Source organism: Streptomyces caniscabiei (genome assembly GCF_014930365.1).
Lineage (GTDB): Bacteria > Actinomycetota > Actinomycetes > Streptomycetales > Streptomycetaceae > Streptomyces > Streptomyces caniscabiei.
The window spans coordinates 1-230686 of sequence record NZ_JABXWI010000013.1; the positions used below are offsets into that span (position 1 = coordinate 1).

The window sequence follows — 230686 nt, forward strand, 5'->3', positions numbered from 1 at the left end:
ACGGCAGACTCACGGACGAGCTGGCCTCGGTGGTCGCCGCCGCGCGCAGACGGGCCCTCCGGGACGGGGACCGCCACATCGACACCGCGCATCTGCTGCACACGCTCCTGGAGTCCGACCCCGACGTCCGAGCCGTCTTCGACGGGCCGCAGGTCGCCCGGCTGCTCGGCTATCTGGTGCAGCGCAGCATCGGCTACGGACTGCGCTGGCAGATAGGCGTCGAGGACGCCGGAGTCGTCCCGGGGGTGCCGGGCACGCCCGGCTGGTCGCCGGTGGCGGCCCGCGCGATGAGCCAGGCGTACGACCGTGCCCTGCAGCGGGGTGAACGGTCGGCCCACGGCGTCGATCTGCTCGAAGCGCTGGTCGGGGCCACCGGATCGCGGGCCGTCGAGGTGCTCGGCACGGTGGGTGTCGACGTCGGAGCCGTGGCGCGGCGGGTCGCGCGGACGGGCGAGGGCGCCTGATTTCTTGGTGCCGCGAACCGGGGCCCGGCCTTGAGCCGGGCCCTTTGTCGTGCCCCGTCGCCGTGCCCTGGAGCCGGGCCGGGCCCCTCGGTCCGGCCCGGTCGCCATGTGCCCTGCCGCGCCGCCCTGCGATTCCCACCTGCGGTCCAGCCGGTGAGACAGGTGTCAACGGGGGTGACGCTCCTGTCATCTGCTGTCATCATGTGCCGGTGCATACGTCTCAGGGCAGTCACGGACAACGCGGTCGGGGTGTCGGGCTGGTGCTCGCGCTCGGGTCGGCGCTCGCGTTCGGCGGATCGGGTACGGCGGCCAAGCCGCTCATCGAGGCGGGGCTCGACCCGCTCCATGTGGTGTGGCTGCGTGTCGTGGGCGCCGCCCTGGTGATGCTGCCGCTGGCCGTGCGGCACCGGGATCTGGTGCGGCGGCGGCCCCTGCTGCTCGTGGCTTTCGGGCTCTTCGCGGTGGCCGGTGTGCAGGCTTTCTACTTCGCGTCGATCTCCCGTATCCCCGTCGGAGTCGCCCTCCTCGTCGAGTACCTCGGCCCCGCCATCGTCCTCGGGTGGGTGCGGTTCGTGCAGCGGCGGCCGGTGACGCGCGCCGCCGCGGCCGGGGTCGTTCTCGCGGTCGGCGGTCTCGCCTGTGTCGTCGAGATCTGGTCCGGGCTGAGCTTCGATCCGCTGGGACTGCTGCTCGCGCTCGGCGCCGCCTGCTGTCAGGCCGGGTACTTCGTGCTCTCCGACCAGGGGAGCGAGGCGGGGGCGGAGGCGCCGAACCCGCTCGGTGTCATCGCCTACGGACTGCTGGTGGGCGCCGTGGCGCTCACGGTGGTGACCCGGCCGTGGGGGATGGAGTGGGAGGTGCTCGGCGGTGTCGCGTGGATGAACGGGACGGCCGTACCGGCGTGGCTGCTGCTCGGGTGGGTGGTGCTGATCGCCACGGTCCTCGCCTACGGGACCGGGGTGATGGCCGTGCGGTGGCTGTCTCCGCAGGTGGCGGGGGTGTTGGGCTGCCTGGAGGCGGTGGTGGCGACGGCGCTCGCGTGGGTGCTGCTGGGTGAGCATCTGGGGGTGGCGCAGATCGTCGGCGGGCTGGTGGTGCTGGCCGGGGCGTTCGTCGCGCAACGGTCCGCGCGGGGTGGGAAGCCGCGGGGTGAGGGGGCGTCGCGGAAGGTGGCGTCCGGCGTGGAAGGGGTGGAGGCCGAGTTGTCGGTGGGGCGGGGGTGACCGGGGCGTCGGGGCTTGCGGTGTGCGGGATCGGCGCGCGGGTGGGGGTGTTGTGGTCGCTTCGGAGCCCGGGGAGTGCGGTGGTCGAGCGGCCGCGGGTCGAGTTTGGTTGATCGCGCAGTTCCCCGCGCCCCTTTGGGGCGCGGGGCCGTCGTCGGCTACAGGGTCCTGAGGTAGTCGGGGAGTTCCGTGCCGGGGGCCAGGTCGGGGTCCGGGATCGGGGGCTCGTAGCCCTTGCGGAGGGGGACGACGCCGGCCCAGTGGGGGAGCGTGAGGTCCTCGGGCTCGTCGTTGACGCCGCCGGTGCGGGTCTTGGCCGAGACCTCCTCCAGGGCGAGGCGGATCACGGCCGTGGCCGCGAACTCCTTGCCGTTGGCGGGCCGGCAGTCCCGCGAGCGGCCCGGTACGGCATGGTCGACCAGGGCGTCCAGGGCGATCCGCCGCTCCTCCGGGTCGTTCACCTGGTGCGCGGTGCCGTGCACCACCACCGAGCGGTAGTTGATCGAGTGGTGGAAGCCGGAGCGGGCCAGGATGAGCGCGTCCACATGGGTGACCGTCAGGCACACCGGGAGGCCCGGGTCGGCCTGGCCCGTCATCCGCAGCGGGCGCGAGCCCGTCGAACCGTGCACATAGAGCGTCTCGCCGACCCGGGCGTAGAGCGTCGGCAGCACCACCGGGGCGCCGTCACGGACGAAGCCGAGATGGCAGACGTACCCCTCGTCGAGTATCGAGTGCACCAGTTCCCTGTCGTACGAGGCCTTGTGGGCGGCCCGGGTGGGGACGGTGCGCTCGGTGGGGGTGTAGGCGGCGGGCGGCGGTGTCGTCGGTGCGGGTGTCGTCGGCCGGGTCCCCGTCATTGCGCTCTCCATTGCACTAGTGCATAATCTGCTTTGTGCTAGGAGAATACATGATCACTGGTCGGCGCGCAGTCGAGATCGCGGCCAGCGTCGAGCAGGCGGTGGGGGCGGGTGCGCTGGAGCCCGGTCAACTGCTGCCGCCCATGCGGGAGTTGGCCGAGCGGCTCGGGGTGAATCCGAACACCGTCGCGGCCGCCTACCGCACGCTGCGCGAGCGCGGGGTCATCGAGACCGCCGGACGCCGGGGGAGCCGCGTACGGGCCCGGCCCGCGACGACGGGGCGGGAGTACATCCGGGTGGAGGTGCCCGAGGGGGTGAGGGACCTCGCCGACGGCAACCCCGACCCCGCGCTGCTGCCGCGTCTGGCGGAGGTGTTCGCGGCCGCCGCCGAGCAGGGCGACCGTGAACCGGTCCTCTACGGCGTGGGTGCCGTGGAGCCCGAGTTGGCGCGGATCGCGCGGGCCGACCTGGACGCCGACGGCGTGCCGGACGGGCCGGTCGCCGTCACCTCGGGGTCGCTCGACGCCATCGAGCGGGTCCTGGCCGTCCATCTCAAGCCGGGGGATGCCGTCGCCGTCGAGGACCCGGGGTGGGGGAGCGTGCTCGACCTGGTCCCGGCGCTCGGGCTGCGGGTCGTCCCGGTCGGCGTCGACGACGAGGGGCCGCTCCCCGACGACGTACGCACGGCGCTGGAGGGCGGCGCGCGGGCCCTGATCGTCACCGACCGGGCGCAGAACCCGACCGGCGCGGCCCTGAGCGCCGCACGCGCGCGAGCCCTGCGGTCCGTGCTGCGGGAACACCCGGAGACCCTGCTCATCGAGGACGACCACGGCTACCGGATCGTCGACCAGCCCCTGCACCCGCTCGCCGGGGGCACCCGCAGCTGGGCCTTCGTGCGGTCGGTCGCCAAGGCGTACGGCCCCGACCTGCGGCTCGCGGTGCTGACCGGCGACGCGGCCACCGTCGACCGGGTGGTGGGCCGGCAGCGGCTGGGGCCGGGGTGGGTGAGCCTGCTGGTGCAGCGGGCCGTCGCCCGGCTGTGGTCCGGCGGCGCGGTGGACGCCGTGGGCGTGGCGGCGGCGTACGGGCGGCGACGCGACGCGCTGATCGGCGCTCTCGCGCGGCGCGGGGTCGAGGCGCGCGGGGTCAGCGGGATGAACGTGTGGATCCGGGTGCCGGACGAGACCGGCGCGGTGGCCCGGCTGCTGCACGCCGGCTGGGCCGTCGCGCCCGGCGCGCGTTTCCGGATGAGCGCCCCGCAGGGGATCCGGGTCACCGTCTCCACCCTCTCCGAGGAGGACATCGGGAGGGTGGCGGACGCGGTGGCCTCGGCGATCGGGCCGGGGGTGAAGGCGGGAGCGGGGGCGGGGTACATGTGACTCGGCGCCCCGTTCTGTCAGGTGCGCGGCCTCACCTGCGTCAGGGCCGCGCCGGCCAGGACGATCGCCGCGCCGACCGGGGTCGACCAGGTCAGGGACTCGCCGAGGAGGGCGACGCCGGCGGCCGTGGCGATGACCGGGATGAAGTAGGTGACCATCTGGGCCGTCGTCGGGCCGACCTCGGAGACGAGGCCGTACTGGACGAGCATCGCGACCCCGGTGCCCAGCGTGCCCAGCGCGACGACCGCCAGCAGGGGCAGCATCGGGAAGCTGGTCGGCAGGCTCGTGAACAGCGGTGTCACGACGGCCAGTTGGGCGGTGGCGAGTAGCAGTTGGGCCCCGGTGAGGGAGAGGTGCGACGCGGTGGTGCCGGCCAGGGTGCGGCGGACGTAGATCCAGCCGACGGGATAGCTGAGGGAGGCCAGCAGGGCCATCGTCGTGCCGGTGGCGTCAAGGCCGTGGAAGCCCTGCCAGGCGCCGAGCACGGTGAGGACGCCGAGGAAGCCGAGACCGAGGCCGGCGACCCGCACCCGGGTGGGGCGGTCCTCGGAGAGCGCGACCAGGGAGAGGGCCATGCCCCACAGGGGTGAGGTCGCGTTGCAGATGCCGGCCAGTGTGGACGGGACGGTCAGCTCCGCGTAGGCGAACAGGGAGAACGGCAGGGCGTTCAGGAAAAAGGCGGCCACGGTCAGGTGTGCCCAGGTGCGGGTGGCTCGGGGGAGCCGCTCCCGCCTGACCGCCATCGCCGCCGCCAGGACCAGCGTGCCGAACAGCAGCCGCCCGAAGGTGACCTGGAAGGGCGCGTACGCCTGTGTGCCCACCTTGATCAGCAGGAAGCTGAAGCCCCAGACGAGGGAGAGGAAGGCGAAGCGCAGCCGCCAGTCGACGGCTGCGCGCGAGCGGTCGGGGGCGCGACCGGGGGCTCGGGTGGGCGTGGCGGTGGTCATGCGCACCACGATGGCGTTCGGTGATCTCGTAGCACAAGCGAGAATTGGTGAGCTGATTCTCGTAGCATTGCTTACATGTTGAACCTGGAGCGCCTGCGCACCCTGGACGCCCTCGCCCGGCACGGCTCGGTCAGCGGAGCGGCCGAGGGGCTGCATGTCACCACCTCGGCCGTCTCGCAGCAGATGGCCAAGCTGGAACGGGAGGTGGGGCAGCGGCTCCTCGCCAGGAACGGGAGGGGTGTGCGGCTCACCGACGCGGGGCGGCTGCTCGCCGAGCACGCGGCGCGCATCCTGTCGCAGGTCGAGCTGGCGCAGTCGGCGCTGGAGGCGCAGCGGGGGCAGGTGGTCGGCGAACTCCGGCTGGCCGCGTTCCCGACGGCCGTCCGGGGGCTGTTTCCCGCCGTCTTCCGGGCGCTGCGCGAGGAGCATCCCGCGCTGCGCGTGCGGTCGCGGGAACTGGAACCCGAACTCGCCGTCAACGCGGTGATCCGGGGCGATGTCGACCTGGCCGTCGTCCTCGACTGGTACAACAAGCCGCTGCCCGTGCCCGAGGGGCTGGCCAGGGCCGCGATCCTCGACGACCCGGTGGAGGTGGCGCTGCACGAGGACCATCCGCTCGTCGGCCGGGACGAGATCGATCTGCGGGAGCTGGCCCAGGAGGCGTGGGTCGCCTGGCCCGAGGGCGAGTTCTGCCACGAATGGCTGCTCTACACGCTGCGGGCCAACGGCATCGAGCCCCACATCGCCCACCGCGCCGGTGAACACCACACCCAACTCGCGCTGGTCGCCGCAGGGTTGGGCGTCTGCATCGCGCCCCGGCTCGGTCGTGACCCGATGCCCGCCGGGGTGCGGACCGTGCCGGTGCGTCATCGGGTGCACCGCAGCGTCTACGCGGTGTGGCGCTCGGACGCCGACCGGCGGCCGTCCATCAGGGCGGCGGTGGAGGCCCTGCGGGTGGCGGGGGGCGCGTGCGGGGGCGACTGACGGGTCGAGGGGAGGAGTGAGTGCGGGGCCGGACCCGCCGGGCGGATCGCCTCACGGTGAGCCCAGTTTGCGGAAGTCCCAGGACGCGACGGCGTCCGGTGTCAGGCGCAGCCAGGCGTGCCTGCCGTCGTGGGGCATCTCGTCGATGCCGAAGTTCTTGCGGGCGAACAGCCGCTCCACCTCGACGAGTTCGGGAACCGGCTCGCCCGTACGCGGTGCCTCGCCGACGAACTCGACGGTGCCGGACAGTTCGACGCCGCGCAGGTCGCCGTACTCCTCGCCCGCGTCGACCACGACGGCCACGCGCGGATCTCGGCGCAGCGCGGACCAGCGTCTGCTGCGGGTGATCGAGTAGAGCCAGAGCGAGGTGCCGTCCCAGACGAACCACAGCGGGCTGACGTGCGGGGCGCCGTCGGGCGCGACCGTCGCCACCCGGCAGGTCCGCTGTGTGCTCAGGAACTCGTCCCGCTCGGCGGGTTCCATCATGATCTTCCGGCCCCGGCGCTGGGTGGCGGTCATGGAGTCCTCTCTTCTGACGTGGCGTCAGAAGAGCATCGGTCGTCTTCCGTCCATGTGCAAGGGGCGTTACGCTCCACCGCCCGAGCGCCGGCGACAGGGGGAACACCGTGCCCGCGTACGCGAGTGAGCCGAAGCGGCGGCGGGAGCTGGACGGGCTTCTCGATCCCGCCACGACCGTCCTGCTCACCGTCGAATGCCAGCAGGGCGTCGTCGGGCCGGACGGGGCCCTGCCCGAACTCGCCCGGGAGGCCAGGTCGTCGGGGGCGCTCGACCGTGTCGCCCGGCTGGTCGCGGCGGCCCACGGGTGCGGAGCGCAGGTCCTGCACGCCGTCGCCGAGCGGCGGCCCGACGGGCGGGGCGCCAACCGCAACGCCCGGCTGTTCCGCGCGGCCGAACGGCTGCCCGTACGGCAGTTGACGGGGACGGCGGCCGTACGGGTCGCGCCGCCCATCGAGGTGGCCGAGGAGGATCTGATCGTCCGGCGGTTGCACGGGCTGTCGCCGTTGGCCGGCACGGACGTGGACGCGCTGCTGCGGAACCTGGGCTGCCGCACCCTGGTCGTCGCCGGTGTCTCGGCCAACGTGGCCGTGCCGAACGCGGTGTTCGACGCGGTCAATCTCGGCTACACGGTGGTCGTGCCCGGTGACGCCATCGCGGGGGTGCCTGCCGACTACACCCCCGCGATGATCCGCCACACCCTCGCGCTGGTCGCCACGGTCGCGACCACGGACGAGGTGGTGGCCTGCTTCGAGCGGTCCGTGGGCCGGCCCGCCGAGGTCTAGCGCAGGCTAGGCGAGCGTGATCGAGTCACCGGACACGGTGACCTCCTTGGCGGGCAGCGCCTTCGTCGCAGGTCCGCTCTTCACGCTGCCGTCCGCGATCGAGAAGTTGCTGTTGTGGCAGGGGCAGTTGATCACGCCGTCGGCGATCGACTTCACCGCGCAGCCCTGGTGGGTGCAGACGGAGGAGAACGCCTTGAAGGTGCCCGCCTCGGGCTGGGTGACGACGACGCCCTCGCTCTCGAAGATCTTGCCGCCGCCCTCGGGGATGTCCGAGGTCTTGGCGATCGCCTTGCCGCCCGCGCCGCCCGTGCTGCCGCCGGTCGTGTCACCGCCGGTGCTGCCACCGGTGCTGCCGCCGGTCGTGTCGCCGGCCCCGGCGCCGGACGACGTGGAGGTCGACGCGTCGTCGTCCGATCCGCACGCGGTCAGCGCGACGGCGAGGCCCGCCACGCCGGCGGCCGCCATGACGGTGCGACGGCCCGGGATCGAAGCGGGTTTGGTCGTTTCGCTGGTCATGCTGACGGTTCCTTCCGAGATGGCTTTGCACTTTCGCCCATGGATACGGCGAACCTGTCCTTGAACGTTCAGACAGGTGCACATCTTTGCCTGTCCGGGATCACGACAGTGTCAAAACCAGCTGTCCGAAAGCTGTCGGTCGGCGATCGGCGATCGGCGACCGACAGCGGAAGGACCGCGCCGTGCGGCTCAGGCCGTGGCCTCTGCCGTCGCGTCCGCTGAGGTCGCCCTGGCCGTCAGGGTCGGCTGTGCCGGCTGGGTCGTGCGGCGGCGGCGGACCGGCATGCCCACGGTCGGGTGGGCCACCGCCCAGGCCGCGCCCTTGCAGATGATCTCCTTGTAGACGGCGGCGATGCGGCCCGTGAGGGCCTTGGGCAGGGCCTGGTCGTCCGCGGTCACGAACTGGATCAGGCCCTCCTTGCGGCCGAGCGAGATGCACTGCTGGTAGTAGCGGGCCTCGATCTTCGGGAGCTTGCCGCCGGTCAGGCGGGCCGCGATGGCGTCGGCGGCCTGCCACGCGGTGGGCACCCCGGATGCGCACGACATCCGCAGCGGCTTGTCGCCGGGACCCGCCACGAGGGCCGCGTCACCGACGGCGTACACCTCGGGGTGCGAGACCGAGCGCATGGTCCCGTCGACCACGATCTGGCCGGTGCCGGAGACCTCCAGGGTGCTCGCCTCGGCGATCGGGTGGACGGCGAAACCGGTGGCCCACACGGTGACCGCGGCCGGGACGGGCGTGCCGTCGGTCAGGACGCGGTCGGCCTCGACGGCCGTGACGGCGGTGTGCTCGTGCACGGTGATGCCGAGCCCCGCGCAGACCTTCCGCAGATGGGCCCGGCCCTTGTCGGAGAGCCAGTCGCCGAATCCGCCGCGGGCTACGAGGGCGACGTCCAGGTCCGGGCGGGTCTCGGCGATCTCGGTCGCGGCCTCCAGGCCGGTGAGTCCGCCGCCGACGATCACCACGGGCTGCCCCGCGTCCAGCCGGGCCAGCCGCTCGCGCAGCCGGAGCGCTCCGGCGCGGCCGGCGATCTCGTGGGCGTGCTCGGCGGTGCCGGGGACGCCCTGGGGGTTCCAGCCGCTGCCGAGGGCGTAGACGAGGGTGTCGTACGCCAGTTCCTGCTGTCCGGCGCCGTGGGCGGTCACGGTGACGGTCCTGCGGTCGGCGTCGACACCGGCGACCTCGGCGAGCTTCACCTCGACGCCGGTGCCCGCGAACATCTCGTCGAAGGGGCGGGACCTGAGCTCCTGGCCGACCGCCAGCTGGTGCATCCGGACGCGCTCGATGAAGTCGGATTCGGCGTTGACGAGGGTGATGGCGACGTCTGCGCGGTGCAGCCGCTTGGCGAGACGGCCGGCGACGCCGGCTCCGGTGTAGCCGGCTCCGAGGACGACGATGCGGTGCTGCATTTTCTGCTCCTGTCTGCGCGGGTCCGAGGCTTGCCTTGCTCGGTCTCGCCCCTTGAACCGGGCAGCCCGCGGTTTCCTGACAGGAATGGAATGTGAAGCAGGTCACACCTTCGGTGGAAGGTGTGACCCGGGGCGTCGAAGGGTGGCACAAGGCCTTCGGAAAGCCTGTGCAGGCGTTCGTCAGAAGGCGTGGAACAGGGGTTCCCCGTGCTCGGTCGCCGCCCACACCTCGGTCGCGCGCTCCAGCTTGTCGGGGTTGACCTGGCTGCGGAACGCGACGATGCCGTCCGCGCCGATCTCCAGGCAGATGACCCCGACGACCCGGCCTTCGACGACCGCCAGGACCGCGGGGCCGCCGTTGGCCGTCGAGATGTAGATCGCGGGTGATCCGCCCACCAGGGACCGCTTGACCGGGGCCGGCTTGAACAGGCCCCGCATGAACTTCGCGACCGCGAGAGCGCCCTCGAACGCCTTGGCGCGGGCCGGGACCTTGCCGCCGCCGTCGCCGACCGCGATGGCGTCCGAGGTGAGCAGCCTGACCAGCGGCTCGGTCTTCCCGCTGGTGGCCGCCGCGAGGAACTCCTCGACGATCCGCCGGGCCGCCGCCTCGTCGATCTCCGTACGGGCCTTCCCCGCCGCCACGTGCTTCTTCGCGCGGTGGAAGATCTGCTGGCTGGCGGCCTCGCTGATGTCGAGGATCTCGGCGATCTCCCGGTGCGGGTAGTCGAAGGCCTCCTTCAGCACGTACACCGCCCGCTCGTTGGGGCTGAGGCGCTCCAGCAGGGTGAGGACCGCGTACGAGACGGATTCGCGCTGTTCGGCGGTGTCGGCCGGGCCGAGCATCCGGTCGCCCTCGAGCAGCGGCTCGGGCAGCCACTGGCCCACGTAGGTCTCCCGGCGGGCGCGGGCGGAGGTGAGCTGGTTGAGGCACAGGTTGGTGAGCACCTTCGTCAGCCAGGCCTCGGGCACCTCGATCCGGTCGACATCGGCCGCCTGCCAGCGCAGGAAGGTCTCCTGCACGGCGTCCTCCGCCTCGCCCGCCGAGCCGAGGAGGCGATACGCGATCGCCTCCAGACGGGGCCTCGTCGCCTCGAACCGGTCCACGTCGTGCATCGTCAGCGCCATGTCCCGGATCCTAGTGCCGCGTCAGGCAACGTTTGCCCGTCAAGGAGCGGCGTCCGGTGCGTGCTCTCGGTGTGTCGGCCGAAAGCCCTCGTACTGGATGTACTTGGGTTTTCGGCCGGTGCGGCGAGAGGGCGTGCCGGGCGTCGCGACGGGGCGAACGTTGCCTGCCGCGGCACTAGTGCGCGGAGGAGATCCCTGATCACCCTTGGTTACTATGCTCCCTTCATGCCGGAGGCGGGCAGCTCGGTTCGAGCGTGGATCGCGAGGTCGAAGAGATGGGTGGCCGGGGAACGTGCTGAAAGAGGTCGCCGCGACCCGCTACATCACCCCGCTGCGGGAGGGCGGATCGCTGCCCGGTCTCGTCGAGGGCCACGACGGCGGGACGTACGTCCTGAAGTTCACCGGCGCGGGGCAGGGGCGCAAGACCCTGGTCGCGGAGGTGGTCTGCGGTGAGTTGGCGCGACGGCTCGGGCTGCGCGTGCCCGGTCTCGTGACCCTCGGCCTCGACCCCGTCCTCGGCCTCGGCGAACCCGACGAGCAGGTGCAGGAGCTGATCAAGTCCAGCGGCGGCACCAACCTGGGCATGGACTTCCTGACCCGGGCGATCGGCTTCGACCCGCTGGCCTTCGGGGTCGGCCCCGAGGAGGCCGGGCGGATCGTCTGGTTCGACGCGCTGATCAACAACGTCGACCGCTCCTGGCGCAACCCCAACCTGCTGATGTGGCACGGCGAGCTGTGGCTCATCGACCACGGCGCCACCATGATCTGGCACCACCACTGGCCCGGCGCCCGCGCCTCCGCCGCCAAGCCGTACGACGCCGCCGACCACGCCCTCGCCCGCTTCGGCCCCGATGTCGCGGCGGCCGCCGCCGAACTCGCGCCTCTGGTCACCGAGGACCTGCTCGCCGAGGTGACCGCCGAGATCCCGGACGTCTGGCTGACGGGCGAGCCCGGCTTCGAGACGCCGGACGCGCTGCGGCGGGCGTACGCGGAACCCTTGCTCGCCCGTGCCGCCGGCATCCACGAACGTATCGAGGGGATCAAGTGAGCGACCGCTTCCTGGGGACCGGCGCGACGGGGCAGGACGTCTACGAGTACGCGCTGCTGCGGATCGTGCCCCGCGTCGAGCGCGGTGAGTGCTTCAACGCGGGCGTCCTCGTCTACAGCCGCTCCCGGGCCCTGGTGGCGGCCCGCACCCACCTCGACGAGACCAAGCTGCTCGCCCTCGACCCGGGGGCGGACGTGGCGGGCGTACGCGCCGCGCTGCGCGCCGTGGAGGGGGTGTGCGCCGGGGGAGAGGCCGCCGGGCAGGCCGCGCGCGACGACGCCGGACGGCGGTTCCGGTGGCTCGTCGCGCCCCGGTCCACGGTCGTCCAGGCGGGACCCGTGCACACTGGGCTCACCGCGGATCCGGCGGCGGAGGCCGAGCGGCTGCTCGCCCTGCTGGTGAAGTGACCCGCCGACACGAGGCGACCCACCGACGTAAGGCATCACACCTGGTGGAACGTTGACACCGGGTGCCAGGACTTCTAGCGTCACCTGTGCTGAAGGTACTAAGCGGTCGCTCACCATCAGGGGAGCACCGCAGGAGCCGCATCCCAAGGGCGAGGAGAACCAGCAATGTCCACCACTGAGCAGCGTGTCGCCGTGGTCACGGGTGGCGCGCGCGGCATCGGCGCCGCGACCGCCGTACGACTGGCCGCCGAGGGGCGGGCCGTCGCGGTGATCGACCTCGACGAGGCCGCCTGCAAGGACACCGTGGAGAAGATCACCGCCGCTGGCGGCAGGGCGCTCGCGGTCGGCTGTGACGTCTCCGACGAGGCCCAGGTCGAGGCCGCCGTCACCCGGATCGCCGAGGAGCTGGGCGCCCCGACGATCCTGGTGAACAACGCGGGCGTGCTCCGCGACAACCTGCTGTTCAAGATGGGCGCGTCCGACTGGGACACGGTCATGAACGTGCACCTGCGTGGCGCCTTCCTGATGGCCAAGGCGGTGCAGAAGTACATGGTCGAGGCCAAGTTCGGCCGGATCGTGAACCTCTCCTCGTCGTCCGCCCTCGGCAACCGGGGCCAGGCCAACTACTCCGCCGCCAAGGCCGGTCTGCAGGGCTTCACCAAGACCCTGGCCATCGAGCTGGGCAAGTTCGGCGTCACCGCCAACGCGGTCGCCCCCGGCTTCATCGTCACCGACATGACCGCCGCCACCGCCGCCCGCGTCGGCATGGGCTTCGAGGACTTCCAGGCCGCAGCGGCCACCCAGATCCCCGTGCAGCGCGTGGGCCGCCCGGAGGACATCGCCGGAGCCATCGCCTACTTCACGGGCGAGGACGCCGGATTCGTCTCCGGCCAGGTGCTGTACGTCGCCGGCGGACCGCTCAACTAAGGGATCCAGAACATGACTTCGGTGGAACTCCCCGAGCTTTCGGGCAAGGTCGCGCTCATCACCGGCGCCAGCCGCGGCATCGGCTACGGCATCGCCGAGGCCCTCGTCGCACGCGGCGACCGGGTCTGCATCACCGGCCGCAACGAGGACGCGCTCAAGGAGGCCGTCGAGCAGCTCGGCGCCGACCGCGTCATCGGCGTCGCCGGCAAGGCCCACGACGAGGCCCACCAGGCCCTCGCCGTCGAGCGCACGATGGAGGCCTTCGGCCGCGTCGACTACCTGGTCAACAACGCCGGTACGAACCCGGTGTTCGGCCCGATCGCCGACCTCGACCTGAACGTGGCCCGCAAGGTGTTCGAGACCAATGTCGTCTCCGCGCTCGGCTTCGCGCAGAGGACCTGGCACGCCTGGCAGAAGGACAACGGCGGCGCCATCGTCAACATCGCCTCCGTCGCCGGTGTCTCCGCGTCGCCGTTCATCGGCGCGTACGGCATCAGCAAGGCCGCCATGATCAACCTGACCGTCCAGCTGGCGCACGAGTACGCGCCCAAGGTGCGGGCCAACGCGATCGCGCCCGCCGTGGTGAAGACCAAGTTCGCCCAGGCCCTCTACGAGGGCCGGGAGGCCGAGGCGGCCGCGGCCTACCCGCTCGGTCGGCTCGGTGTGCCCTCCGACATCGGGGGCGCCGCCGCCTTCCTCACCTCCGAGCAGTCCGACTGGATCACCGGCCAGACCCTCGTGGTCGACGGCGGCATCTTCCTCAACGCCGGGGTGGGCTGACAGAGTACGGACGGGCGCCGGTCCCGATTCACCGAACATCTCCGGCGCCCGTCCGCACCCCTCACGGGGCCTCGACAAAGCCGTCACACGCGGACCGACCAAGGGCTCCACCGGCCGGGCGGGACCGGCTCGGGGGCCTGCGGTATCGTTCGGCCACTCTTGGTACGGCATTTCGAGGAGCATGCACGTGTTCAACCGGAACCGATACTTGCCGCCACTCGCGGTGATCGCGTCCATATCCGTGGTGACCGGGTGCGGTGTGTTCTCCTCGGACGCCTCCGACGAGGCGGACCCCATCATCGTGGGGACCACCAGTACGCCGAGCACCCTGGACCCGGCCGCCGCCTGGGACAGCTCCTGGGAGCTGATGCGCAACGTCTTCCAGCCCCTGCTCGGCTACTCGCCCGGCGGGTCCGAGCCCGAGCCGGACGCCGCCGAGAACTGCGAGTTCACGGACAGCTCCAGCACGGTCTACAGCTGCACGCTGCGCGAGGGACTGAAGTTCTCCAACGGGCACGCGCTGGACGCCAGGGCCGTCAAGTACTCGTTCGACCGCATCAAGAAGATCAACGTCAACGGCGGCCCCGCCGGTCTGCTGACCACCCTCTCCCGGGTGCAGACGAAGGGCGACCGCGAGGTCGTCTTCCACCTCAGCCAGCCCGACGCGACCTTCCCCCTGGTGCTCACCACGCCCGCGATGTCGATCGTGGACCCCGCGGAGTACCCCGCGGACAAGCTCCGCGAGGGCACGGACATCGTCGGCTCCGGGCCCTACAACCTCGCCTCCTACGAGGACGGCAAGACGGCCGAGCTGGTCCGCAACGACAACTACAAGGGCATCGCGGACCTCAAGAACTCCGGCGTCACCATCCAGTACTTCCAGCAGTCGGACGAGATGGTCAAGGCGCTCAAGGACAAGGACATCTCGGTCATCTACCGGGGTCTCGGCGCCTCGGACATCGTGGACATCCAGACCAACCACGACCAGGAGGGGCTCCAGATCGTGGAGAACCCCACCACCGAGATCAGCTACCTGGTGTTCAACCCCAAGGACCCCTGGACGAAGAACCCCGCGGTCCGCAAGGCGGTCGCCCAGGTCCTCGACCGGCCGGCGCTCGCGCACAACATCTACAAGGACACCGTCGAGCCGCTGTACTCCATGATCCCCAGGGGTCTGGTGGGCCACACGACGGGCTTCTTCGACGACTACGGCAACCCCAGCGCGACCAAGGCGAAGTCCATCCTGGCCGAGGCGGGCATCACCGAAACGGTTCCTCTTGAGCTCTGGTACACCACCGACCGCTACGGCTCCCAGACCAAGCCGGCCTTCGAGGAGCTCAAGCGGCAGCTGGAGGCGTCCGGACTCTTCGAGGTCACGCTGAAGAGCCGCCCCTGGAAGACCTACTCCGAGGGCTACCAGAACGGCGAGTACCCGGTCTTCGGACGTGGCTGGAACCCCGACTTCAACGACGCCGACAACTTCATCGCCCCCTTCGTGGGCGAGCAGAACGCGCTCGGCACCCCGTACAAGTCCCCCGAGATCACGGACAAGCTGCTCCCGGAGTCCCGCGCCGAGAGCGACCGCGGGGCCGTCTCCGAGGAGTTCGAGGAGGCCCAGCAGATCCTCGTGGACGACGCCCGCCTGATCCCGCTGTGGCAGGGCAAGGCGTACACGGCCGCCAACGAGGAGATCGCCGGCCTGGAGAACGTCATCGACCCCGCGACGATGATGACCATGTGGCAGCTGTCCTGGAAGACCAGCTGGTAGTTCCGGTGGGATCCAGGGTGCCGGGTCACGATGTCAGTGGGCGCCTGTAGGTTCTGTGCTCTGACGGCGGCCGTGCCTCGCGCGGCTGCCCATGGCCGCGTCTTCCGCGGCCGTGAAGTGAGCGCACACCGGAGGAAGTTGACGTGACCGACATCGCCATGCTGCCCGAGTCCTGGCGCGGGGTCCTGGGGGACGAGCTGCAGCAGCCCTACTTCAAGGAACTCACCGAGTTCGTCGAGGAGGAGCGCGCCAAGGGTCCCGTCTACCCTCCCCGTGAGCAGGTCTTCGCCGCGCTCGACGCCACCCCGTACGAGAGCGTGAAGGTGCTGGTCCTCGGCCAGGACCCGTACCACGGCGAGGGCCAGGGCCACGGGCTGTGCTTCTCCGTGCGGCCCGGCGTGAAGACCCCGCCCTCGCTGCGGAACATCTACAAGGAGATGCAGGCCGAGCTGGGCACCCCGATCCCGGACAACGGCTATCTGATGCCGTGGGCCCAGCAGGGCGTGCTGCTGCTCAACGCGGTCCTCACCGTCCGCGCCGGCGAGGCCAACTCGCACAAGGGCAAGGGCTGGGAGAAGTTCACCGACGCGGTGATCCGCGCGGTGGCCGACCGGCCCGATCCGGCGGTCTTCGTGCTGTGGGGCAACTACGCGCAGAAGAAGCTCCCGCTGATCGACGAGGAGCGCCACGCGGTGGTGAAGGGCGCGCACCCCTCGCCGCTGTCGGCCAAGAAGTTCTTCGGCTCCCAGCCGTTCACGCAGATCAACGAGGCTGTCGCCCGGCAGGGCCACGAGCCGATCGACTGGACGATCCCCGACCTGGGCTGACGGCCCGCTGGCTCCGGCCGTACGGAGCCGCCTGACCCGGATTGCCGGTGCCTGCCGTTAGCGTCGGGGGTTACAGACGGGTCAGGGGGCCGACGAGTGCGGAGGACGCGGTGGTGGAGCGACAGGAGCGGACGGCGCCGGACGCCGTGCTGACCCGGATCGGGCAGGCGGTCATGCTGCACCACGGGGGTGACCGCGAGGAGGCCCGGGACCGTCTGCTGCGGCTGTGGGCGGAGATCGGGGAGGACGGCGCCCCGCTCCACCGCTGCACCCTGGCGCACTACATGGCCGACACCCAGGACGACCCGGACACCGAACTGGCCTGGGACCTCAGGGCGCTGTCGGCGGCCGACGAACTCAGCGACGGCCGTCCGGCGGCGGACCGGGACGAGCTGGCGGTGCGGGCCTTCTACCCCTCCCTCCACCTCAACCTCGCCGCCGACTACGCCAGGCTGGGCCGCCACGACGCGGCCCGCAGTCATCTGCGGCTGGCCCGGGGAGCGCTGGCCACGCTCACGGACGACGGCCACGGCGACGGCGTCCGCACCGCCCTGGCCCGCCTGGAGGCCCGGCTCGACGAGACGGGCCCCGGCGGGGACGGGAGACCGGGACCGCCGCGGCAGCGGCCCTAGGGCCCATCTGATGGATCTCCGCGGCGTCGCGACGCCCGGCACGCACGCTCGCCGCACGCCGCGAAGGGCCAGGTGGCTCCGCCACAAGACCCTCCACGCCGCACGCCGAGCGCACGCACCGAACGCCGCTCCTTCTCCCACGGAGATCCATCAGAAGGGCCCTAGGCCGGGAGACACAGGGAGTGGGGCGGCTCGCGCGGTGTGGCCGCCGGGGGTCAACGGCCGTAGACGTCCTTGCAGATGGCCGCCTGGGGGGTGTCCTTGCCCCAGCCGCCGTAGCGGTGGCCGAGTGCGCAGACGTCGGAGTTCTTCGGCGGGGGCGTCGGGACGGTCCTGGGGAGGGGCGGGATCTCGACGTGCGGGCGGCGGGACCCGGGAGGGGGGCCCGGCCGCTCGCGCGGTGCCGTGCGCGCGTCGCGGGGTGGCGGGGGCGCGGCGGGCGTGGGGGCGGCGCCGGCGGGGGGCGGTGGAGCGGACGTGGCGCGCTTCGGCTCCGGCGGCGCGCTCGGGGTGGGTTCCCGGGGCGGGCCGACCAGTTCCAGGGCCTCGCGGGCCGGGGCCTCCACGATCTGGGTCTCGGTGATGCCCTCCGGGCGGGGCTCGGTCGGCCGGGACGGGACGGGTGACGTCGGCGGCGGGGGCGGGTCATGCGCGGTCACGCAGCCGGTGAGAGCCGAGACGGCCACGGTGACCAGGAGCGTTGCGGTGGTGGTCGGTCGATGCACGCGCGCAACTCTGCTGTGTCCGTGCGGCTTTGGGGAGAGGACGGACGCATGATGCCCCCACACGGGTGACGCCCGCGGCCCCCCGACGACGCCCCCCGCCCCGCTCAGTACCCGGTGGTCCCGTCGATGCGCTCCCGCAGCAGGTCCGCGTGACCGTTGTGGCGCGCGTACTCCTCGATCATGTGGGTGTAGAGCCACCGCAGGTTCGGCGGCTCGCCCGACCGCCGGTGCATGGCCTTGGCGACGTCGTCCAGGGCGAAGCCCCCGGCGTTGCGGCGGGCGATCGCGATCTCCGCCTGCCAGGTGCCGTACGCCTCCTCCCAGGTGTCGGCCTCGGTCGGATGGAACTCCCCGTCCGGGTCCGCCTCGCTGAAGTAGATCGGCCTCTGGTCGTCGTCCACGAGCACCTTGCGGAACCAGATGCGCTCGACCTCCGCCATGTGCCGTACGAGACCGAGGAGGGAGAGCTGCGAGGGCGGCACCGAGGCGGTCCGCAACTGCGCGTCGTCCAGGCCCTCGCACTTGAGCGCGAGCGTCTCCCGGTGGTAGTCGAGCCAGCCTTCCAGCATGGTGCGTTCGTCGGCGGTCACGGAGGGTTCGGTGCGTAGGTCGGTCATGTCGGCCATCCTCGCAGCCCCCGTATGCTGCCGACGAGGCATTTCGACGGCACACCGTGGACGGGAGACCCCTGTGAAGGTCGGCTGCATCGGACTCGGCGACATCGCGCGGAAGGCGTATCTGCCGGTGCTCGGCACCCGACCGGGTCTCGAACTCCATCTGCAGACGCGGACGCCCGCCACCCTCACCGGTGTCGCCGACAGCCTCCACCTCCCGCCGGACCGGCGGCACACCGACCTCGACGCGCTGCTGGCCCAGGACCTCGACGCGGCCTTCGTGCACGCGCCCACCACGGCCCACCCCGAGATCGTGGCCCGTCTGCTGGAGGCGGGTGTGCCGACGTACGTCGACAAGCCCCTCGCGTACGAACTCGCCGACTCGGAACGGCTCGTACGGCTCGCGGAGGAGCGCGGCGTCGGGCTCGCCGTGGGATTCAACCGGCGTTACGCGCCCGGGTACGCGCAGTGCGCCGACCATCCGCGCGAGCTGATCCTCATGCAGAAGAACCGCATCGGCCTGCCCGAGGTCCCGCGCACGCTGGTCCTGGACGACTTCATCCATGTCGTGGACACCCTGCGGTTCCTCGTGCCGGGCGAGATCGAGGACGTGACCGTACGGGCCCGGACCGAGGACGGACTGCTGCACCACGTCGTGCTCCAGCTCTCCGGCGCCGGATTCACCGCACTCGGTGTCATGAACCGGCTCAGCGGCTCGGCGGAGGAGATCCTGGAGGTCTCCGGCCAGGACACCAAGCGACAGGTCGTGAACCTCTCCGAGGTCGTCGACCACAAGGGACAGCCGTCGATCAGACGGCGGGGCGACTGGGTGCCGGTGGCCCGGCAGCGCGGCATCGAGCAGGCCGTCCTCGCCTTCCTCGACGCGGTGCGCGCGGGCAAGGTGCTCAGCGCGCGGGACGCGCTGGCGACCCATGAGCTGTGCGAGCGGGTGGTCCGGGCGGTGGAGGACCGGTCCGCCGCCTGAGCCGTACGGCCCGTACGCCCTCGAAGGCGCCCCAGGCGAGCAGGGTCAGCAGCGCCGCGTCCACCGGCCAGTCCCCGAAGCGGACGTACGGGGTCGTGCCGCTCGCCAGCGGCACGTCGTACACGGCCGTCGTGCTCTCGTCGGTGCCGAGCCGGGGGCCGACGCGCTCGCCGTCCGGGCCGTGGACCGCCGAGACGCCGGTGAGCGTCGCGTGGGCCATCGGGCGGCCGGTCTCGGCGGCCCGCAGCGCCGCCAGCGAGGCGTGCTGCTCGGGGGCCCAGCTCTGCTGGAACGTCGAGGTCGCCGACTGCGCGAGCAGCAGCTCGGCGCCGTCCCGGGCGAGACGGCGGCTCATGTCGGGGAACGCGGACTCGAAGCAGACCATGGGGCCGATCCGCAGCCCCTTCCCGGCGTCGAACACCACCTGCTCGGTGCCGCGCCTGCGGTCCTCGCCGGCCGCCTCGCCGACGGAGGTGGCCCAGCCGAGCAGCGAGCGCATCGGGATGTACTCGCCGAAGGGGACCAGGCGCATCTTGTCGTAGCGGTCGCCGGTCGGGCCGTCGGGTCCCACGAGCACGGAACTCTTGTAGATGCCGGGCCGATCGGAGCGGCGGGCGTCCACGTTCACCAGGATGTTCGTGTCCGTCTCGCGGGCCAGCGCGGCGATCCGGTCGGAGAGGTCGGGGCGGTCGGCGAGGTCGTGACCGACACTGCTCTCGCCCCACACGATCAGGTCGAGGTCCTGTCCGGCGAGCCGCCGGGTGAGCGCCTCCTCGCGGTCGAAGCGGTTGTCGGGGCCGTCGGTCACCCCGGGCTGCACGACGGCGATCCGCGCCTCGCCCCGGACGTCGGCGCGCGGCGACCACAGCCACACCGCCGAGGTCGCGGTGGCCGTCGCGACGAGACCGGCCAGCGCCGGGGCCCGCGACCGGCGTACGGCGACCAGCACGGTGACCGCGACGTCGACGGCCACCACCAGGAAGCTGATCAGCCAGACCCCGCCGACCGAGGCCAGCCGCAGCGCGGGCTCCACCTGCCACTGGCTGGACCCCAGCAGACCCCACGGCCCGCCCAGGCCCTGCCAGGACCGGACGAGTTCGATCGCCACCCAGCCCGACGGCACGACCAGCAGCGCGGCGGCGACGCGGCCCCGCGACGGCGTCCCGGCCAGGAAACGGCGCACCAGCCAGGCCCAGGGCGCCCACAGCGCACCCAGCAGGCCGGCGATGACGAAGGTGAACACATGGAGGTTCGGCAGCAGCCAGTGGTGCATGGCCAGCATGAACGCGCCTCCGCCGAGCCAGCCGTCGTACATCGCCCGGCGGCCGGTCGGGGCCGTGCGGATGATGAGCATCCACGGCACCAGCGCGCCGTACGCCAGCCACCACAGGCCCGGTGCCGGGAACGCGAGCACGGGCAGGGCGCCGGCCCCGACGAGGGCGGCTCGTCGCCGCCATGGGGAGGCCGACCGGTCCGATGTCCGCCGCCATGGGGAGGTCACCCAGTCCGCCGTCCGCATCCAGCGCCTCCCTCCCCACCGGTCAGTCCTTCCAGTGTGCGCGCCGGGGACGATCTCCGACAGAGGGCCTGGGCGGGGTGGGGCGTGGTGGTGAGGTGGGCGGGCGCCGGGGGTGGGTGGCGGGTGGGCGCGGTCAGGCGGGGGAGGGGTGCTGGGCGGGGGTGAGGCCCTCGGGGGCGCGGCGCCACTTCTCCTGGACCACGACCTCGCGCAGGCGCCAGCCGTCCGGTGTGCGGACGAGGGCGAAGGCGTAGCGGCCGCCGCAGACGAAGTCGGGGGCGGTGGAGCCCCCGTCGTGGCCGGCGAAACGCATGGGGTTGATGTAGTCCGCCTGCACCCGGGCGGAGTCGCCGGTGTCCTGCTCCAGGAGTTCGAAGCGCACCCGCCGGTTGACGATGAGGTGCTGGCGCATGGGGAACAGCTCCATGCTCCGCGCCAGCCAAGCGGCGACCTGCGCGGCGTCGCCCTCGATCCCGCCGGCCGAGCGGTAGTCCGCGCGGCCGCGCGGCGCGAACAGGTCCCGGTACGCCGCCCAGTCCCCGTCGTCCACGGCCACCGCGTACTCGGTGATCAGGCCGTCGACGGCGAGCCGGTCCATCACGGTCGCTAGCTCCACACGCTGCGTCATCGGCTCAGTCTTGGGGCAGCACACGCGCCACGCCAAGAGGCGTGCGGTCGGATGGGGGATATGTCCGGGACGCGCGGGGTGCCCGGCGTCAGACCGGCACTCGCTGTCGGTCCGACGCCGGGCGGCGTGGCGGCCGTGGCCATTACCCCTGTGAGCCGGCGTGCCTGTCGTTCGAGGGGAGGTGGGGGACGGCGGAGCCGGGGTCGAAGCCTGCGAAGGCCAAGCCGATCACGAAGCCTGCCACCTCCTCCAACTGGTGGACCCGGTCCAGCTTCCCCAGAGTCGCCGGAACCCCGCCGACGTCACGGACCAGGTCACCGACGACGTGCAGGGCGGTCGCATCGTCGCCGCACATCGCCACCGTCACGCGGGACTGGCCACGACCGGGCAGGCTCGTCCACCGGGCGGCGGGAAAGAGATGGAACGCCTTCACGACCCAGGCTCCCGGAGCAAGTCCGGCGATCCGCCCCGCCATCGTCTCGCCGTGCTCGGTGAGCAGGGTGCCGACGCCATGCGTAACGGCGTTCGTGGGATCGATCAACGGCATCCCCCGGAGCACGCCATCGGACGCGCCCACCATCCCCAGCATCTCTTCGACACCGTCCCAGGACACAGCGAGGAGCACCGCATCGCGCCCGGTGACCGCCTCACGCGGTGCGACAGCGAGCACTTTGTGCTCCAGCCGCTCAGCGAGCTTCTCCGCCTTGACCAGCGATCGTCCGCCGATCACCACCTCATGTCCCGCACGTGCCCAGCCCTCTCCCAGCGCCGCCGCCAGTGTCCCTGTTCCCAGGATCCCGATGCGCATCTGTCCGTGCCTCTCCCCTGGTTGTCGGTCAGTTGGTCACGGTAGGAGAGGCGTTGTGCACCGATCGGTGCGTGACGGCGCGCGATGATGGACGGCGAGATGACTGATCACGACGCCCACTGCTATGAGGTGGTCGCCGATTGCCGTTTGCGCGCGGCCACCGATCTCTTCGGCCATACCTGGGATCCCGCCGTACTGGCGGCGCTTCGCTCGGGTCCGCTCCGGCGCCGCGAGTTGCACGCCGCGATCGGCGGCATCAGCGACAAGGTGCTGACCGACTCCTTGCATCGCCTGCTCGCGAGCGGACTGATCGAGCGCCACGCCTATGCCGAGGCCCCACCACGCGTCGACTACGCCCTGACCGGCTTGGGACAGAGCCTGGTCGAGGGCCCGATGATGGCGCTCGGACGCTGGGCGATCGAGCACGGTGACGAACTCCTCGAAGCACAGGAGAGCAGTACCGCGAGAGGGTTGTGAGCGAGACGCGACCTGGTTCGCCGATCTCTTCGGTAGATGTCGCGCCCCGTGCGTTAGCCTCTCGAACCGTGTCCGACCTCCCCGACTTTCATGACGCGGCCATCGACGCGATGGTCAGTCACGCCGGCCGCTCGACGCTTCCCTTCCAGCGAGCGAACCGGGATGAACAACACGCCACGGCCTTCTGGTTCAACGAGCTCGTGGAGACGACCGGCGAGGAGGAGGTCGTCCGCCAGTACCTGGTGACCGCCAGTGGGCCGGCGAGCGTGGAGTTGGCCGAGTTCACCCTGCGCCCGGACCTGTGCACGCCCGTGATGAGCGCGGAGAAGCTGATGATGATCGACTTCGCGGAGGGGTGGACTCATCTCGGCGACTTGGGGGTGGCGGTCATGCCCACCACCGGATTGCACGCGTACAGCGCCCGCAAGGGGTGGAGTTGGACGACCGACGAGATCACCGACGGCATCGCCGCCACCGAAGAGGACATCGCCGACCTCGGTGAGGCTCCGATCGCGGCCTACGTGCTGGGCCACATCACCGAGGGCGGTGACCGGGAACAGGCTGTCGTGGTCGGCCGGGTTGCGCGCACCGGCGACGGCACCATTCAGTGGGTCGGAGACCTGCCTCAAGGGTGCGTGGGTGCACCGGTGTTCATCGGCGCCGGCCTCGGCGGCAACCGTTTCAAGCTGGTCTGCGTCGGCGTGGCGGTGCTCTACGACGGTCAACACGGGGTTGTCCCCTTCGATCGCATCCGCGCCGCTCTGAAGGCCCTCCCCTCGGCGGTCCCGCCAGCCTTTGACGGGACCGCAGCTCGTCCTCGGACGATCGAGCCGAAGCGGCGCTGGTGGCAGCGACGCGGCTGATGCGGCTCAGCCTCCGCAGAGCCACCGTCCTCGTCCAGGCTGGGCCTGTCGCGGCGCGGGCGGGCTGCGTGATCAGTGGGGGCGGGGGGCGAGCAGTGTGCAGACCGCGTTCTCCTCGATGGTGCGGAGTCTCTCCAGGAGAGCGGGGGCCAGGGTTCTGTTCACCTGGGTGGTGAGCGAGAAGGTGAGGGATCTGCGGCCGTCGGGGGTCGCGGCGATCAGCTGGGTGTACCCGGGGAAGTTCCCGGTGTGGCCGAGGACCACCCCGCAGCGCGTGTCGTAGCGGAAGATGGCCAGTCCCGCCCTGTTGCGGCCGGGGCCCGCCGGTTCGGACGACCCCTCGATCCAGCGGCGCTGCTCGCGCAGGACCGCTCTCGACGTCAGCTCCCCGGCGGCGTAGCCCCGGATGAACCGCGTCATGTCACGCGGGGTGGAGACGATTCCGCCCGAGGCCCACACCCCGGACGCGCTGAGCGCCTCGCTGACGTCCTCCGGCGGCGCGGGCGGCTCGACGGCGTACCCGTGCATGTACGGCTCCGGCATCTCGTACCCCAGGGGAAGGCTGGTGTCGGTCAGCCCGAGGGGGCGGTGGACGATCCGGCGGAGGAGGTCCTCGTACGGCTTGTGGGTCGCGGCCTCCGCCATCAGGGCCACGGCGATGTTGTCGGAGTTGGAGTACTGGTACCGGGAGCCCGGGGCGAAGCGCAGCGGTTCGTCCGCGACGAAGTCCAGCAGCCGGCGGGGGTCGAAGGTGCGGCGCGGGTCGGCCAGGAGCAGGTCCAGGAACTGCCGGTCCTCGCTGTAGTCGGGCAGTCCGCTGGTGTGGTTCAGCAACTGCCTGAGGGTGACCGCGCCCCAGGCGTCCGGCAGCCGGGGGAGGGTGTCGCCGAGGGTGCTGTCGAGGGAGAGTTCGCCCTGCTGCACGAGGCGGAGCGCGACGGCGCCGCTGAACGCCTTCGCCGTGCTGGCGATGCGCATGTGGTCGGTGGGCTCGATCGGGCGGCCCGACTCCAGGTCGGCGACACCGGCCCGCAGGACGTGTGGTCTGCCGTCCCGTTGCAGTACGACGATCACCCCCGGCGGTCCTCCGGGGGTGTCCACCAACTCTTCGAGCTGCCGTTGCAGGGCGCGCTCGCCCCGGCCGTCGCCACCCCCGCCGACACGCCCGTCGGCGACGGCGCCCGCTGTCGGCGCGAGGAGCAGACCGCTGAGGCAGGAGGCGCCGAGCAGGGCGACGAGGGAGGGGCGCAGACGGGGACGCGGACGGAGGCGGGGGCGGCGACGAGGACGGGGGTGGCGGGGGCGCGCGCCTCCATCGGGCTGAGTGTCGGTGTGCGGGCGGGAGGCGGGCGTGCGTGGTGGCATGAGGGTTCCGTGAGGCTCGGCGGGCAGGGGCCCCCTCAGCATCGGCCGGGATCACGACCCGCCGCGCGCGGGCTTGCGCTGTCCGGCGCAGCGGCCGCGCCGGCCGTTCTCCGTGGCGGGGCGGCAGACGCGCCCGGTCGGTCAGCGGGCCGCGAACTGCGCGCCGGTCCGCTGGACGACGTCCGGCCGCACCGGGAGGCCCTCCACGGTCAGCTGCTCCCCGTAGATGTCGGTGATCCGGAGCGCGCCACCGCACCCGCCGCCCTGCTCGGAGAGGAAGTAGTTGTACTCGGTGCGCGGCAGTGGGGTCCAGGCACCGCCGGAGCGGACCTCGAGCCGGGCCACCGGGTTCCGGTGTCCGAGCACCTGGATGCCGCACCAGTACTGGCTGGACCCGGTCTTGTACCGGATCGAGAGGGTGTCGGAGGTGGCGGGGCTCAGCAGGCTCCAGGTGATCGGTATCTCGCCCCGCGAGGGCGCGGCGAGCTTGGCGAACGCCTCGGCGCTGAGGTCGAGCTGGCCGGGCCGGCAGGGGGACGGGCACTCGTTGGTGACGCGGACCGTGACGGCGGCGCCGCCCGCGCGGACGCGCACATACGCTCCGCAGGCCTTGGACACCTCGTAGTCGGTGGTGTTCATCGCCGCCGTCATGACGTCGTCGCTCGCGCCGAACGAGCAGGCGCCGCCCTCGCCGGTGCCGGCGTCGTAGAAGGTGGCGACCCCCTGGTAGTCGACCCCGGGGCGGATCCGTCCCGCCAGCTGTCCCGAGGCGGATCCGGAGCGTCCGGTGGCGGCGGTCGCCGGCCGGGTGGGCTCGGGGCTCGGGGTCGCCGACGGGGTGCTCTTCGACGCCGACGGGGACGGGGACTTCGAGGGGGTGGGGGAGGGCTTCTTCTTCCGCTCCGGTGCGTCGGAGGGCGGCGCGGACGTCCGGGTGGTGGCGGCGACGGGGGTCGCCCCGGCCTTTCCGGCTGCCTCGGTGTCGGTGTCGCGGTCGGGGCCGAAGGCGATGACGAGCGATGCGGCGAGCCCGACGGCCGCCACGGCGGCGGCGGAGACGAGGGCGGTGCGGCGCCTGGGGCGGCGGGCGGAGCGGTGGGAACGGGCTGCCACGTTCAAGTCCTTCTGTTCCGTGCCTGGTTCGGGAGAAAGCGTGATGCGTGTGGGGCTCGCGTGAAAGGAGCTTGCCACTCATGGGTTGCCGCCGGGGCCGGAATGGTTGCCTTCGAGGTGCGGCGGGCGCGAAGCTGCGATCGTAGGATGATCGATCGTTTGAGTTCGGCTGGGTTCGTCGGGGAGGTCGGGATGTCACGTCCGGTCACGGTGGTCACGGGTGGAAGCCGGGGGATCGGTGCCGCGACCTGCCTGCGGCTCGCGGCGGACGGTCACGACGTGGTCGTGGGATACGTGAACGACGGGGCCGCCGCCGAGTGGATCGCCACGGGGGTACGGGCGAACGGGGCGCGCTGTGTCACCGTCCGGGCCGATACGTCGGTGGAGGCCGATGTGGACCGGCTGTTCGATACGGCGGCGGAGCGGATCGGCTCCGTGACGGGGCTGGTCAACAACGCCGGGGTGACGGGCCCGTTCGGGCGGCTGGCGGACACCGACACGGAGGTGCTGCGCCGTGTGGTGGAGGTCAACCTCCTCGGTGTGCTGCTGTGTTCGCGCCGGGCGGCCCGGGCGATGGCGGCCTCGGGGAGCGGGGTCATCGTGAACGTGTCCTCGGCGGCGGCCACGTTGGGCAGTCCCGGCGAGTACGTGCACTACGCGGCGACCAAGGCCGCGGTGGACACGCTGACGACCGGGCTGGCCAAGGAGCTCGGTCCGGACGGCATCCGGGTCAACGCGGTCGCGCCCGGGGTGATCGACACGGAGATCCACGCGCGGATGGGGGATCCGGAGCGGGCCGATCGAATCGCCGCGTCCGTGCCGCTGCGGCGGCCGGGGCGTGCGGATGAGATCGCCTCAGCGATCGCGTGGTTGATGTCGGCCGAGGCGTCGTACACGACGGGGGCGGTGCTGAGGGTGTCGGGGGGTCGGTGAAGCGCCGTTGGGGCCTGGTCACTGGCCGACTGCGGGGTGTACGTGGTTGCTCGCGCAGTTCCCCGCGCCCCTTTCAGGGCGCGGTTCGGTCCGCCGGTGGTGCAAGTCCCGCTGTCTGTCGCGGAGTTGCTCGAACGCCGTCGGTCTCGGGCGGTGGCGCAGGAACTGCTTGATGCGGGAGGCGCATCGGAGCGGATCCGCGCGGCCCGTGTCGCACTCGATGTCGTAGAGGCCGTGGGCGTGCACCTGGTCCAGCTGTCGGGCCGCGAGCCCCAACGGCCGGTCACCGCGCTCCCGTTCACGCCGCGCGAGCTCCGCACGTCCGCAGTGCACGCCGACGAAGACGACGTCCTGGGGCACGAACAGGTCGAGACAGTCCCGCAGGCGCCATTCCTCGCTCAGGACGTGGTCCATGACGACGTTGTTGCCGGCGGCGGCCATGCCGGCGACCGCCCGGTGGTAGCCCCGCCAGGTGCGGTGCAGGACGGTGGCGAGCTGTTCCGGGGGCAGCTGCTGACGCGTCCGCATGGCGTGGAACGCGTCGACCGGGATGTGGAAGTACGGCTCGTCGAGGATGCGCAGCAGCTCCGTCGCGATGCTCGACTTCCCCGAACTGGACGTGCCGTTCAGGAAGATGATCACGCGGCCTCGATCACGTCTCCCCGTGTCGCCGCCGCCCATTGCACGACCAGCAGCTCGTACTCCGCCCGCTCCTGCGCCGACAGTGACGCGCCCGCGTGGCGCCACAGCGCTCTGATCCTGTCGTTCAGGTCGTCGGCGGACCGCACGGAACCACGGGCGGGGGAATCGGGGGACATGCCGAACAGAGTAGGCGCCGGGACTGACAGTGCGCTACCGGGCGGCTACGGATGCAGTATGTGGTTGGTCACGGAAGGGAGTTGGGGGAGGTACGGGCCGTCCGGGGCGGAGCCGGGTCAGCTCCCCGACTCGCCCGCGTGCGGGCTCAACACGCCCATGGAGACCAGGACGACGATGACGATGCCGAGGGCGATGCGGTACCAGACGAACGGCATGAAGCTCTTGGTGGAGATGAACTTCATGAACCAGGCGATGACCGCGTAGCCGACGAAGAAGGCGATGACCGTGGCGAAGATCGTCGGGCCCCAGGAGACGTGCCCGCCCTCCATCGCGTCCTTCAGCTCGTAGCCGCCCGAGGCGATCACGGCCGGGATGGCGAGGAGGAAGGAGTAGCGGGCGGCGGCCTCGCGCTTGTAGCCCATGAGCAGGCCACCGCTGATCGTGGCGCCCGAGCGGGAGACACCGGGGATGAGGGCCATGGCCTGGCAGAGGCCGAAGATCAGACCGTCCTTGACGCTGAGCTGTTCGAGGCTCTTGCGCTCCTTGGCGGCGCGGTGCTTGCCACCGGTCTCGTCCCGCGCGGCGAGGCGGTCCGCCACGCCCAGCACGATGCCCATGACGATCAGCATGGTCGCCGTGAGCCGCAGATCACGGAAGGGGCCCTCGATCTGGTCCTTGAGCGTCACACCGAGGAGACCGATGGGGATGGAGCCGACGATGACCAGCCAGCCCATCTGGGCGTCGTGGTCGGCGCGCATCTCCTTGTTGAACAAGGAGCGGGACCAGGCCGAGATGATGTTGGCGATGTCCTTGCGGAAGTAGATCAGCACGGCGGCCTCGGTGCCGATCTGGGTGATCGCCGTGAAGGCCGCTCCCGGGTCCTCCCAGCCGGAGAAGGCCGCGGTCAGGCGCAGGTGCGCGCTGGAGGAGACGGGGAGGAACTCGGTCAGCCCCTGGACGAGTCCGAGGATGAGGGATTCAAACCAAGACATGAAGTTACGTGGTCCAAGCGCTGATCGTGGAGGGCCGACGGAAGACGTGCCGCGCCGCGGGGCGGGTGATCACAGGTGCTGGGGGCAGCCTAGCGCCCCTTGATGACAGGGCTGGCACAGGGGTTTGGCGGGGCGGGCCGGGGCCCCGGCGGAGGCGGTGCGGGGGACGGGTGGACCACGCGCCGTCCGAGGCGTGGAACGGCTGGATCGGCGGTGTTGACCAGTCACTATGTCCGCACATACGTTGCTGGCGAGGGAAAGCGCTTGCAGTGCCGAGGGTCACCGTTCCGCCGGAGCCCCCGCCACCAGGCGTCCGCCACCGTCCGATGTCACGTTCGATGGAGTGCTGATCACGTCCATGCCCACACCCAGCAGCGACCCGAGCCCGACTCCGGACCACGGCCCAGGCCGTTCCCCGGCCCCGCTGACCGGCCGGCGTGTCCGGGCCGCGATCGTCGGCATCGGCGCCATCGGCGGCGGCTCCCATCTGCCCGCGCTCGCGCGCCTCGCCGAGGAGGGCGAGACCGAGGTCGTCGCGGCCGTCGACATCGATGCCGACGCGGTGGCCAAGTTCTGCGCGGAGCACGGCATCCCGCACGGCTACACCGACCTGGACCGCATGCTGGCGGAGCAGCGGCCCGACCTGGTCAGTATCTGCACCCCGCCGACCCTGCACCGCGATCAGACGATCGCCGCGCTGCGGGCCGGCGCCTGGGTGTGGTGCGAGAAGCCGCCGGTGCCGACGCTCGCCGACTTCGACGCGGTCGAGGCGGAGGAGGGCGCGGAGACCGGGGGTCCGTACGCCTCGATCGTCTTCCAGCACCGCTTCGGCTCCGGCGCGCGGCACGTGCGGCGGCTGATCGACGAGCGGAGCCTCGGGCGGCCGCTCGTCGCGCACTGCCAGACCACCTGGTACCGGGACACCGCCTACTACGCCGTCCCCTGGCGCGGCCGCTGGGCCACCGAGGGCGGCGGGCCCGCCATGGGGCACGGCATCCATCAGATGGACCTGCTGCTCGATCTGCTCGGCCCGTGGAGCGAGGTCCGCGCCATGGCCGGGCGGCTGGTCCACGACGTGGAGACCGAGGACGTCTCCACGGCCCTGGTGCGCTTCGAGAGCGGCGCGCTGGCCACCGTCGTCAACAGCGTCCTCAGCCCCGACGAGGTCAGCCGCATCCGTATCGACTGCGAGCGCGCCACCGTCGAGCTGACGCATCTGTACGGCCACTCCAACGCCGACTGGACCGTCACCCCCGCCCCCGGCACCCCGGAGGCGGACGCGGCGGCCTGGCGGGACTTCGGCGAGGACGTGCCCAGTTCGCACCTGGCCCAGCTGCGCGAGCTCGTGGCGAGCATGCGCGCGGGCGAGCGTCCGCGCAGCAGCGGCGCCGACGGGCGGACGAGCCTGGAGCTGATCGCCGCCCTGTACAAGTCGGCGTTCACGGACGCGACCGTACGGCGTGGCGAGATCGGACCCGGGGACCCGTACTACACGGCCATGCACGGCGGCGCCCCCGGCTGGGCGCCCGGAACCGTCCAGGTGTCCGTCGACGCGAGCCCCGTCGGCACGGGCTCCGTCGGCACGAGTGAGGAGATCACCGCATGACCTTCCACGACGGGCTGCGCGTGGTCCACGCCCACGGCGACCGGATCACGGTCACCGAACCCAGCACGGGCGTCGAGCTGTTGAGCTACGTCTACCGGCCGGAGACGGCCTGGGAGGCCCCGAAGCCGTATCTGCACCCGATCCGGACGCTGGCCGGCGACGTCGTCACCGACTTCCGCCCCAACGACCACCGCTGGCACAAGGGCCTCCAGCTGACGGCCTCGCACCTGTCGGGCCAGAACCTGTGGGGCGGCAACTCCTATGTCCACGGCGAGGGTTATCTGCCGATCCCCCAGCGGGTCGGCTCGATGGCGCACGTCGGCTTCGACGTCGTCGAGTCGGACGGCGAACGGGTCGTGATCGCCGAGCGGCTGACCTGGCACCCGTACTCCGGCGAGCTGTGGGCCGACGAGGAGCGCCGGATCGAGATCCACGACGTGGACACCGAGTCCGGATCGTGGGCGCTGACCTGGACGAGCGCGATCACCAACCGCCGCGACGAACCGCTGCTGTTCGGCAGCCCGACCACCGCGGGCCGGGAGATGGCCGGCTACACCGGTCTGTTCTGGCGCGGTCCGCGCGCCTTCCGGGACGGGCGGATCATCGGGCCCGACGGTGAGGGGCCCCGGCTGATGGGCGAACAGGCGCCCTGGCTGGCGTACTCGGGCGAGCACGACGGCACCGACGGCCACGCCACGCTCGTCTTCGCGCACGCCCCCGAGAACGACCACACCGGGGCCGAGGGCGCCCACCCGGCGCACTGGTTCGTCCGCAACGAGCCGTTCGCCGCCGTCGCCCCCTCCTGGGCGTTCTTCGAGGAGCTGGAGCTGGCCCCGGGCGAGACGCTCACCCGCCGCTACCGGGTCGTCGTGGCGGACGGTTCCTGGGAGCGGGAGGAGATCGCCAAGTACCTGGAGGCGCACCCGTGGTGAGCGGCTACGAGGGACTGCCGGGCGGAGTCGCCCTGTCGCACCTGTCCGTGTACGACTGGCCGGCGGCGGACGGGGTCTGCGGCGGCACCCCCCATATGCACCTGACCTGCTCGGAGGCGTACGTCGTCACCGGCGGGCGCGGGGCCGTGCAGACCCTGACGGCCACCGGGTACGAGGTCACGCCGCTGGCGCCCGGGACGGTCGCCTGGTTCACGCCCGGCACCATCCACCGGCTGGTCAACGAGGACGACCTGCGCATCACCGTCCTCATGCAGAACAACGGGCTCCCGGAGGCGGGCGACGCGGTCCTCACGCTGCCCCCGGAGTACCTGACCGATCCGGAGACGTACGCGGCGGCCACCCGTATCCCGCTGGACGCGCCGGAGGAGGAGCGGGAGCGCGTCGCCCGCGCCCGGCGCGACCTCGCCCTGGAGGGCTACCGGGCGCTGCGGGACGCGTCCGGGCCCGAGCCGCTCGCCGCGTTCCACCGGGCCGCCGCGGCGCTCGTACGGCCCCGGCTCGCGCAGTGGCGGGCGCGGTGGGAGCGGGGTGCGCGGGCGGCTGCCGCCGCGACCGGGGAGCAGCTCGACCGGTTGGAGCGGGGGGACGTGTCCCATCTGACCGATGCCGGGGTGTGGGCCGAGAAGCCTTCCGAGTCCGGGAAGTTCGGGATGTGTGGGCGGTTGGACGTCTACAGGGGGGACTGAGCAGGGGGTTCCGGGCGCCTAGGAGCCCGGGGAGTGCTGTGGTCGGGCGGCTGCGGGTGGTGTGTGGTTGCCCGCGCTGTTCCCCGCGCCCCTACGGGGCGCTCGTGGTCGGGCCCTTCACCGACCAGCCCGGGGTCTGCGGGTGGGCCTTGAGGTCCTCGTGGTGGACCTCTGTGCCGCAAGCCGCGCAGGTGACCGTGGGGGCCAGTGTCTTGCCGCAGGCGTGTTCGATCACCATGGGGCGGTCGCCGTCGGTGCGGAGATGGCGGTCGCCCCACGCCATGAGGGTCATCAGGACCGGCTCCAGTTCGAGCCCCGCCCGGGTGGGCCGGTACTCGTAGCGCCGCGGGCGCTCGTGGTAGGCGTGCTTGTCCAGGACGCCCGCGTCCACCAGGCGCCTCAGGCGGGTCGCCAGCACGTCGCGCGGCGCCCCGATGTTGCGGACCAGCTGGTCGAAACGGCCGTTGCCGAGGCAGACCTCGCGCAGGACCAGCAGGGAGTACTTCTCACCGACGATCGCCAGGGTGTCGGCGATGGAACAGGGGCGCGGATCTCCGGAGGCGGGCATGCGCCCAGTCTAGAGGAGGGTTTGTTTTTCCAACTCACGGGATTATGGTGAGTTCGGAAATCCTACTCACTGGTAGTCGTGGAGGTCCGAGCCATGCGTGACGCCGTGATCGTCGAAGCCGTACGTACGCCCCTGGGCAAGGGGAAGCCGAACGGCGCCCTCGCCCATGTCCACCCCGTCGACCTCCTCGCCCACACCCTGCGCGCCCTCGTCGACCGCTCCGGCGTCGACCCGGCGCTCGTCGACGACGTCATCGGCGGCACCGTCGACCAGGTGGGCGAGCAGGCCATGAACACCACCCGCTACGCCGTCCTCGCGGCCGGCTTCCCGGAGACGGTCCCCGCGACCACGGTCGACCGGCAGTGCGGCTCCTCCCAGCAGGCCGTGCACTTCGCGGCCCAGGGCGTCATGTCGGGCGCGTACGACCTGGTCGTCGCCTGCGGGGTGGAGTCGATGAGCCGGGTGCCGATGTGGTCCAACGTGCCGCCCGGCAAGGATCCCTTCGGCCCCGGCGTCGCCGCGCGCTACCCCGAGGGGCTCGTGCCGCAGGGCATCAGCGCCGAGCTGATCGCCGCGAAGTGGTCCCTCGGGCGCGGGCGGATGGACGAGTTCGCGGTGTCGTCCCATCACCGGGCGGCGGCCGCCTGGGAGAGCGGCCTGTTCGACGCCGAGGTGGCGCCGCTGGAGGGGGTGACCCGCGACGAGTGCGTACGGCCCGGCAGCACGCCCGAGATCCTGGCCGGGCTCCGGCCCGCCTACCACGACCCCGGCTTCGCCGAGCGGTTCCCGCAGATCGAGTGGAACATCACCGCGGGCAACGCCAGCCCCGTCAACGACGGAGCGTCCGCCGTCCTCGTCGCGTCCGCCGAGACGGCCGCCCGGCTGGGGCTGCGCCGCCTCGCCCGGCTGCACTCCTTCGCCGTCACCGGCTCGGATCCGCTGCTGATGCTCACGGGGGTCGTCCCCGCCACCGAGAAGGTGCTGCGCCGGGCCGGGCTGGGCATCGACGACATCGATCTCTTCGAGGTGAACGAGGCGTTCGCCAGCGTGGTGCTCGCCTGGCAGCAGGAGACGGGCGCCGACCTGGACAAGGTCAACGTCCACGGGGGCGCCATCGCCCTGGGGCACCCGCTGGGGGCCAGCGGGACCCGGCTGACGACGACGCTGGTGCACGCGATGCGGGAGCGTGGCGCTCGCTACGCGTTGCAGACCATGTGCGAGGCGGGTGGGCTCGCCAACGCGATGGTGCTGGAGGCGGTTTGAGGGGGAGGCGGTTTGAGTTGGCGGCGGTTCGAGGGCGGAGCCGTTCGGGTCGGGGGTCGGGCGCGGGTGGGTGGGGGCTGGTCGCGCAGTTCCCCGCGGCCCTTCGGGGCGCTGGTGTCAGCGGGCCCGCAGGTGGTGGCGCTTGCGCCAGGCCACCGTCGCGCCGATGAGGGCCGGGAGCGCGATGCAGGCCATGGCGATCAGGAAGGCCGGGGAGGTCGGCGACGAGGCACGGGCGCCGGCCACGGCGTAGGCGGCGGTGTTCGGGATGGAGCCGAGGGCGGTCGCCAGCAGGAAGGGCAGGTAGCCCATGCGGGAGACGGAAGCGCAGTAGTTGGCCGCCCAGAAGGGCACCCCGGGGAACAGGCGGGCCGCCAGCATCGAGCGGAAGCCGTGCCGGCTGAGCTGGCCGTCCGCCGACTTCAGCCAGCGGTGGCGCAACAGCGGACGCAGGGCGTCCTGACCGAGGATCCGCCCCAGGCCGAAGGCGAGGCCCGCGCCGAGGACCGTGCCCGCGAGCGCCGACGCCAGACCGAGCTGGGAGCCGAAGAGGGCGCCCGCCGCGATGTTGAGGATCGGGCGGGGGACGAAGGCGACCGTGCAGAGCCCGTACGCCACCGCGAACACCACGGCCGCGGCGGCACCGCCGAGCTGGGGTGGCCAGCCGTCGGCCAGCAGCCGCTGCGGCTCGAACAGCAGCACCGTGGACACGGCGGCCAGGAGCAGCGCGACGAGCAGCGAGAACCGCGCCCACGGCGAGAGCAGCACTCTGCCCCAGCGGGCGGCGCGCCCCGGCGGCAGGGCCGGGACCGTGACAGGAGTGGCGACGGCGAGCTCCGTGGCGGCGGTCCGGGGAAGGACCGTGGCGGTGCCCCCAGAGCGGGTGGTGGCATCGAGCATTCGACGACGGTAACCGACCCATGTACGGGTATGCCCTACGGAACGTCTCACGGGCGTCACAGCGAGCGGGACGACAGGCTCGTCGGGACCGGTGCGCCCGGACCTCCGCCGGGCACCGCGCACCGTGCTGCCTGCGCCTTCCGGACCACGGGCCCGACCCGCGCACCGTTCACCCCGTACACCGTCCTGTGAAGCATCTCTCTTCCGCTTTCTCCCGGAACTCCCGCGCACCTAAAACCATTCGACGCGGGCCGACCTGTCGACGATGATCGACGTCATGTTCCGGCACGCCTTCGCTCTCGCCGCATCCGCCACAGGCGCGGATGCCCCGAAGGCTGCCCTTCTGATCGTCGTGGCCGCCGCGGACGGCGCCCGAAGCTGACCCTTCCCGGACATTCCGGCGGACCCCGCAGGGGGAGGGTCGGCAAGACCTCGGGGTCCCCGTCCCGGCCGCCGTTCCGTGCCGCCGGGGCCATCACCCAGTACCGCTGAAGAGGCTTCGAGGTACCGCCATGTCCAAGACTGCTTACGTCCGTACGAAACCGCATCTCAACATCGGCACGATGGGTCACGTCGACCACGGCAAGACCACCCTGACCGCCGCCATCACCAAGGTCCTCGCCGAGCGCGGGGCCGGCACCTTCGTCCCGTTCGACCGCATCGACCGCGCCCCGGAGGAGGCGGCGCGCGGCATCACCATCAACATCGCGCACGTCGAGTACGAGACCGACACCCGGCACTACGCGCACGTCGACATGCCCGGCCACGCCGACTACGTCAAGAACATGGTCACCGGCGCCGCGCAGCTCGACGGGGCGATCCTCGTCGTCTCCGCGCTCGACGGGATCATGCCGCAGACCGCCGAGCACGTGCTGCTCGCCCGGCAGGTGGGCGTCGACCACATCGTCGTCGCCCTCAACAAGGCCGACGCGGGCGACGAGGAGCTCAGCGACCTCGTCGAGCTGGAGGTCCGCGAGCTGCTCACCGCGCACGGGTACGGCGGTGACTCCGTACCCGTCGTACGGGTCTCCGGGCTCAAGGCGCTCGAAGGGGACCCGCGGTGGACGGCGTCGATCGACGCGCTGCTGGACGCCGTGGACACCTACGTCCCGATGCCCGAGCGCTATCTCGACGCGCCGTTCCTGCTGTCCGTCGAGAACGTCCTGACGATCACCGGCCGGGGGACCGTCGTCACCGGGGCCGTCGAGCGCGGCACCATCCGCGTGGGCGACCGTGTCGAGGTGCTCGGCGCCGGGATCGAGACCGTCGTCACCGGCGTCGAGACCTTCGGCAAGCCGATGGAGGAGGCGCAGGCGGGGGACAACGTGGCGCTGCTGCTGCGCGGGGTGGGACGCGACGCCGTCCGACGCGGACACGTCGTGGCCGCGCCCGGCAGCGTCGTGCCCAGGCGGCGCTTCACCGCGCAGGTGTACGTGCTGTCGGCGCGGGAGGGGGGCCGCACCACCCCGGTGTCCAGCGGCTACCGGCCGCAGTTCTACATCCGCACCGCCGACGTGGTGGGGGACATCGACCTCGGCGAGGGCGCCGTCGCCCGGCCCGGGGACCGCGTCACGATGAGCGTGGAGCTGGGCCGGGAGGTCCCCTTGGAGCCGGGGCTCGGGTTCGCCATCCGTGAGGGCGGCCGGACCGTCGGGGCGGGGACCGTGACGGCCGTCCAGTAGACGGCTCACCAAGGCAAGGGCGGGGGACCGCGGGCCGGCTCTCGGCCGGCGGTCCCCCGCGCCCCTCGCGGGGCGCTCCCTGCACCAGAATGGGAGCGTGAACGAAGCCATACCCGTCTCCCGTGCCATCGATCGGGGCACCGCCAAGCTCATGCCCGACGTCGACCGGGAGCGGGCCTGGCTGTTGACCGTCGACGGGGCGCCGCAGTCGTACGTCGATCTGGACGAGCCCACCCACCTGGAGTTCGAGTACGCGCGGCGGCTCGGGCACGTGCTGGACACCGTGGCGGAACCGGGGCGGCCCCTCGACGTGGTGCATCTCGGCGGCGGCGCGCTCACCCTGCCCCGGTACGTGGCCGCCACCCGGCCCGGGTCCCGGCAGCACGTCGTCGAGTACGACCGGGGCCTGCTGGACCTCGTCGTCGAGCAGCTGCCGCCGCCCGGCGACGCCGGGATCGCGCTGCACGGGGCGGACGCGAGGCAATGGCTCGAAGCGGCCCCCGCCGGCTCCGCCGACGTCCTCGTGGGCGATGTGTTCGGCGGCTCACGGGTCCCGGCGCATCTGTCGACCGTGGGGTACGCGCGGGCCGTCGCACGGGTACTGCGCGCGGACGGCGCGTATCTCGCGAACCTGGCCGACGCCGCGCCCTTCGCCTATCTGCGGTCCCAACTGGCCACCCTGGCAACGGTGTTCGAGGAACTGACGCTGATCGCCGAACCGGCGGTGCTGCGCGGCCGGCGGTTCGGCAACGCCGTGCTGGTCGCCTCCCACCAGCCGCTCGACATCGCCGTCCTCGCCCGGCGGACCGCCGCCGACGCCTTCCCCGCGCGGGTCGAGCACGGTCCGGCGCTGCGCGCGTTCATCGGCGGTGCCGCGCCGGTGGGCGAGGAGGACGCCGTACCGTCACCCGAGCCGCCCGACGGGGCCTTCGGCATCGGCTGAACCGGCCTCACCGCCGGTCTCGGGGCCGGGCTCGACCTTGGCCACCGGCGTGCCGCGCCGGGTCAGGTTGCGCACGTCCCGCACGCACAGCACCGCCGCCGTCGCGGTCACGCACAGCCCGGCGCAGCCCCACAGGGCCGCCGTACGCCCGAAGGCGCTCTCCGCCGGGCCCGCCAGCGCGGCGGCGAGCGGCACCATGGCCACCGAACCGAACCAGTCGTACGCCGAGACCCTGGACAGCTTGTCCTCGGGGATCTCCTGGTGCAGCGCGGTCATCCAGGAGACCCCGAAGACCTCGATCGACAGACCGCTGACGAACATGGCCAGACACAGCGCGGCGATCGGCACCGGCACGGCCAGCGCGGCGGACGGCAGGGCGAAGGGGAAGACACAGAGGACGCCCACGAGGAGGAGCCGGCGCGGTTTCCAGCGGGCCATGAGCAGTGCTCCCGCGGCGTTGCCGGCCCCGAAGAAGGCGAGGGCCAGGCCCCAGGGGCCCGGCCCGCCCAGGCTGTCCCGGGCGACCTGCGGGCCGTAGACCGCGTCGGCGGCCACGATGACCGCGTTCACCAGGGAGAACTGGACCACGATCGCCCACAGCCAGGTCCGGCCGGTGAACTCCCGCCAGCCGTCCCGGAGATCCGCGAGCAGCCCGCCGCCCGCCCCGCGCTCCGGTATGTGGCTCACGTCGAGGAAGGCGCGCAGGGCGCCGGCCAGAGCGAACGCCGCCGCGTCCACCGCGAGCACCCAGCCGGGGCCGATCACCGCGATCAGGGCGCCGCCGAGTGCCGCGCCGCTCATGGTCGCGCCCTGCGACGCGAAGCGGAACAGCGCGAAGGCGCGACCCGCCTGCTCGGCGGTGACGGACGACAGGAGCATGCCCTCGGCGGCCGGACCGAAGAAGGCCTGGCCGACGCCGCCGAGCGCGGAGAGCAGCATCATCTGCCACAGGCGTGCCTCGCCGGCGAGGACCAGGACGGCGAAGGCGGCCTGGGAGAGGCAGTTGAGGGCGTTCGCCGCGACCATCACCCGGTGCCGGGGGAGCCGGTCGGCGATCGCGCCGCCGACGAGCAGGAAGAGCACGAGCGGCAGGGTGCGCGCGGCCGCGACCAGGCCGACGTCCCCGCCGTCGCCGCCGGCCTCCAGGACCGCGAACGCGGCCGCGATCAGGGCGCCGTTGCTGCCCAGGTTGGTGACGACCGCGGCCGTCGTCAGCAGGGTGTAGTTGCGGCCGGCCCAGGCGGGGCGGCGACGGGGCGCGGCGGGAGTGGTCACCCGCCGACTATCGCCGCCCCGCCCCCGTCTGCCAAACCGTTTCCGCACGCGGTGGGGCGGGATCGGGCCAGGTGGGGGCGGGGTGGTCGAGCAGGGCCGTGGGCCCGTTCGCTCAGCCGCCTGTGGGGTCGCCGTACAGGCGTACCGTGCTCAGGATCTTCTGCACCGTGGCGTCCGGGACCTCCTCCTTGACGTCCTTGGCGCCGTGGAAGGTCCAGGAGACGTAGTCACCGGCCGAGTTCTTGAAGGCGAACGTGGTCGCCTTGCCGTCGGTGTCGCACTTGTCCTTCTTGGCGACGCCCGTCGAGTACGTGGTCGCGACACTGCCCTCGACGCCCGACGCCGTCGTGTACGCCTTGGGCTTGCCGATGGTCATCTTCTTCTTGGACGCGGCCTTCTGGTCGGTGTACCCGCCGAAGACCCACCACGCCGAGTCGTTGCGGGCGATGTCCTCGGTGCCCTTGGCGCCCTGCTGGCCCTTGGTGCCCACGGCGGCGAGGGAACTCGACTCCTCGTTGCCGTCCTTGTCGTCGTCGGACGTGCAGTACTTCTCCTTGAGGACGGCGGGGGCCGACATCCCGATGAGGACCGAGCCGTCGCCCTTCTCGGAGTCCTCGAAGCCGATGAAGGTGTCCGGCGACTGGACCTCCCAGTCGGCGGGCACGTCGAAGGCCGTACCCCACTTGGGGTTGACGACGACCTTCCAGCCCTCGACGGTCGGCTTCGCGCCGGCGTCCTCGCCGCGCGGGTTGTCCTCGGTGCTCTCGGACGCGGTCGGCGACGGGGAGACCGACGGGGCCGACTGCGTGTCCGCCTTGTCCTTGTCGCCGTCACCGCCGAGCACCAGGAAGCCCGTCACGCCGGCCGCGACGACGACGGCCGTGGCCGCGATGATCGCGATCAGCTTCGTCCGGTTGCCGCCGCCTCCGCCCGGCGGCACCGGCGGGCCCGCGGGCGCCTGCGCGCCCCACTGCGGTTGCTGCCCGTACTGGGCCTGCTGGCCCGTCGACTGGTATCCGGGCTGCTGGTAGGGGTTCGGTGTCTGGTACCCCTGCTGCTGTTGGTATCCCGGCTGTACCGGCTGACCCGACTGGTCGTACCCCGGCTGCTGGTACGGATTCGGCTGCTGCGGTTGGTGCTCGCCCCCGGGCGGCTGCTGCTGTCCTGGCCACATGGCTCGTAACCATAGATGTGCCGGGGGGCGGGGTGCCACGGGAGTCCGCCAAGCCGCTTCACGGTCGGGACGAACGGCTCCAAAACGCCCCGGGCGGAGGACTTTTGAACCGCCGGCTCCCGGCTCGTCAGGGGGCGGGCCGCTCCTCGCGGGGGTGCCGGGTTCTCGGACGCGAACGTCCGCGGCCCGCGGGCGCCCCTGGTCATCGTTGTCTACTCGTGGGTAACATCGCGCCATGAGCGCAGACCAGATGTCGATCGGCGAGATGCTCGCCGCCACGGTGCCGATGGCCAGGACCCTGAAGCTGGAGTTCCTGGAGACCACTCCCGAGAAGGCCGTCGTGGCGCTGCCGGACGAGGGTGACTTCCACAACCACGTCGGCGGACCGCACGCCGGTGCGATGTTCACACTGGGGGAGACGGCGAGCGGGGCGATCGTGCTCGCCGCGTTCGGCGACCAGCTCTCCCGCGCCGTGCCGCTCGCGGTGCGGGCGGAGATCGCGTACAAGAAGCTCGCGATGGGGTCCGTGACCGCCACCGCCACGCTCGGCCGCCCCGCCGCCGAGGTCGTCGCCGAGCTCGACGCCGGACAGCGCCCGGAGTTCCCCGTCACCATCGCCATCCAGCGCGCCGACGGTGCGGTGACGGGAGAGATGACGGTCGTCTGGACCCTGCGCCCCAACACGTGACCCTCCGAACCCGGACGCCGTCGCGGTCGGTGGCCCGGCGGGGCTGCGCGGCTGTGCGCGGTGAGCGCCGGTGCGGCCGTTGCGTCCTGTGGGGCAACCCGTCGGGCTCCGGCGCCGTCCGAGTAAGCGGGTAGGCTGCCCCGGCGCGCGCTCCGTGCGGAGCGCGCGCCAAGGGCCCTGAGATCCGGCCGATCCACATGATCCGCCTGCACGGGAGGAACCGGCTTTGCACGTCCAGGAGTGGCTCGAAACAGTGCCCCCGCTCGCCATCTACCTGCTGGTGGGGCTGGTCATCGGCCTGGAGAGCCTGGGCATCCCGCTGCCGGGCGAGATCATCCTGGTCTCCTCCGCGCTGCTCGCGTCCCAGCACGGAGAGATCGACCCGTTCGTCCTCGGGGCCTGCGCCACCGCCGGCGCGATCATCGGCGACTCCATCGGCTACGCCATCGGCCGCAAGGGCGGACGCCCCCTGCTGGCCAAGCTGAACCGGCGGTTCCCGAAACACTTCAGCGAGAGCAACATCGCCGTCGCCGAGCGCTCCTTCGACCGGTGGGGCATGTGGGCCGTCTTCTTCGGCCGCTTCATCGCCCTCCTGCGCATCTTCGCCGGCCCGCTCGCCGGCGTCCTCCAGATGCCCTACTGGCGCTTCCTCGTCGCCAACGTCCTCGGCGGCATCCTCTGGGCCGGCGGCACCACCGCCGTCATCTACTACGTCGGTGTCGTCGCCGAGGCCTGGCTCAAGCGCTTCTCCTGGCTGGGCCTGGTCCTGGCGGTCCTGATCGGCGTCACCTCGATGCTGGTGATCAAGCGCAAGGCGAAGAAGGCGGCGGAGAAGGCGGAGACGGCCGGGACGGCCGAGGGGGAGCTGGTCACGGCCGCGGAGTGAGGCGCGCCCCGGAGAGGCGCGCGGGACGCGGCCGCGCGCCGACCCGCTGCCGGTCTACGCCCCGTACTCCTCCTGCGCCTTCCGGTGCGCCTTGGCCAGCTCCGTGTAGTGGGTCCCGTTCAGCGTCACCATGTCCCGCTCCTCGTCGGTGAGCGGCCGCTTCACCTTCGCGGGCACCCCCGCGACCAGCGAACCCGGTGGCACCCGCATGCCCTGCGGGACCAGCGCCTGCGCGGCCACCAGCGACCCCGCACCGATCACCGCGCCGTTCAGCACCGTCGCGCCCATCCCGATCAGACAGTCGTCCTCGACGGTCGCCCCGTGCACCACCGCGTTGTGCCCGATGGACACCCGCTCACCGATCGAGACGGGGAAACCGGGATCGACGTGCAAGACGCAGTTGTCCTGGACATTGGCGTCGGCGCCGATGACGATCGGCTCGAACTCGGCCCGCAGCACCGCCCCGTACCAGACGCTCGCTCCCGGCCGCAGGGTCACGTCGCCGATCACCGTCGACGTGGGGGACACGAACGCGGCCTCCTCCACCTCCGGCTTCTTGCCGCCGAACGTCGTGATCAGGGCCCGCTGCCGGTTCATCGCCGCCTCCAGATGCTGGGTGAAGATCAGTGCTCACCCGCACCGTAAGCCATGGGGTGCGCGTCGCGTGGGGTGAAGATCACAGCCGTACGACGTCATGCGGATGCCGCCCGGTGAGTACGGTGAGCGGGTGCCGAAGAAGAACACGTTCTCGTCCTGGTGGGGCCGCCTCGCGCAGCGCGCCGTCCACGCGGGCTGGGCGTGGTTGCAGCGCACGGGGTCGGTGACGGCCGAGCGGCCCGGCCGCCTCCGCTTCGGCGCGATGGGAACGGGTACCAGGCTGGCCTTCCCGCTCGGCACCGTCTTCGGTGAGCCGTGGATCCACCTGGGCTCCCACTGCATCATCGGCGAGCAGGTCACCCTGACCGCCGGCCTGATGCCCGACCTGGACCTCGGCGCGGAACCGATCCTGCGCATCGGCGACGGGGTCGTGCTCGGCCGGGGCAGCCACGTCATCGCCGACACCACCGTCACCATCGGCAGCGACTGCTACTTCGGGCCGTACGTGTACGTGACCTCCACCAACCACTCCTACGACGACCCGCACGAGCCGATCGGCAAGCAGTGGCCCCGGATGGATCCCGTGTCGATCGGACCCGGCTGCTGGATCGGCACCGGCGCGGTGATCCTTCCGGGGGCGCGGATCGGGCGGAACGTGGTCGTCGCGGCGGGGGCGGTGGTGCGCGGGGCGGTGCCCGACCACTCGGTGGTGGCCGGGGCGCCCGCGCGGGTCGTGCGCCGGTGGGACCCGGCCGAGGGGTGGCAGCCCCCGATCCGGACACCCGCGCCGGTACCGATCCCCGACGGGGTCACGCCCGAGCAGTTGCTGGCGTTGACGGAGTGGGACGCGCGGGGGGCCGAGGAGTCGGCCCAGGGGGCCTGAGGGGGCGCGGCCCTCGCAGTACAGTTCGGTGAACGTCGGGTGCGGCCGCCTCCGTTCGTCGTGTTGGACTCTGTCACTGAGATATTGGACGGAACGTGTCGGACCTCGACCTGCTGACCCAGTCCCTGGCGCGGAACGTCAAGCGCTGGCGCACCGAGCGCGGGTTCACCCTGGACACGCTGGCGGCTCGCGCCGGAGTCAGCCGCGGGATGCTCATCCAGATCGAACAGGCCCGCACCAACCCCAGTCTCGGTACCGTCGTCAAGATCGGCGACGCCCTCGGGGTCAGCATCACCACCCTGCTCGACTACGAACAGGGGCCCAAGGTCCGGGTCGTTCCGGCCGAGCAGGTGGTCCGCCTGTGGCACACCGAGACGGGCAGCTACAGCCGGCTGCTGGCCGGTACGGAGGCGCCCGGTCCGCTGGAGATGTGGGACTGGCGGCTGATGCCGGGCGAGGGCAGCCGCTCGGACCCGCACCCCGTGGGCACGGTCGAGATCGCCCATGTCACGGCGGGCGAGCTGACCCTCACCGTGGACGGCGCCGAGTACCGGGTCCCGGCCGGCGCGAGCGTCACCTTCGAGGCGGGCGCGGCCCACGAGTACGCCAACCGGGGCGACGTGCCGACCGAGATGGTGCTCACGGTCTCGGTGCCGGCCGTGCCCTGAGGCACCGCGGCAGGGCGGCCCAGGGGCTTTAGTAACGTGCGGCTCATGCGCGCACCCATCGGAGACTTCGACCACGCCACCCCCGCCCCCGACTGCCTGGACGACCTCGTCCGCCCGGTCGCGGACGCCGTACGCGACTGGCCCGGCAGCGTGCCCGCCGACCAGATCCTGTACGTCGAGACGGAGCCCGAGTGGGCCGACACCGCGGTGTTCGTCCAGCACTACGGGCAGGACCTGCTCGAACGGTCCGCGAACTGCGTGGTCGTCGCGGGCAAGCGGGGCGGCGGGACGAGCCTGGCCGCCTGTGTCGTGCTCTCCACCACCCGCGTCGACGTCAACGGTGTGGTCCGCCGCCGACTGGGCGCCCGCAAGGCCTCGTTCGCGTCGATGGACACCGCCACCGGGGAGACCGGGATGGAGTACGGCGGCATCACGCCCGTCGGGCTGCCCGCCGCGTGGCCGGTACTGGTCGACTCGGCCGTGGTCGACCTGCCGTACGTCCTGGTCGGCAGCGGACGGCGGCGCGGCAAGCTGCTGGTGCCGGGGAAGGCGTTCGCGGAGCTGCCGAACGCGGTGGTGCTGGAGGGGCTGGGCGTCACCGTCTGAAGGGTGGCCCACTGAAGGGGGCGCCCCTGTCGCCGCCGGAAACGCCGACGTCGGGCCCGGGCGGTGGCCCGGACCCGACGAGGGGTGACTGAGGACGGGCCTCAGGCGGCGGCGGTGCCCGCCTTGCTGGTGAGCTGGTTCAGGACCTCGGTGAGGCCGGTGACGACCTCGGCGTCGTCGGCCGGGTGGGTCTCGGCGAAGCGGACGACCGAGCCGGGGATGGAGAGCTTGGCCTCCTCCAGGACCGTGGCACCGGCGATGCCGACGGCCTTGCGGGTCTCGTCCTGCGCCCACACGCCGCCGAACTGGCCGAACGCGGTGCCGACCACGGCGACCGGCTTGCCGGTGAAGGCGCCGGCGCCGTACGGGCGGGACAGCCAGTCGATGGCGTTCTTCAGGACGGCGGGGATGGTGCCGTTGTACTCGGGGGAGAAGAGCAGGAAGCCGTCGGCCTGGCCGGCGGCCTCACGCAGGCGCGCGGCGGTGGCCGGGAGGGCGGCCTCGTTGTCGATGTCCTCGTTGTAGAACGGGACGTCGGCCAGACCCTCGTACAGCTCGATCTCGACGCCCTCGGGGGCGTGCTTCACAGCGGCCTCGGCGAGCTGACGGTTGTGCGAACCGGCGCGAAGGCTGCCGACGAGCGCGAGGATGCGTACGGACATGAGCTGACTCCTAGCAAAGGGTGTGCGCGTAGGGAACACGTGAGGCAAGCCACGGACCGGGGTCTGCGGTACCTGCGAAACGGACCGTGGTCCGTTGAAATTTGTAGCAGCTATCCGGACCGGGGTCCACTTGTGTGTGGTGAGCGTTACGCTCATTTCATGAAAGAGTCGCTGCCGCCCTTCCCGGCGCCTCAGGATCCGGACCCCCTCGACGGACTGCTGAACCTCACCCCCACCGTCACCGAACAGCCCCGACTGCGCGCGGACGCGGCCCGCAACCGCATGCGGCTGCTGGAGGTCGCCGCCCGCCTCGCGGCGGAGTGCGGGGCCGCGAACCTGACCATGGAGGCCGTGGCGACCGCCGCAGAGGTGGGCAAGGGCACCGTCTTCCGGCGGTTCGGCGACCGCTTCGGGCTCCTGGCCGCACTCCTCGACCACCAGGAGCGGGAGCTCCAGGCCGCGTTCCTGTCCGGGCCGCCCCCGCTCGGCCCCGACGCGCCCCCCGTCGAGCGGCTGCACGCCTTCGGCGCCGCCGTCATCCGGCACGAGTACGCCCATCGCGACCTCTACCTCGCCGCCCGCGCGGACGCCACCCGCCGGCACGCCAACCCGGCCACCCAGCTCCGCCTCGGCCACCTGTGCATGCTGCTGCGCCGCGCCGGGGCGAAGGGCGACATCGAGCTGCTGGCGCAGACCCTGCTGGGCTATCTGGACATCAACCTCGTCGACCACCTGGTGGAGCGGCGCGGGATGTCCCTCGACCGGCTGGAGCGGGGCTGGGGGGAGCTGATCACGCGGCTGGTCGTGGCGGCGTAGGGCAGTCAAAGCGACCGCTTGGTAACTTGGGGGCCGGGTGTCGGGGAGGGGCCTCGTACGCCGGGCGCAGCGGGAGGGGCCACATGACCGACACGAACGCGGTGAGCGACGGGAACGGCGAGAGCGCCGCGGGTGGTGGGGGCGGCCGGACGGACTTCGTCGGGACCGGCTTCTTCTCCTCCGTGGACGACGTCTCGGCGCAGCTCGCCGCAGCGGGCTACCTGGCCTCCACCGCCGTCGCCACCACCGTCTTCCTGGCCGACCGGCTCGGCAAGCCGCTGCTGGTGGAGGGCCCGGCGGGCGTGGGCAAGACCGAACTGGCCAAGGCCGTCGCGCAGGTCGGCGCCGCCCGCCTGGTCCGGCTCCAGTGCTACGAGGGCATCGACGAGTCCCGCGCCCTGTACGAGTGGAACCACGCCAAGCAGCTGCTGCGCATCACCGCCGGGCGCGACGAGGCCTGGGACGAGACCCGCTCCGACATCTTCAGCGACGAGTTCCTGCTCACCCGCCCCCTGCTGACGGCGATCCGGGGCGACGAGCCGACCGTGCTCCTCATCGACGAGACCGACAAGGCGGACGTCGAGGTGGAGGGGCTGCTGCTGGAGGTGCTGAGCGACTTCCAGGTCACCGTGCCCGAGCTGGGTACGATCACCGCGACCCGGCGCCCCTTCACCGTCCTCACCTCGAACGCCACGCGCGAGCTCTCCGAGGCGCTCCGCCGCCGCTGTCTCTTCCTCCATCTCGGCTTCCCCGACGCCGAGTTGGAGCGGCGGATCGTCACGCTCAGGGTCCCCGGCCTGGACGACACCCTCGCCGACTCCCTGGTCCGGGTGGTCGGCGCGCTGCGGGAGATGGAGCTGCGCAAGGCCCCCTCCGTCGCCGAGACCATCGACTGGGCGCGCACCCTGCTGGCCCTCGGTGCCGACACCCTCGACGAGGCCGTCGTCCGGGACAGCCTCGGCGTGATCCTCAAGCACCAGGACGACATCGAGAAGGCCGCGCGGAAGCTGACGCTGGTATGAGCGCCGGGGCCCGCGGCGCGAGCGGTACGACCCCGGCATCCACACTGCCCGACCGGCTGACCGCGTTCGTACGGGCGTTGCGCGGCCACGGCATACGGATCGGGCCCGGCGAGACCGTCGACGCCGCGGCCGTGCTGGAGGTGCTGGGCCTCACCGACCGGGAGCGGATCCGGGAGGGGCTCGCGGCGGCACTGCTCCGCGCCGACCGGCAACGGGCCGTCTTCGACGCGGCCTTCGAGCTGTACTTCCCGCTCGGCGTGGGGGAGTTGACGGGGGCACGGGGCGCGTCGGCCGGTGACCGGGACGAGTTCCGCGAGCGGCTCGCCGAGGCGCTGGCCGCGAACGACACGGCGGCGCTCACCCGGCTCGCCGCCGAGGCGGTGGAACTGTTCGGCCGTTACGGCTCCCCGGGCTCGGACGGCTGGTCGGCCCACCAGACGCTGGACCGCCTCCGACCGCAGACGCTGCTGGCCCGGATCCTCGCGGGTGCGCGGGGGGACGGCGAAGGGGCCGGGCTCGGTGGCGCCGGCTCCGGTGCGGGCGGGGGAGCCGGTGCGGGTGGCGGGGCCGGTGGTGGGTTCCGTATGGGATTCGGTGGAGGGCTCGCCCTCGGCCCGGGGACGGGCTCCGGGGCGGGCGTGGGCGCCGGGGCCGCGCTCGGTTCGGGCGGGTTCACCGAGCGGTTGGACGCCGACGAGATCCGGCGCCGGATCGAGGACTTCCGCGACCGCGTGCGGACCGAGGCGCGGCGACGGGTCGCCGAGCGCCGGGGTGCGGAGAAGATCGCCGAGCGCGGGATCGCGCCGAGCGCCGACCAGGTCGACTTCCTCGTCGCCAACCGCGAACAGCTCGTCGAACTGCGCCGTACCGTCCAGCCGTTGGCGCGTAAGCTCGCGACCCGGCTGGCCGCCAGGCGGCGCAGGGCCGCGCGCGGCCAGATCGACATCCGGCGCACGCTCCGGCGTTCGCTGTCCACCGGGGGCGTGCCGCTGCGCCCGGCCTATCGACGGCACCGGCCGGCCCGCCCGGAGATCGTGCTGCTCTGCGACGTGTCCGGTTCGGTCGCCGGGTTCGCGAACTTCACGATGCTCCTGGTGCAGGCGATGCGGGACCAGTTCAGCAAGGTCAGGGTCTACGCCTTCGTCAACCGCGTCGACGAGGTCACCCGTCTCGTCACCACCGGGCAGGCCGACCCGGCCGAACTCGGCCGCCGGATCGCCACCGGGGCCACGCTCACCGGGTGGCACGGCAGCAGCGACTACGGTGCCGCGCTCGGTGAGTTCGCCGAGCGCCATCTCGACGCCGTGGGCCCGCGTACCTCGGTGATCGTGCTCGGGGACGCCCGCACCAACGGGTTCGACCCCAACGCGGAGGCCCTGCGGCGCATCGTGGCCCGGGCCCGCCGCGTCCACTGGCTGAACCCCGAGACACCGAGCACCTGGGGGACGGGCGACTCCGCCGCCCCGGTCTACGCCGAGATCGTCGACATGCACACCTGCCGGAACGCGCGCCGGCTCGGGGAACTGGTGACGCGGCTGCTGCCGGTGTGAGCCGTCACCCCCGGCCGGTGTCGATCACACAGAAGCGGTTGCCCTCCGGGTCGGCGAGGACGACGAAGTCGGCGTCCAGCGGATAGTCGTCCCAGTCGACGCGCCGCGCGCCGAGGCCCACCAGCCGCTCGACCTCGGCCGCCTGGTCCTCCGCGTTCCCCGCGTAGAGGTCCAGGTGCACGCGCGGCCGGTCCTGCACCGGGGTCTCGCTGAGGCCCAGGGAGATCTGCGCTCCGAGGCCCCGCGGATGCACCAGGACGACCCAGTCGTCCTCCGGCTCTTCGCGGGGGACGTACCCGAGGGCCCCCATCCAGAACGCGGCCGCCCGCCGCACGTCGGACGCGCCCATCACCACGGATCCGATTCTCAGCACGGTCCGATTCTCGCCCCTGCGGAACCGCCGCCCTGCGGCGATGCTGGAGACAGGCCTCGACCTCAGGAGGTGCGCCCATGTCCCGCACCGTCACCGTGGGCATCGACGGTTCGCCCGAGAGCCTCGCCGCCGCCGCGTGGGCGGCCCGGGAGGCACGGCTCCGCGCACTGCCGCTGCGCCTGCTCAACGTCTGGGAGATGGTCCCCGAGCCGATGGGGCGGGCCCCGGCGCTGGGGGCGGAGACGGACACGAACGCGGGGACGGAGGCGGCGTCGGGGACGGAGGCGGCGTCGGGGACGGGCGTCGGGAAGGTGCTGCGGGAGGCGGCCGACGGGATCCGGCTGCGCCATCCCGGTGTCGACGTGGGCGTGGAGCAGTTGACGGGGCGTGCATCGGAGGAGTTGGTGAAGGCGGCTCAGGAGGCCGGGCTGCTGGTCCTCGGCTCCCGCGGGCTGAGCGGGATCGCCGGTTTCCTGCTCGGTTCCGTGGGGCTGCACGTGGTCGCGCACACCGAGCGGCCCGTCGTCCTCGTACGGGCGGGGGAGCGGGCGGCGGACGAGCACATGCCGGGTCCGGCCGGGGCGTCGGCCGCCGGGGCGCCTGCCGCCGAGGCGCCGTTCAGGCCCGTCGTGCTCGGGGTGGACCTCGCCCACCCCGACCCCACGCTGATCCGGTTCGCCTGCGAGGCGGCCGCCGTGCGCCGGACCGCGCTGCGCGTCCTCCACGTCTGGCGCCCGCCGGCCCACTCCGGCCTGCGCGAGAGGCCCGGCCTGGACGCCGATCTCGCCACCGACCTCGGCGGGACGGCCGCCGCCGCCCTGAGCGACGTACTGCGTCCCTGGCGGCTGGAGTACCCGTCCGTCGAGGTGGTGGAGGAGCCGCGGCGCGGGAAGGCCGCCGACCATCTGCTGGAGGCGTCCCGGGACGCCTGTCTGGTCGTCGTCGGGCGGCACGTCCGCCGTTCGCCGCTGGGGGCGCACATCGGGCCGGTCGCCCACGCGGTGCTGCATCACGCCGGTGTGCCCGTGGCAGTCGTCCCGCACGGCTGAGACCTCGGAGACGACCTTCGAGGACATCGCCGTACGGGCTTCCAGAAAACTCTCGGGCGGCGTGTCCGATGACAGACCCTCAAGATCAGCCGAAATCCGATCACAAGGCGCCCAAAGCCGGTCCTATAATGCCCACTTGCAGTCGCACGCTGCCGACGCCCTGGCGCGTTCCGGTCCGTGTGATTCGAAACGGGGGATGTGGTGGGGGACCGAACCGTGCCCGCGGGCATCGTGCGCTTCATCGTGCTGCGCGCGTGGGTGTACCGCGCGCTCCTCGGTGCCGTGCTGCTGACCGTGCTGCTGACCACAGCCGTGCTGGCCGCGCTCACCGCCTACTCGGGCGCGATAGGCGACGCGGCGCTGCGGCGGTCGCTCGCGGAGCAGCGCACCGCCGCCGAGGCCGCCCTGGTGCTCAAGGCCGATGTGCCGGCCGACGAGCGGCAGGCGGCCGACGACGCCGTGCGGGAGGGCGCGCGCGGCATCTTCGACGGGCTTCCCCTGCGGGTCCGCACCCTGCTGCGGTCGGGTCCGTACGCCCTGCCGGAGAACCTGCGGCCGCCCTCCGAGCAGGGCGGGAACCCGAACCTCACCTACTTCGCGGCCCTGGACCGCAGCCAGGTGCGAACCCTCGCCGGGAGGCTCCCCCGTGACGCGGTGAACTCCGGGTCCGCCGGGCCTCTGGAGGTCGCACTGCCGCAGAGCGCCGCCCGGCGGCTCGGCCTGAAGCCAGGCGCCCGGCTCAACGTCACCGACCAGCTGGACGGCCCGGCGGTACCCGTGCTGATCACCGGCGTCTACCTCCCGGTGGACGTCCGCGCCCCCTACTGGCAACTGGACGACTTGAGCGGCCGCGGTGTGAAGGCGTCGAGCTTCACGACGTACGGCCCCCTGCTCACCGCCCCGGGCGTGCCGATGTCCGGCCGGGTGAGCGTCGGCGCGTCGGGCTGGCTGGTCTCGGCCGACTACTCCTCGCTCACCACGGAGCGGATCGGACCGCTGCGCGAGGCCGCCCGCTCGGGCAACGCGGAACTGCGCGAGCACCCCGCGCTCAGCAGCGCGACCGTGGCGGACACCGCGCTGCCCGAGGTGCTGGACCGCATCGAACGCTCCCTGCTCGTCACGCGCTCCAGCATGCTGATCGTCGCCGGGCAGCTCGGACTGCTCGCGGCCTGCGCCCTGTTGCTCGTCGCACGGCTCCTCGACTCGGACCGGACGGCCGAGACCCGGCTGCTGCGGGCCCGCGGTGCCACCCGGGCACAGCTGGCGGGCCTGGCCGCGCTGGAGGCGCTGCTGATCTCCGCGCCGGCGGTGGTCCTGGCGCCCCTGTTGTCGGGACCGTTGACGCGGCTCCTGGTCGCCCGGGGCACGCTGAGCCGGACCGGGGTGAGCGTCGACGTGCCGGCCGGGGGCCGACCCGAGGTGTGGGCGGTCGCCGCGGGGGTCGCCACGCTGTGCGCGCTGGCGGTGGCGGTCCCGGCATGGCGGGCCACCTTCGCGGGCACCGTCGCGATCCGGGCGGGGGCGCTGCCCGCGTCGCTGCGCGCCGGGGCGGACGTCGGGCTGCTCGCGGTGGCCGGTGTCGCCTTCTGGATGCTCGACAGCCAGGACTCCGGGGCCGTCACCGCCGACCGCGAGGGCGTCCTCGGCGTCGACCCGCTGCTGGTCGTGGCGCCCGCCCTCGTGCTGCTCGCCGGAACGGTCCTGGTCCTGCGGCTGCTGCCCCTGCTGGCACGGGTCGGCGAGCGGCTGCTGACCCGCGGGCAGGGGCTGACCGCGGCCATGGTCGGCTGGCAGTTCAGCCGCCGCCCGATGCGCGGGGCCGGTCCCGTGCTGCTGCTGGTCATCTCCGTGGCGCTGGGGGTGGTGGCGATCGGGCAGGACGCGTCCTGGCGGCGGTCCCAGGCCGACCAGGCCGACTTCCGCGCGGGCGCCGACGTACGCGTCCAGGCCTCCGGAGGCGGCGTGGTGGGCCGCACCGACGTCTACGGCGACCTCCCGCACGTGGACGCGGTCGCCCCCGCGGTCCGCGGCACGATGTCGCTCTCCGGCAGCCGCAGGGCGACCGTCCTGGCCCTGAACACCAAGGAGGCCGCCGGGGCGGTGCTGGTGCGGCCCGACCTGACCGACGGCCCCCTGCTCGCCGGGCTCGCGCCCCCCGGAACCCCCGCGGGCATCGAGGTACCCGAAGGCACCACCCGGCTCACCCTGACCGCCGCCCTGTACGGCACCACACCGGGGACGGAGGCCGACGTCACGCTCACGGTGCGCGACCGGCACGGGACCTCCTACGAACTGCCGTCCGGCCACCTCCCCGCCGACGGCCGCCCGCACCGGCTGACCCCGGACCTGAAGGGCGCCCGGGGCCCCCTGGCGCTGACCGGGATCCGGCTGAGCACGCCCCAGCCGACCGAGCGTCCGCACCGGCACCGCCTGGTCCTCGGCGCGCTCACGGCGACCGCGGGCGACGGCACCACCCGGCGACTGGTCCTGCCGACGAGCTGGACCACCGCGACCGAGGCCGACCCGGGTGCCGCCCCGCCCGAGGACGACGCCCGGCCCACGCTCCCCCGGGTCACGTCGACGGCACCCCTCACCCTCACGTACAGCACCGGGTACCAGCTGCCCGACCTGCTGCCGCCCGCCCTGCCGCTGGAGGTCCGGCTCACGGTCGACCAGCCCCCGGCGCCCGAGATCGTCGCCGTCGCCACCGACCGGTTCCTCGACGCGTCCGGCGCACGCGAGGGACAGCGCGTCGAGGTGACGTTCGACGGCCGTTCCGTGCCCGTCCGTATCGCCCGCACCGCGAGGGCGCTGCCCACGACGGAGGTCACCACCCAGGACGGCGGGGCCCTGCTGGTCGACCTCAGCGCCGTCAACCAGGTCCTCCAGGCCCGCTACGGCACCGGCCTCGCGCCCACCGAGTGGTGGCTCGGCACGACCGCCCCCGGCGCCACCGCGGCGGCCGCGCGCGCCCTGCCCGACGTCGACCCCGAACAGGTGACGGTGCGCGACGAGACGGCGGCGAAGCTGCGCGACGACCCCTTCGGGGCGGCCCCGGAAGCGGCGCTGATCGCGGCGGCGGCGGTGACGGTGCTCTTCGCCTCGCTCGGCTTCGCGGTGAGCGCGGCAGGAGCCATGCGCACCCGGGACGGAGAGTTCGCCGTGCTGCGCGCCCTGGGGACACCACGACGCCGCCTGGCCCGGCTGGTCGCCGTGGAGCACGGCGTCCTGGTGACCCTGGCGCTGCTGGTCGGCACGGCCCTGGGCACGGTGCTGACACACGCCCTGGTACCCCTGGTCGTCCTGACCGGGCAGGCCACCCGGCCGCTCCCGCCGGTCCTGGTCGAACTGCCGCTCCCGCGGCTGGCAGCCCTGCTGGTGGCGCTCGCGGCGGGCCCCGCCCTCGTGACCGCGGCCCTCGCCCTCCGGCGGGCCAGACCCGTGTCGGCTCTGAGGGACGAGGTGACGCAGTGACCCCGCAGCCGGTACCCCCACGCGACGGAGGGACGACGAAGGTGCCACCGCACGTACGGGCCGGGTTGCGGACCCGGCTGAGGGCCTTCGCCGGCACGTCCGTGGCCCTCGCGCTCCTGGTGGCCGTCACCGCGACGCTGGCCGCCGCCCACCCGCGCGCCGTCGACCGCTACGGCGACGCGGGCCTGCGCCGGGCCGTCGAGCAGGCCCTGCCCGACCGGACGACCGTGCAGATGCAGGTCCCACTGCCCTGGATGGACAGTGTCGCGGAGATGGAGGCCGCCCTGCGGGCCGGTCCGCTCGACAAGGCACGGGCCGAGATCCTCGCCACCGCCGAGGCCCCCCTGGTTCCCGACCCCGCGCAGTCGTCGTACGGCGTGCGCACGACCGTCCCCATGGAGGCGTCCGACGACTGGCTCCCCCAGCCCGGCGGCCGCCCCGCCCAACTGGTGCTCGCCGCCCAGCAGGAGCTGGCCTCCCACAGCAGACTCAGCGCGGGCCGGCTGCCCCGCACCACGGGCGCACCCGTCACCGCGGCGACCGCGCGGGTCGAGGCCGCCGTGACGGTGGAGACCGCCCGCACGCTCGACATCCGGGTGGGCTCGGTGATCCACCTGCCGGGCTCGGCCCGCGCCCCGCTCGCCGTCCGGATCACCGGGATCGTCGCCCCCCGCACACCCGAGGGCGCCTACTGGTCGGCACTGCCGGTGCTGCGCACCCCCGCGCTGAGCCGCCGGCCCGACCTCCCGCCGACGGAGGTCCACTGGCTCGGCGGCCTGCTGCTCGCCGCCGACGCCGGCCCGGTCCTCCTGGGCACCCCCGGCCGACCGCAGCGGTACTGGAACCTCGCCCCTGACGTCGACGCCCTGCGCGGCCACGACCTCGGCCGTCTGGCGTCCGCCGTGGCCGCCCTGGAGTCGGGGCCGGGAGTGCAGCGACTGCGGACGGTGGTGGACGACGGCCTGGAGGCCGAGACGAACCTCGACGCGGTCCTCGCCGACCACGCCCGGCTGCGGTCCGGGCTCGACCCGCTGCTGCTCCTCGCCGCCGTCGGCACCGGCAGCCTCGCCGTGATCGTCCTCGCCATGGCCGGCGGCGTGGCGGCCGATCGGCGGCGCGCGGAACTGGCCCTGCTGCGCGCCCGCGGCGCCTCCCTGCCCGGCCTGGCCCTCAGACTGCTCGCGGAGACGGCGGTGGTGGCGGTGCCCGCCGGGGCCCTCGGACTGACCGCCGCGCTGCTCGCCCTGCCCGGCGCCCGCACCGGGCCCGCCGTGGCCGCCGCCCTCGCCGTCACCCTGTTCGCCTGCGTCGCGCTGCCCCTGCGCGCCGTGGCGGCCCACCGCACGGTCCGCCTCCAGGACGGGCGGGAGGATCTCGCCGCCACCCGGCCGTCACGCCGCCGCACGGTGGCGGAACTGACCGTCGTGGTGATCGCGGCGGGAGCGGTCGCCGCACTGCGCCGACAGGGATCCGGCGGAACCGCGCTGGTCGCCGCCGCCCCGCTGCTGACGGGCGTGGTCGCGGCCCTGCTGCTGGCCCGTCTGCACCCCCTGCCGCTCCGCGTGCTGAGCAGGGCGGCCACGCGCATGCGCGGCCTGGTGGTTCCCCTGTCGCTGGCCCAGGTGGCCCGCGCCCCCGGCTTCGCCGTACTGCCCCTGCTCGCCCTGCTCAGCGCCCTGACCACGGCCGCGTTCGGCGGCTCGGTCCTGGCCGGCGTCACGGCCGCCCGCGACCGGGCCGCCCTCCTCGACGTGGGCGCCGACGGCCGCGTCGAGACCACCACCGGCGAACTCCCCCGAGCCCTGCCCGACCGGATACGCCGACTGCCCGGCGTCCGGGACGCGACGGAGGCGAGCGTCGCCTACGACGCCAAGCCGCAACAGGGCAGCCAGGCGGTGCCGCTGGCCGCCGTGGACCCCGACGCCTACGCGCGCCTCGCCCGCCGCACGGACCTCGGACCGTTCGACGCGGCCCGCCTCCGACGGACGGACGCCGGTACGACGGACGCCGGTACGACGGGCGGCGGTACGACGGACGCCGGTACGACGGGCGGCGGTACGACGGGCAGCGCCGACCGGCCTCTGCCCGCGCTGGCCTCACCACGCGTCGCCGACGAGTACGGCACCGGCCCCTACACCGTCCTGCTCCCGGACGGCACCTCCGTCACCGTCCGCGTCGTCCAGGTCCTGGACCGCACCCCGGCCGTGTCCGGCGACGACTTCCTGATCGTGGACCGCGCCGGCCTCCCGCGCGGCGCCCGGCGCACGACCACCCTGCTGCTGACCGGTGACGCCCTGAACGGCCGGGAACTGCGCTCGGCGACGCACGGCACGGCGGCGACCGTCCGGCTGCGCGCCGAGGAACGCGCACGCGACGCCGACTCGCCGTTGCAGTCCGGCGCCGAACGCCTGTACGGGGTCGCGGTCGCCGCCGGCGCCGGATACGCGGTCCTCGCGCTCGTCCTGACCGTGCTGCGCACCGCGCCCGATCGCGGCGCCCTGCTCGCCCGGCTGCGCACCATGGGCATGACCCGGTCACAGGGCCGGCGGCTGCTGATCCTCACGGCCCTCCCCCAGGCGTTCCTGGCCGCCGCCGGCGGCGTGCTGACCGGCTGGGTCGCCATTCGCCTGCTGGCGCCCGGCGTCGACCTCACGGCCATCGCGCTGGCCTCCCCGTCCGGGGAGGACGCCGTCCTGCGCACCGATCCGCTCTCCCTGGCCCTTCCGGCGCTCGCCGTGCTGCTCCTGGCCGTCGGGGTGCCCGCCGGCCAGGCCTGGTGGTCGGGCCGCCGGGGCTCGGTGCGCGAACTGCGGCTGGGGGACACCTAGGACCTTCCCATGAGCGGAACCCCGAGACCACGCCCTCTCCGACACCGGCCCGTACCCTCCGACCGCCCAGGAGCAGCCGATGACCAGCAGCCCGACCTTCCACGAGCTCGCCGACCGTGCCCTCGCCGCGCGCGACGCCGCCGCCTACGGTCAGGACGCCCTGATCAGCTGCGACCGGCTGGTACGGATCTTCACCGCCGACGGCGTGGAGGTCCAGGCCCTGCAAGGCCTCGACCTCCTCGTCCGCGAGGGAGAACTCCTGGCCCTGGTCGGCGCCTCCGGCAGTGGCAAGTCCACCCTCATGAACATCCTGGCCGGACTGGACCGGCCCACCGCCGGCGCGACCCGAGTCGCCGACCACGACCTGGTCACCATGTCCGCCAAGGAGCGCCTGGTCTACCGTCGCAAGACCGTCGGCTTCGTCCGGCAGCAGACCTCCCAGAACCTGCTGCCCTATCTCACCGCCGCGCAGAACGTCGCGCTGCCACTACAGCTGGCGCGCGCCCGGGGCGGGCGCCGGGCCCGCGCCGTCCGCGCCGGGGAACTCCTCGACCTGCTGGGCGTCGCCGAATGCCGCGACCGCCGGCCGCGGGAGATGTCCGGCGGCCAGCAGCAGCGGGTCGCCCTCGCCGTCGCCCTCGCCAACGATCCCGCGGTCCTGCTCGCCGACGAGCCCACCGGCGAACTCGACTCCCACACCGCCGAACAGGTCTTCGCCGCGTTCCGCACCGCCAACGAGGAGCTCGGCACCACCATCGTGATCGTCACCCACGACCAGTCCGTCGCCGGCGAGGTCCGCCGTACGGTCGCCATCCGGGACGGCCGCACGGCGACGGAGGTCCTGCGCCACAGCGAGGTCGACTCCGCCACCGGCCAGGAGAACCTGGTCGCCCGCGAGTACGCCATGCTCGACCGGGCCGGCCGCCTCCAGCTCCCCGCCGAGTACACCCGGGCCCTCGGGATGCGCGACCGCGTCGCCCTGGAACTGGAACCCGACCACATCGCCGTCCGCCCCGACGACACCCGCGGCGACCGCCCCGGCGGGACTTCGGCGGCGGAGCGGCCCTAGTACTCCAGCAGCGGTTCGCTATCTGGCCTGGTCAGACGAATCGTCGGGAGTGTAGTGGGCTGATGGAGTGTCAGCGGCGGTCTTGCCGGACCGCCCCTTCCACGAGTGGCATCGAGAACTGTCCGAGCGGTGATCAGGGCAGCCTCCCCGCGTGATCGACGACCTTGCCGACGCGACCTGGGACCGTGAACTCGACGACCTCTTCCTGCGTATCGGCCACCGCTTCGGCCGCGCAGACCTACGGCGCCGCATGCGCGACCACGTCCGCGCCCTGCTCGGCCCGGTCGGCCGCAAAAACGGCTGGCAACTGGCCGAACACGCAGGCCACCGCACCCCCGACGGCCTGCAACGGCTCCTGAACGGAGCCACCTGGAACGCCGACGACGTCCGCGACGACCTGCAGACATACGTCGCCGACAACCTCGGCGAAGCCGACGGGTCCTCATCCTCGACGACACCGGCTTCGTCAAGAAAGGCACCACCTCCGCGGGCGTGCAGCGCCAGGTCTACGCCACCACCCGCGGACGCGCCCTGGTGGACCGGGAGCTGTATCTGCCCAAGTCCTGGACGGACGACCGCGAACGCTGCCGCGCCGCCAAGATCCCCGATGAGAGGACCTTCGCCACCAAACCAGAACTGGCCAGGGCCACGGTGCTGCGCGCACTCGCCTCGCCGCTGCCGATCGGCTGGGTGACCGCCGATGCCGCCTACGGCCAGGAATGGCGCTTTCGCCGGATGCTGGAAGAAACCGCCGTCGGCTACGTGCTCGCCGTCCCGAAGTCCCAGCAGACACCGCGCTTTGGCCGCATCGACCACCTCTTCACGCAGGCGCCGGACGAGGCATGGGAGAAGCATTCATGCGGCGACGGCGCCAAAGGCCCGCGTGTCTGTCACTGGGCTGCCGTCCAGCTCCCTGTGATCGAGGACTTCGACGGCGAGCGGCCCACCCATCACCGCTGGGCACTGGCCCGGCGCAGTATCAGCAGACCCGATGAGATCGCCTGGGCCTCGGCGGGCTGGCGGGTGCCGAGGACAGGGGCGTCGTAGAAGACGAGGCCATGCTCGTCGGCGAAGTCGGCCAGGCCGGCCATGGCGTCGATCCCGGCGGTCGTCGACTGCATCCAGACGGCACCGGACCGCAGTGCGGGCGCCGCCTCACGCATGACGGCCAGCGTCGCGGGGCCGTCGTACAGCATGGGCAGGACGACGTCGGCACCCTGGACCGCCTCGGCGGGGGGTGCCGGCGACGAAGGCGCCGTCGGCGGCCGGGGGTTCGGCCTTGGCCCGGGTGCGGTTCCAGGCGCGGACGGTGTGCCCGGCCCTCACGAGATCGCGGGCCATCGCGGCGCCCCTGATGCCGGTGCCCAGGACGCTCACGGTGAGCTTGTCGGTCATGACGTCGGATTCCTGTTCTCATACGGACGTTGCTACCAGTGAGGTGACCAAGATCATGGCCACCCGCGTGAGGCGGTTTCCGTATGCCCTGATTCTCCTCTCGATCATCACGCTTTCCTCGGAGTACAGTCCGTCAGCTTGTTCTCATCAAAGCTTCATTGGGGGGGTGAGGTGTGTGAGCCTCGAAGGGAAGTGGCGAAGACGCGTCGTGGGCGGCGCGCTGTCCGTGGCACTCGGTCTGGGCCTGGTGGTGGCACTGCCACCTGCGGCGTCCACGACCGCATCGGCCGCGGCCCCGCGGCAGACGTCCGCACCGGGCACGGGCAACGAGACCTTGTCCGAAGGCGAGGCGCTGGCCAAGGCCAAGCGGACCGGCACGGATGTGGAGATCGTGTCGCTGCGCGGCGAGAGCAGCGAGGTGTACGCGACACCGGACGGCAAGCTCGAGGCGCGGGAGCACTGACGGGGTGTCCGACGACACCACCTGCGCGGACCGGCTGTCGTGGTCCGAGAACGTCCTGTCCTACAAGGCCACGGGCGGACTCCAGATCGGCCGCGCCCGCACGGCGGGAGCGTGGGGCGAGTACTGGCCCGGCGCCGTCGACGACGTCTGGGCCTTCCAGGGCGCGCTGAGCGACTCCCAGATCGCCCATCTGTCGCTGGGCATGCCGGGCGTCGCCACCGAGGTACCCGGCACCGACTGACCTGAAGCGGTGCCGGCCCGTCGCCCTGTACGGACGGGCCGGCACCGGTTTCACACCAGCTTTCACTCATCAAGGGGAACGATGAAAAATACGGGACGACCGGGCCGCGCGGCCCGATGGAGACGGAAGACCGCACTGGCTTCCGGGATAGTCATGATCGCCACGGTGCTCCAGGGCATCACCGCGCCCGCGAACGCGGGAGCCGCGGCGGACGACGGGAGGGGCAGGCCGGCCCTGCCTAAGGCGGAGCGGCCCGTGGCCGGTTCCGCGGTCAAGAAGGTGAAGCCCCGCGCGGTGGAGCGCGGCCCGCGCACCCCGCGGACCGCGCCCAAGGCCGAGTGGCCCGGGGCGGGTTCGGGCCGGGTGACGCTCACCGGGACGCAGGCGGCCGCGAAGGGCTCGGCGAGCGCGAAGGGCGCGAAGGACGCCAAGAGATCGGCTCAGGCTCCGGTCAAGGCCGGCAAGCTGCCGGTCTCCGTCGGCGCCGCCAAGGCACGCGGCGCCGCCGGTGCCGTGCGGGTCGAGCTGGCCGGGCGCAAGCAGACCCGGAAGGCCGCGATCGACGGGCTGCTCGTGACGCTCGCCCCCGAGCGCACCAACTTCACCGACGGCGCCGCCCAGGTGCGCGTCGACTACCGCGACCTCGCGCAGGCCTACGGCGGTGGCTACGGCGCCCGGCTCACCCTGGTCCAGCTGCCCGCCTGTGTTTTGAAGACGCCGGAGCGGGCCAAGTGCCGTACCCAGAAGCCGGTCGAGACCGTGAACGACACGGAGGGCGGCGCGCTCACCGCCCCGTCCGTGCGGATCGGCTCCGCCCAGCCGACCGTGCTCGCCGCCGTGGCGGACGACAGCGCCGCCACCGGCGACTACAAGGCGACCACCCTCGCCCCGTCCGCGACCTGGCAGACCAACCTCAACACCGGTGACTTCGCCTGGTCCTACGACATGGGCGTCCCCGAGGTGCCCGGCGGGCTGAAGCCGAGCATCGGACTCGGCTACTCCTCCGGCTCGGTCGACGGCCGCACCACCGAGACCAACAACCAGTCATCCTGGATCGGCAGCGGCTTCGACATGTGGCCGGGCTACATAGAGCGCCGCTACAAGGTATGCGCCGAGGACGGCGTCGAGAACAGCGACGGCATGAAGCCCGGCGACCTGTGCTGGGGCTACGACAACGCCTTCATCAGCTTCAACGGCAAGGGCGGCGAGCTCGTCCCCACCGGCACCGACGGCGAGTTCAAGCTCCGCCAGGACGACGGCACCCGTATCGTCCGGCTGACGTCCACCGACCGCGGCAACGGTGACGACAACGGCGAGTACTGGCGGCTCACCGACCCCGACGGGGTGCGCTACTACTTCGGCTACCACCGGCTGCCCGGCTGGGCCGAGGGCAAGAAGACCACCAACTCCACCTGGACCACCCCCGTCTTCGGCGACGACACGGGCGAGAAGTGCCATGCCAGCACCTTCGCCGACTCCTGGTGCCAGCAGGCCTGGCGCTGGAACCTCGACTACGTCGTAGACCCGCGCGGCAACGCCATCGCGTACAACTACACCCAGGAGAAGAACTCCTACGGCCGCAACCTGAAGGCCGCCGACGACACCCGCTACACCCGCGGCGGCTACCTCGACGAGATCCAGTACGGCCTCAAGTCGTCCTCGATGTACGGCACTCCGGCGCTCGCGAAGGTCACCTTCACCAACGCCGAACGCTGCCTGCCCGACGCGCAGACCACCTGCTCATCGATCACCAGCGACTCCGCCTATTGGTACGACACGCCCTGGGACCTCAACTGCGACGAGGGCAAGGACTGCGACGACGGCCGTCTGTCGCCCACGTTCTGGACGCGCAAGCGCCTCAGCGAGGTGACCACGCAGGTCATCGACGCCGCCGGCGCCTACCAGAAGGTCGACTCCTGGAAGCTGGCCCACCGCTGGGGCATGGCCGACATCGACTACCAGCTGCTGCTCGACTCGATCCAGCACACCGGCCACACCGCCACCCCCACGATCACCCTGCCGAAGACCACCTTCAGCTACACCCAGCTGGAGAACCGGCTCGACAAGACCGGTGACGGCTTCGCCCCGTTCATCAAGTCGCGCCTGTCGACGATCGCCGACGAGTACGGCGGCCAGATCGACGTCAACTACTCGGCGCCCGCCTGCGACTTCGCCGCGCTGCCCACCCCGCAGACCAACACCACGCGCTGCTTCCCGCAGTACATCGGCGGCAGCTCCACGGAGGATCCCGAGCGGCACTGGTTCAACAAGTACGTCGTCACCTCGGTCACCGGGACCGACCGCACCGGCGGGGCACCCGACCAGGTCACCCGGTACGAGTACATGGGGCCGGCCGCCTGGCACTACGACGATGACGACGGTCTGACCAAGGAGAAGTCCAAGACCTGGTCCCAGTGGCGCGGCTACGGCCACGTGCGCGTCAAGACCGGCGGCCAGGGCGGCGACGCGGCGATGAAGTCGCAGTCCGACTCCTACTTCCTGCGCGGCATGGACGGCGACCGCGAGTCCCCGACCGGCGGCACCAAGAACGTCAGCGTCACCCTCGGCGAAGGCGAGGGCGACCCCATCACCGACCACGAGGCGCTCGCCGGCACCACCTACAAGACGGTCGGCTACTCCGGCAACGGCGGCAAGGTCCTCACCAAGACCGTGAACCGCCCCTGGTACCACCAGACCGCGAAGAAGACCCGCACCTGGGGCACCGTCACCGCCAACTTCATCGGCGTCGCCCATACCAAGACCTGGACGTCCCTGGACGACGGGGCGGGCACGTCCTGGCGGACCGCCTCCACCGCCACCTCGTACGACACCGTGGCCGGACGGGTCACCCAGGTCGACGACTTCGGCGACAACACCGCCGCGGCGGACAACCGCTGCACCCGCACCACCTATGCCACCAACAGCACCGACAACATCCTGAACCTGCCCGCGCGGGTCGAGACCGTCGCGAAGTCCTGCGCCGACCCCGTCGACCGCTCCAAGGACGTCATCTCCGACGTCCGTTCCGCCTACGACGGCGGTGCCTACGGCGCGGCCCCGACCAAGGGCGACGCCACGGCCACGGCCCTGCTGAAGAAGAACGACGGCACCACGGCCACCTACCTGGAGTCCGGGGCGACCTTCGACTCCTACGGCCGGGTCCTCACCAGCACCGACCTGACCGCGAACGTCACGGTCACGGGCACGGCCGCACCGGTCCGCACCGCCCGCACGGACGGCCGTACCACCACCACCGCCCGCACGCCGACCACCGGCTTCGTCACGAAGACGACCACGACCACACCGCCGGCGAAAGCCGGGGACGAGACCACGGCACTGGTCAGCTCCGCCACCCACGACCTGAAGCGCGGGCTGCCACTGACCCAGACCGACGCCAACGGCAAGGTCACGACCTTCACCTACGACGCGCTCGGCCGGTCCTCGAAGGTGTGGCTGGCCGACCGGCAGACGACGCTGACGCCGACGTACGAGTTCGACTACCTGGTCACCGACGGCCAGCCGGTCGCCGTCGTCACCAAGGCGCTGGGCACCAACGGCAGCCAGGTCGCCGCGTACAGCCTGTACGACGGTTTCCTGCGCCAGCGCCAGACGCAGAAGCCGGGCCCGGACGGCGGGCGACTGCTTTCCGACGTCTTCTACAACGAACGCGGGCTGACCGCCAAGACCTTCGAGACCTACTACTCCACCGGCGCCCCCTCACGGACCCTGTTCAAGCCCGCGGACGCGCTCTCGGTCGAGACCCAGACCCGCACCACGTTCGACGGCATGGGCCGCCCGACCGTGAGCGAGCAGATCGCGGGCAACGGCGACGGCGGCACGGCGCTCGGCACGACCCGCACGATCTACGGCGGGGACCGCACGACGGTCGTGCCGCCGGAGGGCGGAAGCGCCACCACGACCGTCACCGACGCCCGGGGGCGGACCACGGAGCTGCGCCAGCACCACACCCGCTCCGAGCAGGCGGCGTTCGACACCACCCGCTACGGGTACACCCCGCGCGGCGAGCTGGAGACGCTGACCGACCCGGCCGGCAACGTCTGGCGATACACCTACGACCTGCTCGGCAACCTCAAGACGACCGTCGACCCGGACCGGGGCCCCAGCTCCACCGAGTACGACGACCGCGGTCAGGTCCTGTCCATCTCCGACGACCGGTCCACCGACCTGTACTACGTCCGCGACGGGCTCGGTCGGCAGACCGAACTGCGTGAGAACAGCGCCACGGGCACGCTGCGCGCCAAGTGGGTCTACGACACCATCAGTGGCGCGAAGGGACACCTGGCCGAGTCCACCCGCTACGTCGGCTCCGAGGCGTACACCAACAAGGTCGTGGCCTACGACCGCCTGTACCGCGTGCTGCGTTCGACCGTGACGATCCCCGCGAGCGAAGGGGCGCTCGCCGGCACCTATCTGTCGGCCACTGCCTACAACTTGGACGGTTCGGTGCGCACGACCGGCTCCCCGGCCGCGGGCGCCCTGCCCGCCACCACGGTGGCGTTCACCTACGAGGACCAGACCCAGCGGCCGATCGCGCTCAGCGGCAGCCAGGGAATCGACGTCGCCACCAGCTACAGCCTCACCGGCAATCCGCTGCAGTTCGAGCTGTCCGACAACGACGGCAAGAAGACCTGGGTCACCAACACCTACGAGTGGGGCACCGAGCGTCTGGCCACCTCCCGGGTGGACCGTCAGGACGTGGCGGGCGTCGACCGTCACAACACCTACGGCTACGACCAGATGGGCAACATCCTGTCCGTCTCGAACGTCTCCCGTTCCGGCACGGACACGCAGTGCTTCGACTACGACTACCTGCGCCGCATGACCACGGCCTGGACCCAGTCCACGACCACCTGTGCCACGGCACCGAGCGGACAGACGGTCGGCGGTCCCGCGCCGTACTGGCACTCCTACACCTACGACAAGGTGGGCAACCGGGAGACCGAGACCCTGCACGACGTCACCGGTGACACGGCGAAGAACACCGTACGCACCTACGACTACCCGGACCCGGGCAAGCCGCGTCCGCACGCCGTGAACACGGTGACCCAGACCGGGCCCGGCGGCACCGCGCAGGACTCCTACGGCTACGACGTCGTCGGCAACACCGACACCCGCACCCTCGCGGGCACCACCCAGGACCTGGACTGGGACGCGGAAGGCCACTTGGTCAAGGTGACCAAGCCGGTCGAGGGCAAACCCGACGACGTCACCGAGTACGTCTACGACGCGTCCGGCAACCGGCTCATCGCACGCACATCGAAGGAGAACACGCTCTACCTCGGCGCCACCCGGATCACCGTGGCCAAGGGCGGCACCACCGCCGAGGCCACCCGAACCCTGGACCTCGGCAGCGGGCACCAGGCCGTGATCGACAACGACGGCTCGGTCTCGTTCACCATCGCCGACCACCTCGGCACGGGACAGCTGGCGGTCGACGCGGGAAGCCAGCAGCTGACGCAGCGTCGCATGCTGCCCTTCGGCGGAGTACGCGGCACCGAGCCGAGCACCTGGCCCGGTGTGCAGGGCTTCGTCGGCGGTGTCGACGACAGTGAGTCCACCGGGCTGACGCACCTGGGCGCACGGGAGTACGACCCAGCGACCGGCCGGTTCCTCTCGGTCGACCCGCTGCTCACCCCGGGCGATCCGCAGGCGCTGAACGCCTACGCCTACAGCAACAACAGCCCGCTCACGTTCAGCGACCCCGACGGCCTCGGCTGCATCCACGGTGCGCCCGGCGGCGGAGCGGACGGCATCTGCGCGGGCGTCGAAGGCGACACCGACGGCGTCATCAACGGCAGCTCCAACAACTGTCAGCGGACGCAGTCCTGCTACGACACCGCAGTCAAGATGTCGCAGGAGGCCAGGAGGAACGGCACCTACGGCAAGAAGCCGATCGTCATCGCGCCCAAGGGTGACTCGATCACCATCCAGGGCGTCTACATCCCGACCCAGGCGGAACTCGCCGAGCACTTCCCGTACTACCACGAGCGCCTGGACTACCAGCACAACCTCCAGAACTGGGCGCGAGCCCGGTGCTCGAGTCTGAGCGTCGCGGGCTCGGAGTTCTGCTCCGCCGTCGGCAAGCTCGGCTGGTTCGGCGACCAGAACGGGCCGGGGATCCTGGAGGTCCTGGGCGTCGACGACTACGTCGGCTGCGCCCAGGGCTCCGGCAGCGCCTGCAAGGCCGCGGCGGTCGACTTCGGCATCGCGGTGGGCACCGGCCTGCTCGGCAAGGGCGCCAAGGTCGTCTTCAAGGGCTTCAAGGCGGCCCTGAAGAAGACGGACAACGTTCCCATCCAGTGCCTCGTCGGAGGCGGTCGGCACAGCTTCACGCCCGGCACACACGTGCTGATGTCCGACGGTTCGAGCAAGCCCATCGAGGACGTCCGGCTCGGTGACAAGATCGTGGTCACCGACCCGGAGAGCGGTCTGACCACGACACGGACCGTCGTCGCCACCATCATCACCAAGGACGACAAGCACTTCGTCGACCTCACGGTTTCCCGCGAGGGCGCCCGGGACACGCAGTCACTGACGTCCACGACGACGCACCCGTTCTGGTCGCCCTCCGAGGGCACCTGGATCGACGCCGGCCACCTCACGCCGGGTATGACGCTGCGCACCGTCGACGGCGGCACGGTCCGGGTCGAGAAGACCCGCGAGTTCCACAAGCTCCAGCGCACGCACGACCTCACCATCGACGACATCCACACGTACTACGTCGTCGCCGGTACGACCCCGCTCCTCGTGCACAACGACGATGGCGGGTTCGACTGGGAAAAGGGTCTGGAGGACATGCAGTGGGACTCGGGCGACCTGGACGACGACGGCTATCACGCGCCGCGCGGCAACCAGGCCGAGAACAAGGAGTTCAATGACGCTCTGAAGAAGATCGAAGGCGAAATGGGCCGCAAGGTCACCCCGGCGGAGCGCCGCATGCTGCACGACAGAGTCAGCGGCCAGGGGTACGGCTACCATCGCATCGTCGAGGAAGGCAGGGGATTGTTCGGTGGCTGCTGAGATACAGCTGGACGAGATCACCCGGATCCTGACGGGTACCGTCGTCCGCTCCGTCGGCAGAGCAGCGGACATGGGCGTCGTCGAGTTCGACGGCCTCCAGGGCGAGACGGTCATGATCCACATGCAGTGCCCGTTCCGGATCGTACGGAACGGGAGGATCCTCGTGGGGTCCAGGGACATGCGGTACGCGCAGAAGGGCGCGGGACCACAGGCCTTCGACGAGTTCCGCATGATCTACGACGCCCAGACCACCACGCTCAACGGAGCGCTCGGACAGCTCCGCCCCTCCGTCGACGGTGTGACCGTCGGCGAGGCGGGTGAACTCACCGTGAGCTGGGAGCAGGGCTTCCGGCTCGAGGTGTTCCCGGACTGCTCCGGGAAGATCGAGGCCTGGCGGGCATTCGTCCGCGGTGGTGCCCACCACGGATTCCCGCCCGAGACCATCTGACGCGGTCCGGTATCGCCACTCGGCCCCCTGCTCCCCAGTACTCAGGAGCAGGGGGCCGCAGTGCATGCCTCACGCCCGAGCGGAAGCAGCGCCTGGCAATGAACTCGAATGAGCGGGAAGACCGGTGGATCCTGGGGCTGCGAGGCCTCCTGGTCACTGAGGTCCGGCAGACAGCGCATCCTCCGCGGCGCGTTCTGGCGTGGCCGATGGCGCGGAGCTGAAATTCGACGCAATGGCGGATCTGACGGACGGGCCGACATCCGCTCCGGGTGCGTCGTATTCGATACCGGGCAGCATCTGAACGTCCGCGGAGATGATCCCGAAGGGACCCGGGGCCGGAGGGCCGTGCGCCCGGAAGCCGGGGCGGCACCCGACCGTAGGCCCGCCCCGACGGCCGAGTACACCTAGGACTCGGTGATCTCTCCGTCCTTCAGCTCCAGCACACGGTCGGCGAGGTCCAGGAGCGTCGTGTCGTGGGTCGCCACGAGAGCCGTGATCTGTTCGCTGCGGACGACCGCGCGCAGCAGCTCCATCACCGAGTGCCCGGTCTCCGCGTCCAGCTGGCCGGTCGGCTCGTCGGCGATGAGGATCGAGGGGCTGTTGGCCAGGGCGCGCGCGATGGCGACCCGCTGGCGCTGCCCGCCCGACAACTCGCCCGGCCGCTGCGCGGCATGGTCCGCGAGCCCCACCAGGGACAGCAGCAGATCGACGCGCTCCTGCCGCTCGCGCGGGTCCGCCCTGCGCAGACGCAGCGGCACGCCCACGTTCTCGGCGGCCGTGAGGATCGGGATGAGCCCGAACGACTGGAAGACGAAGCCGATGCGCTCGCGGCGCAGCGCGAGCAGGGCGTCCTCACCCTGGTCACCGAGGTCCAGCCCGTCGACGGTGACGTGTCCGCTGTCCGGTTCGTCCAGACCGCCGACGATGTTGAGCAGAGTCGTCTTGCCCGAGCCCGAGCGGCCTTTGAGAGCGACGAGTTCCCCGCGGGGGACCTCGAAGGAGACGCCCCGCAGGGCGTGCACGGCGCCGGCCCCCCGACCGTACGACTTGTGCACGTCCGCCACCCGCAGCATGGCCGCGGTCACCGCCTGGCCCATCTCGCCCCCGTATGCTCCGCCGATTCAGCAGCGCACCAGTGTGTCACCCGGCACACACCCGACCAAGCCTGTTGAACCGGGGCGCACGCGCGGTCAGCCGAGGCGGGGGATCTCGATCGCCGGGCAGCGGTCCATGACCATGTCGAGGCCGGCCGCGCGGGTGCGGTCGTAGGCGTCCTCGTCGATCACACCCAGCTGGAACCAGACCGCCTTGGCACCGATACGGGCCGCCTCGTCGGCGACGGGCCCCGCGAGGTCGCTGTTGACGAAGACGTCGACGACGTCCACCGCGAAGGGGATGTCGGAGAGCGAGGCGTAGCCCTGCTCCCCGTGGACCGGCTCGGCCTTGGGATGCACCGGGACGACGCGTTTGCCGTAGCGCTGGAGGACCTGGGCGACGCCGTACGCCGCCCGGTCGCGGTTGGTGGACAGGCCGACGACCGCCCAGGTGTCGCCGAGTTCCGTCAGGATCTTGCGGATCGTGGCCGGGTCGCCGTGCATGTGTGTCTCCTCTGTCCGTCTGTCCGTCTGTCCGTCTGTCTGTCGTGGGCCGCCGGTCGTCCGTCCGTCGGTCTGTCGGTCCGTCGGTTCTCCGCCGGTCGTTCGGCTGCCGTGGCCGGAGCGCCCGGTGGCGGGGCCCGCCTGCGCCAACAGCGTGCGGTGTCCGGCGATTCCCGGGCGCCGGGCACCCTCACGGGCACGTTCAGGGCGGCCCGCTCACCGGAAGGCCGTCCTCCGCGCTGCGTTCGGCCGGTTCCGCGCCTACGCTCACCCCGTGCTGCGTATCACCGACGCCCGGACCGGCGAAGCCGCCGAGATCCGCAGGGCGCTCACCCGGGTCCACGCCCAGGTGCCGGGGGACGACACCTCGGCCCTGCGCGTCCTGCTGGTCGCCGATGTCCTCGCCCGTGCCCTGGAGCTGGGCGGAAGCCCCGTCCTCCTCGTCGCCGACCCGCCCGCCGCGCTGCGGCGGCGCGCCGACGCCCTCGGCGTCCGGCCGAGCGAGACCACCGCGACGAGGGGCGGCGGGCGTGTGCTGCGCGTGACCGGCTCGGGGGAGCCGGAGCACGCCGGGCACGGTGTCGGGGCCGTGGGGGCCGACACCGTGGGGGCCGATGCCGACATCACGGTCGATGTCGCCCCGGTGCGCGGGACCGAGGCCGCGGCCGCGTCCGGCGGCACCACCCTCCGGCTCGCCCTGCTCACCCAGCCCCGCCGGACGCCCGTGACCCTCGACGCCACCGTGCTCGGCGAGGCCGCGGACACGCTCGACCACTGGCGCACGGCGGTGGCGGCGTGGGCGACACGACCGTCACGGCCCGTTCCCGAGCCCGTACGGCAGGCCCTGCGCGCCGCCTGGGAGGACGATCTGGACGTACGCGCCGTGCTCGACGTACTCCGGGACGTGGAACACGCGCGGGACGTACCGGACGGGGCGCGGTTCGAGACGTACGCCTACGCCGACCGGCTCCTCGGACTGGAACTCACGCGGCGGATCGGAGCATCGGCATGACAGCACGCGCAGGCGCGGGCCCGCTGCGCAGACTGATCGTCGTACGGCACGCCAAGTCCGCCTGGCCGGTGGGCGTCCCCGACCACGAGCGGCCCCTGGCGCCACGGGGCCGACGGGACGCCCCCGCCGTGGGGCGCGCCCTCGCCGAGGCGGACTGCCTGCCCGACCTGGCCGTGTGCTCCACGGCCGTCCGGGCACGTCAGACGTGGGAACTGACCGCGGCGGAGTGGGGCACGCCACCTCCCGTGCGGCACGACGCGCGGGTGTACGCGGCCGAGGTGCCCGAGTTGCTGGACGTGGTGCGCGAGACCCCCGGCCGGGTGCGGACGCTGCTGCTCGTCGGCCACAACCCGGGGCTCGAGGAACTCGTCCTCGACCTCGCCGGAGACGCCCTGGACGACGCGCTGGACGACGTGCGCGCCAAGTTCCCCACCTCGGCGATCGCGTTCCTCTCCTGGCACGGCGAGACCTGGTCCGCACTCGCCCCGGGCACGGCCCTGCTGACGGACATGATCGTGGCCAGGGGGAGGAAGAGCCCGAAAGCGAAGAAGGAAGCGAAGGAAGAGAAGGGGAGAAAGGGCAGGAAGGGCGCCCAGCAGGCGAAGGATGTCTGAAGCGGTCCCCGGGGGCGCCCGTGCCCCGGCCGCCGCCCCATGCCGACCCGCTTCGGCCTGCGCATAGGCTGGCCGGATGCAGGACGAGTACCGCACCGTCGCCCGCACCGGAGTGCATGAGACCGAGGTCAACCGGTCCCGTTTTCTGTGTGCGCTCGCCCCGGCGGCCACCGAGCAGGAGGCGCAGGACTTCGTCGCGGCCGTCCGCAAGGAGCACGCCGACGCGACGCACAATTGCTTCGCGTACGTCGTCGGCGCCGACGCGTCCGTCCAGCGGGCGAGCGACGACGGGGAGCCCGGCGGCACCGCCGGCGTCCCGATGCTGCAGATGCTGCTGCGGCGGGACATGCGGTACGTCGTCGCCGTCGTCACGCGGTACTACGGCGGGGTCAAGCTGGGCGCGGGCGGCCTCATCAGGGCGTACGGCGGGGCCGTGGGCGAGGCGCTGGACGTGCTCGGCACCATCACGCGCCGGCGCTTCCGGCTGGCCACGGTGACCGTCGACCACCAGCGCGCCGGCAAGGTGCAGAACGACCTGCGGTCCACCGGGCGCGAGGTCCGGGACGTGCGCTACGGCGAGGCCGTCACCATCGAGATCGGGCTGCCCGACGCCGACGTGGACGCCTTCCGCGCCTGGCTCGCCGACGCCACCGCGGGCACCGCCGAGTTCGAACTCGGCGGGGAGGCGTACGGCGACGGGTGAGTGAAAACGCCCTCCGCGTCCCCTGAGTGACGCGGTGTCCGATTCTCGCCGGTCCGCGGTAAATATGTGGACTGACTGCCTCCATCAACGGGACACTTCCGACTTCCTAACTCCGGGAGTGTGATGGGGACGACAGACACGCAAGGGTCGACGCCGGGCAGGAGCGCGGTCGTTCTGGCCCTGCGCCGCTACGGCCGGGAACTGCTGGACCTACGACGACTGGCCCTGCCCGCGCTGCTGCTGCCGGCCGTGGGCAACATCGGCATCCGCTATGTGGCCCCCCTGCTGGTCGCCAAACTGGCGGGACAGGCCGCCGACGACGGGGGCCTCACCCTCGCTTCGGCGCTGCCGTACGTGCTGGGATTCGGCGGGACACTGCTGCTCGCCGAGGCCGTGTGGCGGGTCGGGCAGCACTGCCTGAACCGTGTGGGCGCCCTCGGTATGGAGCACCTGTACGTGAACGGCATGGACGAACTCCTCGCCAAGGACGCGGCGTTCTTCCACGACAACTTCGCCGGCTCCCTGACCAAACGGGTGCTGAGCTTCGGCAAGCGTTTCGAGGACTTCGTCGACACGCTGACCTACCGGATCGTGGGCAGCGTCCTCCCCCTGCTGTTCGGGGCCGTGGTCCTGTGGAGCTACGAACCGATGCTCGTCGTCGGGCTCCTGGCGATGATCGCGGTGACCGTGGTGGCCGCGACTCCGCTGATCCGTCGTCGGCAGCGGCTCGTCAGCGCCCGTGAGGCGGCCGTCGCCCGGGTCTCCGGCCATGTCGCCGACAGCCTGGCGAACATGGAGACCATCCGGGCGTTCGCGGCCGAGGTGCGGGAGGCCGAGGAGCACCGCAGCCGGGTCGCGGATTCCCGGCGCCTGACGCTGCTGTCGTGGGACTACGGCAATCTGCGCGTCGACACGCTGATCGCCCCCATGTCCGTCCTGACCAACGTGCTGGGGCTGTTGGTCGCCATCGCCCTCGGGGGCTCGGGCCGGGGGGTGGAGGAGGTCGTCGTCGCCTTCACCTACTACTCCAACGCGACCCAGATCATGTTCGAGTTCAACCAGATCTACCGGCGGCTGGAGAACTCGATGACCGAGGCGGCGCAGTTCACCGAACTGCTGCTGGATCCGCCCACGGTGCTCGACCCGGCGGAACCCGAACCCCTCGCGCCGCGTGACACCGGCGTCCGCTTCGAGACGGTGACCTTCGCCCACGCGGGCGTGAAGCCGATCTTCCGGGGACTCGACCTGGACGTGCCCGCGGGCGCGCGCATCGGGCTGGTCGGCAGGTCCGGCGGCGGCAAGACCACGCTCACCCGGCTCCTGCTGCGGATGTCGGACGTCGACGAGGGCCGCATCCTCATCGGCGGGCAGGACATCAGCCGGCTGCGCCAGACCGATCTGCGCTCACTGATCGCCTATGTCCCGCAGGAACCGGCCATGTTCCACCGCAGCCTGCGGGACAACATCGCCTTCGCCCGGCCCGGCGCCACCGACAAGGAGATCCACGCGGCGGCCGAGGCCGCGCACGTCACGGAGTTCGTCGGCCAGCTCCCCGACGGCTTCGCCACGCTGGTGGGGGAGCGGGGAGTGAAACTCTCGGGCGGTCAGCGTCAGCGCGTCGCGCTCGCGCGGGCCATCCTGCGTGACGCCCCGGTCCTGCTCCTGGACGAGGCGACCAGCGCGCTGGACTCCGAGAGCGAGATCCTCGTCCAGGACGCCCTGTGGCGGCTGATGGACGGCCGGACCGCCCTCGTGGTCGCCCACCGGCTGAGCACCGTCGCCGGCATGGACCGCCTCGTCGTCCTGGACCGCGGGACCGTCGTCGAGCAGGGCACCCACGAGGAACTGCTCACGGCGAACGGCGCCTACGCCAAGCTGTGGCAGCACCAGTCGGGCGGCTTCCTCTGTGAGAACGCCGAGTCCGACCTCGCGGGAACGGTCGGCGGAGCCGGTCTCGGCGGCCTGCCCGCGCCGGCCGGCCCGGCACCGACGGGGAGTGGAGCGCGCGCCGAGAGCTGACCGAGAACGTCCCGTGCGCACCGAGCGGAGCCCCGCCCGTCCCGGGCGGGGCTCCGCGGCACCCGCCGGCCCTGGGGGCGGCGGACCGAGGCCCGTGCCGGACCAGGTGCCGACAGGCGTTAGCGTGGTCGGTGCTGAGAGCGGGGCCGCGGCGGTCCGGTGCCGGGTCCACGGGCGACAAAGGGGGATACATGCAGGTCGGGGCAGTTTCTTGAGAATTCTGCACACCTCCGACTGGCATCTCGGTCGGACCTTCCACCGGGTGAACATGCTGGGCGCGCAGGCCGAGTTCATCGGTCGGCTGGTCGCGACGGTGCGGGAACGCGACGTCGACGCGGTGGTCGTGGCGGGGGACGTGTACGACCGGGCGGTGCCGCCGCTGGCCGCGGTCGAGCTCTTCGACGACGCGCTGCACCGCCTGGCCGAGCTGGACGTGCCCACGGTGATGATCTCCGGGAACCACGACTCGGCGCGCCGGCTCGGTGTCGCGGCGGGCCTCATCGGCCGGGCCGGCATCCATCTGCGGACGTCGGCCGCGGCGGCCGGCACCCCGGTGACGCTGTCGGACACCCACGGCGACGTCGCCTTCTACGGGCTGCCCTACCTCGAACCCGCCCTCGTGAAGGACGAGTTCGGCGTCGAGAAGGCCGGCCACGAAGCGGTGCTCGCCGCCGCCATGGACCGTGTCCGGGCCGACTTGGCCGGCCGGCCGACGGGCACCCGTTCCGTCGTCCTGGCCCATGCCTTCGTCACCGGCGGCGCACCCAGCGACAGCGAGCGGGACATCTCCGTCGGCGGCGTCTCCGCCGTGCCCGCCGGTGTCTTCGACGGCGTCGACTACGTGGCACTGGGCCATCTCCACGGCAGCCAGACCCTCACCGACCGGGTGCGCTACTCCGGTTCCCCGCTGCCGTACTCCTTCTCCGAGGCCGACCACCGCAAGAGCATGTGGCTGGTGGACCTCGGCGCCGACGGTTCGATCGACGCCGAGCGGATCGACTGCCCCGTCCCGCGCCCCCTCGCCCGGATCCGCGGGCGGCTGGACGACCTGCTCGCCGACCCCGACCTGGACCGGCACGAGGAGGCATGGGTCGAGGCCACCCTCACCGACCCCGTCCGGCCCGCCGAGCCCATGGCCCGGCTGTGCGCGCGCTTCCCGCACACGCTCAGCCTCGTCTTCGACCCCGAACGGGCCCCCGGCGACCCCGACGTCTCCTACGCCCGGCGCCTCGCCGGCCGGGACGACCAGGAGATCGCCGAGGACTTCGTGGCCCATGTCCGCGGCACCGGCCCCGACGAGCACGAACGGACCGTGCTCAGGGACGCGTTCGACGCCGTACGGGCCGACGAGACCGTCCGGGAGGCCGCCCGATGAGACTCCACCGGCTCGACATCGCCGCCTTCGGCCCCTTCGGCGGCACCGAGTCCGTCGACTTCGACGACCTCTCGGCCGCCGGCCTCTTCCTGCTGCACGGCCCGACCGGCGCCGGCAAGACCTCGGTCCTGGACGCCGTCTGCTACGCGCTGTACGGCTCGGTGCCGGGGGCCCGGCAGAGCGGCCAGGGCATGAACCTGCGCAGCGACCACGCGGCACCCACGACCCGCACCGAGGTCCGCCTCGAACTCACCGTCGCCGGACGCCGGTTGGAGATCACCCGGCAGCCCCCCTGGGAGCGGCCCAAGAAACGCGGCTCGGGCACCACGGTCGAGAAGGCGCAGAGCTGGCTGCGCGAGTACGACGCGGCCGCCGGCGCCTGGAAGGACCTCAGCCGCTCCCACCAGGAGATCGGCGAGGAGGTCACCCAGCTCCTGGGGATGAGCCGCGAACAGTTCTGCCAGGTCGTGCTGTTGCCGCAGGGCGACTTCGCGCGGTTCCTGCGCGCCGACGCAGAGGCACGCGGCAGGCTCCTCGGCCGCCTCTTCGACACCCACCACTTCGCCGCCGTCGAGAAGCGGCTCGCCGACCGCCGCCGGGAGACCGAGGCCAGGGTGCGCGAGGGCGACGCGGCCCTGCTCGCCGACGCCCACCGGATGCACCAGGCGGCGGGCGACGCCCCGGACCTGCCCGAGCCTGCCCCGGGGGACCCCGGTCTCGCCGACGCGGTCCTCGCCTGGGCCGCCGTCGCCCGCAGCACCGCCCGGGAACGGCTCACCATCGCCCACTGCGCGCGGGCGGCGGCGCAGTCGGCCCGGGTCGCGGCCGACCGCGTCCTGGACGACGTACGCGAAGTGGCGCGGCTGCAACGGCGGTTCGCGGAGGCCCGGGAGCGTGCCGCACGGCTGGAGGAGCGGGCGGACACCCACCGGGAGGACCGGGCGCGGATGGAACGCGGCCGCAAGGCGGAGGCCGTGGCCCCGGCTCTGGAGCTGCGGGACGTGGCCGAGGCCGAGCACCGGTGGGCGAGGGCGGAGGAGGAGGACGCCCGAGCGCGCCTGTCGGGGGAGTACGCCGACGCCGGTGCCGCCGGACTGGCCGCCGCCGCCCGCAGGGCCGCGGAGGAGCTGGGGGCGCTGGAGTCGGCCCGGCGCGCCGAGCGCCGGCTCGCCGTACTCCTCGCCGAGCAGGCCGAGTTGGACGGTGAGGAGCGGGCGGACGAGGGGGTTCTGCAGGACGCCGAGGGCTGGCTCGCCGAGTGGGAGACCACCCGGGCCGGGCTGCAGAGCCGTATCGAGTCCGCGCAGGAGGCCGCCGCCCGCGCCGAACAGCTCGCGGTGCGGCGGGAACCCGCCGAGCAGCGGCTCGCCGCCGCCCGGCAGCGCGACCAGCTCGGCCGTGACACCGACGCGGCCCAGGCGCGAGTGCTCCGGCTGGCCGAGCGGGCGTCCGAGGCCCGCACCCACTGGCTGGACCTCAAGGAGCAGCGGCTGTCCGGGATCGCGGCGGAGCTCGCCGCCGGACTCGTCGAGGGGCGGCCGTGCGCCGTCTGCGGAGGCACCGAACACCCCGCCCCCGCCCGGAAGGTCGCGGGGCACGTGGACCGGGAGGCGGAGGAGGATGCACTCGCCGCGTTCCAGCGGGCCGACGAGGAGCGGGCCGACGCGGAGCGGCAACTGGGGGTCGCGCAGCGGGCGTTGGCCGCCGCGAGCGCCGAGGCCGGCGACACCCCGACCGAGCGGCTCGCGGCGACGGTGGCGGAACTGGAGCGGGAGCAGACGGAGGCCCGGCGGCGTGCCGTCGACCTCCACCCCGCGCAGGAGGCGCTGCTGCACGCCGAACAGGAGCGCGACCGGCGAGCCGCCGCACGACAGGAGGCTGCGGTCAGGGCAGCCTCCCGCGACACCCGGCGCGACACCCTGGAGCGGGAACGGGCCACGCTGGAGGCCGAGTTGACGCAGGCGCGGGGCGACGCCGAGAGCGTGGCCGAGCTGGCCGGGCGGCTGGAGGCGCGGGCCGCGCGGCTCGGCGCGGCCGCCGAGGCCGCCCGGGTGGCCGACGACACCGCGCAACGTCTGAAGGACGCCGACGCGCGTCTCGCCGACGCGGCGTTCCGCGCCGGGTTCGACACCCCCCGGGACGCGGCCGCCGCCGTGCTCGACGACGCCGCCCACCGGGACCTGCAACGCCGCCTCGACGCCTGGCAGTCGGAGGAGGCGGCCGTGCGGGCCGTCCTCGCCGAGGCCGAGACGACGGCCGCGGGCGCGCAGCCGCCCGCAGACCTCCAGGCCGCCGAGCGGGAGGCCGAAGCCGCCGCCCGGCGGCTCCAGGGCACGGTCTCCGCGTGGGACGCCGCCGAGCGGCGCCGCACCGAACTCGACCGGCTGTCCGCGCGAGCCACCGCCGCCGTGCGCGGGCTGGCACCGCTGCGCGAGGAGCACGACCGTATCGCCCGGTTGGCGGGCCTCGCGGCCGGAACCTCCGCCGACAACGAGCGCAGGATGCGCCTGGAGGCGTACGTCCTCGCCGCCCGGCTGGAGCAGGTCGCCGCCGCCGCGACCGTACGGCTCCAGCGGATGTCCTCCGGCCGCTACACCCTCGTCCACTCCGACGACCGGGCGGGACGCGGCCGCAGCGGTCTCGGGCTGCATGTCGTCGACGCCTGGACGGGACGGGAGCGGGACACGGCCACGCTCTCCGGCGGGGAGACGTTCTTCGCCTCGCTCGCGCTGGCCCTCGGTCTGGCCGACGTCGTCACCGACGAGGCGGGCGGTGTACGGCTCGACACCCTCTTCATCGACGAGGGGTTCGGCAGCCTGGACGAGCAGACCCTCGACGAGGTCCTCGACGTCCTCGACGCACTGCGCGAGCGCGACCGCAGCGTCGGCATCGTCAGCCACGTCGCCGACCTGCGCAGGCGCGTCCACGCACAGTTGGAGGTCGTGAAGGAGCGGACGGGATCGGTCGTGCGGCAGCGGGGTCAGTGACCCAGGGGACGGCGGGGCAGTGGTGAGGAGTAGACGACGCTCGTCGTCACCGACCCGAGGGCGCCGATCTTGCCCGACACCTCCTCCAGATGCCGCATCGAACGGGCCGCGACCTTGATCACGAAGCAGTCGTCGCCCGTGACGTGGTGCGCCTCCAGGATCTCGGGCGTGACGGCCACCAGATCGTGGAACGGCTTGTAGTTCCCGGTGGGGTAGCGCAGGCGGACGAACGCCAGGATCGGCAGCCCCAGCCGCTCCGGGTCCACGACGGCCGCGTAGCCCTGGATCACACCCGCCTCCTCCAGCCGCCGCACCCGCTCGGTCACCGCGCTCGCCGACATCGACACGGCGCGGGCCAGCTCGGCGAAGCTGGCCCGGCCCTCGCGCTGGAGGACCTCCAGGATGCGCCAGTCGGTGGCATCGGGCAGGTACGGGGAATTCACGGTCATGCCTGATGGATAGCAGGGGAATCCCCGGCCGATCAAGGTCCCGGCCGTGGATCGCCCCTTCAGGCGGATGATCATCCGGCGTAGATTTCCGGTGAGGGAAACAAGGGCTTCCCCGAGGGAAAGGCCAGCTCATGACCGTCGCCACCGCATCCGCCGTCAACCCCGTCCTGCGGGTCGCCCCCGCCGCCCCGGCCGAGGCCGCCGCGTACTTCCGGGCGAGTCTCGTCTTCCACGCCGACGTCTCCGACGTGGCCGCCGCCCTCGCCGCCGACGGCGACCCCGGCTTCGTGGTCCTCGACTCCCGCTCCACGGCGTCCTGGGACCAGGGGCACATCCCGGGCGCGGTCCACCTCCCCACCGCTCTCATCCCCGAGCAGGCCGAGCAGCTGCTCGACAAGTCCGTGCCCGTCGTCACCTACTGCTGGGGCCCCGGCTGCAACGGCGCGACCCGCGCCGCCCTCGCCCTCGCCGAACTCGGCTTCCAGGTCAAGGAGATGCTCGGCGGGTTCGAGTACTGGGCGCGCGAGGGCTTCGCCTACGAGACCTGGGAGGGCGGGGCGCGCCGCGCCGCCGACCCGCTGACCGCGCCCGTGGACGCCGAGGACTGCGGCTGCTGAACCGGTCGCCGCCCTGCTTGCTGACAGCCTGTCAAGAAGCCTGCGGGGGCGACGAGTTCGGCCCGACAGCCGCCGTGTAGCTTCTGGGCATGGCTGGATACGCGGACGCGGCGGCGGTGCCCGATGTGGTGCGGTGGGTGAAGTCGAGCGGTGGACCGCTCGTGGCGATACCGGAGGCGGTGCTCGCGTTCTGGGCGGGCGCCGACGGCGACGAGACGTCCTCGGACTACGACCGCGCCTGCGACGTCGACGGACCCGTCGGCCTGCTGCCGGTCGGCGACACCCGCGCCCTGGTCCTCGGCGACGAACCCGCGCCCACCGCATACCTCCCCGAGCACGGCACCTTCGTCCGCCGGTACGCGGCCGACTCCGCCGGCGCACTCCTCGCGGACGTTCCGGCGGCGCTCGCCACCGCGGCCTGGGAACCGGAGCTGCGGTGGCGGGTGCCGGGCCCGGTCGTCCTCCTCGACGCCGTCCGGCCCGGCGGATCGCCGCGGGAGACGGACCACGTACGGGTGGAGCTGACCGCCGGCGCGTACACGGTCAGCGCCGCCCGGGTCACGACGGGCCCGGAGACCTCGCTCGGGTTCGTCCGGGTGAGACCACTGGCCGACAGGTGAGGTGAGGCCTGCGGCCGGAGCGAGATTTCTCGGCGCCGGAACCGGCGACGCGGCGGCCGGGCCCCGCCGGGGGCGGCGGTGGGCCCGGCCGGTCCGGGTCACAGTCGGGACAGCTCGTCCACCAGGTCGTCCAGGCCCAGGGACCCCTGGGACAGCGCGGCCATGTGCCAGGCCTTGGCGTCGAAGGCCTCGCCGTGACGCCGCTTGGCGTTCTCCCGGCCCAGCAGCCAGGCCCGCTCGCCGAGCTTGTAGCCGATGGCCTGCCCCGGCATCGTCAGATAGCGCGTCAGCTCGCTCTCCACGAAGTCCGCCGGACGACTGCTGTGGGCGCCGAAGAACTCCTGGGCCAGATCCACGGTCCAGCGCTCGCCCGGGTGGAACGGCGAGTCCGCCGGGATCTCCAGCTCCAGGTGCATGCCGATGTCGACGATGACCCGGGCCGCGCGCATCATCTGCGCGTCCAGGTAGCCCAGCCGCTCCTCCGCGTCCTTGAGGAAGCCCAGCTCGTCCATGAGCCGCTCCGCGTACAGCGCCCAGCCCTCGGCGTTGGCGCTGACCCCGCCGATCGTGGCCTGGTAGCGCGACAGGTCGTCCTTGACGTACACCCACTGCGCGAGCTGGAGGTGATGGCCGGGAACGCCCTCGTGGTACCAGGTGGAGACCAGGTCGTACACCGGGAAGCGGGTCGCCCCCATCGTCGGCAGCCAGGTGCGGCCGGGGCGGGAGAAGTCCTCGGTCGGGGCCGAGTAGTACGGGGCCGCCGCGCCACCGGGCGGGGCGATGCACGACTCGACCCTGCGCACCGGCTCGGCCAGGTCGAAGTGGGTGCCGTCCAGCGCCTCGATCGCCTCGTCCATCAGCGACTGGAGCCACGCGCGGACCTCGTCGACACCCTCGATGTGCCGACCGTGCTCGTCCAGGTGCGCGAGCGCCACCCAGGGCGTCCCGGCACCGGGCAGGATCTTCGCGGCCTCCTGCCGCATCTCGCCGAGCAGCCGGTGGAACTCCGCCCAGCCGTACGCGTACGCCTCGTCGAGGTCCAGGTCCGACCCCGTGAAGTAGCGGACCAGCCTGCCGTAGCGCTCCCGGCCGACCGTGTCCGGCGCCCCCTCGACCGCCGGGGCGTACACATCGCGCATCCAGTCGCGCAGCTCCACCACGGCCCGGGTCGCGCCGCGCGCCGCCTCGTCCAGCTCGGCGCGCAGCGACTCCGGGCCCGCCGCCGCGAAGTCCTCGAACCAGCCGCGCCCCGAACCGTCCGTGTCCGCCCACTCGGTGAGCTGGCCGATGAACGTCGCGGTCGGGCGCGGGCCCGCGTACAGCTTGCGCTCCAGCCCGAGAGCCAGGGACTCCCGGTAGCCGGCGTAGGCCGTCGGCACCGCGCGCAGCCGCTCCGCGATCGCCGCCCAGTCCTCCTCGGTCTCCGCCGGGGTGATCGTGAACACCTCACGCACCTCGTGCGGCGGCGTGACCATGTTGCCGACTGCGCGCAGCCCCTCCTCGGCGTCGTGCACGGCCAGCTCCGCCGTCAGCCGCTCGCGCAGCAGGCGCGCGCACCGGCGCTCGACGTCACTGTCCGCGCCCGGTCGCCGCTCCGCCTCGTCGAGCCGCGCCAGCGTCGTCCGGATCAGCTCCGCGCGGGCCTCCTGGCCGGCCGGCGAGGTGTCCGGCAACTTGCCGGAACTCTCCTTCACACCCAGATACGTACCGGTCACGGGGTCGAGGGCGATGAGATCGTCGACGTACGCGTCGGCGACCTCACGAGGCAGGGGGCTCTTGGTGTCAGACATGCCGACAATCTTGGTACGGCCACGGGGACGGCGTCAGCTGCTTGAGCGGCGCTTGAGCCTTACCGCGGCCGGATTCCGCTCAGGGCGTGATCCGCGTCCGGGACGGGTCGATGTCCGGGGCCGGTCCATGTTCGGGAGGACGGGTCGATGTCCGGGACCGGTCGATGTTCGGCGGGTCAGGGCGAGGGCCGCTCGGTGTCCGGAGGCAGCAGGGGCCCGCACTCCCACTGCTGGAAGATCAGCCGGGTCTCCACCCGCGCCACCTCCCGCCGCGAGGTGAACTCGTCGAGGACCAGACGCTGCAGATCCGCCATGTCCGCGACCGCGACATGCACCAGATAGTCGTCCGGACCGGTCAGGTGATAGACGGTCCGCGACTCCGGCAGCGCCCGGATCCGCTCCACGAACGGCCCCACCAGCTCCCGCCGGTGCGGCCTGACCTGCACCGACAGCAACGCCTCCAGACCCCGCCCCAGCTTGGCCGGATCCAGCCGCAGCTGATGGCCGAGGATCACGCCCGCACGGCGCAGCCGCGTCACCCGGTCCAGACAGGTGGACGGCGCGACGCCGACCTGCGCGGCGAGATCCCGGTACGTCGTCCGGGCGTCGTTCTGCAACAGCCGCAGCAGATGGAGGTCCACCGGATCGAGTACGACGGAATCGGCCATTGTTCGAACGTAACACGGTGTTCGAACCCCGGGATCCGGCCGATGTTCACTCTGGCGTCCATGAACTCAGCGAGCACGCACGCGTTCGACCACGCACGCACCACGCCGAGAGCACTGGCCACCGAGGCCGTGCACGCCGGCCGCGACGACCTCGCGCGCCAGGGCCTGCACGCCGCGCCGATCGACCTGTCGACCACCTACCCCTCGTACGACAGCCGGGGCGAGGCCGCCCGCATCGACGCCTTCGCCGGTGACGGCGCCCAGCCCGAGGGCCCGCCGATCTACGGACGGCTCGGCAACCCGACCGTCGCCCGCTTCGAGACCGCCCTCGCCCGCCTCGAAGGCACCGAGAGCGCCGTCGCCTTCGCCAGCGGCATGGCCGCCCTCAGCGCCGTCCTCCTCGTCCGCGCCTCGATGGGCCTGCGCCATGTCGTCGCCGTACGGCCCCTGTACGGCTGCAGCGACCATCTCCTCACCGCCGGGCTGCTCGGCACCGAGGTCACCTGGGTCGACCCGGCAGGCGTCGCGGACGCGCTGCGCCCCGACACGGGCCTGGTCCTCGTCGAGACCCCGGCCAACCCGACCCTCGCCGAGCTCGACCTCCGCGCCCTCGCCCACGCCTGCGGGTCGGTCCCGCTGCTCGCGGACAACACCTTCGCCACGCCCGTCCTGCAACGACCCGTCGAACAGGGGGCGCGGCTCGTCCTGCACAGCGCCACGAAGTATCTCGGCGGGCACGGGGACGTCATGGCCGGGGTCGTGGCCTGCGACGAGGAGTTCGCCGGGCGGCTCCGCCAGGTCCGCTTCGCCACCGGCGGCGTCCTGCACCCGCTCGCCGGCTATCTGCTCCTGCGGGGCCTGTCCACGCTCCCGGTCCGAGTCCGAGCGGCTTCCGCGACCGCCGCCGAACTCGTCCGCCGCCTCGCCGCCGACCCGCGTGTCGCCCGCGTCCACTATCCGCGCATCGGCGGCGCCATGATCGCCTTCGAGGTTCACGGCGACCCCCACGACGTCATCTCCGCAGTCCGCCTCATCACCCCGGCGGTGAGCCTCGGCAGCGTGGACACACTCATCCAGCACCCGGCCTCGATCAGCCACCGCATAGTGGAGGAGACGACCCGCCACGACGCCGGCGTCAACGACCGCCTCCTCCGTATGTCGGTGGGCCTGGAAGACCCCGAGGACCTGTGGGCGGACCTGAACACGGCGCTGGGGGCCGGGCCGACCGGGGTATCGAACGGACGAACCACGGCGGAGGCGAAGGGGCCGGCCCTCTCGGCGAGGGGCGCCTGAGCCGCGGCGGCCGCCACGGGTGACTCGGGCCGGGCTGGGGGCTGGGGCCGGCGGGGTGATCGGGCTGAGGGCCGGGTGTCGGGGGGCTCGGCCTGGCCGGGTGAGGAGGCGGAGAGGGCGGAGGGGGCGCGTCTCAGGGGTCGAGCCGGGTGGCCCGACCGGCTGAGGTTGTCTCGGGGCCGGCCAGGTGACTGAGGCCGGTCCTGCGCCAACTCGTCGGAGGCTCCCCGGAGTCGCTCACCGCGCACCGTCAGGGGCGCGGAGAACTGCGCGACCAGCCCCCACCCACCCACAGCCGGCCGACCCGCTCACCCACTCCCTCGCACAGCCTCGCACCGAGTCGCTCACCCGGCCCCTCGCACAGCCCCTCACCGACCCGCTCACCCGGCCGGTCATCCTCCCGTCACCCCATACGCCCCCGCCCCTCCATGACCTCCGCGACCCCCACCTCGGACAACCGCGCGGTGATCACCAGCGTCCCCTCCTCGATCTGATAGTCGAGCGGCAGCTCAAGACCCCGCATCGCCGCGACCATCCCCGTGTTGGACGCCTGCGTCACCACGTACACGCTCTCGCAGCCCGTCCCGGCCGCCATGTCCACCAGCCTGCGCAGCAACTCGCCCCCGATTCCCCTGCGCTGCCACTCGTCCTCCACGAGCAGCGCGATCTCGGTCTCGTCGCCGTCCCAGAGGAGGTGTCCCAGCCCGACGAGCCGCCCCGAGGCCGTCTGCACGGCGAGCGTCCGCCCGAAACTCGGGCTCAGCAGATGCTTGAGATAGCGGTCGGCGTCGCCCACGGGCCCGTGGTACCGCATGGTCAGCGTGCGCGCGGAGCACCGCTCGTGCATCGCCTTCGCCGCGCGCAGATCGCCGGCGTCCGCACGACGCACCGTGATGTCGTTGCCCTCCGGCAGAGTCAGCACGTCCTGGCTGCGCGGAATCCGCGGCCCGAGCCGCGCGTCCAGCTCCACCAGCGCCCGAGCCCGCGCGAACTCCGTCGGCGTGAACGGCAGATACGGCCGCTCCACCGTGATCACCCCACCCTCCGGCGCCCGCAACCGCATCACCGTGTCCTCCAGGACCCCCTCGACCGGCACACTCTCCTGGACCCGGCCCGAACCGGGCGCGGTGGCGGGCAGCGAGCGGATGGTGCAACGGCCGAGCAACTGCCGCAGCGCGAGCGGGAGTTCCGCCGCGTCCAGCGCCGTGCGCGTGGCCAGACCGAGGATCCGGGTCGGCGCGTCCACCAGGTCGTGCGCGTCACCGCGCTCGATCCAGGTCCCGGTGCCGCCCGAATCCGCCACGGCACCGCCGAGCTCGGTGGCCGACAGTTCCTCGGGCGCCCTGAGCAGGAACTCGTCCACCGTGCCCTCGGCCAGCGGATGCGTCTGCAGGCTCAGGATGTCGACCCTGAGTTCCGCGAGCGCCGTGCACAGCGCGGCCAGCGAACCCGGCTGGTCCTTCACCGTCGTCCGCATGCGCCACATCAGGGTCGCACCCGAGACCACCGGAGCGACCGTCTCCGACGGCCCGGCCTGCCGCCCCTCGGTGAGCGGCGGCCGGGCGCCGGTATCGCTCGTCGGCGGCGCGTGCCCGTGGCGCCGTTCCCACCAGCCACGCAACCCGGCCGTGGCGGAGCGCAGTCGGTGGTGGAGAGGGCGGCCGTTGTCCGCCCGCGTCACATCAGCCATGTTCTGAGTCATGGGGCAACTGTGAACGAGCGGTGTTGCGTGATCACGAACGCTTTGTGACTGACCGGTAAAAGCATCGTTCCGCACCTTTTGTTGCTTTTTCTATGACTGATGCTGTCGGAACCGGTGCCGTCGCCGACCGATCATGAAGGTCAGGCCAGCGCCGCACACAACCGCCGGGACTGGGTCACCAGCCGGGACGAGCCCTTCCGCTGCGCCGCCGCCGCGAGATAGGGCAGCTCCCCGTGTGCCCCGGACCGCTCCGCGCATTCGGCGGCGACGGCCACCAACTCACCGAGCCCCCGCGTCGGAACCTTCCCCGCGGCCGCCCCCTCGCCCGCGAGGTCGGCGAGCAGCGGCGGCAGCGCCTCCCGCAGCACCGACCAGGCGTTGCCGTACGCCCCGGTGGCCGCCACCGTGCGTATCGACTCGGCGAGGCGCGCCGGACGCACGCTCGCCACCACGGCGAGCCGCCCCAGATCGACGCCCAGCCGCTCCGCGTCCAACCGGCCCCGGGCCGCCAGCACCAGCAGGGCGTCGACGGCGGCGAGCCGGTCCTCCGGGCGCCGCGCACCCAACCCGTACGCGACGCAGAGGTGCACCGCCTCCCCGGGCTCGCCCTCCGCCTCGGCGAGAGCCGGCAGGAAGGAGAACCCCGTCCTGGTGTCCTCGATCGCCGCCTGCGACAGGTCGCGGAGCACGCGCCCCGCCATCAGTTCCGGGCGGCCCGGTACGACCGCCAGCCAGTGCCGCCACTCCCGGTGGTGCCAGTGGGGGCAGCGCCAACTGCCCCGGTACACGGACAGGGGACGGCCGAGGCGCCGGAACTCCGGTGGGAAGAAGGCGCTCCCCAGCTCCGGAAGCTCACCGAACTCCACGAGGATCCTCGGCCCGGCCGTACGGCTCCGCTCGACGGGCTGGGACGGCACGTCCGTGAGCAACCACTCGGCCAGCCGGTCGCCCTCCCGTGTCCCCAGCTCCCGAGCCGCCCTCGCGGCGGACGCCAGGGCGTCCGGGTCCTCGCGCCGCACCCGCAGCAGCGCCTGCGCGAAGTCCGCCTCGCCGGGCCGGGCCCCCGACCGCCGGCAGGCGTCGAGCCGCGCCACCAGTTCCGCCGCCTCCAACGACCCCGTGCTCCAGGTGGGCGTCGCCAGCAGGAACGGCATCGGGTCGGTCCGGACGCGGTACGCGATCTCCCGCAGCCGCGCTTCGAACACCCCGGCGAGGCCGCTGTGCACACAGCCGCGCGACTCGGTCGGCTCATTGCGCACCGGACGCAGGGTGGAGGTGCGGACCCGGTCGAAGAGGGCCGCGACGACGATCTCCAGGCCGTACGGCGACTCCCCGAAGTACCTGTCGACGGCCGCCGGGTCCACATCCGCCCACCACAGTCGCGCCACCGCCGGACGCAACGCCTCCACCAGCGCGTCCCGGTCCCGGTACGCGTGCCGTACGAGCCCGTCCAGCGCCCGCTCGAACGCGCCGACCTCGCCGTCCGAAGCCAGCAGGGCGCCGAGCTCCTCGGCGACTTCGGTCACCGTCTCCGGCGCGGGGGCGATCCGCGTCGGCCGGGGCACGGGCGGCAGCGACTCCTCGTACACCTCGGCGGCGTCATCGGCCTCCGACACACCGAGGAGCACGTGGGCGCGGGCGCGCAGCCCCGGGCTCAGCAGGGACGCGAGGTCGGCGATCTCCTCCCGCACCCGACCCGCCCCGACATCGATGGCACGGGCGACACCGACCTCGGCGACGACACCGACCTCGGCGACGGCTCCGGTCTCGGCGACCTCACCGAAGTCACCGACGTCACCGACCCCACCGACCCCACCGAAGTCACCGACGTCACCGATGTCACCGAGATGGCGTTCCACCAGCTTCAGCGCCCGTTCCTGCATCTCCGTGTCCTCGTGTCCGAAAGCCCGGGCCACCACGGGCAGCAGGTCGGCAGCGGCGGACGGATCCTTCTTGAGCGTCCTGTCCAGGAGCACGAGCTGGGCCCGGACGAGCTTCTTCTCCGTGCGGAAGAGCACCGCGTCGGTCAGTTCGGCGAGTCGGCGGGGCCCCAGCTCGCCGTCGAGCGCGAAGCCCGCCAGCACGGACTGCGCGTGCGCGGCCACCGTGGACGACGCGTCCGCGCACAGGGCCGTCCAGTCCGCGATCCGCTCCACCTGTTCGTCACGGGTGAGGTCGAGCGCGGTCAGCAACCCGAGGAAGACCTTGTCGTCCGCCGTGGAACCGCCGCCGCGCAGCAGCCGGGCCACGCATCCGTCGATCATGGACTTGCGGTCGAGGAGGCCCTCCCGGGTCAGCTGGGTGAGGGCGTACGTCCAGTCGTCGAGGCCTTCGCCGTACCGCCAGGCGCTGCGGGCGCCGACCTCCTCCGTCTCGAACAGGGCGGCGACCAGCTCCGGCAGGTACGGGTCGTTGCGCAGGTTCCCGATGACCGTGCCCGCCGCGCGGCGCGCTCGCCCGACGTGGTCCATCCAGCCCCGCACATAGGCCTCCGACGTGGGCGCCGGGCAGCCCGCCAGGCGCACCAGGCCCGCCATCAGCTCGTACGGGACGCGGGCGGAGAGCGGACGCTCCGCGAGCCGGCGCACGAGGTCGGCGAGCCATTCGGGGGCGCGGTCCCCGAGCACCTCGATCACGACCGCGGGAGGGGCCTGCCGCCACCGCAGTTCGGACCCGGTGAGCCAGGTCGCCACGGCGGCGGACCCGGTCTGACAGGCCGCGCCGGCGGCATGCAGCGCGGGAGACGCGCGCTGGGCCGGGGACCGCCACGGCTCCGCCCGCAGTTCCTTGCGCAGCTTCTTCAACTCCGGCACGCACGCGCGCCGTTCGGCGTCCGTCATGCCGTCCACCAGCGCGACGACCTCGTTCAGCTTTCCCGCACGCACCGCACCGATCAGCGACTCCGCGCTCATCGCACACCCCCGTCGATCCCGATCCCGATCCCGACCCCGCTCGCTCCCGCCGTCGCGCCCCGGCGGGCCATGCGCACCGCCAGCGCGTGTCTGCAGGGGCCGCGGCCGCCCCCGTACTTCGCCCACCAGAGGCAGGAACAGCTGAGGATGCCCGCGCTGTCCCGTACCCGGTGGACATGGCCGTCCTCGGCGGTGACCGTGCCGAGGTCGCCGTCCAGCGCGACCGCTCCGACGGCCAGCAGGGCGCGGGCCGCGCGCAGCCGGGGGTTGTGACGCTCGACGCGGTCGGCCTCGTAGGGGAGTTCGCGATGGAAGTACGCCGCCTCGGCCGTGTCGTAGCCCACGCGGCCGGAGGTCCCCAGCCGGGTCAGCGCTGCCCGCACCCGGTCGGCGGGCAGGCCGGAGGCGGCGGCCAGATCCCCGACGTCGACGCGCGGCTCCCAGGCCAGCAGCACGGCGATCAGCTCCGCGTCCTCGGCGGCCTCGTCGGTGGCGAGCGCGTCGAGGACCCCGCCCTCACCGGAGAAGCCCCGGGCCGTCTCCGGGGACAGGGTGAGGGTGAGCCGCATCCCGGGGAGCACGAGCTCCCAGGCCCCGGCCAGGGTGGTGGCGCCGGCTGCCGGCGGGCCGTACACCCGCAGGGCGGTGGCATGGCGCAGGGCCCGCTGCAGGGCGGCCAGGCGCTCCGGGCCAGGCAGACACACCGCGCCCGGGACGGGCCGGGTCGTCGGCCGCAGGGAGCGCCCGGCCGGCACCACCCACCGGGCGCCCCGCGAGGCACCCCGGGCGCCCCCACGGGGCAGCGACCGCAGGAAGCGCACGGCCTCGGTGGCGGGCAGCTCGGCCCGCAGGTCGAACCCGGCCGCGATCACCTGGGCCTCGGCGAAGCCGCGCAGCCAGCGGTCCGGCAGCGGCACCTTCTTCTCCACCACCGGGCCGGCCGTCGTGGTGACCGCCAACTCCTGGGGGCCGACCCGCAGATGGAGCGGATCGTCCCCGCCGACCCGGGACAGCGCCTCCCGCAGCGGGTTGTTGACGTCCACATTGGTCGTGCCGTGTCCCACCTCACCGCCGTCGAGGCCCGGTCCCAGCACGTCCAGCCGGGCGTAGACCCCGCCGCAGCCCGAGAACGACTCGAACCGCAGCCGGTCCCCGTTGCCCGTCACCACCGGGTCCAGCGAGGACCGCAGCTGCTGCTGGTGGTACCGCGCCGCCGCCACGTCCGCCACCGCCAGCAGCCCTGCCGCGGCCACCTGAGGAGAGGTCAGGAAGCCCGTGAAGAACCGCGGATGGTCCTCCGGCCCCGTCGGGGTCGCACCCCGCGAGGTCTCCAGCCCGAGCCGGTGCCCGCCCGGCACGGACTCCAGCACGGAGGGTCGCGTGTAGGCCACGGCCTGCAAAGATCGCGTCATGGGAAAACGGTAGGGGCGACCACTGACAATCGCCCCTGACCTGCCCGGACGCGAGTTCCGGAGGGCCTCGCGGCCCGCCGGTCACTGACCGACGAGCCCCGGCTGGAGCACCTTCGTGTACAGCACGGTCCCGTCCTGCTCCCGCAGCCGGACCGTCAGCTCCCCGCTGTGGCCGTCGATGTCGACCTCGCCGAAGAACTGGTAGCCGCCCGCCGGGGACACGTTCGCCGTCGGCGGCGCCTTCATGAACACCCGTTCGGGACCGAAGGTGCTGTCCAGCGCGTTCGCCGGGAAGGCGCCGGCGTTCAGCGGGCCGGAGACGAACTCCCAGAACGGCTCGAAGTCGGTGAAGGCGGCCCGCGACGGCTGGTAGTGCTGCGCCGAGGTGTAGTGCACGTCGGCCGTCAGCCACACCGTGCCGGTGACCTTGCGGTGCTTGATGAACCGCAGCAGTTCGGCGATCTGCAGCTCCCGTCCCAGCGGCGCGCCCGGGTCGCCCTGCGCCACGGCCTCGATGTTCGGCTTGCCGTCCCCGGTGTCGGGCACGACCAGCCCGAGCGGCATGTCGGAGGCGATCACCTTCCACACCGCACGCGACCGCGACAGCTCCCGCTTCAGCCACTCCAACTGCTCGGCTCCGAGGATGCCCACCGGGTCCGTGGTCTGCGTACCGGGCGAGTTGGCGTCACGGTACGTCCGCATGTCCAGCACGAACACGTCCAGCAGGGGGCCGTGGCGCACCACCCGGTGCACCCGGCCCTCCCGGGCGCCGGGCCGCAGCGTGGAGATCGGGAAGTACTCGCTGAACGCCCGCCGCGCCCGCGCCGCCAGCACGTCCACGCTCCTCTCGGTGTACCGGGCGTCGGTGAGGATCTCGCCCGGGTACCAGTTGTTGGTGACCTCGTGGTCGTCCCACTGCACGATCGCCGGGACCTGGGCGTTGAACCGCTTCAGGTTCTCGTCCAGCAGGTTGTAGCGGAAGTTGCCCCGGAACTCGGCGAGCGTCTCCGCCACCTTGGACTTCTCCTCGGTGGTGACGTTGCGCCAGGTGCCGCCGCCGGGGAGCGCCGCCGTCGCCGCGATCGGACCGTCCGCGTAGATGGTGTCGCCGCTGAACAGGAAGAAGTCCGGGTCCAGCGCGCCCATCGCGTCGAAGATGCGGTAGCCGCCGCGGTCCGGGTTGATGCCCCAGCCCTGCCCCGCCAGGTCGCCCGACCACACGAACCGGGCCCCGGAGCGGCGCTTCAGGGACGTCGTACGGAACGTCCCGGTGACCGGCTCCCCGGTGCGGCGCGGGTCGTGCGGATCGGCGAGCAGCACCCGGTAGTGGATCTGCTCGCCCGAGGGCAGCCCGCGCAGCCGCGTCGTCCCGGTGAAGTCGGTAGCGGCTTCCAGCAGCGGACCATGCCATCTGCGCGGATCGCGGAACGACTCGGTGGCGGACGTCTCGACGATCATCCGCGCCGGACGGTCCGACCGCACCCACACCAACCCGGAGTGCGCGGTCACGTCCCCGGCCTGCACACCCCACCCGGCCCGCGGCCGCCCCGAGAGGGCCAGCGCGGGAGCCGAGCCGAGCGCGACGGAACCGGGCAGCGCCAGCGCCGCCGAGGCGGCGAACGAGCCGCGCAGCACGCTGCGGCGACCGGGCAGGGGACTCGGCGGACGGTGTGACATGAATGCGCCTCCAGCGACGGATCCGGCCAATGTGCACAGCCACAACTACGCGCACGCCGCAGCGCACACGGAAACGACAAGTGAACAACTGCGCGGGGTGCGGGGGAAGCCGACGCGCGTCAGCGCGCGGGGGGTACCTGTCTTCGGCGGCTGCGGGTGGGTGGGGCTTCTCGCGCAGTTCCCCGCGCCCCTGAAAAAGCGGGGCTGCGCCCCGGCTTTTTCGCCCCGAAATGGCCGCAGGCCTTTCAGGGGCGCGGGGAACTGCGCGACCAGCCCCCACCGGACGGACGCTGGGGGTCAAAGGGGCGCAGCCCCTTGAGGATGGGACGGGTAGGGGCGGCGGGGGCGAGGACCCCCGACGTCACCCCACCACCCCCGCCAACACCCCCACCCCCTCCCGAATCCGCGCAGGAGAAAGATGCGCGTACCCCAACACCAACCGCACCCGCGCATCCGGCACCCTCCCGTACGCCCCCAACCCCCGCACCACCACCCCACCCGCCCCGGCACGCCCGAGAAACCCCTCCACCGTCCCGTACCGCTCCGGCAGCGCCACGATCACATGCAGCCCGGCGGCGATCCCCGACACCTCCGCCCCGGGAAAGTGCTCGGTGAGCGCCGACACCAGCACGTCACGCCGCTCCTGGTACGCTCGCTGACACCGCCGCAACTGCCGGTCGTAGTCCCCCCGCTCCACGAACCGCGCGAAGAGCGCCTGGTCGATGGTGGGGTGCCCGAGATCCATGGTCCGTTTGCGCTCGACGACCTCCCGCGCCAGCCACGCCGGTACGAGGAGCCAGCCGAGCCGCAGCCCCGGCGCGAGGGACTTGCTGACGGAACCGGTGTAGGCGACCCGCTCGGGGTCGAGCCCCTGCAACGCGCCCACGGGGGCACGGTCGTAGCGGAAGTCCCCGTCGTAGTCGTCCTCGACGATCAGCCCGTCCACCGTCCGCGCCCAGTCGAGCAGTTCGCTCCGCCGTCGCGCGGAGTACGCGATCCCCGTCGGGAACTGGTGCGCCGGCGTCGTCACCACCGCCCGCACCCCCGACTCCCGCAGCGGCCCGACCGCCAGCCCCTCCTCGTTCAGCGGCAACGGCACCGTGCCGAGCCCGGTGGCGGCGTACAGCGTCCCGTGCTCGGGGCTGCCGGGGTCCTCGACGCCGACCACGCGTGTCCCGCGCGCGTGGAGGACCGCTCCGAGGAGCGTGGTGGCCTGGGCCACCCCGGAGACGACGACGATCCGCTCCGGGTCGGCGACCACGCCCCGCCGCCGGGCCAGCAGCTCGGCGAGCGCGGTGCGCAGCCGGGGCAGCCCGCGCGGATCCGGATATCCCAGCTCGTGGTGCGCCAACTCCGCGAGGACCCCGCGCTGGGCCGCCGCCCACGCCGCACGGGGGAACAGCGACAGGTCGGGCGTCCCGGGCACGAAGTCGGCGCGGGCACCTGCCGGCGGACGCGGAGCGAGGTCACGCGCGCGTGGCGGCGCGGACGTACGCACGGCTGCGCCCACCCAGGTCCCGGAGCCCCGGCCGCTGCGCAGATACCCCTCCGCGACCAACTGTTCGTACGCCTCCGTCACCAGCCCCCGCGAGACGCCGAGGTCGGCGGCCAGCTCCCGGCTCGCCGGCAGCCGCGTCCCCCGTGCCAGTCGCCCCGACCGGATCGCCTCCCGCAGCGCCGCCTGCAAGGTGCGTCCACGCGCGCGTGCGGGCGCGTCCGCGACGGGCAGCAGCAGCTCCCAGGCGGCGGTCCAGGAAGCGGATCCCGAGAGCGTGCCGTGGTCGGAATTGGTCCCCGATGACGTCATGGAAGTGGACCTTAAACGGGCCCGCCGGGCTCCCTAGCGTCACGACCATGAAGCCCGCGCCCACCTCTCCCACGTCTCCCGCGCCCACCGACGGCACTCCGCCCGCGCCCCCCACCACCGGCACACCCCGGACCTCGTCCGCGCTCTCCGGAGCCCTCCTCGCCGCCCTCGCCTGCGTGCTCGTCGGCGGTTCGTTCACCGCCAACAGCGTGCTGGGCGACTACCCGTACGCGGGTGGCCAGTTCCTCCGCTACGGCCTCGCCTGTCTGCTGCTGCTCCCGCTGCTCGGCAGGGGCGGCACGGCGTCCCTGCGCCGGCTGTCCGCACGTCAGTGGGCGCGGCTGGGGCTGCTCGCGGCGATCGGCATGGTCGGCTTCAACATCGCCGTGCTCGCGGCCGAACGCTCGGCGGAACCGGCGGTGCCGGGGGTGTTCGTGGGCTGCGCCCCGGTGGCCGTGGCCGTCCTCGTCCCGCTGTCGGAGGGCCGTCGCCCCCGACGAGTGGTCCTCCAGGGGGCGTCGCTGGTGGCAGCCGGCGCGTTCACCGTCCAGGGCTGGGGCCGTACGGACGGGGCGGGCATCGCCTTCTCGGTGTGCGCGCTGGTGGGTGAGATCGGCTTCGCGGTGCTGGCCGTGCCGGTGCTGCGACCGCTCGGACCGCGGTTGCTGTCGGCGACCGTGTGCGCGGTGGCCGCGCTGGAGTCGGCCGTCGTCGGCGTGGCCGTCGACGGCGGCGCGTGGCTGCCTCGCCCGGACGGCACGCAGTCCCTCGCGCTGCTGTGGCAAGCGGCGGTCGTCACGGTCGTCGGGTTCGTGTGCTGGTACATGGGCATGCAGCGCATCGGCGCCGAGCGCGCCACCCTCTTCTCCGGCCTGATCCCGGTGGCCGCCGCCTGCACGGCTCCCCTCGTCGGCACGGGCTCCTACGGTGCCGCGCAGGCGGTCGGCAGCGCATTGGTGGGCGCCGGGGTCGCCCTGGGATCGGGGGCGACGGTCCGCCGCCGGACGGTGGCCGCTCGGCGGGGCGGGTCAGCGGCTGCCGTCGAGGGCCGGGTGGCGGCTGCCGTCGAGGATGACGCGGGCGACCAGCGCGGGGTCGTCGTTCATGGGGCAGTGGCCGCAGCCGGGCAGTCGCACCAGCCGGGCGCCGGGGATGACCCGCTTGGCGCGGACGCCCTGACGGCGGACGAGCAGCCAGTCCCGGGTGCCCCAGGCCACGGTGACGGGGAGACCGGGGACGTCGTCGGTGAACAGGACGCTGCCGCCGGCCCGGAGGGTCTCGTCGAACCCGGTGGCCCCCGCCAGCGCGAGCGTCTCGGCGACCACCGCCTCGGGTGAACGGCGGGCCGGGCGGGCGTAGATGGTGCTCGTCAGGGCGGTGCGGCCGAGCGCCGACCGGGACAGCCGCTCGACCAGCGGGAGCGGCATCCGCCGCGAGATGTGCCGCATGGTGAGCAGGATGCCGAACGCGTAACGCCGCTCGGCCTCGTTCCAGAACCCCGCCGGGGACAGCGCCGTGACGGACCGTACGAGCTTCTCGCGGCCCAGCTCCAGGGCGAGCAGACCGCCCAGGGAGTTGCCCGCCACATGCGGTCGGTCGAGCTCCAGCGCCTCGCAGAAGGCACCGAAGACGGCGGTCGTCGTCGGCAGGTCGTAGGTGAGCCCGTCCGGCAGCGCCGGGGACTCGCCGAAGCCGGGCAGGTCGACGGTGATGACCTCGCGCTCGGCCGCCAGGATGTGCGTCACCGGGTCCCAGGCCTGCCGGTGGTGGCCGATGCCGTGCAGCAGGAGCAGCGGCTCACCGGTGCCCTCGCGGGTGTAGGAGACCGTCACGGACCGCGGGCCGAGCGGGGAGGGGACCTGGAAGGAGACCGTGGCGGCGGACATGGTGCGACTCCTCGTCTGGGCGGAAGGACGCGCCGGCGTACGGCGGTCGTAGACAGCTTGTCAGCAACTGCTACCGGCGGGTAGTCCCCGGGAGTAACAAGCCGCGCGCATCGTCGGAATCGCCTGGACACGGCCCGGCGCCTCGGGTTGGGATGGAACGGTGACCACCGATATCGCCATCGACGTCTTCGAAGAGCACCGCTCCGTCCTGATGGGAGTCGCCTACCGCATGCTCGGCCGGGTCGCCGACGCCGAGGACGTGGTCCAGGAGACCTGGCTGCGCTGGTCCGGCGCCGACCGCTCCGACGTGCGCGAACCGCGCGGATACCTGGTCCGTGTCACCACCCGGCTCGCCATCGACCGGCTGCGCCAGGTGCAGTCGCGCAACGAGGCCTACCCCGGCCCCTGGCTCCCCGAGCCGTACGCCACCGACTACGCGGACACCGTCCCGGACACCGCCGAGCGGGCCGTCCTCGCCGACACCGTCTCCCTCGCCGTCCTGGTCGTCATGGAGTCCCTCTCGCCCCTGGAGCGCGCCGTGTTCGTGCTCCGGGAGGCCTTCGGCTACCCGTACGCCGAGATCGCGACCATGATCGACCGCGCCGAGCCCGCCGTGCGCCAGCTCGCCGGGCGGGCCCGCAGGCACGTCGAGGAGCGGCGCCCGCGCTACGAGGTCGATCCCGTCGAACGCCGTGAGCTGACCGAGAAGTTCCTCGCCGCCGCGGCGGGCGGCGACCTCGACGGGCTCATGGCGCTGCTGGCCCCCGACGTGCGTCTGGTGGGCGACGGCGGCGGCATCGGCAAGGCCCCGGTGCGGGTCCTCGAGACCGCCGACAAGGTGGGACGGTTCGTGCACGGCGCGGCGGACAAGGGCCTCCTGGACGCGTCGTTCCGGTTCATGGAGATCAACGGCGGCTTCGCCGTGGTCCTCCTGGGCGACGGCGCGGTCGACAGCGTGTTCCAACTCGACGTCGCCGACGGGCGGATCCAGTGCGTCTACATCGTCCGCAACCCGGAGAAGCTGCTCTCCCTGGCGGCCGTGAAGCCTTGATGAACGCTGTCGGGCGTCCGGCCCGTCGGACGCCCGAGCGTTCGAGGATTGGTCTTGACCAAGGGTGGGGGCGGGCCTATGGTCGCAAGAAAGTGCAACAACCTTTAATAAACAAGGGCGCTAAAAACGCCGCCGGGCCACGGCGAAGCAGCGGAGGACAGGGTGGGGACCCAGCAGCTGGAAACGGTGCCGGAACCGAAGTACTGGCATTTGAAGACCGTGCTCAGTGAGGCATTGGACTCCGAGTTCTCGGTGGGGGAGATCCTGCCCAACGAGCGTGACCTCGCGGCCCGTTTCGGCGTCGCCCGGGCCACCCTCCGCCAAGCGCTGGAGCAGCTCGAACTGGAGGGCCGGCTGCAACGCCGTCGCGGCGTCGGCACCACCGTCGCGCCCCCGCGCGTGGGCGTCGCCGTCGGCACCGAGCAGCGCGCGTGGCCGGGCACCGTCGGCGACACCTGGCAGGCCGTCGACTGCACGGCCTCGGCACCGCCCGCCGCGGTCGCCGACCTCCTCGACAGCGTCCACGGCGAGCAGGTGCACGTCGTACGCCGCTCCCGGATGTCGCACGGCCAGCCCGTCGCCGCCGAACTGCTCTACGTCCCGGCCGCCTCCGTGCCCGCCCTCTCCGGCATAGACGCGCCCTCCGGCGCCGCACGCGCGCGTGCCGTCCTGCGTGAGCTGCAGCGCCTGGAGCTGGAGGGACAGGACCGCTCGGTGGAGCTGGGCTCCGCCCGGGCGGACGACGCCAAGGAGCTGGACCGGCTGCCCGGCGCGCCCGTCCTGGTCGTCACCACCCGCTTCTTCGCCGAGGGACGCACGGCGGCCGTCTCCCTGGCCACCTACCGTGCCGACACGTGCCGCCTGACCTTCGGCGCCTCGGGCGGCGTCGAGATCCACCACGGCCCGGAGCGCCGCGCGTCCTGACGTAAGCGGACGGAACCTCCCGGCCGTACCCGCCGTGCCCCCTCCCGCGGGGCACGGCGTTCTCGTGCCCGGCGGCGGCTCAGCGCCGCGCCGTCACCGTGCCCTCCACCGCGAAGAGCTGCTCCTCGACATGGTCCAGGGCGAGCCGCAGCGCGCCCATGGCGACGGCCGCCTCGCCCAGCCGGGAGAGGGCGACCCGCGGCGGGCGCAGACAGTAGCGGGCCAGCTCGCGGTGCAGGGGATCCAGGACGTCGTCGACGCCGGCCGCCCAGCCGCCGACGACGACCAGTTCGGGATCGAGGGCCAGGACGAGGGCCGTCACATCGTGGACGAGGCGCTGTATGAAGCGGTCCACGGCCTCACGGGCCCGTACGTCGCCCTCGCGCGCGTGCTTGAACACCTCGGCGACCGCCTGCTCGTCCAGCGGGTGCAGGGGCTCGCCCGTGGTCGACAGCAGGGCCTCGGGGGTGGCCTCCCGGCCCAGCAGATGCAGCGCGCCGATCTCCCCGGCCGCGCCGCCGTACCCCCGGTGCAGCCGCCCGCCGATCAGCGAACCGGCGCCCGGGCTCAGCCCCGCCAGCACGAACACCACGTCGTCGGACTCGGTGGCGGCGCCCTTCCAGTGCTCGGCGACGGCGGCCGCGTTGGCGTCGTTCTCGACCAGCACGGAGCACTTGAAGGAACGGCTCAGCCGCTCGCCCAGATTCAGTCCCGTCCACTCCGGCAGGGCCGCGCACAGGCGTACGGCGCCGTCGGCCTCGATGATCCCCGGACTGCCCACCCCGACCGCGCGCAGCGAACCGCGTGGCACACCGGACCTGCGGAGCAGTTCGGCGACGGTCGAGCGCAGCCGCTCCAGGCGGTCCTCCGCCGACGCCGACTCGGAGACCTCCTTGGACAGCGAGCCCAGCACCTTCCCGTCGAGATCGGCGAGGAGCGCCGCCACCCGGTGCGAGCCCACGTCCAGGCCCAGCAGATGGCCGGCCTCGGCCCGGAACCGGTAGCGTCGTGCCGGGCGCCCCTGCCGCCTGGCGGCGCCCTCCTCGGCGGCCCGCTCGACCACCAGACCGGCCTCCACCAACCCCTCCACGACGCCCTCGACCGTGGGCCGGGACAGCCCGGTGACCCTGGTGATCTCGGTCAGCGTGGCGTGGTCCGTGGCCCGCAGCGCGTGCAGCACCACGGCCGAGTTGATTCTTCGAAGCAGAGAAGGATCCCCGCCGGTCAGTGGCCCCAACGTCCGTCCTCCCAGCTCGCGCCCGTGTCTGCCGGATCGTACTCGCCAAGGCGCACCCCGGCGAGTGCCCGACGCCCCCGACCTGCGGAATCCCCGCGGGCGCCTGGCCGGGCCACGCCACAGCGACCCCACTCGCCCGGGTGCCCCACTCGCCCGCTCCCGTGCGCCGACGCCCCGGAGGCAACGCCTGACGGCACGCCAATTGTCAGTGGTGCGCGTTTTACTGGAGCACATGACCATCGCGCGGCATCTCGTCACGATCGACCGGCTGTGTTCCGAGGAGTTCCCCACGGCGCACGGCCGGTCGGACGTCGGCACGGCCGGCCCCGGTTACCACCTCGCCGAGTTAGCGACGAGCGAGGACTTCTGGGACGACGACGGTACGGAGCGGGAGGAGACGGAGGTCCAGTTCGAGGCGGACCGTGACGCCCTGTCCCAGCGCATCGCCGAGCGATGGGGGCCGCCGGACGTGTTCAGTCTGTGGAGCGTGTCCAGCCGCTACCAGGAGGGCGAGGACATACCCGAGCCCTGGGGCCCGCTCAGCTCACACGTGCCCGATGTGCACCTCTGGCAGGCCGACGGCCACGGCCGCTGGGTCGCCCTCGGAGTCTCCCAGTGGGACAAGGAACTGCCGTTCCAACTCGTCGCGCTGATAACGGAGATCGACCCTCCGTGACCCCCGACCGCAGGCCGGGCGGCCGGTCAGTCCTGCGCCGCCACCCGCAGCCGCCCGAACTCCTCCGCCATCGTCGCCGCGGTCCAGTGCGCGTTCAGCCCGCTGGGGTTGGGCAGCACCCACACCCGGGAGGCCCCGATCGTCCCCTCCTGGGGTCCGACGGCGGCCTTGCGGTCGCCGAAGGCGGCGCGGTACGCGGTCACGCCGACGACCGCCAGCCAACGCGGGCGCAGCCGCTCCACCTTGGCGGTCAGCAGCCGGCCGCCCTCCACGTACTCCTCGGCCGTCAGCTCGTCGGCACGAGCCGTGGCGCGGGCGACGACGTTGGTGATGCCGAGCCCGTACGACGGCAGTTCACCCTGCTCGGACGGCTTCAGAAGCCGCGGCGTGAAGCCCGACAGGTGCAGGACGGGCCAGAAGCGGTTGCCGGGGCGGGCGAAGTGGTGGCCCGAGGCGGCCGTCATCAGCCCCGGGTTGATGCCGCAGAAAAGGACCCGGAGGCCGTCCGCGGTGACGTCCGGCACCAGCCGGTCGCGGGCGGCCTCCAGCTCGGCCTGGGTCCAGCGGGTCAGAGGATCGCCCCCGGCGTGTAACCGGCGGCCTCCGGACGCTGCTTCACGATCTCCTCGATCCGGCCGACGACGACGGCGACCTGGTCGGCGGCGGCGCCCGTGAAGGAGAGCTTGTCGGCCATCAGCGCGTCCAGCTGGGCACGGTCCAGCGGGATGCGGTCGTCGGCGGCGAGCTTGTCGAGCAGCTCGTTGCGCTCGGCGCCCTGCTCGCGCATGGCCAGCGCGGAGGCGACGGCGTTCTCCTTGATGGCTTCGTGCGCCACCTCACGGCCGACACCGGCCCGTACGGCGCCCATCAGCACCTTGGTGGTGGCGAGGAAGGGGAGGTAGCGGTCCAGCTCCCGCGCGACGACCGCCGGGAACGCGCCGAACTCGTCGAGGACGGTCAGGAAGGTCTCCAGCAGACCGTCGAGCGCGAAGAACGCGTCCGGCAGCGCGACCCGGCGCACCACCGAGCAGGACACGTCGCCCTCGTTCCACTGGTCGCCCGCCAGCTCGCCGGTCATCGAGGCGTAGCCGCGCAGGATGACCATGAGGCCGTTGACCCGCTCGCACGACCGCGTGTTCATCTTGTGCGGCATGGCGGACGAACCGACCTGACCGGGCTTGAAGCCCTCGGTCACCAGCTCGTGCCCGGCCATCAGGCGGATCGTCTTCGCCAGGGAGGACGGCGCCGCCGCCAGCTGCACCAGCGCGGTCACCACGTCGTAGTCCAGCGAGCGGGGGTAGACCTGGCCGACGGAGGTGAACGCCTGCGCGAAGCCGAGGTGCCCGGCGATCCGGTCCTCAAGCTCCGCCAGCTTGGCGGCGTCCCCGCCGAGCAGGTCCAGCATGTCCTGGGCCGTGCCCACCGGGCCCTTGATGCCGCGCAGCGGGTAGCGGCCGAGCAGCTCCTCGACGCGGCCGTACGCCACGAGCAGTTCGTCGGCGGCCGTCGCGAACCGCTTGCCGAGGGTGGTGGCCTGCGCGGCCACGTTGTGCGAACGGCCGGCCATCACCAGCTCGCCGTACTCGCCGGCCAGCTTGCCGAGCCGCGCCAGGACGGCCACCGTACGGTCCCGGACCAGCTCCAGGGACAGCCTGATCTGCAGCTGCTCGACGTTCTCGGTGAGGTCGCGGGAGGTCATGCCCTTGTGCACGTGCTCGTGCCCGGCGAGGTCGTTGAACTCCTCGATCCGCGCCTTCACGTCGTGCCGCGTGACCTTCTCGCGCTCGGCGATGGAGGCCAGGTCGACGGTGTCGAGGACCCGCTCGTAGTCGGTGAGCGCCTCGTCCGGCACCTCGATGCCGAGGTCCTTCTGGGCCCGCAGGACGGCCAGCCAGAGCTGCCGCTCCAGCCTCACCTTCTGCTCGGGCGACCAGAGCGTGGCGAGCTCGGTGGAGGCGTAGCGTCCGGCGAGGACGTTCGGGATGCGGGGCTTGGCTGGCGCAGAAGTCACGTGTACGGAGTGTACTCAACGCCCAGGGGGGCGTTGGAACACCCACATCGTCCGGAGCGCCGCAGGTCAGGGGCGCGCCGGACGATGTGCGTCGTCGGGTCGGTGAGTCAGCACTTCCCGTCGTCTATGTACGCGACCAGCGCGTCCAGGTCGACCGACGGGTCGTCGAGGCCTTCACGCAGCAGGGTGCCGGCGGACTTCTGGTCGTCCGCTGCCAGCAGCTTGCACACCGTTGCCTGCATTCCGGGGCTCCGGGCGTTCCAGATCTCGTCGTAGCGTGCTTCGTCCCCTGTGGGAGCAGTGCTGCTGGGCGTCGAGGCGGCCGTGTCGTCGCTGTTGCCGCAGGCGGTGAGGAGCAGGGTCGCGGCGATCAGGACGGTGGCGGTGCGGCGCATGGGTCCCTCCGTGATGTGACTGTGGGGGGAGCATCATGCGCGCCGCAGGGGCGCCACAACGGATGTGTGACCATGTTGTGACCCGTTGTAGCGGACGGGGTGGCGTACGACCGCCGCGGGAGAGCGCGCCGAGGCCCTCTTCGCAGGGCCTACGAAGAGGGTCCACGAAGAGGGTCTACGAAGAGGAGACCGAGCCGTCGGCCAGCTCCGCCAGGATGTCCCCGTGGCACGCCTCGGGCGCGCACCAGCAGGCCAGCGTCCTGCCGCGCAGCTCCGGGACGAGGGCCATCAGCTCGGGGTCGGCCGTCAGGTACGCGCGGTACTTCGCCATGACCTCGGCCCGCGTCCCGTCGCGCTTCTTCTTCTCGGTGTCGTACTGGAACGGGTTGAAGAGCGGGTGCTGCGGCAGGTCCCAGTGGCCCATGGTCCAGCGGCGGCCGATGTAGACCAGGTCGCCGGGGGCGAACTCCAGCCGGGGGCCGAAGTCGCGGATGCGGCCCTTGAGGTTGATCACGGTCGTGGTCACACGCGCCTCCCGGTAGGACGGCTCCCTACGCTAGTGGGCCCTCGTACGGCAGCAACTCGGGCCGCTTGGCCGGCATGCCGTCGCCGGAGGAACGGCCCGTGAGGCGGCGGCCTATCCACGGCAGCAGGTACTGCCGGGCGAACCGCGCGTGGGCCACCTGACGTGCGGTCCAGCCGGGCGGCGGTGTGACGGGCATCGGCGCCCGCCACTCCGGGTCCTCCGCCGCGTGGCCGAGCGTCTGCCAGACGGCCTCGGCGACCCGGCGGTGCCCCTCGGCGGTCAGGTGCAGCCGGTCCACGTCCCACATCCGGGGGTCGCTCAGCGACGGCGCGCCGTAGAGGTCGACGACGAGGGCGCCGTGCCGGGCGGCCAGGTCGTCGACACAGGCGAACAGCTCCTCCATACGCGGCCGGAACCGCTCCAGGACGGGACCCTGGCGGCCGGGGCTGCGCATCAGGACGAGCTGCTTGCAGGAGGGGGCGAGGCGTTCCACGGCCTCCTCCAGCAAGGCCCGCACCCGGCCCATGTCGCACTTGGGCCGGAGGGTGTCGTTCAGGCCGCCGACCAGTGTGATCACGTCCGCCTCCATCGCGGCGGCGACGTCCACCTGTTCGGCGACGATCTGGCCGATCAGCTTTCCGCGCACCGCGAGGTTGGCGTACCGGAAGCCGGGCGTGCGCGCGGCCATGCGGCCGGCGAGGAGGTCCGCCCAGCCGCGGTACGTACCGTCGGGGAGCAGGTCGGACATGCCCTCGGTGAAGGAGTCGCCGACCGTGACCAGGCTGGAGTAGGCGGGACCGGAGGCGGAGGGACCGTCGAGGATGGGGTTCGTCTGCATGGCGTCAAAAATGGTACCGCGCACACATACCCACCGGTCGGTCCCCCTGCGGACTGCGGCGGGCGGCGGGGCCGGGAGGGGAGCGGCAGGATTCTCAGACGGTCGGCTGGCCGAACAGCTCCCGCAGGAGTACCCCTACCCGCCGCCGGCCGACCGCCTGCCGCTGCTGGCCTCCCGTCGACAGCCGCTCGCCGGCCCGCCCTCTGCTGCGCCCCCGGGGCCGCCCTAGGCTTGCCTGCCCGCCAACCGTCGACGGCAGGCCGCCGCCCGCCGCCCGGCGTGAGCCTGCTGCCGACCCGTCTGCCTGTCAGCCGCCAGCCGACAGCCGCCGTTCGCTGCCCCCGTTCGCCTGCCTGACTGCCCGCAGCCCGCCGTACGGTGGCCCGCCTCCGCCGCCGTCGCCCCATTCGCCGTCAGGCCACTGCCCGCCCCCAGCCGCCCTTTCGGCCCGAAGGCGGACGGCGGCGGGAGCGGGCGGACGGGCGGCGGGCCGGACCGGGACCGGCAGGGGTTCTCAGGCGGTCGGTTGGCCGAACAGTTCTCGGAGGACGTCCTCCATGGTGACGATGCCCGCGAGGCGGCCGTCGCCGCCCAGGACGGCCGCCAGATGGGTCCGGCTGCGGCGCATCGCGGTGAGTACGTCGTCCAGCGGTGAGGTCTCTCGGACGCGGGCGATGGACCGCATGTCCCGGACGGAGAACGGTACGTCGCGCGGTGCCGCGTCGAGCGCGTCCTTCACATGGAGGTAGCCCACGATCCGGCGCCCCTCGTCGACCACGGGGAAGCGGGAGAACCCGGACTCGGCCGACAGCCGCTCCAGCTCCTCCGGGGTGACCCCCATGCCCGCGTAGACCACCCGCTCCAGCGGGAGGACGACGTCGCGCACGGGCCGGCGGCCCAGTTCGAGCGCGTCCCGCAGCCGCTCCTGCGCGCGGTCGTCGATCAGACCGGCCTCGCTGGAGTCCGCGACGAGACGGGCCAGCTCGGTGTCCGAGAAGGTGGCCGCGACCTCGTCCTTCGTCTCGATCCGCATCAGCTTCAGCAGCGTGTTCGCGAACGCGTTGACCGTGAAGATCACCGGGCGCAGCGCACGCGACAGCGTCACCAGCGGCGGACCGAGCAGCAGGGCGCTGCGCACCGGCTCCGCGAGGGCGATGTTCTTCGGCACCATCTCGCCGAGCAGCATGTGCAGATAGGTGGCGAGCGTCAGGGCGATCACGAAGGAGATCACGTGGCCCGCGCCCTCCGGCACACCCACCGCGTGGAACAGCGGCTCCAGCAGGTGTTCGATCGCGGGTTCGGCGACGACACCCAGGACCAGGGTGCACAGCGTGATGCCGAGCTGTGCGGCGGCCATCAGCGCGGACACGTGCTGGAGCCCCCACAGCACGCTGCGCGCCCTGCGGTCGCCCTCCTCGGCGTACGGCTCGATCTGGCTGCGGCGTACGGAGATCAGGGCGAACTCGGCGCCCACGAAGAAGGCGTTGACGACCAGCGTCGCGAGGCCGATCAGCAGCTGGACGGCGGTCATCGGGTCTCCTCCTCGTGCTCCTCGTCGGACGGGACCGGCGCGTGCAGCAGCACCCGCGCGGCCCGGCGCCCGGCCGCGTCCACCACGTCGAGCCGCCAGCCGACGACCTCCACGGTGTCGCCGACGGCCGGGATCCGGCCCAGTTCGGTGGCGACCAGGCCCGCGAGCGTCTCGTACGGCCCTTCGGGCGCGCGCAGTCCGACACGGGCGAGCTGGTCGGTGCGGGCCGAGCCGTCGGCCGAGTACAGCTCCCGGCCGTCGCCGTCGGCGCCGACGGGGGCCAGGTCGGGGGTCTCGTGCGGGTCGTGCTCGTCGCGGACCTCGCCGACGACCTCCTCGACGATGTCCTCCAGGGTGACGACGCCGGCGGTGCCGCCGTACTCGTCGATGACGACGGCCATCGTGCGCTTGCCGGAGAGCCGGTCGAGGACCCGGTCGACGGTCAGCGACTCGGGGACGAGCAGCGGCTCGCGCAGCAGTTCGGCGACGGAGGTGCGCAGCCGACGCTCGGCGGGCACGGCGAGGACGTCCTTGATGTGCACGGTGCCGACGACCGAGTCGAGGCTGTTCCGGTAGACGGGGAAGCGGGACAGACCGGTGGCCCGGGTCGCGTTCGCCACGTCCTCGCAGGTCGCCTGGGCGTCCAGGGCGATGACCTGGACGCGCGGGGTCATCACGTTCTCCGCGGTCAGATCGGCCAGGTTCAGCGTGCGCACGAACAGCTCGGCGGTGTCCTCCTCCAGGGCGCCCTCCTTGGCCGAATGCCGGGCGAGGGCCGCCAGCTCCTGAGGGCCGCGCGCGGAGGCCAGCTCCTCGGCGGGCTCGATGCCGAAGAGCCGTACGAGACGGTTGGCGGTGTTGTTGAGGTGGGTGATGAACGGCCGGAACGCGGCGCTGAACCAGCGCTGCGGGTTCGCCACCTTCTTCGCCACCGGCAGCGGCGCGGAGATCGCCCAGTTCTTGGGGACCAGCTCGCCGACGACCATCAGTACGACGGTCGACAGGGCCGTACCGATGACGAGGGCCACCGAACGCGACGCGGAGTGCGGCACGCCGAGCGCCTCCAGCGGGCCCGCGATCAGCTTGGCGATGGACGGTTCGGCGAGCATGCCGACCACCAGGTTGGTGACGGTGATGCCGAGCTGGGCGCCGGAGAGCTGGAACGTCAGGTTCCGTACGGCCTTGAGGGCGCCGGCGGCACCTCGCTCGCCGCGCTCCACGGCCCGCTCCAGCCGACCCCGGTCGACGGTGGTCAGTGAGAACTCCGCGGCGACGAAGCCACCACAGATCAGTGAGAGCAGCACCGCCACCAGAAGGAGGAGCACTTCGGTCATCGGGTCACCTCCGTCCCATGGTCGGACAGAGGCGGGAGGGACGCGCGGCGTCGGGCGCCGGTGCTGGTACTGGGAGGCTCGCCCATGGGCGGACGCTCACAACCTTTCCGTGGAGGTTGACAGGTCCACCCATGGTAAAGGATCGGCAAAGACGTATCGGTCACCCGTTCCCCGGTCCGTTCCCCGCCTGATCGAGCGGTGCGCGGCGGTCGGTCTCGCGCGGCGGTCAGTCTCCGAGCGGCTTCACCCATCGCCGCCACTTCTCCTCCGGCGCGTACCCGGCCGCCCGCCAGGCATGCTGGGCCGTCTCGTTGCGGACGAGCACCATCGCGTCGCCGCGCCGTCCGCCGAGCCGTACGAACCGCTCCTCGGCCGCGCCGAGCAGCGCCGAACCGATGCCCCTGCGGCGGCGCCCGGGGTGCACCGCGAGCCGGTACAGATGGCATCGCCAGCCGTCGAAGCCGGCGATGACCGTGCCCACCAGTTCGCCGTCCAGCTCGGCGAGGATCAGAGTCTCGGGGTCGCGGGCCACCAGCCGCTCGACGCCCTCGCGGTCGTCGCTGATGCTCGTCCCCTCGGCGGCCACCTTCCAGAAGGCGAGCACGGCATCGAGATCGTCGGGCGTCGCGGCCCGTATGCGCAGGTCGGTCATGATCGGATCCGATCACGAGCCCCGGACCGGCGACCGGGAATTCCAGGATCCGGACGGGCCGCGCGGGATCACCTGCCCTGCAGCGCCTCGACGACCTTCGCGAAGGTCTCCATGTTCGGCTCCAGGACGGTCAGATACGAGAACCCGTACCGCTCCCGCTGCGCCAGCACCTGGGCGACGATCTCCTCCAGCGTCCCCACCAGGACCAGCGGCAGCTGGAGGACCTGCTCCTCGCTGAGGTTCGGCAGGTGGCCGAGCCACGGCCGTACGGCGGCGGCGCGGTCCTCGGTCAGCTCGACGATCTGGACCAGCAGGTTGAGCTCGGCGGGCTCCTTCCGCCCGGCGGCGAACTCCTGGTACCGGCCGACCCGTTCGTCCAGCTCCTCGGCGGTCAGCGGTTCCAGCTTCCCGCCCTCGACCGTCCGCGCGCCCGTGAACGCCGCGATGTCCGCGTGCTCGGCGGTGAGCCGCAGCATCCGGTCACCGTTGGCGCCGATCAGCAGCGGCACCCGGGGCCGCTGCGCCGGGCGCGGCATGGGGGTCCCCCCGCTCGAGCGCAGCCGAGAGTGGGGGAGGTCGTCGGAACCGAGGAGCCGGTCCAACTCCTGGACGGTGCGCAGCAGATGGTCGACCCGTTCGCCCGGCGACCCCCACGGCAGCCCCGCCTTCTCGTGCTCGGCCGCCACGTACCCGGTGCCGAGTCCCAGCTCCAGCCGGCCGCCGGTCAGCGCGTCCGTGGTGGCGACCTCACGGGCGAGCAGCGTCGGGTTCCAGAAGCCCGTGTTCAGCACGAAGGTGCCGAGCCGCGGCCGCTCGGTCGCCTCCGCCGCGGCCACCAGGGACGGGAACGGGGCCGGCATGCCCAGATGGTCGGGGACCAGGATCACGTCGTAGCCGAGCTGTTCGGCGCGGCGGCACTTCGCGCGCCACTCCCCGCCCGACGTGGGGCTGAGCAGGTTGACTCCGAAACGGAACGGGCGCGGCATGAACTCTCCTCACTCGAAAGGGACTTGAGTCGGGCACACCGGCGAGTACATCATTCGTGCGCGATGGCCGCCAGCACGTTCATCCGGGACGCCCGCAGCGCGGGCAGCAGGGCCGCCACCACGCCCACGACCGCGGAGCCGATCACCACGGCGACGACCGTGCCCCACGGGATCGCCAGCGCCTTCATCCCCTGGAGGGCCAGCACCTGCTGCACGCACACGCCCCAGACCAGCCCCAGCGCGAGCCCGAGAACGGCACCGAACACGGCGATCACCACCGACTCCAGCCGGATCATCCGCCGCAGCTGCCGCCTGCCCAGCCCGATCGCGCGCAGCAGCCCGATCTCCCGGGTGCGCTCCACCACCGACAGGGCGAGGGTGTTGACCACGCCGAGCACCGCGATGACGATCGCCAGGCCCAGCAACGCGTAGACCAGGTAGAGCAGGACGGCGATCTGGCCCCGGACCAGCTCCTTGTAGTCGGCCTGGTCGCGGACCTGCACCTGCGGATACGCCTGAAGCGTCCGCTCCAGGTTCGCGCGCAGCTCGTCGGCGCCCACGCCGGATCCGGCGTTGACGTACAGCGCCGAGTCCTGCCCGTCGGGCACGTACGTCTCGACGGTGCCCGTCCCGAAGAACAGCCCGCCCCGCATCCCGAACCCCTCGGCGCTGTCCTGGTCCGTGAGCGCGCCGACCTTCAGCTCGGCGCTCCTCCCGGCGGGGAACCGCACCGGGAGCGTGTCGCCGACCTCGACGTCGTGCTCCCGCGCGAACTCCACGTCCATGGCGATGGCGCCGTCCGCGAGGGCGGCCGCGCTGTCGCCCCGGGCGTAGGTGACGTTCGCGACCTCGTCGAGCCGGGGGTCGTAGGCCGCGGCGGTCGTCTCGACCCGGTCGCCGTCCGGCAGCCGTACCGCGACCGGGGTGAACCGCTGCCGTACGACGAGGCCGGCGCCGTCGGTGGCGCGGACCTTGTCGGTGACCTCCTGCGGGAACGGCAGGAAGTTCTGGTTCTGGACGACGAAGTCGGCACCGAGGGTCTTGTCGATCTCCTGGTCGAAGGACTTCGTCATCGACGCGCTGGCCACGGACATGCCGCCGACCAGCGCGATCCCCACCATCAGCGCGGCGGCGGTGGCCCCGGTCCGGCGCGGGTTGCGCAGGGCGTTGCGCTGGCTCATCCGGCCCACGGAGCCGAACAGCGCGGGGAACGCCCCGCCCAGCACCCGGATGACCGGCCGTACCAGGAGGGGGCCCGCGACGACCGTCGCGACGAGGGTGAGGACCACACCGAGGCCGAGCAGGGAGGCCGCCGATCCCGTGTCCGACGACACCGCGCACCCCACGAGCGCGGCGGCACCCGCCGCGCCGACGGCCCCGCCGACCACCGCGCGCACCTTCAGCGGCCGTCCCACCCCGGCGATCTCGGCGTCCGCGAGCGCCGCCATCGGCGACACCGCCGACGCCCGGCGGGCCGGCAGATAGGCCGCCACGAAGGTGACGCCGAGCCCGACGACGTAGGCCGCGACCGGTGTCCCCACGCCGATCACCATCTCGGTCGACTTCAGGTTCATCCCGAAGGCGCCCATGAGCGCGATCAGGCCGAAGGCCAGCCCGATGCCCGCGGCGAGGCCGAGCGTCGACCCGACCAGCCCGAGCAGCGCCGCCTCGGCCAGCACCGACCGCCGCACCTGCCGCCGGTCGGCACCCAGCGCGCGCAACAGGCCCAGTTCGCGGGTGCGTTGGGCGATGAGCATGGAGAAGGTGTTGACGATGAGGAACATCCCGACGAGCGTCGCGATGCCGGCGAAGCCGAGCATCACGTACTTGATGACGTCGAGGAACCCGCCCAGCGAGGCGGCGGCCGACTCGGCCTGCTCGTCGGCGGTCTCGTACTCGTACGCCGTCGGCCCCAGCGCGTCGGCGATCCGCCGGGCGAGGACGTCGTCGCTCACCCCCTGCTCGGCGGTCACCGAGATGCCGGTGGCGGCGTCGGGATCGCCCAGCAGCTCGGTCTGCGCGACGCGGGTGTCGAGGAAGACCAGCGCGGAGCCGGGGTTGGGGGTGGTGAAGGTGGCGATGCCGACGACCTCCACCTCGAAGGAGCCCGGCCGGGCGAGCACCGTCAGGGTGTCCCCGATCCGTACGTCCTTGTTCTTCGCGGTGTCCGCGTCGAGCAGCGCCTGACCGGGGCCCTCGGGCGCGTTCCCGCTGGTCAGCTTCACGGGGCTGCGGTCGGTGGGGTGCCAGTCGGTGGCGATGGTGGGGGCGCCCGTCGTCGGCCCCACGGACTTGTTCTCGCTGTCCACGACCGTGACGTTCTCCACGGACACGTCGATGTGGGCCTCCGCGACGCCGTCCACCCGCGCGGCCTGCTCGGCGAGCGACGCGGGCACCGTCCGGACCGCCCCGGTCGGCATCTGGCCCTCCAGCCCGTCGTCCTTCGGGCCCACCGTCACATCGGCCGAGGTGGAGGCGAAGAGCCGGTCGAAGGTACGGGTGACCGTGTCCGAGAAGATCAGACTGCCCGCGACGAACGCCACCGAAAGGATCACCGCGAGGGCCGACAGCAGCAGCCGCCCCTTGTGCGCCAGGAAACTCCGCAGGGTCGCCTTGAGCACGGTCTCAGTCCTCGTCGGCGTCGGCGGTTCCGGCGGCGCCCGCCCCGGTGGTGGGCCCGGTGGTGGGCCCGCTCTCGGGCGTGAAGGCCGCCCGGGCGGTGTCGAAGCGTTTCATGCGCTCCAGGACCGCCTCGGCCGAGGGACGCTCCATCCGGTCCACGATCCGCCCGTCGGCGAGGAAGAGCACCAGATCGGAGTGGGCGGCGGCACCGGGGTCGTGGGTGACCATGACGACCGTCTGGCCCAGCTGGTCCACCGCCTCGCGCAGGAAGCCGAGCACTTCGAGCCCCGCACGGGAGTCGAGGTTGCCGGTGGGCTCGTCCGCGAAGATCAGTTCGGGCCGGGAGGCGAGCGCGCGGGCGCAGGCGACCCGCTGCTGCTGGCCGCCGGAGAGCTGCGCGGGCCGGTGCTTCAGCCGGTCCCGCAGCCCGAGGGTGTCGACGACCTGGTCCAGCCACTTCTCGTCGGGTTTCTTGCCCGCGATGTCCATGGGCAGGGTGATGTTCTCGGCCGCGTTCAGCGTGGGGATCAGGTTGAAGGACTGGAACATGAAGCCGATCCGGTCCCGCCGCAGCCTGGTCAGGTCGCGTTCCCTGAGCCCGGTGATCTCGGTCTCCCCGAGGAACACGCGTCCGGCCGAGACGGTGTCGAGTCCGGCCAGACAGTGCATCAGCGTGGACTTGCCCGAGCCGGAGGGGCCCATCACCGCGGTGAAACGGCCGCGCGCGATGTCCACGTCGACCGAGTCGAGAGCGAGCACCGCCGTCTCGCCCGAGCCGTACGCCTTCGTCAGGCCCCGCGCGCGAGCGGCGATGCCGTCGCCTTCCGCGCGGCCGAGGGTGTGCTCAGCGGCAGCAGTGGACAAAACGGCCTCCAGGCTCGAACCAGTTCGAATTCCGGGCGTTCTCGGCCGAGCCTAGTGTGACCCAGGGCACAGCCGAAATCCCCCAGAGGTCCGAGCCCGCCTCCGCCACAGGTCGGGCTTTCGGGGTCGATGTAAGGGGCACTCAACTGGCGGAGTCAAGGGGTCCTTGCCGTTCCGGGTGCTGGCATGAGGCGCTGCCGACGGGGCGGCTGTCTCGCGGCGATGTGAACTCGGAGCTTGCGCGTGGGAGGGGTCCCGGCTCGGTGGTCGGGCGCTTCTGGGACCGTCGGGTCGGGGCGGTCAGGGGATTTGTTGGTCGGGTGGCAGGCGCCGGGCGAGGTGGCTGGGTAGGCGGCGACGTGCGTAGCCGGCAGCGGCGCCCCTTCGGCTTTTCAGGCGCGAGTTCGCTGTCGGCAGCGGGACGCGCGTCCGAGTCGGCAGATCGATCGCCATGAGGCTGCGTTCGAGCCAGGCGGCGTTGACGCAGACGCGTGGAGGGGAGGGCTGGATCGGCGGTCTTGCCGCACCGATAAGACGTCCGGCTCCGGGGGCGGCCGTCCCCGGAGCCGGAGATGCGAGTCCGGTCGGGTCGAGCACGGCGTCGCCGTCATGGCCTTCCAGCTCACTGCCTCGGGCTGAGATCGACCCGCAGCATTGACCAGGTCGGTCAATCCAGATCCCGTCTTCCTGCGAGACGTTCGTGTACAGGCAAGTGCCGCTCTTGTGCGGATAAGCCTCACCTGGACCGGTCTCCGTATCAAACTGCCATATGAGGCTGCGCACTTCACTGCGGTGAATCGAGAGCCGACGTGCAGGTGCGTCGACCTCGCGGCATCCTGGAGATATGGGGGCAAGCCGCTTTCCGTCATGACGGTCGCTCCACGAGACCAGTACGGCCGTGCGAGTGAGCCAGGAACGGGGTGGCCATGGCCACTGTCCTGGAACTGCAGATAAGCAAGCTACGCCCGCGTGAGTACGAGGTGCGGGTCGTGAAGGCAGCTGCCGGCGGGGAACCCCGGGCGCCACTGAATCTCGACGTTGAGGAGTTGATCGCTCAGCGCGGTGAACTGGCGACCACTGTGTTGCGCTCCAGCGAGCGATCACGTGAGGCGACACCGCCGCGCGAACGCGGCGTGCAATGTGAGGGGCGCGTGCGACGTGTGGGCCGCCAACTGTTCGACGCGCTCTTCAGCGGACCGGTCTCCAAAACGTACGACGCGAGTCTCGTCCTGGCACAGGAGCGACAGGAACGCATGCAGATAGTGTTGCGGCTGGACGCGCCAGAGTTGACACTCCTCCCCTGGGAAGCCCTGTTCGACTCGCACACCGACTCCTATGTGTGCCTGCGCGAGCCGATGGTCAGACACCTCGCCGCCTCCCACACGCCTCTCCCCCTGCCCGTGCAGCCGCCGCTGCGGATTTTGGCGGTGATCGCCGCTCCGCGTGATCTCGACGCGCTGGACACCTCCTTTGAACGCGAACTGTTGGAGGAGGCGCTCGGGGGACAGATCGCTGCCGGCCTCGTCGAGTTGGCCTGGCTCACAGACGCAAGCTGGACGAGTCTGCAGACCCGACTGCTCAACGGCCAATGGCACGTACTCCACTTTATTGGCCATGGCTACTACGACGAGTACGGGGAGCAGGGGCAGATCGCGCTGGTGGACGAGCGCGGCGATTCCGACATGATAGAAGCGACTGGCTTGGCAGCCCTCATAGGAGAGGCCCACCCCGCACCTCGACTCATAGTGCTGAATTCGTGCGCATCGGGTCAAGGGGGGAGGCAGCAAGGGTTCTCAAGCGTGGGCGCCACTCTGGCGGATTGCGGAGTGAATTCGGTGGTGGCAATGCAGTTCTCGGTCACGGACCAGGCGTCTTTGCGCTTCACGCAAGGGTTCTACACCGCGCTGGCGAACGGTCGTAAGGTCGACGCTGCCGTGAAGAGTGGACGAGTCTCCATACTTGGCGTCCGGCAGTCGCTGGAGTGGATCACGCCCGTTCTGTACGTGCGAGGCGACGCCGACGCTCCGTTTACCTTTCCTCCTCAGCCATCAGAAGTACCGCCGCTCTACAGCATGGCCGAAGAAGAATTGCGCAAGGGGCACCCCGACAAGGCCATCACATTGCTCGACGACCTACTCGTCCTCGACCCGAACAATGGCGAGGCCATCGTGTTGCACGGTAGGGCGGCTACGCAGGAGCAGCTCACCGAGCTCTACGCCCGAGCAGTAAAGACCGAGGAATCGGGAGACTGGTCCGCCGCGATCAGCCGATATGAACAGGTCATACGGGAGGATCCGAATTACCGGGATGCCGTGGCGCGACGCGACTTCTGCAGCGCCCGCCAGCACATCGCCGAGCTTCAGGAGGAGTTGCGCAGCCGGGTGAGTGAAGGGCGATGGCAGGCCGCAGTCGATGTCGGTGAAGAACTCGCCCGGCTGGACCCGGCTGCTGCCGACCCCGACGGGCTGTCCACACGCGCTCACCGAAAATTGGAGACAGAACAGCGAGCGATCTACCTGGTAGGGCTGTATCACCAGGCCCTTGCGGCCGAACAGGCGGAGGAATGGTCGGCCGCCATCAAGTGTTACGAGCAAATTTTGCAGGAGGATCCGGATTACCCGAACACCGTCCGGCGCCGTGACTTCTGCCGCGACCGCCAGCGCATCGCCCACCTCCAGCAAAAACTGCGAACCTATGCGGGCGAAGGGCTGTGGCAGGCCGTACTCGATGTCGATGAAAAGCTCAACCAGCTGGACCCGGCGGTAGCCGATCCGGACGGACTGGCCACTCGGGCTCACCGAGAAGTAGAAAAAGAAGAGCGGGCAGAGTATCTCGAAGGGCTGTATGGCGAGGCCCGGGCAGCCGAACTCACCGAGGACTGGACCGAAGCGATCCATCTCTATGGCATCCTCGCGGTCGAGGGCGTGGGATTCAGGGACAGCAAGCAGCGACTCAGCCTGTGCGAAGAGCGTCTGAGGACGGCCCGGTCGGCCTCGGAAAGTGGCGATGCATCACCCACCAGCCCTGAAAAGATCATCGACATCGACATTTCCTGTGGGGCATTGGCGTGGGAATCGAATGGACAGTACCTGGCTGTCGATGTCCGGGAGAGTGCGCAGATTTGCGTCTATGGCAGGTCCGGTGGTGAGCCGTTGAGTATCAGGACAGGGCAGAAGCGGGCCCCGTACCTGGTGGCGTTCAGTCCGGACGGCACGCGTCTCGTCGGCCGCAGCGGAAAAGGTGTCGCCATATGGAGCGCTCATACGGGCGAGAAGCTGCTCCAGGTGCCGGTCGGGCGAGGAGTGGCCGCAGCGGAATTCAGTCCCGATGGCACATCTCTAGCCACCGGAGCTGACGATCTGGCCTGCATCTGGGATGCCGAGACGGCCGAACAGATTTTCTGGTCGGAGCAGAAGTGCGTGAAGGCGGTGACCTTCAGTGCGGACGGCAGTAGATTGCTTGTCGCCGATCAAACCGGGCTGCACGTTTGGGGCGTGGACTCTGCCGTGAACATATTTGAAGATCACATCCCGTTCTTGAACTCGGTGGCCTACAGTCGGGACGGTAAACGCGCCGCGGCCGGCTGCAGCGTTGACGCCAAGGCCCGACTCTGGCTCTCGGGCGAGGTCCACGAGTTGGACCACGAGGCGTCCGTCACGTCAGTGGCGTTCAGCCCCAACAGCGCCCAGCTCGCCACAGGTGGCGAAGACCGGGCGGCGTGTATCTGGGATGCGACCGACGCCCGTTTGATCTGCAAGATATTTCATGAGGACCCTGTTCTTTCGTTGGTGTTCAGCCCGGATGGCGCCCACCTGGCGACCGGCACCCGACGCGCCGTCACAGTGTGGGCAATTCGATAATTCCAGTGGTTTTCCAGGAAAGGAGGAGGGCTGATGGGGCGACTTGTCGAGTTCCCGACCGATGAAGGCGCGACCGTACTCGTCGAGGTCGGAGACCGGTCGAACGGGTTGGTTACGCGCGGAATTTCTGGGTCTGGTTCCGGTGCGCAAGTCTCTGAACGCGCTCAACGTTCGTTCGAGGACGCCATATATCGTGTGCAACCCGCCATGCATGCGATCGTGGCCCATATACAATCCGCAGCGCAATCTCCCAGTGAGATTCAAATCGAGTTCGGCCTCAACCTGCATGCCGAGATGGGTGCTTTCATCGCCGCAGCGAGCGCCACCGCCAATTTCAATGTCACACTCACCTGGTTGCGGAACGAGCCCAGGCCCACCACGTAGTCCAGGGCTGGTGCGCTGCGGCGGGGCCTCGTCGAACTGTGCGCCCGGGGGGTTCTCGGGTCGATCCGGGCCAACACGCCCTTGCCCCCGCTAGCACTCCGGCGCTAGCGTCGAGGTATGGCCAAGACCCAGCTGAACGTGCGGGTGGACGAGGACACGGCCCGAGCCGCCCGAGAGCGAGCCCTGGAGCGCGGGATGAGTGTGAACCGGTACATCGAGGAGCTGGTCCGGCAGGACACCGGCGAGGCGGGTCACACCTTCGTCGAGTCCGCCGCCGACTTCATGAAGCAGTACGAGGCGGTCTTCGCCGAAGAGTTCGGCACCGAGCCCGAGCCCGAGGCCGGGCACGAGGGACGTCACTGATCCCTTGAGTCAGCTCCGCATCGACCTCGCCTGGCTCCTGATGGTCGCCGAACGCAAGACGCCCGGCGATCCCCAGGTCACCGACTGGGGCGCCCTCGTCGCGGCCGTCGCCCGGCACGAGGCCCAGATCTTCGACGTCGCCGTCTACGACACCCCGCACGCCCGGGCCGCCGCCCTGCTCCAACTCCTCCTGCACGTACCGGCGCTGGAGCGCTCCAACGCGCTGTTCGCCTCCGCCGTCGCCTACGGCTACCTCGTGGCCAGCGGGGTCAAGGTCGTGACCTCCGCCGAGCAGGTGCGCGATCTGGCCAGACTGGTCAAGAGCGGCGAGGCCGGCGTGCACGACATCACGCGGGAGCTGCGTCAGTGGAGTCAGTGAGACCCGGCCGCCGCGCCCGGCCCAGCACGCAGTAGGAGCTGGGCAGCCGCGGCCCCTGCTCGGGCACCAGGACCTCCCGGACCGCCCCGACCTCGAAACCGGCGGCCCGCAGCGCGTCGACCGGGTCACGCGAGACATGGCAGCCGCCGAACAGCAGCGGCCACACCGAGGCGTCCAGCGCCCGCTGAGCCGTCCGCATGGCCCGGCCACCGCCCCTGCCGTGCTCGAAGAACCGCAGCTCACCACCCGGACGCAGTACCCGGCGCACCTCGCGCAGTGAGCGCCGTACGTCCCGCACACTGCACAGCACCAGGGACACCACGGCCGCGTCGAACGCCTCGCTCTTGACCGGCAGCGCCTCCGCCGCGCCCGGCACCACGTCCACCGGCACCTCGGCGCGCAGGGCGGCCTCCAGGGCCAGCCGCCGCAGTGAATGCTCGGGTTCGATCGCCACCACCTCGGAGACGGTGCCGGGATAGCGGGCGAAGTTCAGGCCGTTGCCGGCCCCGATCTCGATGACGCGCCCCGACAGCCCGGCCAGCAGCTCGTCGCGCAGCGGACCGATCCTCGGCTCCGCCGACACGCTCAGTCTGGCGTAGAACCGGGCGAAGAGGGGGTGGTGCACGGCGTCCTTCGCGGCGCGGGCGCGGACCATGGGAACCTCCCGGAGAGGGCGGCGGACACCGCGATTCTCCCCCGGGAAGCACCGACTCACCCGTCGCGCGGCCGTGGGGAACGACTGTGCGACGGGTGGTCGGCGGGGATCCGCGGGGTCAGGCGATGAAGTTGCGCACCTGCTCGTACACCCCGTGGTCGTTGTTCATCTCGTTGTGCGAGACACAGCCGACCTCGACGTTCGTCGCGCCGCTGAGGATCGCGGTGGTGTCCGGGGTGAGCGCGTCGTCGCAGTTCGACCAGTAGCTGGCGTAGGACACACTGCCCGGCGTCTCGTCACCGGAGTTGAGTGAGGTCAGGAACGAGCTGCCGGTGTACATCTCACCGCAGGACGTGTAGAGCCACCGGCACCAGCCGGCGACGGTCGTCCCGTGGTTCACCCCGGCCGTGGAGACGAAGTCGTCCACGTACGCCGTCCCGCCGAGGTTCTTCAGGTAGTAACGGGAGCTGAGCGCGCCCATGGAGTGCACCACCACGTCGACCTTCGCGGCGCCCGTGGAGGCGCGCACACTGTCGATCTTGGTCTTCAGCTGGGCCGCCGTGGTGGCGTTCGACTGGCCCCAGTCGTAGGACCAGGAGTGCAGCTCCGAGGCGGTGTAGCCGTCCGCCTTGAAGTACGCGACCCAGTCGTCCCAACTGCTGGACGAACTGCTCAGTCCGTGCACGAAGACGACCGGGTTGTGGGTGGCGGCCTGGGCGGAGGACGCCGAGAACGAGAGCGACAGAAGGAGCGTGCTGGTCACGGTCGCGAGGGCCGTGGCGATACGGCGCATGCGGCGATGCATGGTGCCTCCTGAAACGGGTGGGGTTCGTCAGGAGTGTCAGCGGGGTCTACGCGCGCCGCATCGGCGAAATCGCCGGTCTTTACTGGCCGGTTAACTCGCAAGTAACGTGATGAGCGTGGTGACTCCGGTGAACCCCCCACAACTTCCGCATCGCTCGCCACCGCCCCCCACGAACGCGTGGCCGAGCCCGAACGCAGCGTCGGCCGGCGTGCCCACGCTGTCCGAAGGCGTGCGCGTACGCCTGCTGCACGCCGCCCACGGCGATCCCCGGGCCGCCGCGGAACTCGCCGCGGCCCTCACCCCACGCCAGCTCACGGGCCTCGACCCGCTCCCTGCCGAGCCCCTGGCGCTGGCCCCCGCCCTGCTGCGGAATCACCGGCGGGAGGTACGGGCCCTGCCCGACGACACCCGCTTCCTGCTGCTCCTCGCCGCCGCCGACCAGTACCCGGTGCCGACCCACGCCTACGCGCGCGCCGTCACCGCCGCCGGCCTCGACACCCGCCCCCTCGACACGGCCGAGGCGGCGGGCCTCGCCCACACCACGGCCCAGGGCATCGTCTTCCGGGACGCCTGGACCCGCGTCGCCGTCTACGAGTCAGCGTCCATGGCCGACCGACGCGAGGCCCACCGCCTCCTCGCCGCCGTCCTCAGCGGCGAGGGCGAGCGACCGGGCCGGTCCTGGCACCGGGCCGCCGCCGCCCTCGGACCCAGCCGCCGCCTCGCCGCCGAACTCCGTCTCGCGGCACGGGTGGCACGTGCCATCGGCGACCCGGCCCTCGCCTCCGCCCTCGCCGAACGCGCCGCGGGCCTCACCCCCGAACCGGCCGAACGCGCGCCCCTGCTCGCCCAGGCCGCCGCCGAGGCCTGGCAGTCCGGCGACGGCGACCGGGCCCGCCGCCTCGTCGCCGGCACCGACGACGACGCCCTCGGCGGACTGCTCGCCCTGCGCGCGGGCAACGCCGCCGAGGCGTTCGACGCCCTGCTCACCGCCACCGTCCGGCACGTCGGCGACCCCACCTCGGACCGCGCCGCCCATCTGCTGGCACGAGCCACCGAGGCCGCCATCTACACCGGGGACCTCCGCCGCTGCCGCGAGGCCGCCGCCGTCGCCGACGGGCTCGGCATCCTCCCGCCCAGCACCCTCGGCGCCCTCGCCGCCGCCTTCGAGGGACGCTACGACGACGCCCGCGACGTCCTCGAAGCCGCCGCCGGCCGCTGCGGCCCCGGCGGCGACCCCACCCAGCTCATCCACTCCGGGATCGCCGCCCTGCTCCTCGGCGACCACACCCGCGCCTTCACCGCCACCGCCCGCGCCGCCGCCTCCGCACGGGCCCGCGGCGAGACGGTCACCGTGCCGCAGGCCATGGAGTTCCGGGCCTACGCCGAGTTCTGGACCGGGCGCCCCAAGGCCGCCGAGGCCGCCGCCCTGGACGCCCTGCGCCAGGCGCACGCCACCGGGCAGGACAACGGCGCCTGCCACCTCCAGGCCGCCCTCGCGATGTTCGCGGCCGTCACCGGCGACGAGCAGGTGTGCAGGGAGCGCGCCGAGTCCGCCCGCGCGTACGCCCTGGAGCGCGGCCTCGGACTGCCCGCCGCGCTCGCCATGTTCGCCCTCGCCTTCCTCGACCTGAGCACCGGCAGGTACGCCGCCTCGGCCGCCCGCCTCCGCGCGCTCGCCGGGTTCGGTCCCGGACACGGCCACCGGGCCATCCGGCACATCGCCACCCCGCACTACGTGGAGGCCGCCGTCCGCACCGGCGAGACCCGGGTGGCCGTCGCCGCGCACGCCGACTACGACCGCTGGGCCCGTACCGTCCGCAGCGCCGACGACCTCGCCCTCAGCGCCCGCTGCCGGGCCCTCCTCGCGACCGGCGAGGAAGCCGTCGAGCACTACCGCGCCGCCCTCGACCTGCACGCCTCCGGCACCCGCGACTTCGAACGCGCCCGTACGGAACTGCTGTTCGGCAGTGCCCTGCGGCGGCTCCGCAACCGCACCGAGGCCCGCGACCGCCTCCACAGCGCGCTGGAGGCCTTCGACCACTTCGGCTCCCCGCACTGCGCGTCCCAGGCCCGCGCGGAACTCCGCGCCCTCGGGGAGCGTGCCACCGCCGCACCGGGCGCGGAGGCCCTGGCGTCCCGCCTCACCGCCCAGCAGCTGATGATCGCCCGCATGGCGGCGGAGGGCGCGACGAACCGGGAGATCGCCGCGCGGCTGCTGCTGAGCCCGCGCACGATCGACCACCATCTGCGGGGCGTGTTCTCGCGGTTGGGGATCAGGTCGAGGATCGAGTTGGTGCGGTTGTTGGGGGAGCAGTCGGCGCCATAGGGGTGCTCACCTCGATCGGCTGGGCGGGTTCGTCGTGGCTGGTCGCGCCCACGCGGCGGAGCCGCATATCGGCACAGCCCCGCGCCCCTTCCGGGGCGCGGGTCGGCCTCAGAGCTCAGGGGGGCTCTGGCGTGCCGTGAAGGCGGCGGCGTCCCATATGCCGCCCAGCTCCGGCGCCAGCCAACTACCCGCTGCCGCCCGGAAGTCGCGGGGCGTCACCACCCCCGCCCCCGCCGGCACCGCCCCCAGCAGCGGCGCCCCCGCCACCACCGGCAGGTCCGCCAGGTTGCAGCGGGACGCCAGGTCCGGGGCCTCGGGCCAGCTGCCGATGACGACGCCCGCCAACTCCAGCTCCCGCGCGGCGAGGTCACGGGCCGTCAGCTCGGTCGTGTTCAACGTGCCCAGCCCGGCCGGGGCGACCAGCAGCACCGGTGCCGCGAGCAGCCGTGCCGTGTCGGCCAGCGTGCCGCCCGCCTCGTCGAACCGGACGAGGAGACCGCCCGCGCCCTCGACCAGGACGAGATCGTGGTCGACAGCCAGTTTGGCCGCCGCCTCGGCGACGTCCTCGGGGTGCACGGGCGGCAGCCCGGACCGCCGGGCGGCGGTCCCCGGGGCCAGGGGTTCGGGATAGCGGGCGAGTTCACGTGCCGTCACGGCGCCCGCGAGCCGGGCCACCTCGTCCGCGTCGCCGCGCTCGTCCGGCCGTACCCCCGTCTGGGCGGGTTTGAGCACGGCCACGGACCGGCCCGCAGCCACGGCCACGGCCGCGACTGCCGCCGTGGTGACGGTCTTGCCGACCTCCGTGCCCGTCCCCGTGATCACCAGGACCGTCATGTCATCCCTCCCGCGCGGCCGCGCACACCGCGCGCGCGATCCGCGCCACGTCCTCGTCGCCGGTGACGTACGGCGGCATCGTGTAGACGAGGTCGCGGAACGGCCGTAGCCACACGCCCTCGCGCACGGCGGCCTCCGTGGCCGCCCGCATGTCCACGGCGTGGTCGAGCTGCACCACCCCGATCGCGCCGAGGATCCGCACGTCCCGCACTCCCGGCACCTCGCGCACCGGCGCCAGGCCCTCCCGCAGCCCCGCCTCGATCCGCTTGACCTCCGTGAGCCAGTCCTGGCCCAGCAGCAGCTCGATCGAGGCACAGGCGACGGCCGCCGCGAGCGGGTTGCCCATGAAGGTGGGCCCGTGCGCCAGCACCGGCACCTCGCCCCGGGAGATCCCGTCGGCCACCCCGGCGGTGCACAGCGTCGCCGCCAGGGTCAGATAACCGCCGGTCAGCGCCTTGCCGACACACATCACATCCGGCGTCACCGCCGCGTGGTCCGCCGCGAACAACGCCCCCGTACGCCCGAACCCGGTGGCGATCTCGTCGAACACCAACAGCACGTCGTGCGCGTCGCAGGCCTCGCGCAGCACCCGCAGATACGCGGGGGAGTGGAAGCGCATCCCGCCCGCGCCCTGGACCACGGGCTCCACGATCACGGCCGCCAGCTCGTCCGCGTGCCGCTCGATCGCCGAGCGCAACGTCTCCGCGTACGACTCCTCGTACTCGACCGGCGGCGCGTCCACGAACACCTGCCGGGGCAGGACGCCCTGCCAGAGCTCGTGCATCCCACCCTCGGGGTCGCACACCGACATCGGCTGCCAGGTGTCGCCGTGGTAGCCGCCGCGCCAGGTCAGCAGCCGTCGCTTGCCGGGGCGGCCGAGCGAACGCCAGTACTGCAGGCACATCTTGACCGCGACCTCGACGGAGACCGACCCCGAGTCGGCGAGGAACACATGCTCCAGACCCTCGGGCGACATGTCGACGAGATGCTTCGCCAGCCGCACCGCGGGCTCATGGGTGAGCCCGCCGAACATGACGTGGCTCATCCGGCCGAGCTGCTCGCGGGCCGCCTCGTTGAGGACGGGGTGGTTGTAGCCGTGGATCGCCGACCACCACGACGACATGCCGTCGACCAGCTCGCCCGAGCCGTCCGCGAGCTTCAGCCGGACCCCGCTCGCCGACTCCACGACGAGCGGTTCCTGCCGGCCCGGCATGGGCCCGTACGGATGCCACACATGCCGCCGGTCCAGCTCCACCAGCTCGGGCACGCTCAGCTTCGGCAGCTCAGGCATTGGGCGCGAGGTCGGTGCCGGCGCCCCGGCGGCGTACGGCCACCAGATCCGTACGGGCCTCGCCGGCCGGAGCCGCGGCGGCCGGGGCGGGCGTAGCCGTACCGCACACACCACCCCCCGCGTGCGACCCACAACCCGCGCCCGCGCTCGCGCCTTCGCTCTCGTGCGACCCGCAGCCGCCCCCGGCGTGCGATCCGCAGCCCGCGCTCTCCCCGGACCCGCAGCCCCCGCCGGCGGTCACGGTCGCCCGGTGCTCCGGGAGCGTCACCTGGTCGGCGCCCTCCACCTCGAAGCCGGCGTCCGCGATCATCTCCAGGTCGGCCTTGCCGGCCTGGCCCTCGCTGGTGAGGTAGTCGCCGAGGAAGATCGAGTTGGCCAGGTGCAGGGCGAGCGGCTGCATCGTGCGCAGATGGACCTCGCGGCCGCCCGCGATGCGGACCTCGGCGTCCGGGCAGACGAACCGCACCATCGCCAGGATCCGCAGACAGCGCTGGGGGGTGAGGTTCCACTCCTTGGCCAGCGGGGTGCCCTCGAAGGGGATGAGGAAGTTCACCGGAACGGAGTCCGGGTCCAGTTCGCGCAGCGAGAAGACCACGTCGACGAGGTCCTCGTCGCTCTCGCCCATGCCCGCGATCAGACCCGAGCAGGCGGACAGACCGGCCGCGTGCGCCTTGTTGACCGTGTCCACCCGGTCGGCGTACGTGTGCGTCGTCGTGATCTCGCCGTACGTCGCCTCGGACGTGTTCAGGTTGTGGTTGTAGGCGTCCGCGCCGGCCTCGCGCAGCCGCTCCGCCTGGCCGTCGGAGAGCAGACCGAGGCAGGCGCACACCTCCACGCCCTCGTTGCCGTCCTTGATCGCCTTGATGGTGTCCGAGACCCGCTCGACGTCCCGGTCGGTCGGACCGCGCCCGGAGGCCACCAGACAGACCCGCTTGGCGCCCCCGGCGAGCCCGGCCGCGGCGGCCTCCGACGCCTCGTGGGGCTTGAGCCAGGTGTACTTGAGGATGCCGGCGGTCGAACCGAGCCGCTGGGAACAGTAGGAGCAGTCCTCGGGACAGAGACCGGACTTGAGGTTGACCAGATAGTTCAGTTTCACCCGGCGCCCGAACCAGTGCCGGCGTACCTTCCCGGCCGCGGCCACCACGTCCAACAGCTCGTCGTCGGAGGTGCCGAGAACGGCGAGCGCCTCGGCACGGCTCAGCGGCTCGCGCCGGAGCCCCTTGTCCACCAGCGTGTTCAGCAGGTCCATGAGAGCCGATCCTGTCCTACGGGACCGCTCCCGGCCAAGGATGGTTCGGACAACAGAGTGCGATCGACGTGTGGGTATTGCCACATCGTGGGTGGCTGGTCCGCCCGTTAGTGTCTGTGCACTGCCTACAAAAGCCCCCGCCGAGCCGTCCACGACGGCCCGGTGCTGTGGGCCGCACATCAAACCGGAGGACACATGGGGTTCGGCTGGATCGACGAGCAGGCCTCGGCGCGCCGCCGGGCCGGGCTGGTGCGGACCCTGCGCCCCCGCCCCGCCGACTCGCCGCTCCTGGACCTCGCGAGCAACGACTACCTGGGGCTCGCCCGGCACCCCGAGATCACCGAGGGCGCCGCCGAGGCCGCGCGCCGGTGGGGCGGCGGTGCCACCGGCTCCCGGCTCGTCACCGGCACCACCGAACTCCACGGCGAGCTGGAGCGGGAACTCGCCGACTTCTGCGGCTTCGAGGCCGCCCTCGTCTTCTCCTCCGGCTACGCGGCCAACCTCGCCGCCGTCACCGCGCTCGCCCCGCACGACTCCCTGATCGTCTCGGACGCGGGCAACCACGCCTCCCTCATCGACGGCTGCCGGCTGGCTCGGGGCACCACCCAGGTCGTGGCCCACGCCGACCCGGAGGCGTTCCGCAAGGCGCTGGCCATGGGGGGCGGGGTGCCCGCCGTGGCCGTCTCCGACACGGTCTTCTCCGTGGACGGCGACGCCGCCCCGCTGGCCTCCCTCGCCACCGCCTGCCGTGAGTTCGGCGCGGGGCTCGTGGTGGACGACGCGCACGGGCTCGGGGTCCTCGGCGACGGCGGCCGTGGCGCGCCGTACGCGGCGGGGCTCGCGGGCGACCCCGATGTGGTCGTGACGGTCACGCTGTCGAAGTCGCTGGGCAGCCAGGGCGGTGCCGTGCTCGGCCCCGCGAAGGTCATCGACCACCTGGTCAACGCGGCCCGGACGTTCATCTTCGACACCGGACTGGCCCCGGCGGCGACCGGCGCGGCGCTCGCCGCGCTCCGGCTGCTGCGCCGTGAGCCGGAGCGCGCGGCACGGGCCCGTGAGGTGGCGCGGGAGCTGCACGCACGGCTGACGGCGTCGGGCCATGAAGCGGTGCGGCCCGACGCCGCCGTGGTGTCCGTACGCGCGCCGTCGCCGGATCAGGCGGTGCGGTGGGCGGCGGACTGCCGTACGGCGGGTCTCGCCGTCGGCTGTTTCCGCCCACCGTCCGTACCCGACGGCGTGTCACGGCTGCGGCTGACCGCCCGCGCGGATCTCACACGGGAGCAGATCGACCGAGCCGTGGGGATCATCGGCGACACGCGACCGTGAGTCGGCGTCAGGGCCGGGCGTCGCCGTAAGCGGAAGTGCGCACGCTGTCGGTGGCGGTCACCGCAGCGTGGTGATGAATCCCTCCCAGGCGTCGGGATCGAACAGCAGGGCGGGCCCCGCCGTGTTCTTCGAATCGCGTACGGCCACCAGGCCGGCCCAGCGGCCGGACGCGGGACGGGCCGTCTCCACGCAGTTGTTCATTCCGGTGCTGCGACTGCTGCGCAGCCATCGCACTCCGCGTAGTTCGGTACTGGTGGGTACGTTCCGAGGCAGTGCGGACATGGTGCCTCCTTACGCGCCGGCGGCTAGCCCGGCGATGTAATCCAACGAGTCCTCGGGCGAAAGGGCGTGGATCTGAAGGGCGTTGAAGGCCTCGACATACGCCTTGAGGTCTTCTTTCCGTTCGAGGTAGAGGCTACTCGTCAAGTGGTCGAGAACAACCACGTCCAGATCGGATGTGCTCCGAAATGAGAAAATTACGAAAGGACCCGTGACGCCGATGTGCGCCCCGGCAGTGAACGGCAGCACCTGGAGTCGCACCTGCGGGAGGCGGGCCGCCTCGACGAGCCGGCCCAGCTGCCGGGCCATGATCTCGGGACCGCCCACCTCGCGGCGGAGAACGCCCTCGTCGAGCACGGCACTCAGCTTCAGCGGCGGGTTCCCGCGCAGGACTTCCTGCCGTGCCAGCCGCACTTCCACGAGCGCGTCGAGTTTGTCGTCTTCCAGCCCCTCCACCGCGGCCCGTGTCACCGCCCGCGCGTACTCGGGGATCTGCAGCAGACCCGGCACGACCGAGGTCTCCAGCGTCCGCATCCCCCCGGCCTGCGACTCCAGACTGATGAAGTCCCGGTACGTCGGCGGCAGTACGCCCCGGTAGGCGTGCCACCAGTTGTGCCGCCCGCCGCCGTCCTCGGAGCCCGCGAGCGCCAGCAGCAGCTCCCGTAACTCGGTGTCGGCGACCCCGTAGGCGTCCAGCAGCTTGCGTACGTCCGCCGGCTTCACGCCGCTGGCGCCCGTCTCGATCCGGCTCACCTTGGACTGGTGCCAGCCCACGCGATGGGCGGCCTCGATGCTGGTGAGCGCGGAACGGGTGCGCAGGACACGCAACTCGGCACCGAGCCTGCGGCGGCGCACCGCCGGACCGTACTGCATGGGTTTTCTCCTTCCGCCCGGCGCGCGAAGTCGGGGTGACGACAGAGGATGGAGGAGAACTCCACCGAAATACGGTCGGCCGTCGGATAGTTCACCGCTTCGAGCGACAGATATATGCATATCTTGGTGGATCGCCACCCGTGACGGCCCAGGTAGTGGCAGTCTGGCGCGAAGCACCAGTCCGGGACCGTAGTCGAACCATCCGCTCCCTGTCGGACACCGGTCCCGTGGGAAAGGGACGCCTCGCCATGGCAGATCACCTGGAAGCATCCGTCACTCTGCCGAGCGATCCCGCCTCGGTGTCCACCGCCCGGAACTACGTCGCCGGCGTGCTCGCCGAATGGGGCCTGCCGGGCGACACCGACATCGCGGACACCGTGCGCCTGATCGTGTCCGAGCTCGCCACCAACGCCGTCCAGCACACCCTCGGCCAGTCGCCCACCTTCACCGTGGACCTCGCCCTCGACCGCGACGAGCAGCTGCGCATCGGGGTCACCGACAGCCATCCACGCTTCCCGAAACGGTTGCCGGCCGCCGTCCAGCAGGACAACGGCCGGGGCATGGTGATCATCCGCTGGCTGACCGCGGAGTGCGGCGGCAGGCTGAGCGTCAGACCCACCCGGGAGGGCGGCAAGACGGTGGCGATCGAACTGCCGTGGACGGTCTCGGCGCAGCCGGTCAGCGCGGGCGGTCCACAGGAATCCTGACGGGGTCCTCGTCCGGGGCCGACCGTGCCGAGGAGTCGTGGTGGTCGGAGAAGCGGACCACCAGCTTGGGGAGCACGGCCCACAGGAGGAGGCAGACGAGGAATGTGCCGGCCCCGGCGGCCATCCCCGCCTTCCGGCCGAGCGTCACGTCCACGACGAGCAGGACGGAGCCGGTGAAGGCCGGCATCAGCACGATCAGTCCGGCGGTGGCCAGCCGGGACGACACCTGGACGATGAGGGGCTTGGCGTTCTGCTGGAAGAGCGAGCGGTGCAGGGCGGCCGGGGCGGTGAAGAGCGTCGCCGCGAGGACCGCGAGCAGCAGGGTGACGACGTAGGTGGCGCGCTGGACGGAGTCCAGGTCCGGGAAGCGCGGGGTGAAGGCCAGCGTCAGCAGGAACGCGAAGAGGATCTGTACCCCGGTCTGGGTGACGCGCAACTCCTGGAGCAGCTCGGAGAAGTTGCGGTCGGCGCGTTCGAGGGGGGTCTCGTTGCGTGCGGGTCTGGTGCGTTCGTCGGCCATGGTCGAACGGGTATCCAAAACCGCCGGTCGCACGCCCGTCGGGGGCGGTGGAGAACCCCGCCGCCCCCGACGGTGGGTCAGCGGACCCGGCCGTACCAGACGTTCTTCGTCCACAGCTTCTGCAGCCGGACGACGTCACCCGTCTTCGGCGAGTGCCAGATCTTTCCCTTCCCCGCGTAGATACCGACGTGGTAGACGTTCGAGCCCGAGTGGAAGAAGACGAGGTCTCCGAGCTTGCGGCTGCTCGCGGAGATGTGCTTCGTCTTGTTGTACTGCTGCTGAGCAGTACGGGGCAGCTTCTTGCCCGCCTTCTTGAACGAGTAGAGCGTCAGCCCTGAGCAGTCGAACCTGCTCGGGCCCACGGCGCCGTACTTGTAAGGGGAGCCCTTCTTGGAAGCCGCGACCTTGAGTGCCTTCGACGCCACCGTGGCGGCCTCGGCGCCGGATGCGGCGCCCGGGACCACGATGCTGCCGCTGACAGCGGCGATGGTCAGAGCCGAGGCCGTGCCGGCCCGGGTCAACAGCGACGGGACACGATTCAGCGCAGTCATGCGCAACCCTTCGTCAGCCGCCTGTGAAGGATGACCTGTCGGATTCGGGCTGGCGAAGTTGCCCGGCCGCTGACGCGGCTTCACCCCAAGGGCTGCTCGACGCGGTCATGGCGTGACCGTTCCGGCGACCCGTCGTGCTTGGGTCCTCCACTCCTGCCGATGCACTTCTGTCGACCGGTCATCCGGGCGGCGGCAGGACTCGGCGTCCACCCGGATCGCCCCGCCGCTGCGGCGGGGGCTTGTCGTCAGGAAGGGATCTTGGCGCACAGAAGTCCGAAAATCCCAACGGAACCGGGGATTTGTGGTCTTACTCACCACTCGCCCGTTCGGGTGGACAGACCATTTTCGGCTGTTGTGTCCAGTCGGTCGAGGAGGCCCGCACCAGCGCCGGAATGGCATATTCCGGCCCGGTACCAGGCATGTTGCGCAACTTCACAGGTCCTCACGACGTATGGGCCGATGGGTCGATCGCGGTAGGCCGTCCGGACGGCGTGAAACCTGGACCGGACGCCCCGTCAGTAGTACGGCGAGCGCCCCGGATCGGTTCAGGCGGGTGAATCCTCCGGTTCCGGCGGCAGCGCCACCCGGCCCGCGCGCCGCTCGCCGTCCAGGACCCGCAGGGCTCGCGCGAGCGTCGGGGCGTGCACCTCGTTCTCCCCGCGCGCGTGCATCAGTTCGAGCGCATCGCGCAGGGCGGTCGCCTTGGCGACGAGCGCCTGCGCCGCGCGCAACCCGCGGTAGGTGTCACCCGGTCGGGCCGGATTGATCCGGCCGAGCAGATCGACCACATCCAGATAACGGTCGATCAGCTCGGCCTCGGCGCGCGTGAGCGCGGGCAACGGCGGCAGTTCGGGCGGCAGCATCGGCGGCTCACCTCGAGCCGGGGAGCGTCGAGGTCCTGCGGCTCGGGATCACCCGGTCGGCCAGCCCGTACTCCACCGCCGCCTCGGCGTCGAGGAACAGGTCCCGCTCGATGTCGGCGCTGATCCGCTCGGGACTCCGGCCCGTGTGCCGGGCGAGCATCTCCTCCAGCTTCCGGCGGTGGCGGGTCAACTCCTCGGCCTGGATCGCCAGATCGGTGGCCTGCCCCTCGATCCGGTCGGCCACCGCCGGCTGGTGGATCAGTACGCGCGCCCCCGGCAGCACGAACCGCTTGCCCGGCGTGCCCGCCGCGAGCAGCACCGCGGCGGCCGAACCCGCCTGCCCGAGGCACACGGTCTCCACGTCGCAGGTGACGAAGCGGAGGGTGTCGTAGAGGGCCGTCATCGCGCTGAACGAGCCGCCGGGCGAGTTGATGTACAGCGAGATGTCGCGGTCCGGCGACTGGTGTTCGAGGTGCATGAACTGCGCCGTCACGTCGTTCGCCGACGTCTCGTCGATCTGCGTCCCGAGGAACACGATCCGTTCTTCCAGCAACTTCGCATACGGATCCATCGTTCGGTGACCCGCACTGGTGCGCTCGGTGAACTCGGGCAGCATCTGACGGGCCGACGGTCGGTTCGCGGGCATGGGACACGCCTCCTCTGATCGACTTCCGTAAAAAATGTACAGGACGTACGTATCGAGGAGGAGGGGATCGGCCGAGAGCGAACGTCCCCGCGAGCCGGGCTCCGCGGGGACGTGCATTGCGACGAGGGGTGGGGTCAGTTGAGCGGCGCGGGGGCCGGGGTCCCGTAGAAGGTGACCGGCGGCCACCCGCGGGCGGCGGCGAGTTCGTTCAATGCCTCCGCGACCTCCAGCGCGCCGATCCGCTGTGCCGCCGGGGCCTCGACGGCGCTCACGGTGAAGCTCAGGGTCAGTTCCGTCATCTCGGTGCCGGGCATCCGGACGGTTCCGCTGAACCGGGTGCCCTCCGGAAAGTCGACCGCGGCCGTCCCGCTCTCGGCGCTCGCGGTCACCGCCGCGCCGCCCGCATGTGTCGTCGTGGCCGCCTGTGCCGTGCCGCCCGACGCGAGCACCGCTCCCGCTGCCGCCGTCCCCGAGTACCCGAGCAGTGAACGCCTGGAAAAGCTGGACATGGGATCCCCCTCCGACTCTGTTCGGTTGTCATGAACGCCTCCCTGAGGGGGGTCGAGCCCGATCGTACGAACGGGTCGATCGCCGTGGGCCAGAATGGGATCTTCCGCTCGGGGCGACGCGCGGCGCCCGGTCTAAGCTGGGCTCCATGGCCTACGAGATTCCGGTGACGCAAGCCAGGGCTGAGCTCGCCGATCTGATCAACCGCGTGGTCTACGGCGGCGAGCGCGTCGTCGTGACGCGGCACGGGAAGCCCCTCGTCGCCCTGGTCTCGGCAGCCGACCTGGAGCAGCTCGAAGCCCTGCAGGAGCCGGCCGACGAGCCGGTGATCAGCGCCGTCTCCCGAGTCCGCGAGCCCGCACCCGCGCCCCGGGAACAACAGCGCTTCGGCATCGCGGCCGAGCATCGGGGGCCGGGGGCTTCCTAGTCCGTGCGCCGAAAGTGGATCTTGAGCCATGGCCGACCCCGGTTTGAGGGGCGGCGAGATCCCAAGTACCGGACGAGCACTGTGGGAGGCGCCGGCGCCGGTGTCGCTCCCTACAGTGTGATCCAGTAGCGGCGCTTGACGCCCTCTTCGGTGGTGCGGACGTCCTCCAGAACGCCGCCATTGCGCTCGATGGTGCGAGCCGATGCCGCGTTGTCGTCGTCGCAGGTGATGAGGACGCGGCCCAGGCCGAGCGCACGGGCTTCGGGGAGAACCGCGCCGAGAGCCCACGTGGCCAGGCCACGCTTTCGGGCGGAGGGCCGGACGCTGTATCCGATCTGCCCGCCGCTGTGGAGCAGGAAGGCGGTCAGGCGGTGCCGCAGATCGATGGCTCCCATGTAGCGCTCGCCCTCGACGATCCACCAGTGGGTGGCGTGGACCCGCCCGTCTCTCGGGGCAACCGACCGGTCCGACTGCTGTCGCAGTCGCTCCACCCACACCGAGAAGACGGCCGGGTCGTCGAGGTCGGCCCCGGGCATGAGGCCCGAACCGGAGCCGGCGTGGTGAGCGCCCGGAGGCCACTCGTCACGCGCCGCGAGCCATGAGAGCCGAAGTCGATCGGTGGGCGCGATCAGTTCGGGCATGCGGGTGACGATAACACTCATGCACCACGGCTGAGCAGGCATTTTCTGCGGGACTGCGGTGCGTGCCGACCTCACGCGGGGCCGGCCGATGAAGTCCGCCGAAAGGCCGTGCGCCCCCGTCCGCTACAGCGGGGGCGCACGGCCGGTCCGGGTGGGCGGTCGCCGGGTGGGTCAGTGGGCCGGGGCCGTGGCCGGGGTGCGTTCCGGGGCCGTCGGGCCGGTGGGGTGGGTGCGGCGCTCGCGCAGGGTGCCCAGGAGGATCGCCGTCAGGCCGAGCGTGGCCCACGCGGTCAGCACCAGGGCCGGGACCAGGGCGCCGGCGCCGTCGAAGAAGGACACCGACTTCAGGAGCGACGCCCCCGCACCCGGCGGGAGGAGCTGACCGAGGGCGCCGACCGGCTCGGGGAGCATCTGGGGAGCCGAGGAGGCGCCCGCGAACGGGTTGCCGAGGAAGACGATCAGCAGGGCGCCCAGACCGAGGCCCGCCCTGCCCAGCAGTGAGGCGAGTCCGGCCACGGTGGCGCCGACGGCCAGGGTCGCCAGGCTCAGCACACCGGCTTCGGCCCACCAGTGACCGCCGAGCACACCGAGCCAGCTGTCGGCGAGGGTGGCGGCGGCGGTCCCGACCAGCACGGCGGCCCCGACCAGCGCGCCCACCGCACGCCCCCGGCGCAGTCCGAGCAGGGTGACCAGGGCTCCGGACGCCGTGCCGGCCAGGGCCAGGGGCAGCACGCTCGAACCGAAGGCCGAGCCCCGAGGGTCGTTCGCCGGGCTCGCCACCACATCGGTGGTCGCCACCCGGACGCCTTCCTCGGCGGCCTGCTGTGTCACGGCCTGATGCAGCAACTGGGCGACCATCGGGCTCGCCGCCGAGGCGGTGAGCAGCTTGGGCCCGGCCGGGGTGACGACCACCGCGCCGTATACGGTCCGCTCCTCGATCGCGTCCCGCGCGGCCGCCTCGTCGGCGTAGCGATGGATCTCGAACGCGCCGTCCCGCTGCTTCAGCTGCTGCTCGACCTGGGTGACGGCGGCCGTCGGCCCGGCCACGCCGAGCGGGAGGTCGCGGGGGGCGGTCCGGGCGTTGGGCCAGGCGAAGGCCCACAGGGCGAGTGCCGCGACGAGCGGGACCAGGACGATGACCGCGATCATGCGGCGGCCGGGGGGTACGGAGTGGCCCGGGGCCGCCGTGCCGGTGGGTGCGGCGCCGGCTGCGGCGGGGGTGGTGGCTGCGGCGGGGGCGGACATGGCTGGCTCCTCAAAAAAGAAGGATCGTTCGTTTTTCTTGGTTTCACCCTGCTCCGGGTGTCGCGCCTTGTCAAGAAGGAACGTTCGTTTTACGTTGGACGGCATGCCCCGCGTATCCCAGGAGCGTCTGGACGCTCGCCGCCGCCAGATCCTCGACGCCGCCGCCCGCTGCTTCGCCCGCAACGGCTTCCACGCCACCTCCATGCAGGACGTCCTGAAGGAGGCCGACCTCTCCGCCGGAGCGGTCTACCGGTACTTCAGCGGCAAGGAGGAGCTGATCGCCGCGATCGTCGCCACGGTCCTCGGCGAGGTGCGCGAGGCGTTCGAGGAGGCCGCGCGGGAGGGCCCGCCTCCGCCGCCGGACGTCCTGATCGGTGCGGCCCTGCGCCGGATCCTGCACCGGCAGCCGTCGCTGGGGGAGGCGGGGGAGTCCCTGTACGCGCGGCTGATGGTGCAGGTGTGGGCCGAGACCCTGCGCAATCCCGAACTGCACGCCATCCTGGCGGACGGCTTCGCCCAGGTCCGCGCGGCCTGGATCAGGATCGTCGAGGCGTACCAGGACGCCGGCATGATGCGGGCCGACATCCCCGCGCTCAGCGTCGCGCGGACCATGGTGGCGCTCGCCCAGGGCTTCGCCGCCCAGTACGCGCTCTTCGGGGACGTGCCGATCCAGGTGGTCGAGCTGGGGGTCAAGGCGCTGATGAGCATGGGGGACCCGGAGCCCGGGACCGGGCGGGCCGGTCCGGTTAACGTCGCCGAAACGCCGTCCAATTAGCCTGCGGCCACGCCACCAGCGAATTTGCCCGGTGGCGAGGCAACCGGATCCCGCACGGTCCGGAGCGAGGATGTGAGGTGGACGCCGTGCAACTGACCCCGCACGAGCAGGAGAGGCTGCTGATCCATGTGGCGGCCGACGTGGCGGAGAAGCGCCGGGCCCGAGGCCTGAAGCTGAACCACCCCGAGGCCGTCGCGCTCATCACCGCGCATCTCCTCGAAGGCGCGCGGGACGGCCGCACGGTGGCCGAACTCATGGCGTCCGGGCGGCAGTTGCTCACCCGGGACGACGTCATGGAGGGCATCCCCGAGATGATCCACGACGTCCAGGTCGAGGCGACCTTCCCGGACGGCACCAAGCTCGTCACCGTCCACGACCCGATCGTCTGAGGGGGCGGCCGTGATTCCCGGAGAGATCCTCTTCGCCGCCGACCCGATCGTCTACAACGAGGGCCGTGAAGTCACCCGGCTCACCGTCCTCAACGCCGCCGACCGGCCCGTCCAGGTCGGCTCCCACTACCACTTCGCCGAGGCCAACCCCGGCCTGGAGTTCGACCGCGCCGCCGCGCGCGGCAAGCGGCTGAACGTCGCCGCCGGCACCGCCGTGCGTTTCGAGCCCGGGATCCCCGTCGACGTCGAACTCGTACCGCTCACCGGCGCCCGTGTCGTGCCCGGACTGCGCGGGGAGACCGGAGGTGCCCTCGATGCCTGAGATCTCGCGTGCCGCGTACGCCGACCTGTTCGGCCCGACCACCGGCGACCGCATCCGGCTCGCCGACACCGATCTGCTCGTCGAGATCGAGGAGGACCGCTCCGGCGGGCCCGGACTCGCCGGTGACGAGGCGGTGTTCGGCGGCGGCAAGGTCATCCGCGAATCCATGGGCCAGGCCCGTGCTACGCGCGCAGAAGGCACCCCGGACACGGTCGTCACCGGCGCGGTGATCATCGACCACTGGGGGATCGTCAAGGCCGACATCGGCATCCGCGACGGCCGGATCACCGGCATCGGCAAGGCCGGCAACCCCGACACCATGGACGGGATCCACCCCGACCTGGTCATCGGCCCCGAGACCGAGATCATCGCGGGCAACGGGCGGATCGTCACCGCCGGCGCCATCGACGCCCACGTCCACTTCATCTGTCCGCAGATCGCCGACGAGGCCCTGTCGGCCGGGGTCACGACCCTGGTCGGCGGCGGTACGGGGCCGGCGGAGGGCTCCAAGGCCACGACCGTCACCCCCGGCCCGTGGCACCTCGCCCGGATGCTGGAGGCGATGGAGCAGTACCCGCTCAACATCGGCTTCCTCGGCAAGGGCAACACGGTCTCGCACGAGGCGATGCTGTCCCAGATCCGCGGGGGCGCCCTCGGACTCAAGCTGCACGAGGACTGGGGCTCGACCCCGGCCGTCATCGACGCCTCGCTGACCGTCGCCGAACGGACCGGCATCCAGGTCGCCATCCACACGGACACCCTCAACGAGGCCGGATTCGTGGGGGACACGCTCGCCGCGATCGCCGGACGCGGCATCCACGCGTACCACACCGAGGGCGCGGGCGGCGGGCACGCGCCCGACATCATGACCGTGGTCTCCCAGCCGCACGTCCTGCCCAGCTCCACCAACCCGACCCGGCCCTACACCGTCAACACCGCCGAGGAACACCTCGACATGCTGATGGTCTGCCACCACCTGAACGCGGCCGTGCCCGAGGACCTGGCGTTCGCCGAGTCCCGGATCCGGCCGTCGACCATCGGCGCCGAGGACATCCTGCACGACCTGGGCGCGATCTCGATCATCTCCTCCGACGCGCAGGCCATGGGCCGGGTCGGCGAGGTCGTCCTGCGGACCTGGCAGACCGCGCACGTGATGAAGAGGCGGCGCGGCGCGCTTCCCGGTGACGGCCGGGCGGACAACCGACGGGTACGTCGCTATGTCGCCAAATACACGATCAACCCGGCGCTCGCGCAGGGACTGGCCCGGGAGATCGGGTCCGTGGAGAGCGGCAAGCTCGCCGACCTCGTGCTGTGGGAGCCGGCGTTCTTCGGCGTCAAGCCGCAGCTCGTGATCAAGGGCGGGCAGATCGCGTACGCGCAGATGGGCGACGCCAACGCGTCCATCCCCACGCCGCAGCCGATCCTGCCGCGTCCCATGTACGGGGCGATCGGGCGGGCCCCCGCCGCGAACTCGTTCAACTTCGTGGCGCCGCTGGCCATCGAGGACGGGCTGCCGGAGCGGCTCGCGCTGGGGAAACGGTTCGTCGCCATCGAGTCGACCCGGGGGGTCACCAAGGCCGACATGCGGGAGAACGACGCGCGGCCCGACGTACGGGTCGACCCCGACAGTTTCGCCGTGCACATCGACGGGGAGCTGGTGGAGGCCACACCGGCCGCCGAACTGCCCATGGCCCAGCGGTACTTCCTCTTCTGATGGGCGGGTGCTGAATGGGCAGGGCGACTCTTCTCGTACTGGCCGACGGCCGCTTTCCCGCCGGGGGGCACGCGCACTCCGGCGGGGCCGAGGCGGCCGTCAAGGCGGGGCTGATCACCGGGGCGGAGGGGCTGGAGGCGTTCTGCCGAGGGCGTCTGCACACCGCCGGGCTGGTGTCGGCGTCGCTCGCGGCCGCCGCCGCGCTGGGCGCCGACCCGGTCGAGCTGGACGTGGCCGCCGACGCCCGTACGCCGTCGCTCGCACTGCGGGTCGCCTCGCGGAAGCTGGGGCGGCAGCTGATGCGGGCGGCGCGCGCGACGTGGCCCTCCGGGGAACTGGACGCGGTGGCGCGGCAGTTCCCGAAGGGGGCGCATCAGCCGGTCGTGCTGGGGGTGGCGGCCCGGGCGGCCGGGCTGGGGGCGGACGACGCCGCCTACTGCTCCGCGTACGAGAGTGTGAGCGGGGCGGCGAGTGCGACGGTGCGGTTGCTGAGTCTCGATCCGTTCGCGGCGACGGGGGTGTTGGCGCGGCTGGCTCCCGAGATGGACGGGGTGGTGGGGGCGGCGGTCGAGGCGGCGCGGGGGGTGGGGGACGGTGGGGTGGGATGTCTGCCGGTGGCTGCCGGGCCGTTGTTGGAGATCGGGGCGGAGGTGCATGCGGCTTGGCCTGTGCGGTTGTTCGCGTCCTGAGCCTGTCTCGCCCCCGCCGCCCCTACCCGTCCCATCCTCAAGGGACTGCGCCCCATTGACCCCCAAGCGTCCGTCCGGTGGGGGCTGGTCGCGCAGTTCCCCGCGCCCCTGAAAAGCAGGGGCTGCGCCCCGTGCTTTTCAGGCCCGCAGGGCCTGGCCCTTCAGGGGCGCGGGGAACTGCGCGAGAAGCCCCATCCACCCGCACCCGACCTACCACCCACCCCAACAAGGAGCCGCAGACATGCATCTGGACCACTCCCACTCCCACGACGGCCCCTCAGCCATCGGCGCCGACGCGCATCGGGCCGACGGGACGCGGCGCGCACTGCGCGTGGGGCTCGGTGGGCCCGTCGGGTCCGGTAAGACGGCGACCGTCGCCGCGCTGTGCCGGGCGCTGCGGGAGGAGTTGTCGCTCGCGGTCGTGACCAACGACATCTACACGCGGGAGGACGCCGAGTTCCTGCTGCGGGAGGCCGTGCTGCCGCCGGAGCGGATCACGGCCGTGGAGACGGGGGCGTGCCCGCACACGGCCATCCGGGACGACATCTCCGCGAACCTGGAGGCCGTGGAGGACCTGGAGGACGAGGTCGGCCCGCTGGACCTCATCCTCGTGGAGTCCGGTGGCGACAACCTCACCGCCACCTTCTCCAAGGGGCTCGTCGACGCGCAGATCTTCGTCATCGACGTGGCCGGCGGGGACGACATCCCCCGCAAGGGCGGGCCCGGTGTCACCACCGCCGACCTGCTCGTCGTCAACAAGACGGACCTCGCGCCGTACGTCGGGTCCGACCTCGCCCGGATGGCCGCGGACGCGAAGGCGCAGCGCGCGCAGCTGCCGGTGGTGTTCCAGTCGTTGCGCGAAGAGGCCGGTGTCGGAGAAGTCGCCGCCTGGGTGCGGGAGAAGCTCGCGGCGTGGACGGCATGACGGCCCTTCGGGGGGCCGCCGCGGAGCGGCACCGGGGAACCACCGGCGTCAGGGCCACCGCACGCATCGCGGCCCGCGCCGACGGGCGGGGCGGCACGGCCCTGCCCGTGCTGGAGAGCGACGGGCCGCTGGCGCTGCGGCGTACCCGGGGAAGTGGTGACGCGGCGCGGGTCATGCTGGTCGGGGCGATGAGCGGGCCGCTCGGCGGGGACCGGTTCGCCGTCGAGGCGGAAATCGGGGCGGAGGCCCGGCTGGACGTGGGGTCGGCGGCCGCGACGATCGCGTTGCCCGGACAGGCCGGGGGAGAGGCCCGCTACGACGTACGGATCGAGGTGGCCGACGGAGGCGAACTGCGCTGGCTGCCCGAGCAGTTGATCTCCGCGCAGGGCAGCGATCTGGCGGTGTCGACGCGCGTCGAACTCACCGCCGGGGCCCGGTTGGTGTTCCGCGAGGAGCAGGTGCTCGGCCGGGTCGGTGAGGAACCGGGGCGGCTGCGGAGTCGGCTCACCGTGCTGCTCGACGGGCGGCCGTTGCTTGATCAGGAGGTGCGGTGCGGGCCCGGCGCGCCCGGCGGCTGGGACGGTCCGGCGGTGCTGGGCGGACACCGGGCGTTGGGGCAACTCCTCATCGTGCGGCCGGAGTTCGTCGACAAGCTGCCCGAGCCGAGGGTGCTGGGGGAGACCGCCGCGCTCACCCCGCTCGCCGGCCCCGCCGTACTCGTCAGCGCGCTCGCGCCCGACGCGCTGCGGCTGCGGCGTGTGCTGGACCAGGCTCTCGCCGAGCTAGACGGCTGAGGAGGCGTGAGACCTGAGATCCGCTGAACGGGACTTTCCGTACCGGTTATCGGATTAGTAAAGAACGCGTCGGGCCCCTGTTCTCAGGTGCCTCACAGGCACGAGGATCCCCGTGACCATTCGACACTTCGAATCGATGTACGGGGAGTTCCCTCTTGAGAGGTATGAGGCCGACGAGAAGCGCGGGAGCGTTCGGCTCCGCCGGACTGCTCGTCACGGCGACCCTGATAGCCAGTGCCGTCACCGCCCCCGCGGCCGGCGCCGCGGACGGCGCGAGCGCGCAGGACCGTGAGGCCAAGGGTGTCGCCGTCGCCGCCGCGAACGCGGCGAAGCAGGGCATCACGTGGCAGGACTGCCCCGAGAGCTGGGGTCTGGAGAAGCCCATCCAGTGCGGCTGGGTCACCGTGCCGCTGGACTACGCCAAGCCGAACGGCAAGCAGATCAAGCTCGCCGTCGACCGGATCGGCAGCACCGGTACGAAGGAGGAGCGCCAGGGCGCGCTCGTCTACAACCCCGGCGGCCCGGGCGGTTCGGGTCTGCGCTTCCCGCGCCGGGTGACGACCAAGAACCCGCTGTGGGTCAACACGTCCAAGGCCTACGACTTCGTGGGCTTCGACCCGCGCGGTGTCGGCAAGTCCGCGCCCATCTCCTGCGTGGACCCGCAGGAGTTCGTGAAGGCGCCCAAGATGGACCCGGTCCCGGACTCCGAGGCCGACAAGCGTAAGCAGCGCAGGCTCGCGGCGAAGTACGCGGCCGGCTGCAAGGAGCGCAGCGGCGCGATGCTGCCGCACATGACGACGCCGAACACCGCGCGTGACCTGGACGTCATCCGGGCCGCCCTCGGCGAGAAGAAGCTCAACTTCCTCGGTGTCTCGTACGGCACCTACATCGGCGCCGTCTACGGCACCCTCTTCCCGAACCACGTGCGCCGCATGGTCGTCGACAGCGTGGTGAACCCCTCCCGCGAGAAGATCTGGTACCAGGCCAACCTGGACCAGGACGTCGCCTTCGAGACGCGCTGGAAGGACTGGACGAAGTGGGTCGCGGCGAACGACGCCACCTACCACCTCGGTGACACCCAGGCGAAGGTGCAGGCGAACTGGCTGAAGCTGCGCGCCACCGCGAAGAAGAACCCGCTCGGCGGGCTGGTCGGCCCGGCCGAGCTGATCTCCTTCTTCCAGAGCGCCCCGTACTACGACTCCGCGTGGGCGCCCACCGCCCAGGTGTGGAGCAAGTACGCCGCCGGTGACACCCAGGCGCTGGTCGACGCGGCCGCCCCGGACCTCTCCGACACCGCGGGCAACGCCGCCTCGGAGAACGGCAACGCCGTCTACACGGCGGTCGAGTGCACCGACGCCAAGTGGCCCACCAGCTGGAAGAAGTGGGACCGCGACAACACCCGGCTGCACAAGGACCACCCGTTCATGACCTGGGCCAACGCCTGGATGAACCTGCCGTGCGCCACCTGGCAGTCCAAGCAGTACACCCCGGTGGACGTGAAGACCCGGAAGGGCCTGCCGCCCGTCCTGATCGTCCAGTCCGAGCGGGACGCGGCCACGCCGTACGAGGGCGCCGTCGAGCTGCACAAGCGGTTCAAGGGCTCCCGGCTGATCACGGAGACGAAGGCCGGCTCCCACGGAGTCACCGGTCTGGTCAACCCGTGCGTCAACGAGCGCGTGGACAGCTACCTGCTCACCGGCAAGGTGGGCAAGGCCGACGTGAAGTGCGCCCCGCACGCCACGCCGACCCCGTAGGACCCGAAGGGCCGTAGGACCAGAAGGGCCGTAGGGCCCTGAAAGCGGCGAGGGGGCGACCGGCACCGGTCGCCCCCTCGCTCATGCGCTCACACCTGCCGCCCCGCCAGCCAGGCGTCCTCCGCCGCGTAGTCGAAGAGGTCGCCGTAGACCTCGGCCATCCTGGGGTAGGCCTCCCGCCAGTCCCGGCCGCCCGCGAGGCGGGCCTCGATCCAGGCGACCGTCTCCGGCAGCGACTCCGCGTACCGGACCACCGGCCGGTAGCCCAGCTCCCGCTCGGCCGCCGACATGTCGCACACCACGGGCACCGGCACGGTCCACGGGGTGTCGCCCACGGTGGGCGACGGGGCGGGGCCGTCGACGAGCACGTTCCGTGTCCGTACGCCCATCACCGCGTCGACGGCGTCGGCGATCTCCACGACGGTGGGCGCGTCGGGGTCGACGGCGTTCAGCGCCCGTGAGCCGGGCCGGGCGGCGGCCAGCCGGATCAGCTCGGCGATGTTGTGGACGCTCGCCGGATGGAAGCGGCTCGCACCGCCGTGCGCGAGGACGCGGCTCGCCCTGCCGTCCAGGTTGCGCTTGACGAAGTACAGCTCACGCGGTGTGCGGCCGTGCGGTCCGTGGACGGCGCCCGCGCGCAGCAGGGTCGTGGGCAACCGGTCGCCCCCGGCGAGGAGTTCACGCTCCAGCCCGGCCTTGCGGGTGCTGTACGAGGTGTCGTCCGGCCGGACCGTGCGCTGGCTCTCGGGCAGGGGCACCGGGTAGACCGGGAAGCCGCCCGGCTCCCCTTGGGTGTCGAAGTTGCGGCCCTCGTCGTCCTCGTACACCGAGACGCTGGAGACGACGACCGCCGAGCCCACCCGGTCCGCCAGCGACAGCACCTGCCGGGCGTGCTCGGGACCGTACGCGACCACGTCCACCAGCACGTCGCAGCCGTCACCGACCGCGGCCGCCAGCGCCGCGTCGTCGCCGCGGTCCGCGGCGACGGTCCGTACCTCCTCGGGCCACCCCTCGTCCCGGCCGCCGCCCCGCGAGACGGCCGTCACCGCCCATCCGTCGCGCGCCAGCGCGCCCACGGCCGGCCGGCCGATCTGTCCCGTCGCTCCGACCACCACAGCTCGTCGTGTCATGGCCCCGACCGTACGACGCCGGTGCGCCGAGCGCCGGGCCGCTCTGCCACGGGCAGAACACCGTGCCGTGCCGTGCCGCGCCGCGACCGCCCCGCGCCCGCCCGCCACCGCGCCCGGATCCGCCGGGGCCCGCTCAACTCGGCCGCAGCGGGGACCCGCTCAACTCAGCGGCATGCGAGGGAACTTGCGCTCCTTCGCCGCGGCGGCCTCCTCCGCCTTCACGACGGCCGCGTACTGGTCGACGTACTCCTGCTCGGAGAGGGTGAGGATCGCGTACATGATCTCGTCGGTGATGGCGCGCAGCACGGCCTTCTCGTTCTCCATGCCCTCGTAGCGGGAGAAGTCGAGGGGCTTGCCGAAGCGGATGACGACGGGGTGGATGTTGGGGATGACCTTGCCCGGGGGCTGCGCCTCGAAGGTGCCGATCATGGCGCACGGGATGACGGGCACGCCGGCCTTGAGGGCCATGACGGCGACGCCGACCTTGCCCTTGTAGAGGCGCCCGTCGTGCGAGCGGGTGCCCTCCGGGTAGATGCCGAGGAGTTCGTCCTTGCTCAGCACGCCGAGCCCCTCGCGGATGGCGGCCTGGCCCGCGTCCTTGCCGGAGCGGTCCACCGGGATCTGCCCGGCGCTGCGGAAGAAGAACGCCGTCAACCGGCCCTTGAGACCCGGGCCGGTGAAGTACTCGGCCTTCGCCAGGAAGGTGATGCGGCGCTTGAGGATGGCGGGCATCAGGAAGTGGTCCGAGAAGGACAGGTGATTGCCCGCGACGATGGCCGCACCCGACGACGGCACGTGTTCGAGGCCCTCGATGCGAGGCCGGAAGACCAGTCTCAGCAGAGGGCCCAGAAGCACGTACTTGAGCAGGTAATAGAACACGGCGTCTCCCTCGCGCTACCGGATCGGCTCTGTGGAGGTGTTCGGACTCACGAGGACTCCTCGCTGACCTCGCTGACGCGGCGTCAGGCGCATGAGCGCTGGTGGGCCTCGTCCTGCGTGTCGACGATTGATCGTAGCCCGACGTGCCATGTCACCGGGAGGAGGCAGGAGGAAACCGAACAGCGGGAACGCCCGGTGCGGGGGTGACCGGGACCGCGCTGATCGACATGCCGTCTCCCGTGGGCGGGCTTAGCGTCGGCATATGCGCGTAGGGCGTGGCGCCGGATGAACGGGTCCGGGGAGGAGCCGGGCGTGGACGATCCGCTCGGTGAGGCCCTGGCGGCGCTGGTGCGCCGTACGGGCGCCAGGTCCGCGGGCGTCTACGTCCTGGACCCGGCCGAGGCCGTGCTGGGACTGATCGCCCTGTGCGGCGTCCCGGTCGACGCCTTCGCACCGTGGTGGCGGGCCCCGTACACCGTCCACGGCCCGACCCAGGACGCGATACGCAACGAGCGGCTCGTCTGGGTGAGTTCCCTGGAGGAGCTGGCCCGGTGCTATCCGCGCGTCGCGGCGAGCATTCCTTACCAGCTTGCTTTCGCGGTCGTGCCGCTCACCGGGATCCGGCACTGCCGGGGCGCGCTGCTGCTGATGTGGTCCCCGGGCCGGTCACCAGTGCTCAGCCGCCGGGAGCGCGGGCACCTCACGGCCGGTGCCCGCCGTATCGCGCGCGTGCTGGACGCGGCCGCCCTGCCCCCGCCCATCCCGGACCGGCCCCGTTTCGTCCGCCCCGACCGCGTGGAGCCCGTACCGCAGTCCGGGTCCGAGGCGGCCCGGCTGGTGGAACGGCTGCCCCTCGGCACGCTCGCCCTCGATCTGGGCGGGCGCATCACCTATGTGAACGCCGCGGCCGTCGGCCTGCTGGCCAGACCGGCCGAGCTGCTGCTGGGCACACGCCCCTGGCAATCGCTGACCTGGCTCGACAACATCGCGTACATGGACGCGTACCGCACCGCCATGAGCAGCCGCGAACCCGTCGCCCTGACCGTCCTGCGGCCCCCGAACCAATGGCTCGACCTCCGCCTCCAGACGGACGACAGCGGCACCAGCGTCCTCATCGCCCCCGACCCGTCCTCCCGGCCCCTCGGCGGGCGGCCGACCTTCACCGGCACCCCGTCCCACAGCCGCATCCACCTGCTGATGGCGCTGGCGGCGGCCCTGACGGAGGCCGTCGGCGTGCAGGACGTCGTCGACCTGGTCGCCGACCGGATCCTGCCCGCCTTCGGCGCCCACGGCATGATCATGTCCACCGCGCAGGCCGGACGCATCCAGATCATCGGCTCCCGGGGCTACGACCCCGCCGTCATCGAAAAGTTCGACGGCCTGCCCACGGACGCCGACCTGACCCCCGCCGGGCGCGCCCTCACCACGGGTGCCGCCTCGTTCTTCGCCGACCGCGGTGAACTCGCCCGTCTCTACCCGAGAGCCCCGCAGATCACCGACAAGCACGCGTGGGCCTTCCTGCCGCTGCTCAGTTCCGGGCACCCCATCGGCTGCCTCCTGCTCGCCTACAACGACCCCCACCCCTTCTCCGCCGCCGAGCGCTCCGTCCTCACGCCCCTCGCCGGGCTCATCGCCCAGGCCCTGGACCGCGCACGCCTCTACGACGCCAAACACAACCTCGCCCACGCCCTGCAGCAGACGCTGCTGCCGCACGCCCTGCCCACCGTGGACGGCCTGGACGTCGCCGCCCGCTATCTGCCCGCGAGCCACGGCATGGACATCGGCGGCGACTTCTACGACCTCATCCGCCTCACCGACACCACCGCCGCCGCGGTCATCGGAGACGTGCAGGGCCACGACATGGCGGCCGCCGCCCTCATGGGACAGGTACGCATGGCCGTCCACGCCCACGCGACGGCCGGAGCCACGCCCGAGCAGGTCCTCGCCCGCACCGACCGCGACCTCGCCGACCTGAACGCCGGACGCTTCGTCTCCTGCCTCTACGCCCACCTCGACCTCGCCCGGCACCAGGTCACGCTCGCCAGCGCCGGGCACCCCCCACCGCTGCTGCGCGCCCCCGACGGCCGGACCCACCCCGTCGGCCTGCGCCCCGGCCCGCCGCTCGGCATCGGCGTCGGGACCCCCTCCTACCCGCCCACCACGCTGTCCCTGACCCCGGAGGCGCTCCTCGCCCTCTACACCGACGGCCTGGTGGAGGCTCCCGGCGCCGACATCGGCCGGACCATCGCCGACCTCGCACAGCACCTCGACGAGTCCGGCGACCTCCCGCTGCACCAGCTCGTGGACGACCTCGTCCACCACACCCACGGCACCGGCCGGCACACCGACGACATCGCCCTGCTGCTGCTCCGCCCCCACAGCACCGCCGACCCGTGACCCCGTGACCGGACACGGGAAAGGCCCCGAGCGCGCGGCCGGCCGTACCCGGGTGCGCACTCGGGGCCGATCCGGCCGCCTCAGGCGGTCTCGCCCAGTACCTCCCCCAACGTCCCCAGCGCCGACCGGAGTTCCGTCCCCGTGATCGTCAGGGGCGGCGCCAGGCGGATGGTCGAGCCATGGGTGTCCTTGACCAGGATGCCCCGCTCCATGAGCCGGTGACTGATCTCGCGGCCGGTGCCGATCGCGGGGTCGACGTCGACGCCCGCCCACAGTCCGCGCGCCCGGAAGCCGACCACGCCCCGGCCGACCAGTTCGGTGAGCCCCTCCCGCAGCACGCCGCCCAGTTCGGCGGCCCGCAGCTGGAACTCCCCGGTGCGCAGCAGCTCCACCACCGCCGATCCGACCGCCGCGGCGAGCGGGTTGCCGCCGAAGGTCGAGCCGTGCTCGCCGGGCCGCAGGACCGACAGCACCTCACGACGGGCCACCACCGCCGACACCGGGACGATGCCCCCGCCGAGCGCCTTGCCGAGCAGGACGGCGTCGGGCAGGACGTCCTCGTGCTCGACGGCGAGCGTCCGGCCGGTGCGGCCGAGGCCCGACTGGATCTCGTCCGCGACGAACAGACAACCCGTGCGGCGGGTCAGCTCCCGCACCCCGCGCAGATAACCGTCGTCCGGGATCAGCACACCCGCCTCGCCCTGGATGGGCTCGATCAGCACGGCGGCCGTCGTCTCGTCGACCGCCGCCTCCAGCGCCGCGAGGTCGTTGTACGGGACCACCCGGAAGCCGGGCGTGAACGGGCCGAAGCCGTCCCGGGCCACCGGGTCCGTGGAGAAGCTGACGATCGTCGTGGTCCGGCCGTGGAAGTTGTCCGCGGCCACCACGATGGTCGCCCGGTCGGCCGGGACGCCCTTCACCTCGTACGCCCACTTGCGGGCCACCTTGATGGCACTCTCCACCGCCTCGGCGCCCGTGTTCATCGGCAGCACCATGTCCAGGCCGGTCAGCTCGGCCAGCGACTCGGCGAACTCGGCGAGCCGGTCGTTGTGGAAGGCCCGCGAGGTCAGGGTGAGGGTGTCGAGCTGGCGGTGCGCGGCCTCGATCAGCGCCGGGTGGCGATGGCCGAAGTTGAGCGCGGAGTAGCCGGCCAGCATGTCGAGATAGCGGCGGCCCTCGACGTCCTCGACCCAGGCGCCCTCGGCACGGGCCACGACCACGGGCAGCGGGTGGTAGTTGTGCGCGAGGACGGGCTCCTCGGCACGGATGAGGTCGGCCGACGAACGCGCGCGGACGGGAGCGGTCATGAGCGGATCTCCTGAGTGACGCACTTGATGCCGCCGCCGGCCTTCTGGAACTCCGACAGGTCGACGGGGACGGGAACGTAGCCCTGCCGGGCGAGCTGGTCGGCGAGTTCCTTGGCGCGCGGCGAGATGAAGACATGGCGGCCGTCGGACACCGAGTTCAGGCCGAAGGTCATGGCGTCGTCGCGGGTGGCGATCACCGCGTCCGGGTAGAGGCGGGCGAGGACCGCGCGGCTGCCGGGGGAGAACGCCTCCGGGTAGTACGCGATGTTGCCCGCGGAGCCGTCGGCGCCGTCGTCCAGGACGAACAGCGCCGTGTCCAGATGGTAGAAACGCGGGTCCACCAGCTGGAGGCTGATCACGGGGACGCCGAAGAACTCCTGCGCCTGGCGATGTGCCTCACGGCTGGTGCGGAAACCGGTCCCGGCGAGGAGATGGCGGCCGGCCGGCACCAGATCGCCCTCTCCCTCGCACACCGACTCGGAGCGGACCACCTCGTACCCGGCGCTCCGGAACCAGGCGTCGTAGGCGGTGGACTCGGGGCGCCGCTCGGGCGCGTGGAACAGCGAGCCGAGGACCCGCCCGCCGAGGACGAGCGCGCAGTTGGCCGCGAAGACCATGTCGGGCAGCGCCGCCACCGGCTCCACGGTGTCCACGGTGTGGCCGTGGGTCCGGTAGGCGCGGATCAGCTCCTGCCACTGGTCCTGGGCGAGGTCGACGTCCACGGGGGTGTCCGGATGCATCCAGGGGTTGATCGAGTACTGCACGGCGAAGTGTCTGGGTTCGCAGACGAGAAAGCGCCGAAGGCGCGGCACACGGCTGTCGGGCACAGAGGGTTTCTCCGCTTCCTGACGGTGTCGACGGGGATGACACCACGGTAGGAATCGGGCCACGCGCACGACAAGCAACGAACGTTGCGTGTTCGCGCAGTAATGCTGCGTGTTGAACCAGCTCAACGCACGTTCGCTGCGTCCTGGGTCGCCGCGGCCTCCGGAGCCTCCGGCAGCAGGTGCGACAGCACCATGTAGCTGATCGTCTTGCGGATGAACGGCTCGGTGCGGATCCGCTCCAGCACCTCCTCGAAGTGCTCCACGTCGACGGCCCGCACGTGCAGCAGCGCGTCGGCGCCACCGGTCACCGTCATCGCCGCCGTGATCTCCGGATGGTTGCGCACCACCTCCGCGAGCCGCCGGGGCGGCGCCGCGCCCTCGCAGTACACCTCCACGTACGCCTCCGTGCGCCAGCCGAGCGCCGCCGGCTGCACCGTGGCCGTGAACCCGGTGATGACCCCGGTCTCGCGCAGCCGGTCCACCCGCCGCTTGACCGCGGTGGCCGAAAGACCGATGTCCGAACCGATCTCGGCGAAGCTGGTCCTCGCGTTCGCCATCAACGCCGTGATGATCTTGCGATCGAGCTCGTCGAACGCCGCGGACTTGCTGTTCATGAGGGCACTGTAGCCAGCGCGAGGCGTCCGGGACCCCCGACGCGAAGGCCTCCGCCGCGCGCCCGTGTGCATGAGTACGAATTACTCCTACACTCCACGTTCATGCTGCGCGCCCTCGCCGTCGATGACGAGAAACCCTCCCTGGAGGAGCTGCTGTACCTGCTGAACGCGGATCCACGGGTCGGCAGCGCCGAGGGCGCGAACGACGCCACCGAGGCACTGCGCCGGATCAACCGCGCCCTGGAGTCCGGCCCCGACGGGCCCGAGGCGATCGACGTCGTCTTCCTCGACATCCAGATGGCCGGACTCGACGGCCTCGACCTCGCGCGCCTCCTCACCGGCTTCGCCCGGCCCCCGCTGGTCGTCTTCGTCACCGCGCACGAGGGCTTCGCCGTCCAGGCCTTCGACCTCAAGGCCGTCGACTACGTCCTCAAACCCGTACGCCGGGAACGCCTCGCCGAGGCGATCCGCCGGGCCGCCCAGCTCCGCGAGGCGACCACGGCCCCGGCCCCGCCGATCCCCGTCCACGAACCCGACCCCGACCAGATACCCGTCGAACTCGGCGGGGTGACCCGCTTCGTCGCCGTCGACGACATCACCCACGTCGAGGCCCAGGGCGACTACGCCCGACTGCACACCCCGCAGGGCAGCCACCTCGTCCGCATCCCCCTGTCGACCCTGGAGGAGCGCTGGCGCGCCCGCGGGTTCGTCCGCATCCACCGCCGTCATCTCGTCGCCCTGCGGCACGTCGGCGAACTCCGCCTCGACGCGGGCACGGTCAGCGTCCTCGTCGGCTCGGTGGAACTCCAGGTCAGCCGCCGCCACGCCCGCGAACTGCGCGATCTGCTGATGCGCCGGACCACGGGCTGAGGAGCGGCCGTGCCGAACGACCCCACCGAACGCTCCACCGAACGCCGTGCCGAACGCCGCGTCGTCGTCACCGGCGTGCCCCGCCGCACCCCGCGCCCGTCCGGCCACCAGCGCCCCCGCACCGAGATCGACGAACAGACCACCCTCGGCCACACCTACGTCAGCTCCCTCATGCGCAGCCAACTCCGCGCCGCGCTCGCCGTGTTCACGGTCCTGGTCCTGCTGGTCGGGCCGCTGCCGCTGGTCTTCGCCGCGATGCCGGACGGCGCCGGCCTGGAGTGGGCCCTCCTCGGCTTCGGCGTCTACCCGCCGCTGGTCCTCCTCGCGTACTGGCACGTGCGCCGCGCCGAGCGCAACGAACAGGACCTCGTCCGCCTCGTCGAGGACCGCTGAGGCATGAACGACAACTACGCCGTCCCCGCGGTCGCCCTCGTCGTCGTGGCGACCGTCTTCGTCGGCGCCTTCGGCCTGCGCATCTCCCGCACCACGTCCGACTTCTACGTCGCCTCCCGCACCGTCGGCCCCCGCCTCAACGCGGCCGCCATCAGCGGCGAGTACCTCTCCGCCGCCTCCTTCCTCGGCATCGCCGGCCTCGTCCTCGTGCAGGGCCCCGACATGCTCTGGTACCCGGTCGGCTACACCGCCGGATACCTCGTCCTCCTGCTCTTCGTCGCCGCCCCGCTGCGCCGCTCCGGCGCGTACACGCTGCCCGACTTCGCCGAGGCCCGGCTCGCCTCCAAGACCGTACGACGGCTCGCGGGGGCCTTCGTCGTGGGCGTCGGCTGGCTCTACCTGCTGCCCCAACTCCAGGGCGCCGGACTGACGTTGAGCGTGCTGACCGACGCCCCCGAATGGCTCGGCGGCGTCATCGTCGCCGTCGTCGTCTCCGCCACGGTCGCCGCCGGCGGCATGCGCAGCATCACCTTCGTCCAGGCCTTCCAGTACTGGCTCAAGCTCACCGCCCTCCTCGTCCCCGCCCTCTTCCTCGTGCTCGCCTGGCAGGGCGACGGCGCCGCGCGCCACGCTTTCGACGAGCCCGCGACCTTCCGCGAACAGCGCGTCGTCCGCGTCGACGAGACCCTCGACCTGAAACTCGCCAGCCCCCTCACCGTCACCGCCACCGGCACGATCGACGGCCGCCGCTACGACGACCGGCGCGTGGACCTGCCCACCGGCACCCACCGCATCGACAGGGGCACCCGCCTGACCTTCACCGAGGGCGACAGCGTCCCCGTCGCCGACCGGGGCACCAACGGCGGCATGTCCACCTCGCTCGCCTCCGGCCGCGAGGAACGGCCCCTGTACGCCACCTACGGGCTGATCCTCGCCACCTTCCTCGGCACCATGGGCCTGCCGCATGTCGTCGTCCGCTTCTACACCAGCCCGGACGGCGTCGCCGCCCGCCGCACCACGGTCGTCGTCCTCGGCATGATCGGCGTCTTCTACCTCCTGCCGCCGATCTACGGGGCACTCGGCCGGATCTACGCCCCCGACCTCACCCTCACCGGCGACGCCGACGCGGCCGTCCTCCTGCTCCCGGACCGGATGATCGGCGGCCTCGGCGGCGACCTGCTCGGCGCGCTGGTCGCGGGCGGCGCCTTCGCCGCGTTCCTGTCGACCGCCTCCGGACTGACCGTGGCGGTCGCCGGCGTGCTCACCCAGGACGTGCTGCCCACCCGGGGCGTACGGCACTTCCGGCTCGGCACGGTCCTCGCCATGGCCGTGCCGCTCGCGGCGAGCGTCCTGGTCGGCGGGCTGCCCGTCGCCGACGCCGTCGGCCTCGCCTTCGCGGTCTCGGCCTCCTCGTTCTGCCCGCTGCTCGTCCTCGGCATCTGGTGGCGGCGCCTCACCCCGCCGGGCGCGGCCGCGGGCATGCTCGTCGGCGGCGGGGCGGCCCTCCTCGCGGTCGCCGCGACCATGGCCGGATACCCCGGCACCGGCACCCTGCACGCCCTGCTGGCCTGGCCCGCCCTCTGGTCCGTACCGCTCGGCTTCCTCACGATGGTGCTGGTGTCCCTGGCCACCCCCGGCAAGGTCCCGCCCGAGACACCGGCGATCCTGGCCCGCTTCCACCTCCCGGAGGAACTCGTCGGCGGCCGGACCCGCGCGGCGACCAAGGAGATCGAACTGTGGCGGCGGTGAGGACCGGGCCGACCGGACCGGGGCCGCGTGCGGACCGGCGCAAGGGAACCCACGAGCGGTGAGCGGTGTACCACATGCAGGAGGTGAATGATGAGCGGTGAAGTGACCGGCTTCCTGGCCGGGTTCTGCGTGGCCGTGCTCCCGCTGCTCGCGGCCGGCTTCTGGCTCGGCCGCCGCACGGCGCACCCGCGCAACAGCCTCGGCGGGCTCGGCACCCCCGTCGAGCACGCCACCTTCCAGACCCTGCACACCGCCACCCTCGCCGCGCCCCCGCTGCGCGCGGGCCTCACCGAGGAGACGGCCCGAAGATCGGCCAAGCGGCTGCGCACCCTGCTCGGCACGGACGCGCTCTGCCTCACCGACCACGAGTCGGTCCTCGCCTGGGAGGGCGTCGCCGAGCACCACCGCGCAGAGATCATGGGACGCCTGGCGGGCCCGCTGGAGACCGGCCGGGGCGAGGCCTTCCGGCTGACCTGCGACATCCTCGACTGCCCGGTGCGCTGGGCGGTGGTCGCCCCCCTCACCGTCGACGACCGCGTCCACGGGGCGCTCGTCGCCTGTGCGCCCCGTGAGTCGGCCGTCCTCGTCCGGGCGGCGGGGGAGGTCGCCCGCTGGGTCTCCGTCCAGCTGGAGCTGGCCGATCTCGACCAGTCCCGCACCCGCCTGATCGAGGCCGAGATCAAGGCCCTGCGCGCCCAGATCTCCCCGCATTTCATCTTCAACTCGCTCGCGGTGATCGCCTCGTTCGTCCGCACCGACCCCGAGCGCGCCCGCGAACTGCTCCTGGAGTTCGCCGACTTCACCCGCTACTCGTTCAGGAGACACGGCGACTTCACCACCCTCGCCGACGAACTCCACGCCATCGACCACTACCTGGCGCTGGTCCGGGCCCGCTTCGGCGACCGGCTCTCGGTCACGCTCCAGATAGCCCCCGAGGTCCTGCCGGTCACCCTGCCCTTCCTCTGCCTCCAGCCCCTTGTGGAGAACGCCGTGAAGCACGGCCTCGAAGGCCGGTCCGCGAGCGCCGCGGGCAAGAGCCACATCAGCATCACCGCGCAGGACGCCGGCGCCGAGGCCCTCGTCGTCATCGAGGACGACGGCGTCGGCATGGAACCCGAGGTGCTCCGCCGCATCCTCGCCGGCGAGACCAGCCCCTCGGGCGGCATCGGCCTCAGCAATGTCGACGAGCGGCTCCGTCAGGTGTACGGCGACGACCACGGCCTGGTCATCGAGACCGCGGTGGGCGCGGGCATGAAGATCACCGCCCGGCTGCCGAAATACCAGCCGGGCGTACACCCGGACGGGGGAATACCCCGGACCTGAGGGTCACCCTCGGTGAGCCGCTGAGGGTGAGCCCTCGGTGGTCTCAGGTGCGCGACGCCACCATGCCCAGCGTCAGCAGGCCCAGAACGACCCAGCCGAACCACAGCCAGCCGTTGCTGCCGAGGGCCACCGAATAGGCAGTCACCATGACCAGCCCACCGACGGTGAGCACCCCCATGGCCTTCGTCGAACCGGGCATCGCAACACCCTTCCTCAGGTCCTCAGGCTTCTTCTCCCTCCATGGTGCCCCCACTGGCGGAAATGACAGTGCAGACGACGAAATGTGCCCCCTTTTTCCAGCCGTCCTCGCTGACCCAGAAATTGGAGCCGGTCCGGTCGGGCTCATAGCCGTACTGCTGCGGCGGCAGGTTCGTCTCGCAGGCGGCGCGCGCCCGCTTCTGTGCTTTCCCGAAGGTGGTGTCGGAGCTCATCTCATGGAACCCGAGCACCTTCTCGTCATGGCGGTCCTGACAGGAGACCAGCCGGACCTTGTTGCTGGAGATCCGGTCGAGGCAGTCCTGCTTCTGCAGGGTGGCGGCTTCGTCGATCACCGTCTCACCCACCGCCCGGTACTCCCCGATCGGCCCGTACACCGGCCTGCGCTCACCCAGCAGCAGACAGGCGACCCGGTGTCCGGCGGCGTCGAACCCGTCGTCGGTCGGCAGCACGGCATGGGCGCGGACGTCCACGAGCTTCTCCCGGGCCTCCAGGGTGAGCTGCTCGCACTGGGCGGCTCCGCCCGCGCGGGCGTCCTCGGCGGACGACACCTCGTAGGAGGCCATCACCTGCCCGTCCATCGAGGGTCCCGCACACCCGGGCACGATCCGCAGCCGGGCGTCGTCCGTGAACGGAGTGCCGGTCCAGGTGGCGTCGACGCAGTCGCCGTCCTTCAGAGGCTCGGTCAGGCCCACGGTGCCGCCGTACGGCAGGGCCGTGCTGCCGGCGCCGCCGCCGAGGCCGTCCGTCAGCTCCTTCATGGTGCCCACGGCGTACCAGGTTCCGCCGACGACCAGGGCGAGACCGAGAGTGGTGGCCATGCCCGCGAGAAGGGCCCGGCTGCGATGCCGGCGGCGATGTCCGCCGGTGCCGACCGCCGAGCCGCCCCCGGTGGACCGTGGGGGAGGGGGGAAGCCGTCTCCACCGGCGCCGGCCGCCCGGGGCTCCGCGGGCGACCAGCCGTCCGCACGCCCCCGCGCCTCCCCTCCTCCCGGCCCGCCGTGACCACTGAGTCCAGCGTGACCACTGAGTCCAGCGTGACCACCGTGTCCGCCCGACGGTACGTACCACGGTGTCTCGTGCGCGACGGGCGGGATGAGGGGGTGTTCCGGCTCCGCCGTGTGCGTGGGCTCGCTCGCCCACTGCGGTTGCGAGCCGAGGTCGGGCGCGGTGCGCGGGTGGGCCTGGGGCATGACGATCGCGGAGAGCGCCGCCTCGGTCTCGGCGGCGCTGATCCGGCGCACGGGATCCTTGGTGAGCATGGCGGCCAGCACCGGCTCCAGGGCGCCGGCCCGCAGCATGGGCCGGGGTTCCTCCAGGACCACGGCGGTGAGCGCCGCGATCTCCGCGTCACGGTCGAAGGGCCCGTACCCCTCGACGGCGTGGTAGAGCGTGCAGCCCAGCGAGAACAGGTCGGACGCGGCGGTCGGCGGCCGGCCCTGCGCCCGCTCGGGTGCCAGGTACCCGGCGGTGCCGACCAGGCAATGGGTCCGGGTGTACCGGGTCTCCTGGGTGTCGGGCTGGACGGAGATGCCGTAGTCGGTGAGGAGGACACGGGCGTACGGCGATCCGGTGCGGTCCGGGGCGAGCAGGATGTTGGCCGGCTTGACGTCCCGGTGCATGATGCCGCGTTCGTGTCCGGCGGTCAGCGCGTCCAGCACCGCGAGCCCGATCCGGGCGCATTCGGCGGGTGCGAGGGCGCCTCGCCGGTCCACCAGCGCCTTCAGGTCGAGGGCGCCCGGCACGTACTCCATGACGATCCACGGCAGCGCGTCGTGCTCCAGGACGTCGTGCACGGTGACCACGTTCGGGTGGGCGCGCAGTCCGGCGGCGTGCCGGGCCTCCGCGCGGGCGCGGGCCACGCGGGCGGCGCGGTCCTGCTCCGCCTCGCCCGGATGCCGGAACACGATCTCCTTGAGTGCCACCTCGCAGTCCAGCTGACGGTCGTGCGCCAGCCAGACATGGCCCATGCCGCCGCTGCCCAGCTGGTTCAGCAGGAGGTAGCGGTCGGCGATGACCCGGCCGACCCCCGAATGCGGTGCTCCTGACTGCATCGGTCACTCCCAGGGTTCAGATCCACATGAGCTGGGCCGGTTCCTCGACGGGGTCGCGCGGAGTCCCCTCATCACTCGGATCCCCGGTACCTCCCGGGTCGTCGGAGGGCGGATCACCGGTCGGATCGGGATCGGGGGTGGTCGGCGGCACGGTCGACCTGGTGGGGCTGGGCGGCGTCGAGGGAACGGAGGAGGTGGGAGCGGACGTGGGGGTGGGGTCCGGCGAGGGGCGCTCGGAGGACCGGGAGGGCGAGGGAGTGAGGGACGTCCCTCCCGTGGGCGGCGGAGCGGTGGACTCCGTGGGCGACGGCACGCCGTCCGTCGGGGAGGAGCCACCGTCCGAGGGCGTGGTACCCGGGTCCGTCGGCACGGAACTGCTCTCGGACGGCGCCCCACCGGACGAGGATCCACTCGAGTCCGACCCGCCCGAGTCCGACCCGCCCGAGTCCGACCCGCCCGAGTCCGACCCGCCTGACGAGGGCCCGTCCGAGCCCGACCCGCCTGACGGCGACCCGCCCGAGTCCGACCCGTCCGTCGACGACCCGCCCGGGTCCGTGGGCTCCGTAGGCCCTGGATCCGTCCCCGTGGAGCCGCCGGCCGGCCCCGTCCCGCCGTCCGAGCCCGACCCGGACCCAGCGGTGTCGGTGCCGTCCGTACCGTCGGTGCCGCTGTCGGAAGCCTTGCCCGGCCACTCCACGTCCAGGGCCACCGCGGCGCCGAACTCCAGCTCGGTGCCCGGCCCGGGGCTCGACCCGGTCACCGGCGCGTCACCCGGCGGCATCTCGTCCCCGGCGACCGTCACCGCCAGGCCCTGCTCCGCCATGGCCGCGCTCGCCTCACCGAAGGTCATCCCCCGTACCTTCGGCACGGCTTGCCGCGCACGCGTGTCGAACGTCGTGTCGGACTCGCCCGTGGTGCCGACGTCCCGGCTGATGCCCCGGTCCGGGTCCTCGACGTCGACGAGCTTGATCTCCTTCAACTGCTCGGGCGCGGGCTTGACGACGACCACCGCGGCCTCGTCGTAGCTCTCCCACTCCTTGTTGCCGTCGCTGAACGTCACCTCGATGCGGTCCGGGTCCGCGGTGAACGAGCGCAGCGGATTTCCGCAGCTGCACTTCACGGCGGGCAGCCCCTGGTCGTCCACCAATACCGCGATACCGGCTTCCAGCAGCGCGTCGAAGGGGACGCCACGGCCCTTCTTGTAGTCGTGGTTCTTCACGAGAGTGTCGTGGCGCAGCAGAACAGGTGTGAGGTCGCCGAGATAATCCGGGATGCGGTCGACATCGACGCCGACGATCCGGGCCCATTCCTGAGCCTTTCTCTTGTTCTCGGGTGCCGTGAGGAAATCCTCCAGCTTGCCCACGTCGCAGATCTTCGGTTTCCGTGTGCCCCCGTACAGGCCGGGGGTGCTGCCCTGCTGGAGGCCGCTGTGCGGTCGCGGGGACCGCAGGTCGGGCTGGTCCCGGCCGAGCCGCTCGCCCTCGTCGAAGAAGGGGGCGAGGGACGGTACCCCCGCGGCCACCGCCGTCACCGCGAGCAGTGACGGGGTCGACTCGCCACAACCGGTGAGGACCAGTAGACCCACCAATAGAAAACATGTTCGCAAGCGCGCGCGAATTGTCATGACCGCTCCCCCCGGCGGTTTTCCCCCGTCACCCCGCGACGCGTATGCGGGGCTCACGCATCATGCTACTGAAGGGCAAAGCCTTTCCGTCAAGAGAAAAGAAAAGGGGCACTGTCCTGTGGCCAAAGAAAAGAATGAGGACAGAAGGGGAAGGAAAAGAAATGAGGCTCAGCGACTACGGGCATTGAGGGAGGCGAGGTAGGCGTTGTACGCCTCCAGCTCCTTGTCGCCGTCCCGGTCGGCCGCACGGTCCGAGCGCCGGGCCTGCCGCTGCTCGGAGTTGTACCACTGGAAGAGCAGCGCCAGCAGGACGAGCACGGAGGGGATCTCGCTGAAGGCCCAGGCGATGCCGCCGGCCGCGTTCTGGTCGGCGAGCGCGTCGATGCCGAGGGAGGCGGGCGGGTTCTCGTACGTCTTGACCATCGGGGCGGACGCCATCATCAGCGCGATGCCGAAGAAGGCGTGGAACGGCATGCCCGCGAACAGCTCCAGCATCCGCATCAGATAGCCGGGGCGGTGCGGGCCGGGGTCCACGCCCATGATCGGCCAGAAGAAGAACAGCCCGACCAGCAGGAAGTGCGTCATCATCACGATGTGCCCCGGCGTCGACCCCATCAGGAAGTCGAACAGCGGCGTGAAGTACAGGCCGTAGAGGCTCGCGATGAACATCGGGATCGTGAACGCCGGATGCGTGACGATCTTCATGTACCAGCTGTGCAGGAACATCAGCAGCAGCTCCCGCGGCCCCGTGCGCCCCTTTCCCGCCACCGGCAGCGCCCGCAGCGCCATGGTGACCGGCGCCCCCAGCAGCAGCACGATCGGCGCCAGCATGCTGATCACCATGTGCTGCACCATGTGCACGCTGAACATCACCATGCCGTAGTCGTTCAGCCCGGTGCATGTCACCAGCATCACGAGCAGCACACCGACGACGAACGCGACGGTCCGCCCGACGGGCCACTTGTCCCCCCGCCGCACGAGGCGCACGACACCCCAGCCGTAGAGGGCGAGGGCCGTGAGGCAGGCGATCAGGAAGAACGGGTCGGCGGACCAGACGAGTCCTCGCCCCAGGGTGAAGGGCAAAAGACCCGCGCCGTGCCCGCTGTGATCCATCCGCCGGCTCCTGATTCGTGGGGGTTGTGCAGGTTGTCCGCACCAGGGTAGAACCGTCGCCGGGCACGCTTGTGCTCGGGGGTCGTGCAACCTACCCAGGGGCGCGGGGAACTGCGCGATCAGCCACGAACCACCCGCTGTCGCCGTACGACTAGAGCACGCACTCCGCCTCGGCGTACCGCTCCGACGGCACCGTCTTCAACGTCTCCACCGCGTCCGCCAGCGGCACCATCACGATGTCGGTCCCCCGCAGCGCGGTCATGTGCCCGAACTCACCCCGGTGCACGGCCTCCACCGCGTGCCACCCGAACCGGGTCGCCAGCACCCGGTCGTACGCGGTCGGCGTACCGCCGCGCTGCACATGCCCGAGGATCACCGGCCGCGCCTCCTTCCCGAGGCGCTGCTCCAGCTCGATCGACAGCTGCCGCGCGATCCCCGCGAACCGCTCGTGCCCGTAGATGTCCTTGCCGCCCTCGTCGAAATCCATCGACCCGGCCTTCGGCTTGGCGCCCTCCGCGGCGACGACGATCGCGAACCGCTTGCCCGCCGAGAACCGCTCGGCGACCTTCGTGGTCAGCTCGTCGATGTCGAAGGGCCGTTCCGGTACGACGATGGCGTGCGCGCCGGCCGCCATGCCGGAGTGGAGCGCGATCCAGCCGGTGTGGCGGCCCATGACCTCCACGACCAGCACGCGCTGGTGGGACTCGGCGGTCGTCTTCAGCCGGTCCAGCGCCTCCGTCGCGACCCCGACGGCCGTGTCGAAGCCGAAGGTGACGTCGGTGACCGCGATGTCGTTGTCGATGGTCTTCGGCACGCCGACGACCGGCAGTCCGCTGTCCGACATCAGCCGGGCCGCCTTCAGCGTGCCCTCGCCGCCGATGGGGATGATCGCGTCGAGCCCGAGCTCCTCGACGTGTTCCTTCGCCCGTGCCACCCCGTCCCGCAGGTGCGAGGGCTGGACGCGGGAGGAGCCGAGGATCGTGCCGCCGCGGGCCAGGATGCCCGCCACGGCGTCCAGGTCGAGCTTGAGGTAGTCGCAGTCCAGGAGACCTTTCCAGCCGTCCCGGAAGCCGATGACCTCGTCGCCGTGGTCGACGACGGCGCGGTGCACGACGGACCGGATGACGGCGTTCAGTCCAGGACAGTCGCCGCCGGACGTGAGGACACCAATGCGCATAGCCCGAATACCTTCTCGACGTGGGCCGGGGACCGGACTGCGTTGTCCGGCTGGAATCCCCGCCACCCTACCGGCGGCAGGGGGCGGGGCCGTAGCGGGCGTCCGCCTGCTGGACGGCCCCGCACAGGTGAGCGGAGCCCTGGTCAGACGGGCTTTCACAGGTGAGCGAGAGGCGCTACGGATGGGCCTTTCGCTCATGCCATGGTGAACCGTTTCTCAAGGGCCCCGGCCCTCCGCCGGACGCGTTACGCGGGCTGTTGGGCCGCCGAGATCCGCTCGTCGCGCAGCGCCTCGAACCAGCGGTCGTCGGTCGGCGGCAGCGCGTTCACGTCCAGCGCCAGCTTCAGCAGCAGGTCCGCGATCTGCGGGTTCCGCGCCAGCACCGGCCCGTGCATGTATGTGCCGAACACGGTGTCGTTGTACGCGCCCTCCGTGCCGTCGCCCGTGCCGTTGCCCTTGCCGAGCCGCACGTTCGCGAGCGGGCGGGCGGTCGGGCCGAGGTGGGTGACGCCCTGGTGGTTCTCGAACCCGGTCAGCTGCGGCAGCCCGAGGCGCGGGTCGATGTCCGCGAGGACGTCGCCGACGCACCGCTCGCCCTCGCCCCGGGTCGTCGTCACGTCGAGCAGACCGAGGCCGGGCTCGCGCTGGCCGAGGTCGTTGACGAACTCGTGGCCGAGGATCTGGTAGCCGGCGCAGACCGCGAAGACGATCGCGCCGTTGTTCACCGCCTGGTACAGGTGCCGGTCGCGGCGCAGCCGCTCGGCCGCCAGCCGCTGCGGCCGGTCCTCGCCGCCGCCGATCAGATAGATGTCGCCGGAGGTCGGGATCGGCTGGTCGCTGCGCACGTCCAGCCGGGCCACGTCCAGGCCGCGCTGACGTGCCCGGCGCTCGACGACGAGGACGTTGCCCTGGTCGCCGTAGGTGCTGAGCAGGTCCGGGTAGACCCAGACGACCCGCAGACTGTTGTCGCTCATGAAGTCAGTGCCCCTCAGAGTCGTTCATGGTCGTTCGTGGCCGGGTGCTCAGTTGCCCACGCGGCGGCGCAGGTCCTGGAACGCGGTGTAGTTCGCGATGACCTCGATCCGGCCCGGCGGGCACATCTGCACCGCCTGGTCGAGGGTGTCGCAGACCTGGAAGTGCTGGTTCGCCACCTCCAGGCGCACCGCGAGGTCCAGCTTGCGGTCGCCGAGCACGAAGATCGGGTGGCCGGTGAGCCGGGTGTAGTCCACGTCCCAGAGCCAGGAGGTGTCGGTGCCGTCGGCGCCGCGCGCGTTCACCGAGAGGATCACCGGCGACGGCGGCGGGTCGATCAGGGAGAACGTCTCCAGCCAGCCCGCCGGGTTCTTGGCGAGCAGCAGCCGCAGGTCGCGCTGCATGAACTGGACCACGTCGTACCGTCCGGCGACCGCCTGCACCTGGTACATGCGTTCCAGGGCGACCTGGGGCGGCACCCCGAAGACGGCGGCCGTGGCGGCCGAGGAGGCGGCGTTGGCCTTGTTGGCGCGGCCCGGCAGCTGCAGATGGATCGGCCAGGCCGAACCGTGCGGGTCCAGGACGTGGTCGCCGGAGAGCGCCCAGCTCGGCGTCGGGCGGCGGAAACCGCACTCGCCGCAGAACCAGTCGTCGCCGGGGCGCTGCATCACACCGCCGCAGGACGGGCAGGACCAGGCGTCGTCCTTCCACATCTGGCCGACCGCGACCCAGATCACGTTCGGCGACGACGAGGCCGCCCACACGATCAGCGGGTCGTCGCAGTTGGCCACGACGACGGCCTTGGTGCCGGCCAGGCCCTCCCGCCACGCCTCCGCCATCATGCGGGTCTCGGCGGCACGGTCGAGCTGGTCGCGGGAGAGGTTGAGCAGCGCGATGCACTTGGGGTCGGTGTCCCGCGCGACACCGGCGAGGTACTTCTCGTCGACCTCGATCACCGCGAACTTGGCGTCCGAGTTCCCGGCGAGGGCCGAGGTGATGCCCGCGGGCATATTGGCGCCGAGCGCGTTCGAGACGACCTCGCCCGCGGCCCGGAGTGCCTCGGCGATCAGCCGGGTCGTGGTGGTCTTGCCGTTGGTGGCCGAGACCAGGACGACGTCCAGGCTCTGTGCGAGCCGGGCGAGGAGGTCGGGGTCGAGTTTCAGTGCCACCCGGCCACCGATCACAGATCCGCTACCGCGCCCCGCGGCACGCGATGCCGCCGCGACCGCTTTGCCCGCCGTCACGGCCAGCTTGGCCCGCGGCGTGAGCGGGTCCGAGTTGCCTGCCATCAGTTCTCGATCCTCCTTGCGTACAGCGCCGCGCCCAGTCCCGGCTACGTGTGGACCAAAGCCTATCGAGATCCACTCACCCGCCCGAATCTCGACCGGGCCGTCGCCCTGTCCGGACCGGCGATATCGGGTCCGAACGTACCCTTGCGGCCATGCGAAGCGGCTCGATTCCCGGCGCCCGAGGGCGCGTTCTCCCCATGACACTGCTCGGGGACCCCGTATTGCAGGCGCCCTGTGAAGAGGTGACGGACTTCGGGCCCGAACTGGTGCGGCTTGTGGAGGACATGTTCGCGACGATGTACGACGCGCGGGGGGTGGGGCTCGCCGCGAACCAGGTGGGCCGGGCGCTCCGGGTGTTCGTGTACGACTGTCCGGACGACGACGAGGTGCGTCATCTCGGCCATGTGGTGAACCCGAGGCTGGTCTCCACGGAGGGGATCGTGCTGCGGGGGCCCGAGGGGTGTCTGTCGCTGCCGGGGCTGGAGGCGGGGGTGGAGCGGTACGACGAGGCCGTCGTGGAGGGGTTCACGGTGGACGGGGACCGGGTGCGGGTGCGGGGGAGCGGGTTCTTCGCGCGGTGCCTGCAGCACGAGTGCGATCATCTTGAGGGCCGGGTGTATGTGGACCGGCTGTCGGGGTGGAGACGTTCCCGGGTGCTGAGGAAGGTCGCTCGGGCGTCGTGGGGGGTGTGAGTTCGTCGGCGGGTGCGGGTTCGGTGGGGGTTCTCGCGCCCACGCGGCGGAGCCGCATATCGATACAGCCCCGCGCCCCTTTCAGGGGCGCTGACGACCGACTTCGCCTAAGAGGAACCCTAGAAGCCCGGGCCGCCGACCTTGTCGCCCGCTGCTGCCAGGCGGCCCCAGAGGAGGTCTGCGAGGCTGCGGACCAACTCGGCCCTGGTGAGGGGGCGTTCGCCGAGCCACCAGTCGCCGGCGGCGTGCATCATGCCTACGATGCCGTGGCCCCATACACGTGCCAGCAGGCGGCTGTCGGGGCCGAGGTCGAGGCGGTCCTCGATGACCGTGCCGAGTTCCTCGCCCATGCGCCGCAGGAGGGGGGCCGAGTGCTTGCCGACGTCGAAGCTCTGGTCGCCGGGCTGCCCGCCCTCGGCGGGGTGCATGAGGAAGCGGTACACCTGGGGGCGGGCCTCGATGGCCGCCAGATAGGTGTCGAGCGTCGCCTCGACGCGTTCGCGGCGCTCCGCCGGGGCGTCCAGCGCGGCCCGCAGGGAGTCGAGCAGGGCGTCGGTGTGACGCTGGGCGAGGGCGGCGTAGAGTCCGCCCTTGTCGCCGAAGTGGCGGTACAGAATCGGCTTGGTGATGCCGGCCTCGGCCGCGATGGCGTTCATCGACGCTCCGGGGCCGTCGCGGAGCACGACTCGGTCCGCGGCCTCCAGCAGCTCGCGCCGACGGCGGTCGGCGGACCGCTCCTGGTCGGTCCGCTGCGTGGTGTCCATGAGTCTTCCCCCAAATACTGATGACAGTGACGCCCTGCGCAAACTAACACTGATTGACACGACCGGATCGAACGGGCTACCGAGCTCATCCCGGGAGTTGACTTTTCCTACTGACCGGTAACAGACTCTCGTTACCGCAGGTAACATCTTAGTGCAGTGCTGGAGGCGCGTCATGGCCGAGTTCACCATGGAACTCAACGAGGAACAGCGAGAGGTCCGCGACTGGCTCCACGGATTCGCCGCCGATGTGATCCGCCCCGCGGCCGCCGAGTGGGACGAGCGCGAGGAGACCCCCTGGCCGGTGATCCAGGAGGCCGCCAAGGTCGGCATCTACTCCCTCGACTTCTACGCCCAGCAGTACTTCGACCCCACCGGCCTCGGCATCCCCATGGCCATGGAGGAGCTGTTCTGGGGCGACGCGGGCATCGCCCTGTCCATCGTCGGCACCGGCCTCGCCGCCGTCGGCGTCCTCGCCAACGGCACCGAGGAGCAGATCGGCACCTGGATCCCCCAGATGTACGGCGACGCGAACGACGTCAAGGTCGCCGCGTTCTGCTCCTCCGAGCCCGACGCCGGTTCCGACGTCGCCTCCATGCGCACCCGCGCGGTCTACGACGAGGCCAAGGACGAGTGGGTCCTCAACGGCACCAAGACCTGGGCGACCAACGGCGGCATCGCCAACGTCCACGTCGTCGTCGCCGTGGTCGACCCCGAGCTCGGCTCCAAGGGTCACGCGTCCTTCATCGTCCCGCCGAACACGCCCGGTCTGTCCCAGGGCCAGAAGTTCAAGAAGCACGGCATCCGCGCCTCCCACACCGCCGAGGTCGTCCTGGAGGACGTGCGCGTCCCCGGCTCCTGCCTGCTCGGCGGCAAGGAGAAGCTCGACGAGCGCCTGGCGCGGGCCCGTGAGCGGGCCAAGGCCGGCGGCGAGCGCGTGAAGAACGCCGCGATGGCCACGTTCGAGGCGTCCCGCCCGGCCGTAGGCGCCATGGCGGTGGGCACCGCCCGTGCCGCGTACGAGGTCGCCCTCGACTACGCCAAGACCCGTGAGCAGTTCGGTCGGCCCATCATCGACAACCAGGGCGTCGCCTTCCAGCTCGCGGACATGCGGACCTCCGTCGACGCGGCGCGGCTGCTGGTGTGGCGGGCGTCCTGGATGGCGATCAACGGCAAGCAGTTCACGGCGGCCGAGGGGTCCCAGTCGAAGCTGTTCGCGAGCGAGACGGCGAAGAAGGTGACGGCGCAGGCGATCCAGATCCTGGGCGGCAACGGGTACACCCGTGAGTACCCGGTCGAGCGGATGCACCGGGACGCGGCCATCTACACCATCTTCGAGGGTACGAGTGAGGTGCAGCGGCTGGTGATCGCCCGGACCTTGTCGGGGATGCCGATTCGGTAGCGCCGTGGGGTGTGACTGTGTCGGTCGGGCTGCGGGCTGCTGATCAGCGGTGACGACATGTGAACCCGACGGGAGTGCTCGATGACGCGTACGGCCGGAGCAGTGCTGGAAGCGATCACCGCGAGGCTCGCGCCCGATCCGAGCGACAACCCCCTGCTGCCGCTGATCGGCTCCGGTGCCGCCGGGGTCGGCACCCTCGCCGTGCTCGCGCTGGAGCAGCGGCTCGTCATCGCCGCCGACCTGCGCTCCTTCCGCCATCTGGCCGAACGGTCGGCGGTCGAGGAGCCGGCCGCCGCCCCCTTCTTCGAGATGCTCGCGGAGGGCGAGGCGGTGGCGGCGCGGGCGCTCGGGGCCTACGCCGAGGCGTGCGGGGTGGACGCCGAACGGGCCGCGGGGTACGAGCCGCTACCGGGCTGTCAGGCCTACCCGTCGTACGTCGCCCGGCTCGCCCTCGGCGCGGCACCGGCCGACGTGGTGCTCGCCCTGACCGCCAACTTCGCGTCCTGGGGCGGCTACTGCGCGACGATCTCGAAGGCCCTTCGCGACCACTACGCCTTCACCGACGAGGCCTGCGCCTTCTTCGACTTCTTCGCCGAGCCCGCACCGGAACTGGAGGAGAGGGCGAGGGCGGCGGTACAGGCCGGGCTGGATGCCGACCGGATCGACGAGGGGGCGGCCGACGGCTACGGCCGACTGCTCCAGAGGTACGAGTCGATGTTCTGGACGACGCTGGCGCGCCTCTGAAAGGGGCGCGGGGAACTGCGCGACAAGCCACGACGCACCCGCGGGCGCGTACCGACGTGGGGGCTACGGCGCGTGGGCGGACCGGGCCTCAGCCGGAGGCGCCCCCGCTGCTGTGCGCGATGCACGCCACGTCGATCCGGTCCGCCAGCTTCGCCAGTTCGATCGTCAGGGCCGCCACCGTGTCCTCGTCGAGCTCCTCACCCGCCTCCACCAGGTGCAGCCAGCGCCCGCCCACCGTCCGCAGCAGCTTGCTCACATCGGCCGCAGACACCTGTAGGGTCCCGCGGTCGTCGACGATCAGAGGCAGAGTCACTTCGCGGTTCACAACGGGGATGGTAGCCGCGGAACGCTCACGCCCCGTGCCATACCGTGGTGATGTTGCAGAACTCCCGGATTCCGTGTCCGGACAGCTCACGCCCGTATCCGGACCGCTTGACCCCGCCGAACGGGAACGCCGGGTGGGAGGCGGTCATCCCGTTGACGTAGACCGCGCCGGCGTCGAGGTCCCGGACGAAGCGGTCGACCTCGGCGGTGTCCCGGGTCCACACGTTGGAGCTGAGCCCGAAGGGCGTGTCGTTGGCGATCGCGATCGCTTCGTCGAGGTCGGCGACCCGGTACAGCGTGGCCACCGGGCCGAAGGTCTCCTCCTGGTGGACGCGCATCTCGGGCGTGATGTCGGCGAGGACGGTCGGCGGGTAGAACCAGCCGGGCCCGTCGGGCCGTTCCGCGCCGCACAGGACGGTGGCGCCGCTCTCCACGGCCTCGTCGACCAGCTCCTCCAGGTCCTCGCGGCCCCGCTCGCTGGAGAGCGGGCCGACGTCGGTGTCCTCGTCCAGCGGGTCGCCCACCTTCAGCGCCCGCATCGCCTCGACGAACCGTTCGGCGAAGGCGTCGTACACGTCGGCGTGCACGATGAACCGTTTGGCGGCGATGCACGACTGGCCGGTGTTCTGCACCCGGGCCGTCACGGCGACCCGCGCCGCCTTCTCGACGTCGGCGGAGGGCATCACCACGTACGGGTCGCTGCCGCCCAGTTCCAGCACGGTCTTCTTGACCTCGTCGCCCGCGACCGAGGCGACCGCCCGCCCGGCGGGCTCGCTGCCGGTGAGGGTGGCGGCCCTCACCCGCGGATCGCGCAGGATGTCCTCGACGGCGCCGGAGCCGACGAGCAGGGTCTGGAAGCAGCCCTCGGGGAAGCCCGCCCGGCGGAAGAGATCCTCCAGGTAGAGCGCGGTCTGCGGGACGTTGGAGGCGTGCTTCAGCAGGCCCACGTTGCCGGCCATCAGGGCGGGCGCGGCGAAGCGGATCACCTGCCAGAGCGGGAAGTTCCACGGCATCACGGCGAGCACGGGGCCGAGCGGCCGGTAGCGGACGAGGACCCGGGAGGCGCCCGAGTCCTTCACGTCCGCGTCGGACGGCTCCACGTCGGTGAGCAGCACCTCGGCGTGGTCGGCGTACCAGCGCATCGCCTTCGCGCACTTGGCGGCCTCGGCGCGGGCCTGCTTGACGGGCTTGCCCATCTCCGTGGTCATCACCCGGGCGACGTCCTCGGTGTCCTCGTCGAGGAGGTCGGCGGCCCGGCGCAGCAGCCGGGCGCGTTCCGCGAAGGAGGTGGTCCGGTAGGCGCGGAACGTGGCGGCGGCGGTGGCGAGGCGGTGTTCGATCTCCTCCTCGCCCAGGGCGTCGTACGTCTTCAGGGTCTCGCCGTTCGCCGGGTTGACCGTGGCGATGGGCATGCTGGCCTCCTGCGTGGGCTGTCCTTCGACCTTCCCGCGCGACGGCGCACGCCGCAACGCGGACTCAGCCCGAGTGCTCCAGGAGACGGTCGAGAAACTCCGCCTGCGCCGGGACGATCACGGCCCTGGCCCGTTCGACGGTGAGCCACTCCACGCGGTCCAGCTCAGGGAACTCCTGGAGCTGTCCCGACCTCGGCGGCCACTCCATGCGGAAGGTCCCCGGTACGACGGTCGCCGGGTCGAGGTCCGCCTCGATCGCCCAGGCCGTGACGATCTTGCCGTTCTTCTGCGTGACCTCGCCCAGCGGTACGGCCTCCCCGTCGGGCGGCGTCAGCCCCAGCTCCTCCTGGAACTCCCGGCGGGCCGCGTCCCAGGCGGGCTCGTCCGGCTCGTACTCGCCCTTGGGCACGCTCCACGCCCCCGCGTCCCTGTGCGCGAAGTACGGGCCGCCCATGTGGCCGAGCAGTACCTCGACGCCGTGCTCGGTGCGGCGGTGGAGCAGCAGGCCGGCACTGCGCTTGGGTGTGGTCAACGGGTCACCTCGGGGTGTGCGGCGAGCAGGGCCTCGACCGTATCGGCTTCCGCGGGGGTCTTGTCCTCGCGGTACCGGATCACGCGGGCGAAGCGGAGGGTGACGCCGGCCGGGTAACGGGTGGAGCGCTGCAGGCCGTCGTAGGCGATCTCGACGACGAGTTCGGGGCGGACGGTCACGCCCCAGCGGTGCTCCTCCACCGCCAGTTCCGTCAGCCGTTCGGTCTGCCAGGCCAGCAGCGCGTCGGTCATGCCCTTGAAGGTCTTGCCGAGCATGGCGAAGGAGCCGTCGGCGGTGCGGGCGCCGAGGTGGAGGTTGGAGAGCCTGCCGGTGCGGCGGCCGTGGCCCCACTCGGCGGCCAGGACCACCAGATCGAGGGTGTGGACGGGCTTGACCTTCAGCCAGGACGCCCCGCGCCGGCCCGCGCTGTAGGGGGCGTCGAGGGCCTTCAGCACGACTCCCTCGTGGCCGCGTTCCAGGGTGGCGGCGAGGAAGCCCTCCGCCTCGGGGAGGTCGCCGGGGCCGTTCACCAGGGTGCGGCGGACGCGCATCGGTTCGGGGACGAGGCGGGCCAGTTCGGTGTGGCGGTCGGCGAAGGGCAGGTCGAGGAGGTCCTGGCCGTCCACGGACAGGGCGTCGAAGAAGACCGGCGAGACCGGGACCTGAGCGGCGGCCGTCGCCACGTCCAGCCGGGAGCCGACGCGTCCGGCGGTCTCCTGGAAGGAGCGGGGGCGGCCGGTCTCGTCGAACGCGATCACCTCTCCGTCCAGGATGAACCGTTCGCCCCTCAACTCCAGTGCGGCGACGGTCAGTTCGGGCAGCCGGTCGGTGATGTCGTCCAGGGTGCGGGTGTAGAGGCGTACGCGGTCGCCGTCGCGGTGGACCTGGACGCGGATGCCGTCGAGCTTCTCCTCGACCGCGCACACACCGAGCTTCGCCACGGCCTCCGCGACGGAGGACGCGCTGTGCGCCAGCATCGGCTGGACGGGCCGCCCGACGGTGAGCCGGAACGCGTCGAGGGCCGACGCGCCCTCCGTGAGCAGGGCCTGCGCCACGGTCTGGAGCGAGCCGGCCAGCATCACCGCCCGGCGTACGTCGGCGGCGGGCGCGCCGGTGGCGCCGGCCAGCCCCTCCACGGCGAGGGCGTCCAGGGCGCCTTGACGGACCTCCCCGGTGAGCAGGCCGAACAGGTAGCGCTGCTCGTCCTCGGTGGCCGCCCTCAGCAACTCGCCGACCAGGCGCCTTCGTTCGGCCTGCGAACCGGTGCCGGTGACCGCGCCGATCACCGTCAGCCGGGTGTCGACCTCGCGGACCGTGAGGGTGGGGGTGCCGGCCGGCAGGATCTGCTGGTCCAGGACCCTCCAGCCGATGCCGAGTCTGCCCTGGGGCAGCCGGCCCGCGAGGTAGGGGATGACGATCGGGACGTCCGCCGCGTCGGCGTCGCGGAAGAGTTCGGCGAGCAGGGCGGTCTTGCGGGACCGGGCCGAGGTGGCGGCGATCTCTTGCGACACGCGGGCGAGCCGGGCGAAGAGCATGGAGTCATGGTCCTACGGAGTTTGGCCGGGCGCCCATTGGGGTGGGGGTGCGGGTTTCGTCGGCGGGTGCGGGTGGGTGGGGCTTCTCGCGCAGTTCCCCGCGCCCCTGAAAGCGATGGCCCTTCGGGCCGATCGATCATCTCGCGTCCAGGTCCGTCATCAGAAGGTCTCCGTTGATGGTTGCGCCTGCTCGGTAGCCCGAGGAGGCCGCGTTGATCACCTGTTCGGAGAAGCCCATCGCGTTGCCCGCGGCCCAGACCTCGGGGACCGTGGTCCGGCCGGTCGGGTCGATGACGGGGTAGGCGCCGAAGGGGGTTTCGTCCAGGTCGGCGCCCAGTTTCTCCAGCAGGCCGGTCTGCGGGAGGGGGCGGGGCGCGGTGAAGAGCACCGAGCGGGCGTGGGTCGTGCCGTCGGCGAGCCTGACGCCGGTGAGGCGGTCGTCCTCCACGACCAGGCGGGCGACCTCGCCGGGGACCACGCGGACCCCGGCGGCCGCGAGGCGGCGCAGGTCGTCGTCGGAGAGGTCGCTCTCGGGGACCTCGTGCAGGAACAGGGTCACGTCCTTGGACCACTGGGAGACCATCAGGGCCTGGTGGACGCTCAGCGGGGACGTCGCGAGCACGCCGAAGGGCCGGTCGCGGACCTCCCAGCCGTGGCAGTAGGGGCAGTGCAGGACGTCCCGGCCGAAGCGTTCGGCGACGCCGGGAACGGCCGGGAGTTCGTCCCTCAGGCCTGTGGCGACGACCAGGCGCCGGGCGCGCGCGGTCCGGCCGTCCGCGAGGGTGACGGTGAGGTGCCGGCCGTCGTCGTCCCGGGTGACGTCGACCGCCCGGCCCCGGACCAGCTCCACGCCGTAGCGGGCGATCTCCTCCCGGCCGACGGCCAGGAACTCCGCCGGGGGCATCCCGTCCCGCGACAGGAAGCCCTGCATGTGCGCTGCGGGCGCGTTGCGGGGCTCGCCCGCGTCGACGACCAGGGTGCGGCGCCGGGCCCGGCCGAGGACCAGGGCGGCGGAGAGTCCTGCCGCGCCGCCGCCGATGACGATCACTTCGTACCGCTCGATCGGTTCGTACTGCTGGGTCATGGTGACCACCTCCATGCCCGACGGTCGCGTGAGAACTGCCGTATTGACAAATGTCTTTGCCGAAACTGCAATGGAACGATGAGTGAGAAGGGTGAGGAGACCGGCGGCACGGACGAGGTGCTCGCAGGAGTCGGGCCGCGGCTGCGGCGGATCCGCAAGGAGCGCGAGGCGACGCTCGCCGGGCTGTCGGAGGCGACCGGCATCTCGGTGAGCACGCTGTCGCGGCTGGAGTCGGGGCTGCGCAAGCCCAGCCTGGAACTGCTGCTGCCGATCGCGCGGGCCCACCAGGTGCCGCTGGACGAGCTGATCGGGGAGCCGCCGGTGGGCGATCCCCGGGTGCGGTCGAAGCCGATCCAGCGGCACGGGCGGACGTACTGGCCGCTCACCCGGCAGCCGGGCGGGCTCCAGGCCTTCAAGGTGCTCATCCCGCAGTCGCGGCAGGAGCCGGAGCCGCGCACCCACGAGGGCTACGAGTGGCTGTATGTGATGTCCGGGAAACTGCGCGTCGTGCTCGGCGAACATGATGTGGTGATGGTGGCCGGGGAGGCCGCCGAGTTCGACACCCGGGTGCCGCACTGGTTCGGGTCGACGGGGGAGGGGCCGGTGGAGTTCCTCAGCCTGTTCGGGCCGCAGGGGGAGCGGATGCATGTGCGGGCCCGGCCGGCACGGTCGTGACGTACGCGGCCGTGACGCACGCTACTCGCCCTCGGCTGTTCCCCGGAGGGCAAGCGACCGCTTAGTATGCATGCGGCAGTCGGGCCGGGGCCCGACGAAGCAGTCCGAAGCAGTCCGTGGAGGCACCGCATGCAGGCATGGCAAGTGCACGAGAACGGCGAGCCGAGCGAGGTGATGCGGCTCCAGGACGTGGAGCGGCCCACGCCCGGCGACGGCCAGGTCCTGCTGAAGGTGCGTGCCGCGAACATCAACTTCCCCGATGTGCTGATGTGCCGTGGGCACTACCAGGTCCGGCCGCCGCTGCCGTTCACGCCGGGCGTGGAGATCTGCGGGGAGACCGAGGACGGCCGCCGGGTTCTCGCCAATCCGGCGCTGCCCCACGGCGGCTTCGCCGAGTACGCGGTCGCCGATGCCGCCGCCCTGCTGCCCGCGCCCGAGTCGCTGGACGACGCCGAGGCCGCGGCCCTCCACATCGGCTACCAGACGGGCTGGTTCGGCCTCCACCGCCGGGCCCGCCTCGAAGCGGGGGAGACCCTGCTCGTCCACGCTGCCGCCGGAGGGGTCGGCAGCGCGGCGGTGCAGCTCGGCAAGGCTGCCGGGGCGACGGTCATCGGTGTCGTGGGCGGCGCCGACAAGGCCGCCGTGGCCCGGGAGCTGGGCTGCGACGTGGTGATCGACCGGCGGAGCGAGGACGTCGTCTCCGCTGTGAAGGAAGCCACCGGAGGCCGGGGCGCGGATGTGATCTACGACCCCGTGGGCGGCGAGGCCTACACGCAGTCGACCAAGGTCGTCGCCTTCGAGGGGCGCATCGTGGTCGTCGGCTTCGCCAGCGGGACCATCCCCAGCCCCGGCCTCAACCACGCCCTCGTCAAGAACTACGCGATCCTCGGCCTGCACTGGGGCCTGTACAACACCAAGAACCCGAAGCTGGTCCAGCACTGCCACGAGCAGCTCACCGCGCTGGCGGCCCGGGGCGTCGTCAAGCCGCTGGTGAGCGAGCGCGCACCGCTCGACGGGGCGGCCGCCGCCGTGCAGCGCGTCGCCGACGGTGTGACCACGGGCCGGGTCGTCGTGGTGCCCTCGCTGGAGAACGGAGCCGCAGCATGACCGACGCAGCCGACCTCAGGCGCCGCACGGCCGAGTTGCTGGCCGCCCACCCGCCCGCCACCACCGACAAGCTGGACTTCCTGAGGGCCCGCTTCGACGCCGGACTCGCCTGGGTGCACTACCCCGAGGGCCTCGGCGGCCTCGGCGCCCCGCGCTCCCTCCAGGCCGTGGTCGACGCCGACCTGGCGGCCGAGGGCGCCCCCGACAACGACCCGCGCCGCATCGGCATCGGCCTCGGCATGGCCGCGCCCACGATCCTCGCCTACGGCACCGAGGAGCAGAAGCGGCGGTTCCTGCGCCCCCTGTGGACCGGTGAGGAGGTCTGGTGCCAGCTCTTCAGCGAGCCGGGCGCCGGGTCCGACCTCGCCGCGCTCGGCACCCGGGCCGTCCGGCAGGGCGACGGCGACTGGGTCGTCAACGGGCAGAAGGTGTGGACGTCCAGCGCCCACGTCGCCCGCTGGGCCATCCTCATCGCCCGCACCGACCCTGACGTGCCCAAGCACCGGGGCATCACCTACTTCCTCTGCGACATGACCGACCCGGGCATCGAGGTCCGCCCGCTCCGGCAGGTCACCGGCGAGGCCGAGTTCAACGAGGTGTTCATCACCGACGTCCGCATCCCGGACTCGCGCCGCCTCGGCGAGGTCGGCGACGGCTGGAAGGTCGCGCAGACCACCCTCAACAACGAACGCGTCGCCATCGGCGGCATGCGGCTGCCCCGCGAGGGCGGCATGATCGGCCCGGTCGCGAAGACCTGGCGCGAACGCCCCGAACTGCGCACCCACGACCTCCACCAGCGGCTGCTGAAGCTCTGGGTCGAGGCCGAGGCCGCCCGGCTCACCGCCGAACGGCTGCGGCAGCAGCTCGTCGCCGGCCAGCCCGGCCCCGAGGGCGCCGGCATGAAGCTCGCCTTCGCCCGCCTCAACCAGGAGATCAGCGGCCTGGAGGTCGAACTCCGGGGCGAGGAAGGCCTGTTGTACGACGACTGGACCATGCGCCGTCCCGAACTGGTCGACTTCGTCGGCCGCGACGCCGGCTACCGCTACCTCCGCTCCAAGGGCAACAGCATCGAGGGCGGGACCACCGAGGTCCTGCTGAACATCGTCGCCGAGCGCGTCCTGGGCCTGCCCGGCGAACCGCGCACCGACAAGGACGTCGCGTGGAAGGACCTCGCCCGATGAGCACCCAGTCGCCCCAGCGCGCAGAGCCCGACCTGCTGTACTCGGAGGACGAGGAAGCCCTCCGCGCGGCCGTGCGCGACCTGCTGACCGACCACTGCGACGCGGCCGGAGTCATCGCCCGCGCCGAGTCGGACGCGCCGCACGACCGTGAGCTGTGGAAGCTGCTCGCCGACGGCATGGGCCTCGCCGGCCTCCTCGTCCCCGAGGAGCTGGGCGGCCAGGGCGCCACGCATCGCGAAGCCGCCGTCGTCCTGGAGGAGCTCGGCCGGAGCGTCGCCCCGGTGCCGTACCTCACCAGTGCCGTCGTCGCCACCGAGGCCCTGCTGGCCACCGACGCCGGTGACCTCCTCGGCGACCTGGCGTCGGGCCGCCGGATCGGCGCCCTCGCCGTCGCCCTGCACCTCTCCGCGGGCAGCGCCTACAAGGTCGTACGGTTCGAGGACGGCGCCCTGCACGGAGAGCTGACCGGCATCGCCGACGCGGCCGTCGCCGACGTACTGCTGGTGCCCGCCGACGACGGGGGCCTCTACGCGGTCGACACCTCGGCGGTGACCGTCACCCCGCAGGTGTCCCTCGACCTGACCCGGCCGCTGGCGACGGTGACGCTCGACGGGGCGCCGGGACGGCTCCTCGGGGACGCCGAGCCCGCCGTACGCCGCGCCCTGCGCGCCGGGGCCGGACTGCTCGCCTCCGAACAACTCGGCCTCGCCGAATGGACGTTGACCGAGACGGTCCGCTACCTCAAGGAGCGCAAGCAGTTCAACCGGCCCGTCGGCGGTTTCCAGGCACTCAAGCACCGCCTCGCGCAGCTGTGGCTGGAGGTCGTCAACCTGCGGGCCGCCGCCCGGAACGCGGCCGACCGGCTCGCCACCGGCGGCGACGACGCCGACCTCGCGGTGGCCGTCGCCCAGGCCTTCGCCGCGCCCGTGGCCGTCCACACGGCCGAGGAAGCGCTCCAGCTGCACGGCGGGATCGGCATGACCTGGGAGCACCCGGTCCACCTGTACCTGAAGCGGGCCAAGGCGGACTCGATCGCGTACGGCACGGCGGGCGCCCACCGGGCGGCCCTGGCCGAACTGGTCGACCTCCAGGCCCCCTGACCGACGCCGGGAGAAGCGCCGGAGAACAGCGAGCGAAGCCCGCCCCACCTGGGGCGGGCTTCTCCGTGCGCGCCTCGACGGACGGAGCGGAACCGGGTGAACGCACGACGGCGGTCCGGCCAACTCCCCGCACGGGCCTGCTCATCGGCCCCTTCCGGCTCGCATACTCGCTGGGTCCGCAACCGGCCCCACCCGGGAGGCAGAGCATGGCCCTCACCACCCGTCGCAGAGCCCTCACCACCCTCGGCGCCGCCCTCACGGGCGCCGTCGCCCTGCCCGCCACGAGCGCCCTGGCGGGCGAACGCGAGCACCGGCCGCGCCCGTTGTGGCGGGCCCACGCGCACAACGACTACGAGCACCCGCGGCCCCTCCTCGACGCCCTCGACCACCGCTTCGGCAGCGTCGAGGCCGACATCTTCCTCGTCGGCGACCGGCTCCTCGTCGCCCACGACCCCGCCGACCTGGACCCCGCCCGCACCCTCGAAGCCCTCTACCTCGACCCGCTCGCCGCTCGTGTCCGCGCCCACCACGGCTCGGTGTACCGGGGCCACCACAGGCCCCTCCGATTGCTCGTCGACATCAAGACCGAGGGCGCCTCCACCTACCTCGCACTCGACCGGCATCTGCGGCGCCACCGGCACCTGTTCACCACGTACGCGCACGGCCGCGTGCACCCGGGCGCGGTCACCGTCGTGGTCTCCGGGGACCGGGCCGCCAGGGTGCCCATGGAGACGCAGACCGTGCGGCGCGCCTTCTACGACGGGCGCCTCGCCGACCTCGCGTCCCCGACGCCCGCGCCCGCCTCCTTCATCCCGCTGATCTCCGACAACTGGCTGCTCAACTTCACCTGGCAGGGCGTCGGTCCGTTCCCCGAGGCCGAACGCGCGCGGCTCCGGCAGATCGTCTCCACGGCGCACCGGCGCGGGCAGAGGGTGCGGTTCTGGGCGACGCCCGACCAGCCCGGTCCGGCGCGGGACGCGCTGTGGGGCGAGCTGCTCGCGGCCGGTGTCGACCACCTCAACACGGACGACCTCGCGGGCCTCGAAGCGTTCCTGGACGTCCGCCGGGCGGCGTAGCCGCGGCCCGGCCGACACCACTCGTTCGGCGGACGCATCCGCCGCACGGACGAACCCCCCGCTACGTCACACTTGCGGCCGAATGCCGCGAAGTGGGCGCGGCGGAGGAGGTTGACGATGGCCGTTTCCATCTCTGTGGTGGTGCTGCTGATGATCCTGACGGTGGTCTTCCTGCGCAACGGCGCGCTGAAGTTGTCGCACGCCGTGGTCTGTGTGCTGCTGGGGTTCTCGATGGCCGGCACGAGTCTGGCGCCGACCGTGCACAACGGGCTGACGGCCACGGCGGACATCGTGAGCAGTGTGAAGCCGTGAGGGGGACCGGGGGCGCCTGATGGGGTGCGGGTGCGTCGGCGGCTGCCGGCCCGGTGGGGCCTGGTCGCGCAGTTCCCCGCGCCCCTGAAAGACCTGGCCCTGCGGGCCTGAAAAGCACGGGGCGGAGCCCCTGCTTTTCAGGGGCGCGGGGAACTGCGCGAGAAGCCCCCTCCGGAGCCGCAGCCGAAGTCCGCGTCGGTCACGGCTTGGTGAAGACGCCGATGCCGTTCGGGACGGCTCGTTCCGTGCCGTCGCTCGGGTGGTTGCGGACCGTGACCGCGCTCGCTCCCGGGGCGCGGGCCACGAGTGTGGAGGAGCCGCCGCCGTCCAGGCTGAACGCGTCGGCCGAGCCCAAGTCCCGCATGGTGGCGGCCACTTCAGCGATCGTGAGCCCGGTGCGGTAGGCCGCGGCGCCGTCCAGCGCGAGCAGCAGCAGACGGCGGCCGCCGTCGGCGACGCCCGCGGCCGTGCGGACCGCCGACGTCGTGGTGTCGAGGCCGGGCAGCGGTCGGCCGTCCCGCAGGACCGGGTAGCCGCCGAGCGCGAAGGCGTACGGCGTGCCGGTCGAGGAGACCAGGAGGTGCCGTACCTCCACCGCGTCACCGGGGGCGAGCTTGCGCAGCTGCTGGGCGCCCGCCTCGCGGCCGACCAGCACGGTCGCGCCGGCCGCGATCGCGCCGCTGCCGGGGGTGCCCGCCGTACCGACCACGCGGCCGTCCTCCACCAGCACCTCGTGGGTGTCGGTGCTGCACGGCGCGGCCCGGTCGGTGTCCGTGCCGCAGACCGCGCGCATCCGGGAGACCTCGCCCCAGTCCGAGGTGAACGCCCCCACGGAACCGACCGGCAGGGCGTACTGGTTGAGGCCGCGGAGCGGAAGGTCGCCCTCGGCGGTGGTGACGGAACCGTCGAGGGCGATGCTGTCGAGGCGGGCGGTACCGTCGGTGGTGACACCCAGGACGTCCGTGGTGCCGGTGCCCGGCGGCAGGGCCGGGCCGAAACGCTGGCCCTTCGGTACGGCGGCCTTCAGCGCGTGCCCGTCGGCGATCGCCGGGCCGACCGGCGCCCCCGTGGCCGCGACGCCGGGGTGCTGGGTCTCGGTGATGTTGAAGAAGTCGCCGTTGACCCCGGCCACGGCACCCGCCGCGTCGGCCAGCCGGGTCACGGTCGCGCGCGAGGCCACCTTCCCCGGATACAGCAGCCCGACGCCCACCTGGGGGTTGCCGAGGTCGACGCTCAGCACATGGGCGTGGGTCAGGCCCTTGGCCGCCTGGATGTCGAACTGGCTGTACTCCACGCCCGGTGCGACGACGACGGTCCTGGACGCGCCACTGGCCGGTGCCGCCCCCACGAGGGCCGCGCCGGCCAGCACGCTCCACGCCGAGAGAACCGTCAGTACCGTTCTGAACCGTCGAGCACGACGTGTCACGGTGCCCCCTGATGTCTCGTCAAATGTCCCAGGACTCAGGGGAAGTGCACCAGACGACTACCGGCCGCGCGGGGGCTCCGCCTCGACGACGCGGGAACGGATGAGAAAACGCACCCCTTCGGGTGCTTCCAGGGAGAAGCCGCTGCCCCGGCCCGGTACGACGTCCACGATGAGCCGGGTGTGGCTCCACGCCTCGTACTGGCCGCGGGACATCCAGAACCCCACCGTCTCGTCGATCCCGTCGACGGTCAGCTCGGCGAGGAGGACGTCCGAGTTCCCCGTGCGGAACTCGCCGTCGGGGTAGCACATGGGGGCGCTGCCGTCGCAGCAGCCGCCCGACTGGTGGAACATCAACGGGCCGTGGGCCGCCCGCAGCCGCCGGACGAGATCGGCGGCCGCGGGGGTCAGCTCTACGCGGGGGACGACATCCATGGGCGCAGTGAACGCCTCGTCAGGTTGCGAGGACGTTGCGCGCCCGCGTCCAGGTCAGCCCTGTGGCGCGTCGCCGCCCGGGCGGTTGCGGCGGCGCAGCAGGAGCAGGCCGCCCGCGAGGGCCGCGATGCCGCCGGCGGCGGTCCAGGCGGGGATGTCGGAGGTGCCGGTCGCGGCCAGGTCCTCGGCCCGGCCCCCCTGGGCGCGCGTGGCGGAGGACCGCGAGTCTCCCGTGGCGCCCTTCTCCGCGCCCGTCTTCGTGCCCGACCCGGAGCCCGTGGCGGAGCCGGTGTCCGAGCCCGGCGCGGACGGTGCCGCGTCCGCCTCGGCCGCGCTCGCCCGGTCGCGGGTGAACGCCAGTGTCCCGAAGCCGAGTTGGTCGTAGCCGCCGCTGTTGGGGCCGTAGTCGCCGCCGCCGCCCTCGGGGGCCGCCTTGGCCGCCATGCGGGTGAGGTAGGAGGCGTCGAGGCCCCGGCGCCGGGTGTAGTGGTTGGCGATCATGGCCCAGATGGGGCGCGTCATGTTCGGGTCGACGCCGGCCGCGTCGGACGCCGTCTCCCTGCCGGACCAGCCGTCGACCGCGCCCTTCGCGCGGGTGTTGGCCGTGTAGGCGACCTCCCCGCCCATGGCCCACTTGGCCACGTACTGGGCGCCCTTGAGGAAGCGGTTGTCGTCGTAGCCGTACAGGTCGATGCCCTGGTTCCAGGCCATCTCGCAGAAGGTGCCCATCAGGCCGACGCCCAGCAGCGCGTGGCCCTGGTCGCGGCCCGCCTCCAGCCACTCGCCGAGGCCGTCGTCGTGCACGACGGGGATGGCCTTGCGGACCGCGCCGAGCCCCTCGCCGTTCTTGAAGTAGTCGACGGCGCGCGCCACTTGGGCCTTGTCGTCGCAGAAGATGCCGGTGGCGAGGACGCAGGCCATGTTGGCGAGGTCCCAGTTGGGCCAGTAGTTGGTGATCACGGCGCCGTTGTGGCGGACCAGGAAGTCGTCGCTGAGCGGGGCGAAGACCTCGCTCAGCATCGTCTTGAAGCGGTCCAGCTCGAAGTCGGCGTGATCGCGGACGAGTTCGGCGGCGTTGGCGAACTGGTAGCCGTACAGGCCCGCCGCGAGGAAGCGGTCGGCGCTGCCCTGCACGCTGGTCAGCGTCCCCGACCAGGCGTTGAGGATCCGCACGGCGGTGTCGGCGTGCGCGCTCTCGCCGGTGACGTGGTGGCGCAGGGCGTTCTGGTAGGCCGCGTGGATGTCCTTGTAGAGCTGGGCGTAGTTCTGCGGGGACCCGCCGCCCCGGAAGACCGTGGCGACGGGGCGGGGGGCCCACGAGCTCTGGGAGTGCGGGTTGGCGGTCAGCTTCGCGAAGCCCGCGGTGTGGGGCCGGGAGCCCGCCTTCACCTTCGCCGCCATCCGCGCGAGGTCGGCCGTGGTGTGGAGCAGACCGGGGTGCGCGAAGGCGGCGCCCGCCGCGGAGGCGGGCACCGCCGCCAGGCCCGTGCCGACGCCCAGGCCGACCGCGCCCGCGGCGATACCGGCGATCTTCAGCGTGCTCCGGCGGCTGATCTGTGCAGTCACGTGGGGGTCCTCGGGTCTCGGGTACAGGGCGCGGCCCGGGCCCGCGTCGGCCCGCGCGGGCGGCCACACACAGGAGACGCACCGGCCCCGGCGCGGATAACAGAAACCGGGGCGGTGCGTCGTCCCGCGTACCCGTCGGGTCAGGCGCCCGGGGTCCACCCGCCCAGCCAGTCCGCGATCTCCTGGTCGGCGGCCTGGGCGTCCGTCAGCTGGGGGCGGTCACCGCTCGCGCTGCCCGATCCGGCGCCGGTGTTCTTGTACTCGGCGAAGCGGTCGTCCTTCCAGGAGAAGCCGCCCATGTCCGACCAGGGCGTGGACTTGATCGCGGCGCTGAGGGTGGAGTTGCGGACCGTGGTCTGCGGGTCGACGGTCGTGTCGCCGCCGGGGTGCCAGTTGCGGCCGAGGAAGAAGCTCGCGGCGGACACGTCACCGTTGACGGTCGAGCGGTTGATCAGGATGCCCTTGCGGTTCGCGGGCGTGCTCGGCGCGGTGATGTACCCGGCGGAGGTGCCGTTCCAGCGCTTCTTCAGGGTGATGACCGACTTGTCGACGACCACGGTGGCCCGGCCGAAGACGAAGTCGACGTTGCCCGTGACGTAGGAGTTGGTGACGTAGACCCGGCCGAGCTTGTCCTTGGCGGCGGTCTCCATCTCCAGGGTGTCCTGGTCGCCGTTGACGATGACGCCGTCGAGGACGATCCGGTCGGCCTGGGTGAGGAGCGCGACGGCCTGGTGCCCGTTCAGGGACTGGTTCGCGGCCTCGTCGAAGTCGTTGGTGACGGTGAGGTTGCGGACCTGGGAGTCGTCGGACTGGATGGACACGGTCGCGCTGCCGGGGGTGCCGTAGGTGCCCGAGCCGTCCGGCTTCTGCATGCCCGCGGCGTTGCCGTACACGATCGTGGTGTCCTTGCGGCTGCCGCCGGAGCCCTGGATGGTGACGTGCGGCTTGTTGGACGGGACCTTCACGACCTCGCGGTACGTGCCCGGCGCGACCGAGATGACCACCCGCGCGGTGTTGCCCGCGGGCACCGCGTCGACGGCCTTCTGGACGGTGGTGAACTGGCCGCTGCCGTCCTTGGCGACGGTCAGCGTGGTGGCCGCGGCGGCCTTGGTCGTCGCCGTCGTGCCGATGGAACTCCGGGGGCCCGCACCGGACTTCAGCAGGGCGGGCACGTCGGCGGCCTTGTCGAGGGTGTAGGGGTAGTACGTCTTCGGGTCGAAGGCCGTGCCGCCGCTCTCGTTGCGGCCCGAGGTGCCGGAGAAGACGTTGCCGCGCTGGACCAGGGCGGCCGTGGCGTCCTTGGTGACGGGGTTCTTCAGGCCCTGGAAGTAGCTGTTCTCCAGCACCATCTTCGTGTTGCCGCGGGCGTAGTTGCCGTACGCGGAGGAGATCTCCGTACCGGAGACGTCCTCCAGGAAGTTGTTGTACAGGTGCGCGTGCGCCACGTTGTCGGTGGAGGGGTTGCGCTGCTCGGTCTCGCGGAACCAGTTGTGGTGGATCGTCAGGTCGGCGGTGGTGTTGGTGGTCCAGCCGATGCCGAAGGTCTTGTTGTTCTGGCTCAGCTTGTTCCAGGACACCGTGACGTAGGTGGTGTCCTTGCGGCTGTCGATGAGCCCGTCCGCCATGTGGCGCAGGTCGTTGTGGTCGATCCAGACGTGGTGGGCGCCGTCCATCTGGATCGCGTCGAAGTCGTGGTCCTTGTCGTTCCAGGTGCCCTGGTAGGAGTCCCGGATCGTCAGGTTGCGGATGATGACGTTGTGGACGCCGGAGCCGAGGAAGAAGCCGCCGCCCACGATGTGGCCCGAGGTGCCGGAGCCGACGATCGTCTTGTCGGAGGCGACCTTGATCTCCTTGCCCACCGGGTTCATGTCGATCGTCGCCGCCACGACGATGACGTAGGGCTCGGCGGCGGTCGCGTACTTCTCCAGGTCGGCCAGGGTGCGCACGGTGACCGTCTTTCCGCCCCGGCCGCCGTAGGTCCCGTTCTGGCCCAGCGCGTTCACCGAGGCGAAGCCGTCGGCGCTCTCGTCGGCCCAGGCGGTGGTGGCCGCCGCCGCGCGGGGCTGCGCCGCCTCGCCGAAGACACCGAAGACCGTGCCGTAGGCCAGGGTCCCGGCTGCGGCCAGGGTCAGGGGGACGCCGGCCACGAGCGCCGTCTTCCTTCTGCGGTGGCGGGCCTTGCCGTGGTTGTCGCTCACGCGTCGCTTCCGTTCCGTGCGGGGGGATGGTCGTCAGCCGAGCAGTCGCCGCCGGACGGGGAGAGGTTGCCGTCCTTCGGTGCTAATTTCGGTCAGGTGAAAGGAACTTCGGACCGCAGGGCGCCATGGCCGAAAAACACCCCTCACTCCGGGGGTGGAACGGTTCAGTTCGCTCAGGGCGGGTCCGCGACGGTCGTTGACACGTGTGCGCAGGTCAGATCGGGGCTGTCACAGCAGTACATCGATTCCGTTGTTCACTTGACTACCGGGCGTCACACGCGATTGGCTCCGCCCAGCGAAAGTCAGCCAGTCGCCGCACGTCATCGCGGTGATGGCGGCGATCTCACCCTCCCCAGACGTTCCACCCAGGTCGCACAGCGAGGTGCCGCGCTCCCATGAACCCACCCCCCGCGTCCCCCAGGATCTTCGCGGCGTTCCGTGCCGTGGCACTCGCCGCCGCACTCTGCCTGACCGTCGCCGGCTGCTCGGCGTTCGGCGGATCGGACGCCGATTCGGACGGGGGCGCGTCGGGATCCCCGGGCGGGATGAAGATCGCGCTGATCACCCACAGCGCCGAGGGGGACGCCTTCTGGGACCTGGTCCGCAAGGGCGCCGAGGTCGCGGCCGCCAAGGACGGCGTCGAGCTGACCTTCGTCAGCGACCCCGACCCCGCGGGGCAGGCGAAACTGGTGCGGGACGCGATCGCCGACAAGGTCGACGGCATCGCGGTGACCCTCGCCAAGCCGCAGGCGATGCGCGGCGCGGTCGCCGACGCCCGCGCCGCGGGCATACCCGTGGTGGGCCTCAACTCCGGTATCGACGCCTGGCAGTCGCAGGGCCTGCTGGCCTTCTACGGCCAGGACGAGAGCGTCGCCGGCCGCGCCCTCGGCAACGAACTCGACGCCCGCGCCGCCAAGCACGCCCTGTGCGTCATCCACGAGCGCGGCAACGTCGCCGTGGAGGCCCGCTGCGCCGGTGTGCGCAAGACCTTCGCCGGGCAGACCGAGAACCTCTACGTCGACGGCACCGACATGGACTCGGTGACCGACGCCGTCGCCGCGAGGCTCCGTCAGGACCCCACCATCGACGAGGTCGTCACCCTCGGTGCCCAGTTCGCGCTCGCCGCCGTGGACTCGGTGGACGACGCCGGCAGCAAGGCACAGGTCGCCACCTTCGACCTCAACAAGGCGGTGGTCGAGGCCGTGCGCGAGGGCGACGTCCAGTTCGCCGTGGACCAGCAGCCCTACCTCCAGGGCTATCTCGCGGTCGACGGGCTCTGGCTCTACCGGACCAACGGCAACATCAGCGGCGGCGGTGTCGAGCCGGTCCTCACCGGCCCGGCGTTCGTCACCAAGAAGAACATCGCCGGAGTCGCCGAGTTCGCCGCGAACGGGACCCGTTGACACCGTCAGGCGGAACCTTCCGTTCGGACATGACCGCGGCCCGGAAACCAAGCATCCGGAACGGTCGTGTAACGGCGACACCAAACTTCCGGCCACCCCTGCGACGTGCGTTCACTTGTGCGGATAACATCCTGCGCATCCCCTGTGCGCCGTACTGACAGGTGTCCACCCACCTCCCCGGACCCCTGTCGCCCCCGCTCCCGATCCCTTCCGCTCCCCGCCAACCGCCCAAGGACGACGATGCCCTCACGGACCGGCGCCCGGCGCCGTCTCGGCTCCATACGTCTCTCGCTGATCCTCCTGGCTCTGATCCCCAGCGTCACGCTGGCCGTGAGCTGGGGTGTGACGACGGCCCAGATGTTCTCCGAGGGTCTGCGGCTGCGGACGCAAACCGGACTGAGCAAGTCCACCGGCGCCATGGGAACCGAGGCGACCCTCGCCCTGCAGCGTGAACGCGCCCTGTCGGCGGCCTACATGGCCGCCCCCGGCAGCTCCATGGACCTCCTGGACCAGCAGCGCCGGGCGACCGACCGGGCGGTCGCGAAGCTCGCCTCGCGCGCCGGCGCCATCGAGGACGCCCCCGAGCGCGTCGGCCAGCGCCTGTACTCGGTGATGGCCGGCACCGGCAGCCTGGAGTACTACCGGGACCAGGTGGACAACCCCACCGACATCACGCCCGAGCAGATCCTCGACCAGTACACCGACATCATCGACGGCCAGATCCACGCCTTCCAGGCGCTCTCCCAGGTCGACGACGGCGACCTCACCTCACAGGCCGGACCGCTCGTCACCCTCGAACAGGCCGCGGAACTGGTCTCCCAGGGCGACGCGATCCTCACCCTCAACTGGCCCTCGGGCGAACTCGACGAGGCCAGTCGCCAGCACTTCGCCCAGGTGGTCAGCGCCCGCCGCTGGCTCGTCGACGACCAGCTCGTCCACACGGTGGAGGGCGAGGTCAAGACCAAGATCGAGAAGGTCATCCGGGGCAAGGACTGGCAGACACTGCAGAAGGTGGAGGACCAGGTCCTCTCGGCCCACACCACGGGCACCGGGGACGCCCGCAGAACCAGGCTGCCACAGGCACAGGCCGAGTGGGACGGCGCGATGAGGGGGCTCTCCGTCCAGTACGAGAAGCTGATCCGCGAACAGACCGGGACGCTGCTCGACCGCAGCGGCGAGGAGGCCCGCGGGCTGCTCATCAAGGCCGGCTCGCTGAGCGCCGGCGGTCTCGCCGCGCTGCTGGTGTGCGTCGTGATGTCCTGGCGCATCACCCGCTCCCTGTCCCGGCGGCTCACCGGCCTGCGCACCGCCACCCTCGGCCTCGCCGAGCACCGGCTGCCCGACGTCGTCGCCCGCCTCGACCGGGGCGAGAAGGTCGACGTGGACGAGGCCGCGGCCCCCCTCGACTACGGCACCGACGAACTCGGCCAGGTCGCCAAGGCGTTCAACGCCGCCCAGCGCACCGCCGTGCACACCGCCGTGGAACTCGCCGACACCCGGCGCGGCTTCCAGCGCGTCATCCTCGGCATCGCCCGGCAGAGCCAGAACCTGGTCAACCTCCAGCTCACCAAGCTCGACAAGCTGGAGCGCCAGCACCAGGACCCGGAGATCCTCAAGGGCCTGTACGAACTGGACTCCACCGCCAGCCAGTTGCGCCGCTACGAGGAGAACCTGGTCATCATCAGCGGCGAGCGGCCCGGCCGCAGCTGGACCGAACCGGTCGCCCTGATCGACATCCTGCGCAGCGCCGTCGGCGAGGTCGCCCAGTACCAGCGGGTGGAGGTGCACACCGACGACGAGGTGTGGATCGCCCCGCCCGCCGTGGCCGACGTCATCCACCTCCTCGCCGAACTCATCGACAACGCCACCTCCTACTCGCCCGCGCCCAGCCCGGTGAGCGTCCGCGCCGCGATCGTCGCCAAGGGCCTCGCGCTGGAGGTGGAGGACCGGGGACTCGGCATGTCGGAGGAGGACTACACCGCGTTCAACGCCCAGCTGGCGGTGCCCCCGCAGTTCGACGTGGTCGCGCTCGCCGACGACCTCCGGCTCGGCATGTTCGTCATAGCCCGGCTCGCCAACCGGCACGGCATCACCGTCACCCTGCGGGCCTCGCCGTACGGCGGCACCACCGCGATCGTGCTGATCCCCGACGAGATCGTGGTGCGCGAGGCCCCCGTCCCGGACGAGGACGGCACCGAGCCGGTCGAACCGCCCTCCCGCACCTCGCCGGTGGCCGCCCGGGTCGCCGCCACGGCGGAGCCGCGGTCCGAGGCCGCAGGGCAGGACGCGGACCGTGCGACGCCGGACGGCGGGCCGGAGGAGGAGGCGCCGGAGGAACGCCCCGCCGCGCACGCGCGGGCCGCCGAGCCCGTCGAGGACGTGAACGGGACACGGCCGGCCCCCGCCGGGCAGCCGCGGACCGGGGCGCCCCGAGCGGGGGAGCCCCGAGGCGAGAAGTCCCGGGCCGGGAAGAAGGGCGGCCCCATGCCGTTGCCCCGCCGGATCCCGCAGACCAGTCTGGCGGCGGAGCTGAAGGAGGAGGCCGGGCCCTGCCCGGACGGCGACGCCGACGACTTCACCGCCGAGCGGGCCGCCTCCTCGCTCGCCGGGTTCCAGCGCGGCACGCTCCAGGCACGCGACGACGACACGGAATCCGATCACGCGACCGGGGAGGAAACCGCATCCGAAGACCCAGGAGACCGAGTCCCCGCCTCCGGCACCTGACGTCCCCACGACTTGCTCCCTCGCAGACCGCTCATTGAAGGACACACAGATGACACGCCCCATCCCCGCCACCCACAGCCAGCTCGACCAGCTGCTCACCGGACTGGTGGACCGGGTCGCCGAGGTCGACCATGCCGTCGTGCTCTCCGAGGACGGACTCGTCGTCAGCAAGTCCACCGCGTTCCTGCGCGACGACGCCGAGCGGCTGGCGGCGACCGCGTCCGGCCTGATGAGCCTCAGCAAGGGCGTCAGCATGGACTTCCGCGGTGGGCCCGTCCGTCAGCTGCTCATCGAGATGGGCAACGCCTTCCTGATCCTCACCAACGCCGGACCCGGCGCCAACCTCGCCGTGCTGACCCGGCAGGGCGCGGACGTCGGCGTGGTCGCGTACCAGATGAACATGCTGGTGAAGAAGATCGGCGAGCACCTCAGCGCGGCCCCACGCGCCGGTGTCGTCGCGGCCGACAGCGGCGAGTGAGGTGAACGGAGGCGACGCGGCGGGCCGGCTGGTTCGCCCGTTCACCCTGACGGGCGGCCGCACCAGGCCCGCCCGTGGCGACTTCACCCTCATCACCATGGTGACGGCCGTGGACCCGCAGCCGGCCGGGGGCACCCGGCCGCAGCCGGAGCACACCCGGATCGTCAGGCTGTGCGCGAAGCCGATCGTGGTGGCGGAGCTGGCCAGCAAGCTCGACCTCCCGGTGAGCGTGGTCGCGATCATGCTCTGCGACCTGCTGGAGGCGGGCCGGATCAGCGTCCGTCAGCCCCGTCTGATCGCCCGCGCCCCCGACCTGGACCTGCTGAAGAAAGTGAGGGACGGCCTTGGCCGGCTCTGACCACACCGCACAGGGCATTTCGGCACCCGACACGGTGAAGATCCTCATCGCCGGCGGATTCGGCGTCGGGAAGACCACCATGGTCGGGTCGGTCAGCGAGATCGTCCCGCTGCGCACGGAGGAACCCCTCACCACCGCCGGGCTCGGGGTCGACGACCTCGACGGCATCCCCGAGAAGAACGCCACCACGGTGGCCCTCGACTTCGGCCGGATCAGCATCGGCCAGGACCTCGTGCTCTATCTGTTCGGTACGCCCGGACAGCAGCGGTTCTGGTTCATGTGGAACGACCTCGCGATCGGCGCCCTCGGCGCAGTCGTCCTGGTCGACGTGCGGCGCCCCGAGTCCAGCTTCGCCGCCATCGACTTCTTCGAACGCCGCAAGATCCCGTTCGTCATCGGCGTCAACGGCTTCTACGGCGAACACCCCTACGAGCCCGAGGTCATCCGGGAGTCCCTGGCCCTCCCCGAGCACACCCCGGTCCTCCTCTTCGACGCCCGCGAACGCACCTCGTGCCGAGACGTCCTGATAGCCCTCCTGGATCAGCTGATCGCGGCGTCGGCCCACTGACGGCTACGGACGGACCTCCTCGCGCACCAGGCCGGCCACATGGTCGGTGATGGTGTCGAGGATGCTCGTCCAGGCCGCGTCGTCGCCCAGGACCAGGAAGTTCAGGGTGAGGCCGTCGGTCATGGCGGCGAGGTAGCGGGCCAGGACCGGTACGGGGACCGTCAGTTCGAAGCCCATGGACAGCCGCAGCTGTTCGATGAGGTCGGCGTAGGTGGCCTGGTACATCTCGTACTGCCGCCGGGCCAGGTGCTCGAAGCCGGGCTCGCGCAGGGCGTACTGGGTCAGCTCGTAGGTCAGCATGTGTTCGCCCGGGTGGGCGGAGACATGGTCCCAGTAGGCCTGGAAACCGGCCCGGACGGTCTCCCTGAGGGTGCCGCGGGGCCGGATCGCCTCCCTCACCAGGGTGACGTAGTGCCCGGTGATCGTGGTGATGACGGACTCGATCAGTTCCTGCTTCGACTCGAAGCAGTAGTGGAAGACGCTCAGTGACACGCCCGCCTCGGCCGCGATGGACCGGGTCGTCGTCCTGGGGACGCCGTCCCGGGTCATCGCGCGGATCGCGGCCTCGGTGAGCTGTCTGCGCCGCTCGGCCGACGGCAGGCGTGCCATATGAGCCCCTCTTTCCCCCGTGAAGTGCGGTCAGCCGCTGTAGACGCCGACCTCGTAGAGGGAGTAACCCCAGTCCGTGCCGCGGTCGGTCCCCAGCATGCGAACATAGCGGGCCGACACCGCGGAGAACGAGGCCGTGTCCAGACCGCCGTCACCGGAGGTCGTGGACCACACGGTCTTCCAGGTCGAGCCGTCCGTGGAGACGTCGATCTGGTACGCCTTGCCGTAGGCGCGTTCCCAGTCGAGCGTGACCTTCTTGATCACCCGCGACGAACCGAGGTCCAGCCTCAGCCACTGGCTGTCGCTCCAGTCGCTCGCCCAGCGGGTGCCGCCGTCGCCGTCCACCGCCCGCCCGGGCTGGTAGCTGGTGACCGGGTTCGACTCGGACGAACTGGCCGTCGCCGGCACGCCCTTGGCGAGGTTCACGCCCGCCTGGTGGGCCTCGGAGGCGCCCCAGGTGCCGAGGTAGGACTCGGCGCCCTTGAAGAGGTCGTCCACCACGCCCTGACCGCCGACGAGCCTGATGTCCTCGATCCAGTCCGGGATCATGCCGACATGCGCGGCACCGTCGGTGTTGTAGTTCCAGGTGCGCTGACCCGTGGTCTGCTTGTCGATCGTCGAGCCGCCGTCGACGCTCTTGAAGGGGTACTTCACCGGGTTGGAGGTGTTCGCGCCGCGCGGGGCGGGGTGGTCACCGATGCCGTTGAAGTCCGTGCCGTAGCCGTAGCCCACGTCGTACTTCGTCCGCAGCGCGTCCGTACGCTTCGCCTCCGCGCTGAACTCCTCGGACCCGTGCATGTACTGGGCGACGAAACCGCCGAGCGAGTAGACCCGCTCCGTCCAGTTGAGGTCCATCCAGCTGTGCGAGGACAGCACGCCCGGGTAGGACGCGGCCTCGAACATGTCCAGCGCCTGGCCGGTGGCCTTGACGCTCATGTGGTCGATCTCGAGCATCATCTTGCGCTTCATCATGCCCTGCACGGCGTACTCACCGAGATCGGTCAGTCCCCGCACATTGCACTGCGCGCTGTCGTCGTACTCCGGCACCTCGGTGCCCTCCGGCAGGTCCTCCTCGGCCTCCGTCGCCGCCCCACCGATCGGGTTGTCCTTCTGCGGGCCCTTGCACTTCTCCGTCTGCCAGAAGGTGCCCGTCGACAGGAACTGTCCGACGTTGATCGCCGTACCGAGACCGTGCTCGTCGAAGCGGACGCCGCACAGCGCGTTGTCGAACTTGTGGCACAGGAACATGCTGCGCACACCCAGGCCGTACAGCTCGTCGAGGCCCTTGTCGATGTCCGCCTTGCTGCACTGCGGGACGTCGAGGATCTGCTTGCAGCCGAACGGCTCGGAGGTCTCCACCCCCAGGACGACGGCGAGCTTGCCCTGCTTGACGACCTCACGGGCCTGCGCGCTGTCGGTGACGATCCGGAACCAGCCCTTGCCGGTACCGCCGTACTGCGCGTCGATGTACGCCTGGAGGTCGTACGTCAGCTTCGCCTGGAGCCGGATCGAGGTCATCTCGTCGCAGCTGCGGTCCTTGAACGGGTAGATCGAGCAGATCATCCCGTTGGTGACCAGATCGTTGACCAGCACCCGCTGACCGCCGCGCCAGGCGCGCTCGATCCAGGCGTAGTAGTTCGCCTGGTGCGTCATCGAGTCGTACGCCGGCCAGTCCTTGAACGTCGGGTAGCCGACCGGGTCGTGCTTGCCGTCGCCGCCGTGGGTGATGTAATCGAAGATCGCGAGGGAACCGTCCGGGTAGTGCTCGGGACAGTCCTTCAGCGCGTCCGCGATGCCCGCGGTCGAGAACACCTTGCCGCAGATGAGCCGGCCGCCGAACGCCTCGTTGGAGAACAGGTGGTTGTGCGCGTCGACGAACCCGCGCACGTCACCCGCCGAGTCGGTCCCCTTGAACGGCTCGCCCGTCACGTTGATCTGGGAGTCGGGCGACGGCCGTGAGGTGGGCAGCCACCAGTCGCCGGTGGCCGCCGAACTCGGCGACGGGCTGAGCAGCATGCCCATCGCGGTCAGGAACAGCGCCAGCACCATGAGGGGTCTGCGTCTGCGGTGGGCGCGTGGAGTCCTGGTCATACTCACGTCCTCGGTCGGGGGTGCGCGGTCGATCGGCCAGACCGTTGCGGGACGCGTTGAACATCCACGACGCCATAGTCCGATTGTCATGGCTGGCACAAGCGATGTGACGAGAATCGCCACTGTGGTGATCCGAGTCAATAGTCCGGGACGGCTGACCTGATGGCGCCCGTGACTTCACGACGAGATGACGCTCCGCCAAATTCTCGTGAACAGGGGCGGGTTGCCCGAGGCCGTCGCGGCGTCGGCCTCCAGCGCCGCCTCCGCTGTCACCGGCCGGTGCCCGCACTCACGTCAGCGTGCGCACCGACTGGCGGATCACCAACTGCGTGCTCAGCACCACGTGGTCGTCGCCGCCGAGGCGCTCCTCGCGCTCCAGCGCCAACCGGACGGCCGTGCGCCCCAGATCCTCGTACGGCACCCGCACCGTGGTCAGCGCGGGGGTGAGGTCGGCGGCGAACGGGACGTCGTCGAAGCCGATCAGGGAGACGTCACCCGGGACGTCGAGCCCGGCCTCGCGCAGCGCGGCGAGCGCGCCCGTGGCCACCATGTCGGTGCCCGCGAAGACCGCCGTGAAGTCGAGACGGGCGGCCAGTGCCTCCCGCGTGCGCTGGTAGCCCGAGACCCGGGTGTACGGGCCCGGCAGCTCCAACTCCTCGGCGTGCTCGACCCCATGGGCGCGCAGCGCGTGCAGGAAGCCGTCCCGGCGCTGGTCGGCGGTGCTGAGCCCGGGGTCGCCGCCCAGGAAGAGGACCCGCCGGTGCCCGGCGGTCAGCAGATGGTCGGTGGCCTGGAAGGCGCCGCCCCGGTTGTCGTACTGCACCACCGTGACCGGGAGAGAGCCGGGCAGCGGGGGGCGGCCCACCAGCACCAGCCGGGAGCCCGCCGCGTCCAGCGCCGTCGCGTACTCGGCCATCCGCCGCCGGTACGCCTCGTCCTGCCGGGCGCCGCCGACGAGGAGGACCGCCGCCGCGTGCTGCTCACGCATCAGCTGCACCAGGTCGTCCTCACGGGCGGAGTCGTCGTGCGTGGCGCACACCAGGCTCAGCCGGCCCCGGTCGGCGGCCGCCTGCTCCACCCCCGCCGCGACATGGGCGAGGGAGGGGCCGGTGATGTCCTTGATGACCAGGGCGACGGGGCCGGCGACGCGGCCGGAGAGCGCCTTGGCGTGCACGTTCACCACGTAGTGCAGGGACTCGACCGCCGCCATGACCCGGGCCCTGGTCTCCGTGGAGACGGGGTAGTTTCCGGCGAGGGTGCGGGAAACGGTTGCTACGGAGACCCCGGCGCGCGCGGCGACGTCCCGAATCGTGCTGGGCCGCTCGCCGCCCGAGGTGTTGCTCCGTCGACGCCTGGCACCGCTTGCTTCGGCGCTGCTCCGGCGACCGTTTTCATTGACCGTCACGGTTCGACGTTACTGCATGGGAGGCTGTTGACGGCGGGTGGTTGCGGAACTGCGGCCCCTCGGGAGGGTAAGCGTTTACTCCCCGCTGCCGGGACCTTCGATCAATGCGACGCCTCGCCCGGTGGCGCCGGTGATGGGGGTGTCGGCGCCGGTGGCGGGTGCGGGTACGGCGGGGAGCGGGGCGGGGGAGCGGCGGCGGCCGGCCAGGCGGCAGCCGAGGCAGTCGACGTGGCCGCCCCGTGCGGAGCGGTCGCGGGCCCGGAGGCTCCACTGGTCACGGGGGCGGGGGCCCGGCGGCTTGCCCCAGCCGGCGAGATGCAGGACCCACGTGACGACGAGTGCCGCGACCGAGATGACGGCGCCCAGGACGAACCCGGGCGTCCAGCCGCATACGCCCAGGCCGAGTGCCGTCGAACCCACGGCGGCGACGGCGGTGCCCGTCCAGCCGGCCACGGTGTGGCCCTCGTCGTACAGACTCATGGTGTCCGCTCCCCTCGCGCGTGGGCGCGCCACGGCATGGCGCGGCCACGCCCACGGCGTCGTAAGATGTCTTAGCGAGTAAGGAATTTAGCCTGCCCCGGAGGCAATTTCAATGGAGGCCGAACGCCGCCCCACCGTCCCTGACGCGATCGGTGCCATGGACGGCCTGATCGCGACGATGATCGTCGGCCAGCAGGAGTTCGCCCGGAACCTCGGGCTGAGCGTCACCGACCTGGTCTGCTTCGCGTACGTCCTGGAGGCGGGGGACGCGCCGGTCACCGCGGGTGACCTGGCCACGCGCGCGCATGTCACCACGGGAGCGGTGACCGGTGTGCTCAACCGTCTGGAGCGCGGCGGCTTCGTGACGCGGCAGCCCGACCCGGCCGACCGGCGCCGGGTGCGGGTGGTGGCGGTCCCGGACGCGGCCGAGCGGGTGGTGGCCGTCTACGGCCCGTTCTACGCCCGCCTCGCCGAACTCTTCGCCCGGTACTCGCCCGACGAACTGGGTCTGCTTGTCGACTGGTTCACGCGCGCGGGGGAGTTGGCGCGGGGGTATCTGGACGAGTCCCGCTGAAGGGTGTTGTGCAGGGCTGTGCCGGTGCGGGTCGGAGCTGGACCATGGCCGTTCTGATCACGCGGCCGGGGTGAGGTCGTGCAGGGGGGGCGACGGCTGGACCGCGTGGTGGAGGCCGCCGCCGTGTGCGGAAGCTGTGCCAGGACCCGTGATCTGTGACCGTCCATAAGGGTCGGCTGTCGTGCGGTATCGCTGCCCACAGAGGCGAAGGCAGCGGTGTGCTGGGTGAACGTGGCACGGTAGCGGCATGAATCCGCCGTCCCTCTCCCGGACATCCCCTCATCGGGGCCAGGTGATCGTCTTGGCCGGGCCACCCGGTGCAGGCAAGAGCACAGTGGCGCAGTTGCTGGCCGGTCACCTGGCTCCCAGCGTCCACCTGCACAGCGACGACTTCTGGCGCTATATCAAGCAGGGCTGGATCGCGCCCTACCTGCCCGAAGCGCATGAACAGAATCAGGTAGTGCTTCAGGTACTGGTCTCGGCGGCGTTCGGTTATGCGGACGGCGGCTACCAGGTGATCTGTGACGGCGTCGTCGGGCCCTGGTTCATCGACCTCTTCCGTGCGACGGCCCGGGAGCGGGCTCTGCGGCTGAGCTATGTCATCCTTCGGCCGGACCGGCACACCACGCTGGAACGGGCAACGAGCCGGGCCGGCGACGCTTTGACCGACCCTGAGCCGATTCGCTCACTGCATGACCAGTTCAGCGATCTTGGTGCCTATGAGGCCCACGTCCTGGATTCCACCGACCTGACTGCCGAGGCAACCGCCGAGAGCATTCTGCAAGGCATCGTGAGGGGCGCGTATCTCCTCAGCCCGAGCGAGAGCACCGCGGGCGTGAACGACCCGGTGCACCGGTAGCAGAACGTCGCAGATCGCGGGTTCTGACACGGCTTCTCGACGCGGGTGACCCCAGGGGGTGCGGAACTGGCGGTGCTCGGTGTTGTCGGGTTCTCTCGGCCGGCCGGAGTCGCGCACGGCCGAGAGTGGCCCGTCGTGCGGCGACTTTGCGAGCGATGAAGGGTTACGACTGCTCTCACCCCGCGGCGATGGCCACGCCAGCGGGGTATCACACACCGCATCGCACGCAAGGGCGTCGAGTCCGCGCAGCGGCTGGGCCGCCACCGCTGGACCATCTGACGCACCATGGCCTGGCTCGCCGGCTGCCGCCGGCTCCACCGACGCTACGAACGCAAAGCCGACCACTTCCTCGCCTTCACCAGCATCGCCTGCACTCTGATCTGCTGCCGCAGCCTCGGTGGCTTCCCGCCGCGGTAATTCGATGGCGCACGTGAAGCGGTGTGATCACCCTGGTCCGGTGACAGAACCCAAGCATCGGATCCGAGCCCTGCACACGGACTCCACGATCACCGTCTACCAGGCGTACTCGCCGGAGATCGGTCCGGCGGCGGCCCGGGACGGCCGATTCCCGGCAGCGTGGCAGCGGGACCGGATGACGTGGATCAAGCCGTCGTTCCTGTGGATGATGTACCGCTGCGGGTGGGGCAGCAAGGAAGGTCAGGAGCATGTCCTCGCGGTCGAGATCACCCGGGAGGGCTTCGAGTGGGCACTGCGGCACGCATGCCTGTCCCATTACGAGCACGGACTCCACACCGACCACAGCACCTGGAGACGCCAACTGAAGCGGGCCCCTGCCCGTGTGCAATGGGACCCCGAACGCGACCTGCGTCTTCAGCCGCTTCCCCACCGATCACTGCAGCTCGGCCTCACGGGTGAAGCCGCACGTCTCTACGCCGACGAGTGGATCGTCTCCATCACCGATGTCACACCGCTGGCCCGCATGGTCCACACCCATGTACAGGATGGAGAGCTGGACGCAGCCCATCAACTCCTGCCGGATGAACGCCCCTATCCCGTCGGCGATGGAGTTCTGACACATCTGCACCGGTAGGCATGACGACCAATTGCGACCGGCGAGGCGTGCAGCCGCCCCGCTCTCCACAAGGTCGGCACTGAACCCCGTCGTGGGAACGGCACTGACACCGTTGGAAGAGCACCGTAGTCTGATCTGACGCTGACCGGTGTGATCTTCGGGGGGCTCTGGTGGCAGGCGGCCGCAGGTCCGGCGCGGATATCCGTGGCGGCCACATCGGGCTGGTCGTCACGATCATTGCCCTGGCCGTCATTGCCAGTTTCTCGGGAGCTCGTTGGACTTTGATTGTCGCGGGGTGCTTCACGGTCTGGTTCATCCTGGCGCTGACCATCATCCGCATCAGAGGCGGGCACGGCGGAGAAGTCGTTCGGCGGGCTTACGTCGCCACTTTCGGTTGGGGCGACTACATCACCCCCTGACGGACGGCAAACGACCAGCCCAGGACGCCGTCCGTATCAGTCACCGCGTGAGGCTGTGAGGTCGGTCGGCCTGGGTGACCGGGTTGCTGGTGGGGCTGCCGGGTCCGCCGGGTCGGCGTCGTGCCTGTCGTGCGGCGCCGTCATGACAGGGGTGCCGTGGAGCCTCTGATCGCCACCTTGCAGGGGAGGGTCTCCACCCCGGTGCGGGGTGTGCCGGCGATCGCGGCGAAGAGGGCGTGGGCGGCTACGCGGCCCACCTGTTCGAGGTTCATGTCGACGCTGGTCAGGGGCGGTCGTGAACCGGCGGTCATGATCTGCCAGTTGTCGAAGCCCATGACCGCGATGTCCTCGGGGACACGGTGGCCGCGTTCGCGCAGGACGTCCATGACGCCGCGGGCGATCTGGTCGCTGCCGCAGAGGACGGCGTCGATGTCGGGGTGCCGGTCGAGGAGCATCGCGGTCGCGGCCCGGCCCCAGCCCTCCGACCACGCGCCGTACCGCGGCTCGCCGATCAGGGAGAGTCCGGCGTCGGCGAGCGCGGCGCGCGCCCCCTCGGCCCGGTCCCGCGCTGCGAGGTAGCCGGGGTCGCCGGTGATGTGCGCGATCCGGCCCCTGCCGCAGGCGAGGAGGTGTTCCACGGCGATTCGGCCCGCGCCGACGCTGTCCGGGACGACGGAGAAGTCCGCCGGGTCCTCGGAGGGGGCGTAGGCGTAGACGACGGGGACGGGCACCTCGCGGCCCAGCGAGGGACGGGGGTCGGTGCGGCTGCCGACCACGATGAGGCCGTCCACGCGACGTCCCAACAGGGCGCGCAGATGGTGCTGTTCACGGATCGCGTCCCCGCGCGCGTCGCACAGGAAGACCGCGACCTCGCCCGCGCCGAAGGCGTCCTCGGCACCCATCAGGATCGGTATGCCGAATCTGCCCTCCAGGTCGCTGGTCAGCAGCCCCACGGTGCCGGTGCGCCCGGCGAGCAGACCGCGCGCCACCTGGTTGGGGCGGAACGACAGCCGCTCGGCGGCCTCGACGACCCGTTGTCTGGTCTCCGCGCGGACCTGGCTGCGGCCGTTGAGCGCCTTGGACGCCGTGGCGATCGAGACGCCCGCGAGCCGGGCGACGTCGCCCAGCGTGGCGGGCTGCGAACGAGAGGGGCCGGTGGCCTGTGCCATGGGTGATCTCCTGTCTCGCCACGCGTGTCGACCTCGCCGAGGATGACACGCCCCACCCGGAACCTTACGGGAAACGTTTCGGTCCGGATGCCCGCACGGCTTTCGCGTGCCGTCGACAACCGCTCTCTGCAAGGGGATTGACGGGTAATCGGGTGCCGCCTAGCGTCTCAGAAAGCCTTTTCGGTTTCTTTCGTCTCCGTCACCCGGTTCAGCGCCACCGCTCTGTGACACCACTTTGTGACAAGGGGGATCGAACATGGGGAGCACGCTCGGACCACGTGGCCGCGCGGGGCGTCTCGCCACCGGGGCCGTCGCACTGCTCGCCGCCGCGAGCCTGGTCACCGCCTGCGGGTCGGGCGACGGCGACTCGGGCGGAGGCGGCGGAGGCGGCGGAGCGGCGAACGCCACCGGCGTCGACGACGGCGCCACCCTCACGATGTGGACGCGCGCCGCCACCCGGCCGCAGAGCGAGGCCCTGGTGAAGGCCTACAACGCGAGCCACAAGAACAAGGTCGAGCTGACCGTCGTCCCCACCGACGACTACCAGGCCAAGGTCGGCGCCGCCGCCGGCTCCCGCGACCTGCCCGACCTCTTCGCCTCCGACGTGGTCTTCGTCCCCAACTACACCTCCAGCGGCCTCTTCGCCGACCTCACCGAACGCATCGACGCCCTGCCCTTCGCCGAGCACCTGGCACCGTCGCACATCAAGGCCGGCACGTACGAGGACAAGAAGTACGTGGTGCCGCACACCCTCGACCTGTCGGTGCTCTTCTACAACAAGGACCTCTACCGCAAGGCGAAACTCGACCCGGAGAAGCCGCCGGCCACGCTGGGCGAGTGGGACGCGCAGGCGCGCGCCGTGGACAAACTCGGAGGCGACGTCAACGGCACCTTCTTCGGCGGAAACTGCGGCGGCTGCGGCGTCTTCACCTGGTGGCCGTCCATCTGGGCGGCCGGTGAGGAGGTCCTGAGCGAGGACGGCACCGAGGCGCTCCTCGCCTCCGCCACCGCCAAGAAGGTCTACGACACCTATCGGGGCTGGGTCGACGACGACATCGTGGCGCCCGGCGCGAAGGACGAGACCGGCACGACCTGGACCGGGATCTTCCCCAAGGGCAAGGTCGGGGTCATGCCGATGCCGTCGACCACGCTCGGGCTGATGCCCAAGGACCTGGATGTCGGGGTCGCCCCCATCCCCGGCCCCGACGGCGGCAGGGCCACCTTCGTCGGCGGCGACGCCATCGGGGTCTCCGCGACCAGCGAGAAGACCGACCAGGCCTGGAACTTCCTCGCCTGGACCCTCGGCGACAAGGCGCAGGTCGACGTGGTCGCCGCCCACAAGGACGTGGTGGCCCGCAGCGACCTGGCGTCCAACAAGCACTCCGCCGCCGACCCCCGGCTCGTCACCATCAACGAACTCGTCGCGGACGGGCACACGCCGTACGCGCTGAAGTTCGGCCAGACCTTCAACGACCCCAACGGGCCCTGGCTGACGCTGATGCGCGACGCCGTCTTCGGCGACGGGGCGTCCGTGGACAAGGACAACGAGGCGGTCAGTGCTTCGCTGGCCGACTGAGGACGACCGATCCGACGGGCGCGGCTCACACGGCATGGCCGTGCCCGTGAAGGCGGTGGGCCGAGGAGGGCCGCGTCAATGAAGGCGGAGGGGCATGCCCGTGACCGTGGCGGATCGAGGAAGGGCATGTCCGTGAAGGCTGTCGACGGAGGAGGGCCGTGCCCGTGACCGTGGCGGACCGAGGAGGGGTGTGTCCGTGAAGGTGGCCGAGTCCGTGTCCGCCGTGCACCGGTCCCGGCCGGAGGAGCGGGGCCGAACGGCGCGGGCGCCGGTGCCGCGGTGGCGGTCCCGGCCGGCCAAGGGGCTCGCGTACGCGGCTCCCACGGCCGTGTTCGTCGCGGTCTTCTTCGTCCTGCCGCTCCTGCTCGTCGGGCAGATGTCGCTCAGCGACTGGCCCCTGCTCGCCGGGGACCGGGGCGTCAACGCCCCCGAGAACTACACCGACATCACCGACACCACCCTGTTCTGGCCCGCCGTCCGCTTCACCCTGCTCTACACGGTCATCGTCACGGTGATCCTGCTGGGCCTGGCCCTCCTGCTCGCACTGCTGGTGCAGGAGTCCCGCCCCGGCGCCGGTTTCTTCCGCACCGTCTACTTTCTGCCCGGCGCCTTGGGACTGGCCTCCGCCTCGCTGCTCTTCTGGGGCCTCTACAGCCCGACCACCGGCCCGCTCGGCGGCGTCCCCGAGCAGCTCGGACTCGCCGACGAGCCCGTCTCGTTCCTCGGGTCACCGACCTCCGCGCTGCTGTCGACGGTGTTCCTCGTGGTGTGGAAGTTCGCCGGCTTCTACATGCTGATCCTGCTCGTGGGCCTCCAGCGCATCCCCCACGAGGTGTACGAGGCGGCCCGGATGGACGGCGCGAGCCGCGCCCAGGTCTTCCGCTCCATCACCCTGCCGCTGCTGCGGCCGTCGCTCGCCCTGTCGCTCCTGCTCTGCGTGACCGGATCGCTGCTCGCGTTCGACCAGTTCTTCGTCCTCACCAAGGGCGGACCGGACAACAGCACTGTCACCGTCGTGCAGTTGATCTACCGCGAGGCCTTCCAGCGGATGAACCTCGGCACGGCCGCGGCCCTCTCGATCCTCGTCCTGGCCGCGCTGCTGCTGCTCAACGTCCTCCAGTTCCGCGGTCTGCGCCGCGCCGACGAGTCATGAGAGGGGAGAAGACCGTGCTCGCCCGCGCTCTCGGCCGGACACCGCACCATGTCGTGGCCGGAGGTCTGGCCGTCATCTTCCTCTTCCCGCTGGTGTGGAACACCTGGGCGTCGGTCAGCCCCCAGCCCGGCACCGCCCAGGAATCCGGGTACGGCCTCGGCAACTACCGGACACTGCTGGAGTACGACGCGGGACTGTGGCAGTACCTGCTGAACAGCGCGGTCGTCTCCGCGCTGACCGTCGCCCTCACCCTCGGCGTCTCCCTGCTCGGCGGCTACGCCTTCGCCCGCTTCGACTTCCCCGGCAAGAACCTGCTGTTCCTGCTGACCCTGGCCATCCTGATGGTCCCGTACGCCACCCTGCTCATCCCGCTCTACGTGCTGCTCGGCAGGCTGCACCTGCAGAACTCGCTGATCGGGCTGAGCCTCGTCCTCGCCATGTTCCAACTGCCGTTCGCCACCTTCATGATGCGGATCTCCTTCGAGGCGGTCCCGCGTGAACTGGAGGAGTCGGCGCTCGTCGACGGCTGCGGCACGGCGGGCGCGCTGCGCCGGGTGCTCCTCCCGGCGGTACGGCCGGGGCTGATCACCGTGGGCCTCTTCGCGTTCCTCGCCGCCTGGAACGACTTCATCGCACCCCTGATCCTCATCTCCGACAGCGAGAAGGCGCCCCTGCCGCTGGCCGTCGCCAACCTGCGGCAGCAGAGCATGGGCGCCGTCGACTACGGCGCGACCGAGGCGGGCGTGGTGGTGCTCGCCGTGCCCTGCCTGCTCCTCTTCCTGCTGCTGCAACGGCACTACGTCCGCGGCTTCATGTCCGGCGCGCTCAAGGGCTGACCCGCGCGCCACCGCGCGGAACCGCCGGCCCACCTACCCGCACGGCCCCCCCCGACGACCGAAGGGACGAACCGGAGGCATGAACAGGTGAGGGAGAACGCGGTGATGTCGTCCGTCCTGCCCGTGGCGCCGACCCGAGGCCGGCTGCGGCCGCTCGGACTCGACGAGGTCAGGATCACCGGGGGCTTCTGGGCCCGGCGACGGCACACCAACACGACCGCCACGCTCGGCCACTGCCGCGACTGGATGGACCGCGTCGGCTGGACCGGCAACTTCAGGGCCGCCGTCGAGGGCAGGATCGAACGGGACCGGCGCGGCCGGGAGTTCGCCGACTCCGAGGTCTACAAACTCCTCGAAGCGATGGCCTGGGAGGCGGCGAACGGCGGCGGCGCCCCGCTGGACGACGAGATCACCGCCCTCACCGATCTCGTCGCCCCCGCCCAGGCCCCGGACGGCTATCTCGGCACCGCCTTCGGCCGCCCCGGGCAGGCCGCCCGCTACAGCGACCTGGCGGAGGGCCACGAGCTCTACTGCCAGGGCCACCTGATCCAGGCCGGCGTCGCCCAGGCCCGCGCCCGGGGCGAGGGCGAACTCGCCAAGATCGCCCAGCGGGCCGCCGACCATGTGTGCGCCACCTTCGGGCCGGGCGGCATCGAGGGCGTCTGCGGCCATCCCCAGATCGAGTCGGGCCTGGTGGAACTGGCCCGCCTCACCGGCCGGCAGCGCTACCTCGACCAGGCCGCCCTGTTCGTCGACCGACGCGGCCACGGCACCCTCACCGAGAACGAGTTCGGCCGCGCCTACTTCCAGGACGACGTCCCCGTACGCCGGGCCACGGCCCTGCGCGGCCACGCCGTCCGCGCCCTCTACCTCGCCGCCGGGGCCGTCGACGTGGCCGTGGAGACCGGCGACGACGAGCTGCTCGCCGCCGTCGTCCACCAGTGGGAGACCGCGGTCGCCCGCCGGACCTACCTCACCGGTGGCATGGGCTCGCACCACCGCGACGAGTCCTTCGGCGACGACTTCGTCCTGCCCCCGGACCGCGCCTACTCCGAGACCTGCGCCGGCGTCGCCTCCGTGATGCTCGGCTGGCGGCTGCTGCTGGCCACCGGCGAGCCCCGCTTCGCCGACCTCGTCGAACGGACCCTGTTCAACGTGGTCGCGACCTCGCCCGCCGAGGACGGCCGGTCCTTCTTCTACGCCAACACCCTGCACCGGCGGCACCGGGGCGTCGCACCGTCGCCGGACACCGACAGCCCGCGCGCCGACTCGGGGCTGCGCGCCCCCTGGTTCGCCGTGTCGTGCTGCCCGACCAACGTGGCCCGCACCCTGGCGCAGCTGCCGGCGTATCTGGCGACGGCGGACGACGAGGGCGTGCAACTGCACCAGTACGCCGACGCGGACATCGCCACCTCCCTCACCGGCGGGCGGGGCGTCGCCCTGCGGGTCCGTACCGACTACCCGTCCGGCGGGACCGTGACCGTCCGGATCGGCCGCTCCCCGGACCGGCCCTGGACCCTCTCCCTGCGGGTGCCCCGCTGGGCGACGGGCGCCACCGCGTCACTCGTCGCCCCGGACGGGGCGCGCCGCCCGGTCGCCCCGGGCACGGCTGCCCTCACCCGGGTCTTCCGTCCCGGCGACGAGATACGCCTCGAACTCCCCGTCGCCCCGCGCTGGATCCGCGCCGACCCCCGCATCGACGCCGTACGCGGCACGGTCGCCGTGCAACGCGGACCGCTGGTGTACTGCGCCGAGTCGGTCGACCTCCCCGAAGGCAACGATGTCGACGTCGTACGGGTGGACACCTCCGTCGATCCCGAGGACGGGCCCGGCGGTACGGCGGACACCGCCGGCACGGTCGTGGTCGCGGGGGAGGTCGCCCAGGGCGCGGGGCCGAGCGCGCGGGCGTGGCCGTACGAGCCGCTCGGGCACGCCCCGCAGGAACCGCCCGCCGAGCGCACCGGGATCGTCCTGGTGCCCTACCACTCCTGGGCCAACCGGGGCCCCTCGACCATGCGGGTGTGGCTGCCGACGACCGAGGAGGGGCCGCCCCGGGGCCCGGACGGCGACACCGGATCTGGCCCCGGCCATGGCTCAGCCCCCGCCCCCGACCCCGCATCAGGGAGGTAGCCGTGCCCGGACCCCGAAGACGGCGTCGTCGCGGAACTCTGGCCGGGGCGCTGGCCGCCGCGCTGCTGCTGGGTACGCTCGGCGCCGTGCCGGCCGAGGCGGACAACTCGGCGATCGGGTACCCGGTCTACTCCGGATCGGCCGACCCCGTACCGGAGTTGCCCGCGGGCTTCACGGTGCGCCGCACGATGCGCGCCCAGTACGACGCCGACCGCAGAGCCGGGAACGGCACCGATTTCTGGATGGACCGGATGCTGGCCCGCAAGGGCGACGACCCGTCGGGGGACTGGCTGTTCACCCGGGGCCGGGCGGTGTTCATGAAGGAGCACGAACCCGGCCGGCTGGGCTTCGCCGGGCAGGTCGCGTACGGGGAGAGCATCGACAACCGGTCCGCCTACACGGTCGACCTGGTGGTGGACGGCGAGCGCCTCACCCTCCGGGAGGACGTGGACGCCCGCGTCCAGACGCCGAGTCACTGGCGCGGTGAGTTCACCCATGAGGCGACCGGGCTGAAGGTCGTCCAGACCAAGTTCATCACCGACGCCAATGTCGCCGTGACGCGGCTGGACCTCAGCCACACGGGCACCGGCGGCCGTGAGATCACCCTGCGGGCCTCGTCCCCGTACACCGGCACCCCGGAGGGCCGCGAACTCACCGGCACGGTGCCCGCGAAGAACAACCTCACCACGGTCTTCCCCCGGCTGAGCGGCGACGGTTTCACCCCCGACGGCGGCGCCCTGGCCCGTACCGTCACCGTCCCGGCGGGCCGCACGCTCACCACCAAGGTCCAACTCGGCTTCGTCACCGAGGAGATCACCGCGTCCCGGCCGGCGTACGACGCGGTGCGCACGGCGTCCCCGGGGGCCGCCTTCCGCACGCACGTCCAGGCCTACAACCGGTGGTGGGCCGAGAACCTGCCCTTCATGGACCTTCCCGACGACAACATCGAGAAGACGCTCTACTACCGCTGGTGGCTGCTGCGGTTCAACTACCTCGACGCCGACATCCCGGGCAACGACTACCAGTTCCCCACCTCGATGGAAGGCGTCCTCGGCTACAACAACGCCATCGCGCTGACCGTCGGCATGTTCGTCGACGACCTGAAGTACCTGCGGGATCCGAGCTACGCGTACGGCCCCTGGGTGTCCGCAGGCGAGGTGTCGAAGAACGGGAAGTACACCGACAACCCCGGCGACCCGGAGAACTGGTCCAACAGCTACACCCAGTACATCTCCGAGGCCGCCTGGCGCTCCTACCAGGTGCACGGCGGTCCCGACGGCATCCCGCGCAACCTCGCCCGGTACGCGGAGAAGGACGTCGAGGGCCAGCTCGCGGCCTACGACCACGACGGCAACGGGCTGATCGAGTACGACTGGGGCGCGATGACCGGCAACGACGCCGACGCGGTGTCGTTCGACTGGAAACCGGGGAACCTGGACCGCGCCGAGTCGGCGTACGTCTACAGCAACGCCACGGCGGCGGCCCGCGCGTACGACGTCCTCGGTGAGAAGGCCGGTGCCGACCGGATGCGGAGCGTCGCGCAGCGGGTGAAGGACGCCGTCCTCGAACACCTCTGGGACCCCGAGGACAAGCTGCTGAAGCACCGGCACGTGGCGAGCGACAGCCTGGTGCCCTGGAAGGAGATCAACAACTACTACCCGTACAGCGTGGGCCTGATGCCCACGCCGGACGAGGACCCCCAGTACATCGAGGCGCTGCGGCTGTGGGCGGACGCCGAGCAGTACCCGGTCTTCCCGTTCTTCACCGCCAACCAGGCGGACAAGGCGGAGGCGGCCGGGCAGGGGCACCCGGGGAGCAACAACTTCTCCGTCATCAACTCCACGGTCACCTTCCGCTTCCTCTCCTCGGTGCTGCGGAAGTACCCCAACCGGTACATCGACCGCACCTGGTACAAGAAGCTGCTCTCCTGGAACGCCTGGGCCCACTACGTCGACGGCGACAACCGGTGGCCCGACCAGAACGAGTTCTGGGCCGACGGCGGCGCCGACCCGCAGAAGATCGGCTACCGCTCCTGGATCCACCACACCATCCTCGGCACCACCAACTGGACCGTGATCGAGGACGCGATGGGCTTCCGCCCCCGCGACGACCGGAAGATCGAGCTGTCCCCGATCGACGTCGACTGGCCGCACTTCGCCGTCACCGACATCAACTACCGGGGGACGGACGTGGCGGTGATCTGGGACGAACCGGGGGACGGGAAGCGGCCGTACGGCCGGCAGGTCCCCGAGGGCTACTCCCTCTACCTCGACGGCAGGCTCGCCCTGACCGCCGACCGGCTCACCCGGCTCGTCCACGACCCGGTCACCCGCGAGGTGACGTTCCCGGACGGGGGAGGGGCCAAGGCCCGCACCACGGGGCTGCGGACGGCCGTGGCCGCCCCGCAGGACGTCGAGTTCGGCCGCGCGGACCGCGTCACCGACCTGTTCGCCAAGGCCGGCCGTGACCTGACCGGCACGGCGACGGACAATCTCGCCGCAGGGGTCACGGCCCGCGCCTCCCACGAGGCCGAGGGACGGGGCGCGGCCGGGGCCGTCGACGGGTTCACCGTCAACGAGCCCCACTGGGGCGCGCGCGGCTCGGGCAACACCGAGGACTGGTACGAGGTCGACTTCGGGCGGCCCCGCGCGGTCGACGACGTACGGCTGTACTTCTTCAGCGACAAACGGCCGGGCGGGTACGCCGAGCCCGCCCTCTACACCGTGCAGTACCAGGACCGGGAGGGCCGCTGGAGGGACGTGACCCGGCCCGCCAAGACACCCACGTATCCCCGGGCCAATCTGAACCAGGTGCGCTTCTCGAAGGTGACCGCGCAGAAGCTGCGGGTGTCGATGCGGCACCGCGACGGGCACACCAGCGGCCTGAAGGAGATCCAGGCGTTCCACACCGGTGCCCGGCCCCCGGCGGCCCGCGACCGGGCGCCCTACGTCGAGGCGTGGCGGGACACCACGTACAGCCGTCCCGGACAGGTGCGGCTCACCGGCATCGTCGAGGACGACGGGCTCCCGGAGGGGAGACTCACCTCCGTGTGGGAGGCGGTGGACGGGCCCGACGGCGGCACGGTCATCTTCGACGACCCCGGTGCGCCGACGACCGTCGCCCGCTTCACCGCCCCCGGCACCTACACCCTCCGGCTGACCGCCACCGACGGCGCGTCCGACTCCGCGGAACAGGTCGTGATCGAGGCGGAGGGGCCGTCCGGCGGTCAGGTGAACGTGGCGCCCTTCGCGACCCCCACCGCCTCCTACACCTCCGGCTGGGAGTCGGTCGCCGCGATCAACGACGGCCGGGAACCCGCCTCCTCCTCCGACGCCCCGCGCTGGGGCAGCTGGCCGCAGAAGGGCACCCAGTGGGTCCAGTACACCTGGGCCGACCCGGTCCGTGTGGACGGCTCCGACCTGTACTTCTTCCGCGACGCCCAGCCCGGCGCGGGCGACGGCGTCGGCGTGCCCGCATCCTGGGTCATCGAGTACCGGGACGGTGACACCTGGCGCGAGGTCGGCGCGCCCAGCGGCTACGGCACCGCCGAGGACGGCTACAACAGGACCACCTTCGCCCCCGTCACCACGACGGCGCTGCGCGCCCGGCTCACCGGGCATCCGAACCTGGCCCTCGGCGTGCAGGAGTGGAAGGTGTACGCGCAGACGCCGGAGGCGGTGCGCGAGGTCCATGTCCCCACACCGCGCGGCACGCTCCCCGAACTGCCCGACGAGGTGACCCTGGTGTACGAGGACGGCGCCACGGCCCGCTCGCCGGTCGCCTGGCCCGCGCTGACGCGGGAGCAGGTCGCCGAGGGCGGCACCAGCGTCCGGGTCACCGGGCTCGCCGACCTCGCGGCACGCCCGGTGACGGCGACCGTGTGGGTGCGGCAGACCGACGCGGTCGAGATCACCAGCGTCGCCGAGGAGCGCGTCACCACCCGGGCCGGCCGGGCACCCACCCTCCCGCCGACCGTCGTCGCCACCTTCAACGACGGCTCCAGGGACAGCCGTGTCGAGGTGACCTGGGACCCGGTGGAACCGGGCCGGTACGCCGAACCCGGCACCTTCGAGGTGAAGGGGACGGTGGCGGGCACGACGTACCGAGCGACGGCGACGGTCACCGTGTCGGGACCGCCGTGACGGGACCGCCGTGTCGGGACCGCCGTGACGACCCCCACGGCCGCGCACCCGCCCTGGCACGGGCGTCGTGACCGTCTCTCCGCCCCCCCCACACACACAGCCTCCACCACCCCACCGGAGAAGATCGGAGTCGAGAGCATGTCCCAACCCCCCACCCGGCGACGGCTGTTGAGCCTGGCCGCGGGAGCGGCCGCCGCCGGCCCGCTCGTGCAGGCCACCTCGTCCGCCCACGCCGCCCCGGCCCACCGAGGGCCCGCCCAGGCCCCCGCCGCCCCGCTGCCCGTCCCCGCCGGCTGGGCGGTGCACCCCTTCCCGCTGGACCGGGTCACCCTCGGGGACGGCGTGTTCCGGGCCAAGCGCGACCTGATGCTGAACTACGCCCGGTCCTATCCGGCCGACCGCATCCTGGCCGTGTTCCGCGCCAACGCCGGGCTCGACACCCGGGGAGCGCGGCCGCCCGGCGGCTGGGAGACCTCCGACGGCAATCTGCGCGGCCACTACGGCGGCCACTTCCTCACGCTCGTCGCCCAGGCCTACGCCGACACCCGCGAGTCCGCCCTCAAGACCAAACTGGACTATCTGGTCACCGCGTTGGGGGAGTGCCAGTCGGCGCTGGCGGAGCGCGGCACGCCGAGACCGAGTCACCCCGGCTTCCTGGCGGCGTACCCGGAGACGCAGTTCATCCTGCTGGAGAGCTACACGACGTACCCCACCATCTGGGCGCCGTACTACACCTGTCACAAGATCATGCGCGGGCTGCTCGACGCCCACACCCTGGCCGGGAACGCCCAGGCGCTGACCATCGCCGCGAGGATGGGCGACTGGGTGCACAGCAGGCTCGGCGGGCTGCCCAGGGCGCAGCTGGAGCGGATGTGGTCCATCTACATCGCCGGTGAGTACGGCGGCATGAACGAGGTGCTCGCCGACCTGTACGCCCTCACCGGCAAGGCCGAACACCTGGCCGCCGCCCGCTGCTTCGACAACACCGCGCTGCTCGACGCCTGCGCCCAGGACCGGGACGTCCTCGACGGGCGTCACGCCAATCAGCACATCCCGCAGTTCACCGGTTATCTGCGGCTGTTCGACGAGACGGGGGAGGAGCGGTACGCCGACGCGGCGCGCAACTTCTGGGGCATGGTCGTCGGTCACCGGACCTACAGTCTCGGCGGTACCGGGCAGGGCGAGATGTTCAAGGCCCGCGACGCCGTCGCGGCCACGCTGGACGACAAGAACGCCGAGACCTGCGCGACCTACAACATGCTGAAACTGAGCCGGCAGCTGTTCTTCCGGGAGCCGGACGCGGCCCGGATGGACTACTACGAGCGGGGGCTGACGAACCACATCCTCGCCTCCCGCCGGGACATCGCGAGCACGAGCAGCCCGGAGGTCACCTACTTCGTGGGCATGGGCCCGGGCGTCGTGCGCGAGTACGGCAACACCGGCACCTGCTGCGGCGGCACCGGCATGGAGAACCACACCAAGTACCAGGACTCGGTGTACTTCCGCTCCGCCGCCGGCGACGCGCTGTACGTCAACCTGTACCTCGCCTCGACCCTGCGGTGGCCGGAGCGCGGGCTCGTCGTCGAACAGAGCAGCTCCTATCCGGCGGAGGGCGTGCGCACCCTGGTCTTCCGTGAGGGCGGGGGCCGGCTCGATCTGCGACTGCGGGTGCCGTCCTGGGCCACGGCCGGGTTCACCGTGACGGTCAACGGGGTGCGGCAGCAGGTCGAGGCCGTGCCCGGGTCGTATCTGTCGCTGAGCCGGGAGTGGCGGCGCGGCGACCGGGTCGGGATATCCGCGCCGTACCGGCTGCGGGTGGAGCGGACCCCGGACGACCCCACGGTCCAGTCGCTGTTCTTCGGCCCGCTGCTGCTGGTCGCGCAGAGCGCGGAGGCCGGGTTCCGCGGCTTCTCCTTCTACAAGGACTTCACCCTGCGCGGCGATCTCGCCGACGCCGTCCGCCCCGAGGGGAGGCCGCTGCACTTCACCACGCACGGGCTCACCCTCGCGCCGTTCTTCGCCGGGAACGACCTTCGCTACCACGCGTACTTCCGGCGCTCCGAGCCCGTGGTCGTGTTCGGTACGGCCGGCTCCGGGGTCCCGAACCGGAGCCGTGGGGACGGGCTGACCTTCCTCGACGTGCTGTGGGCCCGGGCGCCCTTCGCGACGTCCGAGGCCTTCGTGGGGGCGGTGCGTGCGCTGGCCGACGCGTGGGTCTCCGAGGGACGGTTCACCGCCGCCGAGCGGGACGCGGTCGTCGCCGCCGCGGTCCGGGGCGGTCTTCGCCGCTGACCGCGCGCGAAGGGTTGACGTGTACGGGACTAGATGGGTTCATGGGAGCGCTCCCATGAACCCACTTCCCCGGCACCCCCACCTCTCGATGCCTGACCTTCTCGGCGCCCACCCCCACCTGGAGTCGCAGTGAGAACTGGAAGAAACCCCCTGAGCACGCTCCTGGCCGGCCTCGCGGGCATGATCGCGCTCACCCTCCTCGGCGTCCTCGCCCCGGCCGTCGCCCTGGCCCAGTCGGCCCCCGACGTCCGGGCCACCGGCCTGCACATCAGCGACGGCCGGCTGCTTGAGGCCAACGGCAACGACTTCGTGATGCGCGGCGTCAACCACGCCCACACCTGGTACCCGGGCGAGACGCAGTCGCTGGCCGACATCAAGGCGCTCGGCGCCAACACCGTCCGCGTCGTCCTCTCCGACGGACACCGCTGGGCGAAGAACAGCCCCGCCGACGTGGCGAACGTCGTCGCCCAGTGCAAGGCCAACCGGCTCATCTGCGTCCTGGAGGTGCACGACACCACCGGGTACGGCGAGGAGGCCGCCGCCGGCACGCTCGACCACGCCGCCGACTACTGGATCGGCCTCAAGGACGTCCTCGCCGGCGAAGAGGACTACGTCATCGTCAACATCGGCAACGAGCCCTGGGGCAACACCGACCCCGAGGGCTGGACCGCCCCCACCAAGGCCGCCGTGCAGAAGCTGCGGGCCGCAGGATTCCAGCACACGATCATGGTGGACGCGCCCAACTGGGGCCAGGACTGGCAGGGCGTCATGCGTGCCAACGCCCAGTCCGTGTACGACGCCGACACCACCGGCAACCTGATCTTCTCGATCCACATGTACAGCGTGTTCGACACGGCCGCCGAGATCAACGACTACCTCGGCGCCTTCGTGAACGCCGGACTGCCGCTGCTCATCGGCGAGTTCGGCGGGCCCGCCGACCAGTGGGGCGACCCCGACGAGGACACCATGATGGCCGCCGCCGAGCGGCTCGACCTCGGCTATCTGGCCTGGTCCTGGAGCGGCAACACCGATCCGATCCTCGACCTGTCGATCGGCTTCGACCCGACCCGGCTGAGCGCCTGGGGCCAGCGCATCTTCAACGGCGTCAACGGCATCGCGCAGACGGCCGAGGAGGCCACCGTCTTCGGCGGCGGCACCCCGGGCGACACCCAGGCACCGAGCGCCCCGGGAACCCCGGCCGCCTCGGCCGTGACGGCGACCTCCGCCACGCTCTCCTGGACCGCCGCCACCGACAACGTCGGCGTCACCGGCTACGACATCGTCCGGGTCAGCGGCTCCACCGAGACCAAGCTCGCCGCCTCCACCACCCACTCCGTCACCCTGACCGGCCTCACCGCCGACACGGCGTACACCTTCGCCGTCTACGCCCGCGACGCCGCCGGGAACCGGTCGGCCCGCTCGGCGACCGTGAACGTCACGACGGACGAGGGCGGCGGCACGCCCGCCGGGAACTGCGCGGTGACCTACCGGGCCACCAACGAGTGGCCGGGCGGCTTCCAGGGCGAGATCGTGGTCCGCAACACCGGCACCACCGCCGTCAGCGGCTGGACCCTGGGCTTCGCCTTCGCCGACGGCCAGACGATCACCAACATGTGGGGCGGGACCGCCACACAGAGCGGGGGTTCGGTGAGCGTGAAGCCCGCCTCCTACACCTCCACCATCCCGGCCGCGGGTTCCGTGACGGTCGGGTTCATCGGGAACAAGGGCGCCACCAACACCGCGCCGACGGCCTTCACGCTCAACGGGGCGGCCTGCGCCAGCAGTTGACCACCCCGGTGAGGTGACCGGTTCTCGCGGGCCGCCGGGTCGTGCCAGGTGACCCTGGCTCGCGAGACGACCGGCGGGGGCCTGCTCGCGGCCCCCGCCGGTCACATCAGCGTCGTACGAGCGTGATCCGGTACGTCCGGGTGCGTGAGCCGTCCTCGCCGGTCACGGTGACGACGGCGGACGTCCGGCCGTCGCGTTCCACGGTGACGGCCGCGTACGGATCGCGCGCCGTGGCCGTGACCTTCGCCCGGGCCGGGTCGTCGGTCGCCACCCGGTAGGTGGTGGTGTCGGGGTCGAAGGACCCGACCGGCCGGCCGGCGACCTCGATCCCGGCGGCGGCCGCGTCCGAGGAGGCACCGGCGCTCTTGGCGTACACCTCGATCTCGCCCAGGGTGATGTAGCCGCCCTGACGCGCGGTCATCACCACGCGCACACCGGTCACCGGGCCCGCGTCGAGCGGGACGTCGATCACCGGGGTGCCCTCGGTGCCGACCGCGACGGGGTCGCCCGCGTCGGTCCACGGACCGTTCTCGGTGGCCCGGACCTGCACCTTCAGGCTCTCCGGGAAGGAGACGTTGGTCCCGTCGCGGTGGAAGTGGGCGACGATCCGGGTGAGGTCACGGGCCTTCGGCAGACCGAAGGTGATGGTGTCGGAGGGGTTCTTGGTGCCCGACCGCCAGTTGGACCAGGCCTTTTCGGCGGTGGTGCCGTTGCGCAGCCGCTCGGCGGAGTAGCCGCTCTCGGTGTAGGTGGCGCCCACGGAGACGGCCGGGTCCGTCGCGATGTTGCTCTGGGTCGCCTCGGTGACCTGGACCCGTACGGTCGCCGCGGCCGTGCTGCCGTCGACGACCTCCGCCCGGCCCCGCAGGGTCACGACCCCCGCCTCGTCGAACGCCCCCTCGGGCGCCGCGTCCCAGCTCACCGGGAGGGTGGTCCGGCCGCCGTGCCGGCCGACGCCGACGACCGTCGCCGGCAGCTCCGGGACGCCGCCCACGTACGTCTTGGCGCGGGCGGGCAGGGTCGAGGCGATGGTGTCGACGGTGACGAGGACCTTCGCGCGGTGCTTGCGGCCGAGGGCGTCGGTCGCCTCACCCGTCACACGGACCGTGCCGGGCTTGCGCCACTTCCTGTCCGACGGCAGCTCCCACTCGACGGGCAGACTGCCGCGCGCGCCGTCCCGGAGGACCGGGGTCACCGTCTCCGGCAGCTTCGGCCGCAGCCCGGGGACGGTGAACGCCTCGGCGCGTTCGATGCGCAGCACGGTCTCGTCGGTCACCGTCCAGCGCTGGTTGGCGGCCGAGGTCGGGGTGTACGTCGACACCTTGGCGCCGTCCGCCGAGGAGCTCCCGGTGACGTCGAGAAGGCGGCCGGTGGCGGCGTTCACGAAGGTCCAACTGCCGTCGCCCGTAGTCGACATGACCCACTGGGCGGCCGCGGGGACCTCCCCGGCGGCCGGGTCCTCCAGGACGGCCTGGTGGTCACGGACGGCGAGCCGCCTGCCCGTGCGGGCGTCGGCGAGGGCGTAGCGCTCGCGGTTGTCGCGGCCCGGGGTCAACTGCTCGACGGACCAGAGCTGCCGGGCGTCGGCGGAGTCGGTCGTGCGGATGACGACGCCGGTGCCGTCCTCCGACGGGGCCAGCGACTTGCCGCTCTGGGCGCCCTGGAGCCGGTACACATGGTCGGACTGGACCAGTGCGGCGTCCTTCGCGACCCCGCTGACGCCGTCGACGAGGAAGGTGGTGACGGACTTGGCCGGCACGTCGAGGGTGGCCGCACGGTCCTTCACCCGGACCGGGGTGCCCTCGACGAGCGCCCCGTCGGCGCTCGTCACGACGGGGGTGACGGTGGCGCGGGAGGAGACCTTGCCGAAGCGCGAGAGATCGAGGGTGACGGAACGCCCGGTCGTGCCGCTGTTGACATGGACGACGGAGGCCGCGCGGCCGGACTTCCTGACGGCGGCGACGCTGGACGGGTCGTCGACCTTCACGAAGTGGTCGCCCGGGCGGATGTGATGCGTGAAGTTGCGGATGGTGTGGAACTTGGAGTTGGCCCGGACCGGGCAGGTCTCCAGGGTGTCCGTGGCCGTGCAGTTGAACGGCACGTGGATGCTGCCCCAGTTCTTGCCGGCGGCGGCCTGCGGGATCGAGTCCTCGACGGGCTGCCAGAACACCCAGGCGGACGGCTCCAGTTCCCGCATGTCGTCGACCATGCGGGTGGCGATCCCGAGGCCGGGCTCCATGCCCGTGAAGTCGGTGCCGGTGCCCCAGGTGCCCTCGACCTCGCTCATCCACAGCTTCTTGTCCGCGCCCTTGGCGATGTCACGGGCGCTGGTGCGCATCCCGGTGCCGTAGGTGTGCACGTTCAGCTGGGGGAGCGCCGCCCGCGCGGAGGCGTCGTACGCGTTCCAGTTCTGGGTGAAGATCGTGGGGTTGGTCTCGTCCATCGCGGAGATCTCGGCGTCGGTCGCCGCTCCCTCCAGCGCCTTGTCGAGCGCGAGGACGACCTTCTGCTGGAGCGCGGGGCCCGCGTGCGCGCCCTCCTGACGGCCGCCGGTGGGCTGGCCGTTCGCGCCGATCTGGGTGCCCCAGTAGTTGGTGTTGGGCTCGTTCAGCGGGGCGATGGTGTCGAAGTCGATGCCGTGCCGCTTCTCCAGTTCCTCGGTGACGCGCACCAGATATCCGGCGAACTCGTCGACGCGGTCGGCGCGGATCTGGTCCGTGTTCGCGTCGAAACCGCCGGAGACATAGCCGCTGACGGTCTGGAACCAGGGTGGCGAGTTGCTGAACGCCTCCCAGGTGTCGACCTTGTCCTTGATCTGGTCCACCCACCAGCGCTGGCCCTGGTCGGCGTCCCAGTTCCAGTGGTCGGGGTCGTTCGGGTCCCACCACTCCATGTCCTGGCGGGTGGTGCCCTCGGGGGCCTTCCAGAAGCCGTCCATCGTCGCGCCGGCCTTCATGTAGTCCTTGCGGACGTCCGGGGCGTTGCCGCCGCCGATGTTGTAGCGGGCGATGGTGAGGCCGAGGCCGTCCTCGCCGAACAGCATGTCGACGAGCCGTCTTCGGATGGGCTCCGGGTACTTCCCCGTGGCGTTGGCGAACCAGACCAGGCTGGTGCCCCAGCCCTCGAACTCCTGCTGCCGGTACGACGGGTCGATCCGCACGGTGACCGCGCCCGGCGCCGCCTGCGCCGCCGTGGCCGACGCGTCCGCGCTCGCCGGGGGCGCGGTCACCAGGCCCGCGCCGAGGACCAGGGGGGCCGTGGCTGCCAGAGCCCGGGCGATGCGATGTCGTGGGGTCACGACACTCCTTCCACAACACAGAGGCGAACGCGATCTCGTTGACATGCCCAAAACACATGCTTAGCATTCAGGAAACTGAAAGCGCTTTCTAGCCCTTGTGTACATGGATTCACGCGAATTCGCAGGCCCCAGGAACATCCCCAGGAACGTCCCCCACTCGTCCCGGGAGGAACCGCATGAGGTCGTCGTCACGCACGCTTTCCGCACTCACGCTCGCCCTGCTGCTCGCGGCGGCCGCGCCCGTCGAGGCCGCGCCGGTCGAGGCGGCACCCGTCAAGACTGGAGCGGCAGCCGACGCGCGGCCGGCCGCGCTCGCGGAGACGTCCCCCACCGGCTTCGCCGCCGTCAACGCGCTCGGACAGAACGGCACCACCGGCGGGGCCGGCGGCCCCACCGTCACCGCCACCACCACCGAGCAGTTCCTCGAGTACATCGACACCACGGGCCCGCTGGTCATCCGGGTCCAGGGCACGATCGACATCACCAGCAAACAAGGCGTACGCCCGAACAAGACCATCATCGGGGTCGGTTCCTCGGCCGTGATCAACGGCGGCGGCCTGGAGTTCTACCGCTCCTTCAACGTCATCGTGCGGAACATCAGGTTCACCAACGCCGAGGACGACGCCATCAGCGTGGGCCGGGAGTCCCACCACATCTGGATCGACCACAACGAGTTCGTCGCCCCGCTCGACGGCGCGGTCGACGTGGTCCGCGCCGCCGAGTACGTCACCGTCTCCTGGAACTGGTTCAACAAGACCGACAAGAGCATGCTGCTCGGGCACTCCGACGGCAACGGCAGCCAGGACACGGGGAAGTTGAAGGTCTCGATCCACCACAACTTCTTCGACGGCTCACGGCAGCGGCACCCCCGGGTCCGGTTCGGCGAGCCGGTCCACGTCTACAACAACTACTACAAGGGCAACGCCATCTACGGCGTCGCCTCGACGATGAACGCGGGCGTCGTCGTCGAGGGCAACCACTTCGAGGGCGTCCCCCACCCCTGCTACTCCGCGAGCGGTTACGACGCCTCGGGACCGGGCCGACTGATCCAGCGGAACAACGTCTTCAACGGCTCCGGCGCGTGCGAGACCAACGGCACGGTCGTCGAACCCCGCACGTACTACGCCTACACGCTGGACCCCGCCGCAGACGTCCCGGCCCTGGTACGGGCCGGGGCAGGCACCGGAAAGCTCGGCGCCTGAACTCCCCACCCCCCCCCACGAAAAACAGGAGAGCCCATGAACGCACCGCGCAGGAAGGTGGTCATGGCCGCCCTCGCGGCCGTACTGCTCGCCGGACCCGGTGTCGCGCAGGCGACCCCGCAGGCCGGACCCGTGCCCGGCGAGCGGGCGGCGGCCGCCACCATCACCTGGACCCTCGTCCGGGCCAGCAACCCGACCCAGGACCAGCAGTCGGCGTACGCCTCCATCACGAACGCCATGAACGCGGCCGTCGCCCGCTACAACAACCTCAGCGACCTCGGCAAGACCATCACCGTCCGCTACGAACCGGGCGTCCCCACCGCCGACGGCAACATCAACGGCACCATCCGCTTCGGCTCCAACCGCAGCTATATGAACGAGCGGACCGCGCTGCACGAGATCGCGCACACCATAGGCGTCGGCACCAGCGCGGGCTGGTCGCGGCTGGGCGGCAGCGGCACCTGGACCGGCTCGGGGGCCACCGCGCTGGTCCGGCAGTACGACGGGTCGAGCGCGAAGATCTCCACCGGGGGCGGCCACTTCTGGCCGTACGGGCTGAACTACGACAACGAGTTCTCCGGCACGGCGGCCGACCGGCACGTGCGGATCGTGTCCGCGATGGTCGCCGACGGGCTGTGAGTCCGCCGGCGGCGACGGTTGCTGCCCGGTGACAAAGGGCACGGCGTCGGCTGCGTTGTTGTGAGCATGGGGCGGTGGGGCCGCGTCCGCGGTCCTACCGTCCCCGCATGAACACGAGTCACAGCGGAGGAAAGACCTCACGACCACTGCGCAGTGCCGCGCTGGCGGTGCTGCTGACCGTCGGGGCGGTCACCGGCGCCGCCCCGGACGCCCGGGGCGAGAGCACGCGCACCGAGACCGCCGTCGCGTCGACGAACCCCGCCGACGGGGTGACCGAGACCCTGGTCCGGGTGCGGGCGCCCCTGCCGACGTCCTTCGGAGCGCGCCCGGCGGCCTGCGACTGGCTGTCCTATCTGCGCTACCGATCCACCGACGGGCCCGCGGCCCCGGCCGACGCGGACCGGATCCTCGTCGCCCAGCCGGGCATCCTGGAAGGCGCCGGCGCCTTCGACAGCGTCGCCCGCAACACCGTCGCCCGCGCCGCCGAACAGGGCCGGCACATCGAGTTCTGGGCCCTGGACCGCCGCTCCAACTGCCTGGAGGACCACACCGGGATCGCCTCCGGCGACCAGCACACCGCCGTCGACTACTACTACCGGGGCAAGCAGGTCGCGGGCCGCACCTTCGGCGGCTACGTCGGCAACGGCGACCTCGGCTGGATGGCGAGGCTCGGCATCGAGCGGACCGTCCGCGACCAGTACGACCTGCTCACCGCCGAGCTGCCCGACCAGCGGGTGCGCAAGGAGAAGGTGCTGTGCGGCGGGCACTCGCTGGGCGGTGTGATCACCGGCTACTTCGCGACCGCCGACTTCGACGGCGACCGGACCACCACGGCCGACGCCGGGCACCGGCAGTGCGCCGGGTACTTCGCCCTCGACACCACCGTCTCCACCTCCCTCGCCGACCTCAGCGGCAGCATCCCGGACGACACCAACCTGCCCGACATCGGCCTCGGCCACGGCGCCGTGCAGGCCGGACTCGACAGCGGAGTCCTCTCCCGCACGCTGTCCGCGCCCGTGCTCCTCAACCCCGAGATGATGACCCTGCTGGGCATCGCCGGCCTGGGCGTGCTGCAGGACCCGGACGGCGAGGCCACCCTGCCCGGGTATCTGCCCCAGAACACCAACATCCAGGTCACCAACCGCTTCCTGTTCTCCGAGGACACCGCCACCTTCCTCTCCGGCTCGCCGGCGGTGAGGGACTTCCGGCTCACCAACGAGGCGATCCTCGGCGCGCTGATGGACGACCACTCCGTACCGCTGGCGTTCCTCCAGACCAGCGTGGGCTTCTTCGACGGCGGCCCGATCGTCGACAAGAACTTCCCCGTCGCCAACGGGAGCACCGCCCAACCGGCGCTGTTCGGCAGCGAGTACAAGGCGATCCCCGACCGGCCGGGCGGCCCGCTCTACACCTGGCGCAACTACGACCGCGTCGGCGACCCCGACGACCCCGGCCACCGCTCGGCCGACGGCACCCCGTTCACCGACGCGGGCAAGGAGGTCACCGACATCCAGGAACTGGCCCGCAGCATGGCCGGGCAACCGCTGGACTTCACCGAGCAGTACTTCCCCACCAAGCTGGTCACCGACCTTCAACTCTCCACGTCACCCCAGGTGAAGCGCCTGGTCGTCCACCCGGACGGGCTCACCGCCAACCCCACGCTCACCGTGCTCGCGGGCGACGGCCTGCTCGCGGGCCGCGTCCCGGCGGACCTGGACCCTGTCGTCGCCGACGGCTACCAGCACCTCGACGTCCTGACCGCCGCGCCCGTCCAGAACAACGGCCGCCCCGAGCCGGTCTCCACGAGCCTGACCGAGTTCGCGCGAAACCCCGAGTAGTACCGCGGCAGCGCCCCGGCTCGACCGGGGGAAACGCCGAACGGTGGAAGTGCAGCGGGCAGGATGCCGTCATGGACGGGTCCTGCCCGTCTGTCTGACGACTGGCTCCGTGACCGTCACCAGCGGTGGCCCCTGACGGCCAACCCCTACCTGCTGGTCAGCCAGCAGACCGTCGCCGACGACCGGCTCCCGCCCGTCTCCACCATGGTCATGAACGACATCTTCCGCCCTCTGCGCCTGAGCCCGTCCAAGCTCCGCCAGGACCGCATCCTGGACGAAGCCCGCCACATCGCCGATCCGGTCCACCTCATGCGCGTCTTCGGCATCGCCGCCGAGACCGCGATGAAATACATCGTCTGGCGAAAGCTATTCGGGCCCCGAGAAATCACTACCGCCCCGTCTGCGAGCCCCCGAAACTGGAGGGGCTGCCAGGCCAGCCGTGGCACCCTGCCGCATGCCGTGAGACTATGGAAATCCGTCTTTAGCAGATGCATCGCGATCATTCCGAAAAGAGCTCGTCGCCGCGCCGTTTACCGGAACAGCTCCGCTCCGAAGGGCGATCGTCATGCCGAACGACTTGGATCCCGAAGCTACGATTCGTGCCCTCGACGGCGTAGGGGTGGACTTCAGTATTCCGAAGTCCGCTCTCACCGACTTCCTGGGCAACGCCGAGTTCACGCCGTATCCGGCACTCTCCGCGGGATTGCTCTCATTGCTCGACGGGCGCATGCTGCAACGCCCGGTCTTCCTCGACGTCATCGTGTTCAACTACGAGCACTCACCGGGCGATCCATCGCCCCGTCGGCTTGAGGACGTCGTTTTCGAGGTCCTCAAGGCAGCGATACTCGAAGGGTTCAACAATCGTTACGCGACGGAGCATACCGATTTCGGGTCGCTGCTGAAGCCACAGGACGTACCGCAACCGCCGCCCTTGCAAACGCTCTCACTCGTCGTCGAAGGCACCGTGAACATTCACGACGGGATCACCTTCGTCGACACGGACAATCCCCGGGTCGAGTCCACGACCAAGCTGATGACAGTGCGCTCGGAGACGGCGAACGCCATGGTGCCGCAGGAACTCATCCGGAAGGAGAAGACCTGGCACTTCACCAACGGAGACGTCCGGCTCTCCGTCGCCAACGGCGAAGCGGACGCGGGATCGATCCCGCGTCCCGTCCGGGCCGGATCCTTGAGCGACAGCGCATACGCCTGGCCCGCCACCCCGGGAACGTTCAGTGGAGACGCCGGTTCCGAAGTCAAGCTGCTGTCCCGCATCCGCGTCGGCTACCACCCGGTCGACATCAAGCTCCTGGTCGAGGCCCCCAAGGGATTCGCTGCCAACCCGGTCAAACAGGCACGCGTCGCGCTCGACCCGGAAGTGCTTCTCGTCCCCGTCGAAGTCGCGCGCTTCTTCTCCGACAGCGTCCCGGTCTCGGAGATCACGGCGGCCGGCCAGATGGCGCTGTGGGACCAGATCCCCGTCATCAGTCCGACTGTCAACGTCCGAAGCGTGGACGGCGGCTCCGGGGAACTGAGGTTCGCGGAACGCGCATGGGACGTCTGGCCCGAGCCCGACGCCGAGGGCCTCTACACTCATCTCGGCTGGGTCTCACCGGACAGTATCTGGGGCAAGGCGAAGATCAGGTTCCGACTGGTCAATTACCTCGACATCAAGACGGACAACCAGCACACCGCCCCGGTGACGGGACAGGGCGCGGACGACAGGCCGCTTCGAGAGAACAATGACACTTTGTCCAGTCACCCGCAGCACATCTCGGACAAGGGTGTGCTCAAAGTCATCTTCATGCATCGCATAGAACACCAGGAATCGGCGCACATCGGCCGCGCCCTCATCGGCAGCCAGTGCGTGGGCATATCCGCTGGAGCGTCGGACAGGTTCGCGACCATCGCCCATGAGATCGGCCACCTGATCACGGGTTCCCAGGCGCACAGCACGGAGCAGGACAACGTCCTGAACGACCCGGGACCGGGGATCCACATCACGAGCGAGCAGATCACGAAGGCAAGGGCCTGGGCACAGAACTTCGCCGACTTCTGGCAGCACTAGCCATACAGCATCTGCTGCGGGCCACAGGGCCCGCGGCAGATGCTGTCAGGTCCCGGAGTGGACCTCGGGTATCCGTTCCAGTTCGATGCCGAAATCCGGCACCACGAGCACGACCAGACCGAATTCCCCACAGACGCCGCAATCGACTATCTCTTCGTGCGGCTCGCCTCCCTCATCTCCCTCGTCCTGCGTAGCACCGGCCGCATGACCACGTGACCGTGCCACGTAGGCGATGAACCCGGCTGACACCGACGGCTGGACTCCCAACCGCGCGCGGGTTCTGGCTCGTTCGCATCGAGGAATCCGCGAACCCGCGCGCTTCCGGCAACGGCGTGATGATCTACTGGCACGTCGAGAAGAAGAACGTCTGCATCTACTCCCAGCTCAAGAGCTGTTCGTCGTCCGAGTTCGCGGCCGTGATTGTTGGCCTGCTGAGGCACTGCACGGACGCCGAAATCGAGTCCAACTACGTCGACACCCACGGCGCGAGCGTGGTCGGGTCGCGTTCACCGAGCTGCTCAACTTCTGCCTGCTGCCCCGGCTGAAGAAGATTGGCAGCATCCGCCTGTACCGGCCGATGCCCCGCCCGGCCGGCCGCGTTCGGCGGTTCGCTGACCCGGCCGATCCGTATGGGAGCTGATCGAGCAGCAGGACGACCAGATGGTCAAGTACGCCACCGCGCTCCGGATGGGGACGGCCGAGGCGGAACAGGTGCTGCGGCGCTTCACCCGTGGCGGCCCCAAGCACCCCACTTACCAGACCCTCGACGAACTGGGCTGCGCCGTGCGCACGATCTTCGCGTGCGACTACTCACCGACCCCAGATGAACGAGGATTCAGGTGACGGGACCATCAGTCCCGAGGGGAAGGGTCGGGTATGGGCCGTGGCGGTGAACGGCCGGGGTGTTAGCTTCCTGCCCATGTTAGAACACCAGGATGAGATCAGGGCGGCCTACGACGGGGTCGTCGAGCTCTATGCGTCGATGTTCACCAGTCGGTTGGAGACGCGGCCGTTCGCGCGGAACATGATCGGCACCTTCGCCGAGCTCGTGCGTGATACGGGGAACCTGCGGGTAGCCGACGTCGGGTGCGGGCCCGGTCATCTGACGGCCATGCTGTACGACTTGGGGTTGGACGCCTTCGGGATCGACTTCTCTCCGGCCATGGTCGATCATGCTCGGCGGGCCCAGCCGACGCTGCGGTTCGACGAAGCGCGTATGGAGGCCCTGCCGGTCGAGGACGGCGCGCTCGGTGGAGTGCTGGCCCACTACTCGATGATCCATACCCCACCCGAAGAACTGCCGGCGCTACTCGCTGAGCAGGTGCGTGTTCTGGCACCGGGGGGTCTGCTCCTGGTGTCCTTCTTCGGAACCGAGGGGCCGGAGCCGGTCCGCTTCGATCACAAGGTGGCGCCCGCCTACAGCTGGCCGGCGGAGCAGTTTGCCGAATTGCTGGCCGCGGCCGGGCTCGTCACGGTGGCTCGGTTGCTCCATGACCCAGCGTCCGAGCGGGGCTTCCTCGACACACACGTGCTGGCCCGCCGCCCGTCTTGAGTTAGCTCGGAACACGCCCCATGTCCTGTCTCGAATGAGTCCGGGAATCGTGCCACGTTGACCTGCGGTGCCCGAACTTGAGTGAGACGGGATTCGTCGGTGTGTCTCACTCGATTGCGGGCACAGAACCGCAGTCGGGACCGTGCTCGCGCGGCCGGGGGCTCAGGCTTCGAGAGCGGCCGGGTCGAAGCCTGCCGTCGTCAGGACATCGGCGGCGACTCCGCGGCCGACCTCGGCGAGGCCGATCAGAAGGTCGTCGCAGTCGATGTGGTCGGAGCCGTTCTGCTTGGAGTGTGCCTCGGCGATGGCGATGGCCTTGCGAGAGTATGGCGTCCAGGCGATGCGCTCGGCCGCCTGGGAGGCGCCCATGCTCAGCCTGGTGCCGACGGATCGGTGGACCGTCTCCGGCAAGATCCCGGCGGCTTGCAGAAGACGGGTGGCGCTGTTGTCCTCCGTGGTCAGTCCCCAGAGCAGGTGCTCGGTGCCGATGTAGTTGTTGCGGTGGTGCACCGCTGCTTGCTTGACGTGGACCATCGCCTGTCGGAGGTCGTCGGTCATCGTGTCGGGGCTGTAGCGCTTGTGCGGCGCATGGAAGCGCTGCTGGACCGCCTGTCGGGTCACGCCCAGGGCGGTGCCGATGTCGGTCCACGAGGAGCCGTGCATCCGGCAGTGCTCGACGTAGTCCTCCACCAGGTCGTCTGCCAGCGCCTGCATCTGGCCTGCGAGTTGAGCGGCGACGGTGAGCAGAGCGAGCCAGTCGGGCTGTTCTTGTCCGCCGGGGCTGCGGTGTGCGGTGTCGCAGCGCCGGTCTACTTCCGCGATGAGATCGTCCAGGTCTGGTAGAGCCATGAGGCAAGTACGTCTTGACAATTCCAAATTGTCAAGACGTACTTGCCTTAGCCTCGAGGTCGTGGCGGCTTGGGCATGCCTTGGCTGGCTCCCGAGGGCGTTGCTGGGCTGCCCATGGGGTCGCCCTCTCGGCCACTTTGCACCGTGGGCCAGAGATGGGACACCGCTGTCGGTGAGGAAGGCCCAGGAGGAACTCGTTCCTCCTGGGCCTTCACTCCGGCTGCCGGCTGTGGCGGGTGCCTCAGACCTTGGTCGCGGCGAAGGTCGCCGCCGCGTCGGCGTTGGCGGTGTAGCCGAGGTGGGCTCCCACGTCGCCGCCGCCGTTCTCGCAGACCGGGTCGCCGGACGCGCAGAAGTCGATCGTGCGGCTCTGGTAGGTGCCGGTGACGCTCTTGCCGATGGCCCGGATCGGGTTGCCGAACAGCAGCACCGCGGAGACCCGCGGTTCCAGCGCGGCGGGGATCGTGGCCACGATGGGGCTGCCGACCACCGCGCCCGCGCTGCTGATGCCGATGGAGTTGTCGACGACGTTCGCGCCCTGCGAATAACCGACCAGGACGAAACGCTGGTTCGGACAGGAGGCCGCCTGGCTCCTGACGTGGTTCACCAGATCCGCGTTGCCCTGCGCGGCCGAGGTGGGGGAAAGGTCCGCAGGGTAGTTCACCTTGTAGCTGGACAGCGTTTTTCCGGTGATTTTCCTCTGCAGCGCGGAATACACGGGGTCGCCGACGATGAAGCCGAGCGTGCCGGGCTCGAATGTGCCGCGAGCGGCGACGACGTCGATGTCCGTGCAGGCCGCGGCCGTGGCGGCGGGAGCCGAGACGGTGACCAGTCCGGCCCCGCCGACCAGCGAGAGCGCGGCGAGACACAAGCGGATACGCATGGGGATCCTTTGAGGGTGGGGCGCGTGGAGCGCCTGCGGAAAGGACGTCCCGAAGCTATTCGCTGTGTCAGGCCGAGTGTTATGGACGGGAATTCAAGAATCGCTTCTCTTTTTGCGCGGAGGTGAGTCCGGATCGATTTCCCTACGCGGTGAACGAGTCGTCGTCCCGCAGCGCCTCCGCGCGCAGCGCGAGAATCAGGTCCAGCCGGGTACCGGGGTCGTGCAGGGCGTCGCCGAAGAGCTTCTCCAGCTGCCGCAGGCGGTAGCGGACCGTCTGCGGGTGGATGTGGAGGCGGGCGGCGACGTCGGGCACGTTGCTGCCGCCGAGCAGCCACACCAGCAGGGTCTCGGCGAGCCGCCCGCGCGGCCCCTCGGCGACCGAGTCCAGCGGGGCCAGCACCTGGGACCGGAGCTGTTCGAGCATCGGTTCGTCGCTGTGCAGCAGCAGCGTCGACAGATGGTCCGCGCAGCGCACCACGCCCTGCCGGGGCAGGATGCCGCGCCCCATCAACCCGAGCGCCCGGGTCGCCCAGTGCAGCGAACGGGCGGCCTCCGTGAGCGGAACCGACGGCCCGATCGCGGCCGGACGCCCCCGCAGTGCGAGCGTGAACGCCCGGCCGCCGAAGCCGCCCGAGCCGTCCGGGTCGGGCACGAGCATCCGTGGTGGCCGGGACTCCATGTCCACCAGCGCCCCCGCGGCGGCCAACGGCCGCTCCTCCCGCCGGTCGGGCGAGGACGCGAGGACGACGACCGCGACGTGCGTCGGCACCGACCACCGGGCGCCGTGCGCCAGGTCGCGCACCGCCTCCGGCAACACCGGCCTGTCGCCCAGCAACAGGGCGAGCAGCCGCCCCCGGCGCCGTTCCAGCTCGTCCGTGCTGCGCAGCTGCCCCTCCGCGTACCCCGCCGCCGCGGCCTCGGCCACCTCGTGCACCGTCCGGAACGCCAGTTCACCCAGCCTGGCCATGACCGAGGAGTCCAACCCGAGTTCCTCCGTCGTGCGGCCCAGCAGCCGCCAGGCGTGCAGCCCTCCGACCCGCAGCGCGGACTGCAGTGTCTCGAGGCTGTGGCCCTCCAGCGCCTCGCCACGCCCCAGTTCGTGATAGATCGCGGTGATCGAGTCTCCCCGGCCGCGCGGATCGGCGATGTGGTCGACGAACAGGGTGAGCGCCTGCACGACCCCCGATCTGAGCAGTGCCCGGCTCGCTCCGTCGAGTGACCGGGAGGCGTACTCCGGGACCTGTCTGCACACCTCCTCCTCCACCTGGTCGGCGACGTCCTTCAGGTGTTCGCGCAGCAGTTTGACCAGTTCGGGCGGCACCGGGGCGGCGCCGGGACCCTTCGGTACGCCGTACGGCGGGACGGGGGCAGCCACGGCGGACCCTCCTTTCACCCGGAAGCGGCTCACCCGCGGGCTGACGCCCGTGGGGCGAGGGACAAGTCCAGGGTTCGACGGACGTCCCTTGCGCTCCGTTCCGTGCCCCGACGGCACCGGCCTCACGCCGGCACCCCCAGCGCACCGGCGAGCATCGGCCACGACGACGCGAACTCCCGCTTCCAGTACGCCCAGCTGTGCCCCCCGCCCGCGTAGAAGTGGGTCGTCACCGGGATCCGCAGCAGCGCCAGCGCGTCCGTGAACGCGTGCGCGGACGGCCACAGCGCGCTCTCCAGCGCCTCGGGAAGCCAGTCGCCGACGCCACCGATCACACCGCTGCCGCTCGACACGTACAGGGCGGTGCCGCGCAGCCCCGCCGCACGGGAACGCGGGTTGAAGTCCCGCCAGGTGAGCACGTTGAGGACGGGGTTGCCCCACAGCGACAGCGGCGCCAGGTTCTCGCGGGCCACGATGGCGTCCAGCAGGGGCGGCACACCGGGGGCCGTGGTGTCGAGGATGCCGCTGTACGAGGCCGCCGCGGCGAAGGTCCCGGGATGCCGTGCCGCGTGCGCCATGGCCCCGTAGCCGCCCGTCGAGACACCGGCCACCGCCCGGACACCGGACGCCCGGTACTGCCGGGCCAGCAGCGCCGGGACCTCCTCGACCTGGAACGTCTCGTAGTCCGGGCCGCTGCGCCAGGCGCTGGGGATGCCGGTCGGCCCCGCGTCCGGCATCGCCACGATCAGCTCCCGGCCCGCCGTGAACGCCTCGATGTCCGTCTCCCGCGTCCATGACGTGTGGTCGTCGTGCGCGCCGTGGAGGAGGTACAGCACGGGATACGTCCGGGTCGGCTGCGTGTCGAAGGAGGAGGGGAGGATCAGCCGCACCGGGGCGCTGCGGCCCAGGGCGGCGGAGGGGAGGGAGACGTCGAGGGTCCGGGGGCCGAGGCGGGTGACGGTGCCGGTGCGCGGGGTCGGTGCGGGCCGGGAGCGGGGGGCGGTCGCTCCGGCGGTCCGGGCGGTCGCGGCGCCGAAGAGGGCGGCCATGCCCGTCACGGCGGCCGCTCTGGTGACGGCGCGACGGGACATCGCGGTGGTGCGGTCGGTGGAGTCGGACATGGCGGCTCTCCTCGGCTCGGGTTCAACGGTGGTCCTCGGCGAGCCGCCGCCGCAGATGGGCGGCGATCTCGTCGACGTGCGGGGGGTCGAGCAGCGACAGATGGTGGCCCGTGACCCGGACGACGGTCAGCCGCGGGCACACCTCGTCCCAGCCGAGCGCCTCGTCGTCCCGCTCGTACGCCGGGTCGCGCACGGTGTGCGGGGCGGGCTCGGAGGCCCGGTACAGCACCACCCGCGCGTCGTGGCGGCCTGGCCGGTGGGCCTCGCCGATCCGCAGGTCCACATAGGAGGACCGCTGGTGATCGAGAGCCGCGCGGGGCACGTCGACGGCCGCGCGCAGTGCCTCCAGCACGGTGTCGATCCGCTCGCCGTCGTCCAGCGTCGCGGCCAACTCGTCGTACGGCAGGTCCAGTTCGACGCCGTACGTGTCGGCGACGTGGCGGGCGAAGCCGGTGAGGTGGGCGCGGATGCGTTCGGCCGGGGTCTCCTCGGCGCGGGGGAGCGGGCGTACGGAATCGATGAGCACCACCAGCCGTACGTCCCGCCCGGCGGCCGTGAGCTGCCGGGCCGCCTCCTGCGCGACGAAGCCGCCGAACGACCAACCGCCCAGCAGGCAGGGCCCGTCGGGGTGCACCGCGGCCACGGCCTCGACGTACCGCCGGGCCTTCTCCACGACCGTACGGGCCTCGTCGACCCGCTCCATCCCGTACACGGGCCGCTCCCCACCGAGCCGCTCGACGAGCCCCCGATAGACATCGGTGGTCCCACCGGCGGCGTGCACGAGGAAGAGCGGGGGGAGGGGGCCGGAGGGGTGGAGGGGGCGCAGGAGGGGATGGGGGAGCGGGTGGGGGAGGGGACTTGAGCGGCGGACGGGAAGAGCAGGGGAGCGCTTGGCGGCCACGGCGGAGGGCGGGGTGCGGCGGGTGGCGTCGGCCGGCGCCGGGGGTGCGGTCGGCCGAGGCCGTGCGGCGTCGACCGACAGGACGCCGGTCGACGAGGACGCCCCGCCGTCACCGGCCGACGCCATCTCGGCCGGTATCGCTCGCACCGACGTCGCCTCAGCCCGTGTCGCCCGCACCGACGTCGCCTCGGTCGGTGGTGCTTCAGCCGACTCCCCTTCGGCCGGCCCCCCTTCGGGCGGCTCTTCCGCGAGCGGGATCGTCTCGTCCGGGCCCCCTCTTCTCGGTAGTGCTCGTTGGATGCGGGATGCCGTTTCCTCGATCGTGGTTGCGTTCAGGAGGTCGCGGAGGGGGAGTTCGATCGCGAGGTCGCGTTCCAGGGCGGTGCGGATGCGGACGGCCATCAGGGAGTCGAGGCCGAGGTCGGCGTAGGCCGTGGCGGGGGTGATGCGGGTCGCCGGGTGACCGGTGACGGCCGCGATGTGGTGGCAGAGGCGAGCGGTGACGGAGGTGTGTCGGTCGGGGCTGCCTGCCGTGGCGACGCCGAGGTCGTCGGTCGGGCCGGGAGCCGCGTTCCGGAGGTGGCGGCCGGGCACCCCACGGCTCTCCACCGTCACACGGACCCCACCGACGTCGTGGCCCCCCTCGCCCCCCTCGGCCCCCGCAGCCCCCAGGCCCTCCGTGACTGCCCGGCCCGCCCGGCCGTCCGTCCACCAGTGCCGCACATGCCGCCAGCGCGGTGCCGGCAGGTCGATGACGCGGCCCGGTGGCGGTGGCAGCGGTGATCCGGCCGTGTGGAGGGTGCCCAGCCGGGTCAGGAAGTCGGCGGAGGTGTCGGCGTCCCGGTGGAGCGTGCCGAGGGCGAGGGCACCGGGCGCGTTGTCCATGATCGCCCGGGCCAGGACGGGGTGGGGGGAGAGCTCGACGAACGCGGTGTGGCCGTCGGCCGCTGCCGCGGCGACCGCCCGGTCGAGACGCACGGGCCGACGCAGGTTGGCCGCCCAGTGCGCCGCGTCGAACACGCAGTCGCCGCGTGGGTCGTCCAGCACGGTGGAGTAGACCGGGACTCGGGGGCGCCCGCCCCGGATGTCGGCCAGTTCCGCCGTCAGCTCCGGCAGCAACGGGTCCACCTGGGCCGAGTGCCCCGCCCCGACGACCCGCATCGCGCGCGCCGCCCGCCCCTCCTTCTCCAGCCGCTCCACCAACAGGGCCACCGACTCCCCGTCCCCGGTCACCACCTTCTGGCAGGGCGAGGAGTGCACGGCGACCTGCACCCCGGGGAAGTCCCGCGCCAGCAGCGGGAGTTCCCCGTCGTCGAGGTCCACCACCGCCATCGCCCCGCCCCGCAGCCCGCTGAGCAGCCGCGCCCGTACGGCCACCACCCGGGCCGCCTCCTCCACCTCCAGCGCGCCCGCGCACACCGCCGCGGCCACCTCGCCCAGGGAGTGCCCGATGACGGCGACGGGTTCGACACCGTGGGCGCGCCACAGCTCCGCGAGTGCCAACTGCATGCCGAGGAGGACCGGTTGGGCCACCTCGAGTCGGTCGAGGCCGCCGCCGGAGGCCAGGTGCTCGTAGAGGGAGAGGCCGCACGCGGGGGCGAGCTGCCCGTCCAGTTTCTCCACGGCCGCGGCGAAGGCGGGCTCCTCGGCGAGGAGCCGGCGCCCCATGCCGGTCCACTGGCTGCCGTACCCGGAGAACACCCACACCGGCCCGCGTCCGACGACGTCCCGGTCGCCCGTCATCACCCGCGCGTGGGGCCGCCCCGTCGCCAACGCCCGCATTCCGTCGGCCAGTTCGGCACGGTCCGAGGCGACGACCGCTGCCCGCACCGGCCCCCGCCCCGTCCGCCCGGCGAGCGTGCGCGCCACGTCGGCGGGGTGCGCGGCGCCGCCCTCGGGCGTGGCCAGCCAGTCGGCGAGCCGGGCGGCGGTGTCGCGGACCCGGCCGGCGTCCATGTCGGAGAGGAGGTGGAGGCGGGCCGGGGGTTCCTCGGCCGGGGGCGGCAGCAGGGCGCCCGGCCGCCATTCCTCCAGTACGGCGTGGGCGTTGGTGCCGCCGAACCCGAACCCGGAGACCCCGGCGGTGGCCGTGCCGCCGTACCGGGGCCACGGCTCGGCCTCGCTCACGACCCGCAGCCGTGCGTCGGCGTCCAGCGCGCTGCCCTCGGCGCAGTGCAGCGAGGGCGGGATCAGGTCGTGGTGCAGCGCGAGCACCGTCTTCACCAGCCCGGCGATGCCCGCGGCGGACTCCAGGTGGCCCAGGTTGCCCTTCACCGAGCCGAGGAGCAGGGGCTGGTCGGGGTCGCGGCCCGCCCCGAGGACGGCGCCGAGCGCGCCCGCCTCGATGGGGTCGCCGAGCGGGGTGCCGGTGCCGTGCGCCTCGACGTGGTCGATGTGCGCGGGGGAGAGCCCGGCCTGTGCGTAGGCCGTGCGCAACAGGGCCTGCTGGGCCGCCGGGTTGGGGGCCAGGAGGCCGTTGGAGCGGCCGTCGGAGTTCACGGCGGTGGCCCGGACGACGGCGAGGATCCGGTCGCCGTCGCGTTCGGCGTCGGACAGGCGTTTCAGCAGGACCGCCGCGCAGCCCTCGCCCCGGCCGATGCCGTCGGCCGCCTGGGAGAACGGCTTGCACCGGCCGTCCGGCGCGAGGGCGCCCGCCCGCCGGAACGCGACGGTGACGGCCGGGGAGAGCAGCAGGTTCACCCCGGCGGCGATCGCGAGATCGCTCTCGCCGGTGCGCAGACTGACGCACGCCTGGTGCACGGCCACCAGCGACGACGAACACGCGGTGTCGACGGCCATGCTCGGCCCGCGGGTGTCCAGGACGTAGGCCAGCCGGCCCGCCGCCACGCTCAGTGCCCCGCCGGCCGGCGCCCAGGGGTCGACGGCAGCCGGGTCGGCGCCGGTGAGCTGCCCGTACTCGGGCGCGGAGACACCGACGAAGACACCGGTGGCGCTGCCCGCGAGGGAGCCCGCCGGGACGGCGGCGTGGTCGAGGGTCTCCCGCACGACCTCCAGGAGGATCCGCTGCTGCGGGTCCATCACCGCGGCCTCGCGCGGGGTGACGCGGAAGAAGTCGGCGTCGAACCCCGCGACGTCGTCCAGATAACCGCCGTACGGGAGCGCGTCGGCCGGCGGGTACGGCGTGAAGTCCCGCCACCGGTCCTCCGGGACGCGCCGGATCGCGTCGACACCGTCGAGGAGCGCCCGCCAGTACTCCGCCGGGCCGTGCACCCCGCCCGGCAGCCGGCACCCGACCCCGACGACCGCGACGGGCTCACCGGGCGCGGTCGGCTCCCGCGAGGGGGCGGCGACCGGAGCGAGGTCCGCCGCCGCGTCGCACAGCCGTGCCACCAGCGCGTCCCCGGTGGACGCCTCCCACACCAGCGTCGCCGGCAGCTCCCTGCCCGTCGCCCGGGACAGCTCCCCGGCCAGCACGACCGCGTCCCGCGAGGACATCCCGAGGTCGGCGAACGGCCGGTCCATCGGCACGTCCTCGGCGGCCCCGCCGCTCCAGGCGGCCACCTGGGCCGCGATCAGCCGCCGCACCGCGTCTTCCCGCCCGCCGGCGAACAGCCGCCGCGAACCGCCCGCGCCGTCCTCCCCGCTCCCGCTCCCGCTCTCGCCCACGACCCTCATCCCGCGACCCCCACCGCATAGGCACCCGACAGATAGCGCTCGCGGGTCGCGGCCCGTGAGACCTTCCCGCTGGAGGTCCGGGGCACCGCGCCCGGCGGGACGAGGACGACGTCGGCGAGCCGCAGCCCGTGCCGGGCGGAGACGGCCGCGCGGACGGTCCGCACGAGGTCGGGCACGTCGATGTCGGCGAGCGGCACGGTCCGCGCGTGCTCCGCGACGACGACCACCCGCTCCCCGGTGCCGCCCGGCACACCGAACGCGGCGAGCCGGTCGCGTCGCACGGCCGGATGCGCCTCCTGGGCCGTGGCCTCCACGTCCTGCGGGTAGTGGTTGCGCCCGTCGACGACGATGAGGTCCTTCAGCCGCCCGGTGACGAGGAGTTGCCCGTCCAGGACCGTGCCCAGGTCGCCGGTCCGCAGCCATTCGCCCGGACCGGACGCGGCCTCGGCGAGCCGGGCGCCGAAGACGCGCCGGGTCTGCCGGTCCTGGTTCCGGTAGCCCCGGCCGACGTTGGGGCCCTGCACCCAGATCTCGCCGACCTCGCCCTCGGCCAGCGCGACCCGGGACACCGGGTCGGCGATCCGCACCCGCTGGCCCGCCGGTGTGCCGCAGCCGGCCAGCAGCACGGCCCTCGGGTCCTCGGGGCGCGCGGACAGGGCCTTGCCGGAGGCCAGGGCGTCCCGGTCGAGGGCGAATCCGCGCAGCGCCTCGCCGGGCCGGGCGGCGCTGACGAAGACGGTCGCCTCGGCCAGGCCGTACGACGGGCAGTGCGTCTCCGGGGCGAGGCCCTGGGCGGCGAACGCGGCGTGGAAACGGTCGGCCGTACCGGGACGGACCGGCTCGCTCCCGTTGATCAGCGCCATGACCCCGTCCAGCCGCAGCCCAGCCTTCTGCGCCTCGGTGACCGCCGAAGCGCAGTAGTCGTAGGCGAAGTTGGGCGCCGCGCTCAACGCGCGCGGGTGGGCGGCCAGCAGCCGCAGCCAGCGCACGGGCTCGTGCAGGAACGCCACCGGGTCCATGAGGACCGACAACAGCCCCCGTACCACCGGCGCCGCGACACTGAGCACGAGGCCCATGTCGTGGTAGAGCGGCAGCCAGCCCACACAGGTCGCCGGGTGCGTGTCGGCACCGTAGGCCGACAGCGCCTGGCGGGCGTTGGCGACGACGTTGGCATGGGTGATCTCGACTCCCGCCGGGGTGCGCGTCGAACCGGAGGTGTACTGGAGATAGGCGACGGCGGTGGGATCGGGCGTGCTGGGCGGCCGGTCGCCGTCGGCGGCGGAGTCCGGGACGCGGTCCACGGCGACGACCGGCACCGCCTGCCCCTCGCACAACTCGGCCACATCGTCCAGGACTTGGGACGTCGTGACGACGACCGCGGGGGACGCGTCGGCCAGCACGGCCGTGAGCCGGTCGCCCTGCCCGGGCAGACCGGGCGGATACAGCGGTACGGCGACCAGTCCGGCGGCGAGTGCTCCGAGGAAGGCGGTGACGTACTCCGTCCCCTGCGGGCACAGGACGGCGACCCGTTCCCCGGGCTCGGCCTCCGCCGCGAGCCGGGCGGCCACGGCCCGCACGCGTAGGTCCAGCCGGCGCCAGGTGAGCGTGCGATGGACGCCCCGCGACTGCGGCGCGGGATGGTCGACGAAGGTGAACGCCCGGCGGTCGGGGGTGGTCTCGGCCCAGTGCCGCACATACTCCGGCAGACTCCGGACGGCGGGCGCGAGCGGGGGGCGGCGGCTGTCCATCGGGCATGGCTCCTCACGTCGCGGGACGGCTTGCGGTCAAGGGGGGCACAGCGGTCGCACCGGTCACATGGGGACGGCGGTCACAGCGGAGACGGCGCGGACGGCGGTCGCGGCGGCGCGCTCAGAGCGGGATGTTGCCGTGGCGCCGTTCCGGCATCGGGGCGCGCTTGCCGCGCAGGGCGCGCAGGGCGCGGCAGATGTGGGCGCGGGTGTCGCGCGGGGCGATGACGGCGTCGACGTAGCCGCGCTCGGCGGCGAGGTACGGGGTCCCGTACGTGCTCTCGTACGAGGTGACCAGGCGGGCCCGCAGCGCCTCGGGGTCGGCCGCGGCGGCGAGTTCGCGGCGGTGCAGGACCCCCACCGCGCCCTCCGCGCCCATGACGGCGATCCGGGCGGTGGGCCAGGCGAGGTTGATGTCGGCGCCGAGGTGCTTGGAGCCCATCACCGCGTACCCGCCGCCGTACGCCTTGCGCACCACCACCGTCACCTTGGGGACGGTGGCCTCGGCGTACGCGTAGAGCAGTTTGGCGCCGCGCCGGATGATGCCGGCCTGCTCCTGGCGGACACCGGAGAGATAGCCGGGGACGTCGGCGAAGGTCAGCAGGGGGATGCCGAACGCGTCGCAGAACCGTACGAACCGCGCGGCCTTCTCGGAGGCGTCGATGTCGAGGACCCCGGCCGAGCACAGCGGCTGGTTGGCGACCACCCCGACCGGCGTACCCTCCACGAGAGCCAGCGCGCAGATGATGTTCGGCGCGAACAGCTCCTGGATCTCCAGGAGTTCACCGTCGTCGACGACCGCGCGCAGCACGTTCCGCATGTCGTAGGCCTGACTGAGCCGGTCCGGCACCACCGTGTCCAGGCACGGCGTGGCGGGCGCGGCCCCCGGCGCGTACTGCGGGGGCCGCTCCAGGTTGTTGGCGGGCAGGTACGACAGCAGGTCGCGCACGGTGTCGAGGGCGTCGACCTCGTCGGCGGCGAGGAAGTGGGCGTTGCCGTTGACGGTGTTGCTGGTGCGGGCGCCGCCCAGCTCCTCGGCGCTGGTGCGTTCGCCGGTGACCGTCTCGATGACGTCGGGCCCGGTGACGAACATGTGCGAGGCGCCGTCCACCATCACGGTGAAGTCGGTGATGGCGGGCGAGTAGGCGGCGCCGCCCGCGCAGGGGCCCAGCACGACCGAGATCTGCGGGATCACCCCGGACGCCTGGACGTTGCGGCGCACCAGTTCGGCGTAGAGGGCGAGGGAGGTGACGCCCTCCTGGATGCGCGCGCCGCCGCCGTCGTTCAGCCCGATGACGGGACAGCCGGTCTTCAGCGCGAGGTCCATCAGCGCGAGGGTCTTCTCCCCGAAGGCCTCGCCCATGCTGCCGCCGTACACGGTGGCGTCCTGGGCGAAGACACAGACCTGACGGCCGTCGATCGTGCCGTGCCCGGTGACCACGCCGTCGCCGTACGGGCGCCGGGCGCCGTCCCCGGTGGGCCGGGCGCGCACGAACAGGCCCGTCTCCGTGAACGAGCCCGCGTCCAGCAGTAGATCGATGCGTTCGCGGGCCCCGTACTCCCCGCGTCTCCTGGGGCCGCCCGGCGCGACCGCCCGCGTGCGGCGGCCCTCCAGCTCGGCGATGCGGTCGGCGGTCCGGTCGGGGATCCGGTCGTGGGTCGGTTCCGGAACCCGCTCGGGCACGCGGCCGGGCGTGCGCTCCGCCACCTGCCCCGCCCGGGATGTCGTCACCTCTAGCGTCACAGCCACCTCCGAAGTGGCTTTCGAATATGGCAGCGCGGGAGGGCCGGACCGGGTCGATCGCCGTTCTGTGTGCGGGAGATGAGTCCTGCGGGGCCCGGGTTCGTCCGTGGGTGACAAGGGCCCGGGCGCGACCAGGGTGTTCCGGACGAATGGCCGTAACCACCCTTCACTTGAGGATTCAACGATGCCAGGATCTCTCGCCCCCGAGCGCGCCCCACCGTTCTCGAAAGGCATCGACATGCGCAGTCGGCTCACCCTCCTCGCCGCCGCCACCGCCCTCCTGACCGCGGCCCCCGCACCGGCGTACGCCAGTGTCCAGCCCGGCGTCACCTACTCCGGCGAAGGCACCTTCTACGGCGCGACCGGCGTCGGGAACTGCCTCTACGACGCCACGAGCGACATCGCCATAGCGGCCCTCAACCACACCGACTACGACAACGCCCGTATGTGCGGCGCCTTCATCCGGGTCAAGGGCCCGCGCGGCGAGCTGACGGTGAGGATCGTCGACCGCTGTCCGGAGTGCCGCCCCGGCGACGTCGACCTCGGACAGCAGGCCTTCGCCCGGATCGCCGACCCCGTGGCCGGCCGGGTGCCCATCACCTGGACGCTGGTGAGCCCGGACCTCGCCGGACCCGTCTCCTACCGTTACAAGGAAGGCTCCACCCAGTGGTGGTGCGGCATCCAGGTCCGCAACCACCGCAACCCCGTCGCCACCCTGGAGGTCCGCACCGGCACCACCTGGCGGCAACTCCCGCGCCAGGAGTACAACTACTTCGTCTCGGCGGACGGCGCGGGCTGCGGCTCCGACATCCGCGTCAAGGACATCCACGGCCAGACCCTCACCGACACCGGCATCGCCCTCACCCCGAACGTCGACCAGCCGGGCCGCGCCCAGTTCACCAAGCGCTGACCCGTGGGAAGGGTGTGGGCATGGACATCGACGCACTGCGCCGGGACACCCCCGGCACCGCCCACCGCATCCATCTCAACAACGCCGGAGCCGCCCTGCTCTCCCGGCCCACCCTGGACACGGTCGTCGCCCACCTCGAACTGGAAGCCACCATCGGCGGCTACGAGGCGGCGCGGCAGGAGCAGCACCGCATCGACGCCACCTACACCGACCTCGCCCGGCTGATCGGCGGCCGCCCCGACGAGATCGCCCTGTTCGACAACTCCACCCATGCCTGGAGCGCCGCGTTCTACGCGCTCACCTTCAAGCCGGGCGACCGCATCCTCACCGGCCGCGCCGAGTACGGCAGCAATGTGCTCGCCTACCTCCAGGTCGCCCGGCGCACCGGCGCGGAGATCGTCGTCGTCCCCGACGACCCGTCCGGCCAGCTCGACACCGCCGCCCTCGCCGACCTGATCGACGAACGCACCCGGCTGGTCGGCATCAGCCATGTCCCCACCAGCGGCGGCCTGATCAACCCGGCGGCCGAGATCGGCCGGATCACCCGCGCCGCCGGTGTCCCGTTCCTCCTCGACGCCACCCAGTCCGTCGGCCAGTTCCCGGTGGACGTCGAGACCATCGGTTGCGACATGCTCTCCGCCACCGGCCGCAAGTTCCTGCGCGGCCCGCGCGGCACGGGCTTCCTCTGGGTGCGCTCCGAGGCGCTCGCGTACCTCGACCCGTACGTCACCGAGATCCATTCCGCCGCCTGGGACGGCGGACGCGGCTTCACCTGGCGGCCCGGCGCCACCCGCTTCGAGACCTGGGAGGTCGGCTACGCGGGCGTCCTCGGCCTCGACGCGGCCGTGCGCCAGGCCCTCGACCTGGGCCTGGACCGCATCGGAGAACGGGCCTTCGCCCTGGGCGCGTACCTGCGCGACCGGCTCGACGCCCTGCCCGGCGTCACCACCCACGACCTCGGCGCGCACCGCTGCGCCATCGTGACCGCGAAGGTCGACGGCCTGGCCGCGACCGAGGTCGCCGACGGCCTCGCCCGGCAGGGGATCAACGTCACCACCACCGTCCCGGAACACACCCAGTTCGACACCGAACACCGGGGCGTCCACCCCCTGGTCCGGCTCTCGCCGCACTACTACAACACCGAAGCCGAACTCGACCGCGCCGTCGAGGTCATGGCCGACCTCGCCCGCACCGCGCGCTGACACCCGCCCGGCGACCGACCGTCACCCGCGCGGCTCCGCGAGGAACTCCCGGGCACCACGCAGCCGGGTGCGCAGGTCCCGCCGGGTGACGCGGCTGTCCAGCCGGACGTCGAGGGCTCCTCGCCGGGCGCCGTCGGCCTGGCGTCCGGCGGGCAGCCGCTTCGGATCGAGGCCGTCGCGGCGGGCGACGAGGACGCCCAGCTCGTGCCGGGTGAGGGCGTCCGCCCCCGCGACGTGCCGTACACCGGCCGCCGTCGACACGGCCAGTTCCAGCAGCGCGGCGGCCAGGTCGCCCACCTGCACCGGACAGCGCACCACATCGGTGAACAGCACACCGTCGCGGTCGCCGGACACCAGGTCGTGCACATGGCGTTCGTGCTCGGACAGGGCGTGTCCGTCCCCGATGATCAGCGAGGTCCGCACCACGACGGCGTCCGGCGCCAGCAGCCGGACGCCGGTCTCCGCCGCCGCCTTCGCGGCACCGTAGGGCGTGACGGGATCCGGGAGGCGGGTCTCGTCGTAGGGGCCGCCGTCGCCCGAGAACACGGCGTCGCTCGACACATGGACCAGCCGGCAGCCGCGCCGGGCCGCGGCCCGTGCCACCCGGACCCCGCCGTCGGCGGTGACCGCCCAGTCCGCGCCGCCGCTGGACGCGTTGACGACGACCGAGGGGGCCACCCGCGCCAGCACCTCCGTCAGCCGCTCGGGATCGCGCAGGTCGAGAGTGTGCCAGGAGACGTCCGCCGGCCCGCCCCGAAGCGTGTCCGGCGGGGCGGTGGTACGGGTCGCGGACGTCTCGTGGCCCGCCGCCACGGCCTGGCGCGCCAGCTCGCCGCCCAGGAAACCGCTGCCGCCGATGATCAGAAGCCTCATGACGGGCAACGGTATGCCGATGGCGCTCTCGGCGGCGGTGTGGTCCGCCGACTTCCGGTCCGCGACCCGTCACCGTGGTGCGGACGGCAGGACAGTGCGCTTCGGGGTACCGGACGGCGGTTCCTCGATGACGCTTCCGCCGTG

General features: G+C 72.0%; 201 protein-coding genes, 5 pseudogenes and 1 riboswitch. Of the genes and pseudogenes, 109 read left to right on the plus strand and 97 right to left on the minus strand.

What is annotated here, in order from left to right; genetic code table 11:
- Together HW837_RS32225 and HW837_RS32230 are read left to right on the plus strand one after the other, a co-directional pair.
- The coding region (locus HW837_RS32225) for a Clp protease N-terminal domain-containing protein (RefSeq protein ID WP_193383540.1) at positions 1-464 on the plus strand (464 nt) is incomplete at its 5' end.
- Positions 465-667: 203 nt separating this feature from the next.
- On the plus strand, positions 668-1687 hold the full coding sequence (locus HW837_RS32230; RefSeq protein WP_078853996.1) for an EamA family transporter: 1020 nt from the start codon (positions 668-670) through the stop codon (positions 1685-1687).
- A 158-nt stretch (positions 1688-1845) separates the two neighbouring features.
- Here HW837_RS32230 and HW837_RS32235 read toward each other — a convergent pair whose 3' ends face one another.
- Positions 1846-2544: a pyridoxamine 5'-phosphate oxidase family protein gene (locus tag HW837_RS32235; protein ID WP_045563398.1), complete on the minus strand. Its 699-nt coding sequence runs from the start codon at positions 2542-2544 to the stop codon at positions 1846-1848.
- A gap of 35 nt (positions 2545-2579) precedes the next feature.
- Here HW837_RS32235 and HW837_RS32240 point away from each other — a divergent pair, with 35 nt between their 5' ends.
- Entirely contained in the window at positions 2580-3923 is a 1344-nt protein-coding gene (locus HW837_RS32240) for an aminotransferase class I/II-fold pyridoxal phosphate-dependent enzyme (RefSeq protein WP_093789662.1), read from the plus strand.
- Between the two features lie 17 nt (positions 3924-3940).
- Here the strand turns inward: HW837_RS32240 and HW837_RS32245 are convergent, their stop codons facing one another.
- Positions 3941-4870 carry a DMT family transporter gene (locus HW837_RS32245; RefSeq protein WP_045563396.1) on the minus strand — a complete coding sequence of 310 codons (930 nt, stop codon included), beginning with the start codon at positions 4868-4870 and terminating at the stop codon, positions 3941-3943.
- Positions 4871-4945: 75 nt separating this feature from the next.
- On the opposite strand from HW837_RS32245, the gene HW837_RS32250 reads away from it, so the two are divergent.
- Complete coding sequence (locus tag HW837_RS32250) at positions 4946-5854, plus strand: LysR family transcriptional regulator (protein ID WP_045563395.1); 909 nt, start codon at positions 4946-4948, stop codon at positions 5852-5854.
- Between the two features lie 51 nt (positions 5855-5905).
- On the opposite strand, the gene HW837_RS32255 is transcribed toward HW837_RS32250, so the two are convergent.
- A complete protein-coding gene (locus tag HW837_RS32255; protein ID WP_193380848.1) occupies positions 5906-6373 on the minus strand; it encodes a pyridoxamine 5'-phosphate oxidase family protein in 468 nt (155 codons plus the stop codon).
- Between the two features lie 107 nt (positions 6374-6480).
- On the opposite strand from HW837_RS32255, the gene HW837_RS32260 reads away from it, so the two are divergent.
- Positions 6481-7155, plus strand: a complete 675-nt coding sequence (locus HW837_RS32260; RefSeq protein ID WP_193380849.1) for a cysteine hydrolase family protein — start codon at positions 6481-6483, stop codon at positions 7153-7155.
- Between the two features lie 6 nt (positions 7156-7161).
- On the opposite strand, the gene HW837_RS32265 is transcribed toward HW837_RS32260, so the two are convergent.
- The 3 genes from HW837_RS32265 to sigJ form a co-directional block, all read right to left on the minus strand.
- Positions 7162-7671 carry a Rieske (2Fe-2S) protein gene (locus HW837_RS32265; protein ID WP_045563392.1) on the minus strand — a complete coding sequence of 170 codons (510 nt, stop codon included), beginning with the start codon at positions 7669-7671 and terminating at the stop codon, positions 7162-7164.
- 189 nt (positions 7672-7860) lie between these two features.
- Positions 7861-9081: an NAD(P)/FAD-dependent oxidoreductase gene (locus HW837_RS32270; protein WP_045563391.1), complete on the minus strand. Its 1221-nt coding sequence runs from the start codon at positions 9079-9081 to the stop codon at positions 7861-7863.
- Positions 9082-9261: 180 nt separating this feature from the next.
- Positions 9262-10206, minus strand: coding sequence for an RNA polymerase sigma factor SigJ (sigJ, locus tag HW837_RS32275; RefSeq protein WP_193380850.1), 945 nt, complete (start codon positions 10204-10206; stop codon positions 9262-9264).
- 292 nt (positions 10207-10498) lie between these two features.
- On the opposite strand from sigJ, the gene HW837_RS32280 reads away from it, so the two are divergent.
- From HW837_RS32280 to HW837_RS32310, 7 genes are all read left to right on the plus strand, one after another.
- Positions 10499-11254, plus strand: a complete 756-nt coding sequence (locus HW837_RS32280) for a HipA family kinase (protein ID WP_193380851.1) — start codon at positions 10499-10501, stop codon at positions 11252-11254.
- The gene (locus HW837_RS32285; RefSeq protein WP_045563223.1) at positions 11251-11661 is read left to right on the plus strand and encodes a DUF3037 domain-containing protein; all 411 of its coding nucleotides are present in this window, start codon (positions 11251-11253) and stop codon (positions 11659-11661) included. Before HW837_RS32280 ends, HW837_RS32285 begins: the two co-directional genes overlap by 4 nt.
- Before the next feature lie 165 nt (positions 11662-11826).
- The gene (gene fabG, locus HW837_RS32290) at positions 11827-12588 is read left to right on the plus strand and encodes a 3-oxoacyl-ACP reductase FabG (RefSeq protein ID WP_060885532.1); all 762 of its coding nucleotides are present in this window, start codon (positions 11827-11829) and stop codon (positions 12586-12588) included.
- 12 nt (positions 12589-12600) lie between these two features.
- Positions 12601-13368: an SDR family oxidoreductase gene (locus HW837_RS32295; protein ID WP_045563225.1), complete on the plus strand. Its 768-nt coding sequence runs from the start codon at positions 12601-12603 to the stop codon at positions 13366-13368.
- A 181-nt stretch (positions 13369-13549) separates the two neighbouring features.
- Entirely contained in the window at positions 13550-15136 is a 1587-nt protein-coding gene (locus HW837_RS32300; RefSeq protein WP_196789625.1) for an ABC transporter substrate-binding protein, read from the plus strand.
- 143 nt (positions 15137-15279) lie between these two features.
- On the plus strand, positions 15280-15963 hold the full coding sequence (locus HW837_RS32305) for a uracil-DNA glycosylase (RefSeq protein ID WP_060885535.1): 684 nt from the start codon (positions 15280-15282) through the stop codon (positions 15961-15963).
- Positions 15964-16073: 110 nt separating this feature from the next.
- Entirely contained in the window at positions 16074-16595 is a 522-nt protein-coding gene (locus HW837_RS32310) for a hypothetical protein (RefSeq protein ID WP_045563228.1), read from the plus strand.
- Between the two features lie 215 nt (positions 16596-16810).
- Here HW837_RS32310 and HW837_RS32315 read toward each other — a convergent pair whose 3' ends face one another.
- Positions 16811-17320 carry a hypothetical protein gene (locus HW837_RS32315; protein ID WP_093789668.1) on the minus strand — a complete coding sequence of 170 codons (510 nt, stop codon included), beginning with the start codon at positions 17318-17320 and terminating at the stop codon, positions 16811-16813.
- Between the two features lie 104 nt (positions 17321-17424).
- Positions 17425-17937: a DinB family protein gene (locus tag HW837_RS32320; RefSeq protein ID WP_093789669.1), complete on the minus strand. Its 513-nt coding sequence runs from the start codon at positions 17935-17937 to the stop codon at positions 17425-17427.
- 73 nt (positions 17938-18010) lie between these two features.
- Here HW837_RS32320 and HW837_RS32325 point away from each other — a divergent pair, with 73 nt between their 5' ends.
- The gene (locus tag HW837_RS32325; RefSeq protein ID WP_045563190.1) at positions 18011-18919 is read left to right on the plus strand and encodes a Gfo/Idh/MocA family protein; all 909 of its coding nucleotides are present in this window, start codon (positions 18011-18013) and stop codon (positions 18917-18919) included.
- On the opposite strand, the gene lnt is transcribed toward HW837_RS32325, so the two are convergent.
- The 3 genes and pseudogenes from lnt to HW837_RS32340 form a co-directional block, all read right to left on the minus strand.
- The gene (gene lnt / locus HW837_RS32330) at positions 18840-20438 is read right to left on the minus strand and encodes an apolipoprotein N-acyltransferase (RefSeq protein WP_045563191.1); all 1599 of its coding nucleotides are present in this window, start codon (positions 20436-20438) and stop codon (positions 18840-18842) included. The two genes, HW837_RS32325 and lnt, sit on opposite strands and share 80 nt — an antisense overlap.
- A gap of 133 nt (positions 20439-20571) precedes the next feature.
- A complete protein-coding gene (locus tag HW837_RS32335; protein WP_193380853.1) occupies positions 20572-21066 on the minus strand; it encodes a nuclear transport factor 2 family protein in 495 nt (164 codons plus the stop codon).
- Positions 21067-21208: 142 nt separating this feature from the next.
- Positions 21209-21880 (minus strand): annotated as a pseudogene (locus HW837_RS32340) (NADPH-dependent F420 reductase); the annotation flags it as partial.
- Between the two features lie 93 nt (positions 21881-21973).
- Here HW837_RS32340 and HW837_RS32345 point away from each other — a divergent pair.
- Together HW837_RS32345 and HW837_RS32350 are read left to right on the plus strand one after the other, a co-directional pair.
- Positions 21974-22351 carry a winged helix-turn-helix transcriptional regulator gene (locus HW837_RS32345; RefSeq protein ID WP_193380854.1) on the plus strand — a complete coding sequence of 126 codons (378 nt, stop codon included), beginning with the start codon at positions 21974-21976 and terminating at the stop codon, positions 22349-22351.
- Positions 22352-22419: 68 nt separating this feature from the next.
- Positions 22420-23214 (plus strand): hypothetical protein, encoded by a 795-nt coding sequence (locus tag HW837_RS32350; protein ID WP_093789671.1) that lies wholly within the window; start codon positions 22420-22422, stop codon positions 23212-23214.
- Positions 23215-23286: 72 nt separating this feature from the next.
- Here HW837_RS32350 and HW837_RS32355 read toward each other — a convergent pair whose 3' ends face one another.
- Positions 23287-24579 carry a serine hydrolase domain-containing protein gene (locus HW837_RS32355; protein ID WP_093789672.1) on the minus strand — a complete coding sequence of 431 codons (1293 nt, stop codon included), beginning with the start codon at positions 24577-24579 and terminating at the stop codon, positions 23287-23289.
- Between the two features lie 141 nt (positions 24580-24720).
- Positions 24721-25692, minus strand: coding sequence for an expansin EXLX1 family cellulose-binding protein (locus tag HW837_RS32360; protein ID WP_193380855.1), 972 nt, complete (start codon positions 25690-25692; stop codon positions 24721-24723).
- Positions 25693-25884: 192 nt separating this feature from the next.
- Between HW837_RS32360 and HW837_RS32365 the strand changes: the two genes are divergently transcribed.
- Positions 25885-26625 (plus strand): glucose 1-dehydrogenase, encoded by a 741-nt coding sequence (locus HW837_RS32365; RefSeq protein ID WP_045563196.1) that lies wholly within the window; start codon positions 25885-25887, stop codon positions 26623-26625.
- A gap of 18 nt (positions 26626-26643) precedes the next feature.
- Here the strand turns inward: HW837_RS32365 and HW837_RS32370 are convergent, their stop codons facing one another.
- The 3 genes from HW837_RS32370 to HW837_RS32380 form a co-directional block, all read right to left on the minus strand.
- Complete coding sequence (locus HW837_RS32370) at positions 26644-27306, minus strand: chloramphenicol phosphotransferase CPT family protein (protein ID WP_193380856.1); 663 nt, start codon at positions 27304-27306, stop codon at positions 26644-26646.
- Positions 27264-27443, minus strand: coding sequence for a hypothetical protein (locus tag HW837_RS32375; protein WP_045563197.1), 180 nt, complete (start codon positions 27441-27443; stop codon positions 27264-27266). Before HW837_RS32375 ends, HW837_RS32370 begins: the two co-directional genes overlap by 43 nt.
- 117 nt (positions 27444-27560) lie before the next feature.
- Positions 27561-28436: an undecaprenyl-diphosphate phosphatase gene (locus HW837_RS32380; protein ID WP_045563198.1), complete on the minus strand. Its 876-nt coding sequence runs from the start codon at positions 28434-28436 to the stop codon at positions 27561-27563.
- A 358-nt stretch (positions 28437-28794) separates the two neighbouring features.
- On the opposite strand from HW837_RS32380, the gene HW837_RS32385 reads away from it, so the two are divergent.
- Genes HW837_RS32385 through HW837_RS32395 form a run of 3 tightly spaced genes read left to right on the plus strand, consistent with a single transcriptional unit; the run spans position 28795 to position 31681 of the window.
- Positions 28795-30042, plus strand: a complete 1248-nt coding sequence (locus HW837_RS32385) for a Gfo/Idh/MocA family protein (protein ID WP_177261835.1) — start codon at positions 28795-28797, stop codon at positions 30040-30042.
- On the plus strand, positions 30039-30974 hold the full coding sequence (locus HW837_RS32390; RefSeq protein WP_093789676.1) for a DUF6807 domain-containing protein: 936 nt from the start codon (positions 30039-30041) through the stop codon (positions 30972-30974). Before HW837_RS32385 ends, HW837_RS32390 begins: the two co-directional genes overlap by 4 nt.
- Entirely contained in the window at positions 30968-31681 is a 714-nt protein-coding gene (locus HW837_RS32395) for a cupin domain-containing protein (RefSeq protein ID WP_093789677.1), read from the plus strand. Before HW837_RS32390 ends, HW837_RS32395 begins: the two co-directional genes overlap by 7 nt.
- A 91-nt stretch (positions 31682-31772) precedes the next feature.
- On the opposite strand, the gene HW837_RS32400 is transcribed toward HW837_RS32395, so the two are convergent.
- Positions 31773-32249 carry a winged helix-turn-helix transcriptional regulator gene (locus HW837_RS32400; RefSeq protein WP_045563202.1) on the minus strand — a complete coding sequence of 159 codons (477 nt, stop codon included), beginning with the start codon at positions 32247-32249 and terminating at the stop codon, positions 31773-31775.
- A gap of 93 nt (positions 32250-32342) precedes the next feature.
- Between HW837_RS32400 and HW837_RS32405 the strand changes: the two genes are divergently transcribed.
- A complete protein-coding gene (locus HW837_RS32405) occupies positions 32343-33512 on the plus strand; it encodes a thiolase family protein (protein WP_193380857.1) in 1170 nt (389 codons plus the stop codon).
- Positions 33513-33629: 117 nt separating this feature from the next.
- Here HW837_RS32405 and HW837_RS32410 read toward each other — a convergent pair whose 3' ends face one another.
- The gene (locus tag HW837_RS32410) at positions 33630-34412 is read right to left on the minus strand and encodes a TVP38/TMEM64 family protein (RefSeq protein WP_045563204.1); all 783 of its coding nucleotides are present in this window, start codon (positions 34410-34412) and stop codon (positions 33630-33632) included.
- Positions 34413-34924: 512 nt separating this feature from the next.
- On the opposite strand from HW837_RS32410, the gene tuf reads away from it, so the two are divergent.
- Both tuf and HW837_RS32420 read left to right on the plus strand, forming a co-directional pair.
- On the plus strand, positions 34925-36094 hold the full coding sequence (tuf, locus tag HW837_RS32415) for an elongation factor Tu (RefSeq protein WP_045563205.1): 1170 nt from the start codon (positions 34925-34927) through the stop codon (positions 36092-36094).
- A 97-nt stretch (positions 36095-36191) separates the two neighbouring features.
- Positions 36192-37037 carry a spermidine synthase gene (locus tag HW837_RS32420; protein ID WP_193380858.1) on the plus strand — a complete coding sequence of 282 codons (846 nt, stop codon included), beginning with the start codon at positions 36192-36194 and terminating at the stop codon, positions 37035-37037.
- Here HW837_RS32420 and HW837_RS32425 read toward each other — a convergent pair.
- Entirely contained in the window at positions 36999-38312 is a 1314-nt protein-coding gene (locus tag HW837_RS32425) for an MFS transporter (protein ID WP_045563207.1), read from the minus strand. The genes HW837_RS32420 and HW837_RS32425 overlap by 39 nt on opposite strands.
- 112 nt (positions 38313-38424) lie before the next feature.
- Positions 38425-39486 (minus strand): DUF8017 domain-containing protein, encoded by a 1062-nt coding sequence (locus HW837_RS32430; RefSeq protein WP_093789679.1) that lies wholly within the window; start codon positions 39484-39486, stop codon positions 38425-38427.
- A gap of 250 nt (positions 39487-39736) precedes the next feature.
- Between HW837_RS32430 and HW837_RS32435 the strand changes: the two genes are divergently transcribed.
- The gene (locus HW837_RS32435) at positions 39737-40174 is read left to right on the plus strand and encodes a DUF4442 domain-containing protein (protein ID WP_045563209.1); all 438 of its coding nucleotides are present in this window, start codon (positions 39737-39739) and stop codon (positions 40172-40174) included.
- A gap of 226 nt (positions 40175-40400) precedes the next feature.
- Positions 40401-41060, plus strand: a complete 660-nt coding sequence (locus tag HW837_RS32440; protein WP_045563210.1) for a DedA family protein — start codon at positions 40401-40403, stop codon at positions 41058-41060.
- A gap of 54 nt (positions 41061-41114) precedes the next feature.
- On the opposite strand, the gene HW837_RS32445 is transcribed toward HW837_RS32440, so the two are convergent.
- Positions 41115-41657 carry a gamma carbonic anhydrase family protein gene (locus HW837_RS32445; RefSeq protein ID WP_045563211.1) on the minus strand — a complete coding sequence of 181 codons (543 nt, stop codon included), beginning with the start codon at positions 41655-41657 and terminating at the stop codon, positions 41115-41117.
- 130 nt (positions 41658-41787) lie between these two features.
- Between HW837_RS32445 and HW837_RS32450 the strand changes: the two genes are divergently transcribed.
- The 3 genes from HW837_RS32450 to HW837_RS32460 all read left to right on the plus strand — a co-directional run bounded on the left by HW837_RS32450 (position 41788) and on the right by HW837_RS32460 (position 43814).
- Complete coding sequence (locus HW837_RS32450; RefSeq protein WP_193380859.1) at positions 41788-42540, plus strand: acyltransferase; 753 nt, start codon at positions 41788-41790, stop codon at positions 42538-42540.
- Positions 42541-42635: 95 nt separating this feature from the next.
- Entirely contained in the window at positions 42636-43208 is a 573-nt protein-coding gene (locus tag HW837_RS32455; RefSeq protein WP_093789681.1) for a helix-turn-helix domain-containing protein, read from the plus strand.
- 45 nt (positions 43209-43253) lie between these two features.
- Complete coding sequence (locus HW837_RS32460) at positions 43254-43814, plus strand: YbaK/EbsC family protein (protein ID WP_045563214.1); 561 nt, start codon at positions 43254-43256, stop codon at positions 43812-43814.
- A gap of 101 nt (positions 43815-43915) precedes the next feature.
- Here the strand turns inward: HW837_RS32460 and HW837_RS32465 are convergent, their stop codons facing one another.
- Positions 43916-44476, minus strand: a complete 561-nt coding sequence (locus HW837_RS32465) for an NAD(P)H-dependent oxidoreductase (RefSeq protein ID WP_045563215.1) — start codon at positions 44474-44476, stop codon at positions 43916-43918.
- Positions 44477-44635: 159 nt separating this feature from the next.
- Between HW837_RS32465 and HW837_RS32470 the strand changes: the two genes are divergently transcribed.
- From HW837_RS32470 to HW837_RS32480, 3 genes are all read left to right on the plus strand, one after another.
- Complete coding sequence (locus HW837_RS32470; RefSeq protein ID WP_093789683.1) at positions 44636-45292, plus strand: TetR/AcrR family transcriptional regulator; 657 nt, start codon at positions 44636-44638, stop codon at positions 45290-45292.
- A gap of 83 nt (positions 45293-45375) precedes the next feature.
- Complete coding sequence (locus tag HW837_RS32475; protein WP_237270477.1) at positions 45376-46314, plus strand: AAA family ATPase; 939 nt, start codon at positions 45376-45378, stop codon at positions 46312-46314.
- On the plus strand, positions 46311-47864 hold the full coding sequence (locus HW837_RS32480; RefSeq protein WP_193380860.1) for a VWA domain-containing protein: 1554 nt from the start codon (positions 46311-46313) through the stop codon (positions 47862-47864). Before HW837_RS32475 ends, HW837_RS32480 begins: the two co-directional genes overlap by 4 nt.
- Before the next feature lie 4 nt (positions 47865-47868).
- Here HW837_RS32480 and HW837_RS32485 read toward each other — a convergent pair whose 3' ends face one another.
- Complete coding sequence (locus HW837_RS32485) at positions 47869-48237, minus strand: VOC family protein (protein ID WP_045563218.1); 369 nt, start codon at positions 48235-48237, stop codon at positions 47869-47871.
- Between the two features lie 77 nt (positions 48238-48314).
- Between HW837_RS32485 and HW837_RS32490 the strand changes: the two genes are divergently transcribed.
- The 5 genes and pseudogenes from HW837_RS32490 to HW837_RS50460 form a co-directional block, all read left to right on the plus strand.
- A complete protein-coding gene (locus HW837_RS32490) occupies positions 48315-49286 on the plus strand; it encodes a universal stress protein (protein ID WP_045563219.1) in 972 nt (323 codons plus the stop codon).
- A gap of 216 nt (positions 49287-49502) precedes the next feature.
- A complete protein-coding gene (locus tag HW837_RS32495) occupies positions 49503-52760 on the plus strand; it encodes an FtsX-like permease family protein (RefSeq protein WP_313895606.1) in 3258 nt (1085 codons plus the stop codon).
- On the plus strand, positions 52757-55588 hold the full coding sequence (locus HW837_RS32500; RefSeq protein WP_237311147.1) for an FtsX-like permease family protein: 2832 nt from the start codon (positions 52757-52759) through the stop codon (positions 55586-55588). Before HW837_RS32495 ends, HW837_RS32500 begins: the two co-directional genes overlap by 4 nt.
- Before the next feature lie 79 nt (positions 55589-55667).
- On the plus strand, positions 55668-56657 hold the full coding sequence (locus HW837_RS32505) for an ABC transporter ATP-binding protein (protein WP_045563220.1): 990 nt from the start codon (positions 55668-55670) through the stop codon (positions 56655-56657).
- A gap of 151 nt (positions 56658-56808) precedes the next feature.
- A pseudogene (locus tag HW837_RS50460) lies at positions 56809-57662 on the plus strand (IS701 family transposase); the annotation flags it as partial.
- On the opposite strand, the pseudogene HW837_RS32515 reads toward HW837_RS50460, so the two are convergent.
- A pseudogene (locus HW837_RS32515) lies at positions 57662-58052 on the minus strand (NAD(P)-binding domain-containing protein); the annotation flags it as partial. The pseudogenes HW837_RS50460 and HW837_RS32515 overlap by 1 nt on opposite strands.
- A gap of 175 nt (positions 58053-58227) precedes the next feature.
- Between HW837_RS32515 and HW837_RS32520 the strand changes: the two are divergent.
- The 4 genes from HW837_RS32520 to HW837_RS32535 all read left to right on the plus strand — a co-directional run bounded on the left by HW837_RS32520 (position 58228) and on the right by HW837_RS32535 (position 66245).
- Positions 58228-58515 (plus strand): hypothetical protein, encoded by a 288-nt coding sequence (locus HW837_RS32520; RefSeq protein ID WP_143110709.1) that lies wholly within the window; start codon positions 58228-58230, stop codon positions 58513-58515.
- Positions 58516-58519: 4 nt separating this feature from the next.
- Positions 58520-58756 carry a LamG domain-containing protein gene (locus HW837_RS32525; RefSeq protein ID WP_045563535.1) on the plus strand — a complete coding sequence of 79 codons (237 nt, stop codon included), beginning with the start codon at positions 58520-58522 and terminating at the stop codon, positions 58754-58756.
- A 153-nt stretch (positions 58757-58909) separates the two neighbouring features.
- Positions 58910-65797: a polymorphic toxin-type HINT domain-containing protein gene (locus tag HW837_RS32530; protein WP_052683226.1), complete on the plus strand. Its 6888-nt coding sequence runs from the start codon at positions 58910-58912 to the stop codon at positions 65795-65797.
- On the plus strand, positions 65787-66245 hold the full coding sequence (locus HW837_RS32535) for a hypothetical protein (RefSeq protein ID WP_045563534.1): 459 nt from the start codon (positions 65787-65789) through the stop codon (positions 66243-66245). Before HW837_RS32530 ends, HW837_RS32535 begins: the two co-directional genes overlap by 11 nt.
- Before the next feature lie 404 nt (positions 66246-66649).
- Here HW837_RS32535 and HW837_RS32540 read toward each other — a convergent pair whose 3' ends face one another.
- Both HW837_RS32540 and HW837_RS32545 read right to left on the minus strand, forming a co-directional pair.
- Positions 66650-67342 (minus strand): ABC transporter ATP-binding protein, encoded by a 693-nt coding sequence (locus HW837_RS32540; RefSeq protein WP_086803127.1) that lies wholly within the window; start codon positions 67340-67342, stop codon positions 66650-66652.
- A gap of 93 nt (positions 67343-67435) precedes the next feature.
- A complete protein-coding gene (locus HW837_RS32545; protein WP_045562417.1) occupies positions 67436-67843 on the minus strand; it encodes a CoA-binding protein in 408 nt (135 codons plus the stop codon).
- A 274-nt stretch (positions 67844-68117) separates the two neighbouring features.
- Here HW837_RS32545 and HW837_RS32550 point away from each other — a divergent pair, with 274 nt between their 5' ends.
- The 6 genes from HW837_RS32550 to HW837_RS32575 all read left to right on the plus strand — a co-directional run bounded on the left by HW837_RS32550 (position 68118) and on the right by HW837_RS32575 (position 76553).
- Positions 68118-68855 (plus strand): hypothetical protein, encoded by a 738-nt coding sequence (locus HW837_RS32550; protein ID WP_193380861.1) that lies wholly within the window; start codon positions 68118-68120, stop codon positions 68853-68855.
- Positions 68852-69469 carry a SixA phosphatase family protein gene (locus tag HW837_RS32555; protein WP_093789690.1) on the plus strand — a complete coding sequence of 206 codons (618 nt, stop codon included), beginning with the start codon at positions 68852-68854 and terminating at the stop codon, positions 69467-69469. Before HW837_RS32550 ends, HW837_RS32555 begins: the two co-directional genes overlap by 4 nt.
- A gap of 76 nt (positions 69470-69545) precedes the next feature.
- Positions 69546-70172, plus strand: coding sequence for a YigZ family protein (locus HW837_RS32560; protein WP_093789691.1), 627 nt, complete (start codon positions 69546-69548; stop codon positions 70170-70172).
- Positions 70173-70295: 123 nt separating this feature from the next.
- Positions 70296-72191 (plus strand): ABC transporter ATP-binding protein, encoded by a 1896-nt coding sequence (locus HW837_RS32565; RefSeq protein ID WP_045562413.1) that lies wholly within the window; start codon positions 70296-70298, stop codon positions 72189-72191.
- Between the two features lie 211 nt (positions 72192-72402).
- Entirely contained in the window at positions 72403-73566 is a 1164-nt protein-coding gene (locus tag HW837_RS32570; RefSeq protein ID WP_045562412.1) for an exonuclease SbcCD subunit D, read from the plus strand.
- Complete coding sequence (locus HW837_RS32575) at positions 73563-76553, plus strand: AAA family ATPase (protein ID WP_193382533.1); 2991 nt, start codon at positions 73563-73565, stop codon at positions 76551-76553. The genes HW837_RS32570 and HW837_RS32575 overlap by 4 nt, the downstream gene beginning before the upstream one ends.
- On the opposite strand, the gene HW837_RS32580 is transcribed toward HW837_RS32575, so the two are convergent.
- Positions 76547-77002 carry an Lrp/AsnC family transcriptional regulator gene (locus tag HW837_RS32580; protein WP_045562410.1) on the minus strand — a complete coding sequence of 152 codons (456 nt, stop codon included), beginning with the start codon at positions 77000-77002 and terminating at the stop codon, positions 76547-76549. The two genes, HW837_RS32575 and HW837_RS32580, sit on opposite strands and share 7 nt — an antisense overlap.
- Before the next feature lie 131 nt (positions 77003-77133).
- Here HW837_RS32580 and HW837_RS32585 point away from each other — a divergent pair, with 131 nt between their 5' ends.
- Both HW837_RS32585 and HW837_RS32590 read left to right on the plus strand, forming a co-directional pair.
- Positions 77134-77619 carry a rhodanese-like domain-containing protein gene (locus HW837_RS32585; protein ID WP_193380863.1) on the plus strand — a complete coding sequence of 162 codons (486 nt, stop codon included), beginning with the start codon at positions 77134-77136 and terminating at the stop codon, positions 77617-77619.
- A gap of 89 nt (positions 77620-77708) precedes the next feature.
- Positions 77709-78239 (plus strand): Imm21 family immunity protein, encoded by a 531-nt coding sequence (locus HW837_RS32590; protein ID WP_045562408.1) that lies wholly within the window; start codon positions 77709-77711, stop codon positions 78237-78239.
- Between the two features lie 98 nt (positions 78240-78337).
- Here HW837_RS32590 and HW837_RS32595 read toward each other — a convergent pair whose 3' ends face one another.
- On the minus strand, positions 78338-80029 hold the full coding sequence (locus HW837_RS32595; protein WP_060885562.1) for a DUF885 domain-containing protein: 1692 nt from the start codon (positions 80027-80029) through the stop codon (positions 78338-78340).
- Positions 80030-80205: 176 nt separating this feature from the next.
- Positions 80206-80697 carry an Lrp/AsnC family transcriptional regulator gene (locus HW837_RS32600; RefSeq protein WP_045562406.1) on the minus strand — a complete coding sequence of 164 codons (492 nt, stop codon included), beginning with the start codon at positions 80695-80697 and terminating at the stop codon, positions 80206-80208.
- Positions 80698-80757: 60 nt separating this feature from the next.
- On the opposite strand from HW837_RS32600, the gene HW837_RS32605 reads away from it, so the two are divergent.
- The gene (locus HW837_RS32605) at positions 80758-81990 is read left to right on the plus strand and encodes a trans-sulfuration enzyme family protein (protein WP_237270478.1); all 1233 of its coding nucleotides are present in this window, start codon (positions 80758-80760) and stop codon (positions 81988-81990) included.
- Between the two features lie 403 nt (positions 81991-82393).
- Here the strand turns inward: HW837_RS32605 and HW837_RS32610 are convergent, their stop codons facing one another.
- The 5 genes from HW837_RS32610 to pdxR all read right to left on the minus strand — a co-directional run bounded on the left by HW837_RS32610 (position 82394) and on the right by pdxR (position 91500).
- Positions 82394-83692, minus strand: coding sequence for a GNAT family N-acetyltransferase (locus HW837_RS32610; RefSeq protein WP_045562405.1), 1299 nt, complete (start codon positions 83690-83692; stop codon positions 82394-82396).
- Between the two features lie 140 nt (positions 83693-83832).
- Positions 83833-86604: a DUF7824 domain-containing protein gene (locus tag HW837_RS32615; RefSeq protein ID WP_193380864.1), complete on the minus strand. Its 2772-nt coding sequence runs from the start codon at positions 86602-86604 to the stop codon at positions 83833-83835.
- Positions 86601-88016 carry an SWIM zinc finger family protein gene (locus tag HW837_RS32620; protein WP_193380865.1) on the minus strand — a complete coding sequence of 472 codons (1416 nt, stop codon included), beginning with the start codon at positions 88014-88016 and terminating at the stop codon, positions 86601-86603. Before HW837_RS32620 ends, HW837_RS32615 begins: the two co-directional genes overlap by 4 nt.
- An 81-nt stretch (positions 88017-88097) precedes the next feature.
- On the minus strand, positions 88098-89693 hold the full coding sequence (locus HW837_RS32625; RefSeq protein ID WP_193380866.1) for an alkaline phosphatase D family protein: 1596 nt from the start codon (positions 89691-89693) through the stop codon (positions 88098-88100).
- Between the two features lie 361 nt (positions 89694-90054).
- Positions 90055-91500 (minus strand): MocR-like pyridoxine biosynthesis transcription factor PdxR, encoded by a 1446-nt coding sequence (gene pdxR / locus HW837_RS32630; RefSeq protein ID WP_193380867.1) that lies wholly within the window; start codon positions 91498-91500, stop codon positions 90055-90057.
- Positions 91501-91547: 47 nt separating this feature from the next.
- Between pdxR and HW837_RS50580 the strand changes: the two are divergent.
- Positions 91548-92033: pseudogene (locus HW837_RS50580) on the plus strand (EamA family transporter); the annotation flags it as partial.
- Between the two features lie 495 nt (positions 92034-92528).
- Here the strand turns inward: HW837_RS50580 and HW837_RS32640 are convergent.
- Positions 92529-93386: an alpha/beta fold hydrolase gene (locus HW837_RS32640; RefSeq protein ID WP_086786415.1), complete on the minus strand. Its 858-nt coding sequence runs from the start codon at positions 93384-93386 to the stop codon at positions 92529-92531.
- A 160-nt stretch (positions 93387-93546) separates the two neighbouring features.
- Here HW837_RS32640 and HW837_RS32645 point away from each other — a divergent pair, with 160 nt between their 5' ends.
- Together HW837_RS32645 and HW837_RS32650 are read left to right on the plus strand one after the other, a co-directional pair.
- Positions 93547-94437 (plus strand): RNA polymerase sigma-70 factor, encoded by an 891-nt coding sequence (locus HW837_RS32645; protein WP_193380868.1) that lies wholly within the window; start codon positions 93547-93549, stop codon positions 94435-94437.
- 162 nt (positions 94438-94599) lie between these two features.
- A complete protein-coding gene (locus HW837_RS32650) occupies positions 94600-95361 on the plus strand; it encodes a GntR family transcriptional regulator (protein WP_045562398.1) in 762 nt (253 codons plus the stop codon).
- Positions 95362-95440: 79 nt separating this feature from the next.
- Here HW837_RS32650 and HW837_RS32655 read toward each other — a convergent pair whose 3' ends face one another.
- Complete coding sequence (locus tag HW837_RS32655; RefSeq protein WP_193380869.1) at positions 95441-96598, minus strand: ROK family transcriptional regulator; 1158 nt, start codon at positions 96596-96598, stop codon at positions 95441-95443.
- Between the two features lie 232 nt (positions 96599-96830).
- Between HW837_RS32655 and HW837_RS32660 the strand changes: the two genes are divergently transcribed.
- Positions 96831-97274: a hypothetical protein gene (locus HW837_RS32660; RefSeq protein ID WP_045562396.1), complete on the plus strand. Its 444-nt coding sequence runs from the start codon at positions 96831-96833 to the stop codon at positions 97272-97274.
- A gap of 26 nt (positions 97275-97300) precedes the next feature.
- Here HW837_RS32660 and mug read toward each other — a convergent pair whose 3' ends face one another.
- The 11 genes from mug to HW837_RS32715 form a co-directional block, all read right to left on the minus strand.
- A complete protein-coding gene (mug, locus tag HW837_RS32665; protein WP_093789701.1) occupies positions 97301-97798 on the minus strand; it encodes a G/U mismatch-specific DNA glycosylase in 498 nt (165 codons plus the stop codon).
- Between the two features lie 44 nt (positions 97799-97842).
- On the minus strand, positions 97843-99285 hold the full coding sequence (purB, locus tag HW837_RS32670) for an adenylosuccinate lyase (RefSeq protein WP_045562394.1): 1443 nt from the start codon (positions 99283-99285) through the stop codon (positions 97843-97845).
- 107 nt (positions 99286-99392) lie between these two features.
- A complete protein-coding gene (locus HW837_RS32675) occupies positions 99393-99680 on the minus strand; it encodes a hypothetical protein (RefSeq protein WP_045562393.1) in 288 nt (95 codons plus the stop codon).
- Positions 99681-99855: 175 nt separating this feature from the next.
- Positions 99856-100206, minus strand: a complete 351-nt coding sequence (locus HW837_RS32680; protein WP_093789702.1) for a DUF4326 domain-containing protein — start codon at positions 100204-100206, stop codon at positions 99856-99858.
- A gap of 25 nt (positions 100207-100231) precedes the next feature.
- Entirely contained in the window at positions 100232-101044 is an 813-nt protein-coding gene (locus HW837_RS32685; protein WP_045562391.1) for an SGNH/GDSL hydrolase family protein, read from the minus strand.
- A gap of 514 nt (positions 101045-101558) precedes the next feature.
- The gene (locus tag HW837_RS32690; RefSeq protein WP_045562390.1) at positions 101559-102575 is read right to left on the minus strand and encodes a hemolysin family protein; all 1017 of its coding nucleotides are present in this window, start codon (positions 102573-102575) and stop codon (positions 101559-101561) included.
- The gene (locus HW837_RS32695) at positions 102572-103909 is read right to left on the minus strand and encodes a hemolysin family protein (protein ID WP_045562389.1); all 1338 of its coding nucleotides are present in this window, start codon (positions 103907-103909) and stop codon (positions 102572-102574) included. Before HW837_RS32695 ends, HW837_RS32690 begins: the two co-directional genes overlap by 4 nt.
- 226 nt (positions 103910-104135) lie before the next feature.
- Positions 104136-104561, minus strand: coding sequence for a GNAT family N-acetyltransferase (locus HW837_RS32700; RefSeq protein WP_045562388.1), 426 nt, complete (start codon positions 104559-104561; stop codon positions 104136-104138).
- A gap of 68 nt (positions 104562-104629) precedes the next feature.
- A complete protein-coding gene (locus HW837_RS32705) occupies positions 104630-105547 on the minus strand; it encodes an LLM class F420-dependent oxidoreductase (protein WP_045562387.1) in 918 nt (305 codons plus the stop codon).
- Positions 105548-105597: 50 nt separating this feature from the next.
- Positions 105598-108168, minus strand: coding sequence for an ABC transporter permease (locus HW837_RS32710; protein ID WP_193380870.1), 2571 nt, complete (start codon positions 108166-108168; stop codon positions 105598-105600).
- A 4-nt stretch (positions 108169-108172) separates the two neighbouring features.
- Positions 108173-109033: an ABC transporter ATP-binding protein gene (locus HW837_RS32715; RefSeq protein ID WP_045562385.1), complete on the minus strand. Its 861-nt coding sequence runs from the start codon at positions 109031-109033 to the stop codon at positions 108173-108175.
- A gap of 926 nt (positions 109034-109959) precedes the next feature.
- On the opposite strand from HW837_RS32715, the gene HW837_RS32720 reads away from it, so the two are divergent.
- From HW837_RS32720 to HW837_RS32735, 4 genes are all read left to right on the plus strand, one after another.
- Complete coding sequence (locus tag HW837_RS32720; RefSeq protein ID WP_143110710.1) at positions 109960-112893, plus strand: CHAT domain-containing protein; 2934 nt, start codon at positions 109960-109962, stop codon at positions 112891-112893.
- 33 nt (positions 112894-112926) lie between these two features.
- Positions 112927-113277, plus strand: coding sequence for a CU044_2847 family protein (locus tag HW837_RS32725; protein ID WP_143110711.1), 351 nt, complete (start codon positions 112927-112929; stop codon positions 113275-113277).
- Between the two features lie 117 nt (positions 113278-113394).
- Positions 113395-113640, plus strand: a complete 246-nt coding sequence (locus HW837_RS32730) for a toxin-antitoxin system HicB family antitoxin (RefSeq protein WP_193380871.1) — start codon at positions 113395-113397, stop codon at positions 113638-113640.
- 4 nt (positions 113641-113644) lie between these two features.
- Positions 113645-114019 carry a hypothetical protein gene (locus HW837_RS32735; RefSeq protein WP_045562382.1) on the plus strand — a complete coding sequence of 125 codons (375 nt, stop codon included), beginning with the start codon at positions 113645-113647 and terminating at the stop codon, positions 114017-114019.
- On the opposite strand, the gene HW837_RS32740 is transcribed toward HW837_RS32735, so the two are convergent.
- Both HW837_RS32740 and HW837_RS32745 read right to left on the minus strand, forming a co-directional pair.
- Positions 113988-114674 (minus strand): class I SAM-dependent methyltransferase, encoded by a 687-nt coding sequence (locus HW837_RS32740; protein ID WP_045562381.1) that lies wholly within the window; start codon positions 114672-114674, stop codon positions 113988-113990. The genes HW837_RS32735 and HW837_RS32740 overlap by 32 nt on opposite strands.
- Before the next feature lie 118 nt (positions 114675-114792).
- Entirely contained in the window at positions 114793-115479 is a 687-nt protein-coding gene (locus HW837_RS32745; protein WP_060887306.1) for an esterase/lipase family protein, read from the minus strand.
- Positions 115480-115588: 109 nt separating this feature from the next.
- On the opposite strand from HW837_RS32745, the gene HW837_RS32750 reads away from it, so the two are divergent.
- Positions 115589-117805: a helix-turn-helix transcriptional regulator gene (locus tag HW837_RS32750; RefSeq protein WP_234442809.1), complete on the plus strand. Its 2217-nt coding sequence runs from the start codon at positions 115589-115591 to the stop codon at positions 117803-117805.
- A gap of 108 nt (positions 117806-117913) precedes the next feature.
- On the opposite strand, the gene bioD is transcribed toward HW837_RS32750, so the two are convergent.
- From bioD to bioB, 3 genes are read right to left on the minus strand one after another with little or no spacing between them, the layout of a single operon-like run.
- The gene (gene bioD, locus HW837_RS32755) at positions 117914-118639 is read right to left on the minus strand and encodes a dethiobiotin synthase (RefSeq protein WP_045562379.1); all 726 of its coding nucleotides are present in this window, start codon (positions 118637-118639) and stop codon (positions 117914-117916) included.
- Position 118640: 1 nt separating this feature from the next.
- Positions 118641-119930, minus strand: coding sequence for an adenosylmethionine--8-amino-7-oxononanoate transaminase (locus tag HW837_RS32760; RefSeq protein ID WP_177261837.1), 1290 nt, complete (start codon positions 119928-119930; stop codon positions 118641-118643).
- The gene (bioB, locus tag HW837_RS32765) at positions 119923-121179 is read right to left on the minus strand and encodes a biotin synthase BioB (protein WP_193380872.1); all 1257 of its coding nucleotides are present in this window, start codon (positions 121177-121179) and stop codon (positions 119923-119925) included. The genes HW837_RS32760 and bioB overlap by 8 nt, the downstream gene beginning before the upstream one ends.
- Positions 121180-121374: 195 nt before the next feature.
- Here bioB and HW837_RS32770 point away from each other — a divergent pair, with 195 nt between their 5' ends.
- Positions 121375-122505 carry an 8-amino-7-oxononanoate synthase gene (locus HW837_RS32770; RefSeq protein ID WP_193380873.1) on the plus strand — a complete coding sequence of 377 codons (1131 nt, stop codon included), beginning with the start codon at positions 121375-121377 and terminating at the stop codon, positions 122503-122505.
- A 57-nt stretch (positions 122506-122562) separates the two neighbouring features.
- Here HW837_RS32770 and HW837_RS32775 read toward each other — a convergent pair whose 3' ends face one another.
- Together HW837_RS32775 and HW837_RS32780 are read right to left on the minus strand one after the other, a co-directional pair.
- Complete coding sequence (locus tag HW837_RS32775) at positions 122563-122787, minus strand: DUF397 domain-containing protein (RefSeq protein WP_045562376.1); 225 nt, start codon at positions 122785-122787, stop codon at positions 122563-122565.
- Between the two features lie 9 nt (positions 122788-122796).
- A complete protein-coding gene (locus HW837_RS32780) occupies positions 122797-123657 on the minus strand; it encodes a helix-turn-helix domain-containing protein (protein ID WP_045562375.1) in 861 nt (286 codons plus the stop codon).
- A 248-nt stretch (positions 123658-123905) separates the two neighbouring features.
- Between HW837_RS32780 and HW837_RS32785 the strand changes: the two genes are divergently transcribed.
- Positions 123906-124364: an ATP-binding protein gene (locus tag HW837_RS32785; RefSeq protein ID WP_093789707.1), complete on the plus strand. Its 459-nt coding sequence runs from the start codon at positions 123906-123908 to the stop codon at positions 124362-124364.
- On the opposite strand, the gene HW837_RS32790 is transcribed toward HW837_RS32785, so the two are convergent.
- The 5 genes from HW837_RS32790 to HW837_RS32810 all read right to left on the minus strand — a co-directional run bounded on the left by HW837_RS32790 (position 124336) and on the right by HW837_RS32810 (position 127453).
- Positions 124336-124884: a DUF6328 family protein gene (locus tag HW837_RS32790; protein ID WP_093789708.1), complete on the minus strand. Its 549-nt coding sequence runs from the start codon at positions 124882-124884 to the stop codon at positions 124336-124338. The two genes, HW837_RS32785 and HW837_RS32790, sit on opposite strands and share 29 nt — an antisense overlap.
- A gap of 77 nt (positions 124885-124961) precedes the next feature.
- Entirely contained in the window at positions 124962-125435 is a 474-nt protein-coding gene (locus HW837_RS32795) for a C40 family peptidase (protein ID WP_045562372.1), read from the minus strand.
- A 3-nt stretch (positions 125436-125438) separates the two neighbouring features.
- Positions 125439-125609, minus strand: a riboswitch (cyclic di-AMP (ydaO/yuaA leader).
- 371 nt (positions 125610-125980) lie between these two features.
- Complete coding sequence (locus HW837_RS32800) at positions 125981-126298, minus strand: hypothetical protein (RefSeq protein WP_045562371.1); 318 nt, start codon at positions 126296-126298, stop codon at positions 125981-125983.
- Positions 126299-126305: 7 nt separating this feature from the next.
- The gene (locus tag HW837_RS32805) at positions 126306-126944 is read right to left on the minus strand and encodes an ATP-dependent Clp protease proteolytic subunit (protein ID WP_193380874.1); all 639 of its coding nucleotides are present in this window, start codon (positions 126942-126944) and stop codon (positions 126306-126308) included.
- 134 nt (positions 126945-127078) lie between these two features.
- Positions 127079-127453, minus strand: a complete 375-nt coding sequence (locus HW837_RS32810; RefSeq protein ID WP_060885589.1) for a hypothetical protein — start codon at positions 127451-127453, stop codon at positions 127079-127081.
- Positions 127454-127599: 146 nt separating this feature from the next.
- On the opposite strand from HW837_RS32810, the gene HW837_RS32815 reads away from it, so the two are divergent.
- Complete coding sequence (locus tag HW837_RS32815) at positions 127600-127878, plus strand: type II toxin-antitoxin system Phd/YefM family antitoxin (RefSeq protein WP_045562368.1); 279 nt, start codon at positions 127600-127602, stop codon at positions 127876-127878.
- Between the two features lie 110 nt (positions 127879-127988).
- On the opposite strand, the gene HW837_RS32820 is transcribed toward HW837_RS32815, so the two are convergent.
- Together HW837_RS32820 and HW837_RS32825 are read right to left on the minus strand one after the other, a co-directional pair.
- Positions 127989-128519: a GNAT family N-acetyltransferase gene (locus tag HW837_RS32820; RefSeq protein ID WP_045562367.1), complete on the minus strand. Its 531-nt coding sequence runs from the start codon at positions 128517-128519 to the stop codon at positions 127989-127991.
- Between the two features lie 171 nt (positions 128520-128690).
- Positions 128691-129764: an ABC transporter permease gene (locus HW837_RS32825; protein WP_045562366.1), complete on the minus strand. Its 1074-nt coding sequence runs from the start codon at positions 129762-129764 to the stop codon at positions 128691-128693.
- A gap of 103 nt (positions 129765-129867) precedes the next feature.
- Here HW837_RS32825 and HW837_RS32830 point away from each other — a divergent pair, with 103 nt between their 5' ends.
- The 8 genes from HW837_RS32830 to HW837_RS32865 all read left to right on the plus strand — a co-directional run bounded on the left by HW837_RS32830 (position 129868) and on the right by HW837_RS32865 (position 137126).
- Entirely contained in the window at positions 129868-130539 is a 672-nt protein-coding gene (locus tag HW837_RS32830; RefSeq protein WP_093789710.1) for a TetR/AcrR family transcriptional regulator, read from the plus strand.
- A gap of 86 nt (positions 130540-130625) precedes the next feature.
- Positions 130626-130928: an urease subunit gamma gene (locus HW837_RS32835; protein ID WP_045562427.1), complete on the plus strand. Its 303-nt coding sequence runs from the start codon at positions 130626-130628 to the stop codon at positions 130926-130928.
- 10 nt (positions 130929-130938) lie between these two features.
- Positions 130939-131250 carry an urease subunit beta gene (locus tag HW837_RS32840; RefSeq protein WP_045562365.1) on the plus strand — a complete coding sequence of 104 codons (312 nt, stop codon included), beginning with the start codon at positions 130939-130941 and terminating at the stop codon, positions 131248-131250.
- Positions 131243-132964 carry an urease subunit alpha gene (locus tag HW837_RS32845; protein WP_045562364.1) on the plus strand — a complete coding sequence of 574 codons (1722 nt, stop codon included), beginning with the start codon at positions 131243-131245 and terminating at the stop codon, positions 132962-132964. The genes HW837_RS32840 and HW837_RS32845 overlap by 8 nt, the downstream gene beginning before the upstream one ends.
- A 14-nt stretch (positions 132965-132978) precedes the next feature.
- Positions 132979-133653, plus strand: coding sequence for an urease accessory protein UreF (locus HW837_RS32850; RefSeq protein ID WP_045562363.1), 675 nt, complete (start codon positions 132979-132981; stop codon positions 133651-133653).
- A gap of 241 nt (positions 133654-133894) precedes the next feature.
- A complete protein-coding gene (ureG, locus tag HW837_RS32855) occupies positions 133895-134578 on the plus strand; it encodes an urease accessory protein UreG (protein ID WP_193380875.1) in 684 nt (227 codons plus the stop codon).
- Positions 134575-135372, plus strand: a complete 798-nt coding sequence (locus HW837_RS32860; protein WP_193380922.1) for an urease accessory protein UreD — start codon at positions 134575-134577, stop codon at positions 135370-135372. The genes ureG and HW837_RS32860 overlap by 4 nt, the downstream gene beginning before the upstream one ends.
- Positions 135373-135536: 164 nt before the next feature.
- Complete coding sequence (locus HW837_RS32865) at positions 135537-137126, plus strand: alpha/beta hydrolase (protein ID WP_193380876.1); 1590 nt, start codon at positions 135537-135539, stop codon at positions 137124-137126.
- Positions 137127-137215: 89 nt separating this feature from the next.
- On the opposite strand, the gene HW837_RS32870 is transcribed toward HW837_RS32865, so the two are convergent.
- Entirely contained in the window at positions 137216-138241 is a 1026-nt protein-coding gene (locus HW837_RS32870; protein ID WP_045562359.1) for an NAD-dependent epimerase/dehydratase family protein, read from the minus strand.
- 174 nt (positions 138242-138415) lie between these two features.
- On the minus strand, positions 138416-139135 hold the full coding sequence (locus HW837_RS32875) for a lysophospholipid acyltransferase family protein (protein ID WP_045562358.1): 720 nt from the start codon (positions 139133-139135) through the stop codon (positions 138416-138418).
- A gap of 285 nt (positions 139136-139420) precedes the next feature.
- On the opposite strand from HW837_RS32875, the gene HW837_RS32880 reads away from it, so the two are divergent.
- Complete coding sequence (locus HW837_RS32880) at positions 139421-141532, plus strand: SpoIIE family protein phosphatase (RefSeq protein WP_193380877.1); 2112 nt, start codon at positions 139421-139423, stop codon at positions 141530-141532.
- Positions 141533-141612: 80 nt separating this feature from the next.
- Here the strand turns inward: HW837_RS32880 and rocD are convergent, their stop codons facing one another.
- From rocD to HW837_RS32895, 3 genes are all read right to left on the minus strand, one after another.
- Positions 141613-142839 carry an ornithine--oxo-acid transaminase gene (gene rocD, locus HW837_RS32885; RefSeq protein ID WP_045562356.1) on the minus strand — a complete coding sequence of 409 codons (1227 nt, stop codon included), beginning with the start codon at positions 142837-142839 and terminating at the stop codon, positions 141613-141615.
- Positions 142836-143666, minus strand: coding sequence for a dimethylargininase (ddaH, locus tag HW837_RS32890; RefSeq protein ID WP_045562355.1), 831 nt, complete (start codon positions 143664-143666; stop codon positions 142836-142838). The genes rocD and ddaH overlap by 4 nt, the downstream gene beginning before the upstream one ends.
- Before the next feature lie 122 nt (positions 143667-143788).
- Positions 143789-144280, minus strand: coding sequence for an Lrp/AsnC family transcriptional regulator (locus HW837_RS32895; RefSeq protein WP_045562354.1), 492 nt, complete (start codon positions 144278-144280; stop codon positions 143789-143791).
- Positions 144281-144382: 102 nt separating this feature from the next.
- Between HW837_RS32895 and HW837_RS32900 the strand changes: the two genes are divergently transcribed.
- The 4 genes from HW837_RS32900 to HW837_RS32915 all read left to right on the plus strand — a co-directional run bounded on the left by HW837_RS32900 (position 144383) and on the right by HW837_RS32915 (position 148615).
- Positions 144383-145150 (plus strand): LytR/AlgR family response regulator transcription factor, encoded by a 768-nt coding sequence (locus HW837_RS32900; RefSeq protein ID WP_045562353.1) that lies wholly within the window; start codon positions 144383-144385, stop codon positions 145148-145150.
- A 9-nt stretch (positions 145151-145159) separates the two neighbouring features.
- The gene (locus HW837_RS32905; RefSeq protein ID WP_045562352.1) at positions 145160-145543 is read left to right on the plus strand and encodes a hypothetical protein; all 384 of its coding nucleotides are present in this window, start codon (positions 145160-145162) and stop codon (positions 145541-145543) included.
- Positions 145544-145546: 3 nt separating this feature from the next.
- Positions 145547-147292 carry a sodium/solute symporter gene (locus HW837_RS32910; RefSeq protein WP_045562351.1) on the plus strand — a complete coding sequence of 582 codons (1746 nt, stop codon included), beginning with the start codon at positions 145547-145549 and terminating at the stop codon, positions 147290-147292.
- 102 nt (positions 147293-147394) lie between these two features.
- The gene (locus HW837_RS32915) at positions 147395-148615 is read left to right on the plus strand and encodes a sensor histidine kinase (RefSeq protein ID WP_045562426.1); all 1221 of its coding nucleotides are present in this window, start codon (positions 147395-147397) and stop codon (positions 148613-148615) included.
- A 43-nt stretch (positions 148616-148658) separates the two neighbouring features.
- On the opposite strand, the gene HW837_RS32920 is transcribed toward HW837_RS32915, so the two are convergent.
- From HW837_RS32920 to HW837_RS32950, 7 genes are all read right to left on the minus strand, one after another.
- Positions 148659-148814, minus strand: coding sequence for a hypothetical protein (locus tag HW837_RS32920; RefSeq protein ID WP_033529045.1), 156 nt, complete (start codon positions 148812-148814; stop codon positions 148659-148661).
- 22 nt (positions 148815-148836) lie between these two features.
- A complete protein-coding gene (locus HW837_RS32925) occupies positions 148837-150885 on the minus strand; it encodes a serine/threonine-protein kinase (RefSeq protein WP_193380878.1) in 2049 nt (682 codons plus the stop codon).
- Between the two features lie 16 nt (positions 150886-150901).
- Entirely contained in the window at positions 150902-152470 is a 1569-nt protein-coding gene (locus tag HW837_RS32930) for a DUF6777 domain-containing protein (RefSeq protein ID WP_313895603.1), read from the minus strand.
- Positions 152471-152677: 207 nt separating this feature from the next.
- Positions 152678-153622, minus strand: coding sequence for a cytochrome c oxidase assembly protein (locus HW837_RS32935; RefSeq protein ID WP_193380879.1), 945 nt, complete (start codon positions 153620-153622; stop codon positions 152678-152680).
- A 151-nt stretch (positions 153623-153773) separates the two neighbouring features.
- Positions 153774-154799: a 6-phosphofructokinase gene (locus HW837_RS32940; protein ID WP_045562348.1), complete on the minus strand. Its 1026-nt coding sequence runs from the start codon at positions 154797-154799 to the stop codon at positions 153774-153776.
- Positions 154800-155044: 245 nt separating this feature from the next.
- Positions 155045-155773 carry a type 1 glutamine amidotransferase gene (locus HW837_RS32945; protein WP_045562347.1) on the minus strand — a complete coding sequence of 243 codons (729 nt, stop codon included), beginning with the start codon at positions 155771-155773 and terminating at the stop codon, positions 155045-155047.
- A 48-nt stretch (positions 155774-155821) separates the two neighbouring features.
- Positions 155822-157060 (minus strand): Mur ligase family protein, encoded by a 1239-nt coding sequence (locus HW837_RS32950; RefSeq protein WP_045562346.1) that lies wholly within the window; start codon positions 157058-157060, stop codon positions 155822-155824.
- A gap of 152 nt (positions 157061-157212) precedes the next feature.
- Here HW837_RS32950 and def point away from each other — a divergent pair, with 152 nt between their 5' ends.
- Complete coding sequence (def, locus tag HW837_RS32955; protein WP_193380880.1) at positions 157213-157752, plus strand: peptide deformylase; 540 nt, start codon at positions 157213-157215, stop codon at positions 157750-157752.
- 119 nt (positions 157753-157871) lie between these two features.
- Here the strand turns inward: def and HW837_RS32960 are convergent, their stop codons facing one another.
- Positions 157872-158516 (minus strand): TetR/AcrR family transcriptional regulator, encoded by a 645-nt coding sequence (locus tag HW837_RS32960; protein ID WP_045562344.1) that lies wholly within the window; start codon positions 158514-158516, stop codon positions 157872-157874.
- A 172-nt stretch (positions 158517-158688) separates the two neighbouring features.
- On the opposite strand from HW837_RS32960, the gene HW837_RS32965 reads away from it, so the two are divergent.
- Positions 158689-159915, plus strand: coding sequence for an acyl-CoA dehydrogenase family protein (locus HW837_RS32965; protein ID WP_093789714.1), 1227 nt, complete (start codon positions 158689-158691; stop codon positions 159913-159915).
- An 81-nt stretch (positions 159916-159996) separates the two neighbouring features.
- Positions 159997-160659, plus strand: a complete 663-nt coding sequence (locus HW837_RS32970) for a thiaminase II/PqqC family protein (protein WP_193380881.1) — start codon at positions 159997-159999, stop codon at positions 160657-160659.
- A gap of 88 nt (positions 160660-160747) precedes the next feature.
- Here the strand turns inward: HW837_RS32970 and HW837_RS32975 are convergent, their stop codons facing one another.
- From HW837_RS32975 to HW837_RS32995, 5 genes are all read right to left on the minus strand, one after another.
- Positions 160748-160984 (minus strand): DUF6213 family protein, encoded by a 237-nt coding sequence (locus HW837_RS32975; protein WP_045562964.1) that lies wholly within the window; start codon positions 160982-160984, stop codon positions 160748-160750.
- A 25-nt stretch (positions 160985-161009) separates the two neighbouring features.
- Complete coding sequence (locus HW837_RS32980; RefSeq protein ID WP_045562963.1) at positions 161010-162395, minus strand: NADP-dependent succinic semialdehyde dehydrogenase; 1386 nt, start codon at positions 162393-162395, stop codon at positions 161010-161012.
- A gap of 64 nt (positions 162396-162459) precedes the next feature.
- A complete protein-coding gene (locus HW837_RS32985) occupies positions 162460-162927 on the minus strand; it encodes an NUDIX hydrolase (RefSeq protein ID WP_045562962.1) in 468 nt (155 codons plus the stop codon).
- Positions 162924-164462, minus strand: coding sequence for an ATP-dependent DNA ligase (locus tag HW837_RS32990; RefSeq protein WP_045562961.1), 1539 nt, complete (start codon positions 164460-164462; stop codon positions 162924-162926). The genes HW837_RS32985 and HW837_RS32990 overlap by 4 nt, the downstream gene beginning before the upstream one ends.
- A 136-nt stretch (positions 164463-164598) precedes the next feature.
- Entirely contained in the window at positions 164599-165546 is a 948-nt protein-coding gene (locus HW837_RS32995) for an NAD(P)/FAD-dependent oxidoreductase (protein ID WP_045563015.1), read from the minus strand.
- Between the two features lie 78 nt (positions 165547-165624).
- Here HW837_RS32995 and HW837_RS33000 point away from each other — a divergent pair, with 78 nt between their 5' ends.
- The 6 genes from HW837_RS33000 to HW837_RS33025 all read left to right on the plus strand — a co-directional run bounded on the left by HW837_RS33000 (position 165625) and on the right by HW837_RS33025 (position 170997).
- Positions 165625-166221 carry a helix-turn-helix domain-containing protein gene (locus HW837_RS33000; RefSeq protein WP_045562960.1) on the plus strand — a complete coding sequence of 199 codons (597 nt, stop codon included), beginning with the start codon at positions 165625-165627 and terminating at the stop codon, positions 166219-166221.
- Between the two features lie 129 nt (positions 166222-166350).
- A complete protein-coding gene (locus HW837_RS33005; RefSeq protein ID WP_193380882.1) occupies positions 166351-167328 on the plus strand; it encodes an NADPH:quinone oxidoreductase family protein in 978 nt (325 codons plus the stop codon).
- Complete coding sequence (locus HW837_RS33010; protein WP_045562958.1) at positions 167325-168509, plus strand: acyl-CoA dehydrogenase family protein; 1185 nt, start codon at positions 167325-167327, stop codon at positions 168507-168509. The genes HW837_RS33005 and HW837_RS33010 overlap by 4 nt, the downstream gene beginning before the upstream one ends.
- On the plus strand, positions 168506-169609 hold the full coding sequence (locus HW837_RS33015) for an acyl-CoA dehydrogenase family protein (protein WP_045562957.1): 1104 nt from the start codon (positions 168506-168508) through the stop codon (positions 169607-169609). The genes HW837_RS33010 and HW837_RS33015 overlap by 4 nt, the downstream gene beginning before the upstream one ends.
- Positions 169610-169815: 206 nt before the next feature.
- Positions 169816-170685 (plus strand): phosphatidylinositol-specific phospholipase C/glycerophosphodiester phosphodiesterase family protein, encoded by an 870-nt coding sequence (locus tag HW837_RS33020; protein WP_093789719.1) that lies wholly within the window; start codon positions 169816-169818, stop codon positions 170683-170685.
- Between the two features lie 117 nt (positions 170686-170802).
- Positions 170803-170997 (plus strand): hypothetical protein, encoded by a 195-nt coding sequence (locus HW837_RS33025; RefSeq protein WP_045562955.1) that lies wholly within the window; start codon positions 170803-170805, stop codon positions 170995-170997.
- 199 nt (positions 170998-171196) lie between these two features.
- Here the strand turns inward: HW837_RS33025 and HW837_RS33030 are convergent, their stop codons facing one another.
- The 4 genes from HW837_RS33030 to HW837_RS33045 form a co-directional block, all read right to left on the minus strand.
- Positions 171197-172423 carry a phosphodiester glycosidase family protein gene (locus HW837_RS33030; protein WP_390623593.1) on the minus strand — a complete coding sequence of 409 codons (1227 nt, stop codon included), beginning with the start codon at positions 172421-172423 and terminating at the stop codon, positions 171197-171199.
- A 57-nt stretch (positions 172424-172480) separates the two neighbouring features.
- Entirely contained in the window at positions 172481-172855 is a 375-nt protein-coding gene (locus HW837_RS33035; RefSeq protein WP_045562953.1) for a DUF779 domain-containing protein, read from the minus strand.
- 54 nt (positions 172856-172909) lie between these two features.
- Positions 172910-174421, minus strand: a complete 1512-nt coding sequence (locus HW837_RS33040; RefSeq protein ID WP_093789776.1) for an alginate lyase family protein — start codon at positions 174419-174421, stop codon at positions 172910-172912.
- A gap of 140 nt (positions 174422-174561) precedes the next feature.
- Positions 174562-176619 carry a pectinesterase family protein gene (locus tag HW837_RS33045; protein ID WP_093789720.1) on the minus strand — a complete coding sequence of 686 codons (2058 nt, stop codon included), beginning with the start codon at positions 176617-176619 and terminating at the stop codon, positions 174562-174564.
- 395 nt (positions 176620-177014) lie between these two features.
- Between HW837_RS33045 and HW837_RS33050 the strand changes: the two genes are divergently transcribed.
- The 5 genes from HW837_RS33050 (at position 177015) to HW837_RS33070 (ending at position 182150) form a co-directional block, all read left to right on the plus strand.
- On the plus strand, positions 177015-178022 hold the full coding sequence (locus tag HW837_RS33050) for a substrate-binding domain-containing protein (protein ID WP_045562951.1): 1008 nt from the start codon (positions 177015-177017) through the stop codon (positions 178020-178022).
- 240 nt (positions 178023-178262) lie between these two features.
- A complete protein-coding gene (locus HW837_RS33055) occupies positions 178263-180746 on the plus strand; it encodes a sensor histidine kinase (protein ID WP_045562950.1) in 2484 nt (827 codons plus the stop codon).
- 49 nt (positions 180747-180795) lie between these two features.
- Complete coding sequence (locus HW837_RS33060; RefSeq protein WP_020114533.1) at positions 180796-181224, plus strand: roadblock/LC7 domain-containing protein; 429 nt, start codon at positions 180796-180798, stop codon at positions 181222-181224.
- Position 181225: 1 nt separating this feature from the next.
- Positions 181226-181582 (plus strand): DUF742 domain-containing protein, encoded by a 357-nt coding sequence (locus HW837_RS33065; RefSeq protein WP_045562949.1) that lies wholly within the window; start codon positions 181226-181228, stop codon positions 181580-181582.
- The gene (locus HW837_RS33070) at positions 181569-182150 is read left to right on the plus strand and encodes a GTP-binding protein (protein WP_045562948.1); all 582 of its coding nucleotides are present in this window, start codon (positions 181569-181571) and stop codon (positions 182148-182150) included. Before HW837_RS33065 ends, HW837_RS33070 begins: the two co-directional genes overlap by 14 nt.
- A 3-nt stretch (positions 182151-182153) precedes the next feature.
- On the opposite strand, the gene HW837_RS33075 is transcribed toward HW837_RS33070, so the two are convergent.
- From HW837_RS33075 to HW837_RS33090, 4 genes are all read right to left on the minus strand, one after another.
- Positions 182154-182759, minus strand: a complete 606-nt coding sequence (locus HW837_RS33075) for a TetR/AcrR family transcriptional regulator (protein WP_045562947.1) — start codon at positions 182757-182759, stop codon at positions 182154-182156.
- 30 nt (positions 182760-182789) lie between these two features.
- On the minus strand, positions 182790-184850 hold the full coding sequence (locus HW837_RS33080) for a galactose-binding domain-containing protein (protein WP_177261840.1): 2061 nt from the start codon (positions 184848-184850) through the stop codon (positions 182790-182792).
- A gap of 289 nt (positions 184851-185139) precedes the next feature.
- Positions 185140-186255, minus strand: coding sequence for a LacI family DNA-binding transcriptional regulator (locus tag HW837_RS33085; protein WP_078853948.1), 1116 nt, complete (start codon positions 186253-186255; stop codon positions 185140-185142).
- Positions 186256-186330: 75 nt separating this feature from the next.
- A complete protein-coding gene (locus HW837_RS33090; RefSeq protein ID WP_237270479.1) occupies positions 186331-186735 on the minus strand; it encodes an HGxxPAAW family protein in 405 nt (134 codons plus the stop codon).
- Positions 186736-186847: 112 nt separating this feature from the next.
- Between HW837_RS33090 and HW837_RS33095 the strand changes: the two genes are divergently transcribed.
- From HW837_RS33095 to HW837_RS33115, 5 genes and pseudogenes are all read left to right on the plus strand, one after another.
- Positions 186848-187309: a MarR family winged helix-turn-helix transcriptional regulator gene (locus HW837_RS33095; RefSeq protein WP_093789723.1), complete on the plus strand. Its 462-nt coding sequence runs from the start codon at positions 186848-186850 to the stop codon at positions 187307-187309.
- 247 nt (positions 187310-187556) lie between these two features.
- Positions 187557-188168 (plus strand): AAA family ATPase, encoded by a 612-nt coding sequence (locus HW837_RS33100; RefSeq protein ID WP_093789724.1) that lies wholly within the window; start codon positions 187557-187559, stop codon positions 188166-188168.
- A 104-nt stretch (positions 188169-188272) separates the two neighbouring features.
- Positions 188273-188585: pseudogene (locus HW837_RS50465) on the plus strand (transposase); the annotation flags it as partial.
- Between the two features lie 4 nt (positions 188586-188589).
- Positions 188590-189219, plus strand: coding sequence for a DUF4291 domain-containing protein (locus HW837_RS33110; RefSeq protein ID WP_193380883.1), 630 nt, complete (start codon positions 188590-188592; stop codon positions 189217-189219).
- Between the two features lie 152 nt (positions 189220-189371).
- On the plus strand, positions 189372-189620 hold the full coding sequence (locus HW837_RS33115; RefSeq protein ID WP_193380884.1) for a hypothetical protein: 249 nt from the start codon (positions 189372-189374) through the stop codon (positions 189618-189620).
- A gap of 140 nt (positions 189621-189760) precedes the next feature.
- Here the strand turns inward: HW837_RS33115 and HW837_RS33120 are convergent, their stop codons facing one another.
- Positions 189761-190789 (minus strand): LacI family DNA-binding transcriptional regulator, encoded by a 1029-nt coding sequence (locus tag HW837_RS33120; RefSeq protein WP_093789730.1) that lies wholly within the window; start codon positions 190787-190789, stop codon positions 189761-189763.
- Positions 190790-191045: 256 nt separating this feature from the next.
- Here HW837_RS33120 and HW837_RS33125 point away from each other — a divergent pair, with 256 nt between their 5' ends.
- From HW837_RS33125 to HW837_RS33155, 7 genes are all read left to right on the plus strand, one after another.
- On the plus strand, positions 191046-192365 hold the full coding sequence (locus HW837_RS33125) for an ABC transporter substrate-binding protein (protein WP_193380885.1): 1320 nt from the start codon (positions 191046-191048) through the stop codon (positions 192363-192365).
- A 214-nt stretch (positions 192366-192579) separates the two neighbouring features.
- Positions 192580-193518 carry a carbohydrate ABC transporter permease gene (locus tag HW837_RS33130; RefSeq protein WP_371271426.1) on the plus strand — a complete coding sequence of 313 codons (939 nt, stop codon included), beginning with the start codon at positions 192580-192582 and terminating at the stop codon, positions 193516-193518.
- A gap of 14 nt (positions 193519-193532) precedes the next feature.
- On the plus strand, positions 193533-194354 hold the full coding sequence (locus HW837_RS33135) for a carbohydrate ABC transporter permease (protein ID WP_193380925.1): 822 nt from the start codon (positions 193533-193535) through the stop codon (positions 194352-194354).
- A gap of 105 nt (positions 194355-194459) precedes the next feature.
- Positions 194460-196484 (plus strand): glycoside hydrolase family 127 protein, encoded by a 2025-nt coding sequence (locus HW837_RS33140; protein WP_193380926.1) that lies wholly within the window; start codon positions 194460-194462, stop codon positions 196482-196484.
- 2 nt (positions 196485-196486) lie between these two features.
- Complete coding sequence (locus HW837_RS50100; RefSeq protein WP_193380886.1) at positions 196487-200626, plus strand: Ig-like domain-containing protein; 4140 nt, start codon at positions 196487-196489, stop codon at positions 200624-200626.
- Between the two features lie 138 nt (positions 200627-200764).
- Positions 200765-202918, plus strand: a complete 2154-nt coding sequence (locus HW837_RS33150; protein WP_193380887.1) for a glycoside hydrolase family 127 protein — start codon at positions 200765-200767, stop codon at positions 202916-202918.
- Between the two features lie 180 nt (positions 202919-203098).
- On the plus strand, positions 203099-204706 hold the full coding sequence (locus HW837_RS33155) for a cellulase family glycosylhydrolase (protein ID WP_237270485.1): 1608 nt from the start codon (positions 203099-203101) through the stop codon (positions 204704-204706).
- 106 nt (positions 204707-204812) lie between these two features.
- Here the strand turns inward: HW837_RS33155 and HW837_RS33160 are convergent, their stop codons facing one another.
- Positions 204813-208004: a glycoside hydrolase gene (locus HW837_RS33160; protein ID WP_237311257.1), complete on the minus strand. Its 3192-nt coding sequence runs from the start codon at positions 208002-208004 to the stop codon at positions 204813-204815.
- 176 nt (positions 208005-208180) lie between these two features.
- Between HW837_RS33160 and HW837_RS33165 the strand changes: the two genes are divergently transcribed.
- The 8 genes from HW837_RS33165 to HW837_RS33195 all read left to right on the plus strand — a co-directional run bounded on the left by HW837_RS33165 (position 208181) and on the right by HW837_RS33195 (position 215303).
- Positions 208181-209206, plus strand: a complete 1026-nt coding sequence (locus HW837_RS33165; protein WP_045562250.1) for a pectate lyase family protein — start codon at positions 208181-208183, stop codon at positions 209204-209206.
- Between the two features lie 36 nt (positions 209207-209242).
- Positions 209243-209845, plus strand: a complete 603-nt coding sequence (locus HW837_RS33170; protein ID WP_045562251.1) for a hypothetical protein — start codon at positions 209243-209245, stop codon at positions 209843-209845.
- Between the two features lie 107 nt (positions 209846-209952).
- Positions 209953-211683, plus strand: coding sequence for a hypothetical protein (locus tag HW837_RS33175; protein ID WP_193380889.1), 1731 nt, complete (start codon positions 209953-209955; stop codon positions 211681-211683).
- Between the two features lie 565 nt (positions 211684-212248).
- Positions 212249-213751 carry a hypothetical protein gene (locus HW837_RS33180; protein WP_143110712.1) on the plus strand — a complete coding sequence of 501 codons (1503 nt, stop codon included), beginning with the start codon at positions 212249-212251 and terminating at the stop codon, positions 213749-213751.
- Positions 213752-213808: 57 nt separating this feature from the next.
- Positions 213809-213967: a hypothetical protein gene (locus HW837_RS33185; RefSeq protein ID WP_177261842.1), complete on the plus strand. Its 159-nt coding sequence runs from the start codon at positions 213809-213811 to the stop codon at positions 213965-213967.
- Positions 213968-214086: 119 nt separating this feature from the next.
- Positions 214087-214296, plus strand: coding sequence for a Tn3 family transposase (locus HW837_RS50470; RefSeq protein ID WP_196789620.1), 210 nt, complete (start codon positions 214087-214089; stop codon positions 214294-214296).
- A 115-nt stretch (positions 214297-214411) separates the two neighbouring features.
- The gene (locus HW837_RS50475; RefSeq protein ID WP_052683140.1) at positions 214412-214594 is read left to right on the plus strand and encodes a Tn3 family transposase; all 183 of its coding nucleotides are present in this window, start codon (positions 214412-214414) and stop codon (positions 214592-214594) included.
- Between the two features lie 76 nt (positions 214595-214670).
- Positions 214671-215303, plus strand: coding sequence for a class I SAM-dependent methyltransferase (locus tag HW837_RS33195; RefSeq protein ID WP_045562310.1), 633 nt, complete (start codon positions 214671-214673; stop codon positions 215301-215303).
- Positions 215304-215465: 162 nt separating this feature from the next.
- Here HW837_RS33195 and HW837_RS33200 read toward each other — a convergent pair whose 3' ends face one another.
- From HW837_RS33200 to HW837_RS33230, 7 genes are all read right to left on the minus strand, one after another.
- Positions 215466-216152 carry a Clp protease N-terminal domain-containing protein gene (locus HW837_RS33200; protein ID WP_234442799.1) on the minus strand — a complete coding sequence of 229 codons (687 nt, stop codon included), beginning with the start codon at positions 216150-216152 and terminating at the stop codon, positions 215466-215468.
- 241 nt (positions 216153-216393) lie between these two features.
- Positions 216394-217035, minus strand: coding sequence for a cutinase family protein (locus HW837_RS33205; RefSeq protein ID WP_193380890.1), 642 nt, complete (start codon positions 217033-217035; stop codon positions 216394-216396).
- Between the two features lie 142 nt (positions 217036-217177).
- Positions 217178-218410 (minus strand): PucR family transcriptional regulator, encoded by a 1233-nt coding sequence (locus tag HW837_RS33210; RefSeq protein WP_177261843.1) that lies wholly within the window; start codon positions 218408-218410, stop codon positions 217178-217180.
- Positions 218411-218532: 122 nt separating this feature from the next.
- Entirely contained in the window at positions 218533-219528 is a 996-nt protein-coding gene (locus HW837_RS33215; RefSeq protein WP_093789739.1) for an alpha/beta hydrolase, read from the minus strand.
- A 22-nt stretch (positions 219529-219550) separates the two neighbouring features.
- On the minus strand, positions 219551-224002 hold the full coding sequence (locus HW837_RS33220) for a type I polyketide synthase (protein WP_237270487.1): 4452 nt from the start codon (positions 224000-224002) through the stop codon (positions 219551-219553).
- Between the two features lie 59 nt (positions 224003-224061).
- On the minus strand, positions 224062-225813 hold the full coding sequence (locus tag HW837_RS33225; RefSeq protein WP_093789741.1) for a fatty acyl-AMP ligase: 1752 nt from the start codon (positions 225811-225813) through the stop codon (positions 224062-224064).
- A gap of 121 nt (positions 225814-225934) precedes the next feature.
- The gene (locus HW837_RS33230; RefSeq protein WP_313895608.1) at positions 225935-227497 is read right to left on the minus strand and encodes an acyl-CoA carboxylase subunit beta; all 1563 of its coding nucleotides are present in this window, start codon (positions 227495-227497) and stop codon (positions 225935-225937) included.
- A gap of 244 nt (positions 227498-227741) precedes the next feature.
- Here HW837_RS33230 and HW837_RS33235 point away from each other — a divergent pair, with 244 nt between their 5' ends.
- A complete protein-coding gene (locus HW837_RS33235) occupies positions 227742-228467 on the plus strand; it encodes an expansin EXLX1 family cellulose-binding protein (RefSeq protein WP_234442800.1) in 726 nt (241 codons plus the stop codon).
- A 20-nt stretch (positions 228468-228487) separates the two neighbouring features.
- Positions 228488-229669 carry an aminotransferase class V-fold PLP-dependent enzyme gene (locus HW837_RS33240; protein WP_045562257.1) on the plus strand — a complete coding sequence of 394 codons (1182 nt, stop codon included), beginning with the start codon at positions 228488-228490 and terminating at the stop codon, positions 229667-229669.
- Between the two features lie 21 nt (positions 229670-229690).
- Here the strand turns inward: HW837_RS33240 and HW837_RS33245 are convergent, their stop codons facing one another.
- Complete coding sequence (locus tag HW837_RS33245) at positions 229691-230542, minus strand: sugar nucleotide-binding protein (protein ID WP_045562258.1); 852 nt, start codon at positions 230540-230542, stop codon at positions 229691-229693.
- Positions 230543-230686: the final 144 nt, after the last annotated feature.

Coding starts and splice junctions, on each gene's coding strand:
- HW837_RS32235 (WP_045563398.1), bottom strand. CDS start 2,544: ATGACGGGGACCCGGCCGACGACACCCGCACCGACGACACCGCCGCCC.
- HW837_RS32245 (WP_045563396.1), bottom strand. CDS start 4,870: ATGACCACCGCCACGCCCACCCGAGCCCCCGGTCGCGCCCCCGACCGC.
- HW837_RS32250 (WP_045563395.1), top strand. CDS start 4,946: ATGTTGAACCTGGAGCGCCTGCGCACCCTGGACGCCCTCGCCCGGCAC.
- HW837_RS32255 (WP_193380848.1), bottom strand. CDS start 6,373: ATGACCGCCACCCAGCGCCGGGGCCGGAAGATCATGATGGAACCCGCC.
- HW837_RS32265 (WP_045563392.1), bottom strand. CDS start 7,671: ATGACCAGCGAAACGACCAAACCCGCTTCGATCCCGGGCCGTCGCACC.
- HW837_RS32270 (WP_045563391.1), bottom strand. CDS start 9,081: ATGCAGCACCGCATCGTCGTCCTCGGAGCCGGCTACACCGGAGCCGGC.
- sigJ (WP_193380850.1), bottom strand. CDS start 10,206: ATGGCGCTGACGATGCACGACGTGGACCGGTTCGAGGCGACGAGGCCC.
- fabG (WP_060885532.1), top strand. CDS start 11,827: ATGTCCACCACTGAGCAGCGTGTCGCCGTGGTCACGGGTGGCGCGCGC.
- HW837_RS32295 (WP_045563225.1), top strand. CDS start 12,601: ATGACTTCGGTGGAACTCCCCGAGCTTTCGGGCAAGGTCGCGCTCATC.
- HW837_RS32300 (WP_196789625.1), top strand. CDS start 13,550: ATGCACGTGTTCAACCGGAACCGATACTTGCCGCCACTCGCGGTGATC.
- HW837_RS32320 (WP_093789669.1), bottom strand. CDS start 17,937: ATGACCGACCTACGCACCGAACCCTCCGTGACCGCCGACGAACGCACC.
- lnt (WP_045563191.1), bottom strand. CDS start 20,438: ATGCGGACGGCGGACTGGGTGACCTCCCCATGGCGGCGGACATCGGAC.
- HW837_RS32335 (WP_193380853.1), bottom strand. CDS start 21,066: ATGACGCAGCGTGTGGAGCTAGCGACCGTGATGGACCGGCTCGCCGTC.
- HW837_RS32345 (WP_193380854.1), top strand. CDS start 21,974: ATGACTGATCACGACGCCCACTGCTATGAGGTGGTCGCCGATTGCCGT.
- HW837_RS32355 (WP_093789672.1), bottom strand. CDS start 24,579: ATGCCACCACGCACGCCCGCCTCCCGCCCGCACACCGACACTCAGCCC.
- HW837_RS32365 (WP_045563196.1), top strand. CDS start 25,885: ATGTCACGTCCGGTCACGGTGGTCACGGGTGGAAGCCGGGGGATCGGT.
- HW837_RS32370 (WP_193380856.1), bottom strand. CDS start 27,306: ATGGGCGGCGGCGACACGGGGAGACGTGATCGAGGCCGCGTGATCATC.
- HW837_RS32375 (WP_045563197.1), bottom strand. CDS start 27,443: ATGTCCCCCGATTCCCCCGCCCGTGGTTCCGTGCGGTCCGCCGACGAC.
- HW837_RS32380 (WP_045563198.1), bottom strand. CDS start 28,436: ATGTCTTGGTTTGAATCCCTCATCCTCGGACTCGTCCAGGGGCTGACC.
- HW837_RS32385 (WP_177261835.1), top strand. CDS start 28,795: ATGCCCACACCCAGCAGCGACCCGAGCCCGACTCCGGACCACGGCCCA.
- HW837_RS32390 (WP_093789676.1), top strand. CDS start 30,039: ATGACCTTCCACGACGGGCTGCGCGTGGTCCACGCCCACGGCGACCGG.
- HW837_RS32400 (WP_045563202.1), bottom strand. CDS start 32,249: ATGCCCGCCTCCGGAGATCCGCGCCCCTGTTCCATCGCCGACACCCTG.
- HW837_RS32405 (WP_193380857.1), top strand. CDS start 32,343: ATGCGTGACGCCGTGATCGTCGAAGCCGTACGTACGCCCCTGGGCAAG.
- HW837_RS32410 (WP_045563204.1), bottom strand. CDS start 34,412: ATGCTCGATGCCACCACCCGCTCTGGGGGCACCGCCACGGTCCTTCCC.
- tuf (WP_045563205.1), top strand. CDS start 34,925: ATGTCCAAGACTGCTTACGTCCGTACGAAACCGCATCTCAACATCGGC.
- HW837_RS32430 (WP_093789679.1), bottom strand. CDS start 39,486: ATGTGGCCAGGACAGCAGCAGCCGCCCGGGGGCGAGCACCAACCGCAG.
- HW837_RS32435 (WP_045563209.1), top strand. CDS start 39,737: ATGTCGATCGGCGAGATGCTCGCCGCCACGGTGCCGATGGCCAGGACC.
- HW837_RS32445 (WP_045563211.1), bottom strand. CDS start 41,657: ATGAACCGGCAGCGGGCCCTGATCACGACGTTCGGCGGCAAGAAGCCG.
- HW837_RS32460 (WP_045563214.1), top strand. CDS start 43,254: ATGCGCGCACCCATCGGAGACTTCGACCACGCCACCCCCGCCCCCGAC.
- HW837_RS32465 (WP_045563215.1), bottom strand. CDS start 44,476: ATGTCCGTACGCATCCTCGCGCTCGTCGGCAGCCTTCGCGCCGGTTCG.
- HW837_RS32470 (WP_093789683.1), top strand. CDS start 44,636: ATGAAAGAGTCGCTGCCGCCCTTCCCGGCGCCTCAGGATCCGGACCCC.
- HW837_RS32475 (WP_237270477.1), top strand. CDS start 45,376: ATGACCGACACGAACGCGGTGAGCGACGGGAACGGCGAGAGCGCCGCG.
- HW837_RS32480 (WP_193380860.1), top strand. CDS start 46,311: ATGAGCGCCGGGGCCCGCGGCGCGAGCGGTACGACCCCGGCATCCACA.
- HW837_RS32490 (WP_045563219.1), top strand. CDS start 48,315: ATGTCCCGCACCGTCACCGTGGGCATCGACGGTTCGCCCGAGAGCCTC.
- HW837_RS32505 (WP_045563220.1), top strand. CDS start 55,668: ATGACCAGCAGCCCGACCTTCCACGAGCTCGCCGACCGTGCCCTCGCC.
- HW837_RS32530 (WP_052683226.1), top strand. CDS start 58,910: ATGATCGCCACGGTGCTCCAGGGCATCACCGCGCCCGCGAACGCGGGA.
- HW837_RS32540 (WP_086803127.1), bottom strand. CDS start 67,342: ATGGGCCAGGCGGTGACCGCGGCCATGCTGCGGGTGGCGGACGTGCAC.
- HW837_RS32545 (WP_045562417.1), bottom strand. CDS start 67,843: ATGCACGGCGACCCGGCCACGATCCGCAAGATCCTGACGGAACTCGGC.
- HW837_RS32555 (WP_093789690.1), top strand. CDS start 68,852: ATGACAGCACGCGCAGGCGCGGGCCCGCTGCGCAGACTGATCGTCGTA.
- HW837_RS32560 (WP_093789691.1), top strand. CDS start 69,546: ATGCAGGACGAGTACCGCACCGTCGCCCGCACCGGAGTGCATGAGACC.
- HW837_RS32565 (WP_045562413.1), top strand. CDS start 70,296: ATGGGGACGACAGACACGCAAGGGTCGACGCCGGGCAGGAGCGCGGTC.
- HW837_RS32575 (WP_193382533.1), top strand. CDS start 73,563: ATGAGACTCCACCGGCTCGACATCGCCGCCTTCGGCCCCTTCGGCGGC.
- HW837_RS32580 (WP_045562410.1), bottom strand. CDS start 77,002: ATGACCGTGAATTCCCCGTACCTGCCCGATGCCACCGACTGGCGCATC.
- HW837_RS32585 (WP_193380863.1), top strand. CDS start 77,134: ATGACCGTCGCCACCGCATCCGCCGTCAACCCCGTCCTGCGGGTCGCC.
- HW837_RS32590 (WP_045562408.1), top strand. CDS start 77,709: ATGGCTGGATACGCGGACGCGGCGGCGGTGCCCGATGTGGTGCGGTGG.
- HW837_RS32595 (WP_060885562.1), bottom strand. CDS start 80,029: ATGTCTGACACCAAGAGCCCCCTGCCTCGTGAGGTCGCCGACGCGTAC.
- HW837_RS32600 (WP_045562406.1), bottom strand. CDS start 80,697: ATGGCCGATTCCGTCGTACTCGATCCGGTGGACCTCCATCTGCTGCGG.
- HW837_RS32605 (WP_237270478.1), top strand. CDS start 80,758: ATGAACTCAGCGAGCACGCACGCGTTCGACCACGCACGCACCACGCCG.
- HW837_RS32610 (WP_045562405.1), bottom strand. CDS start 83,692: ATGACTCAGAACATGGCTGATGTGACGCGGGCGGACAACGGCCGCCCT.
- HW837_RS32615 (WP_193380864.1), bottom strand. CDS start 86,604: ATGAGCGCGGAGTCGCTGATCGGTGCGGTGCGTGCGGGAAAGCTGAAC.
- HW837_RS32620 (WP_193380865.1), bottom strand. CDS start 88,016: ATGACGCGATCTTTGCAGGCCGTGGCCTACACGCGACCCTCCGTGCTG.
- HW837_RS32625 (WP_193380866.1), bottom strand. CDS start 89,693: ATGTCACACCGTCCGCCGAGTCCCCTGCCCGGTCGCCGCAGCGTGCTG.
- pdxR (WP_193380867.1), bottom strand. CDS start 91,500: ATGACGTCATCGGGGACCAATTCCGACCACGGCACGCTCTCGGGATCC.
- HW837_RS32640 (WP_086786415.1), bottom strand. CDS start 93,386: ATGTCCGCCGCCACGGTCTCCTTCCAGGTCCCCTCCCCGCTCGGCCCG.
- HW837_RS32660 (WP_045562396.1), top strand. CDS start 96,831: ATGACCATCGCGCGGCATCTCGTCACGATCGACCGGCTGTGTTCCGAG.
- HW837_RS32675 (WP_045562393.1), bottom strand. CDS start 99,680: ATGCGCCGCACCGCCACCGTCCTGATCGCCGCGACCCTGCTCCTCACC.
- HW837_RS32685 (WP_045562391.1), bottom strand. CDS start 101,044: ATGCAGACGAACCCCATCCTCGACGGTCCCTCCGCCTCCGGTCCCGCC.
- HW837_RS32690 (WP_045562390.1), bottom strand. CDS start 102,575: ATGACCGCCGTCCAGCTGCTGATCGGCCTCGCGACGCTGGTCGTCAAC.
- HW837_RS32695 (WP_045562389.1), bottom strand. CDS start 103,909: ATGACCGAAGTGCTCCTCCTTCTGGTGGCGGTGCTGCTCTCACTGATC.
- HW837_RS32700 (WP_045562388.1), bottom strand. CDS start 104,561: ATGACCGACCTGCGCATACGGGCCGCGACGCCCGACGATCTCGATGCC.
- HW837_RS32705 (WP_045562387.1), bottom strand. CDS start 105,547: ATGCCGCGCCCGTTCCGTTTCGGAGTCAACCTGCTCAGCCCCACGTCG.
- HW837_RS32720 (WP_143110710.1), top strand. CDS start 109,960: ATGGCCACTGTCCTGGAACTGCAGATAAGCAAGCTACGCCCGCGTGAG.
- HW837_RS32725 (WP_143110711.1), top strand. CDS start 112,927: ATGGGGCGACTTGTCGAGTTCCCGACCGATGAAGGCGCGACCGTACTC.
- HW837_RS32730 (WP_193380871.1), top strand. CDS start 113,395: ATGGCCAAGACCCAGCTGAACGTGCGGGTGGACGAGGACACGGCCCGA.
- HW837_RS32740 (WP_045562381.1), bottom strand. CDS start 114,674: ATGGTCCGCGCCCGCGCCGCGAAGGACGCCGTGCACCACCCCCTCTTC.
- HW837_RS32745 (WP_060887306.1), bottom strand. CDS start 115,479: ATGCATCGCCGCATGCGCCGTATCGCCACGGCCCTCGCGACCGTGACC.
- HW837_RS32750 (WP_234442809.1), top strand. CDS start 115,589: ATGAGCGTGGTGACTCCGGTGAACCCCCCACAACTTCCGCATCGCTCG.
- bioD (WP_045562379.1), bottom strand. CDS start 118,639: ATGACGGTCCTGGTGATCACGGGGACGGGCACGGAGGTCGGCAAGACC.
- HW837_RS32760 (WP_177261837.1), bottom strand. CDS start 119,930: ATGCCTGAGCTGCCGAAGCTGAGCGTGCCCGAGCTGGTGGAGCTGGAC.
- bioB (WP_193380872.1), bottom strand. CDS start 121,179: ATGGACCTGCTGAACACGCTGGTGGACAAGGGGCTCCGGCGCGAGCCG.
- HW837_RS32770 (WP_193380873.1), top strand. CDS start 121,375: ATGGGGTTCGGCTGGATCGACGAGCAGGCCTCGGCGCGCCGCCGGGCC.
- HW837_RS32775 (WP_045562376.1), bottom strand. CDS start 122,787: ATGTCCGCACTGCCTCGGAACGTACCCACCAGTACCGAACTACGCGGA.
- HW837_RS32780 (WP_045562375.1), bottom strand. CDS start 123,657: ATGCAGTACGGTCCGGCGGTGCGCCGCCGCAGGCTCGGTGCCGAGTTG.
- HW837_RS32785 (WP_093789707.1), top strand. CDS start 123,906: ATGGCAGATCACCTGGAAGCATCCGTCACTCTGCCGAGCGATCCCGCC.
- HW837_RS32790 (WP_093789708.1), bottom strand. CDS start 124,884: ATGGCCGACGAACGCACCAGACCCGCACGCAACGAGACCCCCCTCGAA.
- HW837_RS32795 (WP_045562372.1), bottom strand. CDS start 125,435: ATGACTGCGCTGAATCGTGTCCCGTCGCTGTTGACCCGGGCCGGCACG.
- HW837_RS32800 (WP_045562371.1), bottom strand. CDS start 126,298: ATGCTGCCGCCCGAACTGCCGCCGTTGCCCGCGCTCACGCGCGCCGAG.
- HW837_RS32805 (WP_193380874.1), bottom strand. CDS start 126,944: ATGCCCGCGAACCGACCGTCGGCCCGTCAGATGCTGCCCGAGTTCACC.
- HW837_RS32810 (WP_060885589.1), bottom strand. CDS start 127,453: ATGTCCAGCTTTTCCAGGCGTTCACTGCTCGGGTACTCGGGGACGGCG.
- HW837_RS32815 (WP_045562368.1), top strand. CDS start 127,600: ATGGCCTACGAGATTCCGGTGACGCAAGCCAGGGCTGAGCTCGCCGAT.
- HW837_RS32820 (WP_045562367.1), bottom strand. CDS start 128,519: ATGCCCGAACTGATCGCGCCCACCGATCGACTTCGGCTCTCATGGCTC.
- HW837_RS32825 (WP_045562366.1), bottom strand. CDS start 129,764: ATGTCCGCCCCCGCCGCAGCCACCACCCCCGCCGCAGCCGGCGCCGCA.
- HW837_RS32830 (WP_093789710.1), top strand. CDS start 129,868: ATGCCCCGCGTATCCCAGGAGCGTCTGGACGCTCGCCGCCGCCAGATC.
- HW837_RS32845 (WP_045562364.1), top strand. CDS start 131,243: ATGCCTGAGATCTCGCGTGCCGCGTACGCCGACCTGTTCGGCCCGACC.
- HW837_RS32850 (WP_045562363.1), top strand. CDS start 132,979: ATGGGCAGGGCGACTCTTCTCGTACTGGCCGACGGCCGCTTTCCCGCC.
- ureG (WP_193380875.1), top strand. CDS start 133,895: ATGCATCTGGACCACTCCCACTCCCACGACGGCCCCTCAGCCATCGGC.
- HW837_RS32860 (WP_193380922.1), top strand. CDS start 134,575: ATGACGGCCCTTCGGGGGGCCGCCGCGGAGCGGCACCGGGGAACCACC.
- HW837_RS32865 (WP_193380876.1), top strand. CDS start 135,537: ATGAGGCCGACGAGAAGCGCGGGAGCGTTCGGCTCCGCCGGACTGCTC.
- HW837_RS32880 (WP_193380877.1), top strand. CDS start 139,421: ATGAACGGGTCCGGGGAGGAGCCGGGCGTGGACGATCCGCTCGGTGAG.
- rocD (WP_045562356.1), bottom strand. CDS start 142,839: ATGACCGCTCCCGTCCGCGCGCGTTCGTCGGCCGACCTCATCCGTGCC.
- HW837_RS32895 (WP_045562354.1), bottom strand. CDS start 144,280: ATGAACAGCAAGTCCGCGGCGTTCGACGAGCTCGATCGCAAGATCATC.
- HW837_RS32900 (WP_045562353.1), top strand. CDS start 144,383: ATGCTGCGCGCCCTCGCCGTCGATGACGAGAAACCCTCCCTGGAGGAG.
- HW837_RS32910 (WP_045562351.1), top strand. CDS start 145,547: ATGAACGACAACTACGCCGTCCCCGCGGTCGCCCTCGTCGTCGTGGCG.
- HW837_RS32920 (WP_033529045.1), bottom strand. CDS start 148,814: ATGCCCGGTTCGACGAAGGCCATGGGGGTGCTCACCGTCGGTGGGCTG.
- HW837_RS32925 (WP_193380878.1), bottom strand. CDS start 150,885: ATGCAGTCAGGAGCACCGCATTCGGGGGTCGGCCGGGTCATCGCCGAC.
- HW837_RS32935 (WP_193380879.1), bottom strand. CDS start 153,622: ATGGATCACAGCGGGCACGGCGCGGGTCTTTTGCCCTTCACCCTGGGG.
- HW837_RS32940 (WP_045562348.1), bottom strand. CDS start 154,799: ATGCGCATTGGTGTCCTCACGTCCGGCGGCGACTGTCCTGGACTGAAC.
- HW837_RS32945 (WP_045562347.1), bottom strand. CDS start 155,773: ATGAGCGACAACAGTCTGCGGGTCGTCTGGGTCTACCCGGACCTGCTC.
- HW837_RS32950 (WP_045562346.1), bottom strand. CDS start 157,060: ATGGCAGGCAACTCGGACCCGCTCACGCCGCGGGCCAAGCTGGCCGTG.
- def (WP_193380880.1), top strand. CDS start 157,213: ATGCGAAGCGGCTCGATTCCCGGCGCCCGAGGGCGCGTTCTCCCCATG.
- HW837_RS32960 (WP_045562344.1), bottom strand. CDS start 158,516: ATGGACACCACGCAGCGGACCGACCAGGAGCGGTCCGCCGACCGCCGT.
- HW837_RS32965 (WP_093789714.1), top strand. CDS start 158,689: ATGGCCGAGTTCACCATGGAACTCAACGAGGAACAGCGAGAGGTCCGC.
- HW837_RS32970 (WP_193380881.1), top strand. CDS start 159,997: ATGACGCGTACGGCCGGAGCAGTGCTGGAAGCGATCACCGCGAGGCTC.
- HW837_RS32980 (WP_045562963.1), bottom strand. CDS start 162,395: ATGCCCATCGCCACGGTCAACCCGGCGAACGGCGAGACCCTGAAGACG.
- HW837_RS32990 (WP_045562961.1), bottom strand. CDS start 164,462: ATGCTCTTCGCCCGGCTCGCCCGCGTGTCGCAAGAGATCGCCGCCACC.
- HW837_RS32995 (WP_045563015.1), bottom strand. CDS start 165,546: ATGACCCAGCAGTACGAACCGATCGAGCGGTACGAAGTGATCGTCATC.
- HW837_RS33000 (WP_045562960.1), top strand. CDS start 165,625: ATGAGTGAGAAGGGTGAGGAGACCGGCGGCACGGACGAGGTGCTCGCA.
- HW837_RS33005 (WP_193380882.1), top strand. CDS start 166,351: ATGCAGGCATGGCAAGTGCACGAGAACGGCGAGCCGAGCGAGGTGATG.
- HW837_RS33010 (WP_045562958.1), top strand. CDS start 167,325: ATGACCGACGCAGCCGACCTCAGGCGCCGCACGGCCGAGTTGCTGGCC.
- HW837_RS33015 (WP_045562957.1), top strand. CDS start 168,506: ATGAGCACCCAGTCGCCCCAGCGCGCAGAGCCCGACCTGCTGTACTCG.
- HW837_RS33020 (WP_093789719.1), top strand. CDS start 169,816: ATGGCCCTCACCACCCGTCGCAGAGCCCTCACCACCCTCGGCGCCGCC.
- HW837_RS33025 (WP_045562955.1), top strand. CDS start 170,803: ATGGCCGTTTCCATCTCTGTGGTGGTGCTGCTGATGATCCTGACGGTG.
- HW837_RS33035 (WP_045562953.1), bottom strand. CDS start 172,855: ATGGATGTCGTCCCCCGCGTAGAGCTGACCCCCGCGGCCGCCGATCTC.
- HW837_RS33050 (WP_045562951.1), top strand. CDS start 177,015: ATGAACCCACCCCCCGCGTCCCCCAGGATCTTCGCGGCGTTCCGTGCC.
- HW837_RS33055 (WP_045562950.1), top strand. CDS start 178,263: ATGCCCTCACGGACCGGCGCCCGGCGCCGTCTCGGCTCCATACGTCTC.
- HW837_RS33060 (WP_020114533.1), top strand. CDS start 180,796: ATGACACGCCCCATCCCCGCCACCCACAGCCAGCTCGACCAGCTGCTC.
- HW837_RS33075 (WP_045562947.1), bottom strand. CDS start 182,759: ATGGCACGCCTGCCGTCGGCCGAGCGGCGCAGACAGCTCACCGAGGCC.
- HW837_RS33080 (WP_177261840.1), bottom strand. CDS start 184,850: ATGACCAGGACTCCACGCGCCCACCGCAGACGCAGACCCCTCATGGTG.
- HW837_RS33090 (WP_237270479.1), bottom strand. CDS start 186,735: ATGAGTCTGTACGACGAGGGCCACACCGTGGCCGGCTGGACGGGCACC.
- HW837_RS33095 (WP_093789723.1), top strand. CDS start 186,848: ATGGAGGCCGAACGCCGCCCCACCGTCCCTGACGCGATCGGTGCCATG.
- HW837_RS33100 (WP_093789724.1), top strand. CDS start 187,557: ATGAATCCGCCGTCCCTCTCCCGGACATCCCCTCATCGGGGCCAGGTG.
- HW837_RS33110 (WP_193380883.1), top strand. CDS start 188,590: ATGGCGCACGTGAAGCGGTGTGATCACCCTGGTCCGGTGACAGAACCC.
- HW837_RS33120 (WP_093789730.1), bottom strand. CDS start 190,789: ATGGCACAGGCCACCGGCCCCTCTCGTTCGCAGCCCGCCACGCTGGGC.
- HW837_RS33125 (WP_193380885.1), top strand. CDS start 191,046: ATGGGGAGCACGCTCGGACCACGTGGCCGCGCGGGGCGTCTCGCCACC.
- HW837_RS33140 (WP_193380926.1), top strand. CDS start 194,460: ATGTCGTCCGTCCTGCCCGTGGCGCCGACCCGAGGCCGGCTGCGGCCG.
- HW837_RS33150 (WP_193380887.1), top strand. CDS start 200,765: ATGTCCCAACCCCCCACCCGGCGACGGCTGTTGAGCCTGGCCGCGGGA.
- HW837_RS33155 (WP_237270485.1), top strand. CDS start 203,099: ATGATCGCGCTCACCCTCCTCGGCGTCCTCGCCCCGGCCGTCGCCCTG.
- HW837_RS33165 (WP_045562250.1), top strand. CDS start 208,181: ATGAGGTCGTCGTCACGCACGCTTTCCGCACTCACGCTCGCCCTGCTG.
- HW837_RS33170 (WP_045562251.1), top strand. CDS start 209,243: ATGAACGCACCGCGCAGGAAGGTGGTCATGGCCGCCCTCGCGGCCGTA.
- HW837_RS33175 (WP_193380889.1), top strand. CDS start 209,953: ATGAACACGAGTCACAGCGGAGGAAAGACCTCACGACCACTGCGCAGT.
- HW837_RS33180 (WP_143110712.1), top strand. CDS start 212,249: ATGCCGAACGACTTGGATCCCGAAGCTACGATTCGTGCCCTCGACGGC.
- HW837_RS50470 (WP_196789620.1), top strand. CDS start 214,087: ATGATCTACTGGCACGTCGAGAAGAAGAACGTCTGCATCTACTCCCAG.
- HW837_RS50475 (WP_052683140.1), top strand. CDS start 214,412: ATGGTCAAGTACGCCACCGCGCTCCGGATGGGGACGGCCGAGGCGGAA.
- HW837_RS33195 (WP_045562310.1), top strand. CDS start 214,671: ATGTTAGAACACCAGGATGAGATCAGGGCGGCCTACGACGGGGTCGTC.
- HW837_RS33200 (WP_234442799.1), bottom strand. CDS start 216,152: ATGGCTCTACCAGACCTGGACGATCTCATCGCGGAAGTAGACCGGCGC.
- HW837_RS33205 (WP_193380890.1), bottom strand. CDS start 217,035: ATGCGTATCCGCTTGTGTCTCGCCGCGCTCTCGCTGGTCGGCGGGGCC.
- HW837_RS33215 (WP_093789739.1), bottom strand. CDS start 219,528: ATGTCCGACTCCACCGACCGCACCACCGCGATGTCCCGTCGCGCCGTC.
- HW837_RS33225 (WP_093789741.1), bottom strand. CDS start 225,813: ATGGACAGCCGCCGCCCCCCGCTCGCGCCCGCCGTCCGGAGTCTGCCG.
- HW837_RS33235 (WP_234442800.1), top strand. CDS start 227,742: ATGCCAGGATCTCTCGCCCCCGAGCGCGCCCCACCGTTCTCGAAAGGC.
- HW837_RS33240 (WP_045562257.1), top strand. CDS start 228,488: ATGGACATCGACGCACTGCGCCGGGACACCCCCGGCACCGCCCACCGC.
- HW837_RS33245 (WP_045562258.1), bottom strand. CDS start 230,542: ATGAGGCTTCTGATCATCGGCGGCAGCGGTTTCCTGGGCGGCGAGCTG.